This is a genomic window from Mycobacterium sp. NGS22 (assembly GCF_059813095.1).
In genome coordinates this window covers 113,980-286,804 of record NZ_JCALDY010000003.1, presented here as the reverse complement: position 1 = coordinate 286,804, position 172,825 = coordinate 113,980, and the positions used below count along the sequence as shown (strand labels likewise).

The window sequence follows — 172,825 nt, the reverse complement described above, 5'->3', positions numbered from 1 at the left end:
CGCGACGGCGCTGAGCACGCCACCAAACTAAACGTCCGGTGCGGAGTCGGGGCCGCCTACCCGGGCGTGGGTCCGAGGGCGGCGCCGTCGGCCGCGATCGCGGTCGGGGTGGGTGACGGCGCGGGTTCCTCGTCCCGGGGGCTGTCGGCGCCGGCGTCGGCGACGATCTGAGCGGCCTCGCCGCGCGCCAGCGCCACGGTGGCGACGATCACCAGGGCGACGGCCGCGAGCAAGACGAAAGCCTCTGCGCCGTCGGCGTCGATCGTCTCGGAGAGCACCAGGATGCCCAGCGTCGCGGCCACCACGGGCTTGGCGACGGTCATCGTCGGCAACGATGCGGTCAGCGCGCCGGCGCGGAAAGCGGACTGCTGGAAGATCATCCCGCACAGCATCGTCACCAACCACGGAATGAACTCCGGCGACGTCAGCGCGGCCCCGAGGCCGTCGTCGTGCAGCACGTGGACGACACCCTTGGTGAGCACCGCGAACAGCGCCAGCGACGAACCCGCGACGAATGCCAACAGCACCGCCGCTTGCGGCCGTCCGTGCCACACCTTCGCCGCAATCAGACACGACACCAGGATCGGTCCCATCACCGCGGCGACAATCAGCCAGGTCAGCAGGGGCGCGCGTTCATTGCCGTGCGCCGGGTCGCCGACTTTGATCACCACCGCCAGGGCCGCGGCCAGCGTGACGGCCCACACCCATTCCGACCGGGTGATCTTGTGGTGGGTGAGACGTGAGTAGATCGGCAACGCGAACAGCAGGGCGGTCACCTGAAGCGTGGTCACCAGCATCACCGATGCCCAGATCAACGCCACCGCCTGCAGGCTGTAGTTCAGGATCGCGCACAGACCGCCGGTCCACCAGCGAAGGTCGCGCAACGACATGCCGAAGAGCTTGAGATGGCCGACCTCTTCATCGGTGATCTCGTGGGCGGAGCGCTGCCGGATCACGTCACCGGTTGCCGATGCGAACGCCGCGACAAGGGCGATGCCCCCGGCGATACCAACCATTGACATCGCGATCCTCAATTCCCCAAACTTCGCTACCAGCGTTCCCCACGGTGCCAGGTGCGTACACCTGGTTTTCACTGGTAGTTAACCGACTACTTTATGGCTCGGCCCCGGCTGTGAACAGTGACTCAGCCGGTCGCCTACCGTTTTCCGACGCCTCCGATACTCGACTTTGTCGACCCACAGCTTTGCTCATCGAACTGAGCGCCACCCAGGTCTAGCTATGTGGCAGCTGTGAACACCACGATGGAGTCGCGCCCATCGCTACGGTACCCGCACGCCTGAGACGGCTATCCGGTGCAACTGAACGGGAACCGATTCGTTACCCCCGCCATCGGCTTCACCGACTGGTCGCCGTGGTGCAGACAGCATCGGTGACCCAAGGTGGCCGCGCAGCGCACGCCGAACTGCTTCAATACTTGTGGGAAACCGGTTGGCGACCGAGACGGAACTGCCAACCGTCGAGGTGCCGCTTCGCGCGGCAGCTGCGCGGGAAGTCGACCGCGCGATCGGAGAAGGATAGGTGACGAGCGTTATGACGGGTGACCAGCCCCGTGGCAACGACTCCGCAGAGTCGATCAGTGAACCCGCCGCCAGGCCGGTGCCAGGACCCCGTCCGAGGCCACGTCCCGGGCCGGCGCCCGGATCTGGTTCCCGCCCCGCGGCCGCACATCACCTGGCGAAGGCCCCGCACAGCGATCCGCACCGGTTCGGCCGGGTCGACGACGACGGCACCGTGTGGTTGATCAGCCGATCCGGCGAGCGTGTCGTCGGCTCGTGGCAGGCCGGAGACCGGGAAGCCGCGTTCGCGCACTTCGGCAGGCGTTTCGACGATCTGTCCACCGAGGTCACCCTGATGGAGGAGCGGCTGGTATCCGGGACCGGAGATCCCCGCAAGATCAACGCCAACGCCGCGGCACTGGCCGAGACGCTCTCGACGGCGGCGGTGCTCGGCGACGTGGACGCGCTGGCCGGCCGGTTGTCCGACATTCGCGCCCGCATCGACGTCTACGTCACCGCGCACCGATCCCGTCGCGAAGAGCATCGGGCCGCGCAGACCGCCCGCAAGGAGGCGCTGGCCGTCGAGGCCGAAGATCTGGCCGCCAACTCCACCCAGTGGAAGGTTGCCGGCGACCGTCTGCGCGCCATCCTCGAGGAGTGGAAGACGATCAGCGGGCTGGACCGTAAGGTCGACGACGCGCTGTGGAAGCGTTACTCGAGTGCCCGTGAGACGTTCAACCGGCGGCGCGGATCCCACTTCGCCGAACTGGATCGGGAGCGGTCGGGTGTGCGCCAGACCAAGGAGCGGCTGTGCCAGCGCGCCGAATCGTTGTCGGACTCCACGGACTGGGCCGCCACCAGCGCGGAGTTCCGCAAACTCCTGACGGAATGGAAAGCAGCGGGGCGCGCCAGCAAGGACGTCGACGACGCGCTGTGGCGCCGCTTCAAGGCGGCACAGGATTCCTTCTTCACCGCACGCAATGCCGTCACCGCGGAGAAGGACGCCGAGTTGCGCGCCAACGCGCTGGCCAAGGAGGCGCTGCTGGCCGAGGCCGAGAAGATCGATCCCAGCAACCAGGACGCCGCCCGGGCCGCGTTGCGCACGATCGGTGACAAGTGGGACGCCATCGGCAAGGTGCCGCGGGAGCGGTCCGCGGATCTCGAGCGACGGCTGCGCGCAGTGGAGAAGAAGGTGCGCGATGCCGGGGAGTCGGACCGCACCGACCCGCAGGCGCAGGCCCGCGCCGAGCAGTTCCGCTCGCGCGCCGAGCAGTACGAGCAGCAGGCCGCGAAGGCTGTCGCGGCGGGCAAGACCAAGGAAGCCGAAACGGCGAAGGCGAATGCCGAGCAGTGGCGGCAGTGGGCGGATGCCGCTGCCAAGGCGCTGACCCGCAGGTCCTAGCCGTCGTCCGGGTCGGGTTTGTCGGTCTGGTCCAGGTTGTCCAAGAGCGTTTTGGACTGGTGTTGCGCGACCACTCGGCGACGCTGTTCCTCGGCGGCCAGTTGCACGATGGTGCGCTGCCAGACCACTCGCGCCCAGTGGAACGCCAGCAGGATTACCGAGATCCAGCAGACGAACAGCCCGATACCCGGGCCGGGCTGGCCTGCCGGGACGGTCTGTCGTGACCAGACGGCCAGCAGTCCGGTGGCGCTGGCCAACGCCGAACCCGCCAGCGCCACCCAGGCCACCGCCCAGCGCCGGGTCAGCAACGCCAGCATCGAGAACCCGACCGCGAACACCAGCGTCAACCAGACGAAGACCCGCAACGGCAGCGCCGACACGGTGCCCGCTGCGCCGTGGGTGTTGAACAGCAGGTCCCAGCCGCGCACGCTGCCGGTGTGCGGCAGTACGAACGATCCCAGCAAAACGAAAACCAGGATTGCCACGACCAGCGCCCGCGCCCCGGGATCGATCTCCCGTGCGACGCGGCGCTCCGCAGCCTCGATTTCAGACCGGTAGGCGTCGAAATCCGCCGCGTTCGGTTGCTCGCTCATCTCGTTCCAGCCTATCCGCGGCAGCCGAGGGTCTGGACCGCGGCGCTGGGCTGCCCGACGCCGGGCATCCCGAGACCGACACCGCCCGGGCGCCGGCCGGTTGCGTGAGCATCGCCGGCACGGGTGCGACGGTGGGTCAGGATGCCGGCATCGGCGATCAAATGGTGCGGAGCGGCATCGGTGACCTGCACGGTGACGACGTCGCCGGGCCGCACCGACTCGCCATCGGTTTTGAAGTGGACCAGCCGGCCGTCGCGTGCCCGCCCGCTCATTCGTGCGGTGCTGGCATCCTTGCGCCCTTCGCCGGTGGCGATGAGCAGCTCGACGGTCCGGCCGATTAGGGCGCGATTGTGTTCGAGCGAGATCCGCTCCTGCAGCTCGACCAGCCGTTCATAACGTTCCTGCACAACGGCTTTCGGAAGCTGGTCGGGCAGCTCCGCGGCCGGGGTACCGGGGCGCTGGGAGTACTGGAAGGTGAACGCGGCGGCGAAGCGAGCCTGGGCCACGACGTCGAGGGTGGCTGCGAAGTCCTCTTCGGTTTCGCCGGGGAAACCGACGATCAGGTCGGTGGTGATGGCGGCGTGCGGCATGGCCGCGCGCACGCGTTCGATGATGCCCAGGTAGCGCTCGGCGCGATAGGAGCGGCGCATCGCGCGCAGGATCCGATCAGATCCGGACTGCAACGGCATGTGCAGCGCCGGGCAGACGTTGGGGGTCTGGGCCATCGCTTCGATGACGTCGTCGGTGAACTCGGCGGGGTGCGGCGAGGTGAACCGGACCCGCTCCAGGCCGTCGATGTCGCCGCAGGCCCGCAGCAGCTCGGCGAAAGCTCCCCGGTTGCGCGGTATCGCCGGGTCGGCGAAGGAGACGCCGTAGGCGTTCACGTTCTGGCCCAGCAGGGTGACTTCGAGCACGCCGTCGTCGACCAGCGTCTGGACCTCGGCCAGGATGTCGGTCGGGCTGCGGTCGACCTCCTTGCCCCGCAGCGACGGGACGATGCAGAAGGTGCAGCTGTTGTTGCAGCCGACGGAGATGGAAACCCAAGCGGCGTAAGAGGATTCGCGGGTACTCGGCAGTGACGACGGAAACTCCTGCAGCGCCTCGGCGATCTCCACCTGGGCGGCGTTGTTGTGGCGCGCGCGTTCGAGCAGCGTCGGCAGCGACCCGATGTTGTGGGTGCCGAAGACGACGTCGACCCACGGCGCCCGGCGCAGCACGGTGTCGCGGTCTTTCTGGGCCAGACAGCCCCCGACCGCGATCTGCATGTCGGGATTGCTGCGCTTGCGTGGCGCCAGGTGGCTGAGGTTGCCGTAGAGCTTGTTGTCGGCGTTCTCCCGGACGGCGCAGGTGTTGAAGACGACGATGTCGGCTTCGGTTCCGTCCTGCGCGCGTCGATAGCCGGCCGCCTCGAGCAGGCCCGCGAGCCGTTCGGAGTCGTGGACGTTCATCTGACAGCCGTAGGTGCGGACCTGGTAGGTGCGCGCCGAGTCCGACGCAGCATCGTCTGCCACGTGCCGGGCCACCGTCGAAGTCACGGGGCCATGGTACTGGCGCCCGTCCGCCACGGGCCGCGCTAGACCCGTCGGCGCTCCCGTTCGGCAGCCAGTTCGCCGAACACCACCTCGCACGCGACCGCCTGGCTGTACCCGCGGCGGGCCAGCATCCCGACCAGTCGGCGGGTGACCCTGGTGTCGTCGTCGTCCAGCACCTCCCGGCGCAACCGGGCCCGCACCAACTGCTCGGCGCGGTCCCGCTCGGCGCCGGCGTCGATCCCGGCCAGCACCGTGCTGATCACGTCGTTGTCCACGCCCTTGGTGTGCAACTCGGCGGCCAGCGCGCGCTTGCTCTTGCCCGCGTTGGCCCGTCGGGATCGCACCCACTGTTCGGCGAAGTCAGCGTCGTCCACCAGTCCGACGCCGGCCAGCCGGTCCAGCACCCGGGTGCTGACGTCGTCGGGAAAGCCCTTCCTGGCCAATTGCCCGGCCAACTCGGCCCTGGTCCGGGAGCGTGCGGTGAGCAGGCGCAGGCACAATGCCCGCGCCTGCTCCTCGCGCCGCTCAGAAGTCGACGGGGGCGGGCAGGACGCTGTCATCGGTCACCACTGCGCCAATGCCGAGCTTTTCCTTGATCTTCTTCTCGATCTCGTTGGCGATGTCGGCGTTCTCCAGCAGGAAGTTGCGGGCATTTTCCTTGCCCTGACCGAGTTGTTCGCCCTCGTAGGTGAACCAGGAACCGGACTTGCGAATGAAGCCCTGGTCCACCCCCATGTCGATCAGCGAGCCTTCCCGGCTGATGCCCCGGCCGTAGAGGATGTCGAATTCGGCCTGCTTGAACGGCGGCGACACCTTGTTCTTGACGATCTTGACCCGGGTGCGGTTGCCGACCGCGTTGGTGCCGTCCTTGAGCGTCTCGATCCGCCGCACGTCCATGCGCACCGACGCGTAGAACTTCAGCGCCTTGCCACCTGTGGTGGTCTCTGGACTCCCGAACATCACGCCGATCTTTTCCCGCAGCTGGTTGATGAAGATCGCGGTGGTGCCCGAATTGTTCAGTGCACCAGTCATTTTCCGCAACGCCTGGCTCATCAGCCGGGCCTGCAGCCCGACGTGGCTGTCACCCATCTCGCCTTCGAGTTCCGCGCGTGGCACCAGTGCGGCCACCGAGTCGATGACCACGATGTCCAGCGCGCCCGAGCGGATCAGCATGTCGGCGATCTCGAGGGCCTGCTCCCCGGTGTCCGGCTGGCTGACCAGCAGCGAATCGGTGTCGACGCCGAGTTTCTTGGCGTACTCCGGATCCAGCGCGTGCTCGGCGTCGATGAACGCCGCGACACCGCCGGCGGCCTGGGCATTGGCCACCGCATGCAGCGCCACGGTGGTCTTACCCGAGGACTCCGGGCCGTAGATCTCGATGACCCGGCCCCGGGGCAGGCCGCCGATGCCCAGGGCGACGTCCAGTGCGATGGACCCCGTCGGGATAACTGAGATCGGCTGACGCACCTCGTCGCCGAGGCGCATCACCGAGCCTTTGCCGTAACTCTTCTCGATCTGGGCCATCGCCAGTTCGAGAGCCTTCTCGCGGTCAGGGGCTTGTGCCATGGTGCCTCTCCTGTAGTCGTGTGTTCGGTGACCGGTATCGGTCGGTTGGCCGTGACACTAGAGAAGGCCACCGACAAGTCGAGATCACCGAATGCCACCACAGTAGACGAACATGTGTTCGACCGGGGTTCGACACGCCGCGTGTGGCACCATCTCCCCACATGGACATCTCCGCGGAGCTGGCCGAGATTTCCTCTTACGGTGGGTTTTTCGCCCTGACCGTCGGCGGTGACCCGGTCGGGTGGCACCCGGTCACCCAGTCCTACGCCGACGGATTCGGCGATCTCGTCGGCCGGTACCGCACCTCCGAGCGCCGCATCGGCGCGTCCTTGGTGCACCTGGGCCACGCCGCCCGACTGTGGTCACCCGTGCTGGCCTGCGTGCTCGCCCACGGCGTCCTGCCCGACCTGACCGATTTGCAGCGGGCCGACGACAGCGCGCAACTGCGGCTGCCCATCCCCGTCGGCGATCCCGTCGACCCCTCCCCCGAACTGGTCTACCGCGTCGTGGTGACCGACCACATGGCGCGGTTCGCAGCCGGACTGAGCGTCGACCTGGCTCCGGGACTGCTCTCCGGCAACATTGCATCCGCGCTGGTGGGAACCGCAAGGATGCTGCTCGGTGCGCGGCCCGACCTGCGTGAGCAGATCACGCAGCTGACGACCGCCTTATTGAGCACCGGTGACCTGGCCGGGACCGGGGTGCTCACCAGCCGCGATCTCGGCTTCCGGCGCCACAGCTGTTGCCTGTATTACCGACTGCCCGGCGGGGGTAAATGCGGGGACTGCGGCATCTAACCGATTGACTCTGCGCTCAGGGCGTTGTCTTCTCGCATTTTCCCGCCCTGGGCGCAGAGTCAACAGAGGGCCAAACAATCACCACTGGTCACGAGGCACGTCGAAGTCGGCGCACAACGCCCGCCACACGTCGCGCGGCTCGACACCGTCCTCGATGGCCTGCGCCGCGGTCCGGCCGTCGAAGCCGCTCAGAACGTGATCGACCAGCACCGACGACCCGTAGGCTGCGCCGAACCGCAGCACCACCCGTTCGTTGAACTCCGTCAACCGCACGCCAGCAAGATACCCAGCCGGTTATTCGGCTAAAGCAAGCGCGTCGCGGCACACCCGCACCGGATCGGCCACCTGGGACGCGCTGTCGGCGGCCCGCTGAGCGGCGGCGCGGTAGCTGGGCGACGACAGCACCTCACCCACCGCGGCCACCAGCGCGTCGGCGGACAGCGGCCGGATCAGCTGCCCGCTGCCCTGCCGTACCACGCGATTGGCCATCTCCCACTGATCTCCGCCGCCGGGCACCACCACCAGCGGCACCCCCGCCAGCAACGCCTTGGCCACCAGTCCATGTCCGCCTCCGCCGATCACCAGGTCGGCGTGCTTCAACAGCTCGTCCTGCCGGCCCAGCCCCACCGCCGTCCACGGTGGCACCGTCAGCTCCTCGCCGCCCAGTCGCGAGACCACCAGTCGGGCACCGGTCGGCAACGTCTCCCCCGGCGTCAGGCATTGCAGCGCGAGTCCGGCCAGACCCACCGTGCCGGTCGCCGCGGTCGACGGCGCGATCATCACCACCGGGCCCGAACCCGATGGAATGTCCAGCACCTGATCGGTCGGCTCGAAATGCAGCGGGCCCACCACCACCGCCTCGGCCGGCCAGTCCGGGCGCGGCACTTCCAGCGCCGGCAGCGTGGCGATCAACCGCCGTACCGGCCCCGGATCGTGCGCCGGCAGCCCGATGTCGACCCGGACGGCGGACCGCTGCTGCAGACCCTTGCGCACCGAGCGGGCCGTCAGCGCCCGCATCACGGTGTCACGCAGTCGGCCGCGCAGTCCGACCCCGGGAGCCAGCCCACTGCCGATCGGCGGCAATCCCCTGGACGGCAGATACAGCGGATGTGGGCAGAGCTCAACCCACGGAATGCCGAGGAGCTCCGCGGCCAGACCGCCACCCGAGGTGATGACGTCGGAAACCACTAGATCCGGAGCGAGGTCACCCAGCGTCGGCGCGATCAGCACCGCCATCCGGGCTGCCCGCCGATGAATCCTGGCCCCGGCGTCGACGTCCTCGTCGACCGCTTTGAGTCCGTCCAGCTCGATGGCGTCGACGCCGGCGCTGCGGGCGGCTTCCAGCCATTCGACCCCGGTCAGCAGCGTCGGTGTGTCGCCGGCAGCCAGGAAGCGTTGGCACAGCGCGATCGCGGGGAACGAGTGCCCGGGATCCGGCCCGGCGACCACGGCGACGCGCATCGGCCCTACCCTGCCACAGCCGCCCTCACCTACGCTGGCAAGCATGACCGAGCTGACTCAGACAACGACCGACGACAATATCCGCACGGTCGAGGGATTCCTGTATGCGCTGCAGGACGAGGACTTCGACACCGCGGAGGCCGCATTGGCCGACGACCTCGTCTACGAGAACGTCGGCTTCTCCCGGATGCGCGGCGGGCGCAAGGTGGGCAAGTTGTTCCGCAAGATGGAAGGCCGCATCGGGTTCGAGGTGAAGTTCCACCGCGTGGCCGCTGATGGTAACGCGGTGCTGACCGAGCGCACCGACGCGCTGATTCTCGGACCGCTGCGACTGCAGTTCTGGGTCTGCGGGATCTTCGAGCTCCGCGACGGCCGAATCACCCTGTGGCGGGACTACTTCGATGCCTTCGACTTCCTGAAGGCGATCGCGCGTGGCGTGGCCGGCATTGCCATCCCGTCGCTGCGACCCACGCTCTAGCTACTGAGCTTTTCTCAAGCCGCCGAGCTCGTCGAACGCCTGCGCCCAACCCGACAGACGGTCGGTGGCGCCCACGAGTTCGTCGCGGTAGCGCTGCTGGGTCAGCATGACCACGCCGCCGCCGGCACCGTCGCCGTTCGCCGACGAGACCAGATGCGCCGCGGCGGTGACCATCTCGTTGTACTGACGGACACCCGCGCCGAGCTGCGCGGTGTAGGCGTTGATGGTCGGCACCAGATAGTCGCGCGACGATTTCGAGGACTGCGCGGCACGTTCCATCGACACCACCTGGGCCGCGGTGGCTGCCATCGCCGCAGAGGTTCGCTTGGCGGCGTCGGTGAGGTCGGTGATCTCGTCAGCGGGCAGCATCGCACCGCGCTCGATCACACCGAGCAGCGAATAGAAGCCGCGCTCTGAGGCACCCAGTGCGTACATCGCCGGTCGTGCGGCCGAACCCGATGGTGGCAGCCGACGGGCGCCGGCCGGACGCTGCGCCGGCAGCGGCTCGGACTTCAGCCAGTAGTAGCGGAAGAACAACAGCGTCGCGGGGATCACCATCACGACGGCGACGGCGCCGGTGATCTGCAGCAGCAGCGCGAACCAGCCCCAGGCCGCCAGCACCGCCGTCACCAACGCCCAGAACGCCACCCCGGCGGTGAAGATCCACGCCCAGCGCAGCGCGCGTCGACGGCGGCGCAGCAGACGGGCGCGGGGATCGGATGCTGCGTTGATTTTTCGCGCAACCAGGTCGGACACGTCGGCCAAGGTGTCGAATCCGCGCTGCAGCAGCCGCCGCCACAGCCCGTGCCGATCCGACCTCGCCATCATCACTGCCCCTTACCGACCGCTTACTGACCGAACGGTTTCTCGGGGATCGCCCCGCCGGTCTCGGTGGCCGGCTTGGTCGTGTTGATCCCGGGTGAAGCCGCGCCTCCGGCCGGCAGAGCCTCGCCCCGCATCGACGCGCGGATCTGCTCCAGCCGGGAATGCCCGGCCATCTGAACACCGGCCTGTTCGACCTCGAGCATGCGGCCCTGCACCGAGCTCTGCGCGAGTTCGGCCGAACCGATCGCGTTAGCGTAGCGGCGCTCGATCTTGTCGCGCACCTCGTCGAGACTGGGCACGTTGCCCGGTGCGGCGAGCTCGCTCATCGACCGCAGCGAGGCGCTGACCTGCTCCTGCATCTTGGCCTGCTCGAGTTGACTGAGCAGCTTGGTGCGCTCGGCGATCTTCTGCTGCAGCACCATCGCGTTGCGTTCGACGGCCTTCTTGGCTTGCCCCGCCGCCTGCAGCGCCTGGTCGTGCAGGGTCTTGAGGTCCTCGACGCTCTGCTCGGCGGTGACCAGCTGGGCCGCGAACGCCTCGGCGGCGTTGTTGTACTCGGTCGCCTTGGCGGCGTCACCGTTGGCGACGGCCTGGTCGGCCAAGGTCAGCGCTTGGCGCACATTGACCTGCAGCTTCTCGATGTCGGCCAGTTGCCGGTTGAGGCGCATCTCCAGCTGGCGCTGGTTGCCGATCACCTGCGCAGCCTGCTGGGTCAAAGCCTGATGGGTCCGTTGGGCTTCCTCGATGGCCTGCTGGATCTGGATCTTGGGGTCCGCGTGCTCGTCGATCTTGGAGTTGAACAGCGCCGTCAGGTACTTCCACGCTTTGACGAACGGATTGGCCATCAGTGAGCTCCGCCTTCGCTTCTTGTGTGCCGGTTGGGCCGCAACGCTACCCCTGCAGCCCAATTTAGTGGGTCAGCGCGCATCGCCCTACCCATGGTGCATATCTGGGGCCGGGCGGGTCAGCGATCAGGCAACGGCGAGCGTGGCGACCGGCGGAATGACCACCTTCGTGCTGGCGTCGATGCTGGGAACCGCGCTGCGGGCGGCGCGCTCCTCGCCGGCCATCCGCTGCCCCGCATCGATGAGCACCTGCGACAGCGGGACGTGCAGCGCGCCGCAGATCGCGGTGAGCAACTCGCTGGACGGCTCCTTGCGACCCCGCTCGACCTCGGACAAGTATCCGAGACTCACCCGCGCCGAATCGGACACCTCGCGCAATGTCCGGCCCTGCGTCGTCCGGGTCCCCCGCAGCACGTCGCCAATGACCTCCCGCACCAATGACGTCATCGGGCTCTCCTTCGCTTCTCTCCCACGGATCCCATCCAGAAAGCATGGAACTTTAGGTCAACGCCGGCACTGGGCGGGTTGGTTCCCGGAATGGCGTCCGGATTCAGGCAGCGTGGCCCGTGTGGCGCATTTCGCGCACTGTCGACGCGACGTAGTCGATGCCGGTGACCACCGTCAGCACGACCGCCAGGCCCATCACGACCTGCGCGGCGGTGTGCAGCACCCCCGACAGGGGCAACACGAACAACCCGATCGCCACCGCCTGCACCAGGGTCTTGACCTTGCCGCCCCAGCTCGCGGGAATGACGCCGCGGCGAATCACGGCCAGTCGCAACACGGTGATGGCGATTTCGCGGGTCATGATCAGCACGGTGACCCACCAGGGCAGATCGCCGAGCATCGACAGACCGATCAGTGCCGCACCGATCAGGGTCTTGTCCGCGATCGGGTCGATGAACGCGCCGAACTCGGTCGCCATGCCGTAGTTGCGGGCCAATTGCCCGTCGAATCGGTCGGTAATGCAGGCCAGCGCGAATATCGTCCATGCGGCGATTCGGGCATAAGTATGGTGGCCGTCGCCGTAGAACAACGCGTACAAGAAGATCGGAACCAGCACCAGGCGCAGCAGCGTCAAAGTATTCGCCAGATTGGCGATGCGGGCAGGCCCTGCCACCTCACCCGTTTCAGGCTGCCCCGACACGGCAACAGAATAACGGCTGGCCAGCTCAAGCGGTGGTCGACGTCGATAGTGTCGTTCCGTGACCGAAAGTCGACCGGTGGTACGGCGCGCGCGGACGTCCGACGTCCCCGCGATCAAGCAACTCGTCGACACCTATTCCGGAAGAATCCTGCTGGAGAAGAATCTCGTCACGCTCTATGAAGCTGTCCAGGAATTCTGGGTGGCCGAACACCCCGGGGAGACGGGGAAAGTCGTCGGGTGCGGGGCGCTGCACGTGCTGTGGTCGGATCTCGGCGAAATTCGCACGGTCGCCGTCGACCCCGCCATGACGGGTCACGGCATCGGTCATGCGATCGTCGAGCGGCTCCTCGAGGTGGCCCGTGAGTTGCAGTTGCAACGGTTGTTCGTGTTGACGTTCGAGACCGAGTTCTTCGGCAGGCACGGGTTCACCGAGATCGAAGGCACACCGGTCACGGCCGAGGTGTTCGAGGAGATGTGCCGCTCCTACGACATCGGCGTCGCGGAGTTCCTCGACCTGAGCTACGTGAAGCCCAACACGTTGGGCAACTCCCGCATGCTGCTGGTTTTGTAGCGCGAGCAGACGCAAAAGCCCCTAATTGAGGCGCGAAACGGGGGCTTTTACGTCTGCTCGGCCTCAGAAGTGCCGCCGCGGATCAGCGCTAGTGTCCCGGCCAGTTCGTCGGGTTTGACCAGCACCTCGCGGGCCTTGGACCCTTCGCTGGGGCCGACGATGCCGCGGGTCTCCATCAGATCCATCAGCCGGCCCGCTTTGGCGAACCCGACCCGCAGCTTGCGCTGCAGCATCGACGTCGAACCGAACTGGCTGGAAACCACCAGTTCCACGGCCTGCAGGAACACATCCATGTCGTCGCCGATGTCCGGGTCGACGTCGGTCCGCTCGCCGGTGGGTTTCGCGGCCGTGACGCCCTCGGTGTATTCCGGTTCGGCCTGATCCTTGCAGGCGGCGACGACGGCCTGAATCTCTTCGTCGCTGATGTAGGCACCCTGCAGGCGCACCGGTTTGCTCGCGCCCATCGGGAGGAACAGCCCGTCGCCCATGCCGATCAGCTTCTCCGCGCCGGCCTGGTCCAGGATCACCCGGCTGTCGGTCAGCGACGACGTCGCAAACGCCAGCCGCGACGGCACGTTGGTCTTGATCAGCCCGGTGACCACGTCGACCGACGGGCGCTGCGTGGCCAGCACCAGGTGGATCCCGGCCGCCCGCGCCTTCTGGGTGATCCGCACGATCGCGTCCTCGACGTCGCGCGGGGCGGTCATCATCAGGTCTGCCAACTCGTCGACGATCGCCAACACATAGGGGTACGGCCGGTACTCACGCTGGCTGCCCAACGGCGCCGTGATCGCGCCGGAGCGCACCTTGGCGTTGAAGTCGTCGATGTGGCGCACCCGGGAGGCCTGCATGTCCTGGTAGCGCTGCTCCATCTCCTCGACCAGCCACGCCAACGCGGCCGCCGCCTTCTTGGGCTGGGTGATGATCGGGGTGATCAGGTGCGGAATGCCTTCGTACGGCGTCAGTTCCACCATCTTCGGGTCGATCAGGATCATCCTGACCTCCTCGGGGGTGGCCCGGGTCAGCAACGACACCAGCATGGAGTTGACGAAGCTGGACTTGCCCGAGCCGGTGGACCCGGCGACCAGCAGATGCGGCATCTTGGCCAGGTTCGCCGAGATGAAGTCACCCTCGATGTCTTTGCCCAGGCCGATGACCAGCGGGTGGTGGTCCCGACGGGTCGACGGCGCGGTCAGCACGTCGGCCAGCCGCACCATCTCGCGGTCGGTGTTGGGCACCTCGATGCCGACGGCGGATTTGCCCGGGATCGGCGCCAGCATGCGCACGCTCTCGGTGGCCACCGCGTAGGCGATGTTCTTCTGCAGCGCGGTGATCTTCTCGACCTTGACCCCGGGTCCCAGCTCGACCTCGTAGCGGGTGACGGTCGGGCCGCGGGTGCAGCCGGTGACGGCCGCGTCGACCTTGAACTGGGTCAGCACGTCCCCGATGGCGCCCGCCATGTGGTTGTTGGCGGCGCTGCGCTTCTTCGGCGGATCACCGACGACCAGCAAATCCAGCGGCGGCAGCACGTAGGGGCCCTCCACGACGCGGTCCAGGACTTCAGTGTCCTTGCGCGACTTGCGGTTTCGGGCAACTACGGGTTCCGGCGTCGTCGGTGTGTCGTCCTCGGCCGGAGCCTCCTTCGCCGACGGCCACGCCACCGGCGCGTCGTCTACCGGCTGGTCGTAGTAGCCGTCGGAAAAGTCCTCGCGCGGTGCGACTTCCACGGTGTCGGCGTCGTCACCGGCGAAGTCCTCCGCGAAGTCCTGGTCGTAGTCGTCTTCGTACTCGTCCTGGAACAGGCGGGTACCGAACATGCGCCGCAGGGCATCGGGCACTTCGCGGACCGTGATGCCGGCCAGCAACAACAACCCGAACAGCGCGCCGATGAACAACAGCGGCGCCGCGATCCACGGTGTGAGTCCATCCGAGAGCGGGCCGCCGATCGCGAATCCGACGAATCCGGCTGCCCGCCGGCGCAATTCGGGCTCCTCGGGTGATCCCGCCCACAGGTGCCGCAGGCCCAGGAACGACAGCGCGATCAGGGTGGAGCCCAGGATCAAGCGGGGTCGGGCGTCGGGATCGGGCTCGGTGCGCATCAGCACGACCGCCGTCGCCGCCGCGACCAGCGGCAGCAGCAGGACTGCCGAGCCGACGCACATCCGCAGCCCCGCGTCCAACCACGCGCCCACCGGACGGGCGGCGCCGAACCACGAGCCCGCGGCGACGATGACGGCAAAGCCGAGCAGGGCCAGCGCGATTCCGTCGCGACGGTGGCCCGGTTCGATGTGCCGGGCCTGGCCGATCGAGCGTGCCGCGCCGCCGGTGGCTTTGGCGGCCATCATCCAGGTCGCGCGGGCGGCGCGGCCGCCATTGATCCCGGCCGAGACCAGTAGCGACTGGTTGTGCCGCTTGGCAGGCCTGGTGACCCGCTTGACGGGCTTGCCGGGGCGCTTCTTGGGGGCCCGCGTCGGCGCACCCGAACGCGCACTGCGGGATCCGGCCCCCGAAGCACCCTTGGGCCGGCTCGTTCGGGCACCGGAACTGGCGGCGGTCTTACTGGCCATGACCGCAAGCCTAGTCCCAGTGACCTCATCCGCACCAACCGCCACACTGGTAACAGCGCATTGATCGCGATGTGCTCGTTCGGTGACCTGACGGCGTGAGTAGTGTGTCAACCGGCCAGCCCGTTTGGCCACGTCATACCCGCTGCCCCGCCAGAGTCGTCAGGAGCCCCAGCATGCCCGTCGTCGTGGTCGCCACCCTCACCGTCAAACCGGAGTCGGTCGACACTGTCCGCGAGATCCTCACCACCGCGGTGCCAGAGGTGCACGACGAGCCCGGCTGTCAGTTGTATTCGCTGCACCAGACCGGCGAGACCTTCGTGTTCGTCGAGCAGTGGGCCGACGAGGAGGCGCTGAAGACGCACAGCACGTCGCCGGCGATCGCCAAGATGTTCACCGCGGCCGGCGAGCACCTGGCCGGCGCCCCGGACATCAAGATGTTGCAGCCGATTCCGGCCGGCGACAGCGAAAAAGGGCAGCTGCGCGCCTGATGGCCGAGGGTCCGCTCGCCGGCAAAGTCGCGTTCATCACGGGTGCCGCGCGCGGCCAGGGACGGGCGTACGCGGTCCGGCTGGCCCGGGACGGCGCCGACGTGATCGCCGTCGACCTGTGCGGCCAGATCGACAGCGTGCCTTACCCGTTGGGCACCGCCGAAGACCTGGCCCGCACCGTTCAGTTGGTCGAGGGCACCGGGGCGCGGATCGTGGCCAGGCAGGCCGACGTGCGGGACCGCGCGGGATTGGCGGCCGCCCTGCAGGCCGGGCTCGACGAATTGGGCCGGCTCGACATCGTGGTGGTCAACGCCGGCATCGCGCCGATGCAGTCCGCGGACGGCTGGCGCGACGTCATCGACGTCAACCTCACCGGCGCCTACCACACCGTCGACGTGTCGATACCGGCTCTGGTCGAGCACGGTGACGGCGGGTCGATCGTGCTGATCAGCTCGGCCGCCGGACTCGCGGGTGTGGGCAGTGGCGACGCCGGCTCCCTGGGCTACGCGGCCGCCAAGCACGGCCTGGTCGGCCTGATGCGTCTGTACGCCAATCTGCTTGCGAAACACAGCATTCGGGTCAACTCGGTGCACCCGTCCGGGGTCAACACCCCGATGATCAACAACGAATTCACTCTCAAGTGGCTGGCCGACCTGGTTGCCGAGTCGGGCTCGGCTCCGGGCATGAGCAACGCGTTGCCGGTGCAGATCCTGCAGGCCGACGACATCGCCAACGCGGTGGCCTGGTTGGTGTCCGACCAGGCTCGCTACATCACCGGTGTGACGCTGCCGGTCGACGCGGGTTCGGTCAACAAGCGCTGACCAATGGCTCCGAATCCCGCGGCGCGCACGGCTTTCGGGCCGATGGTGCTGGCAGCGATAGAACAGAACGAGTCCGGCGACCGCAGACTGGTGGACGACGACCTGGCCGGGTTGTTCCTTCCCGCTCCGTTGCGCTGGCTCGTCGCCGCCACCCGGTTCGCACCGTTCCGGCGCGCACTGATCGGTGTATCGGAGTTCACCGGTCGCGGGTTGTGGGCCAATTTGACGTGCCGCAAACAATTCATCGCCGACAAGCTTGCCGGGGCACTCGACGACGTCGACGCGGTCGTGATCCTGGGCGCGGGACTGGACACCCGGGCCTACCGGTTGACCCGGCGGGTCCGGAAGCCGGTGTTCGAGGTGGACCTGCCGGTTAACATCGCCCGCAAGGCCAAGACGGTGCGACGAGTACTGGGCGAGCTGCCGCTGTCAGTTCGGTTGGTCGCAATGGATTTTGAGCGTGACGATCTGCTGACCGCGTTGGCCGAACACGGCTACCGCCCCGACTACCGGGTGTTCCTGATCTGGGAGGGCGTGACCCAGTACCTCACCGAGGACGCCGTCCGCACCACCCTGGCGGGACTGCGCGCGACGGCGCCTGGCAGTCGCCTGGCCTTCACCTACGTTCGCCGCGACTTCATCGACGGCACGAACCGGTATGGCTCCCGCGCGCTGTACCGTTCGGTGCGCCAACGACATCGGTTGTGGCACTGGGGCATTGCGCCCGACGAGATCGCCGCGTTCCTGCACGAGTACGGCTGGCGACTGGTGGAGCAGATCGGTTCCGACGAGATCGTCGAACGCTACCTCGCGCCTACCGGACGCAGGCTCACGGCCTCGCAGATCGAGTGGTCGGGGTACGCGGAGAAGGTTTAGACCTCGATGACGGTCGGCACGATCATCGGCTGTCGGCGGTAGGTTTCGCCGACCCATTTGCCGACGGTGCGACGCACGCCCTGGGCGATCCGGATCGGGTCGACGACGTTGTCGGCCGCCAACACTTCCAGCTCGGCCTCCACCTTGCGCACGGCAGGTTCCAGCGCCTTGGGGTCCTCGGAGAATCCGCGCGAATGCAGGTGCGGCGGCGCCGCCGGTTTGCCGGTGCCGCGCTTGATCACCACGGTCACCGCGACGAAGCCGGACGCCAGGATGAGCCGCTCCCCCAACGTGATGTCGCCGACGTCGCCGGTGATCAGCCCGTCGACGAACATCTTGCCGACCGGCACCGCGCCGGCGATCGACGCCTTGCCGGCCACCAGGTCCACGCTGACGCCGTTCTCCGCCAACAGGATTGAGTCCTCGGGCACCCCGGTGCTGGCGGCCAGTTTGGCGTTGGCCCGCAGGTGCCGCCACGTTCCGTGCACCGGCATGACGTGGCGCGGACGTACCCCGTTGTAGAGGAACAGCAACTCACCGGCATAGGCGTGACCCGAAACATGCACGCGCGCTTGGGCGTTGGTGACCACCCGGGCGCCGATCTTGGCCAGTGCGTCGATCACGCCGTAGACGGCCTCCTCGTTGCCGGGGATGAGTGACGAGGACAGCACGATCAGGTCGCCGGCGGTCAGGGTGATGCTGCGGTGCTCACCTCGCGACATCCGAGACAGCGCCGCCATCGGTTCGCCCTGGGTGCCGGTGGTGACCAGCACCACCTGGTCGGGCGGCAGCATTTCAGCCGCGGCGATGTCGATCAGGTCCGAGTCGGCGACCCGCAGGAAACCCAGTTCGCGGGCGATCGCCATGTTGCGTACCATGGACCGGCCGACGAACGACACCCGACGTCCCAAAGCGACTGCGGCGTCGATGATCTGCTGCACCCGGTCGACGTTGGAGGCGAAACAGGCGACGATGACCCGCCCGTCGGCGCCCCGGATCAGCCGGTGCAGGGTCGGACCGATCTCGCTTTCCGACGGCCCGACTCCGGGGTGTTCGGCGTTGGTCGAGTCACACAGGAACAGGTCCACTCCGGCGTCGCCGAGCCGCGACATGCCGGGCAGGTCGGTGGGGCGTCCGTCGAGTGGCAGCTGGTCGAGCTTGATGTCACCGGTGTGCAGGACGGTGCCCGCTCCGGTGTAGACGGCGATGGCCAGCGCGTCCGGGATGGAGTGGTTGACGGCGAAGTATTCGCATTCGAATACGCCATGCCGGGTGCTTTGCCCCTCTTTGACCTCGACGAACACCGGCTTGATGCGGTGTTCGCGGCACTTGGCGGACACCAGCGCCAGGGTGAACTTGGAACCGACGACCGGGATGTCGGGTCGCAGCCTGAGCAGGAACGGGATCGCGCCGATGTGGTCTTCGTGGGCGTGGGTCAGCACCAGCGCTTCGATGTCGTCGAGCCGGTCTTCGATGTGACGCAGGTCGGGCAGGATCAGGTCGACACTGGGCTCGTCGTGGGTGGGGAACATCACCCCGCAGTCGATGATCAGGAGCCGGCCCAGGTGCTCGAAAACCGTCATATTGCGGCCGATTTCGCTGATGCCGCCGAGCGCGGTGACCCGCAGTCCGCCCGCGGCGAGGGGACCAGGCGGGGTGAGTTCCTCGTTCACGCTTGACTCACCTGAGCACGGACGCCGCACGCATGTCGGCAGCCAGTGCTTCGAGTTGCTCCGGTGTCGCCGCAACTTGCGGCAGCCGCGGCTCGCCGGCGTCGATGCCCTGCAAGCGCAGGCCGGCCTTGGACAGCGTCACCCCGCCCAGGCGGGCCATCGCGTTGCACAGCGAGCCGACCGAGACGTTGATCTTCCGCGCGGTGGCGATGTCTCCAGAATTGAACGCCGACAACAGTTCTCGCAGCTGACCGGCCGCCAAGTGGGAGATGACGCTGATGAATCCGGTGGCGCCCATGGCAAGCCACGGCAGGTTGAGGGCGTCGTCGCCGGAGTAGTAGGCCAGCCCGGTCTCGGCGATGATCTGTCCCCCGCTGTGCAGGTCGGCCTTGGCGTCCTTGACCCCCACGATGTTGGGGTGCGACGCCAGCGCGCGCAGGGTGTCGGGGTCGATCGGCACGATCGAGCGGGGCGGAATGTCGTAGAGCACGATCGGCAGGTCGGTGGCGTCGGCGACGGCAGTGAAGTGCGCCTGCAACCCGCGCTGAGGGGGCCGGGAGTAGTACGGGGTGACGACCAGCAGTCCGTGCGCGCCCTCGGCCGCAGCAGCCTGGGCGAGCTTGATGCTGTGCGCGGTGTCGTAGGTGCCGGCCCCGGCGATGATCCGCGCCCGGTCGCCTACCGCCTCCAGGACGACCCTCAGTAGCTCGCGCTTCTCGTCGTCGGTGGTGGTCGGAGACTCTCCGGTGGTTCCCGAGACGACCAGACCATCGCAGCCCTGATCTACCAGGTGATTGGCCACCCGGGCGGCGGCCCTGGCGTCCAGGGCGCCGTCGGCGTCGAACGGTGTCACCATCGCGGTCAACAAGGTCCCCAGACGTGCCGGGGCGTCAAATCCGACGGTGCTCACGGTTCCTTAGATTACCTGGCTGCGGCAAGGGCTTTGGCAGTTAGGCTTCGGTCGCTAACGGGCTGGTCGCGACCTCGCTGCCGTCGGCCAAAGTCGACACCTCGAAGTCGGCGAACACCGCCGGGGCGACATCGGCGAGCTGACGTAGGCACGCGATGGCCAGTCGCCGGATCTCGACGTCGGCGTGCTCGCTGGCCCGCATGGCGATGAAGTGCCGCCAGGCCCGATAGTTGCCGGTCACCACGATCCGGGTCTCGGTGGCGTTCGGGAGGACGGCCCGGGCGGCCTGGCGGGCCTGTTTGCGCCGCAAGACCCCCATTTTCTCGTTGGGCTGGTCGGTTGCGAACTTGGCTTCCAGCTTGGCCAGCAGCTCTGTATAGGTGGCGCGGCTGGCGTCGGCAGCGGCGAGCAGTATCTCGGCCAGCTCGGGATCGTCCTCCATGCCCGGCGGCAGCACGATCTGCGACTCGGTCTCCGGCACGTAACGCTGGGACAGCTGCGAGTAGGAGAAGTGCCGGTGCCGAATCAATTCGTGGGTGCAGGACCGTGAGATTCCGGTGATGTAGAACGAGACACTCGCGTGCTCGAGCACCGAAAAATGACCGACGTCGATGATGTGCTTGATGTAGCCGGTGTTGGTCGCGGTCCGGGGATTGGGTTTGGACCAGCTCTGATAGCAGGCCCGGCCGGCGAACTCGACCAGGGCGGACCCGCCTTGAACATCAGGGCCGTCGGTCGTCCAGGGCACGTCCGGCGGCGCCAGGAACTCGGTCCTTGCGATCAGTTGCACGCGCAGCGGCGCCGTCTCGGCCACGGCGCTCACCTTAACGCGCTGGTAGCGCATCGCCCGACATCGCAACGGGCAGGATCCCGTCAGATAGAAAAGCAACGCGACCTATGGTCGATCACCCTCAGCCGTCAAATTCCTAACGGTCGGCGCTCACCGGACCGTACGCAGAAGTGAAGTCGGAAGTCCGCGTACGGACATCCTGCGGCCCCCATTTCCGCCGTCGGCCGGGTTGGATCAACGTGCGCAGCGCCTCCCTCGTTTCACGGTCTGTGGAATAGATCACCGTGCCAATCATCCCGCGAGTCAGCAGCACTTTGTATACATGACGGACAAGGACGTCGAACCTGTTGTCCGGCACGGTTTTCGAATTACGAAAGTCAGGGTCTTTGTTGCCCGCGCGAACGCTGATGAAACGTCCATTTCGCCAGACCAGATCTGGTCCGATGATCACACCGCTCCAGTCGTACTCGAACCCTTGGGCCGTGTAAATGCAGCCAACTTGATCGAAGCCGCCGTCGTCAGTGGCCCACAGAGCACTGGGCGGCACATCTCCGATTCGGCGCTCGCTCTTGCTGTTCCACGGCCGTGACCATGTGCCGACTTGAACGTCAGGAACGAGTGAGCCGTCTTCGCGAGCATCGCTCCATTGCCAGCAGTACCCCGCTGTAATCCGTGCTGAATATCCCTGCTGCATCTGCCTCGTTAGATGAAGTTCCATTTCCGCGGGGGTCTCGGCGATCAATACTGCAAACTGCGGATCGTCCGACCAGACAACCGGTGGCTCATCTGCGGCGAGTCCCAGCAGTCGCACCACCCAATGCACGTATTCCTCGCTGCCACCGCATCGGAATTGTTCACCCAATGCGATGTGTTCAAAGCCGAGCCCAAGGTGCCGTGCATGGCGCTCGATTTGTGCAAGGGTGCCCATCTCGCCCGGACGCACCACCTGGTGTTCGTCGAGGAGAAATACCGGCACTCGAGCAGCGGCGATGAGTTCGTCTATCTGCAGGCGGTCGGTCCGTAATTCGGCACGGGTGAATCGATTCGCGGAGGTGTGCCTTATCCGGTGCGCCTCGTCCATGATCAGCACGTCTAGGCCGTTGGGATCGGCGGTCATGAACTGGTTGAAATACTTGAACATTGCCTTGACCTTCGGAGCTCGGACAGCGGCAACTTTGCGCAATGTCTGGGTGAACGACCGAGACCCGGTGGCGTGGATGACAGTGCGGCCGCGCCGCGCCAACTCACCGACCAGAGACAGCGCGATAACGCTCTTGCCGCTGCCGGGACCGCCCGTGATCGCGATGACTCGCTTGGTGTTTCCGGCACGCGCGTGCTCGACGGTGTGCATCACCAGATCGACCGCCAGTTGCTGGTTTCCGATCAATCGGAATTGTGGCCGGTCACGGATCTCTGCCGCCGCGAGTTTCAGCAGTTGTTTCGATGGAGCCACGGGTGAGTTCAGCAACAGATCTGCCGCTTGGCGTCCGGGTCCGGGCGCGAGCCTGGATTGAAGGAATTCCAGCATGGAACCCTTGTCGGCTGCGGTGAACAGTCGCCCTGTCGTCGACACCGGCACGGCGAGCAAATCCTTGACCAGTGCAGGATCGGCGGCGTTGTGCAGGTATGCCATACCGGCCAACGCGTCGGGGAAATCCGCCAGCACGCGCGCGAAGTCGTAAAGGTATTCGCAGTAACCCCGGACCTGGATGACCGGGTGCTGCCGCGGGCCTCCCGGAACGCCCGGTACTTCCAAAATCTCCGGATCGTTTTCGAAGGCGTACGCAGCCGACCACTGCTTCAGTTCCACCACAACGTAGGAAATTTCCTTGGTTTCCGGATGTCTCCCAGCGAGCACAACGTCGGCGCGCTGTGATGTCAGCGGCAGGTGATACTCGACGAGCATCTCGACTTCCCCGAGGCCGGCATCAACAAGATCCCCGGCCAGGACCGGAATACTGCGCTTCCACGAGGTCTGCTCCGCAGGTGCGGCCCGGCGCCCCGTTCGATGCAGCATTTGCTCCAACAGTTGCTCCACCAGCGACTCCGGCGCCATCTCACAAACGCGTGCGGCGGTTGTCCGGATGAGCGTCACGTTGAATCCCCCAGGGCAGCACGAACACAGTCGTGCGGGTGGGGACATATCTGTGACAGCTGCTACCAGCTACGGAAGTCCGTCGAACCGCGAACATCATGCTAGGCAATGTGGCTGCAGATCCGCTGCCAGACGCGATTCAAAAGCACCGCCTGCCCGCAAAGTCCTGACCGGAGTGTTTTGCCTGGCCTAGTCGACGAACCGCTCAACATCTTGTCCGGCAACGGGTTTCGTCGCGGCAGATAGGGAGCCGCGCAGTTTCCCGACGGCCATCCACAACGCGACGTCAGGTTCCCGGGACGCCATCAGCTTGCTCTGCGCACCGGCGCAGCTCTCCAGCGAGGTCACCCCGCGCGGCCACGCTCACCCCGCCCAATCCCAGCCAGGACGCCATCGACTGCAACTCAGCGGCGAGTGCCGCGGCAACCCTTGGCCGCTCGATGTCGGGCTCACCGAATGCGCCCACCACCCGCAGCGTGTCCGCCGCGCGGTCGGCTTTGAGGTCCACCCGCGCCACCAAGTTGCCGTCCAGCAGCAGCGGCCACACGTAGTAGCCGTATTGACGCTTGGCGGCCGGGGTGTAGATCTCGATGCGGTAGTGGAAGCCGAAGATCCGCTCGACCCGCGGCCGGAAAAAGATCAGCGGGTCGAACGGACACAGCAAGGCGGTGCCGCGGTCGCTGCGCGGCACAGTATTTGCCCGCAGGTAGGCCGGCGCAGTCCAGCCGTCGACTTCCACGCGTTCGATCTCACCGGTGCCCAACAGGTCGGCAATCGCCGGCTTGACCTGCCCGGCGGCCAGTCGGAAGTAGTCGCGGATGTCGGCTTCGGTGCCCACACCCAGCGCGGTTGCCGCGCGCAGCGTGAGCTCGCGGATGGCGTGGTCGTCGTCGATCTGACGCGCCAGCACGTCGCGCGGCAGCACTCGTTCGACCAGGTCGTAGTGACGCGCGAAGCCGACCCGGGTGGCCGTGGTGAGCACCCCGGCGGCGAACAACCCCTCGGCTACCCACTTGGTGTCGCTGCGTCCCCACCAGGGGCCTCGCGGACCGCGCGGCTCCGCTTGGAGATGCGCCTCGATCTGCCCGGCGCTGCTGGGGCCGAGTTCGGTGACGGCGGCCACGATGTCCTCGGCGAGTTGGGGGTTGGCTTTGACGATGTGACTGCCCCACCGGCCGTGCCGCCACTGACGCATTCGCCAGCGCAGCAGTGGCCAGTCGTCGACGGCCATCAGCGCCGCTTCGTGCGCCCAGTATTCGACGAGCAACCGCCCTTTGGCCGGTCCCCATGCGGCACGGTCCAGCACGTCGCGGTCATAGGGTCCGAGTCTGCTGAAAACGGGTGCATAGTGGGCTCGCACGGCAACCGACACCGAGTCCAGCTGCAGTACCTGAATCCGGGAAATCAGCCGTCGTAGGTGTGCGCGCGTGATGTTTCCGCGTGGCGGCGGCTCGCTGAATCCTTGCGCCGCAACGGCGATCCGCCGGGCCTGCGCAGCGGTCAACCTGGGGGTCCGGACCGGCACGGCGCCGAGACTACCGGTCGCCGACAGTCGGCGGCGAGATTGCCGCGGGCTTAACCGGTGCCGACTTTCTGGGCCGACGGCATCCGGCCGTTCGACTCGGAACCGGACTCCGCCGCACTCTGTGCGGCTTCGAGAGCGGCCGGAACAGGTTGCAGGTCGCGGTAGACGTCCATCAGTTGCTCGAGCACCTCGATCCGCTGCCGGGTCGCTTCGTCCACCGCCCGCCGCGCCTGCTCGCGATAGTGATCGGCCTCCAGCTTGGCGTCGGCGAGCAACTGCTCACGTTCCCGATTGCTGTCCCGCCAGGCCTCGTCGATCTCCGATCGCGCCTCGGCGCGCATGCCGGCCAGTTCGGCGTCGAGTTGCTGCTTGGTATCGCCGTACTCGGCTTCCATCTCCTGTTGCCGGGCGACCATGCCCGCCACCAACTCCTCGTGCTTGCGCCGCTCATCCTCGGCCTCCTCCCGGGCCGCCACGATCAGTGCCTCCGCCTCGGACTGCGCCTCGGCCCGCATCTGCGACACCTCGTCGACCGTGCGTCGCAGCATCTGGGCCATCCGCTGTTGCACAGCGTGTGGTGAGTCAGAAGTCTCGATGAGCAGCGCAACCTCTTTGCGCAGCGCGGCGACTTCGTCGCCGGATTGAGTCAGCCGTGCCCGCAGGTTCTCGACGTCGGCGCGCAGCAGCTCCTGCCTGGTGGTCAACGCCTCGATATGGGCGTCGACCGCGTTCGTTTCGTAGCCCCAGAATTTACGAGTGAACGCTTTTGCGGGTTCGTTTACCACTGTTGAATTCCCCCTTCAATTGCTCAACGTGCACCGCGGGAGGGATGCGACCGGCTTAAGCCCGAGCGTAGCTGTGAAACCGGTACCGCAGTCCCAGGCGGCTGACCTGCCACTCCCCCGTTGTACCCACCCACGCCTCGTCGAGCAGGGGGGCCAGCGCGTCTTCGTCGTCGCGCGGCAGTTCGATGTCCACTTCGGTGACTTCGCAGCGGTCGGCCAGCGGCAGCGCCAGCGCGTAGATCTCCGCTCCGCCGATTATCCAGGTGTCGTCCGCGGTCAGCGCCTGCTCCAAGGAGCCGACGACCTGCGCGCCGTCGGCGGTGAAGTCCGATCGGCGAGACAGCACCACGTTGCGACGACCTGGCAACGGACGTACGTGAGCCGGCAGCGAGTCCCATGTTCGCCGGCCCATCACCACCGTGTGTCCCAGGGTCAGCTGCCTGAACCGGGCCAGGTCCTCAGGCAGCTGCCACGGGATGTCGCCGCCGCGGCCGATGATGCCGGATGTCGACTGAGCCCACACCAGACTCGTGCGCGTCATACAGCCACGGGGGCTTTGATCGCGGGATGCGGGTCATAGTTCTCTACGAGGACGTCCTCGTAGCGATAGTCGAAAATCGAATCCCTATGCTGCAGAGCCAATTTCGGATACGGACGGGGGTCGCGGGTGAGTTGCAGCTCGACCTGCTCGATGTGGTTGTCGTAGATGTGACAGTCGCCGCCGGTCCAGACGAACTCGCCGACCTGCAGATTGGCCTGCGCCGCCATCATGTGGGTGAGCAGCGCGTAGCTGGCGATATTGAACGGCACCCCGAGGAACAGGTCGGCGCTGCGCTGGTAGAGCTGGCAACTCAATCTGCCGTCGGCGACGTAGAACTGGAAGAACGCGTGGCACGGCGGCAGCGCCATCTGCGGGATGTCGCTGACGTTCCAGGCCGAGACGATGATGCGACGCGAGTCCGGGTCGGTACGCAGCAAATTCAGCGCCGCACTGATCTGGTCGATGTGCGCACCGTCCGGAGTCGGCCAGGAGCGCCACTGCACACCGTAGATGGGACCGAGTTCTCCTGTGTCACTTGCCCATTCGTCCCAGATGGTGACGCCGTGCTCATGCAACCAGCCGATGTTGGATTCGCCGCGTAGGAACCACAGCAACTCGTACACCACCGACTTGAAATGCACTCTCTTGGTGGTGAGCAGCGGGAACCCGGCCGAGAGGTCATACCTGAACTGCTGGCCGAACAGGCTGCGCGTTCCGGTGCCGGTGCGGTCGGATTTCGGCGTCCCCGTTGCTAGCACCAGACGCAACAGATCCTCGTAGGGCGTCGCGATCGGCACGCCGTCAGCTTAGCGGCGATCGCAAGCGCGGCGAAGCCGGGCGCGGCGGGTCGACGCCCAAAAAATCCCGCGGCGATCGCAAGCGCGGCGAAGCCGGGCGCGGCGGGTCGACGCCCAAAAATCCCGCGGCGATCGCAAGCGCGGCGAAGCCGGGCGCGGCGGGTCGACGCCCAAAAATCCCGCGGCGATCGCAAGCGCGGCGAAGCCGGGCGCGGCGGGTCGACGCCCAAAAACTCCCGCGGCGATCGCAGGAGTAGAACGGAGACCATGCCTGAGATCACCGACACCGTCACCACCCCGGACGGCACCCCCAAAGTGAAATTCTTCACTCCCGACGGCACCGGTCCCTGGCCGGGTGTGGTGATGATTCCCGACGCCGGCGGTGTGCGCACCACGTTCGACGAGATGGCCGCCAAGCTCGCCGGATTCGGCTATGCGGTGCTGCTTCCCGACGTGTACTACCGCGAGGGCGACTGGGCGCCTTTCGACATGGCGAGCGCGTTCGGCGATGCCAAGGAGCGGGCCCGGATCCTGTTCATGATCGGCACCCTGACCCCTGACCGGATCACCCGGGACGCCGACGCCTACTTCGACTACCTGGCCGGCCGCCCCGAGGTCGCCGGTGACCGCTTCGGCGTGTGCGGCTACTGCACGGGCGGCCGCATCTCGGTGCTGCTGGCCGGCCGTCTCCCGGACCGGGTGGCCGCGGCGGCATCCTTCCACGGGGGCGGCCTGGTCACCGACAACGAGCACAGCCCGCATCTGCTGGCCGACCGGATGAACGCCGTCGTCTACGTGGGCGGCGCCAAGAACGACCCGTCGTTCACCGCCGACCAGGCCGAGCAGCTCGGCAAGGCGCTGACGGCCGCGGGCGTGCGGCACACCATCGAGTGGTATCGGGCCGGGCACGGGTTCGCAGTGCCGGACAACGCGCCCTATGACGAGGCCGCCGCCGATCGGCACTGGGCCGCGATGACGGAAACCTTCGCCTCGGCGCTGGGCGGCTGACCCGGCTCGCACTCCCGGGCGGAGCAGCGCGGGCTCCCGACCGGGCTCGCGCTCCCGGGCGAGCAGACGCAAAATCACCCGGGAGCGGACGCTCCAAGGGGATTTTGCGTCTGCTCGCCAGTTCAGGTGACCGGCAGGTCGACCAGGTCGCCCAGCCGCGACCGGTGCCGGTACTCGGTCCCGAAGGCCAGTTGGTCGCTCTTGGCGCGCTTGAGGTACAGATGCGCGGGATACTCCCAGGTCATTCCGATGCCGCCGTGCAATTGCACGCACTCCTCAGCCGCATGCACCGCCGCGCCGCTGCAATAGGCCTGCGCGACCGACGCCGCGACGACGGCGTCGTCGTCATCGCGGGCAGCGCTGTCCGCGGCGTAACGGGCCGCCGACGTCGCCGAACTGACCACTAACCACAGGTCCGCCAGCCGGTGCTTGATCGCCTGATACGAGCCGATCGCGCGGCCGAACTGCTTGCGCTCCTTCGCGTATGCGAGCGTGGTGTCGAAGCACCACTGCACCAGGCCGAGCTGCTCGGAGGCCAGTAGTGCCGCACCTGTCTGCAAAGCCGTTGCCACGGCGCCTGCGCCGGCACCCACGCGGGTGGAGGCGGCACCCGTAAACCGTACGTCGGCGAGGGGTCGGGTCATGTCGAAGGCCAGCACCGGCGTCACCTCGACACCCGCAGAGGAACGCGAAACGGTATGCAGCTCAACCCCGTCCGGTGCGGCCACCGGTACCACCAGCAAGTCGGCTTCGGCGGCACCGGCGACGCTGGTGACCAGTCCGGTCAGCCCGTCGGCACCGGTGCTCACCGCCGGGGCGACATCCCACGGCGCTGTGGGCAGCGGCACCACCAGTGCGGCGGTGCTCGCGCCGGACGCCAGCGCCGGCAGCGCCTCGGTGTCGCCTGCGGTGGTCAGCGCGACCGTCGCGAGCACCGCGCTGGACAGGAACGGCACCGGCGCGACCGCGCGCCCGATCTCTTCCATGACCACCGCAGCCTCGCGGGCGCTTGCTCCTGCCCCGGCAAGGGACTCCGGCACCAGCAGGCCGGCCACTCCCAGCTCCGCGGCCAGTGTGCGCCACAGCGCCGAAAAGTCCGGTGCCACTTGGTCATACGACTTGGCGACGAGTTCCGGGGGACACCGGTCGGCGAAAAGCTGCCGGACGCCGTCGCGCAGTGCCTCCTCGGTGTCGGAATACAGCAGGTCGGTCATCGGGGAATGTCCTTCCAAGCGACGTCCTTGTCGACGCGGTGTTCACCGGGCAGACCCAGCACCCGCTCAGACACCGTGTTGCGCAGGATCTCTGAGGTACCACCCTCGATGGAGTTGCCGCGGGCGCGCAGGTAGCGATAGCCGGGCCCGCGACCGGTCAGGTCCACCACTTCGGGGCGGCGCAAAGTCCAGTCGTCGTAGCGGAGTCCCTGCTCGGCGTGCAGTTCGACTTCGAAGCCCGAAATCGCCTGCGCCAGTTGGGCGAAAACGATCTTCATCCCGGCTCCTTCGGGACCGGGTTGCCCGGCGACGGCCTGCTGGCGTAGTCGTTCCCCGCTCAGCCGGAACACTTCCGCGTCCACCCACAACCGCATCAGATCGTCGTGCATCGCGGGGTTGCGCAGCGCCGGATCCTGCCGCCACGCCTGGGTGACCTTGCCGATATGACCGCCTTCCCGCGGTACCCCCGGCCGGGTGCCGATGGCGACCCGTTCGTTGTTCAGCGTCGTGGTCGCCACCCGCCAGCCGCCGCCCTCGGGGCCGAGCCGATTGGCGTCGGGCACCCGGACGTCGGTGAGAAACACCTCGTTGAACTCGGCTTCGCCGGTGATCTGGCGCAGCGGACGGATTTCGACGCCCGGCTGGGTGACGTCGCACAGGAAATACGTCAAGCCCAGGTGTTTGGGCACTGTGGGGTCGGTGCGGGCGACCAGGATGGCCATCTGCGCGTGCTGGGCCTGCGACGTCCACACCTTCTGCCCGTTGACGATCCACTCGTCGCCGTCGCGCACCGCGCGGGTGGCCGCCGCGGCCAGATCCGATCCCGCCCCTGGTTCGCTGAACAGCTGACAGTAGATTTGCTCGCCAGTGAACAACGGGCGCAGGAACTTTCGCTTCTGCTCGTCGGTACCAAATGCCGCGATCGTCGGCGCGGCCATGCCCATGCCGATGTAATTCTTGGGGGTGCCGCCCACCGGTGCGCCCGCGGCGGCCAGCTGCCGATCGACCCGTTCCTGCACGGTCCGCGGCAGCCCGAGCCCACCGAAACCACTCGGCAGGTACACCCACGCCAGTCCCGCGTCGTACTGCGCGCCCAGGAATTCTCGAGGTTCGGTGCTGGTCGGCGGGTACTCGTCGAGCAGCGCCTGCACCCGCTCCTTCAGCTCGCCGTCGGCGCTCATCTGGCCTGAAAGCCTTCTGCCGCACCCAGTAACAGACCGCCGTCGATCACCATCGTCTCGCCCGTGATCCAACTCGCGGCGTCGGACACCAGAAAAGCGACGGCCCCCGCGACATCGACCGGCTCGCCGATCCTGCCCAGCGCGATCGATCTCGCGAGCGGATCCTCGTGGTCCTTCCACAGTGCCTCGGCAAGCCTGGTGCGCACCACCCCGGGGCAGATCGCGTTCACCCGGATGCGCGGTGAAAGTTCCAGTGCCAGTTGCTTGGTCACGTGAATCAGCGCAGCTTTGGTGGCGTTGTACATGCCCATGGCCGGTGATTGGTGCATGCCGCCGATCGAGGCGGTGTTGACGATCGCCCCACCGTGCTCGCCCATCCCCGACTTGACGACGAGCGACGTCCACAGCAACGGAGCCCACAGGTTGACGTCGAAGATCTTGCTGAATCGCGCGTGATCCTGGTCGATCAGCGGACCATAGGCCGGATTCGTGCCCGCGTTGTTGACCAGGATGTCCACCCGGCCGAACCGCTCCAGCGTGAGATCGACGCAGCGCCGCGCGGCGTCCTCGTCGACCGCGTGCGCACCCACCCCCAGCGCACGGCCACCGACCTCGGCAGCGGCCGCATCGGCCGCCTCCTGTTTGCGTGCGGTCAGCACGACGTTGGCGCCGGCTTCGGCCAGTTGTTGCGCTATCGCCAAACCGATTCCGCGCGAAGCGCCGGTGACGATGGCGGTGCGGCCGGTCAAGTCCAATGAGGTCATCGTGATACGCCTTCTGTCGCTTCGAAGTGGAAATGCGATCTGCTATGCAATGTTTGAATGCCGGTCCGGGTGGTATGCGAGATGAATGTTATCGAAATTGAAGTTCATGAAACCACTGGTGGTGGCCGGGGCAGTCGCTACAGCGATCGCTGCGGCGCCGATGGCCGCGGCTGACGTTGTCGCGGCCGGGCCGGGCACTACCAGCACCGGCATCACCCATTTCGTCCCGCTCGACCCGGGCGGCGGCGGGTGCGACCCCAACGGCAACTGCGGTTCTGGCGGCCTCGACGGCGGCCCGGGTGGCGGCCCCGGCGGCCAGGGCTGCATTCCGGGCGTGGGTTGCGGTAACGGCGGCCAGTTCGGCGGCCCGGGCGGTATACCCGGCGGCGAAGGCTGTCTGCCGGGCATCGGCTGCGGTTCCGGACACGGTTAAAGACTGCCTGCGCGGCGTCCCGGCAGCCTGGCAATCCAGGCCCGGGACTCCGCGGGGTCGATGACGTCGTCGAGCTCGAATGTAGTGGCCGCACGCAACGCCTTTCCGTGTTCGTAGGCCGCCGCGACCAGTTTGTCGAACAAAGCTTGGCGTTCGGAGTCGTCAGCGGCCGCGGCCAACTCTTTGCTGAAGCCAAGGCGCACAGCACCTTCCAGGCCCATGCCGCCGATCTCTCCGGTAGGCCACGCGACGGTGAACTGCGGCGCGTGGAACGAGCCGCCGGCCATGGCCATTGCGCCCAGTCCATAGCCCTTGCGCAGGATGATCATTCCGAACGGGACGGTCAGTTGCGCGCCGAGGACGAACATCCGCCCGAAGCGACGGACCGCGGCCTCCTTTTCGGCTTCCGGGCCGACCATGAATCCCGGTGTGTCGCACAGCGAAACGATCGGCAACCCGAACGATTGGCACAGCGTCAGGAAGTCGCCGACTTTGTCTGCGGCCTCGGCGTCGATCGCGCCGCCCAGATGGTGGCTGCTGTTGGCGATCAACCCGTAGGCCACACCTTCCACGCGCACCAGCGCAGTGACGATGCCGACGCCGTAATCGGGTCGCAACTCCAGCACCGATCCCACGTCGACGACCGATTCGACCGCGCGCCGCACATCGTACGCGCGTAATCGGTTCTCGGGCACCACATGCCGGGCCAGACGCGGATCCGGTGCTTCCCAATCGTCAATGCTGCCTTGAAAATACGAGAGGTATTGCTTGGCCAGCGTGACGGCGTGCGCCTCGTCGCGAGCGACCAGGCTCACCACCCCGTTGCGCCGTTGCACGTCGATCGGGCCGATCGCCTCGGGCGGGTAGACACCCAGTCCCCCGCCTTCGATCATCGCGGGGCCCCCCATGCCGATATTGGCGTCCGGGGTCGCGATTATCACGTCGCAAACCCCGGCCAGCGCGGCATTTCCGGCGAAGCAGCGACCGGAGACGATCGACACCAAGGGGACCCGACCGGCCAGGGCCGCCAGCACCCGGAAGGTCGGGACGTCGAGCCCGGCGTGGCCGCCGACGTCGGTGTCACCGGGCCGACCGCCACCACCCTCGGCGAACAGCACCACCGGCAACCGCTTTCGGCCGGCGAGGTCGAACACCCGGTCGGTTTTGGCGTGATTGCGCATGCCTTGGGTGCCGGCGAGCACGGTGTAGTCGTAGGACACCACCACCGCCTCGGCCGCATCGCGCCCGAATCGATCCGCGCCGATGGTCGCCAGCCCGGCTACCAGTCCGTCCGCGGGGGTATTGGCGATCAGATCCTCCTCCGAACGCCGAGTGCGCTGCGCGGCGATGGCCAGCGCGCCGTACTCGATGAAACTGCCGGGATCGATGAGGTCTGCGATGTTCTCGCGTGCGGTGCGCCGTCCTTGCCGGTGCCGCTTGGCGACGGCCGCCGCCCGCCCCTCGTCCAGGGTGATCAGGTGTCGCCGGCGGACCTCGTCCAGGTCGGCACGCGAACGATCGAGATCTATCGCAGCAGCGGACTTTCCGTCGTTGTCGTCGGCGCCGACGCGGGTGAAGACCACCAGCGCGTCACCGGTTCCCACCACCTGGCCGGGCGCGACAAGGTGCCGGACCGCCCGCAGCGGGGCCGGCGCGACCAGCACGTGTTGCATTTTCATCGCCTCGAGTACCACGACTTGTTGCCCGGCACCGACTTCGGCACCCTCGGGGACCAACTCGATCACCGTCCCGGACAACTGCGCACGCAGCGCCTCTTCGCCCGGGTAGAGCTCGATGTGCGGGTGGCGCTGGGGCTGGCGCGACGCTACCGCAGCCGCCAGCTCGGGCAGTTTCTCGTCCACGAAACCCGTCGTTACTGCCCCGGAGCTGAAACTGTTGTCGGACAACAACTCTCGAAGGAACTCGATGTTGGTTCCGACACCCTCGATGGTGAACTCTCCCAACGCGTTACGGGCTTTGCGGACCGCCGCCGGGAAGGACGTGCCCCTTACATGGGTGATCACCTTGGCGAGCAACGAGTCGTACCGGGGACTGAGCGTCAGTCCCGTCCGGCCGTAGGTGTCCACGCGCACGCCCGGCCCGCTCGGCGGCGAGAATGCGCTCACGGTCCCGGTGGCGGGCAGGACGCTTCCGTCCGGCGCGATCGTCTCCGTGTTGACCCGGGTCTGGATGGCGATGCCGGATCGCGCCGCTGGCTCACCGATGACTTCGGTTCCGTCCGAGGCGATTCCGGACGGCAGACCGAGTTGGTAGTAGGACGCCCCGCCGGCGATGGCCAGTTGCACCGCCACCAGGTCGATCCCGGTGACTTCCTCGGTGACGGTGTGTTCCACCTGTATCCGCGGGTTGACTTCGAGAAAGACGAATTCGTCACCGGTGACCAGGAATTCGACGGTCGCCAGACCGTGCAACCCGATGCGGGCGCACAGCCGGGCCGCGGCGCGGTGCAGGTCACGACGCAGATCGTCGCAAAGATGTTGGGCGGGCGCGATTTCGACGATCTTCTGATAGCGGCGCTGGACACTGCAGTCGCGGTCGCCGAGGGCCAGTGCACGCGTCTGGTATCCGGCCGGTGCCGCCACCACCTGTACTTCGATGTGTCGCGCACCGTCCAGTAGTCTCTCGGCGAACACGGTGGGGTCGCCGAAGCCGAGTTGGGCTTCGGCGGCGCATTGCCGGTAGGCCTCATCGATCTGGTCGGGCCGCGCGACCTTTCGCATTCCCCGGCCGCCGCCACCGGCGAGTGCCTTGACCATGATCGGGCCGTCCTGTGCGGCGAAGAACGAACGCACCTGCTCCAGGCTGCTCGGTCCCCCGGTGGCCGCCAGCACCGGCACTCCGGCGGCGGCCGCCGCGGCACGGGCCTTGGACTTGTCACCGACGACCGCAAGCACCTCTGCGTCCGGGCCGACAAAGGTGAACCCGGCGGCCGCGCAGGCCCGCGCGAATTCCGGCTTCTCACTGAGGAACCCGTAGCCGGGATGAATCAATGTCGCGCCGGCATTCAAGGCGGCCGCCAAGATGGCGCCGTGGTCGAGGTAGGCGGCGACGCCGATGCCCGGCAGACCCAACGCCACGTCAGCCGCGTGCACATGCGGGCTGTCGGCGTCGTCGTCTGCGTAGACGGCCACGGTGCCGATGCCGAGTTCGGTTGCCGTGCGGATGATTCGGAGAGCGATCTCGCCACGGTTGGCAATCAGCAGGGTCGTCTCGATGTCCCGCGGTGGTGGCCGCATGGAGTTAGCGTACGGACCTGATCAGAACACGCCGTGCTTGGGCATGACGACGGGCTTGACGCCGTAGCGGGGCGCCGGGCCGGCACCGCCGTCGCTCGCATTGGCGACCATTCCAGGCGCAAGCGGCGTCGCCTCGGTAGGTTCGTCTTCCTCGCCGACGACCCAGCCGGTCGCCTCCACGGCCGGACGGGCAGCCATTGCCGGGGCTGCCGAAGCCCAGCTTGTCGGCACTGACAGGCCACCGACCACCGACGCGTTGCCCAACCCGGCCACCAACGTCGTGCCACCGACGGGCGCCGGCGTGATCGACTGCGCGAACCCGGGCGTTATCTTGATCGGCGCCTGGAAGCCGGACGGTAGCTCCTCGACTTCGCTTTCTGCGTCGTCTGCGCCACTGCCCAGCTGGCCGATGGTGTAGTCCCAGTAGGTTGCTCGATTGTGGTCGAACCCGCCCCACCACGGATGTTCGACGCTGTCGAGCCAACTCAGGAATCCCAGTACCGTCGTGGGACTGGACTCTGCGGCCGCCGGGGCGGAAAGGCTCATCACGGCCTGCGGGCCGTCGCTGATCAGGTTGCCGAGTTGTACTGCCTGAGCCGAACCGGATGCGGCGGCCTGACCGACCGCGGCGGCCTGATTGGAGATCCCGTCCGGATTGGTGACCTCCGGCGCGCTGGTCAGCGGTTCCAGACGGGCGGCGGCCGCCGACGCGGCGGCGTAGCTGTACATGGCCGCGGCGTCTTGAGCCCACATTTCGCTGTAACGCGCCTCGGTGGCCGCGATCGCCAGCGTGTTCTGACCGAACGTGTTGTTCGCCACCAACGCGGCATGTCGGGCCCTGTTGGCCGCGACGTCGGCCGGCGGCACGGTCATGGCATGGGCCGTCTCGAATGCTGCCGCGGACGCCATGGCCTGAGTGGCCGCCCGCGCCGAGGATTCAGCGGTAGAGCTCAGCCAGACCAATAACGGCTCCACCGCCGCGGCCATCGACAGCGACGCCGGACCCATCCACTGTTGGGAGATCAGCCCGTTGATGATCGACTCGAAGGACGCCGCGGCGGTGCTCAACTCGGCCGCTATGCCGTTCCACGCCGCGCCGGCCGTAAGCATCGGAGCCGCGCCGGCACCTGCGTACATCAGCGCGGAGTTGATCTCCGGCGGAATAGCTCCAAAATCCACTCAGGCATTCCGTTTCTGGTGAGCGCGTCGGCGGCCGGTGCCTCCTTTAAGAAGTCCCCCGTTCCATTTAAACCGCTGCCAACCCGGGGCGCAGGTCGTAGAGGCGCTCGGGTCGGGCAGGCGAACACCTCGACCGCCGGCGTCAGCGACATAAGACGCCGGCCGGTGACACCGTCTGCGGACTGGACAAAGTTCCCATCGCCCATCTGTCGGAAGTCAGGATTCAACACCATACGTACAGTTTCCGTATCATACCTCGCGTTCACGCTGATCAGACACGCCGCGAGTGGTCAGCGTAGCGCCGGACCCCACCGGACCTGTTCACGAAGTTGACCCTTGAGGAGCTTCCCGCCCGCATTGCGCGGCAACGGTGTCGTCACCACGGTGACGTACTGCGGAATCTTGTAGTCGGCGAGCTGCTCGCGGCAGTGCTCGAGTACGGCCGGCACGTCGACGTCCTCCCCCACCAGCACGGCCCCGACCTTCTCCCCCATCACCTCGTCGGGCACCGCCAGCACGCAGGCGTCGTGGACACCGCGCGCCCCCAGCAGCGCGGCTTCGACCTCGACACTGGAGACGTTCTCGCCGCCGCGGTTGATGATGTCCTTGAGGCGGTCGACGAGATGCACCCGTCCCGCGTCGTCCACCCGAACCACGTCGCCGGTGTGCAGCCAGCCGTCCACGATCGTGGCCGCAGTAGTTTCGGGACGGTTCCAGTAGCCGGCGGTGATGTTGGCGCCGCGGGTTACCAACTCACCGACCAACTGACCGTCTTCGAACGGAATCACCCCGAGGTCCACCGAGGGCACCGCGTAGCCGACCGAGTCGGCGTGCTCGATGACTTCCTCGTCGGGCAACGCCGTCATCAACGAAGCGCTCTCGGTCATGCCGTACCCGTTGAACACGCTGGCCTGTGGAAACGCGGCCTTGACCGCCTGCACCAGCGATGGCGCGATGGGCGCGCCACCGTAACCCGCCCAGCGCACAGCGGAGACATCCGCCGTGCTGAATTCGCTGTGCCGCAACAACAACGAGTAGATCGCCGGGACGGTGACCATGACCGAAATGCGCTCGACGCGCAGTGCGGCGATCAGTTCATCGAGGTTGAGCGTCGGCATGATCACCGCCGCGCCGCCGAGCCGGGTCGCGGCCAAAAGCTGTGAGTTGCAACCTGTTACGTGGAACAGCGGTACCGAGACGAGGGTGCGCAGACCCTCGCCGATGTCCCTGGGCTGTCGAAGACACCGGACCGCGTTCTCGGTGTTGGTCACGAACGCCTCGTGAGTGGTCGGCACCCCCTTGGGGTGACCGGTGGTGCCCGAGGTGTAGAACAGGGCGGCGACGTCGGCGCGGCCCAGGTGGTCGGTCACATACGATGCGCCGTCGGGCAGCGGTGCGTCCGGTGCGAGGTCGAAGCTCGCCCCGGCATCGGACAGCACGAAGTCGACCTCCGGCTGAGCGGACCGCGTATTGACCGCCACCGCAATGCCTCCGGCCATCACCGTGCCCCAGAAGGCCAGCACCCAGTTCACACCCGCCGGATATCGGACCGCGACCCGTTCGCCCGCTTTCAGGCCGCCGGCACGCAAACCGCCGGCAACCCGTGCCGCGCGGTCCCACAAATCGCGGTAGCTCAAGCGCTGCGAACCCAGTTCGACCACGGCCTCGCTGTTCGGGCGCGCGGCGACTTGTTCGGCCAGGACGTCCAGCAAGGTGGCCGGCAGGTCGTCGTAGCGCGGGATGCCGTCGCCGTCGATGGAAACCCCAGTTCGCGGGAATGGGTTGTGGCTGCGGGGAATTTCGACCACAGGTGCAATCGGAGGCATGACCACTCCTAAGTTGCCGGTGCCCTATCGTCGTAGCGGTGACGACCGAGGATTCCGTCATCATGCCTGAGGCGTTCTTCACTGTCGACGACGGCTCTTATCACCCCGGCCCGATGACCCGGGGACCGTGGGGTGCGGCGATGGGCGGTCAGATCGTCGGCGGCCTGCTGGGTTGGGGGATCGAGCAATCCGGTATCGACGCGGAATTCCAACCGGCTCGTCTCACCGTCGACCTGCTACGCCCGGCGCTGCTCGAACCGGTACAGATCCAGACGTCGGTGCAACGAGAAGGCCGACGCATCAAGCTCGTCGACGGTGTGCTGACGCAGAACGGGAAAATCGTGGCACGCGCCGGCGCGCTGTTCCTCCGCCGCAGCGACCCGCCCGACGGTGAGGTGTGGTCGACCCCCGTGACGATGCCGCCGCTTCCGACCAGTTCCGAAGGCTTTCCGACGGATATGCCGTTTCTCATCTGGGGCTATGGCGCGACCCTCGAGGGCAGCCCGGGTATCGCCGCCGGCGAGTGGGAGCAGTCTCATTCACCGAAGTTCGCCTGGACACGGCTGTTTCGGCCGATGGTGGCGGGCTTTCCGTTGACCCCGTTCACCCGCCTGGCCTTCGTGGGTGACGTCACGAGCTCGTTAACCCACTGGGGCACAGGTGGATTGCGCTACATCAACGCCGATTACACCGTCACCGCAAGTCGGTTGCCGGACGGCGAGTACATCGGGCTGGCGGCTCAAAGTCATTACGGCGCAGCGGGCGTCGCCACCGGCAGCGCGATCCTGTTCGATCGGCACGGGCCGATCGGCAGCAGTTCGGCGCTGGCGCTCGCGCAGCCGGCTGAAGCGTTTCAGCCGACGTACACCTAGTCCATCAGTTGCGCGGCCACGGTGGCGCCGAGTTCCCAGCACGCCTGCAAGTCGTCTTTGTTCGGCTTGCCCGACACCAGCACGTACTCGGCGGCTTTCACCCATCCCAGCCCGGTGGTGATGGCGGTGACGCCCTTCTCCGCACCCTCGGTGCCCTGGTTGCCGTGCAGGTACAAGCCGAAGGGTCGGCCACGCGTGGAGTCCAGGCACGGGTAGTAGCAGACGTCGAACGCGTGCTTGAGCGCACCGCTCATGTATCCGAGATTCGCCGGGGTGCCGAGCAGATAGCCGTCGGCTTCGAGCATGTCGGCTGGTGACACCCTCAGCGCCGGGCGCCGGACAACCTCCACACCCTCGATCTCCGGATCGGACGCGCCGGCCAGCACCGCCTCGAACATCTCCTGACAGTGCGGAGACGGCGTGTGGTGAACGATGAGCAGCCGCGGCACCGGTCACCTGCCCCGTTTGCGACTGAACATGCGCCGCCAGATGTTCTGGACCTGTTGCTCGGGTAACAGGCGGTGCAACCATGGCTCACCGATCCCGGTCGCGGCCCCGGTTACCAAGGCGGACTTCACCCGCAAAGCCTATAGCTGATTGCGTCAGCTTTCGGTCTCGTCGCCGCGATCATGTAATTCGACGGCGGTCTTCATCGCCTCGCGCGCCCGCCGTCGGTCCCCCGCGTAGTCGTAGGCGCGTGCCAACCGATACCAGCGTCGCCAGTCGTCCGGGTCGACTTCCACTTCGCCGCGCACGGTGTCGAACAGTGCGTCGGCGGCGTCTCGCTGGATGCGCCCGGAGGCGCGCCGCGGTAGTGCGCTGACGTCGAGTTCCATTCCGTCCCGGGCGATCAGGCGAGCCAGCTTCTGGTGGGTGAAGCCGGCTCGCAGCGTCGCGATCATCGCCCACAGACCGAGGAACGGCATGACGAGCACCGCCGCTCCCAAGCCGACGGCGGCAGGTCGGCCGGAGGCGATCATCGTCAGCGCGACCCGGCCGAGCATCAGGAAGTAGACGAGCATCGCCACACAGAGAAAGGCGATGGTCAGCTGTATTCGGATGAGGCGGGCGCTATCGGTCATTGCAGGTCGAGCAGGGGCTCTATGCCTATGGTCAGGCCGGGACGCTCTCCGGCGCGGCGCACGGCGAGCAGCACACCGGGTACGAAGGACGTGCGGTCGATGCTGTCGTGGCGGATGGTCAGCGTCTCGCCCTCGGTGCCGAACAGCACTTCCTGGTGGGCGACGAGTCCAGCCAGCCGCACCGCATGTACCGGGATGCCGTCGACGTCGGCGCCACGCGCGCCAGGCAGACTGCTGCTGGTGGCATCGGGGTTGGGCGGCAGTCCTTTTCGTGCCTGTGCAATCAGTTTGGCGGTGCGGGTTGCCGTGCCCGACGGGGCGTCTGCCTTGTGCGGATGATGCAGTTCGATGACTTCGACCGACTCGAAGAACTTTGCGGCCTGCTGGGCGAAATGCATGGACAACACTGCGCCGATGGCGAAGTTCGGCGCGATCAGGACGGAGGTGTCGGGGCTCTGGGCGAGCCACGACTCAACCTGTCGGACACGGTCATCGGTGAATCCGGTGGTCCCGACGACAGCGTGAATTCCGTTGTCTATCAGGAACTTCAGATTGTCCATGACGACGTCGGGATGAGTGAAGTCGATCACGACCTCGGTGTCGCCGTCGGTCAACAGACTCAGCGCGTCGCCGGCGTCGACTTCGGCAGACAGAGTCAGATCGTCGGCGTCCTCGACGGCCCGCACCATGGCAGCGCCGACTTTGCCTTTTGCTCCCAATACGCCAACCCGCATGGCCTCGAGCCTACTGTTCGGGGTCTGTCGCGAGGACCGGTCGGTAGCCCTCGGCTGCCAACCACGCCCTGGCGCGGCCACGCTTGCGCTCGTCGGACAGCTGAAAGTAGCGCTGCAATTCGTCGGGCCATCGCGAAAGCACATCCTTGAAACGCCGGAACGCCCCTCGTCCCTGGATCGCGATCTCGAGCCGGTCGGCGATCGCGGCGTCGTCGACGGTACTGATGAAGACTTCCATGTCGCCGTAACCGCTGTGCGAGCCCTCGCACAGTACGTAGATCCAGTCGTCGAGATCTTCCTCGTCGATCCCGAGCCACTTGAAATCCGCCTCTTCCGGCCAGCACGCACCGGTTTCGGGGTTGAGGTAGCCCCCGGCGTTCGCTGGGTCGCCTTCCAGCACTGTCGAGAGATCGTCCAGGTCCGCCGGGATTGCTTTAAGCATCGGCGTCGGGGCGTTGCCGAGCACTGCCGACAGCTGCTCGGCCAACTGTTCATCGCCGGTCCAGTCGCGCTCGCGCAGCGCTGCCTCGAATACCGCCCCGATTTGGGCCGCACCGGGCACGTCTTGCGCGACGGCGGCGATCAGAGCATCACCCGCCGATTGCAGGACCTGCTCGACCTCCCGCTCGCGCAGCATCGCGACCAGCGCTGTTGCGTCCGCGCTGTTGACCGCTGCCCGAAGTTTCCGGATGGCTTCCCTATCCCACCCGCGCACGAGGGATACGTTAGCCCGTTCTATCCACAGGTGGCGTTTGGACGTCGCTCTTGTCGGTGGCCGGCGATATCATTCGAACATGCTTTCGATCACGGATGCGGAGGTGGCGGCCCGCCTCGACGCCCTAGACGCCGCCGTGGCCGACCTCGCCGACCTGCCCACCGCCGCCGATCCCAGCGTGCGGGTGCGCGCCCTGGAGCGCCTGGAAACAGCCCGTCGCCACCAAGCGGTGATCAGCCACGACATCATCCACACCCTGGCCGCAGAACAACCCGCCGACATCGGCGGCCCCGTGCACCAGATCGTGGCCGACTGGTGTCGCATCAGCTACACCGAGGCACGCCGCCGCATCCGCGATGCGGCCCAATTGGCCCCCCGGCTGACGCTCACCGGCCAGACACTGCCACCCGAACTCCCCGCCACCGCCCGCCAATGGCGCCAGGGCATGCTCGACGCCCAGCACTTGCGCGTCCTACAAACCTTCATCCGAGACCTGCCGCAGGAGCTGCCCGTCGCCCTGGTCGAACAGGCCGAGAATTTCCTGGCTGATCAAGCCACTCAGCTACGCCCCGACCAACTCGAGAAAGCCGCCCAGCGCACCGCGCTCTACCTCAACCCCGACGGCAAATTCTCCGACGCCGACCGCGCCCGCAAACGCAGCTTCACCTGGGGCAAACAACGCCCCGACGGCATGAGCCAAGCCACCCTGATCGCCACCCCCGAACTGCGCGCAATGATCGATGCCTGGCTGGCCAAATACGCCGCCCCGGGAATGTGCCACCCGGACGACGAAAACCCTGCCGTCAACGGCGAACCCTCGGATGAGGCCGCCGCCCGAGACACCCGCACCTACGGCCAACGCCAACACGACGCGCTCACCCAACTGATCCGCGGCCGACTCGGCGACCCCGCCCTGGGCCACCACAACGGCCTGCCCGTGACCGTCGTGGTCTCCACCACCCTGCAAGAACTCACCACCGCCACCGGCCACGGTGTCACCGCCGCCGGCACCCTGATCCCCATGCGCGACCTCATCAAAATGGCCAGCCAGGCCTGCCACTACCTGGCCATCTACGATCAACACTCCAACCGGCCCCTCTACCTCGGCCGCGCCCGCCGCACCGCGTCCGCCGACCAACGCCTCTTCCTCTACAACAACGAACGCGGCTGCACTTACCCTGGCTGCGACGTACCGGCCGACAAATGCGAAGTCCACCACCTCCACGACTGGGCCAAAGGCGGACACACCGACATCGACAAACTCACCCTGGCCTGCCCCGCCAACCACAAACTCATCGGAAAAGGCTGGACGACAACCAAACTCCCCAACGGCCGCACCGCCTGGCACCCACCCCGCATTTTCGACCGCGGCGGACCCCGCACCAACAACTACCATCACCCCGAACGCCTCTTAGACGACAACGACGACGAGCGCGCAGGACCCTAGTTCTAGTCTTAGATGGTCAAACTGCCGCGCGACCGGAGGTGCTTACGTGAGATCCAGCGACATCCGGATCCGCGAAGCCAGACCGAAGGATTTCGCCAGGGTCGCGGCGATGCATTATCCGGTGTGGCGGCAATCCTGGAACGGCATTGTGGCGACACATGTCCTGGACATGCTCGGCACGCCGAAGACATGGGTGGACATCCAATACCCGACGACTCTGAAGCGCGGCGGCTGGAGCATGTGGTTGGCCGAGTCGCGCGGCAGGTTGGTGGGGATGGCGCTGTTCGGTCCGGATCTGTCCAATCCCGAGCACATCCAGCTCGATGCGCTCTACATCGCGGAACAAGAGCAACGGCATGGCGTCGGGAAGCTGCTGCTGGACAGAGCGCTGCAGGAATACCCGGACAACGACATGATCCTGTGGTGCGCCGACAAGAACCAGAAGGCGCGCGATTTCTACGAGAAGCAGGGATTCGAACTCGATGGTCGCACCTTCGTGTGGAAGCCGCTGCCAGGCGTGACCGTGCCTCATGTCGGCTACCGGCTGTTCCGTTCGGAACCCGAACCGGCCGTGGTCGAAGCTGCAACGGCGGCACCGATCACCTCACTGCTCATGACAGCGAGTGCGCCCGTCGACACGCGGATCCAGCCTTACCCAGTGGATGTCCCCGAAGCCCAGCTCGACGACCTTCGTCAGCGTCTCAACATGGCGCGCTGGCCAGCCGAAATCACCGGTGCAGGTTGGGATTACGGCACCGAACAGGCGTTCTTGAAGAACGTGATCGAACACTGGCTGCACCGCTACGACTGGCGACGTACCGAGGCCGAGCTCAACGCGGCGGGTTCCTTCGTCACCCAGGCGGCAGGTCAGCGCGTGCACTTCCTGCACGCCAAGTCCGAGCACCCGCAAGCCATTCCGCTGGCTGTCACACACGGCTGGCCCGGCTCCATCGTCGAGTTCCTCGACGCACTGCCTTTGCTGCGCAAGCACTTTCACGTGGTGGTGGTGTCGATGCCCGGCTACGGGTTCTCCGGTCCCACTGGCGAACCGGGAGTCGACGTCGCGCGCGTCGCCGCGGCCGTAGCTGACGTGATGGCCCAGCTCGGCTACGAACGCTACGTCGCCCAGGGCGGCGATTGGGGTGCGCTGGTCACCCGCTACCTGGGTGAGCACTACCCGGCGAATGTGGCGGCGATCCACACCAACATGCTGTTCGCCCCGCCCGACCAGAACGACCCGCAGCTGTTGGCGGACGTCTCCGAAGCCGAACTCGCCGCGATCGCTGCCAGCTTCGAGCGGACCAAGGACGGCACCGCGTACCTGGAAGTGCAGTCCACGCGGCCACATTCGCTGGGCTTCGGTCTGGACGACTCGCCGTTGGGACTGGCGGGCTGGATACTCGAGAAGTTCCACGCCTGGTGCGACATCAGGGAAGGCATGCCGATCAGCACCGACCGACTGATCGACAACCTGATGCTGTACTGGCTCACCGGCACCGCCACCTCGGCAGCGCGGCTGTACTGCGAATCAAGACGGGCGGGCACCGGCGCGCTCGACGAATGGACCGGTCGCGTCGACGTTCCCACCGGGTACGCCGTCTACCCGGGCGAGCTGCTGCAGACGCCGCGGGCCTGGGCCGCCGCGCGATACAACCTGGTGCACTACTCGGTTCAAGACCGCGGCGGGCACTTCGCCGCCTTCGAACAACCCGCCCTGTTCGCCGCCGATCTGACCAGGTTCGCCGACGTCCTGACGGAACGGAACGTCTTCTAGACGTCGACGACGACCCGGTCGCCGTCGGACCGCGAGACGCAGACCAGCATCTCGTCGTCGCCCTCGGCGGCGCGGCCGCGCCGATCGACTTGGCCGGCAAGCACTTTGACCTTGCAGGTGCCACAGAAACCCTGTCGGCACGAGTAGGCGGTGGTGGGGTCGCGGTCGAGCAGCACGTCGAGCGCCGAACGATTCGCCGGGATGCGCAGCACTTCCCGAGATCGGCCGAGTTCCAGCTCGAACGGCGTGCCGTTGACGATCGGCGGCGGACTGAACCGTTCGTAGTGCAGCGGCGCATCGGCGTATTCGTCGCGTGCCGTTCGGACCGCTTCGAGCATGGCGGCCGGGCCGCACACGTACACCGCGGTCGTCGGCCCGGCACCGGCCAGCAGGTCTTCGACCGGCGCAAAGCCGCCACGCTCGTCGTCGGCCCATATCGTGACGCGCTCCGGAGCCACCGCCACCACTTCGTCCAGCAACGGCATATAGTCCCGACTGCGACCGGTATAGATTGCGCGCCAGTCGATTCCGCGCTGCGCGGCGACGCGCATCATCGGCAGGATGGGAGTGACGCCGATGCCGCCGATCACGAACAGCACATCCCGCTCCGACGTTCCGAGGTAGAACGCGTTGCGGGGGCCTTCGAATACCAAGGTGTCGCCCACGTCGAAGGCGTCGTGCATCTCGATCGACCCGCCGCCGCCGTCGGCAATGCGGCGCACGGCGATCCGGTAGTCGGTGCGCCGCCCGGGCGGGCCGCACAGCGAGTACTGCCGACGCCGGCCCGACGGCAACTGGACGTCGATGTGCCCGCCAGGCGTCCAGGACGGCAGCAGTCCCCCATCCGGGTCGGCCAACCTCAACGCGACCACGTCCGGCGCCACGAGTTCGCGTCCGACGACCTTCGCCTCGTGTGTGCGCCGCACCGGCGCCACCCGCGCCGGTGTCCACCGCGACGTCGCGGACATCCCGCCCATCACCGTGCGCAGTCCCCACAGCACCGTCAGGAACCGGTCCCGGTCCCGACGGCCGTACAGGTCGGCGGGTCTGCTCGTCCAAATGCTCTCCGGCACAATCACATCCCTACGTCTGATGCGCGTCTCTGCCGGATCGCCGATGAGCCGAGTCGCCGCATCGCTTGCCCGACCCTGGACGTCCAGCCACCGGTCCGGACGGACTTGACGATCGCTCTGGCGCTGCGATGAGCGGCATCCTCGGTGACATCGGTGTCGACCGAGCGCGGGTACACGGCGGTGACCGCGATGCCCTCGCCGGCAAGACCGGAGCGCAGGGACTTGCTGAGTTCTGCCGCGCCGGACGGCGACGCCGCGGCCGGCGAGACGTTGACGATGGCGCCGCCTTCACCTCGTTCGGCCATCTGGTCACCGAAGGTCCCCGAAAGAACGAGCGCCGCGCCGTCAGCAGCGTTGTTCACCAGGATGTCGACCACTCCGTGCTCGCTAAGCACCTCGGCGGCAAGGCGATCGATCGCGCCTTCGTCGGTGCCGTCGACCTGGTAGACCGCCGCCTCGGCGCATGCGGCGCGGACGGCATCCGCGGTTTCGTTGGCAGCGGCCAGATCTCGATCGACGATCACCACCGTGCGGGCGCCGTTGCGCGCCAACTCAATCGCGGTAGCGCGCCCGATGCCCACGCCGGCACCGGTGACCAGCGCCAGTTTGCCGCGCACCTCCCGGGGGCCGCCGCGGATCACCGAGGCTGCTGAAGGGGCGGTCCCACTCGTCACCTGGTCGACCCATTCGGCGGTCAGCCGGGCGACGACGTCGGGCCGTGACGTCACCACCCAATGCCCGCCTTGAATCGGGATAACCCTGCCGCACAACGGAACCGCACCGATGAACCGCTGCAGGGCGGGTGAGATGAACATGTCCTTGCCCGGCACCAGCACCTGGACCGGGACGCGGATTCGTGGCAACTCGCCCGGCGACGCCAGCGGGCCGGGCAGGTTCTCGCGGTAGAGGTTCAGCCCGTTGACGTAGTCACCGATCGACCGTGGCGTCTTGACGCTCCGGCTGTTGACGCTGGTGCGGCCGATACGTTCGGTGGCCTCGACGACTTTGACGCCCACCCGCGAGCGGAAGGCCAACTCCGGGACACCCGGACACAGCAAAAACCCCAGATAGCCCGACGACATCACCTGCCTGGCAATCTCGGCCGCAGCGCGCGGGGTCCGCGCCGACCGCAGGAACTTGCCGGCGTACTGCAGGTGCGGACCCGAGATCGACGTGAAGGACGCGATCTTGGGCGCCACTTCGCCGTCGCTGACCGCGGCCCAGCCCTGCACAGATCCCCAGTCGTGCGCCAGCAGGTGCACCCGGTCGACACCGAGGCTGTCGATCACCGAATCCACATCGGACACCAGTTGTTCCACCCGGTATCCGGATCTGGTTGCCGGACAACCAGATTCACCGGCACCCCGGACATCGTAGGCGGCCACGTTGTAGCGTTTCGCCAGAGTCTCCGCCGCGCCGTCCCAGATCCGGTGGTTGTCGGGGTAGCCGTGAATGGCCAGGATGGTCGGGCGCTCGGAGGCGAAGTCGTTGTATCGGTGGACCGCCAGGGCAACGCCGTCCGACGCAGCGATGGTGGTCATGGATCAGTGCGACGCGCGGGCAGCGGGCGAGACCGCGAGGTAGTCGACGGCCCGCTCCAGCCCGCCCAACTCCGACGGGTGAAAGCCCGGCCGGTAGTAGGAGCCCACCACCCGCATGAGCCGAAGAGGCCCGGGCGCCAGTCCACGGCGCGCCGCGCTGAGGTAATCGCGCCACCGCGCCTTGGTGCCCGGCGGGACGCACGGGTCCAACGAGAACATGAAGCGCACGCCGCGGATCCACAACAGCAGCAGCACCGGCGCGACCACCAACTGGGCGCGTACCTGCCGCCAATACCCCGCGCGCAGATGCTTCATCGTGTCGAACGCCACGGCCTTGTGCTCGACTTCCTCGGCGCCGTGCCAGCGCAGCATGTCCAGCATCACCGGGTCCGAACCGGCTGCGTCGAGCGCCGGCGAGTCCAGCACCCACTCGCCCAGGACGGCCGTGTAATGCTCGACCGCCGCGATCATCGCGACCTGCTCCAGCAGCCAGGCGTGCTGGCGACGTCGGCTGCGATACGGCTTCTCGCCGAGCAGTTTCTCGAACAGCCACCTGATCTGGTTGGTGAACGGCGTGAGGTCGATGCCCTGTGCGTCGAAATGAGCAAGCACTCCGGAATGCGCCTGCGAGTGCATGGCTTCCTGGCCGATGAATCCCTGTACGTCCAGACGCAGTTGGTCGTCCTGGATCAGCGGCAGCGTCTTCTTGAACACGTCGACGAAGAACTCCTCGCCGGCGGGCAGCAGCAGATGCAGGACGTTGAGCACGTGGGTGGCCATCGGCTCATTCGGGACGTAGTGAAACGGCAAACCGGACCAGTCGAACTCGACGTTGCGGGCTTCCAGGACCAGACGCTCATAATCGCCCGATACCGTCGAGTGCGGGCCGACCGCCCGGTCGTCGACTGTGCTCATCAAGGCCCCCTCGCCGCGCCGTTCTACCCGGCGAGTCTATCGAAATGGGCCGGGTATGCGATACCCGCGGTACTACGTTTCTTCGGCTCGCCGCTTGAGGCGCTGCAGTGTCAGCTCGATGTTCTTGGCGTTCTCCGTGTCGCGGTCGACGACACCGGTGGCCAGGCCGGCGAGCTTGCGGAACCAGCCCGGCCGCCGGTCCCAGCTGCTCTCGGTGACCCGGCAGCCCCCATTGGTCGCGACGAGGTCGTACTGCCAGCGGGCGATCGGAAGGACGGTGTGCCGCACCTCGAAGGCGAACGCGCGGCCGGGTTCGGCCTCGGTGACGGTGCACTTGGTGCGCCAGCGCTTGCCGCTGTTCTCGTTGTGCCCGACGAACACCGCGCCCTCGCGGACCGAATCGCCCTTGCGCAACTCCATCTGCGCGACCTCCTCGGCCAGCGACGCCAGTGTCGGCAGGTCGGTGATCAGTCCGTACACGACATCGGGTGAGGCGTCGATCTGCACGGTGGCGGTGGCCGAAGGTGTAGTCATCGGCTGATCATAATTGGCGGGCGCCACGGAGATTCGGAGACAATCGAGGAGTCAACTACACGCGGGCTCGGCAGGAGGCGATCATGCGAGTCGGAATCCCGACCGAGACCAAGAACAACGAATTCCGGGTCGCCATCACCCCGGCGGGCGTCGCCGCGTTGACCCAGCACGGCCACGAAGTACTGATCCAGGCCGGCGCCGGCGAGGGTTCGGCCATTGCCGACGAGAAGTTCAAGGCGGCCGGCGCCCAACTCACCGATACCGCCGAACAGGTCTGGGCGGAGGCGGATCTGGTGCTCAAAGTCAAGGAACCGCTGCCGGCCGAGTACGGCTATCTACGCTCGGGGCAGACCCTGTTCACCTATCTGCATCTGGCCGCGTCGCGCTCCTGCACCGACGCGCTGCTGACCTCCGGCGCCACCTCCATCGCCTACGAAACCGTCCAGACCGCCGACGGCGCACTGCCGTTGCTGGCGCCGATGAGCGAGGTCGCCGGACGGCTCTCGGCTCAGGTCGGCGCGTACCACCTGATGCGCACCGAAGGTGGGCGCGGTGCCCTGATGGGCGGGGTGCCCGGCGTCAAACCCGCTGATGTCGTTGTGATCGGCGGTGGTACAGCGGGATACAACGCGGCCCGGGTCGCCGGCGGCATGGGCGCGTCGGTCATGGTCCTGGACGTCAACCTCGGCAAGCTCCGGTTGCTCGACGCGGAGTTCGCCGGGCGCATCGGCACCCGTTACTCGTCGACCTATGAGTTGGTGGGTGCGGTCAAACGCGCCGACCTGGTGATCGGCGCGGTACTGGTACCGGGCGCCAAAGCTCCCAGCCTGATCTCGAATTCGCTTGTCGCACAGATGAAACCCGGCGCGGTGTTGGTGGACATCTCCATCGACCAGGGCGGTTGCTTCGAGGATTCGCGACCGACCACCCACGACGAGCCCACGTTCGCCGTGCACGAGACGTTGTTCTACTGCGTGGCCAACATGCCCAGCGCCGTCCCGAAGACGTCGACCTATGCGCTGACGAACGCGACCATGCCGTATGTGCTCAAGCTCGCCGACCTGGGCTGGCAGCGCGCGTGCCGATCGGATCCCGCTCTGGCCAAAGGTCTTTCGACGCATGCCGGTGCGCTGCTGGCCGACCATGTCGCCGAAGACCTGGGCCTGCCGTTCACCGACCCGGCCGGCGTGCTGACCGCAAACGGCTAGCGGATATAGGGCGCCAGGGCGGTGACAATGTCGGCGGCCGGCCCCGGCTGCACTTCCTTGTAGGCTTCGCCCGCCCACAGGTTGGTGCCGTGCGGATCCTCTTCCTGAATCGCGGCCGCCCGGATGGGCTTGGTCATCTGGTTGACCTCGGGATAGCCCAGCGGGGCCACGTGGTCGAGCAACCGGGTGAAGTTGTTCGCCAGCCCGCGCGCGTACCGGCCGGAGAACGCCCGGGTGACCACGGTCGCGTCGAACAACGGATTCTTCAGTGCGACACGGTAAGCCGGATGGGTGCCCGCTTCGTCGGAGAGCAACAGCGCGGTGCCCACCTGCGCCGCCACCGCCCCCCGCCGCAGCGCGGCCGCGATGTCTTCGACGGTGCCCAAGCCGCCGGCCGCGATCAGCGGAACATCGTGCATGCTGCCGATCCGCTCGAGCAGCTGGTGCAATGACTCGTTGCCCGGCTCCATGTCCGGTGCGAACGTGCCGCGGTGCCCGCCCGCTGCGGGCCCCTGCACCACCAGATTGTCGGCACCGGCCGCGACGGCGACACCGGCCTCATAGACCGAGGTCACCGTGATCGACACCAGCAGTCCCAGCGCGCTCAACCGACGAATGACGTCCGGCGGAGGTGCGCCGAAGGTGAACGACACCATCTCCGGACGGACGTCGGCGAGCACCTCGAGCTTGGCCTCCCAGTCGTCGTCATCACCGTAGACCGGCCGGCCGACGTCGACGTGGTAGTGATCGGCAACCTCTTCGAGGTCTTCTGCGTAGTACTCCAGGGCATTCCAGTCGGCGACGCTGGGTTGGGGCACGAACAGGTTGGCCCCGATCGGACCGGTGGTCGCGGCGCGCGCCGCGGCGATATCGGCGGCGAACTGATCGGCACTGAGATAACCGCCGGCGACGAAGCCGAGGCCGCCGGCGTTGGATACCGCCGCAGCCAGCGCCGGAGTACCCGGGCCGCCCGCCATCGGCGCACCGACGATAGGCGCGGCGATGTCCCAGAAACCCAGTACCATCGAGTTAACTTATCATTGCTCGAAGTTGTTGCGGCAGCGACCGTTTCGACTTGTACGGACCGAGGACGGCGGCCCCGAACGGTTTGCTCAACACCCGCTTGGCCACGGCGTTGACCTCGTCGAGGGTCACCCGGTCGATCTGGCGCAGCGTGTGCTCGATGCTGCGGTGCGCGCCGTAGTTCAGTTCGCTGCGGCCGATCCGGCTCATCCGTGAACCGGAATCCTCCAGTCCCAGCACCAGCCCGCCCCGCAGCGAGCCCTTGGCGATCCGACACTCGTCCTCGGTGATTCCTTCGCGCGCAACCGATTCCAGTACCGTGCCGGTCACCTTCAGCACGTCGGCGAACCGCTCCGGGAGGCAGGCCGCGTACACCGACAGCGCCCCGCTGTCGGCGAACAGGTCCAGCGCCGAGTAGACCGAGTAGGCCAGCCCGCGGGCCTCGCGCACCTCTTGGAACAGCCGCGACGACAGACCGCCGCCGAGTGCGGTGTGCAGCACGGACAGCGCCCAGCGGTGCTCCCAGCCGCGACCGGGGGTCCGCACGCCCAGCGAGATGTGCGTCTGCTCGGCGTCACGGCTGCCCAGCATCAGACCGGGTGCACCGTTCACCCGTCCCGCTCCCTTGCGCGGCGCCACCGGCTTACGGCCGCGGACCAGGCGCGCCCCGAAGTGCCGGCGCACCAACCCGACGACCTCGTCGTGGTCGACGTTGCCGGCCACCGCCACCACCATCCGCTCCGGCGTGTAGCGCCGCTGGTGAAACGAATGCAGTTGCGAGCGGGTCATCGCCGACACCGATTGCGCGCTGCCGATCACCGGCCGGCCCACCGGATGGTCGCCGAACAAAGCCGTCATGAACATGTCGGCCAGCGCGTCCTCGGGGTCGTCGTCGCGCATCGCGATCTCCTCGAGCACCACGTCGCGTTCGAGTTCGACGTCGTCGACGGCACACCGGCCGTTGAGCACCACGTCGGCCACCAGGTCGACGGCCAGCGTCAGGTCGCTGTCCAGGACATGCGCGTAATAGCAGGTGTGCTCTTTGGAAGTGAACGCGTTGAGCTCACCGCCGACGGCATCCATCGCCTGCGCGATGTCCACCGCGGTGCGGGTCGGGGTCGACTTGAACAGCAGGTGTTCCAGGAAGTGCGCGGCGCCGGCCACCGTGGTGCCCTCGTCGCGCGATCCGACCCCGACCCAGACGCCGACGGACGCCGACCGCACCGCCGGCAGGTATTCGGTGACGACCCGAAGACCGCCCGGCAGTGTGGTCCGGCGTACTGCCGTGCGGTCCGGGTCAGCTGCTGACCGGCGCGGCATCTGCCGGGGCGGCGGTCTCTGCAGCGGCCTCTTCGTCAACGAGCACCAGCGAGATCTTGCCCCGCTTGTCGATGTCGGCGATCTCCACGCGCAGCTTGTCGCCGACGTTGACCACGTCCTCGACCTTCGCGATGCGCTTGCCCCGGCCCAGCTTCGAGATGTGGACCAGGCCGTCACGGCCCGGGAGCAGCGACACGAACGCACCGAAATCGGTTGTCTTGACCACGGTTCCGAGGAACCGCTCACCCACAGTCGGCAGCTGCGGGTTGGCGATCGCGTTGATCCGGTCGATCGCGGCCTGCGCCGACGGGCCGTCGGTGGCGCCGACGAACACCGTGCCGTCGTCCTCGATGGAGATCTGCGCGCCGGTCTCCTCGGTGATCGCGTTGATCACCTTGCCCTTGGGTCCGATGACCTCGCCGATCTTGTCCACCGGGACCTTGATCGTGGTGACCCGCGGCGCGAACGGGCTCATCTCGTCGGGGCCGTCGATGGCCTCGGCCATCACCTCGAGAATGGTCAGTCGCGCGTCTTTGGCCTGTGCCAGCGCACCCGCCAGCACCTGTGACGGGATCCCGTCCAGCTTGGTGTCCAGCTGCAGCGCGGTGACGAAGTCCTTGGTGCCGGCGCACTTGAAGTCCATGTCGCCGAACGCGTCCTCGGCGCCCAGGATGTCGGTCAAGGTGACAAAACGACGTTCGGTCTCCCCGCCGTCAACTTCAATATCGTCGGACACGAGACCCATCGCGATCCCGGCGACCGGCGCCTTCAGCGGCACACCGGCGTTGAGCAGCGCCAGCGTGGACGCACACACCGAGCCCATCGACGTCGAGCCGTTGGAGCCCAGAGCTTCGGACACCTGCCGGATGGCGTACGGGAATTCCTCGACGCTGGGCAGCACCGGCATCAGCGCCCGCTCGGCCAGCGCGCCGTGCCCGATCTCACGCCGCTTGGGCGAGCCGACCCGGCCGGTCTCGCCGGTGGAGAACGGCGGGAAGTTGTAGTGATGCATGTAGCGCTTGGAGGTCTCCGGTCCCAGCGAGTCGATCTGCTGAGCCATCTTGACCATGTCCAATGTGGTGACCCCGAGGATCTGGGTCTCACCGCGCTCGAACAGCGCGCTGCCGTGTGCCCGCGGCACCACCGCGACCTCGGCGGACAGCGCGCGGATGTCGGTGATCCCGCGGCCGTCGATGCGGAAGTGATCGGTCAGGATGCGCTGACGGACCAGCTTCTTGGTCAGCGACCGGAACGCGGCGCTGACCTCCTTCTCGCGGCCTTCGTAGGTGCCGGCCAGGCGCTCGAGGACCTCGGCCTTGAGCTCGTCGGTGCGCTGGTCGCGCTCGGCCTTGCCGCCGATGGTCAGCGCCTTGGTCAGCTCGTCGGTGGCCACCGAGGCCACCGAGTAGTAGACGTCTTCCTCGTAGGGCGGGAAGACCGGGTAGTCGTTGGTCGGTTTTGCCGCCGCGTCGGCCAGTTCCTGCTGCGCGGTGCACAGCGCGGCGATGAACGGCTTGGCCGCTTCCAGGCCCTCGGCAACGATCGTCTCGGTCGGCGCCTGCGCTCCGCCCTCGACCAGCTCGATGACCTTCTCGGTGGCCTCGGCCTCGACCATCATGATCGCTACGTCATCATCGACTTTGCGACCCGCCACCACCATGTCGAACACCGCCCGCTCGAGCTGCTCGACCGTCGGGAAGGCGACCCAGGTGCCGTCGATCAGCGCCACCCGCACGCCGCCGACCGGACCGGAGAACGGCAGCCCACCCAACTGGGTCGACGCCGACGCCGCGTTGATCGCCAGCACGTCGTACAGGTCATTGGGGTCCAGGCTCAGGATCGTCACCACGACCTGGATCTCGTTGCGCAGACCGTCGACGAACGACGGGCGCAGCGGCCGGTCGATGAGCCGGCAGGTCAGGATCGCGTCGGTGGACGGCCGGCCCTCGCGGCGGAAGAACGAGCCGGGGATGCGGCCGGCGGCGTACATCCGCTCCTCGACGTCCACCGTCAGCGGGAAGAAGTCGAAGTGCTCCTTGGGGTTCTTGCTGGCGGTCGTCGCCGACAGCAGCATGTTGTCTTCGTCGAGATAGGCGACCACCGCGCCGGCGGCCTGCTGGGCCAACCGGCCCGTCTCGAAACGGATGGTGCGGGTGCCGAAGCTCCCGTTGTCGATGGTGGCGGTCGTTTCGAACACGCCTTCTTCAATTTCAGTCGCAGACATACGTCTGTGCGGCCTCTCTGGTCATTCGCTGTTTCGCGTACGTCACGCGGAAACCCAGAGGGCGGTCACCAACCTGGATGCGGCTACGGCCGTCGATCGAAGCGGCCGACCTTTCCCAGATCCGGGGAGCCCGGCAGCCACTACCGAAGACCGCCCGATTCAGGCAGCTCCCTTGATACGCAGTGACCCGCTGGAACGGCACACGCGGGTCTGCGTGAACCGCACCGAGGTGCTTGGGCCGATCCGGCCCAGAACGCACTCACTCTACACCGGCTAACTCGTCATATCGGCAGGACGACCCCTACAGCCTCTAGTTTCCGGGTCCGGCGGTGACGTTCTCCACGCACACCGCGAACCTCCGCTGGGCATAGGTGTAACCCAGACCGCTCGCGCACTGGTCGACACCGGCCTGCGGGTCGAGGTCTCTGAGGATCTGGGTGGCGCGCTGCCGGTGCGGCGCGGCGGTGTCGCTGCACTCGACCCGGACCGGGTCGGTGGTGTGCTGCGGGTCAACGCTCATACATCCGCCGACCACCCAGTCGATGTCCAGGCACAGGGTGTTGTCAGCGCCGCTGACCGAGTTGTGCACCGAGTAGGACGAGTCGACGTCGGCGGGGCACTTGACGTCACCGCTGACGAGCGCGGCGACTTTGAAGTTGGATTCCCGGCTGCCGCACACCGCTTTCGTCGCTTGCGGGCGGTCGGCCGTACCGCCGAGCTTCAGACAGTCCCCCACTTTGACGTCGGCGAGGTCGGGCCCACCGGGCCGTGCCGAACATCCCGTCAATGCGCCGGCGACCAGAGCCAGGACAACCCCGGTGAAGGCGGCGCGCACGACGCCACGCGTCAGCGGCGCAGACCCAGCCGTTCGATCAGCGAACGGTAACGCTCGACGTCGACCTGGGTGAGGTACTTGACCAGCCGCTTGCGCCGGCCGACCAGCAGCAACAGGCCGCGCCGCGAGTGGTGGTCGTGCTTGTGCACCTTCAGGTGCTCAGTCAGATCCGCGATCCGCCGGGTCAGCAGCGCGATCTGGGCTTCCGGCGATCCGGTGTCGGTCTCGTGCAGCCCGTAGGACTTCAGAATTTCTTTTTTCTGCTCGGCGGTAAGCGCCACGAAGACATCTCCATCAATAGGTCCGCGATCAAGATCGAAGGGCGCGGCCACCGCGAACCGCAGCGCACGCCGTCGGGCAGTCTAACAGCGGCGGGCCGCCACCATCTAACCCGTGGCGGTCGCAAGCGCGGCGAAGCCGGGCGCGGCGGGCCGCCACCATCTAACCCGTGGCGGTCGCAAGCGCGGCGAAGCCGGGCGCGGCGGGCCGCCACCATCTAACCCGTGGCGGTCGCAAGCGCGGCGAAGCCGGGCGCGGCGGGCCGCCACCGTCTAACCCGTGGCGGTCGCAAGCGCGGCGAAGCCGGGCGCGGCGGGCCGCCACCATCTAACCCAGCAGTTTGCGGGTGCGTTTGGTGTCCTTGCCGATCTCGACGACCAGATCGTCGATCGAATCGAACTTCTTCTGCCCGCGGATGCGCGCGACGAAGTCCAGCGCGACGTGCTGGCCGTACAGGTCGGCTTCGGTGTCCAGGACGAAGGCCTCCACCGTGCGGGTACGCCCGGAGAAGGTCGGGTTGGTGCCTACCGACACCGCCGCCTCGTACCGCTCGCCGGGCACGACGGTGCCGGTGGCCGGTCCGTGCCCGAGCACGGTGAACCAGGCCGCGTAGACGCCGTCGGCCGGGATCGCCGAATACATCGGCGGCGCCACATTGGCGGTGGGATACCCCAGCTCGAGCCCGCGCCCGTAACCCCGCACCACGACGCCCTCCACCCGATGCGGCCTACCCAGGGCCTCGGCCGCCGCCACCACATCGCCGGCGTCCACGCAGGACCGGATGTAGGTCGAGGAGAACGTCACGTTCTCGTTGCTGTGGTGCTCGGACAGCAGCGACACCGACTCCACCGCGAAACCGAACCGCTCGCCGGCCCGGCGCAGCGTTTCGACGTTGCCGGCCGCCTTCTTGCCGAACGTGAAGTTCTCCCCCACGACCACTTCCACTACATGCAAGTTCTCCACGAGGAGTTCGTGCACGTAGCGGTCCGGCGTGAGCTTCATGAAATCGGTGGTGAACGGCATTACCAGGAAGACGTCGATGCCCAACTCTTCGACCAGCTCGGCGCGGCGGGTGAGTGTCGTGAGCTGCGCCGGGTGGCTACCGGGGTAGACCACTTCCATCGGGTGCGGGTCGAAGGTCATCAGCACCGACGGGACACCGCGGGCGCGGGCGGCCTTGACCGCGTGCGCGATCAACTCGGCGTGCCCGCGATGCACACCGTCGAAAACCCCTATGGTCAGCACGCATCTGCCCCAGTCCGTGGGGATCTCGTCCTGGCCGCGCCACCGCTGCACGACCGCAAGCCTACGGCGTCGACGAAGGCGCTCCGATAACGCCGAGACACCAAATCAGGCGAGCTCGGATCCCGCGGGCCTAAACTTTCTTGCTGTGAGGGCTGACGAGGAGCCGGGCGGGCTCACCGCGGTTGCCCAGGACTATCTCAAAGTCATCTGGACGGTCCAGGAGTGGTCGCGAGAGAAGGTCAGCACCAAGCTGCTGGCGGAAAAGATCGGGGTCTCCGCCAGCACCGCGTCGGAATCCATCCGCAAGCTCGCCGAGCAGGGTCTGGTCGACCACGCGAAGTACGGTGCGGTGACGCTGACGGCGTCCGGACGGCGTGCGGCGCTGGCGATGGTGCGCCGGCACCGGCTGCTGGAAACGTTCCTGGTCGACGAGCTCGGCTACGGCTGGGACGAGGTGCACGACGAAGCTGAGGTGCTCGAGCACGCGGTGTCGGATCGGCTCATGGCCCGCATCGACGCCAAGCTCGGCTTCCCCCGTCGCGATCCGCACGGTGACCCGATCCCGGCGCCCGACGGTCAGGTTCCGACGCCGCCGGCCCGGCAACTGTGGGCCTGCGACGACGGCGAGACCGGGACGGTGGCCCGCATCTCCGACGCGGACCCGGAGATGCTGCGTTACTTCGACAGTGTGGGGATCAGCCTGGACTCGCAGCTGCGGGTGCTGACCCGGCGCGAGTTCGCCGGGATGATCTCGATCGCTATCGAAGCCGACGACGGCGCGGCGACCACGGTGGAGTTGGGCAGTCCGGCGGCGCGGGCGATCTGGGTGGTGGCCTGAGCCGCGGCGACCTGGCCTAGGTGATGTGGGGTCAGCGCTCGGCGCGCTGGTAGGCGGTGACGACGGCCGCGCCGCCGAGACCGATGTTGTGTTGCAGTGCGGCCGTGACGTTTTCGACCTGCCGCTTATCCGCGGTGCCGCGCAGCTGCCAGGTCAGCTCCGAGCACTGCGCCAGCCCGGTCGCGCCCAGCGGGTGCCCCTTGGAGATCAGCCCACCCGACGGGTTCACCACCCAGCGGCCGCCGTAGGTGGTCTGTTCGTCGTCGATCAGCTTCGGCGCCTCACCCTCGCCGCACAGCCCCAACGCTTCGTAGAGCAGCAGCTCGTTGGCCGAGAAGCAGTCGTGCAGCTCGATCACCTGGAAGTCGTCGGGCCCGAGACCGGACTGCTGGTAAACCTGTTGCGCGGCTTGAACATTCATGTCGTAGCCGATGACGTTGCGGGCACTGCCGTCGAAGGTGGATTCGAAGTCGGTGGTCATCGCCTGCCCGACGATCTCCACTGCCTGCCCGGCCAGGCCGTGGCGGGCCACGTAGTCATCACTGGCCAGCACCACCGCGGCCGAGCCGTCGGAGGTCGGCGAGCACTGCAGTTTGGTCAGTGGGTCGCTGATCACCTTGGCGGCCAGGATGTCTTCGAGGGTGTACTCGTCCTGGAACTGCGCGTAGGGATTGTTGACCGAGTGCTTGTGGTTCTTGAAGCCGATCTTCGCGAAGTGCTCGGCGGTGGTGCCGTACTTCTTCATGTGCTCGCGGCCGGCCGCGCCAAACATCCACGGCGCCACCGGGAATGCGAACTCGTCGATCTCGGCCAGCGCCTTGATGTGGTTGCCCAACGGCGACTCGCGGTCGGCGGCGCCGCCCTGCAGGGCGCCGGGCTGCATCTTCTCGAAGCCCAGTGACAGCACGCAGTCGGCCAGTCCGCCCCGGATGGCCTGCGCGCCGAGATAGAGCGCGGTGGACCCCGTCGAGCAGTTGTTGTTGACGTTGACGATCGGGATGCCGGTCATGCCGAGTTCGTAGAGGGCACGCTGCCCCGACGTGGAGTCACCCGAGCAGTAGCCGACGTAGCCCTGCTCGATCTCGGAGTAGTCGACACCGGCGTCCTGCAGCGCCTTGGTGCCGGACTCCTTGGCCATCTGGGGGTAATCCCAACCTTCGCGGCGGCCCGGTTTTTCGAATTTCGTCATCCCGACGCCGACGACGAACACTTTGTTGGTTGCTTTAGGCATCGTTGCCCCTCTCGAACGGCTTTGACTCAGTCTGCAATGCGCCGAAGCCAAGCTGCTTGCCGGGTCAGCTTTTTCTGTGACCCACGACATATTGGGAATCTATTCGACGCTCTTCAACTTGACCCCGACGTAACGCAAGCGTCCTAGGAGGTCGTCGAGATGAGCACAGCAATCCTGAGCGGGAGGCGAGCACTGGTCACCGGTGGTTCGCGCGGCATCGGCGCCGAGATCGTCCGCCGCCTGGCGGCAGACGGTGCCGCAGTGGCATTCACCTACGCGTCATCGGCAACCAATGCCGAAAAACTGGTTGCCGACGTGACGGCCGGTGGCGGCAAAGCGGTCGCGATCCAGGCAGATGCTGCCGACCCGGCCCAGATCGCCGCGGCGGTCGATCGGACCGTCGCCGAACTCGGCGGCCTGGATGTGCTGGTGAACAACGCCGGCACCATTCACATCGCACCTATCGATGACTTCGATGCCGAGCAGTTCGAGCGGCTGGTGTCCATCAACATCGGCGGCGTCTTCTGGGCCATCCGCAGCGCGATCAAGCATCTGCACGAGGGTGCGCGGATCATCAACATCGGCAGCATCAACGCCGACCGGATACCGGGACCCGGGGTCTCGGTGTACGGGATGACCAAGGGTGCGGTGTCGTCGCTGACCCGCGGATTGGCCCGCGAACTCGGCCCGCGCGGCATCACCGTGAACAACGTGCAGCCCGGTCCGATCAACACCGAGATGAACCCCGACGAAGGCGAATTCGCCGACAGCTTAAGGTCTCTCGTCGCGCTCGGCCGCTACGGGCACACCAGCGACATCGCTGCCATCGTCAGCTTCCTGGCGGGCCCCGAGTCCGGATTCGTGACCGGCGCAAACCTGAACGTCGACGGCGGATTCACCGCCTAGCTCAGGGTCGCGGGGCGGATCACCACCACCGACTTGGTACGCGAACCTTCGTCGCGCAGCAACGCGATCACCCGCCCGTCCGGGGCGGCCCCGGCGTACACGCCCTCGATACCGGCCGGGGACAGCGCCCGGCCGTTGGCGGCGGCGTCGACCTCGCCGGCATCGAGGTCCCGGCGCGCAAACATCAGCAGGCACGCCTCGTCCAGGCTGAGGCTCAGTCGCGGCCGCTCAGCCAATTCGTCGAGCGTGACCGCGTGACTCAGATCGAAACGGCCAACCCGGTTGCGCCGCAACGCCGTCAGGTGAGCGCCCACCCCGAGCGCGTCACCCAGGTCGCGGGCCAGCGCGCGGATGTAGGTGCCCGACGAACAGTCCACCTCCACGTCGAGATCGACCAGGTCTCCTGAGCGCCGCACCGCCAGCACCTCGAAGCGGTCGATGCGCACCGGGCGTGCCGCCAGCTCGACGGCCTCACCGGCCCGGGCCAGCTGATAGGCGCGACGGCCGCCGACCTTGATCGCGCTGACCGCCGAGGGGACCTGGTCGATGTCGCCGCGCAAGGCCCCCACCGCGTCGGCAATCACATCGTCGGTGACGTGCGCGGCCGAAACAGATTGCAGCAGCACACCTTCGGCATCTTCGGTGGAGGTGCGCTGGCCCAGCCGGATGGTGGCCGCGTACGACTTCGAGGTCGCGGTGAGCAGTCCGAGGATTTTGGTGGCCCGCTCGACACCGATCACCAGCACCCCGGTGGCCATCGGATCCAGCGTCCCGGCGTGACCGACCCGGCGGGTACCGAAGATCCGCCGGCACCGCCCCACCACGTCGTGGCTGGTGATGCCGGCCGGTTTGTCGACGATCACCAGCCCGGCGTCGCTCATAACACGATGGCGGTCAGCACCAGGCCGCTCTCCACCGACCAGCGCCCAGCCAGCGATGTCAACGGCGGCCCGGACAGCGCGGCCGGATCGATCAGGATGCGGGACACGAATCGCCCGCTGGATTCGGAGTCGGCCGAGAACGTGATGTGGGCGTCCTCGAACCCCAACCAACGGTTGGTCAGCGGAAACCAGGCTTTGTATGTTGCTTCCTTGGCGCAGAACAGGATTCGGTCCCAATGCAGGCCCGATGGCACGGCCCGGGGGATCTCGATGCGCTCGGCGGGCAGGCTGATCGCGTCCAGCACGCCGTTGGGCAGCACGTCGTGCGGTTCAGCGTCGATTCCGATCGATCGCACGGCACCCCGACGTCCGACGACCGCGCCCCGGTACCCGGTGCAGTGCGTGAGGCTGCCCACGACACCGTCGGGCCAGCGTGGTTCGCCCTTGTCGCCCTTGAGGATTGGCACCGGCGCCACCCCGAGCTCACCGAGGGCGACGCGGGCGCAGTGCCGTACCGTGATGAACTCGTTGCGGCGCTTGGCCACCGACTTGGCGATCAGCGGCTCCTCCTCCGGCAGCGGGGCCAGCCCGGGCGGGTCGGAATACAACTCGGCGTAAGCCATGTCCTCGACCAGCGTGCCGGGCAACACCGTCGACACCAGCATGCGCGCCGTCACCGATTCTGCCGCTGCCGCAACCGTTCCCGGAACTGGGTGGCCTGCGCCTTCATCTCGGGCGTGATGACGAAATGGCCACCGAAGTCGTTGAGGTAGCCCGGCGCGTACTGCGGATCCGGCAGCACCTGGCGCAGCCAGCTGTAGGGCTTGCGGCGCCGCCACTCCCGCGGATAACCCACCGACACCTCTTCGAACCGCACGTCGTCGTACCAGGTGGTGCGCGGAATGTGCAGGTGGCCATACACCGAGCAGACCGCGTTGTAGCGGGTGTGCCAGTCGGCGGTCTTGGTGGTTCCGCACCACAGCGAGAACTCCGGGTAGAACAGCGCGTCGCACGGGTCGCGCACCAGCGGAAAGTGGTTCACCAGGACGGTCGGCTGCATCCAGTCCAGCTGCTCGAGGCGCGCGCGGGTCTTGGCCACCCGGTCGCGGCACCAGGCGTCGCGGGTGGCGTAGGGCTCCGACGAGAGCAGGAACTCGTCGGTGCACACCACGTTGCGTTCCTTGGCGATCGCCATACCTTCGGCTTTGCTCTGCGCTCCGGCCGGCAGGAAGCTGTAGTCGTAGAGCAGGAACATCGGCACGATGGTGGCCGGCCCGCCCCGCTCGGTCCAGACGGGGAACGGGTGCTCGGGGGTGACGACGCCCATCTCGTCGCACATGTTGACCAGATAGTCGTACCGTGCGCGCCCGAAGATCTGCATCGGGTCCCGGTTGGTGGTCCACAACTCGTGGTTGCCCGGCACCCAGATCACCTTCGCGAACCGGCGGCGCAGCAGGTCCAGCGCCCAGCGGATCTCGTCGGTGCGTTCGGCGACGTCGCCGCAGACGATCAGCCAGTCGTCCGGCGACGACGGGTGCAGCGACTCGGTGACGGGCTTGTTGCCCAGGTGGCCGGTGTGCAGGTCGGAAACGGCCCACAGCGTCGGCTGCCCTGCCTCATGTCCTGCCACGACTCACCAGCCTAGCGACCGGACGTCACTGGTTTCGCTGTGACCGCGCGGAGCCGGCTTGTACACTCCCGGCAATAGTGCCGCCAACAGCAGGGGGTTTCGTGTTCGCCAAGGTGCGTCTGGCTGCAGCGTTCGGTGCGGTGGCCACAGCGGTCACAGTGGGGGTGGCGGGCTGGCAGTACGGTCCGCCTCCGGCCCAACGCGGCCACGTCGAGTTGCGATCGACCGCCGCGCCGATGCAGACCACGATGAAAAGCCCGATCGTGGAGACGCAGGACCCGAGCCCGTTCGATCCGTGCAAGGACATCCCGTTCGAGGCGGCGCAGCGACTGGGCCTGGCATTCACGCCGCCGCAACCCCAGGAGGGGCTGCGCTGCCAGTTCGACGCGGGCAACTATCAGCTGGCCGTGGAACCGATCGTCTGGCGGACCTACGCCCAGACGCTGCCGCCGGACGCCATCGAGACCACGATCCAGGGGCACCGGGCCGCGCAGTACTGGGTGATGAAACCCACGTACCACAACAGCTTCTGGTACATCTCCTGCATGGTGACGTTCAAGACCAGCTACGGGGTGATTCAACAGTCGCTGTTCTACTCCACGGTCTACTCCGAACCCGACGTCGACTGCCCTTCGACGAACCTGCAGCGGGCCAACGAACTCGCTCCCCTCTACAAGTTCTGAGCCGTTTCCCTAACCTGGGCAGGGTGAGCACTACAGCGATAGACGAGCCGAGACTGCGCACTCGGGTAGCTGGTGTCGGCGGCAAGGTCGCTATGGGTGCACTGGGCCGGGCGCTGGGCCTGCCACGGGCGAGAACGGGCTACACCGTGCAGCAGGTGCGGATCCCGATGCGCGACGGCGTGCACCTGGTCGGCGACCACTACGCACCGCAGACGTCCAAACCGGCCGGCACGCTGCTGGCCCGCGGCCCCTACGGCCGCGGATTTCCGTTCTCACTGGCCTTCGCCCGCCTGTACGCCGCCCGCGGGTACCACGTCGTGCTGCAGAGCGTGCGCGGCACCTTCGGGTCCGCCGGCGACTTCGAGCCGATGGCCAACGAAGCCGCCGACGGCTCCGACACGGTGGAATGGCTGCGCCGTCAGCCGTGGTTCACCGGCCGCTTCGCCACCGTGGGTCTGTCCTACCTCGGCTTCACCCAGTGGGCGCTGCTGCAGGATCCGCCGCCGGAGTTGGCGGCGGCGGTGATCACGGTGGGTCCGCACGACTTCCGGGACTCGGTGTGGAGCACCGGCACGTTCGCGGTGAACGATTTCCTGGGCTGGAGCGCTATGGTCGCCCGCCAGGAGGATCCCGGCCGCATCCGGACCGGTATCCGTCAGCTGCGCGCCCCTCGCAAGGTGGCGCGTGCCGTCGGTGAGGTGCCGCTGGGCCCGGCCGCGCGGGCGTTGCTCGGCGCGGGGGCGCCGTGGTTCGAATCGTGGGTCGAACACACCGACGCCCACGACCCGTTCTGGGACCGGCTGCGCTTCCCCGACGCGCTGGACCGGGTGGACGTGCCGGTGCTGTTGCTCAGCGGGTGGCAGGACATCTTCCTGCGCCAGACCTTGCAGCAGTATCGGCACCTGCAAGACCGGGGCGTCAACGTGGCGCTGACGGTCGGTCCGTGGACGCACACCCAGATGCTGTTCCAGGGAATGCCGACCTGTGCGCGCGAAACGCTGGACTGGCTCGACACGCACCTCGGCGGCGCACCCGAACTACGCCGTCCCAGCCCGGTGCACGTGTTCGTCGCCGGCCGGGGTTGGCGGCATCTGCCCGACTGGCCGCCGGCGACCACCGATCAGGTGTTTTTTCTGCAGCCCTACGGGCATCTGGGCGACACGCCGCCGACGACCAAGACGCGGCCGGCGAACTTTCATTACGACCCGGCCGACCCGACGCCGACCACCGGCGGTCCGCTGCTCTCGCCGAAAGGTGGCTACCGCGACGACACCCGCCTGGCGTTGCGCGACGACGTGCTCAGCTTCACCGGCACCACCCTCACCCACGACCTGGACGTGTACGGGAACCCCGTCGTCGAGCTGGAGCACAGCGCCGATAACCCCAACGTCGACCTGTTCGTCCGGGTCAGCGAGGTCGACGCAAAAGGCAAGTCCCGCAACGTCAGCGACGGTTACCGCCGGCTGGCCACCGACGAGTCGGGCACCCGCCGCGTCACCATCGAACTCGATGCCATCGCGCATCGATTCGCCGCCGGGTCCCGCATCAGGGTGCTGATCACCGGCAGCTGGTTCCCCCGCTACGCGCGCAACCTGGGCACCGAGGAGCCGATGCTGACCGGGCATCAGCTGCGCCCTGCCACGCACTCGGTGCATTTCGGTGAATCCCGGCTAGTGCTGCCGGTGCAACGAAGATCAGCCGACGGCGGCGCGGACTCGGTCGGCGACCTCGGCTAATGCAGCGTCGTCGTGCAGCGGTTCGGTCAGGGTGGGCGTGACGGGCAACTCCACCCAGCTGGTGCAGCCGGCGTAGTCGGGAGTGCGGCTCAGCCGCACCGGCCCGGTGAGCGGGATCGCGTTGACCACGAGCACGGCGAGCTTGTGTTTGGGCCGAAAGTCCAGCCGGTCGGCTTGCACCGAATCGGCGGTCCAGATGTGCAGATCCTCGATCTGCGCCAGCCCCTCCGGCCGGTTGACTGCCAGCGCCGCAACGACTTTGGCCGCAGCCCGGATCGTGACGTGCTCGTCGGTGCTGTCTTCGGCCGCCCGTTCCAGTAAGCCCTGGTGCTCAGGCCGCACGCGCTGGGCGTGGCTGTGCGCGACCGTCGGGAACAGCAGGAACTCGCGGGCCGCGACGTCGAACCGCTTCTCGCCGACGCCGCCTTTGCGCAACAGGATCCTCTGACGCCCGTCGAGCAGGGCGTGCACAGCGGCGCTCCACTCTTTGAGCGCGGGACTCATTGCAATCTGGCCAGCACCTCGGGGCGGCGGAGCGGCGGCACCGTCCTGGGCGGTTGCCGGCGTTGCGGCAGCGCCTCCAGCAACCGCGTGGTGGTCGCCGTGACCTCGGCGACCGCTGCTTCGAACGCGGCTTCGTTGACCGCCGACGGGCGGGTGATGCCGCTGACCTTGCGCACATACTGGCGCGCCGCGGCCGCGACTTCCTCGGGTGTGGCGGGCGGCTCCAGCCCGCGCAATTCGGTGATGTTCCGGCACATGGCGTCCACGATAGGCGGGCGAATACCAGTTACCAGACGGCAACCGGTCGTGGGTGTCGATGACTCCGCAGCTTGCGATCCTTGGTCACCAGTCGCCAGCCATGCTCGACAGCGCAGGCGTAGATCAGGCGGTCAGCGGGGTCACCCGGGAACGACGAGGGAAGCGAGACCGCAGTCGCGGCCACGGCCGGCGTGATACCGATCGTGCGCACATTTTCGGCGAGCTGTTGTAGCCACGTTCGCACAGGGATCGTCAGCAGGATGCGTTCGTGCTCGGCAAGCCAGGCAAGTTCGAACCACGTGATCGCGGCAACGGCCAGCTCGTCGGCTTGTTCGACGGCTTGGCGCGCCGATTTGCTCAGGCGCGCCGGCTCGGCCGACCACCAATGCAGCACGTGCGAGTCGAGCAACACGGTGGTCACGAGACGTCCCAGGAAACATCGGTGCCGAAGAGTTCATCCTCTTCGACGGCGCTCATCGCCCTGCCGGACATCCGCCCCTTGAGCGCGTGCGCGCCGCGCGCACCGACCAATCGGGCCACCGTACGGCCATGTTTGGTGATCTCGATTTCCTCACCGTCGGCGACTTCGTCGAGCAGGGCCAGAATCTTTGCTTTGACGTCAGTGGCGGTCATAGTTCTGGTCATGGTGTTAGTTTACTGGGCTGCCCTGCGCGATTGACTACGGTGAGACCATGACCGACGACATCCTGCTGATAGACACCGACGAGCGGGTGCGCACCCTGACGCTGAACCGCCCGCAGTCGCGCAATGCGCTGTCCGCCGCGCTGCGCGACCGGTTCTTCGGCGCGCTGGCCGACACCGAAACCGACGACGACGTCGACGTCGTCATCGTCACCGGCGCCGACCCGGTGTTCTGCGCCGGACTGGACCTCAAGGAATTGGGTGGGCAGACCGCGCTACCCGACATCTCCCCGCGCTGGCCGGCGCTGACCAAACCGGTGATCGGCGCCATCAACGGCGCCGCGGTCACCGGCGGACTTGAACTGGCGCTGTACTGCGACATCCTGATCGCCTCCGAGCAGGCCAGGTTCGCCGACACGCACGCCCGGGTGGGTCTGCTGCCCACGTGGGGGCTGAGCGTGCGACTGCCACAGAAGGTGGGCGTCGGCATGGCCCGGCGGATGAGCATGACCGGCGACTACCTTTCGGCCGCCGACGCGCTGCGCGCCGGGCTGGTCACCGAAGTCGTGCCGCATGACCAGCTGCTGCCGACCGCGCGCGGGGTCGCGGCGTCCATCGTGGGCAACAACCAGGACGCGGTGCGTGCGTTGCTGGCGTCCTACCATCACATCGACGACGCGCAGATCGGCGGCGGGCTGTGGCTGGAAGCCGCTGCGGCACGGCAGTTCCGGACCAGCGGGGACGACATCGCCGCCAATCGGGAAGCGGTGTTGCAACGCGGACGGTCGCAGGTGCGTTAGCCCAGGCGAGTTTCGGTCGCGCTGTCGAAGAACCGCACCTCATGCGGGTGCGGCGCGATGGCCAACGACTCCCCTGCCCTGACCGCGGTGCGCCTGTCGGTGCGGAACACGATTCGCCCGGCGCGGGGTGACCAGCTCTCCTCCGGCCGCGGCGTCGCGTAGACGAAGGATTCGAAGCCGAGTTCTTCGACCAGTTCGACCTGTACGCTCACCGAACCTGGTGCGCCCGGGGTGGTGACGTCCCACGACTCGGGCCGCACACCGAGCAGCACCCGGCCGTTCGTGCCGCCGGGCACCGGTATCGCCAGAGCGGGAGAGGTGACTGCGCCGTCGGTGACCTCGGCGTCGATCAGGTTCATCGACGGAGCCCCGATGAAGGTCGCCACGAACGTGTTAGCCGGGTTGTCGTACAGCGCGCGGGGGGTGTCGACCTGTTGCAGCACACCATCTTTGAGCACGGCGACCCGGTCCCCCATCGTCATCGCCTCCACTTGGTCGTGCGTGACGTAGACGGTGGTGGTGCCCAGTCGGCGCTGCAATGCGGAGATCTGCGATCTGGTGCTGACCCGTAGTTTGGCGTCCAGGTTCGACAGCGGCTCGTCCATGCAGAACACCTGCGGCCGTCGCACGATCGCCCGGCCCATCGCCACCCGTTGGCGTTGCCCGCCGGACAGCTTCGCCGGCTTACGGTCAAGCAGCTCGGTCAGTTCCAACATGGTGGCAACTTCTCGGACACGCCGGCGGGTGTCAGCGCGTGACATCCCCGCATTGCGCAGCGCGAACCCCATATTGGCAGCCACCGTCATGTTCGGGTAGAGCGCGTAGTTCTGGAAAACCATTGCGACGTCGCGCGCCCGCGGCGGCAAGTGGGTGACGTCCACGTCGCCGATCGTGATCTGGCCGCTCGCAACGGATTCCAGTCCGGCCAGCATGCGCAAGGTGGTGGACTTGCCACAGCCGGAAGGTCCGACCAATACCAGGAATTCGCCGTCGGCAATATCCAGGCTCAGGTTGTCCACTGCCAGCTCGGCTGCGCCCGGGTAGCGGTGCGAGACCGCGCGGTAGCGGACTTCAGCCATGGCGCATATCCGATAGCTTCCGCTTGATTTGACGGTCGTAGATGACCTGCAATTGCTTTTCGATGCCGCTGAATGTCGCTGTCACGTCGGATCCCTTCAGCCCGATGGTTTCCAGACCCGCCGCGATGATGCGGTCCGCGCCCGGCAGGAAGACACGCGCGTAGTCTTGCGGCCGGGTATGCGGCAGCTGGTCGAAAGCTACTCGCGCATTGGGGTTTTCGGCCAGATACTGCTGTTCGCTCGGATCGTCGGCCGCCGACTTTCGCACCGCGAGATAGCCGGTGTGCTGACTGAAGTAGACGGTGGACCGCGGACTGGTGATGTAGGCAATGAACTTGAGCGCGTTGAGTTTTCGTTCGTCGGACAGCTTGGCCGGGATGGCCAGCCCGGCGCCGCCGGTCGGGCAGGCGGGCGCGCCGCCGGGACCGCTCGGCAGCGGCGCCACCCCGAAGTCGAATCCAGCCGCGGCGGTGATGCCCACGAGCGCGCCCGTCGATGCCACCGCGGAGGCGAGGATGCCGGTGGCGAACTCGTTGGCGACATTGTTGGCGACTACTGCGTAACGCCCGCCATGAGTGGAGTCCCGCAGGAAGTTGCCCGCTGCGATGGTCGCCGGATCGGTGAACTTCAGCGTCCACTTGTCGGAGTACGCGCCGCCGAACGCCCAAATCGGACCCTCGAATGTCCAGGAGATCCCTTCGGAATTCGCCCAACCATGCGCCCAGTTGCGGGGCCCGACCACCCGTTGCAACCGGGGCCCCCATTCCGCGAACTCCGGCCACGAGACGGGTCCGCGATCCGGCAGGCCGGCGCGTTCCCATACCGCTTTGTTGTAGTAGAACAGCGGCGTCGAGCGCGCATAGGGCAGCGCGTAATGGTGGCCGTCGAACTCGTAGTCGGCCAGCAGCGAGTCCACATAATCCGAAGTGTCCAGGCCGACCTGGCGCCAGAGTTCGTCCAGTGGCGTGAGGACACCGCTCAGCGCGAAATGGAACCACCAACGATCGTCTAGCACAACGACATCGGGAACATCGGTGCCGATGAGCGCGGCGTTGAACTTCTGCGCCACCTCGTCGTAGTCCTTGCCGGCGTCGATCAACTTGACCTGCAGGTCAGGGAACTTCTGCTCGAAGCGAGCGATCAACTCTCGCTCCACCGCGGTCGACATCCCCGGGTGATTGGACCAGAAGGAGATGGGCCCGTTTCCGGATTTGATCGTGCCGTTACCGCCCATCCCCGCGCACCCGGCTGTCACACCGGCCGCGCCGATCAGCCCGAGAAATTGCCTGCGGTCGAAGGTATGCACGGCTACCCTTTGACCGCGCCCGACGTGAGGCCCTTGATCATCTGCCGTTGCAGCGCGATGAAGATGAGCAGGATCGGCAGCATCGCCAGCAGCGTCACCGCCATGACCGGACCCCAGTTGGTCACTCCTTCTGCTTGCTGGAGGAACGTCAGCCCCACCGGCAGGGGTGCTACCGATTCGTCGTCGGCCATCAGGAATGGCCAAAGGTATTCGTTCCATTCGTTGACGACGGTGATGATGCCGAATGCCACCATGGTGGGTCCCGACATCGGCAGCACCACGCGCAACAGCAGTTGCCACCAGCGTGCGCCGTCCATCCGGGCCGCTTCGATGACCTCGGTAGGCAACGACAGGAAGTGGTTGCGCATCAGGAAAGTTCCGAACGCGCCACCGGCCAGCGGCAGGATGATGCCGGGAAAGGTGTTGCGCAGTCCCAATTGAGAGATCAACGCGTAGTTGGAGATCACCGTGATCTGATTGGGCACCATCAGCGCGGCGATGATCACCAGGAACACCGCGTTGCGGCCCGGAAAGTGCAGGAACACCAGTCCGAACGCGCTCAGGACGCCGAGCACGAACTTCACCGCCGCCAGCGCGGTGGTGAGGATCACCGAGTTGCGCAGGTAGGTCCAGAACGGAATCTGTTGCGTGGCAGTCCGATAATTCTGCGGGTGCCAGTGCGGCGGCCACCAGGTCGTCGGCTGCGAATAGATGTCCGGCTGATCCTTGAACGAGGTGAAGAACACGAACGCCAGCGGCCCGGCAACCAGCGCCACCACCAGCAGCATGGCCGCATAACCCAGAAAACGTGCGGATGTCATTGGCGGTCAGCCCGATCCATTACTCGCACCTGGTAGTAGGTGATCGCCAGCAGCACCAGGAACATGACGGTGGCTACGGTGGCACCGTAGCCGGCACGGAAGTTGCGGAAGGTCTCCAAATACACCTGGAAGACCATCGTGGTGGTGCCGGTGCCCTCCGGACCCCCGCGAGTCATGACGTTGATGACGTCGAAGACCTGCAACGAGTTGATCAGCACGGTGATCGACAGGAAGAACGTGGTGGGCCGCAGCTGCGGCAGCAGCACCCGGCGGAACGTGGTCCACCGGCTCGCACCGTCGATCTCAGCCGCTTCCAACAGGTCTCGACGCACACCCTGCAACGCCGCCAGATAGATGACGAAGGTGTAGCCGAGGTTCTTCCAGACGTAGGTGACGACGATCATGAACATCGCCCAGCGCGCGTCCTGGTAAAAGTCCGGCACCCCGGCTCCGAAGCGGCGCGCCAGATCCTGGATCAGACCGAAGTGCGGGTCGAAGACGAACTGCGCGGCCAGGCCGACCGCCGCACCGGATATCACGAACGGTGCGAAAACCATGGAGCGCACCAGGTTTCGTCCGCGCAACCGTTGGTCCAACAACATCGCCAACGCCAGCCCCAACACCATCGAGCCGACCACCGCGGCCACCGTGAAGATCACGGTGTTGAGCACGATTTGGCGGGTGTCTACGCGGGTGAGCCACTCCCCATAGTTGGAGAACCCGACGAACTTCGCCTGCGGGTCTGAAATGTTCCAGTCGAAGAACGACAGCCGGATGTTGTCTATCAGCGGGCGGTAGATGAACAGCGACAGCAACGCCACGTTCGGGCCGACCAGGACGACGAACAATGCGTAGTCACCCCACGGCCGGTTCCGTGCCTGCCGCGTCGTCGTCACCGGCGCAGTGTAGCGCCGCAGAACTGCCGCCCTACGCCGCTCCTGGCACCGCCCAACGCCCGGACAGCGTCCGCCAACCGCCGAACGCCAGCCGCAACACCATGAAGGTGCTCAGACCCGACCAGATGCCGGTCAAGCCCCAGTCGTAAGCCAGCGACAGCCAGATCAGCGGCAGGAAACCCACCAGTGCGCTCACCACGGTCGCGGTGCGCATGAACGCGGCATCCCCGGCCCCCAGCAGCACCCCGTCCAGGGCGAAAACGATTCCCGCGACCGGCAATTGAGCCACCAGGAACCACCACGGCACCCCTATCGCAGCCAGCACGGAGCCGTCGTCGGTGAACAAGTTGGGCAACACCGTGGAGCCCGCGGCGAAACAGGCTGCCAGCACCCCGGAAGCCAGCAGCGAGAACGCCGTCACCCGCCACGCCACCCATTTCGCGTGCGCGACCTCCCCGGCGCCCAAAGCGGCGCCGACCAGTGACTGCGCCGCGATGGCCAGCGAATCGAGCACCAGCGCGAGGAAAGTCCACAGCTGCAACACGACCTGATGGGCCGCGAGCGCCGCGGCCCCGAACCGGGCCGCCACCGCCGCTGCCGACACGTAACAGGTTTGAAAGGCCAGGCTGCGCAGGATGAGATCGCGCCCCATCACCAACTGGGCGCGCAGCGCGGCCCGGTCCGGCCGCAGTGGTACCCGCTCGGTCAGCAGCGCGCGGCCGAACAGCAGTGCCGCCAGCCACTGACCCACCAGGTTGGCCACCGCCGATCCGGGCAGCCCCAGCCGCGGCAAGCCCAACCAGCCGTAGACCAGCAGCGGGCACAGCAGCCCCGACACCGCGAACCCGGTGGCGACGAAACGCAACGGCCGCACGGTGTCCTGCACGCCGCGCATCCAGCCGTTGCCGGCCAGCGAGACGAGGATCGCGGGTGCGCCCAGGATCGCCAGCCTCAACCACGGCAGCGCCGCCGCCGCGATCGGTCCACCCGCGGCGATCGCCGACACCACCGGCACCGCCGCGACCTGGACCGCGACGACGATCGCCGCTCCGACACCCAGCCCCAGCCAGGTCGCCTGCACGCCTTCGTTGACCGCGGCCGCGCGGTCGGCGGCTCCGAAGTAGCGGGCGGCGCGGGCCGTGGTGCCGTAGGACAGGAACGTCAGCTGGGTGCTGACGACGCCGAGCACCAGGCTGCCGATCGCCAGCCCCGCCAGCGGCACCGCCCCGAGGCGACCTACCACGGCGGTGTCGAACAACAGATACAACGGTTCGGCGGCCAGCACCCCGAGGGCCGGCAGGGCCAGCGCCGCGATCTGCCTACCACTGGCGGCGGGACGGCCGCCCTCGGTCAAGGCTGGTCAGCCCAACGCCGCGCGCAACGACGCTACGACGTCTTCGATGGAGCCGGCCGTCGAGTAGCCCGCGGCCAACCGGTGTCCGCCGCCACCGAACCCGGACGCGACCGAGGCCAGGTCCACGTCGTTCTTGGCGCGCATCGACACCGACCACTGCTGCGGGTCGACCTCCTTGAACACCGCAGCCACCTCGGCCTGCTGGGTGGTGCGCACGATGTCGACCACGCTCTCCACCTCCTCGGCGCGCGACCCGAGCCATTCCCGATGGTCGACTACGGCGTAGACCAATCCGCGCCCGCCGACCGCCTCGGGCACCAACTGCGCCGAACTCAGCACCCGCGAGAGCATCGGCAACCACGCGAACGGGTGGCTGTCCATCAGGGAGCGGCTGATCGCGGCGTTGTCCACACCGAGTTCGACCAGCCGCGCGGCCAGCCGCAGCGCGCGGGCGCTGGCCCACCGGAATGACCCGGTGTCGGTGGTCAACCCGGCGTAGATGCAGTGCGCCACGCCCCGGTCGATCGGCTTGCCCCAGGCGTCGAGGATCTCGGCGACCATCATCGTGGTCGAATCCGCCGACGCGTCGACGAAGTTCGCGGTGCCGAACATGCCGTTGGAGGCGTGATGGTCGATGACGAGCAGTTGCTGGTCCGGACCGGCCAGATCACGCAGCCCACCGAGTCGGTGGATGCTCGGAACGTCGACGGTCACCACCAGGTCGACGTCGCGCCGCAGTTCCTCGGGGCTGACCAGCAGGTGGCAGCCCGGCAGCGAGCGCAGTGATTCCGGCAGCTCTGCGGGGGCGGCAAAACTGACCTGGACCTTCTTGTCGGTGTGGTCGAGCACCGCGGCCAGCGCCAGCCCGGCGCCGATGGTGTCGGCATCCGGATGGACGTGGCAGATCACCGCGACCGTGTTGGCGGACGACAGCAGTTGAGCGGCGTCGACAGCGTCGACGCGCGCCCCCGAAAGGCGCGACATCCCGGTCAGCTCAGTCTTCGGGTCGGTCTTGCGGTCGATTTTGCGGTCGGTCTTGCGGTCGGTCGAAGTCATCGGCGTTCCCAGCTTCGCTAAGTCCCCCGGAGACCGGCGGTTCGGCCGCCGACCCAGTATCACGGTACGGGTCGGCCTCCCCGGCCGGCTTCGCACCCACCCGTACCCGTGCCAGATCGGCGTCCGCCGCCCGTGCCCGGGCGAGCAACTCTTCCATCCGATTCACCGCGTCGGAGGTGGTGTCGCGTTCGAACGTCAAGGTCGGAGTGAACCGTACCCCCGTACCCGCACCCACCTTCGTCCGCAGCACACCCTTGGCGCGGTCCAGTGCCGCGGCCGCGCCCGCATAGTCGGGCTCGTCGTCCAGCGTCGGCCCCATCACCGTGTAGTAGACGGTCGCGTCGTGCAGGTCGGCGGTCACCTTCGTGTCGACGACGGTGACGCCGGCCAGCCTCGGGTCCTTGATCTCGTATTCGATCGCCGAGGCGACGATGGTGCTGATCCGCTTGGCCAGTCGGCGCGCGCGGGCCGGATCAGCCATGCGCCGGCCTCATGACCGTTCCTTCTGGACCAGCTCGAAGGACTCGATGATGTCGCCTTCCTTGATGTCCGAATAGCCCAGTGTCAGACCGCATTCGAAACCCTCGCGGACCTCGGTCACGTCGTCCTTCTCCCGGCGCAGCGAGTTGATCGACAGGTTTTCGGTGACCACGATGTTGTCCCGAAGCAGCCGAGCCTTGGCGTTGCGGCGCACCACACCGGAACTGACCATGCAACCGGCGATGATGCCGACCTTGGAGGACCGGAAGATCGCCCGGATCTCGGCCCGACCCAACTGGTTTTCCTCGTAGATCGGCTTGAGCATGCCGCGCAGGGCCTTCTCGATCTCGTCGATCGCCTGGTAGATCACCGAGTAGTAGCGGATCTCCACACCCTCGCGGTTGGCCAGTTCGGTCGCCTTGCCCTCGGCGCGGACGTTGAAGCCGATGATGATCGCATCCGACGCCGACGCCAGGTTGACGTTGGTCTCGGTGATGCCACCGACACCGCGGTCGATGACGCGCAACGCCACCTCGTCGTCGACCTCGATACCCATCAGGGCCTCTTCCAGCGCCTCGACGGTACCGGCGTTGTCGCCCTTGAGGATCAGGTTCAGCTGGCTGGTTTCCTTCAGCGCCGAGTCCAGGTCCTCCAGGCTGATCCGCTTGCGACTGCGGGCCGCCAGCGCGTTGCGCTTGCGGGCGCTGCGCCGGTCGGCGATCTGGCGGGCGATGCGGTCCTCGTCGACGACCAGGAAGTTGTCACCGGCACCGGGCACCGACGTGAAGCCGATGACCTGCACCGGACGCGACGGCAATGCTTCCTCGACGTCCTCGCCGTGTTCGTCGACCATCCGCCGGACCCGGCCGTAGGCGTCGCCGGCCACCACCGAGTCGCCCACCCGCAGGGTTCCGCGCTGGATCAGCACGGTGGCAACCGGACCGCGACCGCGGTCCAGGTGCGCTTCGATGGCCACACCCTGGGCTTCCATGTCGGGGTTGGCCCGCAGGTCCAGAGCGGCGTCGGCGGTCAGCAGCACCGCCTCCTCGAGTGCCTCGATGTTGGTGCCCTGCTTGGCCGAGATGTCGACGAACATCGTCTCGCCGCCGAACTCCTCGGCCACCAGACCGTATTCGGTGAGCTGACCGCGGATCTTGGCCGGGTCGGCGCCCTCCTTGTCGATCTTGTTGACCGCCACCACGATCGGCACGTCGGCGGCCTGCGCGTGGTTGATGGCCTCCACCGTCTGCGGCATCACACCGTCGTCGGCCGCGACCACCAGGATGGCGATGTCGGTGGCCTTGGCGCCGCGGGCACGCATGGCGGTGAACGCCTCGTGACCCGGGGTGTCGATGAAGGTGATCAACCGGTCGGCGCCGTCGTGTTCGACACCCACCTGGTAGGCACCGATGTGCTGGGTGATGCCGCCGGCTTCGCCCTCACGGACGCTGGCTTTCCGGATGGTGTCCAGCAGGCGCGTCTTACCGTGGTCGACGTGACCCATGACGGTCACCACCGGCGGACGGGTCTGCAGGTCGTCCTCGCCGCCCTCGTCCTCGCCGTAGGTGAGGTCGAAGGACTCCAGCAGCTCGCGGTCCTCGTCCTCGGGGCTGACGACCTGGACGACGTAGTTCATCTCGCTGCCCAGCAGCTCCAGCGTCTCGTCGCCGACCGACTGGGTGGCCGTGACCATCTCGCCGAGGTTGAACAGCGCCTGGACCAGCGCGGCCGGGTTGGCGTTGATCTTGTCGGCGAAGTCGCTCAGCGAGGCACCGCGCGCCAGCCGGATCGTCTCGCCGTTGCCGTGCGGCAGCCGCACGCCACCGACGACGGGCGCCTGCATGTTCTCGTATTCGGCGCGTTTGGCCCGCTTGGACTTGCGGCCGCGTCGGGGCGCACCGCCGGGACGGCCGAACGCGCCGGCCGCGCCGCCGCGCTGACCCGGACGGCCACCGCCGCCACCACCGGGGCCGCCGCCGCCGGGACGGCCGCGGAATCCGCCGCCACCGCCGGGTGCGGCACCGACACCACCGCCACCGCGGTAGTTACCGCCGCCGCCGGTGCGGTCGCCGCCGGGACCGCCGGGACGGGCACCGCCGGGACGCGGCGCACCCGTCCGGGGCGGACGGGGGCCTCCGGCGGCGCCGCCGGGACGCGGCGGCATGCTGCCGGGTGACGCACCGGGCCGGGGTGCACCCGGGCGGGGCGCTCCGGGACGCGGAGCCTGCGGGTGCGGACGGGGAATCGGCCGGTCGACGGGCTGCGCCGACGAGAACGGGTTATTGCCGACGCGCGGCGTGCGTACCCCGGGCTTCGGCGCCGGGCCCGGACGCGGCCCGGGAGTCATGCCGGGATGGGGCGCCTGTGGGCTCGACGGCTGTCCCGGGGTCGGCGTGGGGGCCGATGGTCCCGGGGTCGGCGGGGCCGCAGGCTTGGCGCCGGCTGCCGGAGCGGCCGGGCGGGCCGGGGCCGCGGGCGGCGCCGTCCTGGTGGGATCGGCGGGCTTGACCGGCGCGGGGGTGGCCGCGCCGTTGCCGACCGCTTTGTCCAGCGCCCGGTCCAGGTCCGCACCGGGGGCGGCGACCGCCGCCTTCTCGGGGGCCTTGGCTGCGCTGTCGGCGCCCTTGGGCGCTGCCGGTTTGCCGCCGCCGAACGACTCGCGCAGCCGGCGGGCTACCGGCGCCTCGACCGTCGACGATGCGGATTTGACGAATTCGCCCTGTTCACTCAGTCGGGCGAGGACTTCCTTGCTGGTGACACCGAGTTCCTTGGCTAACTCGTGTACGCGGGCCTTACCTGCCACTACATCTCCTGTCTCAGAGGCGACAGTCGTGGGCCGCGCCTCAAGTATTAGCTATGACGCATGGTCATCGGGACTTCACGGTGTGCTCATGTTCTTGCTACCTGTTCTGTTGCCCGGTGGGACGAGCGCGCCTCGACGTGCTCGACCACCGCGGATGTTTCCGGTGAACCGGTGATGCGCAGCGCTCGGGCGAAAGCTCGCCGCCGAATCGCCTGCTGTACACACTGCGGAACGGGATGCAGCCATGCACCTCGCCCCGGCAGGCGTCCGGCCGTGTCAACGATCACGGCGTAGCTGCCGTTCCCGTCAGACCGAGCCACCACTCGAAGCAGTTCGACGGCCAACTCTCGCTTCCGGCATCCGACACACATCCGCACCGGTCCGCTGGGGTTGTCCGGGCTTCGGTGCGCCCAGGCCGAAGGCTCGCGCTGGATCACGGCTCAGTCTAGCGTTACCCGACCACTGCTCCGAACCACCCGCTGGGTAGTCGGACCCCACTACCGCTCGTGGGCCATTCCGTGGCTGGCGCCGTGGTCGGGTTGGGTGCCGGGTTGGGCCGGCGCGTCGCCCCGGATGTCGATGCGCCACCCGGTCAGTCTGGCCGCCAACCGCGCGTTCTGCCCTTCCTTGCCGATGGCCAGCGACAGCTGGAAGTCGGGCACCACCACCCGTGCCGCGCGCGCGGTCGCGTCGATCACCGAGACCGAGACGACTTTCGCCGGCGACAGCGCGTTGGCCACGAAGCGGGCCGGGTCCTCGTCGAAGTCGATGATGTCGATCTTCTCTCCGGACAGCTCGCTCATCACGTTGCGGACCCGCTGCCCCATCGGACCGATACAGGCGCCCTTGGCGTTCAAGCCCGCGACGTTGGACTTCACCGCGATCTTGGAGCGATGCCCCGCCTCCCGGGCCACCGCCACGATCTCCACCGATCCGTCGGCGATCTCGGGCACTTCCAGCGAGAACAGCTTGCGCACCAGGTTGGGGTGGGTGCGGGAGAGCGTGATCACCGGCTCGCGGGCGCCGCGACTCACGCCGACGACGTAGCAGCGGACCCGGTTGCCGTGCTCGTAGGTTTCGCCGGGGACCTGTTCGGCGGCCGGGATCACTCCTTCGGACGCCTTGGTCTCGGTACCCATCCGCACCACGACCAGCCCGCGCAGGTTGGCTCGGTTGTCGCGCTGGATCACCCCGGCGACGATTTCGCCTTCCCGGGTGGAGAACTCGCCGAAGGTGCGCTCGTTCTCGGCGTCGCGGAAGCGCTGCAGCATCACCTGACGTGCCGTGGTGGCGGCGATGCGGCCGAAACCCTCCGGGGTGTCGTCCCACTCGCTGATCAGGCGGCCTTCGTCGTCGGTTTCGCGGGCGATGACCTTGACGACGCCGGTCTTGCGGTCGATCTCGATGTGGGCGTCGGTCTGATGACCCTGGGTGTGCCGGTACGCGGTGAGCAGCGCGGACTTGATCGTCTCCAGCAGCTCGTTGACCGAGATGCCCCGGTCGACTTCGATGGCATGCAGAGCGGCCATGTCGATGTTCATGTTCCCGCCTCCGTCCCGTGCGCCAACTCCAGCTCTGCTCGTGCTGGCGTCGAAAACTCAACCTGCACAACAGCTTTGGCGATTTCTCCGAGCTTGATCTCGCGCACCGCCAGGTCGCGGCCGGCGCGGACCACCAGCGCGACCGTGCCGTCGCCGGTCTGGCCGACCCGCCCGGACAACTGCGAGCCGTCGGCCAGCACCACGTCTACCTTGCGTCCCCGCGCCCGACGGAAATGCTTCTCGCTGGTCAACGGGCGCTCGACGCCGGGCGAACTGACCTCGAGCACGTAGGGGGTGCCGCGACCGTCGTCCGCGCCGTCCAGCAAAGTCGACGCCGAATGGGACAGCGAAGCGATGGTGTCCAGGTCCAGGGCGGTGTCGCCGTCGGCGATCACGGTGATGCGCGGCGGACGGGTGCGACTGTCGATGACTACGTCTTCGATCTCGTAGCCGGCGCGCGCGAACTCACCACTGAGTAGCTCGATCACCTGCGTCTGCGAAGGTAGCCCGGTGGTCACGGCGAGCTCCTCATCTTGAGTTGTCTTTGAGCCAGCTATCAACGATACGCCAGGAACCGCCGATAACGCCCTGATCGTCTCGTCCGGGTCCGACCGCAACGTGCCTACCGTCCGAGGGGCACCGTGATGGCAGGATGTGGAACGTGCCCGAAGCAGTACCCGTCATCAGTCGGCGGGGTGTACTCGCCGGTGGCGTCGCTCTCGCTGCACTTTCAGTGGCAACCGCTTGCAGCGAGTCGGCGCCCAAGCCGCCCGTCGTCGAAGAGTTGCTGAGCCCGCTGGAACAGGCGCGCCACGCCAGTGCGCTGGCGGCCGCGGCGGCCGGAGCGATCGGCAGCCCGCCGCAGATCGCGGCCGCGCTGACCGTGGTAGCCACCCAGCGCGCCGCGCACGCCCGGGCGTTGTCCACCGAGATCGCCCGCGCCGCGGGCAAGTTGGTTTCGTCGACCAGCGAGACCAGCAGCTCCAGCGCGAGTGCGACCCCCACCGAGCCGGAGGGGCCGCCACCGCCGCCGCCTCCGGTGTCCGACGTCATCGACTCACTGCGCAAGTCGGCCGAGGACGCCAGCCGGCTGGTCGCGACGTCGTCGGGCTACCGGGCGGGCCTGTTGGCCTCGATCGCCGCCTGCTGCACCGCCTCTGCCACCGTCGCGCTGGTACCCGGGGGACCGTCGATATGACCGGACCGAAACGTGCCCCCGCCGGCAAAGACGCCGACATCACCGCGTTCAGCGACGCGCTCGCCGTCGAGCACGCCACCATCTACGGCTACGGGATCGTGTCCGCGATGTCGCCGCCGAGCGTCAACGACCTCGTGGTGGAAGCCCTCAACCAGCACCGCCAGCGGCGCGACGACGTCATCGCGATGCTGACCGCACGCAAGGCCACCGTGCCGGTCGCCGCGGCCGGCTACCAGTTGCCCTCCCCGGTGGCCAGCCCGTCGGAAGCGGCCCGGCTGGCGGCGCGGATGGAGAACGACGGCGCGACGGCGTGGCGGGCTGTCGTCGAGCACGCCGACACCGCCGAGGACCGTGCCTTCGCCTCGAATGCCCTGACGCAGAGTGCGGTGCTGGCGGCCCGCTGGAACAAAGTGCTGGGCGGCTGGCCGATCACCACGACGTTCCCGGGTGGCAACGAGTAGGCGCTGGGGGCACCTCCCGCTCGCGAGCAGACGCAAAAGCCCCCATTTCGTGCCGAAATGAGGGGCTTTTGCGTCTGCTCGCCGTACCTCGCTAGGGGCTGATCGCTGCCACGATGTCGGTGACCAGTGAATCGCCGACGGCCAGCTCGGTCGTCTGTCCGGCGAAGCGGTCGCGGAGCTCGATCCGGCCGTCCGCCCAGCCCCGGCCCACCACCACGACCCACGGCACGCCCAGCAGTTCGGCGTCCTTGAACTTGACGCCCGGCGAGGCCTGACGGTCGTCGAGCAGCACGTCGACACCGACCTTGTCCAGATCCGCGGCCAGCTTGGCCGCGCCCAGGCGGGCTTCGGCGTCCTTGTTGGCGATCACCAGGTGGACCCCGAACGGCGAGATCGACGACGGCCAGCGCAGCCCGAGCTCGTCGTGGTGCTGTTCGGCGACGACGGCGACCAGCCGCGACACCCCGATGCCGTAGGAACCCATCGTCAGCCGCACCGGTTTGCCGTCCTCGCCGAGCACGTCGGCGGTGAACGCGTCGGTGTACTTGCGGCCGAGCTGGAAGATGTGGCCGATCTCGATGCCGCGGGCCATCACCAACGGACCGGCGCCGTCGGGCGAGGGGTCGCCTTCGCGCACCTCGGCGGCCTCGATGGTGCCGTCGGCGCTGAAGTCGCGGCCGGCCACCAGCCCGACCACGTGGCGCCCGGGTTCGTCGGCCCCGGTGATCCAGCTGGTGCCGTCGACCACGCGCGGGTCGACGAGGTAGCGAACTTTGTTGTCCTGCAACGCTTTAGGGCCGATGTAGCCCTTGACCAGGAAGGGGTGTTCGGCGAAGTCGGCGTCGCTGAGCAACGCGTACTCGGCGGGTTCCAATGCCGCGCCCAGCCGCTTGTCGTCCACCTCGCGGTCCCCGGGCACACCGATGGCGAGCAGCTCCCAATCGCCGCCGGGCTGGCGGACCTTGACCAGGACGTTCTTGAGGGTGTCGGCGGCGGTGATCGTGCGACCCAGGCTTTCGTTGGCCCAAGCGACGAGGGTGGCGATGGTCGGGGTGTCGCCGGTGTCGTGGACCTGGGCGGCCGGCAGGCCGTCGGTCGGGCTCGGCTCGGGGCGCGCGGTGACGACGGCTTCGACGTTGGCGGCGTAGCCGGATTCCAGGCAGCGCACGAAGGTGTCTTCGCCGACGGGACTTTCGGCCAGGAACTCCTCGGAGGCACTGCCGCCCATCGCTCCGGAGACCGCCGACACGACGACGTAGCGCACCTCGAGGCGGTCGAAGATGCGCTGGTAGGCCTCGCGGTGCGCGTCGTAGGAGGCTTGGAGCCCGGCGGGGTCTATATCGAAGGAGTAGGAGTCCTTCATGACGAACTCGCGGCCCCGCAGGATGCCGGCACGCGGGCGCGCCTCGTCGCGGTACTTGGTCTGAATCTGATACAGCGTGAGCGGGAAGTCCTTGTAGGAGCTGTACTCGCCTTTGACGGTGAGGGTGAACAGTTCCTCGTGGGTCGGGCCCAGCAGGTAGTCATTCTTCCGGCGGTCTTTGAGCCGGAACAGGTTTTCGCCGTATTCCGTCCAGCGGTTGGTGGTCTCGTACGGCGCGCGTGGCAGCAGCGCGGGGAACAGGATCTCCTGGCCGCCGATGGCGTTCATCTCCTCGCGCACGATGCGTTCGATGTTGCGCAGGACCTTCAGGCCGAGCGGGAGCCAGCTGTACAGCCCCGGCGCGATGGGCCGGACGTAGCCGGCGCGGATCAGCAGCTTGTGGCTGGGCACTTCGGCGTCGGCGGGATCGTCGCGCAAGGTGCGCAGGAACAGCTCGGACATCCGGGTGATCACGAGCGGCAAGCCTAGCCTGCCGTCCGGTGCGGTGAGCGTCACGCCAGCGCGACGCTCGAGCGCTTGCGCCACCCTGGCGTGACGCTCGGCACGGCGGCCGCTAGCGAGCTACAGCTCCCCCGCGTCGATCGCTTCCTTGACTTCCTGCGCGTGCGCCACCTCTTCGGGTGTGTAGCCGATGAACAGCGCCGCGCAGCCGACGATGACGGCCGTCCCGGCCACCCACAGCAGGCCGTAGGTGTAGCCCTTGTCCAGGGCATGCAGCTGAAGTTCGTTCATGAACTTCACCGGGCCGGTGATGCCGCCGTTGTAGAGGGTGCGGGAGGTGATCACGGCCTGGATGACGGCCAGCACCAGCGGCCCGCCCAGGCTCTGCAGCATCAGCGTCATCGCCGACACCGGGCCGATCTGGTCGAAGCCGACCCCGGCGATGGCCGACAAGGTCAGCGGCACGACCACCATGCCGATGCCGATGCCGCCGACGACGATGGGCAACACCAGGTTCGGGAAGTAGGGGGCGCCGCGGTGCATGCAGAACGAGCCGTAGAGCATCGCGCCGAGCAGCAGCCAGCCACCACCGATGGTCAGCACCCGCGGCGAGAACCGGGACACCAGCTGCGAGGAGATGCCCAGGCCGATGCCCATGGCGATCACAAACGGGATGAAGCCGACGCCGGCCCGCAACGCGCTGTAGCCCAGGATGTCCTGCACGTACAGGCCGATGGACACGGTCAGGCTGAACATGACGCCACCGGCGAGGAAGATCGCGCCGAAGGTGACCAGCCGGTTGCGGTCACGGAACAACTCGAACGGGATGACGGGGTTCTCCGCGGTGCGCTCGACGATGATGAACGCGATCGCGGCGCCCAGCGCCACCACACCCGAACCGATGGTGGTGACCGAGATCCAGCCCTTCTCCGGGCCGATCGAGAAAGCGAAAACGGCCGCGGTGCAGGCCAGCGTGGCCAGCATGGCGCCGGCGGCGTCCAGCTTCATCCGCTCCCGGTTGGTCTCCCGCAGCGCGGTGCGGGCCAGGTAGATCATCACCAGCCCGATCGGCACGTTGACCATGAACGCCAACCGCCAGGAGTACTCGGTCAAGAAGCCGCCGACCACCAGACCCATCACGGACCCGATGGCGGTCATGGCGGCGAACACCGCGGTCGCGGCGTTACGCGCCGGGCCCTTCGGGAAGGTGGTCGCCACCAGAGCGAGGCCGGTCGGTGACGCGATCGCCGACCCGATGCCTTGGGACAACCGGGCGATGACCAGCGTCACTTCGTCCCAGGCCACCGCGCACAGCACCGAGGAGATGGTGAACAGCGCGACACCGACGATGAAGGTGCGCTTGCGCCCGATGGTGTCGCCGAGCCGGCCGCCGAGCAGCATCAATCCGCCGAAAGTCAGCACGTAAGCGGTGATCACCCAGCTGCGGCCCGCGTCGGACAGGCTGAGCTCGTCCTGAATCTTAGGAAGGGCGACGATGGCGACGGTGCTGTCCATGGTGGCCAGCAGCTGCATCCCGCCGATCGCGATGACCGCCGCGATGAAGCGGTACGAGGGCATCCAGGTCGGGTAATACCTGCTCAGGCGCTGCAAAGGGGTCTCCACCGATTCTGTGGGACGCTCCGACGCCGAACTTTTCGAGCTGCCGTCCGTCCAGCTGTGGACAACCCGCTCTGAGTCGTTAAGAGCCGTCATAGCAGGTTACCTTACAGTAATCTTAAGATTTGTTTAAAGCGTAAGGCCCACTCAGACCCGCCACGGGCCCGATTACGACGATCGCGGGAGGTCGGATTCCTTCCGCGCGGACCTTCGTCGGCGTGTCCGCCAGGGTCGCCCGCAACGTGTGCTGAGCGGCCGTCGTGCCGTGTTGCACCACCAGGACCGGAGTATCCGCAGGTCGGCCGCCTTTGAGCAGCGCGGCGACGAAGAGTTCGATCCGTTCGACGGCCATCAGCAAAACAATGGTGCCGGTCAAGGCTGCCAAAGCGTCCCAATTCACTAACGATTCGGGATGATCCGGCGCCAGATGGCCGCTGACCACCACGAATTCGTGATTCGTGGCCCGATGGGTGACCGGAACACCCGCCATCGCAGGAACTGCTATGGCACTTGTCACACCTGGCACGACGGTCACCGGAATGCCCGCTTCGGCGCACGCCAGCACTTCCTCGTAACCGCGTGCGAACACGAACGGATCGCCGCCCTTGAGCCGGACCACGAACTTGCCGGCCCGGGCGCGTTCGATCAGGACGGCGTTGATCGCGTCCTGGGCCATGGCGCGGCCGTACGGGATCTTCGCCGCGTCGATCACCTCGACGTGGGGGGCCAGCTCGGCCAGCAGCTCTGGCGGTGCGAGCCGGTCGGTGACCACGACGTCGGCCTGGGCCAGCAGCCGACGCCCCCGCACGGTGATCAGTTCGGGATCGCCGGGGCCGCCGCCGACCAGGGCCACCCCACCGCGAACGACGTCGGAGCTCTCCGCGGTGATGAGGCCCTGCTGGAGTGCCTCCCGGATCGCCGACCGGATGGCCGCCGACCGGCGGTGTTCGCCGCCGGCCAGCACACCCACCGACAGACCGGCGTATTCGAACGACGCCGGGGTGACCGCGGTGCCTTCCACGGCGGCGTCGGCGCGCACACAGAAGATCCGGCGCCGTTCGGCTTCGGCGGCGACGGCCGCGTTCACCTGCGGATCGTTGGTGGCGGCCAGGGCGTACCAGGCGCCGGCCAGGTCACCGTCGCGGTATTCCCGGACCGTCAGGGTGATGCCGTCCATCGCCTCGACGGAGCGGGTGGCGCTGCGGGAGATGACGTGGACGTCGGCCCCGCTGGCGATGAGCAACGGTAGCCGTCGTTGGGCCACGCTGCCCCCGCCGATGACGACGACCTTCCTGCCGGTCAGTCGCAGTCCCACCAGGTAGGGGCTCTCGGTCACCGGGCAAGCCTAGTGCTGGACACCGTCGCACCGCAGGCCGTGGCGTGCGCGACGAAACGCGCCACCGCTTCGGGCGTGGCCGCGGCGTGGGTATGCAGGTAGGACGCGTGCACCCCGAGGTATACCGCGCCCTCGCGCACCGCGCCGGAGTCCTGCCGGTACGCCCACGCGGGCTGGTAACCGCCGGTGAAAGTGATTGCGGTCCGGTGGAATTCGTGCCCGGTCACTCTGTCACCGGCGGCGTACACCGACGAATCGGCCACCGCAACGGCGTCGCGGTAGGCCAGGGTGAGGCGCTGGGTGAAGCGCGCCGACCCGTTCAGCACCCCGCACATCGGGTGTCCGTCGACGTCGGACACCAGGTAGATCAGGCCCGCGCACTCGGCGTGGATCGGCGCGCCGGCGACGGCCAGGTCGCGGATCTGACGGCGCACGTCGTGGTTGGCCGACAGTTCGGCGGCGAACTGCTCGGGGAACCCGCCCGGTAACAGCACCGCGTTCGCACCGTCGGGCAGGGTTTCGCTCAGCGGGTCGAACTCGACGACGTCGGCGCCGGCGGCACGCAACAGCTCCGCGTGTTCGGGGTAGCCGAAGGTGAACGCCTTGCCCGCCGCCAGGGCGACCACAGCTTTCCGGGCCCGGTCGCTCTGGAGACTGCGTTCCACCGCGGCCGCCGGGTCCCACGCCGCGTCCTCGACGCGGCTGCCCGCGGTCGCCAGCACCCCGGCCAGGTCGACGTGACGGGCCACCAGATCGGTCATGGCCGCCACCGCCTCCCGCGCGTGCCGACCGTACTCCCCGGCGGTCACCAGGCCGAGATACCTTGTTGGAAGCTCTAGTTCGGCCATCCGGGGAATCGCCCCCAGTACCGGGACACCGGCATGCTCGCACGCCTGCCGCAGCACCTGCTCGTGGCGGGCGGTACCGACGCGGTTGAGAATGACGCCGCGGATCCAGGTTTGGGCGTCGAACGTCGAAAAGCCATGCAGCAGAGCGGCGATGCTCTGACTCTGACCGCGCGCGTCGACAACCATGATCACCGGTGCCTGTAGCAGTCCCGCGACGTGCGCGGTGGAGCCCACCGCCGGGCCGGTCACCGATTCGCCGATGCGCCCGTCGAACAGGCCCATGACCCCTTCGATCACCGCGATGTCGGCGTCGCGGGCGCCGTGCCGGAACAGCGGGCCGATGAGGCGCTCCCCCACGAGCACCGGATCCAGGTTGCGGCCGGGGCGCGCCGCGGCCAGCGCGTGGTAGCCGGGGTCGATGAAGTCCGGCCCGACCTTGAACGGGGCCACCCGGTGCCCCGCCCGGCGCAATGCGCCGATCAAACCCGTTGCGACCGTGGTCTTTCCGCTACCGGAAGCGGGCGCGGCAATCACCACGGCGGGTGTCACCGGAGCCACCTGCGCCGCGAGCGTGCAGACAATGACCCGTGGCGCGGCGTGTCGGCGTACGACTGTGCACGCTCGCCGACCAGCGGGGCGGGTGCAGCTACCACTCGACGCCCTTCTGGCCTTTGCGCCCGGCGTCCATCGGGTGCTTCACCTTCGTCATCTCGGTCACCAGGTCGGCGGCCTCGATCAGCGCCGGCGGCGCGTCGCGCCCGGTGATCACCACGTGCTGGTGACCGGGTCGCGCCAGCAGGGTCGCCACCACGTCGTCGACGTCCACCCAGCCCCACTTCAGGGGGTAGGTGAACTCGTCGAGGACATAGAAGTCGTGGCGCTGGGCGGCCAACCGCTGCTTGATCTCGGCCCACCCGTCCGCCGCGGTCGCCGCGTGATCGACGGCGCTGCCGGGCTTGCGCGACCAGGACCAGCCGGCGCCCATCTTGTGCCATTCCACCGCGCCGCCGACGCCCTGCTCGTCGTGCAGCTGACCGAGCCGGCGAAAGGCCGATTCTTCGCCCACTTTCCATTTCGCGCTCTTGACGAACTGGAACACCGCGATGTCCAGTCCGACGTTCCAGGCCCGCAACGCCATGCCGAACGCGGCGGTCGATTTCCCTTTTCCGGCACCGGTGTGTACGGCCAGTACCGGGGTGTTGCGTCGCGCCCTGGTGGTCAGCCCGTCGTCGGGGACCTCGGCTGGAATCCCTTGTGGCATATCAGGCCACGCTACGGACTGCTCGGGTCAACTGGTCGGCGTGCAACTGCTCGAGCCGGATGGCCTGCGCACCCAGTTGTCGGGCGAGCTCACCGGCCAATCCCAGCCGCACATAAGACGTCTCGCAGTCCACCACCACCGCGGCCACACCCTCGGCGCGCAGACGGCCCGCCGCAATTCGGCTGCGGCCCAACGGGTCCGGGCCAGCAGTGGCACGCCCGTCGGTCAGCACCACGATGAGCGGACGCCGGGCCCGGTCGCGCACTTTCTCCCGCATGACCAGCGCACGGGCGGCCAACAGACCCTCGGCCAGCGGGGTTTTGCCGCCGGTGTCGAACCGGGCCAATCGGCGTCCGGCGATGTGCGCCGAGGACGTGGGCGGCAGCAACACCTGCGCCGTCTGCTGACGGAACGTGATGACCGCGACCTTGTCGCGCCGCTGATAGGCATCACGCAGCAGCGAAAGGGTGGCGCCACCGACCGCCGCCATCCGATCGCGCGCGGCCATCGACCCGGACGCGTCGACGACGAAGATCACCAGGTTGCCCTCGCGTCCTTCGCGCACAGCGCGACGAATGTCGTTGGGCCGCAGCCGCAACCGCCCGCGGCCGGATGCCTGCTCGGCCGCGGACAGCACAGTGGCGAACAAATGCAGGCCGTGCGCGTCGGGCACCGACGGATCCGCGGCCGCCACCACGCTCCCCGAGGCATTGCGGGCGCGCGAACGCCGTCCAGGAGCGCCCTCGCCCATTCCCGGCACCGTCAACGCCCTGGCGCGGAAGACCCTCGACGGCGGTGCGCTGGGCCGCGGCGGCTGGGGTGCGGGTCCCGGCGCCGATTGCGGCTCTGGGTCACCGGCCGACGCACCCCCGCCGGGCGGATCGGGATCCGGCTGCGGATCGCCGTGCGATTCGGCGGCTTTGGCGAGTGCCTCGTCGAGTTGCTGGCGGTCGATGCCATGGTCGTCGAACGGGTCACGCCGGCGCCGATGCGGCAACGCCAGTTCGGCGGCAACCCGAATGTCCTGTTCGGTCACCGTGTCCCCACCCCGCCAGGCCGCGTGCGCGACCGCGGTGCGGGCCACCACCAGGTCGGCCCGCATGCCGTCGACGTCGAACGCCGCGCACAGCGCCGCGATTCTGCGTAACTCGTCGTCCGGCAACACCACGTCGTCGACGATCGCGCGGGCGGCCGCGATGCGCCGGGCCAGCTCGGCGTCGGCATCGGCGTAGCGCTGCGCGAACGCGTCCGGGTCCGCCTCGTACGCCATCCGCTGGCGGATCACCTGCACCCGCACGTCGACGTCGCGCGACGCCTGCACGTCGACGGTGAGCCCGAAGCGGTCCAGCAGCTGCGGACGCAGTTCGCCCTCTTCGGGATTCATCGTGCCGATCAGTACGAACCGGGCCTGGTGCGAATGGGATATGCCGTCGCGTTCGACGTGGACGCGGCCCATCGCCGCGGCGTCGAGCAGAATGTCGACCAGATGATCGTGCAGCAGGTTCACCTCGTCGACGTAGAGCACGCCGCCGTCGGCACGGGCCAGCAGGCCGGGCGCGAACGCGTGCTCGCCGTCGCGTAGCACCCGCTGCAGATCCAACGAGCCCACCACCCGGTCTTCGGTTGCGCCCAAAGGCATCTCGACCAGACCGGCATCCTCGTTGCCGGTCGCCGCCGACAGCAAGCCGGCCAGGCCCCGCACGGCGGTCGACTTCGCGGTGCCTTTCTCGCCGCGGATCAGCGCGCCGCCGATCTGCGGGCGCACCGCGCACAGCAGCAACGCGAGTCGCAGTTGGTCCTGTCCGACGATGGCGCTGAACGGGTAGGGCTTCACCGCTGCGCCCCCGACCCGGGTCTGAGCATCGGCACGTGCGGGATGCCGCCGTCGATGAATTCGTCTCCGTCCCGGGCGAACCCGTGTTTGGTCCACATGTCCGTCAAGTATGTCTGTGCGTCGATCCGGCACGGGAAGTCGCCCACCTCGGCCAGCGCGGCGCGCAACAGCCGGGTGGTGTGGCCCTGGCCGCGGGCGCTGCGCTTGGTACACAACCGGCCGAGTCGGAACCCCTTCTCGCCGCCGGGATGTTCCTCCATCAGCCGCAGCGTGCAGATCACCTCGCCCTGCGGGGTTTCCAGCCAGAAGTGCCGGGTCTCGGCGAGCAGATCGCGTCCGTCCAGTTCCGGATAGGGACAGGCCTGCTCGACCACGAAAACCTCCACCCGCAGTTTCAGGAGTTCGTAAAGAGTTTGTGCGTCAAGGTCTTTGGACCAGACTCGGCGCAGCGCTTCGGTCATGCGGCTTCCAACTGCAGGGTCCGGGCGGTCCAGGAACGCAGTTCGTCGTACAGCACCGGTTCGTCGGACAGCTTGGCGCCCAGGGACGGCACCATCTCCTTGAGTTTGGGCAGCCAGGACTGATAGCGGTTGGCGAAGCAGTCTCTCAAGACGTCCAGCATGATCGGAACCGCGGTGGAAGCACCGGGGGAACCGCCCAGCAGGCCGATGATGCTGCCGTCGGCGGCACCGACCAGGGCGGTGCCGAATTCCAGCACCCCTCGGCCGCGGTTGTCGCGCCGGATGACCTGCACCCGCTGGCCCGCCACCGTCAGTTCCCAGTCCGAATCTCTTGCGCTGGGCGCGAATTCACGCAGCACGCGGAGCCGTTCGGCTCTGGTGAGTCGCAGCTGGCCGAGCAGGTAGCTGACCATGGTTGTCTCTGTGACGCCGACACCCAGCACCGACATCAGGTTGCCGCGCCGGATCGACCGGGGCAGGTCGCTGATGTGGCCGTGTTTGGAGAACTTCGGCGACCAGCCGGCGTAGGGGCCGAAGACCAGCCACGACTTGCCCTGCACGTAGCGGAGATCGAGGTGGAGCGCGCCCAGCGGCGGGGCGCCCGGGGACGGAACGCCGTACACCTTGGCGCGGTGGGCCGGGGTCAGCGCCGGGTTTGCCGCGCGAAGGAACCGGCCGCCGATCGGGAATCCGGCGAAACCCTTGACCTCCTTGATGCCTGACTTCTGCAACAACGGCAGCGCGTCGCCGCCGGCGCCGACGAAGACGAACTTGGCGTCGAGCTTTCGCTGTCGGCCGGTGCGACGGTCGGCGACGGTGAGCCTCCAGCCGCCGTCGGGCTGCCGGGACAGCGCGCGGACCCGGTGCCCGAACAGCACGGTGGCGCCGCTGCGCACGCAGTAGCCGATCAGCTGCCGGGACAGGGCGCCGAAGTCGACGTCGGTGCCGTCGGCGGACCAGTTGAGGGCGACGGGTTCGGAGAAGTCACGCCCGTCGGCCATCAACGGCAGCCGGCGTGCGAACTCGTCGGGGTCGTCGATCAGCTCGGTCGCGGCGAATAACGGGTTGTGCGCCAACGCCTCGCGGCGGCGCCGCAGATAGTCGACCCCGGCCGCACCGCGGACGAAACTCACGTGCGGGACCGGGTTCAGGAAGCCGCGCACGTCGGCCAGGATGCCGTTTTCGGCTGCGTACGCCCAGAACTGGCGCGTGACTTGGAACTGCTCGTTGACCCGCACCGCTTTGGTGATGTCGATCGTGCCGTCGGGCCGCTGCGGGGTGTAGTTCATCTCGCACAGCCCGGCGTGGCCGGTGCCGGCGTTGTTCCACGGGCTGCTGCTCTCGGCGCCGACCCCGTCCAGGCGTTCGACCACCGTGATCGACCAGTCCGGCTCGAGCCGCCGCAGCATCGCGGCCAGGGTGGCACTCATGATTCCGGCGCCCACCAGCACGACGTCGGTTCTGAGTCTTTCTGACACCGGATCGATGACCCTTCCTCTGGCTATGCCGGTCCCAGATTATCCCGACACGTGACGCCAAGTGCCTGGCCACCAATGTGGGCGGCCCGGCCACGCCTTCTTTAAGCTGGCCATCGTGACTGGCTGGGTGCCCGACGTCCTGCCCGGCTACTGGCAGCACTCGATCCCGCTCGGGCCCGACCCCGACGGGGAGGGCGATATCGTCGCCACCCTGATCCGGCGCGGGGAGATGGCGCCGGCCGCACACGCCGTACTGGCCGTGCACGGCTACACGGACTATTTCTTCAACACCGCGCTGGCCGATCACTTCGCCGACCGCGGGTTCGCGTTCTATGCACTGGACCTGCGCAAGTGCGGGCGCTCGCATCGGCCGGAACAGACCCCGCACTTCACCACCAACCTCGCCCAGTACAACACCGAACTAGACCGGGCGCTGGACCTGATTCGCCGGGATTGCCAGGACGTGTTGATGTACGGGCATTCGGCGGGCGGCCTGATCGTGTCGTTGTGGCTGGACCGCCTGCGCCGCGCCGACGCTTCGGCCGGCATCCGCGGCCTGGTGCTCAACAGCCCGTTCCTGGATCTGCACGGTCCGGCGATCCTGCGACTGGGCCTGACGTCGGCCACCATCGCGGCGTTGTCGCGCATGCGCAGCAAGGCCGTGGCCCGGGCCAGCGGCGCCGGGGGCTACGGCTCCAGCCTGCACCGCGACTACCACGGCGAGTTCGACTACAACCTGCAGTGGAAACCGTTGGGCGGCTTCCCCGTTACCTTCGGGTGGCTGCACGCCGTGCGCCGCGGTCAGGCGCGGCTGCATCGTGGACTCGACGTCGGTGTGCCCAACCTGATCCTGCGCTCGGATCACACCGTTGCCGAAGACGCCGGACCGCAGGCGCTGCAACGCGGTGACGCCGTGCTCGACGTCGCGCAGATCGCCCGGTGGGCCGGGTGCATCGGCAACCGCAGCACCATCATCCCGGTACCGGACGCCAAGCACGACGTGTTCCTGTCGCTGGAACAGCCGCGCCGACTGGCCTACCGCCACCTCGACCGGTGGCTCGACGATCATCTGTGCACACCCGGCGTGTCGACACCGGAGAATGGGAAAGGCTGACGGCTGAATGGAAAGCTACGACCTCGCGATCATCGGAACCGGTTCGGGCAACACAATTCTCGACGAACGGTATGCGAGCAAGCGGGTGGCGATCTGCGAACAGGGCACCTTCGGCGGTACCTGCCTGAACGTCGGCTGCATCCCGACCAAGATGTTCGTCTACGCCGCCGAGGTCGCCCAGGCCGTCCGGGGGGCCGCGAAATACGGCATCGACGCACACGTCGACGGGGTGCGCTGGGACGACATCGTCTCGCGGGTCTTCGGGCGCATCGATCCGATCGCGAACAGCGGTGAGGCCTACCGGCGCTCGCTGCCCAACGTCGAGGTCTACGGCCAGCACACCCGCTTCGGGCCGGTGCAGGACGACGGCCGCTATCTGTTGCGCACCGAAGCCGGTGCGGAATTCACCGCCGAGCAGGTGGTGATCGCGGCGGGCTCGCGACCGACCGTCCCGCCGGCCATCCGCGACAGCGGCGCGACGTACCACACCAGTGACACCATCATGCGGATCCCCACCCTGCCCGAACATCTGGTGATCGCCGGAAGCGGTTATGTGGCAGCCGAATTCGCGCACATCTTCGCCACAATGGGGGTCCAGGTCACCGTCGTCCTGCGCGGCGGCACCATGCTCAGGCACGCCGACGAGGCGATCAGCGAGCAGTTCACCCGGCTCGCGGCCAGCAAGTGGGAGCTGCGCGCCCAGCGCAACATCGTCGGCGCCGAAGACCGGGACGACGGGGTCACCGTCGAGCTGGACGACGGCAGCACCATCGAAGCCGGCGCGCTGCTGGTGGCCACCGGCCGGGTGTCCAACGCCGATCTGCTGGACGCCGAACAAGCCGGAGTGCGGCTCGAACACGGCCGAGTGGTGGTCGATTGCTACCAAAGAACTTCTGCGCGTAACGTTTTCGCGCTCGGCGATGTTTCTTCGCCCCACCAGCTCAAGCATGTCGCCAACCACGAAGCGCGGGTGGTGCAGCGCAACCTGCTGTGCGACTGGGACGACACCGCGTCGATGACGCTCACCGATCACCGATTCGTTCCGTCGGCGGTGTTCACCGATCCGCAGCTGGCCAGTGTGGGCTTGACCGAAAACCAGGCTCTGGCAGAGGGATACGACATCTCGGTCAAGATCCAGGAGTACGGCGACGTCGCCTACGGATGGGCGATGGAAGACACCACCAGCATCGTCAAGCTGATCGCCGACCGCGGCACCGGGCTGCTGCTGGGAGCGCACTTCATGGGATATCAGGCTTCGGCACTGATCCAGCCGTTGATTCAGGGAATGACCTTCGGGCTCACCGTCGGGCAGATGGCCCGCGGCCAGTACTGGATCCACCCGGCGCTGCCGGAGGTGGTGGAGAACGCGCTGCTGGGACTGGACGTCAGCGACGCCGCGTCCGGGTGACCTGCCGGCCGGTGGGCCGCGGGTCGGTCGGGTCACTCTCCCCCGCGAGGTGGTCCTGCACGCTGTCCTGGCAAGCCGGACACAAGCCGCGCAGCGTCAGACCGGCCTGCTCCGACAACGCGAACCGGCTGGCCGCCATCGCGTGCGCGAGCGCCGAACTGAGTTCGGGCGCGGGCACTTCGATGACCGCGTCGCACTTGGTGCACACCGCGTGGTGGTGCGGTGTGGTGGCCATGCCGTAGGTGGTGACGCCGTCGTCCATGGTCAGCCCGTGCAGGACGCCCTGATCGACCAGGGTGGTCACCGTGCGGTAGATGGTGGCGAGATCGGGGGGCTGAATGCCCGCGGGCAGGCAGGCGGGCAGCCGGTTGTGGATCTCTGCCACCGACAGGTGTCCGCGGACGGGTTCGAGCACCGCGAGCACCTGGATCCGCGACGCCATCCGCCGCAACCCGCGGGCACGCAGCAGCGCGCCGATCCGTTCGGTGACCGCTGGGTCCAACCCTTCCGCTTGGGTCGTCACCCCCTCAGTGTCGCGTCCCGGACCGGGGATTGCCAACGCGGGGGTCACCGGCGCGTCGCCTGCTAACAGCACCTCGGCTCGCGCACAGCTGATTTCGTGCCACACTGACCGCGTGCCCGGTTCGATCTGCGACGTGCTGCCCAGCGTCGCGGCATTGTTCGGGGTGCCGGACGCGACGGACACGCTCGCGCTGGCCGACTCGCTCGGCGTCCCTGAGCGCGTCTGCGTGGTGCTGGTCGACGGGATGGGCTGGGAGCTGTTGCCGGACCTGGCCGACGACGCGCCGCTGCTGGCCTCGGTGCTCGCCGGCGGCACCGGACGGCTGCGACGCCTGGACTGCACCTTCCCGTCCACCACGCCGACCAGCCTGGTGTCACTCGGTACCGGCGCACCGCCCGGCCGGCATGGCGTGCTGGGTTTCACCGTCAACGTGCCCGGCACCGACCGGGTGCTCAGCCACATCCGGTGGCGCGACGACCCACCGCACCAGCAGTGGCAGCCGCTGCCGACGTGGTTCGAGCGGCTGACGCGGGCCGGGGTCAGCGCGCGCGCCGTGCTGCCGGAGTGGTTCCTGGGCAGCGGTCTGACAGCGGCGGCCTACCGGGGCGCGCAGTTCGTCGGGACGCGCTCCGATGACGACTACGCCGCGCGGGTAGCCGAAGAGCTACGCGCGGGCCCGGGTCTGGTCTACGGGTACACCGCCGACCTGGACACCGCCGCGCACGTGTTCGGGGTCGGGTCGGCCGAGTGGCACGAGGCCGCGGCCGGGGTGGACGCCCTGCTCACCCGGGTGGTCGAGTCGCTGCCCGACGATGCCGCGCTGCTGGTGACCGCCGACCACGGCGGCCTCAACGTCCCGCCGGACGCCCGCGTCGACATGGCCGCCGATCCCCGGCTGGCGGCGGGCGTGCGGGTGGTAGCCGGTGAGCCGCGGGTGCGCTACCTGCACACCGAACCGGGCGCCGCCGAAGACGTGCTGGCCATCTGGTCCGATGTGCTGGCCGGTCAAGCAGAAGTGCGCAGCCGGGACGACGCCGTCGCGTCGGGGATCTTCGGCCCGGTCAGCGCCGAACACCTACCCAGGATCGGCGATGTCGTCGTCGTCTGCACCGGCGAGTCCGCGATTCTGGCGAGCGGTCACGAACCTCCCGAAACGGCTAGCCTCGTCGGGTTCCACGGCGCGGCGACCACGGCGGAAATGGCGATTCCGCTGATAGAGCTCTTCTAGCCGAACTCAAATTATTTTCGTGTGGCTGACCTAAATTGGTCGCGATAGGTTGGGAAGGTGGATCTCCGCGTCGCGCGCGTCTCCCGACGGTCGCGGCCGACTGCTGGGGAGAGGTAGCCGTGGATTACGGGGCGATTCCGCCGGAGGTCAACTCGGCGCGGCTGTATTCCGGTCCTGGTCCGGGATCGCTGTTGGCCGCCGCGACGGCGTGGAACCGGTTGGCGGACGGGTTGGACGAAGCGGCGGACGGCTTCCGCTCGGTGACGACGCGGCTGACCTCTGGATGGCAGGGTCACGCGGCAATCGCGATGACCCAATCCGCGGTGCCGTACCTGGGGTGGCTGGCCGCCGCGGCCGCCACGGGCGAGCAGGCTGCCGCGCATGCGATGGCGGCCGCGAGCGCCTACGAAGACGCGCGTGCCGCGGTGGTGCCTCCCGCGGTGATCGCGGCCAACCGTTCCCAGCGCAGGTCGGTGGCTGACGGGAATCCGCTGGGTCAGGACACCGAGACGATCGCTGCCATGGACGCCGACTACGAACAGATGTGGGCCCAGGACGTCGCGGCGATGTACAGCTACGCCGACGCTGCTGCCACGGCGGCCCGGGTCACGCCGTTCACGTCGGCGCCGCTGGCGGTCGCTCTGCCGGCCCAACAGGGCGTGGCCGGCGACCCGGAAGTCGTGACCGCCGGATCGCAATTGATCGCCGCTCTCCCGCAGATGCTGCAGTCTCTCGCGTCGTCGCCGTCGGCGGCATTCGACGCGGCGTTGCTGTCGGTGTCGGCGTCGCTAGCGCGGCTGGGTTCGTTGCGGGCGCCGGTGAAGTTCCCGATGCACCTGCTGAATTTTTTGGGCAGAGGATCCGGCCCGGTCGGGCGCAAACCGGCGGCCGGCCGGACGACGGTGACTGCGCGCTGGGGCGGTGGCCGAAGGGTGGGCCGTCTGTCGGTGCCCTCGGCTTGGAGCGACATCGAACCGCCGAGCCCGGTCAGCGTCGATTTCCGCGCTTCGGCGCGGCGACTGCGGACGATCGGCGGGCGGGCAGTCTGCGCGAGGCTCGTCTACTCCTGACGCCGCTACAGCGGTGTCACGTAGGCCGAGCTGATGCCGCCGTCGACCAGGAATGTGGACGCCGTGATGAACGACGCGTCGTCGCTGGCCAAAAACGCCACGGCGGCGGCGATTTCGTCCGGCTCGGCAAATCGGCCCAGCGGTACGTGCACCAGGCGGCGCGCGGCCCGTTCCGGATCTTTGGCGAAGAGTTCTTGCAGCAGCGGTGTATTGACCGGACCCGGGCACAGGGCGTTGACGCGGATACCCTGCCGCGCGTACTGCACGCCGAGTTCCCGAGACATGGCCAGTACCCCGCCCTTGGAGGCGGTGTAGGAGATCTGCGAAGTGGCCGAACCCAGTACCGCGACAAAGGATGCCGTGTTGATGATGGCGCCCTTCCCGGCCGGCACCATGTGCCGCAACGCCGCTCGACAGCACAGATAGACCGACTTGAGGTTGACGTCCTGGACGTGTTGCCAGGCCGCCAGTTCGGTGTTCTCGATCAGGTCGTCCTCCGGCGGTGAGATGCCGGCGTTGTTGAACGCGATGTCGACCGACCCGCAAGCGTGCCCGGCGGCGTCGAACAGCTTGTTCACCGAATCTTCGTCGGAAACGTCGACGGGCACGAACAAACCGGAGAGCTGTTCTGCTGCCGCGCCGCCGGCTTCGGTGTCGATGTCACCGATCACGATCTGGGCGCCCTCGGCGTGCATGCGGCGGGCCGCGGCCAGGCCGATGCCGCTACCGCCGCCGGTGATGACGGCCACCCGGCCGGAAAGCCGCCGCGTGAGGTTGATCATCAGCTCTCCTTGATCGCGATGAAGACGTTCTTGGTCTCGGTGAACTGCAGCGGCGCGTCCGGCCCCAACTCACGACCGAGACCCGACTGTTTGAACCCGCCGAACGGGGTGCTGTAGCGCACCGAGGAATGCGAGTTCACCGACAGGTTGCCCGCTTCCACCGCCCGGGACACACGCAGCGCGCGGGACAGGTCGTCGGTCCAGATCGACCCGGACAGACCGTATTCGGTGTCGTTGGCCAGTGTCACCGCGTCGTGTTCGTCGTCGAACGCCAACACCGTGACCACCGGTCCGAAGATCTCGTCGGTGACGCTGCGATCGGTGCGCTGCGGGGTGAGAACCGTTGGGGGGAACCAGAACCCGGGCCCGCGTGGTGCCGACCCCCGAAAGGCCACGGGCGCGCCGTCGGGCACGTAGGAGGCCACCTTGTCCCGGTGCGCCGCCGAGACCAGCGGCCCCATCTCGGTGTCCCGCGCCCCGGGATCCCCGACCACCACTGCCTGCACGGCCGGCTCCAGCAACTCCATGAACCGGTCGTAGACGCTGCGCTGCACCAGGATCCGGCTGCGGGCGCAGCAATCCTGGCCCGCGTTGTCGAAGACTCCGGCCGGCGCGGTCGCGGCCGCGCGCTCCAGGTCGCAGTCGGCGAAGACGATGTTGGCGCTCTTGCCGCCCAGTTCCAGGGTCACCCGCTTCACCGCGGCCGCCGCACCGGCCATCACCTGCTTGCCGACGCCGGTGGACCCGGTGAATACGACCTTTCGGATCCCGGGATGGGTGACGAAGCGCTCCCCCACCACCGATCCCCGCCCGGGCAGCACCTGCAGCAGATCCGGATCCAGCCCGGCCTCGACCGCCAGCTCCGCGAGTCGCATCGTGCTCAGCGGTGTCCACTCAGCGGGCTTGACCAGGACCGCGTTGCCCGCGGCCAAGGCCGGCGCGATACCCCAGGTCGCGATCACCATCGGAAAGTTCCAGGGGGTGATCACCCCGATCACGCCCATCGGCTCGTTGAAGGTGACATCGAGCCCACCGGCCACCGGAATCTGCTTGCCGCACAGGCGCTCTGGGCTGCCGGCGTAATACTGCAGCACGTCGCGGACGTTGCCGGCCTCCCATTCCGCCGAGCCGATCGGATGTCCGGAGTTGGCTACTTCGAGGGCGGCGAGTTCGTCGCGGTGGGTGTCGACGACGGCTGCGAAGGCACGCAGGCCGGCGGCCCGGTCGGCCGGGGCCAACTTCGCCCAGCGACGCTGGGCAGCGTGGGCCCGCCCCACCGCGTCGTCGACGGCCGCGGCGTCGGCGTGCTCGACCGTGCGCAACACCTCTTCGGTGGCCGGGTTGACCACGTCGGTGGCCGTCATAGGCCGGCCCTCGCGGCGTCCACCAGGGCCGTGAACAGCCGCAGATCGTCCAGCGCCTTCTCCGGATGCCATTGCACCGCAAGCGCGAACGCGTCGCCGGGTAGCTCGACGGACTCGACCACGCCGTCGACGTCCCACGCGCCGACCACCAGTCCGTCGCCGACCTTGTCGATGGCCTGATGGTGATAGCACGGCACGTCGGCGGTTTCGCCCAGCAGCGCGGCCGCGCGGGTGCCCGCCACGGTCCGCACCGGCAGCCGGCTGAATATCCCGTTGCCCGCACGATGCCCGGAGTGGCCCAGCACCTCGGGCAGATGTTGGTGCAGGGTGCCGCCGAAGGCGACGTTGAAGATCTGCGCGCCCCGGCAGATGCCGAGCACCGGCAGCCGCCGGTCCAGCGCGGCCCGCAGCAACGCAAACTCCCAGGCGTCGCGGTCGGCACGCGGTTGATCGGTGCTCGGGTGGGGTTGCTGGCCGTAGGTGGCGGGGTCGAGGTCGTAACCGCCGGTGATGACCAGAGCGTCCAGACTGTCGAGCAGCGCCTCGACGGTGTCGCTTCGCACCGGCTGGGGAGGCAACAGCACCGGGACACCGCCGGCCTGCACGACGCCTTCGAAGTAGTCGGACGGCAGATAGGCCGCGGGGATGTCCCACACCCCGGTGCGTACCTGCTCCCGGTACATGGTCAGCCCCACGACCGGGGGCCTAGAGCCGCTCAAAACCACGCATCCTCTCCCAATCGGTGACCGAAGTGTTGAACGCCGCCAGTTCCACGCGCGCGTTGTTCAGGTAGTGCGCGACCACGTCGTCGCCGAATGCCTGCCGCGCCACCGCCGAATCCCCGAACAGCGCGGCCGCCTCGGCGAGGGTGGACGGTAGCCGCTCGACATCGTCGGCCTGATAGGCGTTTCCGGCGTACGGGTCGCCGAGTTCCAGGCCCTGCTCGACACCGTACAAACCGCCCGCGATCAGCGCCGCCACCGCGAGATACTGGTTGACGTCGCCGCCGGGGACGCGGCATTCGACTCGGATATTGCGTTCGTGCCCCACCACCCGCAGCGCGCAGGTGCGGTTGTCCAATCCCCACGCCACCGCGGTCGGGGCGAAGCTGCCGTCGACAAAACGCTTGTAGGAGTTGATGTTCGGCGCATAGAACAAAGTGAGCTCGCGCACCGTGGCCAGCAGCCCGGCGATGAAACCGCGGAACGTCGCCGACATGCCGCGCGGCACACCGGGATCGAAGAATGCCGAGACGCCGTCCGCGTCGCGCAGCGACAGGTGGATGTGACAGCTATTGCCTTCGCGCTCATCGTATTTGGCCATGAACGTCAGGCTCTTGGCGTGTTGGTCGGCGATCTCCTTGGCGCCGTTCTTGTAGACGGCGTGGTTGTCGCAGGTGACCAGCGCCTCCGCGTAGCGGAAGCCGAGTTCCTGCTGGCCGTTGTTGCACTCCCCCTTGATCGCCTCGATCTGCAGACCCGCACCCTGCATGCCCAGCCGGATGTCGCGCAGCAGTGGTTCCATGCGCGAACCGGCCATGATCGCGTAGTCGATGTTGTAGTCGCTGGCCGGCGTCAGGCGGCGGTAGCCGTCGGCCCACGCCTGACGGTAGGACTGGTCGAACACGATGAACTCCAACTCGGTGGCGGCATCGGCGACCAAGCCGCGCCGCTCGAGGCGCTCGAGCTGGCGGCGCAGGATGGCACGCGGCGACTGCACGACCGGGCCGCCGTCCAGCCAGGACAAGTCGGCGATCACCAACGCGGTGGCGGGCAGCCACGGCACCAGCCGCAACGTGGACAGATCCGGCGTCATCACCATGTCGCCGTAGCCGGTTTCCCAGTTCGACATGGCGTATCCCGCCACGGTGTTGACGTCGACATCCACGGCCAGCAGATAACTGCAGCATTCGGCGCCGTGGCCGGCAACCTCGTCGACGAAGAACCGGCCCGCGACCCGTTTGCCGACCAGCCGGCCCTGCATGTCGGTGAAGGCCACGATGACGGTGTCGACGTCGCCGGCTGCGACCAGTCGTTCCAGGTCGGACGGCGAGAGGTGCCCAGTCATGCCCGCCAGTCAACCACTCTGCCGCGCTACCAGCCGCTGGTGCGCAAGATGATCTCGGTGGCCAACTGCGCGGTCGACTCGCTCGCGCTGCGCCGGCCCAGCAACTCCACCACCCGGTAGTCGCCGAAGACGAACCGCTGGCTCTCGCGGGCGGCGTCGCGCATCGCCGGCGTGCTCACCAGCACGGTCGTGGCAATCTCCACCGGCGGACAGATTTCGTCAGCGTCGTCGGCAGCGGCCACCCGCGGGTGCACGCGATCGATCGCGACCAGCCCCGCGAACCTGCCCAACCTGGTGGCCGCCAATTCCCAGGCCAGCTCGGCGCCGGCGCGGTCGCCGACCGCCACCGCCCACGCAATGCCCAACGAGTCGAGAATGCCGATCACCGACTTGGCGGTCAGCCGCGGGTCGGCGCCGATGACGACGGTGCGCAACGACGCGTTGTGCAGCCGCTCGCACACGGCGTCGTAGGCCGACGGGGCACGCTGCTCGGCGGCCAGTATCACCACGACGGTGCCGTTGTCCGGACCGGACACGCCCACTGGCACAGGGAATCCATCGAGCGTGGTCATCATCGTGGGCACCCCCCGCAAATTACCCGAAACCGGGGCCACGAGCACCCGGGACGATTCCGGTCGAAGAGGTGCGTCCGGCGCCGCCAACGATCGGCTCGACCGTCTTCATTGCGACCGGTTTGCTGCCGGCTGTTCGTCGACGTGTTACGGCAGCGTGAGGATCTCGGCGCCGGTGTCGGTGACCAGCAGGGTGTGCTCGAACTGCGCTGTCCACTTGCGGTCTCTGGTGACGACCGTCCAGCCGTCGTCCCAGATCTCGTAATCCAGCGCGCCGAGGTTGATCATCGGCTCGATGGTGAACGTCATCCCGGGTTGCAAGACGGTGCTGACGGCCGGCTGGTCGTAATGCAGGACCACCAGCCCGTTGTGGAACGTGGTGCCGATGCCGTGACCGGTGAAGTCGCGAACTACGTTGTACCCGAACCGATTTGCGTACGCCTCGATGACCCGACCCACCACCGACAGCGCCCGGCCGGGCTTGACGGCTTTGATCGCGCGCATCGTCGCCTCGTGCGTGCGCTCGACGAGCAAGCGGTGTTCCTCGGCGACGTCACCGGCCAGAAAGGTCGCGTTGGTGTCGCCGTGCACCCCGTTGATGTATGCGGTGACGTCGATGTTGACGATGTCGCCGTCCTCGATCACCGTCGAATCCGGGATGCCGTGGCAGATGACCTCGTTGAGCGACGTGCAGCACGATTTCGGAAAACCCTTGTAGCCCAACGTGGACGGGTAGGCGCCGTGGTCGACCATGTAGTCGTGCGCGATGCGGTCCAGATGGTCGGTGGTAACGCCGGGCGCGACGGCCTTGCCGGCTTCCTGCAGCGCCTGCGCCGCGATCCGCCCCGCGACGCGCATGTTTTCGATGACCTCGGGTTCCTGGACCCAAGGCTCGGTGCCCTCTTTGGCGGTGGCCTTGCCGACGTATTCCGGGCGCGCGATCCACTTGGGCACCGGCAACGTGGACGACAGCACGCCGGGGGCAAGCGCGGTGCGAGCAGGCATGGGACACAGCTTAGCGATGTGCGGCTCGGCCCGGCGCGGCACCGAGTTCGGCGCACGCATCGAGATTGCACCTCTGCAGGCCCGCGCTCGAAGAGTTCGTCTGCAGCCTTTCGATCTCGGCGAGCGGCGATCAGAACCGAGGCCGGCGCAGCAACGTCCGGCGGCGGGGACCCCGGATGATCACCGACCCGAACACCAACTGACCGCTCAGGACGACGTGCGGGTTGCCTTCGGCCGGCGGATCTTTGCGACGGTCGGTCGCGCTACCGACGTAGGCTTCCACGTTGTCGATCGAGGCACTCGCACCGTCGGGCAACCGCAGGTCGAGGTTGCCGAACTTCATGTCGATCTCGATGACGACGACGGGACCGGCGAAACGGGCTCTGGTGAGGTCGAGTTCGATGTTGCCGAACCGGCGCACCAGCGACAACCGGGTCGGCACCGTCCACTCGCCGTGGCGCTTGAGCGAGCCGGCCCAGCCGCGCAACTCCACCCGATCGGTGGCCGACGTCACGATCGCGCCCGGCGCGGGCAGGTCACCGACCAGACTGTCCAGCTCGTTGCGGGTGCGCGCAAAAGACACCTGCGTCGAGCGCTGCTCGAATTCGTCAAGGTCGATCAGCCCGAGCGCCAAAGCGTTGTGCAGCCGCCGCATGGTGCCGTTGCGGTCAGCATCCGACACCCGCACTGCCATGTCCCCGCCGGATTCCGTCATCGCCTTTTCCACTGCTCGACTACTGGCGATGATTCGCCCACCACACGTAACTTACCGGCGGACGTAGCTTCGTTGCAGCAAAGCCCTCGTCGGCGCGCGGTTCTCGGCTGCTGTCTGCACGCTTGGTCCGATGCATGTGTATCTACATACACATGAGTAGGCGAGTTCAGGTGATTCTGTCCGAGGAAGAGCGGGAAGCCTTCCGCCAGCAAGCCGCGGCGCAGCAGATGTCCCTCAGCAACTGGCTGCGACAAGCGGGACTCAAGCAACTCGAGGCCCAACGGGAACGTCCCATTCGTACCGCCCGGGACCTGCTTGAGTTCTTCGCGCATTCCGAAGACGCAGGAACAGAACCTGATTGGGAGACGCATCTGCAGGTGATGGCCGAGTCCCGCCGTCGCGGGCTCACGACGTCGTGATTTTCGTCGACACCAACGTCTTCATGTATGCGGTGGGTCGCGATCACCCACTGCGAACGCCCGCCCGCGAGTTCCTCGTGCACAGCGTGGAACACAAGGAGCGGCTTGTCACCTCAGCTGAGGTCGCCCAGGAATTGCTGCACGCGTACCTGCCGGTGGGCCGGATCTCGACGCTGGATTCGGCATTGACATTGGCACGGGAGCTAGCGGAAATCTGGCCCGTCGAGATGGCCGACATCCTGCACGCTCGAATACTGCACACCCGCCACCGCGGTCTCGGCGCGCGCGATCTGCTTCACCTGGCCTGCTGCCAGCGTCGCGGTGTCACGCGGATCAAGACGTTCGACCCGACCCTGGCGAGCGCCTTCGGCCCGTAGGCCGGCGAGCGGCCGCTAGCAGCGTTTGTCAGGCCAGGTAGCCAGGCGCCAGCGAGTCGAACATCACTTTGGTCATCCGGACCGCGTATTCCGAGCTGCCGCCCCCGACGATGAGCGCCGCGAACGCCAGGTCACCGCGGTATCCGGCGAACCAGGAATGTGATCCGCCCGCGAACTCGGCCTCGCCGGTCTTGCCGTAGATCTCCCCGCAGCCGGCGATCTCCTTGGCGGTGCCGTTGGTCACGACCAGGCGCATCATCGGCCGCAACGCTTCGACCATCTTCGGGCTGATCGGGGTGTTGTCGCCGGAGACGGTGGTGGGCCGACCGGCGATCAGCTGCGGGACCGGAGTCTTCCCGGCCGCGACCGTGGCCGCGACCAAAGCCATGCCGAACGGGCTGGCCAGCACCCGGCCCTGCCCGAAGCCGTCCTCGGTGCGCTCGGTCAGGTCCACCGTGGGCGGCACCGAGCCGGTCACCGTGGTGATGCCCTCGACCTGATAGTCCAGCCCGATGCCGTAGCGGTTGGCGGCCTGGGTCAGGCCGCGCGGCGGCAACTTGCTGCTCAGTTCGGCGAAGGTGGTGTTGCAGGAACTGGCGAACGCCCGCGACAGGGGCACCACGCCAAGATCGAAGCCGCCGTAGTTGGGGATGGTGCGGTGCCCGATGTCCAGGTGGCCGGGACATCCGAGCATGGTGTTCGGGGTGGCCATGTCGCGCTCCACGGCCGCACCGGCGGTGATCATCTTGAAGGTGGACCCCGGCGGATAGAGGCCGGTGGTGGCGAGCAGGCCATCGGCGTTCGCACCCGCGTTCTGCGCGATGGCCAGGATCTCGCCGGTCGACGGTTTGATCACCACCAGCATGGCTTTGCCGCCACGGGTGTCCACGGCATGCTGTGCGGCGTTCTGCACCGCGCGGTCCAGCGTGATCGAGACCGACGGCGCCGGTGTGCCCTCGACTTCGTGCAGCACCGCGACGTCGACCCCGTTCTGGTTGGTGGTGACGATCCGCCACCCCGCCTGCCCGTCGAGTTGGTCGACCACCGCCTTTTTCACCTGGCCCATCACCGCGGGCGCGAAGTTCGGATCGGTGGGCAACAGCTCGGGGCGCGGCGTGACGACGACGCCGGGCAGTCTGCCGATCGCCGGGAAGACGCGGTTGCTGTCGTCGGGCAGCAACGTGACCAGATCGACGGGTTGGGTTGCGGAGCTTGCCATTTCGGCAAGCAGTTGCGGGTCGTTGAGTTGGTCGTTGAACGGGTGCAGCGCCTCGATGACGGCGTGGGACGTGGCGATCAATTCGGTCCCGGCTTGGGTGGCGTCCAGTGAGTAGTTGTACAGGTAGCCCGGCGCCAGCACGTCGGTGCCGCCGAACTCGTTGACCGAGGCGCGCCGGGGCTGGTCGGCCCGCAACGCGAACGTCTGGTGCTCACCGAGCCTGGGATGCAGGCCGGTCGGGGTCCAGCGCACCTGCCAACGTCCCTCATCGCGGGCCATCTTCAGCTGGCCGTCATAGCTCCAGATCCGGTTCTTGGGCAGGTGCCAGGTGAAGCGGTACACCACCGTGCCGGTGTCCTCGGCGTACTTCGAGCTCAGCACCTGCGCGTCAAGGTGGGTGGCCTGCAGGCCGGCCCAGGCCGCGTTGAGCGCTTCGCGCGCGTCGTTGGGGCTGTCGCTCAGTTGCGCCGCGGTCGCGGTGTCACCGACGGACAGCGCGGCCAGGAACTTCTCGGCGGCGGGTCCGGGACCTTCGGGCCGCGGGGTACAGCCGGGCAGGACGGCGAGCGCCACCAGCAGGCACACCACCGAGGTTGCCAGTGTGACTGCTGAGACTGGAGTTTTTTTTGTGACCATCGATGCTGATGGTAGAAACTGTCGGCGTCACCGCCTCGTAGACACACCGAGACGAAACCGTGACGCTTGCTAGGGCGCGAACGGGTTGAGGATCGGCGGGATGATCTGGTTGCCGGTCACACCGGTGAACCGGACGAAGATCTGCGCGGGGATATTCAGGGTCTGGTAGACGCCGGCACCGACCCACGAGACCGGCAACTGCAAGAAGCTCGGCACTGCATCCACAAGGCTTTGGATCGGGTCGTAGACGAAGTAGGGAATCGAGGCCGCGAGCGTGCGCGAGTCCAGGATCAGGTTGGTCGGAACATCGGGATAACCCTGGGCGGCGAATGTCTGGTTGAGCACATTGAACAAGTTGACGTCGGGATCGAAGTAGGTGCCGTTGAAGACCGGGGACGTCAGCGGCGCACCCTGCATGTAGCTCGGCGTCGGAAGGCTGAAGGTATCCATGATCGTCGGCGTCGTACTGACGATCTGCCATGAGTTGTTGATCCAGCCGTCATGGATATTGTTGCCGGCCTGATCCCACATCAGGAAACTTGCTGTCTCAACGGGTGATTGGAAACCGTGACCGATGCCGGCGATGTTGGTATCCGTGTGGCCGTGGTCGGTGACGATGAGGGTGTTCCATTCCTCGCCGGGGTGGGTGGGCTGCCACATGGCCTCCCAGTCGGCTACCGCGCCCAGCACGCCTCTTGTCGCCAACGGCTGACCCGCAATTTGTTGGCCGAGGTTGGCGTCCATGTTTCGAAGGGCCGCCGCGTACTCCGGCGAGCCGCCGCCGAATGCATGCCCCATCTCGTCGACACCTACGTAGTAGGAGAAGATGAAATTCGCTTTGTCGGGGTCGGCGAGCATGATCGCGGCCTGGGTTTCCTGGCCGACCATGTTTTGCGACGCTACCCAGTACGGGTCGCTCGCGGCGTCATGCGGGACGAAAATGACATTGTCCGCAGGATGCGACCCGGCGCCGGCGATGTCGGTGATGACCGGCCAGTTGCCGATGACCGTCGTGTTGATGTCGTCGCCGTACGCGCCCTCGAGTTGGTTGTAGACGGTCGGCCAGTTGTCGTACGTCCACGGGGTGAAGACGTTGTTGGTGACGCCGGCCGTCTCGCTCCACACACCGGTCTGGATGGTCGTCCACGACGGGTTGGACACGCTGGTGTGTCCGACGATCGTCGACGCCGAGGTGGTGCTCTGCTCCATGAACAGATGGAAGTTCGGGGTCCCAGTGGGATCCGCCAGGATTCTGCTCAGATTCGTGCCGTCGGTGCCGATCAGCAGGAAATTCCCGTCCGGTGTGGCTAGCGCCCACTCGGCGAACTGGGCTTCAGTCACGAAGGTGGCCGTGTTGAGGAATGCGCCGGCGTTGCCGGTTGCGCCCGGGGCACCGAACAAGAACGGCCTGCCGCCGGCTCCCCCGGCCCCGCCGGCGACGGTTCCGGCGCCGCCGTACAGGTTGCCGCCGAGACCGCCGGTACCGCCGGCCCCGCCGTTGCCCCAGAACAAACCGCCGGTGCCGCCGGCGCCGCCCGCTCCGCCGCGCAGGCCACCGGTACCGCCGGCACCGCCGTTGCCGAAGAAGCCGGCGTTGCCCCCGCGTCCGCCCGTCCCGCCCGCAATTCCTGACCCGCCCCGGCCGCCATTGCCCCACAGGATCCCGCCGTCCCCGCCGGCTTGGCCGGTGCCGTTCACGCCGTTGAACCCGTCGCCGATGAGCGGCCGTCCCAGCAGCAGGTTCGTCGGCGCGTTGATCGCACCCAGAATGGGGTCGACGAGTGGCTGCAGCGGACCGGCATTGATCGCCTCGGCGGTCGCATACGCCTTGCTGGCATTGCCTAGTGCCTGCACGAATTGCTCGTGGAAGGCGGCGGCCTGCCGGCTGGCAGCCTCGTATGCCTCGCCGTGGCCGGAAAACAGCGAGGCGATCGCCGCCGACACCTCGTCACCGGCGGCTGCGATCAGCGTGCTGGTCGGTGCCAATGCCGCCAGATTCGCTGCGACGAGCGAGGATCCGATACCTGCGGCATCCGCCGCGGCTGAAGTCAAAAGGCTTGGTGCGGCGATCAGAAACGACATCATTGTCCTCCCAGCCGGAAACACTGACGATCGGAGATTGTGACGATACTCGTAAGTCGGCCAATTACGGCCCTTTTCGAGTCAGCCGGGTGGCGCTATGACGCCGGATCGCGTCGAGTGTGCAGCCAGCCGCACACCCGAGGCGAGCACTAATCCAGCAACACCGTTGCGAAGGTGCCGACTTCCTTGAACCCGATGCGGGCGTAGGCGGCCCGCGCCACGGTGTTGAAATCGTTCACGTACAGGCTGGCGATCCGCCCGCTGCCGACGATAACCGCGGCCAGCGTCGCGGTGCCCGCGGTGCCCATGCCCAGGCCCCGCCGCTCGGGATGGACCCAGACGCCCTGGATCTGGCCGACCGAGGGTGACTGCGAACCCACCTCGGCCTTGAACACGACCTGGCCGTGCTCGAAGCGGGCCCACGCCCGTCCGGCCGCAATCAGGCTGGCGACGCGACGACGATATCCGCGGCCGCCGTCGCCGAGTCGCGGATCGACCCCGACCTCGCCGATGAACATGTCCACCGCCGCGACCAGATAGGCGTCCAGTTCCTCCGGACGCACCTGGCGCACTTCGGTGTCCAGCGTGCAGTTTGGATGGGCGTTGAGCGCCATCAGCGGTTGGTCGGCGCGCACGTCACGCGCGGGCCCCCAGGCGGGTTCGAGGCGCTGCCACATCGGCAGCACCAAATCGGCCCGACCGACCAGCGACGAACACCGCCGTGCCGTGCTCTTGGCCTCGTCGGCGAACGCGTTGAGATCAATCAGGTTGCCGCGCAGTGGAATCAAATTGGCGCCGGCGAAACACAGCGACTCGTCCACGCCGCCGCGGGTCCACAGTTCGCCGCCGATGGAATTGGGCTCGACACCGTAGTCGGCGACGCGGGCGGCCACCATGCACGATTCGACCGGGTTCTCCCCCAGGACACGCCAGACGGCGGCGGCGTCACGCACCACTGACACCCGTCTCTCGCCAACCAGGCGCAAGATGGGCGGAGCCGACATCTCATAACTCTCTGTGGTGCGAATCGAGGGCCGGTGAGTTTGGCCCCTATCAGCTTACGGTGACAATAGGCGAACCGCTTGCTGCCGTCCCCGGATCCGTCTCGGTCAGGTCACCCATCTCCGAGGCGAGCCGCATGGCCTCTTCGATCAGCGTCTCGACGATCTGCGCCTCGGGCACCGTCTTGATCACTTCGCCCTTGACGAAGATCTGACCTTTGCCGTTGCCGGACGCCACGCCCAGATCTGCCTCGCGGGCCTCCCCCGGCCCGTTGACCACGCAGCCCATCACAGCCACCCGGAGCGGCACGTCGAGCCCGTCCAGCCCGGCGGTCACCTCGTTGGCCAGGGTGTAGACGTCCACCTGGGCGCGGCCGCACGACGGGCAGGACACGATCTCCAGCCCGCGTGGGCGCAGGTTCAGCGACTCCAGGATCTGCGTGCCGACCTTGACTTCCTCGACGGGCGGCGCCGACAACGACACCCGGATGGTGTCGCCGATCCCCCGGGAGAGCAGCGCGCCGAAGGCGACGGCGGACTTGATGGTGCCCTGGAACGCCGGACCGGCCTCGGTGACCCCGAGATGCAGCGGGTAGTCGCACTGCGCGGCCAACTGCTCGTAGGCCGCGACCATGATCACCGGGTCGTTGTGCTTGACGCTGATCTTGATGTTGCCGAAGCCGTGCTCCTCGAACAGCGAGGCCTCCCACAGCGCCGACTCGACCAGCGCCTCGGGGGTGGCTTTGCCGTACTTCTGCATGAACCGCTTGTCCAGCGAGCCGGCGTTGACACCGATGCGGATCGGGATGCCCGCGGCCCCGGCGGCTTTGGCCACCTCACCGACCCGGCCGTCGAATTCCTTGATGTTGCCCGGGTTGACCCGAACCGCCGCGCAGCCGGCGTCGATCGCGGCGAAGATGTATTTCGGCTGGAAGTGGATGTCGGCGATCACCGGGATCTGGCTGTGCTTGGCGATCTCGGCCAGCGCGTCGGCGTCCTCCTGACGTGGACAGGCCACCCGCACGATGTCGCACCCGGCGGCGGTCAGCTCGGCGATCTGCTGCAGGGTGGTGTTGACGTCGTGGGTCTTGGTGGTGCACATGGACTGCACCGCGATCGGGTGATCGCTGCCGACCCCGACGTCGCGGACCATCAGCTGTCGCGTCTTGCGCCGCGGCGCCAGCGTGGGGGCCGGGGGCTGCGGCATGCCCAGGCCTATGGTCACTTGGCTTCGCCTTCTCTCTGTTTCTAGAAGAGCCGGATGGGGTTGACCAGGTCGGCGGTGACGGTCAACAGGAAGAATCCGGCTACGAGAGCCAGCACCACGTAGGTCGCCGGCATGAGCTTGAGGTAATTCACCGGGGCGCCGGCCACCTTGCCGCGCGCCGACCGGATCATGTTGCGGATCTTTTCGTAGCACGCGACGGCGATGTGGCCTCCGTCGAACGGCAGTAACGGCAGCAGGTTGATGGCGCCCAGGATGAGGTTCAGCTGGGCCAGGAAGAACCAGAAGGCCACCCACAGCCCGTGGTCGACGGTGTCGCCGCCGATGATGCTGGCGCCCACGACGCTCATCGGGGTCTGCGGGTCGCGCTCACCGCCGCCAATGGCTTGGACCAGGGCGCCGATCTTGGAGGGAATGGCGGCCAGGGATTTGCCGACCTCGACGGTGAGTTGGCCGGAGAAAGCTACCGTGGCCGGCACCGCCGACAGCACGTTGTACCGGGTCGGCGGTTCGGGCGACGGCGCCGCCACACCGATGGCACCGACCGTCGCGGCTTTGGCGTCAGCGTCGCGTCCGGCGGAGACGAAACGCTGGGTGCTTTCGACGTTGACGTTGGTGACGATGGTCTTCCCGTCACGTTCGACCACGACGGGCACGGTGCCGTGCAGTTTGCGCACCGCCGTCGCCATTTCCTCGAAGGTCGACACCGGGGTGTCGCCCACCTTGACCACGACGTCGCCGGCGCGGATCCCGGCCAGCGCCGCGGGGCCCGGTCCGTCGCATTTGTCGAGCTTGCCCTTGACGGTTTCCTGTGCGACGCAGGTGGTTTCGCCGACAACTGCCTTCGTCGACTGATGCAGGTTGGGCAGCCCCCAGATCACCGCGATGGCGTACATCAACACCAGGAACAGCACGAAGTTCATTCCCGGCCCGGCGAACAACACTGTCACGCGTTTCCAGGTCGCCTGCTTGTACATCGCGCGGTCTTCTTCGTCGGGCGCGAGTTCCTCGGCGGGAGTCATCCCGGCGATGTCGCAGAAACCGCCCAGCGGCAGGGCCTTGATCCCGTACTGGGTCTCACCACGTCGGGTCGACCACAGCGTCGGCCCGAAGCCGACGAAGTAGCGGCGCACCTTCATGCCGGTGCCGCGCGCTGCCCACATGTGGCCGCATTCGTGCAGGGCGACCGAGATGAGGAGGCACAGCGCAAACAGCACAATGCCGATAACGAACATCATCAGCCTGTTACGACCTTTCTCATGCCAAGCCGGAGACTCGGACCGACACGGGGTTAGCTGTCGCGATCGCATGTTGCGCCCGCTCACGAGCCCAACGCTGCGCCTCGAGTACTTCATCCACGGTAGCGGGTGAAACGGCCCACTGGTCAGCAGCGTGCAGCACGTCGGCGATGGTGGCGACGATCGCGGGGAACGGGATGCGCCGTTGCAGGAACGCCTCGGCGGATTCCTCGTTGGCGGCGTTGTAGACGGCGGTCATGCAGCCGCCGGTTTCCCCGGCCTGCCGGGCCAACTCCACCGCCGGGAAGACCTCGCTGTCCAGCGGCTCGAATTCCCAGGTAGCAGCCTTGGTGAAGTCACAGCGGGCGGCGGCCCCGGGGACTCGGTGCGGCCAGCCCAGCGCCAGCGCGATCGGCAGCTTCATGTCCGGTGGACTGGCCTGGGCGATCGTCGAACCGTCGACGAAGGTGACCATCGAGTGCACGATCGACTGTGGGTGTACGACGACCTCGATGCGGTCATAGGGGATGCCGAACAGCAGGTGCGTTTCGATGAGTTCGAGGCCCTTGTTGACCAGTGAGGCCGAGTTCAGGGTGTTCATCGGCCCCATCGACCAGGTCGGATGCGCGCCCGCCTGCTCTGGGGTCACCCCCTGCAGGTCATCCGCCGACCAGCCGCGGAACGGCCCGCCGGAGGCCGTCAGCACCAGTTCGGCGACCTCGTCGGGGGTGCCGCCGCGCAGGCATTGCGCCAGCGCCGAGTGCTCGGAATCCACCGGAACGATCTGCCCCGGACCCGCCGCCGCCAACACCAGAGGCCCCCCGGCGATCAGCGACTCCTTGTTGGCCAGGGCCAGCCGGACCCCGGACTCCAGCGCGGCCAGCGTCGGCCGCAGTCCCAGCGCACCGACCAGCGCATTCAGCACGACGTCGGCCTCGGTCTCCTGCACCAGACGAGTGGCCGCCTCGGGTCCCCGGTACGGAATATCGCCGGCCCGTTCGGCGGCGTCCGCGTCGGCGACCGCGATGTTGGTCACCCCGGTCTCGGCGCGCTGACGCAGCAAGGTGTCCAGGTTGTGACCTCCGGCGGCCAACCCGACGACCTCGAAGCGGTCCGGGTTGGCGGCGATGACCTCCAATGCCTGGGTACCGATCGAGCCGGTGCTGCCCAGCACCAGCACTCGCAGGCGGCGATCGGAGATTGTCACCCGACCATTGTGCCGCGTGGGTGCGTCATGTCGGGCGGTACGCGGTCGACTCGCGCGTGTTCGACCCGTCCGTGCCGATGCTGACTCCGAATGACTGTGTGTACGACCCATCCGGGGGCGGCCCGTGTCGCCTCGAAACTGTTCTGCAGCAAAGGAATTGGAATTCAATGACCACACAGGCCAAGACGACGGCGGCAGCGGCCCTTGCGGCGATCGCGATTGCGGGCTTCTCGGGATGTGCAAGTGACAAGCCCGCGGCGCAGGGCGGTGCCGGCTCCGGTGCTTCGAGCAGTTCGAGCATGACCGCCGCCCCCAGCAGTGCGCCGTCGTCGGCAGCGGCGAACCCGGCCGCGGACCTGATCGGCCCGGGCTGCTCGGAATACGCCGCGCAGAACCCGACCGGACCCGGATCGGTAGCGGGCATGGCACAGGATCCGGTGGCGACCGCGGCGTCGAACAATCCGATGCTGAGCACGCTGACATCCGCCCTGTCGGGCAAGCTGAATCCGCAGGTCAACCTGGTCGACACGCTCAACAGCGGGCAATACACCGTGTTCGCGCCCACCAACGCGGCCTTCGACAAACTGCCGGCGGCCACCATCGATCAACTCAAGACCGATGCCAAGTTGCTCAACAGCATCCTGACCTATCACGTGGTCAACGGTCAGGCGAGTCCGGCCAAGGTCGCCGGCACACACAAGACGTTGCAAGGTGCGGACGTCACGGTGACGGGCGCGGGCAACGACCTGAAAGTCGACGCCGCAAGCCTGGTGTGCGGTGGGGTGCACACCGCGAACGCGACGGTCTACATGATCGACACCGTCCTGATGCCCCCTCAGTGATCCGGTTGACCGAGACAAAGGCAGTCCACTTCGGTGGGCTGCCTTTGTCGTGGCGCCAATCCCGTTGCCGTTCGAACCAATCCGCGGCGCGATCCGCGACGAATAGCTGACATGTTGACTCTCGCGTTGGTCGGATTTCTCGGTGGCCTCATCACCGGGATCTCGCCGTGCATCCTGCCGGTCCTGCCGGTGATCTTCTTCTCCGGGGTGCAAACAAACTCAGCCGATGCGACGACGAAAACCGAAGGCTCCGTGGCAGTTCTACCGCAGCAAACCCACTCCGACAGGTCCCGTCCCTACCGCGTGATTGCCGGTTTGGTGCTCAGCTTCAGTGTGGTCACCCTGCTCGGCTCGGCGCTGCTCTCCGCGCTGCGACTGCCGCAGGACGCCATCCGTTGGGTTGCGTTGGTGGCCCTGCTGGCGATCGGAGCCGGGTTGATCTTCCCGCGCTTCGAGCAGTTGCTGGAGAAGCCGTTCTCACGCATCCCGCAGAAGCAGATCAGCACGCGTGGAAAGGGTTTCGGACTCGGCCTGGCGTTGGGTGTGCTCTACGTACCGTGCGCGGGACCGGTGCTGGCGGCCATCGTGGTGGCCGGTGCGACCGCCCAGATCGGTGTGGGAACCGTCGTGCTCACCGCCGCCTTCGCCGGAGGTGCCGCATTGCCGTTGCTGTTCTTCGCCCTCGCCGGTCGACGAATTGCCGTGCGGGTGAGCGCGTTTCGACGCAGGCAACGCGAAATCCGGATCGGCGCAGGAATCATGACCATGCTGCTCGCGGTCGCGCTGGTGTTCGATCTGCCCGCCGTACTGCAACGCGCGATTCCCGACTACACCTCCTCGCTGCAGGACAAAGTCGGTGGCACAGAACAGATCCGCCGGCAGCTCGAGCTCGGCGGCATCGTCACCGACCAGAACGCGCAGCTGTCCAACTGCAGCAACGGTGCCGCCGAACTTCTGAACTGCGGAACCGCACCCGATCTGCGAGGCATCACCCGATGGCTCAACACCCCCGGGGGCGAGCCGGTCACGCTGGCTTCGTTGCGCGGCACGGTGGTACTGGTCGACTTCTGGGCGTACTCGTGCATCAACTGTCAACGCGCTATCCCACACGTCGTCGGCTGGTATCAGGCCTACCGGGACAGCGGTCTGGTGGTCGTCGGCGTACACACACCCGAGTACGCCTTCGAGAAGGTCCCGGAGAACGTCGCGAAGGGAGCAGCCGACCTGGGCATCACGTATCCGATTGCGTTGGACGACAACTTCTCTACGTGGACGAACTACCGCAATCGGTACTGGCCGGCCGAGTATCTGATCGATGCCCGGGGCACGGTGCGGCACATGAAGTTCGGCGAAGGCGGCTACAGGGAGACCGAATCGTTGATCAGGCAGTTGCTCACCGACGCCACACCCGGCCGGCCACTTCCCCGGCCCGTCGACACACCCGACCTCACGCCGAAAACGATCCTGACCGCCGAGACCTACTTCGGCGTCGGCAAGGTCGTCAACTTCGGCGGCGGCGGGGTCTACGACGAAGGATCGGCGATTTTCGACTACCCGCCCACCCTGGCCGCGGACAGCTTTGCGCTGAAGGGTCGCTGGTCACTGGACTACCAGGGGGCGACGGCCGACGGCGACGACTCGTCGATCAAGCTCAACTACCACGCCAAGGACGTCTACGCCGTCGTCGGCGGCACCGGCACCCTGCAGGTGATCCGCGACGGCAAGACCACCACGGTGCCGATCGGCGGACCGCCGACCAACCGCAAGATCCTCGCCGGTGAGACGCAGGGAGCCGGGACGGTCGAGGTGCGGCCCAGCAAGGGTGTGCAGATTTTCTCGTTCACTTACGGCTGAACCCGTCCGGGACCCAATCGACTCCGAATCATCTACGTCGGGGACCCAACGAGGCGGCACACCGCCTCGGTACTCAATAGGAGCGAACGAAATGAAGACGGAAAACACGGTGGCCGCAACCGGTCTCGCGGTAGCTCTGGTGGCATGCGGACTTGCGATGGCGCCATACGCGGCAGCGGCCGACCTGGTGGGTCCGGGATGTGCGGACTACGCGGCGGCCAATCCCTCCGGACCGGCGTCGGTGCAGGGCATGTCGCAGGTGCCGGTGACGCAGGCCGCAGCGAACAACCCCATGCTCACGACGTTGACGTCGGCGTTGTCGGGTGGGCTCAATCCCCAGGTGAACCTCGTGGACACCCTCAACAGCGGCCAGTACACGGTGTTCGCTCCCACGGATGCCGCCTTCGGGAAACTGCCGCCGGCCACCATCGACCAACTCAAGACGGACTCGGCGATGCTGACCAGCATCCTGACCTACCACGTCGTCAACGGCCAGGCGACTCCGGCCAGAGTCGTGGGCACGCACACCACACTGCAGGGCGCGAGCGTGACGGTGACCGGCCAGGGCAACAACATCCGGGTCAACAACGCCGGTCTGGTCTGCGGCGGGGTGTCGACGGCGAATGCGCAGGTGTACATGATCGACACGGTGTTGATGCCGCCGGCATAGCAGGAGCGGACCTGCCCACGGCCAACCGGCCTGTGCCAGAATGTGGGTCGACAGTCCAGTCCAACCGGAGGGATCACCGTGGCCAGTACTGAGGTGGAGCCGTACAGCGGCGTCGATGAAGCTGAGGTGCCGTCCGCGCAGTGGGGCTGGAGCAAGATCAACTACCGCACCTGGTATGTCGTGGGCGGGTTCATCCTGGTCATGTTGTTGGCGTTCCTGCGCGGCAACCACGTCGGCCACGTCGAAGACATCTTCTGCATCGGATTCGCCGCGCTGGTGCTCTTCATCCTGGTGCGCGACATCTGGGGGCGTCGCCGCGGCTGGCTGCGCTAGCGATCGGCGACCGCGGAACGCTTGTCGCGGCGCCTCCGGCGATAGCCGTTGCCCGCCGATGCTGCGACCAGCAGAACCGCCAACGCCACCAGCCATGGCCATCCGCCATGCTGATGCACCCAACCCGCCAACGAGCCCTGTAACCGGCTCGCCGCAGCGATCACCGCATCCTCCGGGCTGGCGTCCAGACTGAACAGTCGCACCTCATAGAGGCCGTAGTAGCCGACATACAAGCCGACCAGGATCAGCAGCGCACCCCCGAACCGGTTGACGATCGGCAGCATCCCCCGCATCCGGTCGATCAGCGCTGCGCTCGCGGTTGCCACCGCCATCGCGAGGACACCGACGACCAGCGTCAGCCCCGCGATGTACGCGGCGTAGATGGCGACGCCGTCGAGCACCGATCCGCCCCGCAGTCCGGCGCCGGTGACGGCCAAGAACGGGCCGACGGTGCAGGACAGTGAGGCCATCGCATAACTCGCGCCGTAGCCGATCATCGAACTCAGTCGCGCGGTCGGAGCCCGGCGCGGACCGACGGGCCTCAGCGCGGGCAGTTCCCGGCCGGACAGCAGCCAACCGCCGCTGCCGATCAGCAGTACTCCGATCAGCACCGTGACGTAGGGCAGGTAGCGCTGCACCGTCGAGGCCGCCGAGATGGTCAGCAGGCCGAACGCGCCGAATACCGCTACGAAGCCGACCGCCATACACCCGGTGGCGACGGCCGCCCGGGCGACCGCGGCGATCGGGCTTCGGGTTTGCGTCCCGCGCACCACCAGCAGCAGATAGGCGGGCAGCAGCGCGAACCCGCACGGGTTCAACGCGGCCACCAGGCCGGCGGCAAACGCGAGCCCGACGAGGGGCTGGTTCACCCCGGTCAGGACGTCAGCGCCGTAACCCGACCGGACAGTTCCTGCTGCGACATGGCCGAAGTGGTGTTGTTGACGAACGTGGACGAGCCGTCCGGGCGATAGAACACCCAGGCCGGCTGCCAGGGCACGTTGTAGCGGGCCCAGATCGCGCCGTCGGCGTCGTTGAGGTTGGTGAAGTTCAGGCCGTATTTGGAGACGAAGCCCTGCATCTGCCCGACGTCGGAGTGTGCGGCGACGCCGACGAAGGTGACGTTGGGGTGGGCGGCCGCCACCTGGCTCAGGGCGGGCGCTTCGGCATTGCAGTACGGGCAGAACGGCGTCCAGAACCACAGAACCGCCGGCTTGCCCTGCAATGTGGCGCCGTCGAACGGGGCGCCGCTGAGGGTGGTGCCGGTGAAGTTCAGGCGGTCATCGGCGGCGGACGCGTTCCGGGTGGCGCTCAGGCCGAGCAGCAGCAGGACGGCGATCGCCCCGGCGAAAAGGATCCTCAATGGCGACAGAACTTTCATGGCAGACCTCATTTCCCCGGCGTGTGCCTTGTCACGTACCCGTGTCTGCGCGGGTTCAACGCCCCGCCGTCACCGAGGATGCGCAGGCCGCCCGCCCGCCAAGCCTTCACTGGCCAGCTGTCCACAGGCTCAGGCTGAACGGCCCGTGCTCCAGCTACCCGCCCTCGGCGGCCAGCTGTCCACAGGCTCAGGCTGAACGGCCCGTGCTCCAGCTACCCGCCCTCGGCGGCCAGCTGTCCACAGGCCGCACTGATCTCGCGGCCGCGGGTATCGCGCACTGTGCACGAAACACCCTGCGCGCGAACGCGTCTGACGAACTCACGTTCGGCCGGCTTGGGGCTGGCATCCCAGTCACTGCCCGGCGTGGGGTTCAGCGGGATCAGGTTGACGTGCGCCAGCGGGCCCAACTTCCGGTGCAGCAGTTTGCCCAGCAGATCGGCTCGCCACGGCTGGTCGTTGACGTCGCGGATCAGGGCGTACTCGACCGACACCCGCCGACCGGTCACGTCCGCGTAATAGCGGGCGGCGTCCAGCACCTCGCTGACCTTCCACCTGTTGTTGACGGGCACCAGAGTGTCGCGCAACTCGTCGTCGGGGGTGTGCAGGGACAGCGCCAGCGTCACACCGAGCCGCTCGTCGGCCAGTTTGCGGATAGCCGGAGCCAGACCCACCGTCGACACCGTCACCGAGCGGGCCGAGATACCGAAACCCGACGGCGGCGCCTCGACGATCCGGCGGACCGCGGCAACCACCCGGGCGTAGTTGGCCAGCGGTTCCCCCATGCCCATGAAGACCACGTTGGACAGGCGCTCACCGAATTCGTCGCGCGAGGCGACCGCAGCGGCGCGTACCTGCTCGAGGATCTCGGCGGTGGACAGATTGCGGGTCAGTCCGCCTTGGCCGGTGGCGCAGAACGGGCAGGCCATGCCGCAGCCGGCTTGGGAGGAGATGCACACGGTGCTGCGTTGCGGATAGCGCATCAGCACCGACTCGACGGTGGCACCGTCCGCACAGCGCCACAACGTTTTTCGTGTCTGGCCGGAGTCGCAGGTGACCTCGCGGGCTGCGGTGAGCAGGGTCGGGAAAATACTCGAGGCGACCCGCTCGCGTACCGCGGCCGGCAGATCCGTCATCTGGTGGGGATCGGCGATCAGCCGCCCGTAGTACTGGTTGGCGAGCTGCTTGGCCCGGAAGGGCGGCAATCCCAGCTCGGCTACGGCGTCCGCGCGCCCGGCCTCGTCCAGGTCGGCAAGGTGCCGCGGCGGCTTACCGCGGCGGGGCGCATCAAAAACCAATTCCTGGACCATTACCAGTCCAGTATCAGGGCAGCAGCGCCAGAACGGTCCACGCGGCCACCGCCGACGGCAGGATGCCGTCCAGCCTGTCCATGATGCCGCCGTGGCCGGGCAGCAGTCGACCCATGTCCTTGATGCCCAGATCGCGCTTGACCTGCGACTCGATCAGGTCGCCCAGCGTGGTCGTCAAGACGAAGAGCACCCCCAGGAGTGCCCCGACCCACCACCGTTCACCGGCCAGGAAGGTCGCGGTCAGGATCGTCGCCGTGATCCCGCACACCAGCGAACCGGTGAAGCCCTCCCAGGACTTCTTCGGGCTGATCATCGGCACCATCGGATGCTTGCCGAACATCGCGCCTACCGCGTATCCCCCGGTGTCGGAACTGATTACGGCGATCATCATGCAGAACACCCAGCCTGGACCGTACTGCGGGTCGTAGACGAGCATCGCGGCGAAGGACCCGAACAGCGGCACCCACGTGCACAGGAACACGGTTGCGGAGACGTCACGCAGGTAATTGCTCGACGGCGGGGGGCCGTCGGTTTCGTCGACGTGGGCACGCTCGTCCTGCATGAACAACCGCCAGATCATGCAGATCACCACCATCCCGCCGAAGCCGGCGAGGGCACCGGTGGCGCGATACGGCCACGTCAGCCAGATCGTCGCCTGCCCCCCGACCAGCAATGGGATGACCGGGATCAGATAACCCGCTTCCCGGAGTCGGCGCACCACCTCGTGACTGGCCACCAGGATCGCCAGTGAGCACCACAACACCCAGAAGTGCGGCACGCACAGCAAAGTGGCGATGAGGGCGGCACCGATGCTTGCGCCGACCGCGATAGCGGCAGGCAGATTGCGTCCGGCCCGGGATTTCTTCTTTTTGGGTCGGCGCGCTCCGACGTCGACCGGCTCGTCGGTCGGGTTGCCGGCTTCGGCATCGGTGGTTGCCACGGACGTGGAAGGACTTGACTGCTGCGGCCGCTAGACCTCCAGCAGCTCGCCCTCTTTGTGCTTGACCAGCTCGTCGATCTGGGCGACGTACTGGTGGGTGGCCTTCTCCAAGTCCTTCTCCGCCCGGGTGACCTCGTCTTCGCCGGCCTCGCCGTCCTTGCGGATGCGGTGCAGCTCCTCCATCGCCTTGCGGCGGATGTTGCGCACCGAAACCCTCGCGTCCTCCCCCTTGGCTTTGGCCTGCTTGACCAGGTCGCGCCGGCGTTCCTCGGTGAGCTGCGGGATGGCCACGCGGATCAGCGTGCCGTCGTTGGTGGGGTTGACGCCCAGGTCGGAGTTCCGGATGGCCGTCACGATCGCGTTGACCTGGCTGGCTTCGTAGGGCTTGATGACGACGAGCCGGGCCTCGGGAACGTTGATGCTGGCCAACTGGGTGATCGGGGTGGTTGCGCCGTAGTAGTCGATGACGATCCGGGAGAACATGCCCGGGTTGGCGCGGCCGGTGCGAATGGTCGACAGGTCGTCGCGGGCCACCGAGACGGCCTTCTCCATCTTCTCCTCGGCGTCGAAGAGAGCCTCGTCAATCATTCGTCACGCTCCTCGGGCTCCTCAGGTGGTTACCAGCGTCCCGATCTTCTCACCAGCGACCGCCCGCGCGATATTGCCGTCGGTCAGCAGGTTGAACACCAGGATCGGCATGCCATTGTCCATACACAGGCTGAACGCGGTCGCATCGGCCACCCGCAAGCCGCGATCGATGACTTCGCGGTGACTGATCGCGGTGAGCAACTCGGCGTCCGGGTTCTCCCGCGGATCCTCGGCAAACACGCCGTCGACCGCTTTGGCCATCAACACCACGTCGGCACCGATCTCCAACGCCCGTTGCGCCGCGGTGGTGTCGGTGGAGAAGTACGGCAGGCCCATGCCGGCCCCGAAGATCACCACTCGCCCCTTTTCCAGGTGCCGAACCGCGCGCAGCGGAAGGTAGGGCTCGGCCACCTGGCCCATCGTGATCGCGGTCTGCACGCGCGTGGCGATGCCCTCCTTCTCCAGGAAGTCCTGCAGCGCCAGGCTGTTCATCACGGTGCCGAGCATGCCCATGTAGTCCGAGCGGGTCCGCTCCATGCCGCGCTGCTGTAGCTGCGCGCCACGGAAGAAGTTGCCACCGCCGATCACCACCGCGACCTGCACCCCGCCGCGCACCACTTCGGCGATCTGACGGGCCACCAGCGCGACCACGTCGGGATCAAGCCCGACCTGACCTCCGCCGAACATCTCCCCGCCCAGCTTCAGCAGCACGCGGGAGAACTTCGACGGCGAGCCGGCGACCGCGGCGGCCGGCATCCCGTTGGTCTCCCTGGGCTCTGTCATCGGTCTCCTCGCCTGAAACTGCCATCCCAGCAAACCTTTCGGGACGACCACTCTTATCCTGCCTCATCGCCGCGTTCCGCTGGGGGTCGGGTCCTCGAGTCCAATCCAGGTTTGGCCGTCCTTCGGTTTGGGAATCCGCTCTTCGCGACGGTGACATCACGGTCTGAGCACGACGGCCGCATCGTCCGGGGGCGGGCCGGTCCAATTCGATCGGTTCATCACACCTAGCACTCACCAATGCCATCGCGGCTGATCGAGGAGGAACTCATGGCGGACAGCAACTCGGGACCGGCTGAAGCGGTCAAGGGTGTCGTCGAAGACGTCAAGGGCAAGGCCAAAGAAGCGATCGGGACCGTGACGGGTCGTGGCGACCTGATCAACGAGGGTGAAGCGCAGCAGGACAAGGCGGAAGCCCAGCGCGACGCCGCCAAGAAAGAAGCGCAGGCCGAAGCCGCGCGCAGCGCCGCCGAGGTCGCCGAACAGCGTCAGAAGGCGCAACAGTAGAACTTGTTGGAAGGATGGGCCCGGTCTGTGTAACGGACCGGGCCCATCGAACATCTGCGGGTGTTCGCCGCCGGCGGCGTAACAAAATTGGAATAATCGCTCACCGAATGGGGTAATCAGCGCTGCGCTCGGGGTGGAGGTCTCCACGAGGACGCGGCAATGGGTCGGGGTACGCAGGCACCACCCTCATGAGGTTTGGAGATGCGGAGTTGGATGTTCTGCTGCTCAGCGACGCGAGCGATTTCGAATCCGCGCTGGAGCTGGCACCTTTCGCCTTGACAGTGCGCAGCGCCCCCTTGACCGGCTTGGACAATGGGGCGCTGGACGGCGCCGACGTCGCGGTCATCGATGCTCGTACCGACTTGGTGGCGGCTCGCGCCGCATGTCGCCGCCTGACAGCCAACCTGCCCGCGCTGGCCGTGGTTGCCGTGGTCGCGCCCGCGGACTTCGTCGCATTGGACGTCGACTGGAACTTCGACGATGTGCTGCTCGCCGCGGCCGGGCCCGACGAACTGCAGGCACGATTGCGGTTGGCCATCACGCGTCGGCGCAACGCCGTGGGCGGCACGCTGCAGTTCGGTGACCTCGTGTTGCACCCGTCCAGCTACACCGTTTCGTTGCGGGGCGCGGACCTGGGTCTGACACTGACCGAGTTCAAATTGCTGAATTTCCTCGTACAGCACGCCGGGCGGGCGTTCAGCCGGACCCGCCTGATGCACGAAGTGTGGGGGTATGAGAGCAACGGGCGGGTCCGCACTGTCGATGTGCACGTGCGCCGCCTGCGGGCCAAGCTCGGCCCGGAGCACGAGTCGGTGGTCGACACCGTCCGCGGAGTCGGGTACATGGCGGTGACCCCGCCGCAGCCGCGCTGGATCGTGGGCGAGCCGGTGCTGAACCCCGCATCGGCATCGGGCGCCCCGGATCCCGTCGCGCGCTGAGGTATCCATCCGACGGCGGGCCTCCGCCCGAACGGCGGGCTTTCGCCCGCCACAAGATCCCCCAACGGGAAATCCTCCCCGCGCCATGGCGGCGGCGCGGGGAGGATCAACCTGGCTAACTAGGCTGCGTTAGGCCGGTCAGTTGGTTGCCGGGGCACTCGGGTTCGGCACCGCGTCGGGGGCCGGGGCCGAGTTCGGACCGGGAACCGCGTTCGGCGCGGGCACCGAGTTGGGGCCGGGCACCGAGTTGGGCGCAGGCGCCGGGTTCGGCAAGGCATTGGGCGCCGGGGCGCCTGCCTGGCTACCCTCCCAGACCAGCACATCCTGCACGCCGTCGTTGTAGACCACCCGGGTCGGAGCGGGACCGGTCACGTCGAAGTAGATCTTTCCGCTGGCCATCCCGCCCTGGGTGATCGGCGCAGGACTCAAGCCTTCAGGAGTCATCTTCGTGGTGATCACGCGGTAATTCTGGCCCTCGGCACGGGCGTTGAAGTTGGACACCACGGGCGTGATCACACCGCTGTTGGCGCGAACCTGGACATCGGCCTGCCAGAGCTGACCCTTGGGGGTGTAGCCCGGGATGGTGATATTGGCGGGCTGCAGGTTGCTGACCGTGTAGTCGGTGCTCAGGGGGCCGTCGACCAGCGTCTCCGGCGTCCCCAGACCCTCGACGATGGTGGGCGCAGCGGAAGCCGCCGCGGCCCCGAACAAGCTCACCGCCGCGATACCGGCGGCGCCGATGGCCGTCTTTGCAGTGGTAGTGCTGAACTTCACGTCAATCCTCTCATTCGATCTCATTCGGAGCAGTCAGCTTTGCTCGTTCAATTGCCAACCGCACGTAACCGCCCAATTACCCAACGCACACATACTCAAACAGTGACAGCGCGTCGAATCCCGTTGTGCAGCCTCATTACCAGCGAAAACAGCAGCAATTTGAGATGGGCCACAATACGTTTCGTGCCACAACTTTCACATTTTCACCATGACGATTTCGCACCTCGGCTGACAATCATCGAATAGGACGGCAGCACAATCGGGCTCGGTCACCAGCCAATGCCGCTGGCGGCAAATGCGTTATCGGAGTTATTAATGACGCGCCGTCGGTACCGTCCGGCGCGGACATATGTCAATATGCTTGATATGACCCGCACCGAGGACGCGCCGCTGGGCTACCTGCTGTATCGGGTGGCGTCGGTGCTGCGGCCCGAGGCGTCGGCCGCACTCGCACCACTGGGGCTCACGTTGCCCGAATTCGTCTGTCTGCGAATACTTTCCACATCACCGGGGTCATCCAGCGCCGAACTGGCGCGGCATGCCAGCGTCACCCCGCAGGCGATGAACACCGTGCTGCACAAACTTGAAGATATCGGCGCCGTTGCCCGGCCGGCCTCGGTGTCGTCCGGACGCGCATTGCCGGCCTCGCTGACCACCAAGGGCCGCGGTCTGCTCAAGCGCGCCGAGTCCGTGGTGCGCGCCGCCGACGCCCGCATCCTGGCCAAACTGACCGAGACTCAGCAACGTGAGTTCAAGCGGATGTTGGAGAAGCTCGGCTCCGACTAGTCGGCGTGGATCCGGGCGAACGGCGCGGCCTCTTCGAGTTCATAGGCGAGTTCCAGCAGTCGCGCTTCCTGCCCGGTCGCCGCGGACAGCATCATGCCCACCGGCAGACCCGATGCGGATCTGCCCAGCGGCAGCGAGATCGCCGGATCTCCGGACACGTTCTGCAACGGCGTGAACGCGACCCACTCGGACAGCCGATCGATGACCTGTCGGTACTCCGTGGGTGCCAGATACCCGACCTGCGGCGTCGCGTCGGCGAGAGTCGGGGTGAGCAGGGCGTCGTAACTGGCGAAGAACTCCGCGCTACGCCGCGGCAACCGGCGCAGCCGGGCGATCGCCAGTGGGAGCCGGTGCAGATTGCTCTTGGCGTGGCGATAGAGACCCAGCGTCAGCGCGTCCAGACGAGTGCGGTCGAAGGTGTCACCGAACGCACGCCGGCCGACGCTCACCTGGCCCAGCGACAGCAGTCCCCAATACAGCACGAAATCGTCGAGGAAGCTGGTCGGAACCCAGGAGCTGTCGACGTGTTCGACATGGTGCCCCAACTCTTCCAGCAAGCCAGCCGATTTAAGCGTCAGATCCCGGACCTCCGGGCTGGATTCGCGCTGAATCGATTGTGTCGCAACGGCGATCTTCAAGCGGCGTTTGCCGGGGCCGGTCACGTCACCGATGGGTGGCAGCTTCGGGTTGCGGAAGAGGCGCTCGACCTCGCGATAACAGGCTGCCGTGTCACGCACCGTGCGGGTCACGACGCCGTTGGCGACGATGCCCACCGGCATGCGACGGTACTGCGGATCCAACGGCATCCGTCCGCGCGACGGCTTCAACCCGACCAACCCGGTGCACGCCGCCGGGATGCGGATCGAACCGCCCCCGTCGTTGGCATGGGCGATCGGCACCACGCCGGCCGCGACGAACGCACCCGACCCCGACGACGACGCACCCGCGGTGTAATCGGTGTTCCACGGGTTACGGACTGGGCCCAACCGCGGGTGCTCGGCGGCGGCGCTGAAACCGAACTCAGAGAGCTGAGTCTTGCCCAGCGCTATCAGTCCGGTGTCCAGCAGCACCCGGCTGACCTGGCTGTCGGCCTTGGCCGGGCGGGGTTCCCACGCATCGGTGCCGTACATCGACGGCATCCCTGCGACGTCGACGTTGTCCTTGATCAACGTCGGCACGCCGGCAAAGAAGCCGGTGCAGTCCCGCGCGGCGGCGGCGCGAGCGCCGTCGAATGCCGCGTACGCCAAACCGTTGAGGCTGGGGTCGACTGCTACGGCGCGGGCGATCGCCGCCTCGATGACCTCGGTCCGGCTCAGCCGACCGGAGCGGAGGGCCTCGGCAACACCGATCGCGTCGAGGTCACCCAGGGCGTCGTCGCCGAATGCATGTACGCGCGGCATCGGACCGGCGCTAGGCCTGACCCACCTCGAAGCGCACGAACCGGGTCACGGTGACGCCGGCCTCGTCGAGCAGCGCCTTGACGGTCTTCTTGTTGTCGGACACCGACGGCTGCTCGAGCAGCACGGCGTCCTTGAAGAAGCCGTTCAGCCGGCCCTCGACGATCTTGGGCAGCGCCTGCTCGGGCTTGCCTTCGGTCTTCGCGGTCTCCTCGGCGATACGTCGCTCGCTGGCCACCACGTCTTCCGGGACGTCGTCGCGGGACAGGTAACGCGCCTTGAGCGCCGCGATCTGCAGCGCCACCGCGTGTGCCGCCTCGGCGCCGTCACCGGTGTACTCGACCAGCACCCCCACCGCGGGCGGTAGGTCCGCGGCGCGCTTGTGCAGGTAGGTCTCGACGGTGCCGTCGAAGTTGGCGACCCGGCGCAGCTCCAGCTTTTCGCCGATCTTGGCCGACAGCGCCGCGATCGCCTCCTCGACCGTCTGGCCGCCGGCGTCGGCCGCTTTGAGCGCGTCGACGTCGGTCGCCTTCGCCGACACCGCCGCCTCGACGATCTTGTTGGCCAACTGCTGGAACTCGTCGTTCTTCGCGACGAAGTCGGTTTCGGAGTTCAGCTCGATGAGCGCGCCGTCCTTGGCGGCGACCAGGCCCTCGGCCGTCGCGCGCTCGGCACGCTTACCGACGTCCTTGGCGCCCTTGATGCGCAGCGCCTCCACGGCCTTGTCGAAGTCGCCGTCCGTCTCGACCAGGGCGTTCTTGCAGTCGAGCATGCCGGCACCGGTCAGCTCCCGAAGTCGCTTGACGTCGGCAGCGGTGTAGTTCGCCAATGCTCAGCCTTTCCTAGGATGCATCTGTGGTTGATTCGGTGGCACCGGTGTCAGCGGTGGCCGCGGCACCGGCCAGGAGTTCCTGCTCCCATTCGGGCAGGGGCTCGGCGGCCTCGGCTTCCGGCTTGCCGTCGCCGCGTCCCACGCCGGCGCGGGCTTGCAGTCCCTCGGCCACGGCCGAGGCGATCACCTTGGTCAGCAGGGCGGCCGAACGGATCGCGTCGTCGTTGCCCGGGATCGGGTAGTCGACCTCGTCGGGATCGCAGTTGGTGTCCAGGATCGCGATGACCGGGATACCCAGCTTGCGGGCCTCGCCGACGGCGATGTGCTCCTTGTTGGTGTCGACGACCCAGATGGCCGACGGCACCTTGGCCATGTCCCGGATACCGCCCAGCGACCGCTCCAATTTGTTCTTCTCGCGGGTCAGACCCAGGATTTCCTTCTTGGTGCGGCCCTCGAAGCCACCGGTCTGCTCCATCGCCTCGAGTTCCTTGAGGCGCTGCAGCCGCTTGTGCACGGTGGAGAAGTTGGTGAGCATGCCGCCCAGCCAGCGCTGGTTCACATACGGCATGCCGACGCGAGTTGCTTCGGCCGCGACCGACTCCTGCGCCTGCTTCTTGGTGCCGACGAACAGCACCGTCCCGCCGTGGGCGACGGTTTCCTTGACGAACTCGTACGCCTTGTCGATGAAGGTCAGCGTTTGCTGCAGGTCGATGATGTAGATGCCATTGCGGTCGGTGAAGATGAACCGCTTCATCTTGGGGTTCCAGCGCCGGGTCTGATGCCCGAAGTGGGTGCCGCTGTCGAGCAGCTGCTTCATGGTTACGACGGCCATGCTGATGCCTTACTTGTGTCGGTTGTTGCCCGGCATCGGGTGACGCCAAGCCCTGGCGCCTGCTGCGATGCCGCACCCGCTTCCAAGAGAACTCGGCTGCGGGACCGCTCGGCATGCTGTCGCGGATCCCAGAACCACTGGGTCGCTGTGCAGACGCGCGAAGTCAGCCCGCTTGTCACGAGCTGCGTCGAGAAGTTTACACCGACTCGGCACCTGCTTTTTCCCAGCTGCGCCCGTCGTCCACAGGCCCGTCCCGGCGACTGGCCCGCAAATCCGGTTCCGGATGCACTGAGCAGGTGCGATGGCTGGTGGTGGCGCTGATCCTGGGCTGGGTGCTGGTCAATGCGCCGGCTGCAGACGCCGACAGCGGGCGGCTTCAGTGGCCGTTGCGTCCGACGCCGACGGTCCTGCGGGGTTTCGACGCGCCGTCACCGAACTGGTTGTCCGGCCACCGCGGGGTGGACCTCGGCGGCGTACCGGGACAGCCGGTGTATGCCGCGGGCGATGCGACGGTGGTGTTCGCCGGTGTGTTGGCGGGTCGGCCGGCCGTGTCGTTGGCTCATCCGGGCGGTTTGCACACCAGCTACGAGCCGGTCCGTGCCGCGGTGCGGGCGGGTCAGTCGGTGGCGTCGGGCGCGGTGATCGGTGAGTTGATGGCCGGGCACGCAGGTTGTCCCGACGCGGCATGCCTGCACTGGGGCGCGATGTGGGGCCCGGCGTCGCGGGCCGACTACGTCGACCCGCTGGGTCTGCTGGCGTCGACGCCGATCCGGCTCAAGCCGCTGGCACCCCCGGCGAGCAGACGCAAAAGCCCCCTATTTCGGCACGAAATAGGGGCTTTTGCGTCTGCTCGCGCCGAGGAACCGTTAGGCGCGGGGGTGGGCCTGGTCGTGCACCGCACGCAACCGGGACACCGCGACGTGGGTGTAGAGCTGGGTGGTGGCCAGGCTGGAGTGGCCGAGCAGTTCCTGCACCACGCGCAGGTCGGCCCCGCCTTCCAGCAGATGGGTGGCCGCGCTGTGCCGCAGCCCGTGCGGACCCATGTCGGGCGCGCCGTCCACCGCGGCGACGGTCTGGTGCACCACCGTGCGCGCCTGCCGCACGTCGAGACGCCGGCCGCGAGCACCGAGCAGCAGCGCCGGCCCGGACTCGGCGGTGGCCAGCGCCGGTCGCCCTTCGGTCAACCAGGCCCGCAGCGCCTCGGCGGCCGGTTGCCCGAACGGCGCGCTGCGTTGCTTGTTGCCCTTGCCCAGAACCCGCACGAGGCGGTGCGTGGTGTCGACGTCGTCGACGTCCAGCCCGCACAGCTCGCTGACCCGGATTCCGGTGGCGTACAGCAGCTCGACGATCAGCCGGTCCCGCAACGCGAGCGGATCACCTTGCTGCGCACCGGATTTAGCGGCTGTCATGGCCGCCAGCGCCTGGTCCTGACGCAACACCGCGGGCAGGGTGCGATGAGCTTTGGGGACCTGCAGCCGCACCGCCGGATCGTCCGCGATGAGACCCCGCCGCAGCGCCCAGGCGGTGAAGGCCTTGACCGACGAGGTGCGCCGGGCCAGCGTGGTGCGGGCCGCACCGGCACCCGCCGCGGTGGCCAGCCACGACCGCAGCACCGGCAGGCGCAGCGATTGCAGTGACGAGCCCCGCTGCGTCAGAAAGTCCAGCAACGACCGGATGTCGCCCAGATAGGCCCGGCGGGTGTGCGCCGACCGACCGCACTGCAGCTCCAGGTATTCGTCGAACTCCTCGAGGATCGCCTGCACTCCCTCACGCTCGCAGAGCCCCGCGCGGTGTTTCAGCCGACGCGCCGCAGCGTGTCCGGGGTGAGATCTTGCAACGAGGGATAGCCGTCGACCGCCATGATCAGATCGGCTTCGGCCAGCAGCGACCGCAGCACGTGCACGACGCCGTCGACACCTCCCAACGCCAGGCCGTAGGCGTAGGGGCGCCCGACACCGACCGCGGTCGCGCCCAGAGCGAGTGCCTTGACGATGTCCGCGCCGCTGCGGATACCGGAGTCGAACAGCACCGGCAGCCCGTCGGCCGCTTCGACGACGCCGGGCAGACAGTCCAGCGCCGGCAGCCCGCCGTTGGCTTGCCGTCCGCCGTGGGTCGAGCAGTAGATGCCGTCGACTCCGCCGTCCTTGGCGCGGCGCGCGTCGTCGGGATGGCAGATGCCCTTGATGATCAGCGGCAGGTCGGACAGCGAACGCAGCCAGGGTAGGTCGTCCCAGGTCAGAGGGTTGCCGAACAGGGAGGCCCAGCGCAGCACGGTACCTTGCGGGTCTTCTTCGGGTGGACGCGGCAGGCTGGCACGGAACACCGGATCGCTGGTGTAGTTGCTCAGGCAGTGCCCGCGTAATTGCGGGAAGTTCGCGGTGCTCAGGTCGCGTGGGCGCCAGCCGGGGATCCAGGTGTCCAGGGTGACGATGATGGCTTTGAAGCCGGCGGCCTCGGCGCGCTGTACCAGGCTGGCGGCCAGTTCCCGGTCCTTGGGCGTGTAGAGCTGGAAGAAGCCGGGGGTGTCGCCGAACTGGGCGGCGACGTCCTCCATCGGGTCTGCGGTCAACGTGGACACGACCATCGGAACCCCGGTGCGGGCCGCGGCGCGGGCTGTCCCGATGTCGCCGTGGCCGTCCTGCGCGCACAGTCCGATGACGCCGATCGGAGCCATGAACAGCGGCGACGGCAACTTCAGGCCGAACATCTCCACCGACAGGTCGCGCTCGGTGGCGCCGACGAACATGCGCGGCATCAGGCCCCAACGATCGAAGGCTTCGCGGTTGGCCCGCTGGGTGCGCTCGTCGCCGGCGCCCCCGACGACGTAGGACCACACCGAGGGCGGCATGGCCATCTCGGCCCGCGCTTCCAACTCCGCGTAGGCCATGGGCAGCGCGGGCGCTACGCCGGCCAGGCCCTGGAAATAGATCTCGAGCTGATAGTCACCGAATGCCATGACGTAGAGGATGCCAGTGGCAAGGTGGCGGCAGGACTACTGATCCGCGGCCTCCGCCTCGGCGAGTTCCTTCTTCCACTGCCGGAACGACTCTTCGGTGCGACCGCGCCGCCAGTAACCGGATATCGACGCCCACTGGGCTTCGACACCGCGTTCCTTGCGGATGTAGGGGCGCAGGTTGTGCATGACGGCCTGCGCTTCGCCGTGGATGAAGACGTGCACCTGACCGGGCAACCAGGGCGTCGTGGTCACCGCCTCGATCAGCGGCGCGTGGTCGCCGGCGCGGTCTTCGGGAACCAGGTCGGCGCGGCCGCCGCGCACGATCCAGGACACGTCGACACCTTCGGGGTGGGTCAGCTCGATCTCGTCGTCGGGGAAGGCGACCTCGATGAACGCCTTGCCCACCGCCGTTTCGGGCAGGGCTTCCAGCGCCGCCGCGATGGCCGGCAGCGCGGATTCGTCGCCGGCCAGCAGGTGCCAGTCGGCGGTCGGGTCGGGCGTGTAGGCGCCACCGGGCCCCATCAGATAGATCCGCTGACCGGGTTCGGCGGTCGCGGCCCATTGCCCGGCGACGCCGTGTTCGCCGTGTACCGCGATGTCGACGGTGATCTGCTGGGCCTGTTCGTCGACACGGCGGACGGTGATGGTGCGCACCGGGGGCCGCTGCTCGGGGGGCAGGTCGGAGAAACTGTCCTGCGTCAGAGGCTGCGGCAACTCGTCCACGTCGATGTTGTCGGCGACGAAGACCAACTTGACGTAAGAGTCGGTGAACTTGCTGGGCACGAAGGTCTCGAAATTACTGCTACCCAGCACCAACCTGACCATGTGCGGGGTGAGGTCCTCGGTGCTGACTACTTCGAATGCCTGCAAAGGCCGACCTGCCACTGTTGCTCCTGTTCTGACCTGAGGGCACCGAACCCGACCCTCATTCGACTATACGAGTCGCGTTTTGCTGCGCGCCCGACGCACGAGGCGCCACTGTCCGTCGTCGGGCTCGACCAGTCCGGCCACCTCAAGCAACGCCAACGGCCCCAGCACCTGTTCGGGGACCAGACCGGCCGCGACGGCAATCTGGTCTACCGTTGCGCAACCACGGCCGGGTAGCGCGTCGTGGACCCGGCGTTCGGTCTCGCTCAGCCCGTCCAGCGGGGTCTCAGGTCGCGGCTCGTCGAGCGCCAACTCACCGATGCGACCAACCAGTTCGACGACGTCGTCGGCGCGGGTGACCAACTCGGCGCCGTTGCGCAGCAACGCATGACATCCTGCGGATGCCGACGACGTGACCGGGCCGGGCACCGCGGCCACCACCCGGCCCAGCGCACGTGCCCAGGCCGCGGTGTTGGCGGCACCGCTTCGAAGACCGGCTTCCACCACGACCGTCGCGCCGGCGACGGCGGCGACGAGCCGGTTGCGGGTGAGAAACCGGTGCCGGGCCGGCCGGACACCCGGCGGGTATTCGGTGACCAGCAGGCCGTGCCGACCGATGCGGTGCAGCAACCCGGAGTGTCCCGCCGGATAGGGCACGTCGATTCCGCCGGCCAGCACGGCCACGGTGACACCCTCGGCCGCCAGCGCCGCCCGGTGCGCCGCGCCGTCAATGCCGAACGCGCCACCGGAGACGACCGCGACGTCCCGTTCGACCAGACCCGCCGCCAGGTCGGCCGCCATGTGTTCGCCGTAGCTGGTGGCGGCGCGGGTGCCGACGATGGCCGCGCAACGTTGGGACACCTCGTCCAGCACCGCGGGTCCCAGCGCCCACAAGACCAGCGGCGGCCCGCCCCGAGATCTGAGGGAGGCGCTGTCGAATGCGGCGAACGACAGCACCGGCCACTCGTCGTCGTCCGGGGTGATCAACCGGCCGCCACGGCGCCCGAGGAGATCCAAATCGTCTGCGGCTCGGTCGATTTCACGTCTGGCTTCGGTCTGGCGGGCCAGTGCGCCGTCGACCAGGCCCCGCCGAATACGCTCGGCTGCCTCCTGCGGGCCCACGCATCGCACCAGCGCGGCGAGTTCAGCGCACGGCGGTTCGGCCACCCGCGACAGGTAGGCCCAGGCCCGCGCCTGTGCATCCATGCTCATCGCGCGGCTCCGAACTGCCGAAAGCTCAGTGCCGCAGCCACTTCCGCTAACCCTGGTGACGTCTGCCCGGCGAGGTCGCCAAGCGTCCACGCGACCCGCAGCGTGCGGTCCACGCCGCGGATGCTGAGCATCCCCTGCCGCAGCGCTTTGTGCAGTGGCGCCATCGCGGCACCCCCAAGCCTGAATTCCCGGCGCAGCAGCGCGCCGCTGACTTCGGCGTTGGTGCTGTAGCCGTGCGGCTTCCAGCGGTGGGCCGCGGCCTCCCGGGCCTGCGCTACGCGGCGCCGGACCTGTGCTGTCGACTCTCCGTCGGCCTCCGAGAACGCCCCGGCACGTACCACGTGCATCTGCACCCGCAGGTCCACCCGGTCGAGCAGCGGGCCGGACAGTTTGCTCAGGTAGCGTCGTTTGACCAGGCCGGGGCAGATGCAGTCCTGCGGATCGGCCGGAGCGCAGGGACACAGATTGGCCGCCATCACCAGTTGGAACCGGGCGGGGTAGCACGCCACGCCGTCGCGACGGGCAAGCCGGATCTCGCCGTCTTCCAACGGCGTTCGCAACGCGTCCAACGTCCTGGCGCCGATTTCGGCGCATTCGTCGAGAAACAACACCCCGCGGTGCGCCCGGCTGACCGCGCCCGGACGCGCCAGCCCACTACCCCCGCCGACGAGGGCCGCCACGCTGGAGGTGTGATGCGGCGCGACAAATGGTGGCCGGGTGATCAGGGGCATGTCCCCGGACAGCAGGCCCGCCACGGAGTGGACGGCGGTGACCTCGAGTGCCTCGTCATGGGTCAGCGGCGGCAGCAGTCCCGGAAGGCGTTGCGCCAGCATCGTTTTGCCCACTCCGGGCGGGCCGGTCATCATCAGGTGGTGGGCACCGGCGGCCGCCACTTCGACGGCGAAACGCGCCTGCGACTGACCGACGACGTCGGCCAGATCTGCCGTCGGCTCGTCGACGACGGGTGCTGCGGGCACCGGCTCGTCCAGCCTCCCGGACCCGTCCAGCCAGCTCTGCAGGTGCCTGAGCGTGCGCACACCGCGGACGTCGATGCCGTCGACCAGGTTGGCCTCGGCGAGGTTGGCGCTCGGAACGACTACGGTCGGCCAGCCGTCCCGCTTGGCGGCCAGCACAGCGGGCAGCACTCCGCGGACCGGTCGCACCCGGCCGTCCAAAGACAACTCCCCCAGCAGCACTGTCTTTTCCAGCCGATGCCACCGCTTCTTGCGCTGGGCCGACAACACCGCAGACGCCAACGCGATGTCGTAGACGGACCCCATCTTGGGCAACGTCGCCGGGGACAACGCCAGGATCAGGCGGGCCATCGGCCACTCGTTGCCGCAATTGGTGACCGCGGCGCGCACCCGATCGCGCGACTCCTGCAACGCCGCGTCGGGCAGACCCACCAGGTGCACTCCCGGCAGTCCCGAGCTGATGTCGGCCTCGATCTCCACGATGTGCCCGTCCAACCCCTGCACCCCGACCGAGAACGCGTGTCCCAGCGCCATCACCCCACCCCCTTGAGGTGAGTCAGCTCCGGGACGCGGCAACGGCCGATACGCACACCGACGACGTCGATGCGGATCGCGGCCCATCTTTCGTGCTGGCCGGCCAGCCACAACCCGGCCAACCGGCGCAGCCGGCGCACCTTCTGCCCAGTCACCGCCTGCGCCACTCCGCCGTAGCCGTCGCCGGTGCGCGTCTTGACCTCGACGAACACCACTGTGCGGGCGGCCACGTCGCACGCGATCACGTCAAGCTCGCCATATCGGCAACGCCAGTTGCGGTCCAGGATCCGCAAGCCCAGGCCGATCAGATGGTCTACCGCCAGTTGCTCACCCAGCGCGCCGAGCTGGGTTCGAGTCATCGTCGTCATGACGCTGAATGTGCCCGCTCGCCCCGACACATTGGCGGTGACGGACGCGTCGCGGCCGGCGCAACGACCCTGTTATCCCCAGTTGAGCATTCATCCACAGCCCGAATCCCGCCGGACCATGGCTTCTAGACGACCCGCTCCGCCCGGGTGTAGACGTTCATCGAATCCTCCCGCAGGAACGCCACCAGCGTGACCCCGGACTCCTCGGCCAGCGAAACCGCCAGCGACGACGGCGCCGAAACGGCAGCCAGCACCGGGATCCCGGCCATCAGCGCCTTCTGCGTCAACTCGAACGACGCCCGCCCGCTGACCAGCAGCACCGACGCCGACAGCGGGATCCGGTCGTGCTCTAGCGCCCAACCGATCACCTTGTCCACGGCGTTGTGTCGGCCGATGTCCTCCCGCGCGACCAGCATCGTCCCGTCGACCCCGAACAACGCGGCGGCGTGCAGCCCGCCGGTGGACGCGAAAACCGTTTGGGCGTCCCGCAATTGGTGCGGCATCCGGGTCAAGGTGGCGGTGCTGACGGTGGCGGGATCGTCCCCGGGCGCGTAGCGACTGATCGCGCGCACCGCCTCCAGCGACGCTTTGCCACAGACCCCGCACGAGGACGTGGTGTAGAAGTTGCGGGTCACATCCAGGTCCGGAAGCTCGACGCCGGATGCCAGCGTCACGTCGAGCACGTTGTAGTCGTTCACGCCGTCGGTGTCGCGCCCGGCGCAGTATCGGATGGTCCGCACGTCCGCCCGCTCGGCGATGATCCCTTCGGTCAGCAGAAAGCCTTGTGCCAGTTCGACATCCGAACCAGGCGTGCGCATAGTCACGGTGACCGGCGTCCCGTCGAGGCGGATTTCCAGCGGCTCTTCGACAGCTAGGATCTCCTGGCGGGTGCTCACTTGATCGGCGACCAGATGTCTGACGCGCCGACGCGCGGTTACGTGCCCCACTGCGTCTTTTCGGCTGTCACCGGCTCAACGTACCTTGGCCACGTCAGACCGCGGCGGCCAGCGACTCCAACGCCTCCACCGAGGTGTGCGTCGGGCGCCAACCGAGCTGCCGTCTGGCCCGGCTGGTATCCATCACCACCGATGTCCGCGCGACGTGCAGCCACTCCAGCAGAGAGGGGACGAACGGCAAACGCGAAATCGTCGTCGACGCCACCGATGCCGCAGCGGCCGGAACCCGGATCGGGCGGGCCCCGAGGGCCTTGGCGACCTGACTGACCGTGACGACCCCGTTTCCGGCGATGTTGTATGCACCCGGCGGGGCCGGTGACGTAGCCGCCAGCGCGATCGCCGACGCGACGTCGTCGTGATGCACCAACTGCAGCGGAAACCCGGGGTCGGGGACCACCGGCTTGAGCAACGGCACCATCCTGGACACCGCACGCACCGGAGCCGGCAACTTCGTCAACGGCCCTGCCAGCGCGGGCGCTTCGGGACCGACGACGATGCACGGCCGCAGCACGAACACCTCCAAGGACGAGCCGTCGGTGATCTCGGCCAGGGCCGCCTCGCACGCGGCCTTCTGGTCTGAGTAATAGTGCTCGGCAGAACCGCGCGCCGGGACATCCTCGGTCAACGGCACCGGGTTGTCGGAGTGATACCCGTAGGCTGCGACCGACGAGGTGTACACCAGGCGCCGGGGACGCTTCGCGTCGACCGTGGCTTCGAATACGTTGCGGGTGCCGCGCAGGTTGACCCGTTCGCTCTCCTCACGCGAACCCATGATGACGAAGGCCAGATGGACGACCACGTCGGCGTCGGCGACCAACGCCTCGACCGCGTCGCGATCCAGGATGTCCCCTTGCCGGTACGTCGTCTTCGCCCAGCTGTGAACGCGCGGATCGAACGGCCGCCGCGCCATCCCGAGAATCTTGTCCACGGCGGGTTCGCGCTCCAGCGCGGTGACGGCCGAGATGCCGATTTCCCCGGTCGGCCCGGTGACGGCGACGGTTAAGCCCACCTGCAATGGCCTTCCCTCTTCTGCGCCGGTCAAACGCCCGGGGGCGATAAGTCACCGAATGTGTGCAATTCGCAACACCTGGCTATTCATAGCGGGTTCATGTCATCTGGCAGCGAAAGAGGAGCCATGAAGCTGATCGCACCGACCGATTCGATGTTCCTGGTTGGCGAGTCACGCGAACACCCGATGCACGTCGGTGCTCTGCAGCTCTTCAAGCCGCCGGAGGGAGCCGACGACGACTTTGTGACCGAGGCGTACGAGTCGATGCTGGCCTGCACCGACATCCAGCCCACTTTCCGCAAGCATCCGGCTTTCGCCGGCCCGCTCACCAATCTCGCTTGGGCGATCGACCAGGACGTCGAACTCGATTACCACTTCCGCCGCTCCGCCCTCCCTCGGCCCGGCCGGGTCCGCGAGTTGCTGGAACTGTGCTCGCGCTTGCACGGCAGTCTGCTCGACCGCCACCGCCCCTTATGGGAGGCGCATCTGGTCGAGGGCCTCAACGACGGGCGCTACGCGGTCTACACGAAGTTCCACCATTCGCTGATGGACGGCGTGTCCGCGCTGCGGATGATGCAGCGCGCGTTCACCGACGACCCGGGCGACGACGAAGTCCGGGTGCCCTGGGAGCTCAAACCGCGCCACAAGCCGGACAGCGACGGCGGATCCTCGCCGCTGCAGAAGCTGACCGGCGCGATCGGCTCGACCGCGGCTTTGGCGCCGTCGACGCTGTCCCTGGCGCGCGCGGCGTTGCTCGAACAACAACTGACGTTTCCGTTCCGGGCGCCCAAGACCATGTTCAACGTCAGGATCGGCGGTGCTCGGCGCATTGCGGCCCAGTCGTGGTCGCTGGAGCGACTCTTCGCGGTCAAGGACGCCGCCAACGCCACCTTCAACGACGTGGTGTTGGCGATGTCCGCGGGTGCGCTGCGGAGCTATCTGCTCGAACAGGACGCGCTTCCCGATGCGCCGCTGATCGCGATGGTCCCGGTGAGCCTGCGCAAGGAATCCGACGCCGAAGGCAGCGGGAACGCCGTGGGCACCGTGTTATGCAACCTGAACACCGACCTCGAGGACGCGGGCAAACGCTTCGAAGGGATCAGTTCCTCGATGCGCGAGCAGAAGCAGCTGTTCATGGAGCTTCCCCAGGTCCAACAGCTCGCTCTGTCGGCGTTTCTGACCGGAGGGCTCTTCCTCGGACTGATTCCGGGATTCATCCGCACCGCCCCACCGCCGTTCAATATTGTGATATCCAACGTGCCGGGATCGAAGGATTCGTTGTACTGGCGCGGTGCGCAGCTGGTCGGCAACTACCCGTTGTCGATCACCCTGGACGGCCAGGCCATGAACATCACCGTGACCAACAACGGCGAGAATCTTGATTTCGGTCTGGTGGGCGCCAGGGGCAGCGTGCCGCATCTGCAACGCATGCTGAGTCACCTGGAGACGTCACTGAAAGATCTCGAACGTGCCGTAGGTGTGTGACCCGCATGACGACTCCGATAGCCTACGGCCGTCCCAGCGCTTCGAAGGACGGTATGGACGTGGCAGACGAATCGAGGGCCGACAGCTCGGCACCCGGCGCGTTGACGGCTGATCCCGCCACCGTGTTCGCCGCCCTGGCCGAGATCATCTACCAGGGTTCGGATGCGAAGCAGATGTATGCGGCCATCTGCGTGGCGGCCACCTTGATCGTGCCGGGATGCGATCACGCCAGCATGCTGATGAAGCGCGACGACCAGTACGTGACGGTCGGGGCGAGCAGTCGTCTCGCCCACCACATTGACGACCTGGAACGACGTGCCGGCGACGGCCCCTGTATCGACGCGATCGAGGAGGAGACGCCGCAGATCGAACCCGATCTGGCCACGCCGACCCTGTGGCCGGCACTCGCGGCCCGGCTGGTCGCCGAGACGCCGGTGCGCGGTGCGATGGGATTTCGGCTGCTGATCGACAAGCGCAAGGTGGCTGCGCTCAACTTGTTCAGCGAAACACCCAACCTGTTCGACTCGGAATCGGCGGGACGGGCCGCGGTGCTGGCCTCGTTCGCCAGCGTGGCCATCAACGCGGTCGCGCAAGGCGAAGACGCCTCGAGCCTGCGCCGGGGCCTGCTGAGCAACCGGGAGATCGGCAAGGCGGTCGGCATGCTGATGATGCTGCACGAGATGAACGAGGATCAGGCCTTCGACCTGTTGCGACGGCACTCGCAGGGACTGAACATCAAGCTCGCCGACGTCGCGCGCAGGGTCATCGATGCCCGCGGTCAGCTGCCGCCGGGGCAGGACTGACTACTCCGGCAGCCGCAGTTCGGGCTTTTCGACCTCTTCGATGTTGACGTCTTTGAACGTCACCACCCGCACCTGTTTGACGAACCGGGCCGGCCGGTACATGTCCCAGACCCACGCGTCGGCCAGGCGTAGCTCGAAGTACACCTCGCCGTCGGCGTTGCGCGGCACCATCTCGACACTGTTGGCCAGATAGAAGCGCCGCTCGGTTTCCACGACGTAGCTGAACTGACCGACGATGTCCTTGTATTCGCGGTAAAGCGAGAGCTCCATCTCGGTTTCGTACTTTTCGAGATCTTCTGCACTCATCTGTTCAGACGTCCTTTTCCCGCAACTCTTGCCCCATCTTTGCGCACTCGTAAACGGCGCCCTCGCCCGGACCGCCGGAGCCGAGCACGGTCGCGACCCGCCGCACGTTGATGAACGAACGGCGGTGCTCGGGACACGGCCCGAGGCGGCTCAACGCGCGACTGTGCGCGGGAGTGCTGTAGCCCTTGTGCTCGGCGAAGCCGTAGCCGGGATGATCGGCGTCCATCGCGACCATCAACCGATCCCGGCTGACCTTGGCCAGCACACTGGCAGCGGCGATGCAGGCCGCCGCCGCGTCGCCGCCGACCACCGGCAGCGACGGCACCGCCAACCCGGGCACCCGAAAACCGTCGCTCAGCACATAACCCGGCCGCACCGACAACCCCGCCACCGCGCGCCGCATGCCCTCGATGTTGGCCACGTGCACCCCGCGGCGGTCGACCTCGGTCGAGGGAATGAACACCACGTGATAGGCGAGGGCATACCGACGGATCAACGGGAACAGCTTCTCCCGCGCCTTCTCTGTCAGCTTCTTCGAATCGTCAAGAGCGGCAAGGCTTTCCAGGCGGTTCGGACCCAGCACGCAGGCCGCCACGACGAGCGGGCCGGCGCAGGCGCCACGCCCCACCTCATCCACCCCGGCAACCGGACCCAGACCGCTGCGGTGCAGCGCGGATTCCAGGGTGCGCAATCCTGACGATTTGCGGATCACCGTCCGTGGCGGCCAAGTCGTGGCCATGGCTACTGACCTTGCTGAGGGTTCACCGAACCCACGCCACCCCACCGCTGCGGCGGCCACACGATGAACCTGGCCTTGCCGATGACATTGTCGACCGGCACCGTTCCCGCCGTCGGGTCGCCCGTGCACTGCATCGGGCAGTGCGCCCGCGAGTCCGCCGAGTGGGTCCGGTTGTCACCCATCACCCAGAGCCGTCCCGGCGGCACCGTGACCGGCCCGAATTCGCTGCCCAGGCACCGGTAAGCCTGCTGGTACGGCGAGATCATCATCGTGTTGGCGTCCAGATACGGCTCCTTGAGCGGCTTGCCGTTGACGGTCAGGCCGGTGTCTTCGTGGCACTGAACGGTCTGTCCGCCGACCGCGATCACCCGCTTGACCAAGTCGTTCTCGTCGGGCGGCACGAAGCCGATGAAGGAGAGCGCATTCTGCACCCAGCGCACCAGGGTGTTGTGCGAGCGGATCGACTTGTAACCGATGTTCCACGACGGCGGACCCTTGAAGACGATCACGTCGCCGGGTTTCGGCTCGCCGAAGCGGTAGCTGAGTTTGTCGACCATGATGCGGTCGCCGACGCACGTCGAGCAGCCGTGCAGGGTCGGTTCCATCGACTCCGACGGGATCAGGTACGGACGCGCGACGAACGTCAGCATGACGTAGTAGAGGGTGAGCGCGATGACGGCCAGTGTGGCGAGTTCCCGCAGCGTCGAGCGCTTCGGCTTGGCTTCGCCTTCCTCGGAATCGGAGGCGACGACCTCGTCGTCGTCCGGCGTTTCGGCTTCGCTGGTGACGCGCGGCTGCGACTCCGGCGGCGCAGCGTCAGGCCGGCGCTCGGAATGCGAGTCCTCCGAAGGAGATCCCTCAGTGTCAGTCACGAGATCAGCGTAGCCAGCACCGTGCGGGCGGCTGCGGACGCCGGGACCCAACCGGGGCGTGCGCGGTCAGCGCTTCTCCTTGATCTTGGCCTTCTTGCCGCGCAGCTCACGCAGGTAGTACAACTTGGCCCGACGGACGTCGCCGCGGGTCACCACCTCGATGTGGTCGATGTTGGGCGAATGCACCGGGAAGGTGCGTTCGACGCCGACGCCGTAGCTCTCCTTGCGCACCGTGAACGTCTCGCGGATGCCGCCACCGGAGCGGCGGATCACCACGCCCTTGAACACCTGGATACGTTCCTTGGCGCCCTCGATGACCTTGACGTGCACGTTGATGGTGTCGCCGGGGTGGAAGGCGGGGATGTCGTCGCGCAGCGACGCCTGGTCGACGAAGTCCAGCCTGTTCATGGGAGAGACACTTCCTCGGGGTCGCGGCCTGGGTTAGACCATCCGCACGCGGACGTGCGGCGGTCACCAAGCCGATGGTTTTCGGGCTTCTTAGTCGCGTCTCGCGGCAGGCGGTAGGCACGCGCCTTCCGACGGCCACCGGAGACAACCGCCCAATTGTGCCAGATGGTGCGCATGCAGTGAAAATCACAGGAAACTGTAGTGGTTCGCGCCCGCGCCGAAGCGCCTGCAAATGGTACATATGACTGGGGTTCTAACCGCGCCGAATCAATACCTGGACGAGATCGCAAACCTCGGCTTCACGACGCGGCAGCCCGGCCACACAGACGCCCACGGGACGCCAGGAGGAGCGCCATGCGAGCCCGTCCGCTGACCATGCTGACCGCCGCGGCGGCAGCGGCGTTGGTGGTGGTGGCCGGGTGCGAGGCGACCGTGCACGCCAATGCGTTCAACTCCGCCGCGCCGTCGGTGTCCGAGCAGCACCCGCAACCGCAACCGCAGTTGGTGGAGTTGCTGCTGCGGGCCATCACACCGACCGGGGCGCCGCTGGCGTTGCCGAACCTCGTCGGACCCAGCGGACTGGCCGGGGTGCAGGCGCGCGTGCAGCAGGCCACCGCTCAGGCCGCGGTCAGCGGTGCGACCCTTTCGGTGGCCATCCTCGACCGAGTCACGCATCAGTCGGTCTCCAACGGCAACGACCAGATCATCGCCACCGCGTCAGTGGCGAAACTGTTCATCGCCGACGAGTTGCTGCTGCGGGAGTCCGAGGGCCGTGCGGTGCTGTCCCCCGATGACCACCGCGCCCTGGACGCGATGCTGCAGTCGTCCGATGACGATGCGGCCGAGCGGTTCTGGGGCCAGGACGGCGGCGATGCCATCGTCACCACGGTCGCTAACCGCTACGGGCTGACCTCGACCACTCCGCCCAGCGACGGACGGTGGTGGAACACCATCAGCTCGGCCAACGACCTGATCCACTACTACGAGGGGCTGCTGGACGGTTCGGGCGGGCTGCCGTCGGACCGCTCCCGGCTCATCCTCAACAATCTGGCCCGGTCCACCCCCACCGGCATCGACGGCTACCCGCAGCGATTCGGGATACCGGACGGCTTGTACGCCGAGCCCGTCGCGGTCAAGCAAGGTTGGATGTGCTGCATCGGCGCCGATTGGATGCACCTGTCCACCGGGGTGATCGGGGCGGACCGCCGCTACATCATGGTGATCGAGTCGCTGCAGCCCTCCGACGACGCCACCGCCCGCGACACGATCACCCAGGCCGTCAAGACGATCTTCCCCAACGGCCGCATCTAACCTTTGTTGCGCGAGCAGACGCAGAATCGCATTGAGATCGCCTGTTTCGTGCGATTCTCTGTCTGCTCGCGGCGCGAAGGGGCGGGCTCACTCCAGGAGTTCCGGGCGGCGCTCGCGGGTGCGTTGCAGCGACACCTCCCGCCGCCAGGCGGCGATGCGGGCATGGTCCCCGGAGAGCAGGATCTGCGGAACGTCCAGTCCACGCCAGCTCGGCGGGCGGGTGTAGCTCGGCCCCTCCAACAGCCCGTCCAGCGCCGACGAATGCGAATCATGTTGATGCGACGCCGGATTGCCCAGCACTCCGGTCAGCAACCGCAGCACGGCCTCGATCATCACCAGTGCCGCCGACTCGCCGCCGGGCAACACGTAATCGCCGATCGACACCTCTTCGACGCGCATCCGGCGGGCTGAGTCCTCCACCACGCGCTGGTCGATTCCCTCGTATCGGCCGCAGGCGAACACCAGATGGCCCTCGGAGCTCCAACGCTGCGCGGTGGTCTGGTCGAACAGTCTCCCGGCGGGGGTGGGAACCACCAATAACGTTTCCGCCGAACAGATTTCGTCCAGCGCATCGCCCCACACCGGCGCCCGCATGACCATCCCGGGGCCGCCGCCGTACGGCGCATCGTCCACCGAGTGGTGCACGTCATGGGTCCAGCGCCGCAGGTCGTGCACCCGCAAATCCACCAGTCCAGACGCGATTGCCTTGCCGGGCAACGATTCCCGCAGCGGGTCCAGATAGGCCGGGAAGATCGTGACTATATCGATTCTCACGTCGATACGTGCCCCGTCAGCCCAGATCCAGCAGACCGTCGGGCGGCTCGATCTCCAGCGTGCCGTCCTGCAGCGACACCGAGGTGACGATCGCGCTGACGAAGGGCACCAGTACCTCACCGGAATCGCCCTTGACGGCCAGCAACTCGGCGCCGGCGGTGTGCAGCACCTCGGCGACGACGCCGACCTCGCGCCCGGCCGTCGTCGTCACCCGCAGACCCTCCAGCTGATGGTCGTAATAGGTGTCCGGCTCGTCGATCGGCGGCAGTTCGTCGGAGTCGATGACGAACAGGCTGCCTCGCAACGCATCGGCGCCGTCCCGGTCGGTGACTCCGGCCAACCGCACCAGCAACCGGGCACCGTGCGGGCGCGCACCCTCGACCACATAGCTGCGCGTAGGAGCAGCATCGCGCGGTTTCTTGGCGCGCAACCTGCTGCCCGGCGCGAACCGGGTATCGGGATCGTCGGTGCGAACGTCGACCACGACCTCGCCGGTGATCCCGTGGGCCTTGGCCACGCGCCCGACGATCAGCTCCACGGGTGCTACTGGTCGGTGTCCACCACGTCGACGCGGATGCCGCGGCCACCGATTCCGGCTACCAGCGTGCGCAGCGCGGTGGCGGTGCGTCCTCCACGACCGATCACCTTGCCCAGGTCGTCGGGGTGGACGTGGACCTCTACGGTGCGTCCCCGACGGCTGGTGACCAGGTCGACCCGCACGTCGTCAGGGTTGTCGACGATGCCGCGGACCAGGTGCTCGACGGCGTCGACCACGACGGTGCTCACCGGGCTCAGCTCTCGGTGGCGGGCTCGGCCGGCACGGACTGCTCGCCCTGCTCGGACTCGGCGGTGGCGGCCGCCTTCTCCGCGCCGGTCTCGGCGGCCTCGTCACCCTTGGCGGCCTTCTTCGGCGCCGACTTCTTCTTCGGCTTGGTGGCCTCGGTGGTGGGCCCGCCGTCAGCCTCGGCCAGCGCGGCGTTGAACAGCTCGAGCTTGCTGGGCTTGGCGGGCTTGACCTTCAGCCGGCCCTCGGCGCCGGGCAGGCCTTTGAACTTCTGCCAGTCACCGGTGATCTTGAGCAGCTTGAGGACGGGCTCGGTGGGCTGGGCGCCCACGGACAGCCAGTACTGCGCGCGCTCGGAGTCGATCTCGATCAGGCTCGGCTCTTCTTTGGGGTGGTAGCGGCCGATGACCTCGATGGAGCGGCCGTCGCGGCGGGTGCGCGCATCGGCGACGGCCACGCGGTACTGGGGGTTGCGGATCTTGCCAAGCCGGGTGAGCTTGATCTTGACAGCCATGACTGAACTCCTGTGGGTGTCACGCTGCAATTCAGCGACCGGGGCGGGATGCCCGGGTCCGGTTTTGCCTCGCGTGTATGACCGGGGCACGACCTTGGTCGCGCGACGGACAGCCGCCCATTGTGCCAGAAAGCCATGCCCGCGCGGAAATTCGCTTACATGACCTTCTGAAAAGTCTTGGTCTCGACGCGCCGCGTCATCCGCCAGCCTTGCGGGGTGCGCACGAACTCGTCGTCGTACCAGAGCCCGCAGAACAGGATCTGGTCCTGCTCGCCACCGAGCACCATCGGGTTGAAGCAGATCACCCGCGAGGATGCGGTGTCCCCGTCGATGCGGACCGAGAAGTTGCCGAGCATGTGCGAATAGGCCGGGAAATTGGGCAGCACGTCCGACAGCCACTTCTTCACCTTTGGATACGGACCGTCGATGCCGCCGAGTTCGCGGTAGTCGATGTAGGCGTCCGGGGTGAAGACGTTGTCCAGGTCGTCGAAGCGACGTTGGTCGATGGCTGTGCTGTAATCCACCAGCAGCTGTTGAATCTCCAGACGGTCGGAAATTTCGGCCAGGCTCAGCATGCAAACGATTCAACACCCCGCCCTCGCGCCGTTAAACTCAGCGCCCATGCGAAAGCTCTTGGCTGCGGCCGCCGCGCTGTTGGTGTTCTGTAGTGCCCCGGTGTCCAACGCGGACACCGACGTGCAGCAGGCTGCCGGGTCGGTGCCGATCCCGGACGGTCCGGCGCAGACCTGGATCGTGGCCGACCTCGACAGCGGGCAGATCCTGGCCGGCCGCGACCAGAACGTCGCGCACCCTCCGGCGAGCACCATCAAGGTACTGCTGGCGCTCGTGGCGCTCGACGAGCTGGACCTGAACTCGTCGGTCGTCGCTGATTCGCAGGACACGGCGGTCGAATGCAACTGCGCCGGCGTCAGAGCCGGACGCAGTTACACCGCACGCCAACTGCTCGACGGTCTGCTGCTGGTGTCGGGGAACGACGCCGCCAACACGCTGGCGCACATGCTGGGCGGTCAGGAGGCCGCGGTGGGCAAGATGAACGCCAAAGCGGCGTCGCTGGGGGCGGGCAACACCCGCGCCGCGACACCTTCCGGGCTGGACGGGCCCGACGGCTCCGGCTGGTCGACGGCACATGACCTCGCCGTCATCTTCCGCGCGGCGATGGCCAACCCGACGTTCGCGCACATCACCGCCGAGCCGTCGGCCATGTTCCCCACCGAGAACGGCGACCAGCCGATCCTCAACCAGGACGAGTTGCTGACCCGCTACCCCGGCGCGATCGGCGGCAAGACCGGCTTCACCAACGCCGCACGCAAGACATTCGTCGGCGCGGCCGCGCGCGGCGGCCGTCGCCTGGTGATCGCGATGATGTACGGCCTGGTGCACGCCGGCGGGCCGACCTACTGGGATCAGGCGGCCAGCCTGTTCGATTGGGGATTCGCGCTCGGTCCGCAGGCCGGCATCGGCTCGCTTTAGCACCGCGAGCAGACACAAAAGCCCCTGGTTTCGGCACGAAACCGGGGCTTTTGTGTCTGCTCGCGCTCAGGGCCAGGCCGCACCGAAAAGCTTGGTCAGCACCGGAATCCGGCGCTCGGCGATCTCGGGTTGCGGCAGAACGCCTTCCACCACCGCGGCACCGTCGAAGGTATTGGTCAGCAACGCCACCAGGACCGGAAGTGTGTCCTCGGGAACGTTCCCGGTCCCGGGCATCGCCCGGGCCGCCTCGTACATCTTGGACCGGTATTGCCAGAGTTCGTGCTGCAACGTTGCCCGCAGCTTTTCGTCGGTGCGAGCGGCGATCATCAGCTCGTAGAGCACGGCGTTGACGGGGCCGGCGGTGATATCGCGCAGGATCGTCAGCGCCGCCTCCAGCGCCGGCCGCTCGGCCGGTATCTCGGCGACCTGCTTGGTGAACGACTCGATCTGTCGCCGCAACACCTCCGACGCGGTGGCCGCCATGAAGTCGCCCATCGTTTCGAAGTGGCGGAACAGCGCGCCCACCGACACCCCGGCGCGTTTGGTGATCACCGCAGCCGAGGCCCGGGCGTAGCCGGACTCGATGATGGTGTCGATGCAGGCATCCAGAAGCCGGCCGACGGTCTCCTCGCGGCGCTGCTGCTGAGTCCTGGCCATCTAGGCGGGCACGCTCGCCAGCGCCGCCTGCCGCTCGCCGGCGCGCAGGTAGCGGCCCGACTTCACGGTTTGGCCGTAGCCCTCGCAGAACTCGCCGTCGCGGAAGACCACGGCACCTCCGACCCCCGTCGCGACGACGGTCGCATCGTTGCGGTTGACCATCCGTCGCAGGCCGCCGTAGAACGGGACCGCCTCCTCGTTGTAGCTGTCCACCGAGTCGTCGAGGTGGGCGGGGTCGATGACCACGAAGTCTGCCCGGTCGCCTTCGCGCAGCGTGCCGGCGTTGATGCCGAACCATTCGGCGACTTCGGCCGTGAGCCGGTACACCGCGCGCTCCACGGTCAGGAACGGCTTGCCCGCCTGCAACGCGTCCCGCGTTCGCTTGAGCAACCGCAGCGGGAAGTTGTAGAAGGCCATATTGCGCAGGTGCGCACCGGCGTCGGAGAACCCCATGTGCACGCTCGGGTCGGCGGCCAGCTTGTTCAGTTGCTTGGGGCGGTGATTGGCGACGACGGTCGTCCAGCGCACGTTGCGCTCCCCGTTCTCGACCAGGATGTCCAGGAAAGCGTCCAGCGGGTGCAGTCCACGTTCGTCGGCAATCGCACCAAAGCTCTTGCCTACCAACGTCTTGTCGGGGCATTCGACGATCACCACGTCGTGGAAGTCGCGGTGCCACAACGACGGACCGAGCTTCTTGCGGTCGAACTGACGGCGGAACCGGCGTCGGTAGGACTCGTCGGCCAACAACTCGTTGCGTTGCAGTTGGTCACGAAGATGCAGGGCGGCGGTGCCGGCACCGAACTCCTCGAACACCGGCAGATCGATTCCGTCGGAATACAACTCGAACGGCACGGGCAGGTGCTGGAAACGCACGCTGGAGCCGAGCAGCCTGTTCAGCAACCGGGTACCGCGCCCGAAGATGTGCACACCCATCGGCATCGACTTGGCATCGGCCGAGACCAGCATGCTCATCCGAACACCCTTGCTGCGGTTGAGGATTCGGCTGCTGGTCAGGAAGAACATGAACGGCGACAGCGGACTGTTGACATTGGGCGCGCTCTGCAGGATGCGGCCGCGTTTGCGTAACACTGCGATCAACCGGCGGCGTTCCCGCCAGGTCGCGAAGGTCGACGGCAGCGCGCGGGAGCGGAAGCGCTCCCCGTCGAGCTTGTCGATCGGCGCGTCCATGCCGGACATGCCCAGCATCCCGGCGTCCAGCGCTTGGTCGAGCAGTTTGGCCATCTTTTCCAGCTCGGCATCGGTCGGCCGCACCGTCTCGTCGGTGGCGCGCTCGAGGCCCAGCACCGAAGTGCGCAAGTCCGAATGACCAAGCATCGAACTGATATTGGGACCCAGCGGCAGGGCGTCGAGCTTCTCGATGTACTCCGCGGGCGTCGACCACGTCCTGTTGTTCTCCAGAGCGCCGAGTACGAAGTCACGCGGCACCGCCTCGACCCGACTGAACAGGTCGGCGGCGTCCTCCGAATCCGCGTAGACCGTCGACAGCGAACAGTTGCCCAGCATCAGAGTGGTGACCCCGTGCCGCACCGACTCGCGCAGGCCCGGGTCGAGCAGGATCTCGGCGTCGTAGTGGGTGTGCACGTCGATGAATCCGGGCAGCACCCACTTCCCGTGCGCGTCGATCACCTCGGGGCATCCGGTCTCGTCCAACGGCATGGCCGACACCGTGGCCACGACACCGTCCCGGATGCCCAGCGTCCGGGTCTTGGGCTTCGCGCCGGTGCCGTCGAACCACAGGCCGTCGCGGATGATCACGTCGTAGGTCACTGTTCCTCCAAGTCGTGGGCTGGCCCGAACGCTAACATAGATAGCGATCACTCGCAATCTTTTCCCGGCTTCAGCCCCCCGGTTTCGAGCCGGGTTTGGTGCCGGTCGGCGGCGCACCGGTCGCGCCGGGGATCTGGGCCGGATCGGGCACGTCGACTTCCGGTGGTATCTCCCCGCTGCGGGTGATCGCAGCCGGGATGCGGATGACGCCACCTTTCCGGCCGCATTCGTCGGTCTGGACCGAGACGACCATTTCGCCGACGAGTTCGCCGTGCGGTTGCGGGCGCAGCGACAGCACCTGCTCGGTGGTCTGGGTACTCGCGGAGCCGCTGGCCGCGACGCACGGGAAACCGTTGGTTTCCGGACGGGACCGCCACTGCCCGTCGCCGAATTCCAGGATCAGCGGGTGCACGCCGGGCGACATCTCCCGGGTGTGCTCGCTGCTGTCAAGCAGTGTCGCCGCGGCCAGGCAAGTAGTGGAGCACGACGACCGGATGGCCCACCAGGTCGTGACGTCCGGGGGCTGCGGATCAGGTCTGCCGTCGAATGTCTGCGCGGAGCGCCGCAGCTCGAGGCGGTAGGTCCCGGACGACAACGGCGTCCCGGGAGCAGGCGTCGCCACTGCACCCGTCGACTGGTCGGCGGCGCGGGTCTGGTGCGCATGCAGATGATGCCCGACGGTCTTGCCCTCGGCGAACAGGCCGATCCCCAGGATCACCGCGGCCACCCCGAGCACGCCGCGGCGCAGCCAGCGACGCGAAGTCGTCATCGACGTTTCCTCGAAGTTCGGGTAGTCCACGGCGACGGCGCCCGCATCCTCAGCCGCTGCCAACCGGGCAGCCCTGATCTCTCGACCGGGTACGACTGGCCCGTCGACGAGTAAGTCAGCATCCGCACGACGGTGTGACCGGCAAACGTCGCGCCGCTGGCCAAGGCCATCCGGTGATATTAACCCCGCTCGGCGACCAGCCGGCGACAATCCTCAGCTGGGCCGAAACACGTTGCCGCGCAGTATCACCAGATCGGGCCGGCTCAGCACACCGGGACCTTGACGCGGATCCTCGGCATAACACAGCAGGTCCGCTGAGGCTCCATGGTCCAGTCCGGGCCGGCCCAGCCAGCGCCGGGCGTCCCAACAGGCCGCGCCCAGCGCCTCGGTCGGGCTCATCCCGATGCCCTTGAGCGCCTCCACCTCGTCCGCGACGCGTCCGTGCCGGATCATGCCGCCGGCGTCGCTGCCGGCATAGATCGGCACGCCGGCTTCGTAGGCGGCGTTGAATCGTTCGGTGCTTCGCGCGTACAGGTCACGCATGTGCGCGGCGTAGACAGGGTAGCGACTCGCCGAGTCGGCGATGCCCGGGAAGTTCTCGATGTTGATCAAGGTGGGGACCAGCGCGGTGCCGTGCTCGAGCATCAGCGCGACGGTGTCGTCGGTGAGGCCGGTGCCGTGTTCGATGCAGTCGATGCCGGCGTTGAGCAGGCCGGGCAGCGCGTCTTCGCCGAAGACGTGCGCGGTGACCCGTGCGCCGTGCGCGTGCGCGACGTCGATTGCCTCTTTGAGGATGTCGTCGGACCACAGCGGGGCGAGGTCCCCGATCCCCCGGTCGATCCAGTCCCCGATCAGCTTGATCCAGCCGTCTCCGAGTCGCGCCTGTTCGGCCACCGCATCCGGCAGTTGCGATTCGTCTTCGAGATCGATCGACAAGCCCGGGATGTAGCGCTTGGGCAGCGCCAGATGCTGTCCGGCGCGGATGATCCGGGGAAGATCAGCGTGGTCGTCGAGGCTGCGGGTGTCGATGGGCACCCCGCAGTCGCGCACCAGCAGGACACCGACGTCGCGTTCGATCTCGGCCTGGACGATCGCCTCGTCGAGTTCGACGCCACCGTCCTGGCCGAGTCCGATGTGGCAGTGCAGATCCACCAGGCCGGGCACGATCCAGCCGCCGTCGAAAATCGTCTCGGCGCCGTCCACCGGCTCGGTGCTGATGTGGCCGTCGTCGACCCAGAGGTCGCTGACGGCTTCGTCGGGCAGCGTCAGCCCTCGCACGTGCAGGCGCACGGCGCGGTTAGCCCTTGCCCGGGAACTTCAGCTTGGACAGGTCGAAATCGGCCAGGCCCGGCGGCAGCTCGTTGAGCCCCTCGGGCATCTGCGACAGATCGGGGAACCCGGCCGGCATGCCCGGCATCCCGGCTCCGAACGGGCTGCGCACCTTCGGCGGCGTCGGACCGCGACCGCCCTTCTTGCCCTTCTTGCCCTTGGCGGCCTTGGACTTCCGGGTCGCCGACTTGCGCCCCATCCCGGGGATGCCCATGCCGCCGAGCATCGAGGACATCATCTTGCGGGCCTCGAAGAAGCGGTCGACGAGCTGGTTCACCTCGGAAACGGTGACGCCCGAACCGTTGGCGATCCGCAGCCGTCGCGAGGCGTTGATGATCTTCGGGTCGGCGCGCTCCTGTGGGGTCATGCCGCGGATGATGGCCTGGATCCGGTCCAGCGACTTGTCGTCGACCTCGGCAAAGGCGTCCTTCATCTGCGCCCCGCCGGGCAGCATGCCCAGCAGATTGCCGATCGGGCCCATCTTGCGCACCGCCAGCATCTGCTCGAGGAAGTCCTCCAAGGTCAGCTCGCCGGCGCCGATCTTGGCCGCGGCCGCCTCGGCCTGCTGGGCGTCGAAGACCTGCTCGGCCTGCTCGATGAGGCTGAGCACGTCGCCCATGCCCAGGATGCGGCTGGCCATCCGGTCGGGGTGGAAGACGTCGAAGTCCTCGAACTTCTCCCCGGTCGACGCGAAAAGGATTGGCACACCGGTCACTTCGCGGACCGACAGCGCGGCGCCACCGCGGGCGTCGCCATCCAGCTTGGTCAGCACCACGCCGGTGAAGCCGACGCCGTCGCCGAAGGCCTGCGCGGTGGCCACGGCGTCCTGGCCGATCATCGCGTCCAGGACGAACAGCACCTCGTCCGGATCGACGGCCTCGCGGATGGCCGCGGCTTGGGCCATCAACTCCTCGTCGATGCCCAGTCGTCCGGCGGTGTCGACGATGACGAAGTCGTGGTGCTTGGATTTGGCCTCGGCGATACCCGCCGCGGCGACGGCGACCGGGTCACCCGGGCCGGATTCCGGGGAGGCCCCCGGGTGTGGGGCGAATACCGGCACCCCGGCGCGCTGCCCGACCACCTGCAGCTGGTTCACCGCGGCGGGACGCTGCAGGTCGCACGCCACCAACAGCGGCGTGTGCCCTTGGTTCTTGAGTCGGAACGCCAGCTTTCCGGCCAGCGTCGTCTTACCGGAGCCCTGCAGGCCGGCGAGCATGATCACCGTCGGCGGCGTCTTGGCGTACGCGAGCTCACGGGTCTCGCCGCCGAGGATGCCGATCAGTTCCTCGTTGACGATCTTCACGACTTGCTGGGCCGGGTTCAGCGCACCGGACACCTCGTGGCCGCGGGCGCGTTCCTTGATCCGGTGGACGAAGGCCCGCACCACGGGCAGTGAGACGTCGGCTTCGAGCAGCGCGAGCCGGATTTCGCGGGTGGTGGCGTCGATGTCGGCGTCGGTCAGGCGGCCCTTGCCGCGCAAGCCCGCGAGCGCACCGGTCAACCGGTCGGAGAGCGATTCAAACACGTGGGCCAGCCTAATGGTCAGTGTCGACACGCCCGGCACGAGCGTGCACAGTTGTACGACGACACGCGGCAATTTCTGGCAATCTGTGCACGCTCGGCACGAGACGGGGATCTACGGATGCTTGAGGTGATCGAGAAGGGTCTGGGCGCCGAGCACGACGGCTTCGTCAGTCGATCGGACGTGCACGTCGCGCACGCCTACCGGACCGAAGCCGAGTTCTTCGACATGGGGCACAACATGATGCTCGAGCCTGGCTGGAGCGACGTCGCCGAGCGTATCCGGGAGTGGCTGGAAACGCGATAGGCTCGGGTCGCTACCGCGACGAAAACCGTTGCCATGCTATGTTTTACAGCCGCACGCACGCCTAGCAGGTACGGGGGATCTTTGTCGATGCAGCCGGTCAGGCCCGCCGACAGCATCGCCGAAGGCAGCCGGCCACTGCGCGGCTGGCAGCGCCGCGCGCTGGTCAAATACCTGGGCAACCAGCCGCGTGACTTCCTGGCCGTGGCCACCCCCGGATCGGGCAAGACGGCGTTCGCGCTGCGCATCGCCGCTGAACTGATCAGCCATCGCGCGGTCGAGCAGATCACCGTCGTGGTGCCCACCGAGCACCTCAAGATCCAGTGGGCCCAGGCCGCCGGGCGCCAGGGCCTGTCGCTGGACCCGAAGTTCAGCAACTCCAACCCGCAGACCTCACCGGAGTACCACGGCGTGGTCGTCACCTACGCCCAGGTCGCCGCGCATCCGAGCCTGCACCGGGTGCGCACCGAGCAACGCAAGACGCTGGTGATCTTCGACGAGATCCACCACGGCGGCGACGCCAAGACGTGGGGCGATGCCATCCGCGAGGCCTTCAGCGACGGCACCCGCCGACTTGCGCTGACGGGCACGCCGTTTCGCAGCGACGACTGCCCGATCCCTTACGTCGACTACGAGCCCGACGGCGACGGTGTGCTGCGATCCCGCGCCGACCACACCTACGGCTACGCCGAGGCCCTCGCTGACGGAGTGGTCCGCCCGGTGGTGTTCATGGCCTATTCCGGGCAGGCGCGCTGGCGCGACAGCGCCGGCGAGGAGCACGAGGCGCGATTGGGCGAGCCGCTGTCGGCCGAGCAGACCGCCCGGGCCTGGCGGACCGCGCTGGACCCCGCCGGGGAGTGGATGCCGGCGGTGATCACCGCGGCCGATCGCCGGCTCCGGCAGCTGCGCGAGCACGTGCCCGACGCCGGCGGGATGATCATCGCCTCGGACCGGACCGCGGCCCGCGCCTACGCCACCCTGCTGCAGCGGTTGACGGGCGAAGCGGCGACGGTGGTGCTTTCCGACGACCCCGGGTCGTCGGCCCGGATCAGCGAGTTCGCCGCGAGCACCAGTCGCTGGTTGGTCGCGGTGCGGATGGTCTCCGAAGGCGTCGACGTGCCCCGCCTGTCGGTCGGAATCTACGCCACGAGCGCGTCGACGCCGCTGTTCTTCGCCCAGGCCATCGGCCGGTTCGTGCGTTCCCGCCGGCCGGGCGAGACCGCGAGCATCTTCCTGCCGTCGGTGCCGAACCTGCTGCAACTGGCCAGCGAACTGGAAGCCCAGCGCGACCACGTGCTGGGCAAGCCGCATCGCGAATCGCTTGAGGATCCGCTGCTCGAGGATCCCGCCACCAAGACGCAGACCGAGCCGGGCGAAGCCGAGAACGGTTTCGTGTCGCTGGGCGCCGACGCCGAGCTGGACCAGGTCATCTTCGACGGGTCGTCGTTCGGGACCGCCACCCCCGCGGGCAGCGAGGAGGAAGCCGACTATCTCGGCATCCCCGGGCTGCTCGACGCCGAGCAGATGCGCGCCCTGCTGCACCGTCGTCAGGACGAGCAGCTGCAGAAGCGCGCGGCCGTGCAGGGACCGTCGGCGCCGACCACCACGCATGGGCAACTTCGCGACCTGCGCCGCGAACTCAACGCGCTGGTCTCGGTCGCCCACCACCGCACCGGCAAGCCGCACGGCTGGATCCACAACGAGCTGCGGCGTCGCTGCGGCGGCCCGCCGATCGCCGCGGCGACCCGGGATCAGCTGCAGGCGCGCATCGTGGCGGTGCGCCAGCTCAACTCCGAGCCCGTCTAGCAACGCCGAGTGTGAACTACACGACGCTTGAGCGGTGTGTCGCGTCGTGGGATTCACACTCGCCGCAACGCGGCTAATCCCCGCGACCCGGCTAATCCCCCACCGGCTCGTCGACCAGGACCACAGCCGGGGCCCCTAATACACCCAGCAGGTTCTTCTCCACGGCCCCGCGCGCGTTCGACTCCGGCGGGACCGTCACACAGAACACGTCGGCCGCCGTCGACCCGAAGGTGTTCACCTTCGCCCAGACGATGTCGGTGTCGGCCCGCTCCAGCGCCCAGGCCAGCAGGGCCAGCAGACCCGTGCGGTCCATGGCCCGCACTTCCAGGATCAGCTGACCGGGCGTGTCGGTATCCAGCCACAGGATGCGCGGCGGCGCGGTCGAGCGGGTGACCGGCACCCCGACCTGCACCTCCCCCGCCCGGGCGGTCGCCGAGCTGGTGGCTTCGATGTCCCGTTTCTCCAGCGTCCCCAGCACGTCGACGTCGCCGCGCAAGGCACCCACGAAGGCTTGACGCAGCATGTCGGCGGCGGGGGGCGAACCGAACAGCGGCGACACCACGAATTCGGTGATGGCAACGCGCTCATGCACATTCACCGACGCCGAGTGCACGCGCAGCGAGTTCAGCGCCAGCACCGCGGCGGCTTTGGACACCAGGCCGCGCTCGTCCGGGGCCACCATCACCGCATGCAACCGCTCGCCTTCGGCGGGGTTGATCTCGACGTGCACCCCTTGCTGGGCGGCCAACGAAAGATAGTGCGGCGCAGTCGGTTCGGCTTGCGGCAGCGGTTCGCCGGCCATCGCCATCCGGCAGCGACGCACCAGATCCTCGATCAGGGACGCCTTCCAGTCGCTCCACACACCGGGCCCGGTGGCCTTGGAATCGGCCTCGGTCAGGGCGTGCATCAACTCCAGCAGTTGCGGGTCCCCGCCCAGCGCCTCGGAGACGGCTTCGATGACCGCCGGGTCGTTCAGGTCGCTGCGGGTGGCCGTGATGGGCAGCAGCAGGTGGTGACGGACCATCTGCGACAGCGTGTCGATGTCGGCCGACGACAGCCCGAGGCGCTCCGCGATCGGGACCACCAGATCCGCACCCAGCACACAGTGGTCCATGCCCCGGCCCTTGCCGATGTCGTGCAGCAACGCACCGAGCGCCAGCAGGTCGGGCCGGGCCACGTTGGTGCTCAACGGTGCCGCGTGCACGGCGCACTCCACCACGTGCCGGTCCACCGTCCACTTGTGGGACACGTCGCGCGGCGGCAAGTCACGGATCGGGTCCCACTCCGGCAGCAGTTGACCCCACAACCCGGTCCGGTCGAGCGCCTCGATCGTCGGCACCGCGGTGGGGCCGGCCAGCAGCACCACCAACAGGTCGTCGAGCGCCGCACGCGGCCACGGAATCGGCAGCGGAGGTGCGCTGTCGGCCAGCCGGTTGAGCGTGGCCGCCCCGATGGGCACCCCGGTATCGGCCGCGGCCGCGGCCACCCGCAGCACCAGACCGGGATCGCGATCGGGCTGGGCGTCTCTGGCCAGGACGATCTCCCCGGCGTACTCGACGACACCCTCGTCCAGCGGGCGGCGCTTGGGCCGCCCGATGAACGCCGAGATGCCGCGTCGAGGCAGTGCGTTGTTGGCGGTCCGCAACCCGGTGACGGAGTGGTAGCTGATCGTTCGCCCGGCGCTGGACAGCATGCGCGCCAGGTCGAATCGGTCGCCGACGCCCAACACGGCACTGACCTCGTCGGCGAACTGCGCCAGCACCTGGTCGCGGCCGCGGCGCGAGACCACGTGCAGTTCGGTGCGCACGTCGAGCAGGGTGAGGTAGGCGTCGTCCAGCGACCCGGCCGGGGTGTCCGGACGGGACATGCCGTGGCGGTCGATCAACTGGGCGAGCGCCAGCGCGTTGAGCAACTGGACGTCGCGCAGACCGCCGCGGCCGGACTTCAGGTCGGGCTCGGCGCGGTGTGCGATGCGGCCCAGACGCAACCAGCGGGCGTGCGTCATCTCCACGAGTTCGTCCATGCGGGAACGGATTCCGGTGCGCCACTGCCGGCGCACACCGTGGATCAATTCCTCCGAGAGACCTTCCTCGCCGGCGATGTGACGCGCTTCCAGCAGACCCAGCGCCGCGGTCATGTCCGAGTTGGCGATGCCCAACGCGTCGCTGACCGTGCGCACACTGTGATCGAGCCGAATGTTGGCGTCCCACAACGGATACCACAACTTGTCTGCGACCGGCCCCAGCACGTCGGCCGGCTTGCCGTCGTGCAGCAACACCAGGTCGAGGTCGGAGTACGGCAGCAATTCGCGCCGCCCCAGCCCACCGACGCCGATCAGGGCGTAGCCGCTGCCGTCGGTGATGCCGATCTCGGCGGCCTTTGCGGTCAGCCAGGATTCGTGCAGTCCCAGCACCGCCTTGCGCAGCTCCGCGGGTGCGCGGTCACGAAGATCGTCAGACAGCAGTTCGCGCCGTGCGGCAGCCAGATCGACTGCCGCGACGGCGCTTCCTGCTTGCTTGGATTCCGATGACTCAGCGGGGTCGGGCGGAGTCGACGTCACACCCGCCCGGCCCGTCCGATGAGGTTCGGCGTCACAGCGCGTCTGGCCCGCGTTCCCCCGTGCGCACCCGCACGATGGTGTCCACCGGGCTGACCCACACCTTGCCGTCACCGATCTTCCCGGTCCGTGCCGCACGGACGATGCTGTCCACGACCTTGTCGACGATGGAGTCGTCGACGACGACCTCGATGCGGACCTTGGGCACGAAGTCGACGGAGTATTCGGCGCCCCGGTAGACCTCGGTGTGACCCTTCTGCCGGCCGTAGCCCTGAATCTCACTGACCGTCATGCCCAGGACGCCGGCGTCCTCGAGGCTGGTCTTGACATCGTCAAGGGTGAACGGCTTCACGATCGCGGTGATCAGCTTCATAACTATTCCGCCTCCACTTTCTCGGCCAAGCGCGCCCCTAGCCCGTTCGGGGTGTCCGGCAGGCTGGCACGTGGAAGAACCGAACCGCTGGCGACCGCGAAGTCGTAGCCACTCTCGGCGTGCTCCGACTCATCGATCCCCGCGGCCTCCTGCTCAGCCCCGAGACGCAGCCCGATGGTGTACTTCAGGATAAGCGCAATGATCAGCGTGCCAAGAGCCGAGTAGGTCAACACAGCAAACGCGCCGATGGCCTGTTTGCCGAGCTGGCCCCAACCGCCGCCGTAAAACACCCCCGCGACGGCCGCGGGGGCCTGCGGCGTGGCGACCAGGCCGACCATCAGGGTGCCGGCCAATCCGCCGACCAGGTGCACGCCGACCACGTCGAGCGAGTCGTCGAACCCGAGCTTGAACTTCAGCCCCACCGCCAGCGCACACAGCACGCCGGCCACTGCGCCGATTACCAAAGCGCCCACCACGTTGACCGACGAACACGACGGCGTGATGGCGACCAGTCCGGCGACGATGCCCGAGGCGGCACCCAGCGTGGTCGCCTTGCCGTCGCGGATGCGCTCGGTGAGCAGCCAGGCGAGCATGGCGGCCGCCGTGGCGATGGTGGTGGTGATGAACGTCGTACCGGCGGCGCCGTTCGAGCTGGTGGCTGATCCGGCGTTGAACCCATACCAGCCGAACCACAGCAGGCCGGCGCCGAGCATCACGAACGGCAGGTTGTGCGGCCGGAACAGCGTGGTGGGCCAGCCCTTGCGCTTGCCCAGGACCAGCGCCAGCACCAAGCCCGCCACACCGGCGTTGATGTGGACCGCCGTACCGCCTGCGAAGTCGACCGCTTTCAGCTTGTTGGCGATCCACCCGCCCGACTCGGCGACGCTGCCGTCGAACGCGAACACCCAGTGCGCGACGGGGAAGTAGACGATTGTGGCCCACAGTCCGGAGAACACCAACCAGGCGCTGAACTTCATCCGGTCCGCCACCGCACCCGAGATCAGGGCGACGGTGATGATCGCGAACATGAGCTGGAAGGCCACGAACACCGTGGCCGGCAGGGTGCCCACCAGCGGGATGGTTGTCTCTGCCACAGCCGGGGTCTTGCTCGGGTCGGCAGCGATGTAATTGCCACCGATGAGACCTTTCAGGCCCCAGAACTGGGTCGGGTTGCCCACGACGCCACCCGTGTCATTACCGAATGCCATCGAGTAGCCGTAGAGCACCCACAGCACGGTCACGACGCCCATCGCACTGATGCTCATCATGATCATGTTCAGCACACTCTTGGCACGCACCATGCCGCCGTAGAAAAACGCCAGGCCCGGCGTCATCAACAGCACGAGCGCAGAACTTGCCAACATCCAGGCCGTGTCGCCCGTATCGGGATGGCCCATCAGCGGGAAACTCACTCGCTATCACCTCCAGTCAGCGTCGGGAGGGCCCCAGATGGATGACTGGCGACCTGATCCAGAACCATGCGCATAAGTTGTTGCGCGAATGGGGCAGCGATGTTTCGTCGCGATTAACGTAAAGGGTGCTGTGTAATACCTGTCATCCGAGCAGGGCGTCCACGAAGGCCTTCGGCTCGAACGGCGCCAGATCATCGGGGCCTTCGCCCAGCCCGACCAGCTTCACCGGCACTCCGAGTTCCTGTTGGACGCGGAACACGATGCCGCCCTTGGCCGTTCCGTCCAGCTTGGTCAGTACCGCACCGGTGATGTCGACGACTTCGGCGAAGACCTTGGCTTGGGCCAATCCGTTCTGCCCGATCGTGGCGTCGAGCACCAACAGCACCTCGTCCACCGCGGCGCGACGGGTCACCACCCGTTTGACCTTGCCCAGCTCGTCCATCAGGCCGACTTTGGTGTGCAGCCTCCCGGCGGTGTCGATGAGGACGACGTCGGCGCCGGCGGCGATGCCCTTGTCGACGGCGTCGAACGCCACCGACGCCGGGTCGGCGCCTTCGGCACCGCGCACCACCTCCGCGCCGACCCGCGACGCCCAGGTCTGCAGCTGGTCGGCCGCGGCGGCCCGGAATGTGTCGGCGGCACCCAGGACCACCCGCCGGCCGTCGGCCACCAGCACCCGCGCGAGTTTGCCGACCGTGGTGGTCTTGCCGGTGCCGTTGACGCCGACGACCAGCAGCACCGACGGATGGTCGGCGTGCGGCAGGGCCCTGATGGAGCGGTCCATGGCGGGTTGCAGTTCGTTGACCAGGACGTCGTGCAGCACGGCGCGAGCGTCGGCCTCGGTGCGGACGTTGCTGCTCGCCAGCCGGCTGCGTAGCTGCGATACCACCGATTCGGTGACCACCGGGCCCAGGTCGGCGACCAGCAGCGTGTCCTCGACGTCCTGCCAGGAATCCTCGTCCAGGTCGCCGCCGCCGATCAGGCCCAGCATGCTGCGGCCCAGCGCATTCTGTGACCGGGCCAGTCGGCCCCGCAGGCGTTCCAGCCGCCCTTCGGTGGGCGCGATCTCCTCGATCTCGGGCGCCTGGCGCTCCAGCACCTCGAGTATCTCGAAGCCTTGCGGAACTTCGGGTTCGACCGGCGCCTCGGGCTCGACGACCTCGGGCAGCTGGACCTCGGAGATCGGGCGTTTGGGCGCGTCGCGCGGGAGGGTCGCGTCGTCGCCGACGGCCGGCAACCCGCTGGTATCGATGCGTTCTACGGGTTCGGGCCGGTCCAGGGTCTCGGTCTGGCTCTGGCCCTGGCTGAAGGTGATGCCCGACGAGGCGGTGTAGCCACCGGACTTGTCGATTGCCTCCGTTTCGCGCGGGGCGAGGCTGATCCGCCGCCTGCGGTAGCGCACCAGGCCGACGACGATCGCGGTGATGACGAGAAGGGCGGCGACGACGGCGATTGCGATCCAGAGACTTTCGGACACGTTGTCGATCCTTCCAGCCGTGGGGCGCGCGGCTCTCGGTGGGTTGACGACGGTCGCACCCGCCTGCACGTGCCGGACCTCGAATGTGCAGGCAGGACTCTCGGGGTGAAGTCAGGGTTTCGGTTGTGCAGCCAGGGTGGGGATTTCGCGAAAATCCCACCGCCACTGCCCAATCAGAGCCCTGAGTTCACAATCAAAGCCGTCAAGTACCCGCTCGAACTTCCGTCGGGCCGCGACTCATCCAGGTGTGCCCACCAACCGGTCTACCTGCTGTCCCCGGATTCGCTGCGAGATAACCGCGGTGATCCCGTCACCCTGCATCGTCACGCCGTAGAGCGCGTCGGCGACCTCCATGGTGGGCTTCTGATGGGTGATGATGATCAGTTGCGAGCGGTCGCGCAGCATCTCGAACAGCCCGATCAGCCGGCGCAGGTTGACGTCGTCGAGCGCCGCCTCCACCTCGTCCATGATGTAGAACGGCGACGGCCGGGCCCGGAAGATGGCAACCAGCATCGCCACCGCCGTCAGTGCCTTCTCCCCGCCGGACAGCAAAGAAAGCCGGGTCACCTTCTTGCCGGGCGGACGGGCCTCCACCTCGATGCCGGTGGTCAGCATGTCATCCGGCTGGGTCAGCCGCAGCCGACCCTCGCCGCCGGGGAACAACGCGGTGAACACCGTCTGGAACTCCCGTTCCACGTCGAAGAACGCATCGCTGAACACCTGCAGGATGCGGGAGTCGACTTCGGCGACGACGTCGAGCAGGTCCTTGCGCGCGGCCTTGACATCTTCGAGCTGAGTGGACAGAAAGTTGTACCGCTCTTCCAGGGCAGCAAATTCTTCGAGGGCCAACGGATTGACCCGGCCGAGCTCGGTCAGCTCCCGCTCGGCGCGTTTGGCGCGCCGCTCCTGGGTGGTGCGGTCAAACGGCATCGGTGCGGGCGCCACGACCTGCTCGCCGCGCTCACGCGCCTGTTCGAACTCGGCCATCTCCAACTCCGTCGGCGGCAGCGGGACGTCGGGACCGTATTCGGCGACCAGGTCGGCCGGCGCCATCCCGAACTGCTCGAGCACCATCTGCTCGAGTTGCTCGATGCGCAGCGCCGCCTGCGCATTGGCCACCTCGTCGCGGTGCAGCGAATCGGTCAGAGCCGACACCCGCGCGCTCAGCGTGTTCGTCTCCTCGCGGACCGCGGCCCGGGCCGCGGATCGTTGCCGGCGTTCGGCGGCCAGCTCGTCGCGCAGTCGCGCAGCCGCCTCGACCACTGTTTCGAGGCGGCGGGCCAGTACCCGACCCGATTCGGCGACCGCCGCGGCCACGGCACCGGCGCGCATCCGGGCGGCGCGCGCCTGTTCGGCCCGCAGCCGCGCCTCGCGTTCGGCCGCGGCCGCCCGGCGCAGCGAGTCGGCTCGTCCGCGCACCGCGTTGGCCCGCTCCTCGGCGGTGCGTACCGCCAGCCGCGCCTCGACCTCGACGCTGCGCGCGCTCTCGGCGGCGGCGGCGATGGCTTCCCGGGCCTCGGCCGGGCTGGCCTCCGCCTCGGTCACGAGCTCGGTCTGCTGCGCGTTACGCAGCCGCGTCTCCAGCTCGACGACGTCCTCGACGGTCCGCCCGCGCGCGGCTTCGAGTTCTGCGCGTTGCTGCAGCAGCCGGGTCCACTCGTCGTCGGCCGCGCGCGCGTCCTGTCCCAACCGGCCCAGTTGCTCGTACATTGCCGAGATGGCGGTGTCGGACTCGTTGAGTGCCGCCAGTGCCTGCTCGGCGGCTTCCTGACGGGCGGTCTGCTCGGTCAGCGCGCCGGACAACGCCGCGTTCAGCTGCGCCACCTGCTCCTCCGTGGCAACCAGCTCACCGCGCGCCTTGTCGATCTCGGAGGCAACCTCCAACGTGGACAGCTTGCGGTCGGATCCGCCGCTCACCCGTCCCGCGCCTACCACGTCGCCATCCACGGTGACCGCCCGCAACTGCGGACGGCCGGCCACCAGATCCAGCGCCGCACTCAGATCGTCGACGACCGCGACACCGGACAGCATCGCGACCATCGCGCCACGCAGTCGCGGCGGCGCTTCGATCAGGTCCACCGCCCACAGCACACCGGCGGGCAACTGCGCCGACTCGGCCGCGGCGGTGGGCCAGTCGCTCAACACCAGCGCTGCGCGGCCGCCGTCGGCCTGCTTGAGCGCGGTAACCGCGCCGCGCGCAGCGTCGACGCTGTCAGCCGCCAGCGCGTCGGCCGCCGAACCGAGCACCGCGGCCAGTGCCGCCTCGTAACCGGGCCGCACCTTGACCAGTTCCGCGACTGAGCCCAAAAGCCCTGCGCCACTGAGGTTTCGGGTGAGCCAGGCGGCACCGTCCTTGCGCTCCAAGCTCACCGACAGTGCGTCGATGCGGGCCCGCAGCGACGCGACCTGACGTTCGGCGCTGCGTTCGTTGGCCTGCAGCTCGGCGACTCGCGCCTCGGCCAGTCGCAACGCCGACACCGTCCGCTCGTGCTGCTCGTCCAGGCCCAGCTCACCCTGGTCCAGTTGGCCGACGCGGCCCTGCACGCTCTCGAATTCGGCGCGGGTCTGCTGCGCGCGGGCGGCCGCCTGTTCGATCCGCTCCGAGAGCCGGGCGACGCTTTCGTCGATCGACTCGACCCGCGCCCGCATGGTTTCCACCTGCCCGGCCAGCCGCGCCAGACCTTCCCGGCGGTCCGCCTCGGCGCGCACCGCCGCCAGGTGCGCCTTGTCGGCTTCCACGGCGCGGCGCTCCCATTCGGCCAACTCGGCACGGGCGGCGTCCAACCGGGCGCGCGCCTCTTCCAGTTCGGCGAGCAACTGTCGCTCGCGGGAGGCCACCTCGTCGGCCTCGGCTTCCAGGGCGTCTGGGTCGGTGTCGCTGGCCCGCACCGGCTCGACATCGAGGTGCTGTGCGCGTTCGGCGGCGATGCGCACCGTCGCACCCACCCGCTCGGCCAGCGCGGACAGCCGAAACCATGTGTGCTGCACCGCCTCGCTGCGTTGCGACAGCACGGCAAGCTCAGCCTCGTGCGCAGCCAGCTCCTCCGAAGCCACCGACAGCCGGGCGGCGGCTTCGTCGTGCTCGCGGCGCATGGTCGCCTCGGCGTCGAAGATCGCCTGCCGCTCGGTGCGCCGGCTCACCAGGTCGTCGGCGGCCAGCCGCAACCGCGCATCGCGCAGGTCGGCCTGGATGGTCTGGGCGCGACGCGCCACCTCGGCCTGACGGCCCAGCGGCTTGAGTTGGCGGCGCAGCTCGGTGGTCAGGTCGTTGAGCCGGGCCAGGTTCGCGGCCATCGCGTCGAGCTTGCGCAGCGCCTTCTCTTTACGCTTGCGGTGCTTGAGCACGCCGGCGGCTTCCTCGATGAACGCGCGCCGGTCTTCGGGGCGGGACTGCAAAATCTCGTCGAGCTTGCCCTGCCCGACGATCACATGCATCTCGCGGCCGATGCCGGAATCGCTCAGCAACTCCTGCACATCCATCAAACGGCAACTGCTGCCGTTGATTTCGTACTCGCTGGCCCCGTCGCGGAACATCCGGCGGGTGATCGAAACCTCGGAGTACTCGATCGGCAGTGCGTTGTCGGAATTGTCGATGGTGACGGTGACCTCGGCGCGGCCCAGCGGGGCACGCGAGGAGGTGCCGGCGAAGATGACGTCTTCCATCTTGCCGCCGCGCAGCGTCTTGGCGCCCTGCTCCCCCATCACCCAGGCCAGCGCGTCGACCACGTTGGACTTGCCTGAACCGTTGGGCCCGACGACGGCGGTGATGCCGGGCTCGAAACGCAGAGTCGTCGGCGCGGCGAAGGACTTGAAGCCCTTCAGCGTCAGACTCTTGAGGTACACGGTGGGCCAGATTACCGCTGGATCAGACGGCGGTGACCCGGCGCGCCCGTCGTCCGATCACCGTTCGACGAATCCGGTGAATTGTTCCGTCGGCTTCGACCAGTCTTCGACGACTTTGTCCACCCGGCCCGGAGTGTCCCCGCCACGTAACAGCTCGAGCAACCGTTCGCCGGCTTCCCGCGGCCCCTGCGCAACCACCAACACGCGGCCGTCGGCGTGATTCGCCGCGTACCCCGTCAGCCCCTGCTCCAGCGCACGGCAGCGGGTCCACCAGCGAAAACCAACGCCCTGGACATGCCCGTGCACCCAGGCGGTCAATCGCACGTCATCCGACATCTGCGACCCCGAACGTGACCGTGGTGCCCGACTTGAGGGTGCGCCCGACGGTGCACACCATGTCGACGGCCCGCTCGACGACAGTCAGCACGCGCTCCTTGTCCTCGGCGCTGAGACCCGAAAGGTCCAGTTCGAGCGTCTCCTCGAGCAGCGGATAGACCTCGTTGTCCCGGTCGGCGGCGCCCGATACCCGGACCGTCGCTGTGTAGTCGTCGCCCAGCCGGCGCGCCAAAGGCTGATCGCTGGCCATTCCGCTGCACGCGGCCAGCGCGATCTTCAGCAGCTCGCCCGGTGTGAAGACCCCGTCGACGTCTTCGCTGCCGACGAGCACCTGCGCTCCCCGCGAGCTGTGCCCGGTGTACCGGCGCGGGCCGGTGCGTTCGACCCACAGTTCGGTCATGTTTCCCCTTTCCTCGCGGTGTTTCGCGGCCGCGGCTGGCATTTCGGGCAGTAGAACGACGAGCGGTTCATGAACTTCTCCCGGCGCATCACCGCTCCACAGCGCCGGCAGTTCTGCCCTTCGCGACCGTAGGCGTCCAGCGACCGGTCGAAGTAACCCGACTCGCCGTTGACGTTGACGTACAGCGAATCGAACGACGTCCCGCCCTCGGCGAGTGCCTCCCGCATCACTTCGGCGGCGGCATCCAAGACCGCCCGCAGTCGCCGCCGGGGTAGGGTGGCGGCGATCCGCGCGCCGTTCAGCTGCGCGCGCCACAACGCCTCGTCGGCGTAGATGTTGCCGATTCCCGACACGACCTGTTGGTCGAGTAACTGGCGCTTGATCTCGGAGTGCTTGCGCCGCAACACATTCACCACGGCTTCGGCGTCGAACCCGGGATCCAGCGGATCACGCGCGAGGTGCGCGACCGGCGCCGGTACCACGCTGCCGTCCACCGTCACGAGGTCGGCGAGCAGCCACCCGCCGAACGTTCGCTGATCGGCGAAACTCAGTACGGTCCCGTCGTCGAGGAGCGCCGAGATCCGGACGTGGTCGGCGCGCGGAACCTCCCCCAGCAACATCTGACCGCTCATCCCCAGGTGCACGACCAGTGCGGCGTCGGGGTCTGTGCTCTTCTCCAGCAGCAGCCACAGATACTTGCCGCGGCGATCGGTGCCGGTGATCTTCGCATCCAGCAGCCGAGCGGTCAGGTCGCCCGCCCCGGCCTCGTGCCGGCGCACCGCGCGGGGGTGGTGGACCCGGACGGCGGTGATCGTCTTGCCCACCACGTGAGCCTGCAAACCGCGCCGTACCACCTCGACTTCGGGTAGTTCTGGCATCGATAACCGTCAGGGCTTCCCCGCGGGATCGAGCACGTGCGCTGCCTCGAGTGCCTTGTAGGCGGCCGACGCCGCCTTCTGCTCGGCTTCTTTTTTCGAACGCCCCACACCAGACCCGTATTGGGTCTCCATCACGACCACCACCGCCGTGAATTCCTTGTCGTGATCCGGCCCGGTCGAGGTCACCTGGTACGTCGGGGTGCCGAGGGCACACGATGCGGTGAGTTCCTGCAGGCTGGTCTTCCAGTCCAGCCCGGCACCCAGCGTCGGCGCGGTATCCAGCAGCGGGCCGAACAGTCGCAGGATCACCTCGCGGGCCACGCTGATGCCGTGTTGCAGGTAGATCGCACCGAGCAACGATTCCATGCCGTCGGCCAGGATGCTGGACTTGTCCGCGCCGCCGGTGTTGGCCTCACCGCGCCCCAGCATCACATGCACGCCCAGGCCGCCGTCGGGCAGATGGCGCGCGACGTCCGCCAACGCCTGGGTGTTGACGATGCTGGCCCGCAACTTGGCCAGATCGCCTTCGGAACGGTCGGGGTGGCGGTGATAGAGCTCGTCGGTGATGGTCAGTCCCAGCACCGCGTCGCCGAGGAACTCCAACCGCTCGTTGGTGGGCAGGCCGCCGTTCTCGTAGGCGTAGCTGCGGTGCGTCAACGCCAACGACAGCAGGTCTTCGGGCAGGTCGACGCCGAGCGCATCGAGCAGAGTCTGCCGCGACGGGGTCACCGCTCGTCTCCGTCCCGGGGCGGGAACATGCCCGCCAGCTTGGCCCAACGTGGGTCGATCTGGTCGTGCGAGTGGTCGGGTTCGGCGGCCAGCGAGACACCGCACTGCGGGCACAGGCCCGGGCAGTCGGGTGAGCAGACCGGCGCGAACGGCAGTTCCAGGCCGACGGCGTCGACGATGGGTTGCTCGAGGTTGATCGTCTCGGCGACGACGTGGCCGACCTCGTCCTCCTCCGTGGTCGCCTCGGTCGCACTGTCCGGGTAGGCGAACAGCTCGGTCAGCGTCACGCGTACGCGACCCTGGATCGGCGACAGACAACGCGAGCATTCTCCGCTGGTCGGCGCGGATACAGTGCCGGTCACCAGCACGCCTTCGTAGACCGACTCCAGCCGCAGGTCCAGGTCCAGGGGTGCGCCCGGCTGGATGGCGATCAGGTCCAGGCCGATGCGTGACGGGCTGTCCACGGTCTGATGCACCGCGAACATCACCCCGGGCCGGCGGCCCAGGCGGGCGATGTCCATCGTCAACGGCGTGGTGGCGGGTCGCTGCGCCGTCTGGCTGTGCTGCTTTGCCACAAGGAAATCCTACGGCGCGCGGCCGGCAGGTCCACGGCCAGTTCGCCGGGGGAAACGCCTAACGCGTCACGTAGTCGTGCGTACCGGCCGCGGTCCGCAGCTGGTGGCGGCCCCGGCCGACCGACCGCAGGGTGCCGTTCAGGAACTCTTCGAACTCGGCGAGTTTGTTGTCGACGTAGATGTCGCACTCGCCGCGCAACCGGTCGGCCTCGGCGTGCGCGGTGTCGATCAGACGGGTGGATTCGGCGTGCGCGGCCTGCACCACCTCGTTCTGCGACACCAGGCGCTGCTGCTCCTTGATGCCCTCTTGCACGGCCTTTTCGTAGGAGATGTTGCCGTTCTCGATCAGCCGGTCGCATTCGGACTTGGCGCGGCTGATGCTGGCGTCGTACTCGCGCTTGGCCGATGCGGCGATCCGCATGGCTTCCTCGCGGGCCTCACCGACCATCCGCTCGCTGTGCTGACGGGCTTCGCTGACCATCCGGTCAGCCTGAGCCTTGGCATCGGAGAGCAGGCGGTCGGCCTCCGCGCGGGCGTGGTTGATCATCGACTCCGACTCGGTGGTCGCCGATGACACCATCGAGTCGGCGTGGGTCTTCGCGTCGTGCAGCATCGAGTCGCGCGCGTCCAGCACGTCCTGTGCATCGTCCAGTTCGCCGGGGATGGCGTCCTTGATGTCGTCGATCAGTTCCAGCACATCGCCGCGCGGCACGACGCAGCCCGCGGTCATGGGCACGCCACGGGCTTCTTCGACGATCGCGCTCAGTTCGTCCAACGCTTCAAAGACTCGGTACACGGCCATACCCTCCTGGCGTCTCGCCACAATTCCTGATTGTTACCAGTGTGCCTGGTGTTACCTATGTGACGTCGGTGGTGACGTCGGTGTGTCGGGGTGAATTTGTCGTCGTACATCCCTGGTTTGCCACCAGACTATCGCCGCGAGCGGCGCCCGGTCAGCCGTGCAGGAGACGCGGCTCGCGTCGTGGCCGCCCCGATCGTGGTGCGCTTTGCCCGCGCTCGTCCGGGATTTCTTTGGCATCGCTGGTGGGGTTGACAACCTAGATACCCTTGGGGGGTATATCGACGGGAGGCCGGAGATGGATCGAGCGGTAAATGCACTGGGTCACGCGTTGGCGCTGACGGGGTCCATGACATGGGAAATCCTCTGGGCGCTGATTCTGGGTTTCGCCTTGTCGGCCGTGGTGCAGGCCGTGGTGCGCCGGACAACCATCGTCGCGCTGTTGGGGGACGACCGGCCGCGCACGCTGGCCGTCGCGACGGGCTTGGGTGCGGCGTCATCGTCGTGCTCCTATGCCGCGGTGGCGCTGGCCCGGTCACTGTTTCGCAAGGGTGCCAACTTCACCGCAGCTATGGCGTTCGAGATCGGCTCCACCAACCTGGTCGTGGAGCTGGGCATCATTCTGGCCCTGTTGATGGGCTGGCAATTCACCGCCGCGGAATTCGTCGGCGGGCCGCTGATGATCATCGTGCTGGCACTGCTGTTCCGGTTCTTCGTCCGCGAACGACTCATCGATGCCGCGCGTGAGCAGGCCGAGAAAGGCATCGCCGGTTCGATGGAAGGCCATGCCGCGATGGACATGTCGATCCAGGGCGACGGGTCGTTTTGGCGGCGACTGTTCTCCGGACCGGGGCTCACCTCGGTCTCGCACGTCTTCGTGATGGAGTGGCTGGCGATTCTGCGTGACCTGATCCTGGGCCTGTTGATAGCGGGCGCGATTGCCGCATGGGTTCCCGAAACCTTCTGGCAGAACTTCTTTTTCGCTGACAACCCGACATTGTCGGCGGTGTGGGGGCCTGTCGTCGGGCCTGTCGTGGCGATCGTGTCGTTCGTCTGCTCTATAGGAAACGTGCCGTTGGCCGCTGTGCTGTGGAACGGCGGCATCAGCTTCGGCGGGGTCATTGCGTTCATCTTCGCCGACCTGCTGATCCTGCCGATCCTGAACATCTATCGGAAGTACTACGGCACCAAGATGATGCTGACGCTGCTGGCCACGTTCTACGCCGCGATGGTCGTGGCCGGCTATCTGGTCGAATTGATCTTCGGCACCGCAGGTCTCATCCCGGATCAACGCAATGCGATGGTGATGTCGGGCGGGATCTCCTGGAACTACACGACATGGTTGAACATCGTCTTCTTGCTTGTTGCGGCGGTATTGGTCGCTCGGTTCTTTGTCACGGGCGGAATGCCGATGCTGCGCATGATGAATGGTTCACCGGACGCCGAGCACGCGCACGGTGAGCACGCGCATGGTGAGCACGCGCACGGTGGGCACGCGCACGGTGAGCACGGGCATGGCGGGCACGGGCACGGGCACGCGCATGGCGGGCACGGGTGCCACTGACGGGACACCGCGTACCGCACTGGCGAACTTGGCTGCGTTGAGAGTCCGCAGCGGCATCTCGGCGACGGAATCGGCTATGGCTCAGCCCGTTTGGGCTGGAAGGGCGTGTACCACCACCAGTCGGCGCGTTCGCCGAGTGGACCGCGACACGGTGGGACGTCCGGCGGAGGCTGGGTGGGCGGTCGGGCCAGCGATCCCGGGGGCAGGGTCTGGCCGTCGCTGTCGGTGACGGTCAGGTTGTCCGCGGTTCCGGTGATGGTGATCGCCCCGCGGTGGTGCAGCCGATGGTGATACGGGCAGACCAGCACCAGGTTGTGCAGTTCGGTAGGACCGCCGTGTTCCCAGTGCCGGATGTGATGGGCATGCAGACCCCGCGTCGCGCCACAGCCGGGCACGGCACACGTCGGGTGGCGGTGCTCCAACGCGCGGCGCAGCCGCCGACTGATCGTGCGGGTACTGCGGCCAGCACCGAGGGGCTCGCCGTCGCGTTCGAACCACACCTCGCACGTGGCATCACAGGTCAGGTACCGGCGGTCAGCGTCGCTGAGCAGCGGACCCAGATGCAGCGCACCCACCTGCTGTTCCACGTCGAGGTGGGCGATCACCGTGGTGTGCTGGCCATGGGGGCGGCGGGCCGCTTCGGTGTCCCAGCCGGCCTCCACCAACCGCATGAATGCCTCGCCAAGCGCCGGCAACGGAGGCCGCACCTCGGGGTCATCGTCGGCATGATCGCGCGTCCATTCCGCGATCAGCGCTTCCCGATGCGAGGCCAACGCCGCCTCGAACTTGGCAGCATCCAGCCGCGGGAGTCTGATCCGCCAGCACGTGAACTGCTCATCGGAGGTCTTGGTAACCGAAGGCCGCGGTTCCAGGTCGGGTCCGGGATCTGGTTCGGGGTCCGGGCGAGGTTCGAGCTTGACCGCGGTGCGCAACTCGTTGACCGTGGCGACCCGGGCCAGCTGCTCATAATGCTTATCCGAGCCCGCCCCGGCACGCGCGGCGATGACCCCGACCTGATCCAGCGACAACCGGCCCTTGCGCAAGCTGCGGGCACAGCGCGGGAACTCCTTGAGCCGCCCGGCGACCGTAGTCATCGTCTGCGCCGTCGCCGGAGACACTCCCAGCTTCCAGGCCACCAACGCCGAAATCGACCGGCACCCGGTATTGCCCCACAACTGATCACCATCAAGCTCAGCGATGATCTCCACCAGCTGCCCATCAATGGCGTTACGCTGACCGGCCAACTCCGCGAGCTTCTCAAACAACACGTCAATCCGCTTGACCTGGCTCACCGGCTCAGCAGACAAAGCGCTCGAAGACATGTCCTCATCATCGCAGGGGCCACCGACAAGTCCCGGCTGCCGAATCGCCGATGGACCGCGCCGTAGCTCCCTACCCGGCCATTTCCGGCGGTATCGTGGCCTGCGGAATTCCGAGGCGAAAGGGGCCGCGGGTGTCGACGCCGAACGTGCCGGGCAGCTTTCCGCAGCGACCGACCGGTCCCCCACCTCCCGCCGACATCGGCCGTCTGCTCCTGCGGTGCCACGACCGGCCCGGAATCATCGCCGCGGTCAGCACCTTCCTGGCTGGAGCCGGCGCCAACATCATTTCCCTCGATCAGCATTCCACCGCCCCCGAAGACGGAACCTTCCTGCAGCGCGCGATCTTTCACCTACCCGGTCTTACCGCGGCGATCGACGGACTCGAACAGGAATTCGCCAGTACCGTGGCCGAGAAATTCGGCATCGACTACCGCTTCACCGAAGCCGCCAAACCCAAACGCGTCGCCATCATGGCGTCCAGGCAAGACCACTGCCTACTGGATCTGTTGTGGCGCAACCGCCGTGGCGAGCTTCAAATGTCCATCGCGATGGTCATCGCCAACCATCCCGATCTGGCCGAGCGTGTCCGCCCGTTCGGGGTGCCGTTCGTCCACATTCCCGCTACCCGCGACAACCGCGCCGAAGCCGAGCAGCGTCAGCTCCAATTGCTCAGTGGGAACGCGGATCTGGTTGTGCTGGCGCGTTATATGCAGATCCTCACTCCGGAATTCCTCGCCGCGGTCGGGTGTCCGTTGATCAACATTCATCATTCGTTCCTGCCGGCGTTCATCGGCGCGGCGCCTTACAAGCGTGCTCGGGAACGTGGTGTCAAACTGGTCGGGGCGACCGCGCATTACGTCACCGAAGTGCTCGACGAGGGACCGATCATCGAACAAGATGTGGTGCGCGTCAGGCACACTGACACCGTCGACGACCTGGTGCGCGTCGGCGCCGACGTCGAACGGGCCGTGTTGTCCCGCGCGGTCCTGTGGCACTGCCAGGACCGGGTGATCGTGCACGACAACCAGACCATCGTCTTCTGAAACGACGAAACCTACTCGGCCGTGGCAACGTCCATGATCGAGTCGCCGAATCGGGCGCGAAGCGCCCCCCACACATCGGCATACTGTCCCGGCGACTTGCGATACGCGGCATGGCGTTTGACGAACTGGCGCGCCACTGGTGACACGAGCCGCGTCGGGTGCCGCCGCCAGCCGGCCCGCTGCCGGATCTCGGCCAACATCTCGGGCCACGAATACCGTTGGAATTTCAGCACTTCTTGGGCGCGGGTCACGTCCATCCAGTCGTTGAGATACCAACCGTCGTCGTTATCCGGGTCTCCGGGTCGCCCCGCCGGCATCGCGCCCGGCATGCCGGCCGCCGCTGCCATCTTCGGCCCGATCTCGGCCTGCAGCAGCCGGTGCGATTCGTCACCGGCGACCAGCAGCACCTCACGGACCACGTCAGCGTGCGCGGACGCAGCGAATGCCGTTGCGACATCACGGGTGTCGATGCAATGCACGCGTCCGTCGCTGGGCATCGCGCTGCCGAAGAACAGTGCGTCAGGGGTGAATGGCATGGCCTTGAGGTCGACGCTGAGCACGCCACCGAGTCGCAACACCACCCAGTCCAGAGCCGACGACCGCACGATTTGCTCGGCCTCGAGTTTCTGGCTCCCGTACACCTCGCATGGGCGTAGCGGTGTATCCAGCTCAATCACGTCGTGGCGGTAAGGGTTTCGTGCGCCATAGACCGAGCAGCTCGAGGCATGCAGGAAGCGCGGCGGATTGGGTAGCTCTTCGGCGGCACGTACCAGCGCTGCCGTCGCGTCGACATTCACTCGCCGGGCCAGTTTGGGATCGTAGTAGATCAACGGCGGGATCACCCCGGCCAGGTGCACGATGACATCGGGCGCCACCTCTGACACCACTTGCCGTACCTGCTCCGCGTCGCGCAGATCGACCGGCCGGGTCTGGACACCTGCCGGCACCGTGCCCGCCGTACGGTTCACCGTGGCAACCACCCGCCACCCGTCCGCTGCGAACCGCTTGACAGTGTCGACACCGACCAGACCGAAGGTGCCGGTGATCAGCACGGTCTCTGACATGGATGTCCCCGATCCCGTCAACGTCGTTGTCCTGAGAGGACCGTAGCCCACTCAAGAGAGTGAGTGCCATGTTTCGGCCCGAGGGCTTGTCAGACCCGAGTGTCAAGATCAAGGCATGCAGTACTACGACATCATCGGCGACATTCACGGTTGCGCTTCCGCGCTCGAGAAACTGCTCGCCGAGCTGGGTTACGCGCGTGCGGATGTGACCGGCGCATACCGCCATCCCACCCGTCAGACCGTCTTCGTCGGCAATCTGGTCGACCGCGGACCCGACCAACTCCGCGTCCTCGAGGTGGTCAAACGCATGGTCGACGCGGGCAGTGCGCAGATCGTCATGGGCAACCACGAATTCAATGCGATCTCCTACGCGACCAGGAACCCGGAGCACGAGGGACGTCACTTGCGTCGGCGCACCAAGAACAACCAGCACCAGCACAGCGCGTTCCTGAAGCAGCTCACGCTCAGGCAGCGGCGTCGCTACATCGAGTGGTTCAAAACGCTGCCGCTATGGCTCGACCTGGGCGGCATTCGAGTCGTGCATGCGTGCTGGCACGAAGAATCGATGAAATACGTTGAGGCCGAACTGGGTTCGAACCGTTTCAGCTCGCTGGACCAGTTCGCCAGGGCGTCGACGAAGGGCGACCGGTTGTATACCACGGTCGAAGTTCTGCTCAAGGGACCGGAAATCAGCCTGACTGATCATGGCCAGTTGCCCTACCGGGACAAGGACGGCCGGCTACGCGGCAATGCCAGGATCCGATGGTGGGACGACGAGGCGACGACTCTGAGCAAGATCGCGGAGATCGGCGACAACTTCACCACCGAGGACGGTCGGCCCTACCCGCCGTTGCCCGACATCGAGGTGCCGGCCGACGATCGTTCCTTCGTCTACACCGGTTCGGTGCCGGTGTTCTACGGCCACTACTGGCGTGCGGATGACCCACAGCCGCAACGTGATTGGAGCGACCGTTGCGCGTGCGTGGACTTCAGCGCGGTGAAGGGCGGCAAACTAACCGCCTACCGCTGGCGGGGTGAGACCTCGATCGACCCCGATCACTACGTGCAGGTCGCGGCATGACGACCGCTACGCGTTCTTCTCGGCGATCCGTTCGCGCAGCCGACGGTTCACCGGTTCGGGCAGCAGTTCGGTCACATCACCGCCGAGCAGCGCGACCTCTTTGGCCAGCGACGACGACACGAACGAATACCGTGGCGACGTCGCCACGAAAAATGTGTCGACGCCGGCGACGTGTTTGTTCATCTGCGCCATCTGCAGCTCGTATTCGAAGTCGGTCCCGGTGCGCAGGCCTTTGACGATGGCATTCATCCCGCAGGCTCGGACGAAGTCGACCACCAGCCCTTTTCCGGCGGCGGCCCGCAGGTTGGGTAGATGGCTGGTCGACTCCTCGATCATCGCGATCCGCTCGTCGAGGTCGAACATCCCCTTCTTGGCCGGGTTGACCAGGATCGCCACGACGACCTCGTCGAATTGGGCCGCGGCGCGTTCGAAGACGTCGATGTGGCCTAATGTGACCGGGTCGAAGGACCCGGGACATACCGCGCCGCTCATGTCGAAAGACGCTACACGGTGCCTCAGATTCGTTCGGCGAGCTCCAAACGGGTGTCGCCGTAAACCCGTTCGGGCCAGACCGACCAGCCGTCGGGCCAGGACAAGCGCGTGCTGCCGACACCGCGCTCCACCACCGCAACGGTCCCGTCCCGTGTCCAGCCGTGCGCGGTCAGCGCGACCAGGACCGCATCGATCTCGTCGGTGCCCAGGTCGTAGGGCGGGTCGGACAGCACCAGGTCGACTGCAGCCGAAGGGCCGCCGGTCAGCACAGCCGTCACCGCGCC

General features: G+C 67.6%; 168 protein-coding genes and 4 pseudogenes (1 of these 172 cut by a window edge). 43 read left to right on the top strand and 129 right to left on the bottom strand.

Annotated elements, in window-relative coordinates; translation table 11 throughout:
• Positions 1–56: 56 nt before the first annotated feature.
• The gene (locus AC5Y47_RS04595; protein WP_499942338.1) at positions 57–1,022 is read right to left on the bottom strand and encodes a DMT family transporter; all 966 of its coding nucleotides are present in this window, start codon (positions 1,020–1,022) and stop codon (positions 57–59) included.
• A 529-nt stretch (positions 1,023–1,551) separates the two neighbouring features.
• On the opposite strand from AC5Y47_RS04595, the gene AC5Y47_RS04590 reads away from it, so the two are divergent.
• Positions 1,552–2,919 carry a DUF349 domain-containing protein gene (locus AC5Y47_RS04590; RefSeq protein ID WP_499942387.1) on the top strand — a complete coding sequence of 456 codons (1,368 nt, stop codon included), beginning with the start codon at positions 1,552–1,554 and terminating at the stop codon, positions 2,917–2,919.
• On the opposite strand, the gene AC5Y47_RS04585 is transcribed toward AC5Y47_RS04590, so the two are convergent.
• Genes AC5Y47_RS04585 through recA form a run of 4 tightly spaced genes read right to left on the bottom strand, consistent with a single transcriptional unit; the run spans position 2,916 to position 6,610 of the window.
• Positions 2,916–3,512 (bottom strand): Rv2732c family membrane protein, encoded by a 597-nt coding sequence (locus AC5Y47_RS04585; protein ID WP_499942337.1) that lies wholly within the window; start codon positions 3,510–3,512, stop codon positions 2,916–2,918. The genes AC5Y47_RS04590 and AC5Y47_RS04585 overlap by 4 nt on opposite strands.
• 11 nt (positions 3,513–3,523) lie before the next feature.
• Positions 3,524–5,047, bottom strand: a complete 1,524-nt coding sequence (miaB, locus tag AC5Y47_RS04580; protein ID WP_499942335.1) for a tRNA (N6-isopentenyl adenosine(37)-C2)-methylthiotransferase MiaB — start codon at positions 5,045–5,047, stop codon at positions 3,524–3,526.
• Positions 5,048–5,085: 38 nt separating this feature from the next.
• Positions 5,086–5,604, bottom strand: a complete 519-nt coding sequence (recX, locus tag AC5Y47_RS04575; protein ID WP_499942333.1) for a recombination regulator RecX — start codon at positions 5,602–5,604, stop codon at positions 5,086–5,088.
• Positions 5,570–6,610 (bottom strand): recombinase RecA, encoded by a 1,041-nt coding sequence (recA, locus tag AC5Y47_RS04570; protein ID WP_499942331.1) that lies wholly within the window; start codon positions 6,608–6,610, stop codon positions 5,570–5,572. Before recA ends, recX begins: the two co-directional genes overlap by 35 nt.
• 161 nt (positions 6,611–6,771) lie before the next feature.
• On the opposite strand from recA, the gene AC5Y47_RS04565 reads away from it, so the two are divergent.
• Positions 6,772–7,407 (top strand): (2Fe-2S)-binding protein, encoded by a 636-nt coding sequence (locus AC5Y47_RS04565; RefSeq protein WP_499942330.1) that lies wholly within the window; start codon positions 6,772–6,774, stop codon positions 7,405–7,407.
• 78 nt (positions 7,408–7,485) lie between these two features.
• Here the strand turns inward: AC5Y47_RS04565 and AC5Y47_RS04560 are convergent, their stop codons facing one another.
• Positions 7,486–7,680 (bottom strand): DUF3046 domain-containing protein, encoded by a 195-nt coding sequence (locus AC5Y47_RS04560; protein ID WP_499942328.1) that lies wholly within the window; start codon positions 7,678–7,680, stop codon positions 7,486–7,488.
• A 21-nt stretch (positions 7,681–7,701) separates the two neighbouring features.
• On the bottom strand, positions 7,702–8,868 hold the full coding sequence (locus AC5Y47_RS04555; protein ID WP_499942326.1) for a glycosyltransferase: 1,167 nt from the start codon (positions 8,866–8,868) through the stop codon (positions 7,702–7,704).
• A gap of 43 nt (positions 8,869–8,911) precedes the next feature.
• On the opposite strand from AC5Y47_RS04555, the gene AC5Y47_RS04550 reads away from it, so the two are divergent.
• Entirely contained in the window at positions 8,912–9,346 is a 435-nt protein-coding gene (locus tag AC5Y47_RS04550) for a limonene-1,2-epoxide hydrolase family protein (protein WP_499942324.1), read from the top strand.
• On the opposite strand, the gene pspM is transcribed toward AC5Y47_RS04550, so the two are convergent.
• From pspM to pgsA, 4 genes are all read right to left on the bottom strand, one after another.
• The gene (pspM, locus tag AC5Y47_RS04545) at positions 9,347–10,174 is read right to left on the bottom strand and encodes a phage shock envelope stress response protein PspM (RefSeq protein ID WP_499942323.1); all 828 of its coding nucleotides are present in this window, start codon (positions 10,172–10,174) and stop codon (positions 9,347–9,349) included.
• A 20-nt stretch (positions 10,175–10,194) separates the two neighbouring features.
• Entirely contained in the window at positions 10,195–11,016 is an 822-nt protein-coding gene (gene pspA / locus AC5Y47_RS04540) for a phage shock protein PspA (protein WP_499942321.1), read from the bottom strand.
• Between the two features lie 126 nt (positions 11,017–11,142).
• A complete protein-coding gene (gene clgR / locus AC5Y47_RS04535) occupies positions 11,143–11,463 on the bottom strand; it encodes a transcriptional regulator ClgR (RefSeq protein ID WP_499942319.1) in 321 nt (106 codons plus the stop codon).
• A 103-nt stretch (positions 11,464–11,566) separates the two neighbouring features.
• The gene (gene pgsA / locus AC5Y47_RS04530) at positions 11,567–12,163 is read right to left on the bottom strand and encodes a CDP-diacylglycerol--glycerol-3-phosphate 3-phosphatidyltransferase (RefSeq protein WP_499942317.1); all 597 of its coding nucleotides are present in this window, start codon (positions 12,161–12,163) and stop codon (positions 11,567–11,569) included.
• 58 nt (positions 12,164–12,221) lie between these two features.
• Here pgsA and AC5Y47_RS04525 point away from each other — a divergent pair, with 58 nt between their 5' ends.
• A complete protein-coding gene (locus AC5Y47_RS04525) occupies positions 12,222–12,734 on the top strand; it encodes an amino-acid N-acetyltransferase (protein WP_499942315.1) in 513 nt (170 codons plus the stop codon).
• Between the two features lie 47 nt (positions 12,735–12,781).
• On the opposite strand, the gene AC5Y47_RS04520 is transcribed toward AC5Y47_RS04525, so the two are convergent.
• Entirely contained in the window at positions 12,782–15,079 is a 2,298-nt protein-coding gene (locus AC5Y47_RS04520; protein ID WP_499942385.1) for an FtsK/SpoIIIE family DNA translocase, read from the bottom strand.
• A gap of 395 nt (positions 15,080–15,474) precedes the next feature.
• On the opposite strand from AC5Y47_RS04520, the gene AC5Y47_RS04515 reads away from it, so the two are divergent.
• The 3 genes from AC5Y47_RS04515 to AC5Y47_RS04505 are packed head-to-tail and all read left to right on the top strand — an operon-like array spanning position 15,475 to position 17,486.
• The gene (locus AC5Y47_RS04515; protein ID WP_499942313.1) at positions 15,475–15,789 is read left to right on the top strand and encodes a putative quinol monooxygenase; all 315 of its coding nucleotides are present in this window, start codon (positions 15,475–15,477) and stop codon (positions 15,787–15,789) included.
• Entirely contained in the window at positions 15,789–16,610 is an 822-nt protein-coding gene (locus AC5Y47_RS04510) for a mycofactocin-coupled SDR family oxidoreductase (RefSeq protein ID WP_499942311.1), read from the top strand. The genes AC5Y47_RS04515 and AC5Y47_RS04510 overlap by 1 nt, the downstream gene beginning before the upstream one ends.
• Positions 16,611–16,613: 3 nt before the next feature.
• Positions 16,614–17,486 (top strand): SAM-dependent methyltransferase, encoded by an 873-nt coding sequence (locus tag AC5Y47_RS04505; RefSeq protein ID WP_499942309.1) that lies wholly within the window; start codon positions 16,614–16,616, stop codon positions 17,484–17,486.
• Here AC5Y47_RS04505 and AC5Y47_RS04500 read toward each other — a convergent pair.
• The 8 genes from AC5Y47_RS04500 to AC5Y47_RS04465 all read right to left on the bottom strand — a co-directional run bounded on the left by AC5Y47_RS04500 (position 17,483) and on the right by AC5Y47_RS04465 (position 26,602).
• Positions 17,483–19,159: a ribonuclease J gene (locus AC5Y47_RS04500; protein WP_499942307.1), complete on the bottom strand. Its 1,677-nt coding sequence runs from the start codon at positions 19,157–19,159 to the stop codon at positions 17,483–17,485. The two genes, AC5Y47_RS04505 and AC5Y47_RS04500, sit on opposite strands and share 4 nt — an antisense overlap.
• Before the next feature lie 7 nt (positions 19,160–19,166).
• Positions 19,167–20,069: a 4-hydroxy-tetrahydrodipicolinate synthase gene (dapA, locus tag AC5Y47_RS04495; protein ID WP_499942305.1), complete on the bottom strand. Its 903-nt coding sequence runs from the start codon at positions 20,067–20,069 to the stop codon at positions 19,167–19,169.
• Positions 20,070–20,109: 40 nt separating this feature from the next.
• A complete protein-coding gene (thyX, locus tag AC5Y47_RS04490) occupies positions 20,110–20,883 on the bottom strand; it encodes an FAD-dependent thymidylate synthase (RefSeq protein WP_499942304.1) in 774 nt (257 codons plus the stop codon).
• A gap of 112 nt (positions 20,884–20,995) precedes the next feature.
• The gene (locus AC5Y47_RS04485; RefSeq protein WP_499942303.1) at positions 20,996–22,954 is read right to left on the bottom strand and encodes a DNA/RNA helicase domain-containing protein; all 1,959 of its coding nucleotides are present in this window, start codon (positions 22,952–22,954) and stop codon (positions 20,996–20,998) included.
• A 286-nt stretch (positions 22,955–23,240) separates the two neighbouring features.
• Positions 23,241–24,479, bottom strand: coding sequence for a winged helix-turn-helix domain-containing protein (locus AC5Y47_RS04480; RefSeq protein WP_499942301.1), 1,239 nt, complete (start codon positions 24,477–24,479; stop codon positions 23,241–23,243).
• Between the two features lie 50 nt (positions 24,480–24,529).
• The gene (locus tag AC5Y47_RS04475; protein WP_499942300.1) at positions 24,530–25,264 is read right to left on the bottom strand and encodes a cell division protein DivIVA; all 735 of its coding nucleotides are present in this window, start codon (positions 25,262–25,264) and stop codon (positions 24,530–24,532) included.
• Positions 25,265–25,319: 55 nt separating this feature from the next.
• The gene (locus tag AC5Y47_RS04470) at positions 25,320–25,805 is read right to left on the bottom strand and encodes a dihydrofolate reductase (RefSeq protein ID WP_499942298.1); all 486 of its coding nucleotides are present in this window, start codon (positions 25,803–25,805) and stop codon (positions 25,320–25,322) included.
• The gene (locus AC5Y47_RS04465; RefSeq protein ID WP_499942296.1) at positions 25,802–26,602 is read right to left on the bottom strand and encodes a thymidylate synthase; all 801 of its coding nucleotides are present in this window, start codon (positions 26,600–26,602) and stop codon (positions 25,802–25,804) included. Before AC5Y47_RS04465 ends, AC5Y47_RS04470 begins: the two co-directional genes overlap by 4 nt.
• 267 nt (positions 26,603–26,869) lie before the next feature.
• On the opposite strand from AC5Y47_RS04465, the gene AC5Y47_RS04460 reads away from it, so the two are divergent.
• Positions 26,870–27,610: a dienelactone hydrolase family protein gene (locus AC5Y47_RS04460; protein WP_499942295.1), complete on the top strand. Its 741-nt coding sequence runs from the start codon at positions 26,870–26,872 to the stop codon at positions 27,608–27,610.
• 122 nt (positions 27,611–27,732) lie between these two features.
• Here AC5Y47_RS04460 and AC5Y47_RS04455 read toward each other — a convergent pair whose 3' ends face one another.
• Genes AC5Y47_RS04455 through AC5Y47_RS04445 form a run of 3 tightly spaced genes read right to left on the bottom strand, consistent with a single transcriptional unit; the run spans position 27,733 to position 30,769 of the window.
• Complete coding sequence (locus tag AC5Y47_RS04455; RefSeq protein ID WP_499942293.1) at positions 27,733–28,824, bottom strand: acyl-CoA dehydrogenase family protein; 1,092 nt, start codon at positions 28,822–28,824, stop codon at positions 27,733–27,735.
• Positions 28,821–30,005: an acyl-CoA dehydrogenase family protein gene (locus tag AC5Y47_RS04450; RefSeq protein ID WP_499942291.1), complete on the bottom strand. Its 1,185-nt coding sequence runs from the start codon at positions 30,003–30,005 to the stop codon at positions 28,821–28,823. The genes AC5Y47_RS04455 and AC5Y47_RS04450 overlap by 4 nt, the downstream gene beginning before the upstream one ends.
• Positions 30,002–30,769 carry an SDR family oxidoreductase gene (locus AC5Y47_RS04445; RefSeq protein ID WP_499942289.1) on the bottom strand — a complete coding sequence of 256 codons (768 nt, stop codon included), beginning with the start codon at positions 30,767–30,769 and terminating at the stop codon, positions 30,002–30,004. The genes AC5Y47_RS04450 and AC5Y47_RS04445 overlap by 4 nt, the downstream gene beginning before the upstream one ends.
• 106 nt (positions 30,770–30,875) lie before the next feature.
• Here AC5Y47_RS04445 and AC5Y47_RS04440 point away from each other — a divergent pair, with 106 nt between their 5' ends.
• Positions 30,876–31,202 carry a PE-PGRS family protein gene (locus AC5Y47_RS04440; RefSeq protein WP_499942287.1) on the top strand — a complete coding sequence of 109 codons (327 nt, stop codon included), beginning with the start codon at positions 30,876–30,878 and terminating at the stop codon, positions 31,200–31,202.
• Here the strand turns inward: AC5Y47_RS04440 and AC5Y47_RS04435 are convergent.
• The 3 genes from AC5Y47_RS04435 to AC5Y47_RS04425 all read right to left on the bottom strand — a co-directional run bounded on the left by AC5Y47_RS04435 (position 31,199) and on the right by AC5Y47_RS04425 (position 37,446).
• Positions 31,199–34,459, bottom strand: coding sequence for an acetyl-CoA carboxylase family protein (locus tag AC5Y47_RS04435; protein WP_499942285.1), 3,261 nt, complete (start codon positions 34,457–34,459; stop codon positions 31,199–31,201). The two genes, AC5Y47_RS04440 and AC5Y47_RS04435, sit on opposite strands and share 4 nt — an antisense overlap.
• Positions 34,460–34,480: 21 nt before the next feature.
• Positions 34,481–35,638, bottom strand: a complete 1,158-nt coding sequence (locus tag AC5Y47_RS04430; RefSeq protein WP_499942283.1) for a PPE family protein — start codon at positions 35,636–35,638, stop codon at positions 34,481–34,483.
• Between the two features lie 290 nt (positions 35,639–35,928).
• Complete coding sequence (locus AC5Y47_RS04425; RefSeq protein ID WP_499942383.1) at positions 35,929–37,446, bottom strand: class I adenylate-forming enzyme family protein; 1,518 nt, start codon at positions 37,444–37,446, stop codon at positions 35,929–35,931.
• A 56-nt stretch (positions 37,447–37,502) separates the two neighbouring features.
• Between AC5Y47_RS04425 and AC5Y47_RS04420 the strand changes: the two genes are divergently transcribed.
• Positions 37,503–38,336, top strand: a complete 834-nt coding sequence (locus AC5Y47_RS04420; protein WP_499942281.1) for a thioesterase family protein — start codon at positions 37,503–37,505, stop codon at positions 38,334–38,336.
• Here the strand turns inward: AC5Y47_RS04420 and AC5Y47_RS04415 are convergent.
• Genes AC5Y47_RS04415 through AC5Y47_RS04395 form a run of 5 tightly spaced genes read right to left on the bottom strand, consistent with a single transcriptional unit; the run spans position 38,333 to position 40,789 of the window.
• On the bottom strand, positions 38,333–38,785 hold the full coding sequence (locus AC5Y47_RS04415) for a flavodoxin family protein (protein WP_499942280.1): 453 nt from the start codon (positions 38,783–38,785) through the stop codon (positions 38,333–38,335). The two genes, AC5Y47_RS04420 and AC5Y47_RS04415, sit on opposite strands and share 4 nt — an antisense overlap.
• A gap of 3 nt (positions 38,786–38,788) precedes the next feature.
• Positions 38,789–38,914, bottom strand: a complete 126-nt coding sequence (locus tag AC5Y47_RS04410) for a hypothetical protein (RefSeq protein WP_499942278.1) — start codon at positions 38,912–38,914, stop codon at positions 38,789–38,791.
• Positions 38,915–38,938: 24 nt separating this feature from the next.
• Complete coding sequence (locus AC5Y47_RS04405) at positions 38,939–39,418, bottom strand: hypothetical protein (protein WP_499942276.1); 480 nt, start codon at positions 39,416–39,418, stop codon at positions 38,939–38,941.
• Complete coding sequence (dapB, locus tag AC5Y47_RS04400) at positions 39,415–40,152, bottom strand: 4-hydroxy-tetrahydrodipicolinate reductase (protein WP_499942274.1); 738 nt, start codon at positions 40,150–40,152, stop codon at positions 39,415–39,417. Before dapB ends, AC5Y47_RS04405 begins: the two co-directional genes overlap by 4 nt.
• 10 nt (positions 40,153–40,162) lie before the next feature.
• Entirely contained in the window at positions 40,163–40,789 is a 627-nt protein-coding gene (locus AC5Y47_RS04395) for a UPF0158 family protein (protein WP_499942272.1), read from the bottom strand.
• Between the two features lie 157 nt (positions 40,790–40,946).
• Between AC5Y47_RS04395 and AC5Y47_RS04390 the strand changes: the two genes are divergently transcribed.
• Positions 40,947–42,314: an HNH endonuclease signature motif containing protein gene (locus AC5Y47_RS04390; RefSeq protein ID WP_499942271.1), complete on the top strand. Its 1,368-nt coding sequence runs from the start codon at positions 40,947–40,949 to the stop codon at positions 42,312–42,314.
• A 46-nt stretch (positions 42,315–42,360) separates the two neighbouring features.
• Positions 42,361–44,088, top strand: coding sequence for an alpha/beta fold hydrolase (locus AC5Y47_RS04385; RefSeq protein WP_499942269.1), 1,728 nt, complete (start codon positions 42,361–42,363; stop codon positions 44,086–44,088).
• Here the strand turns inward: AC5Y47_RS04385 and AC5Y47_RS04380 are convergent.
• The 4 genes from AC5Y47_RS04380 to AC5Y47_RS04365 form a co-directional block, all read right to left on the bottom strand.
• On the bottom strand, positions 44,085–45,161 hold the full coding sequence (locus tag AC5Y47_RS04380; protein ID WP_499942267.1) for a PDR/VanB family oxidoreductase: 1,077 nt from the start codon (positions 45,159–45,161) through the stop codon (positions 44,085–44,087). The genes AC5Y47_RS04385 and AC5Y47_RS04380 overlap by 4 nt on opposite strands.
• A 2-nt stretch (positions 45,162–45,163) precedes the next feature.
• Positions 45,164–46,702: an SDR family NAD(P)-dependent oxidoreductase gene (locus AC5Y47_RS04375; protein WP_499942265.1), complete on the bottom strand. Its 1,539-nt coding sequence runs from the start codon at positions 46,700–46,702 to the stop codon at positions 45,164–45,166.
• A gap of 3 nt (positions 46,703–46,705) precedes the next feature.
• Positions 46,706–47,617: a metal-dependent hydrolase gene (locus tag AC5Y47_RS04370; RefSeq protein WP_499942263.1), complete on the bottom strand. Its 912-nt coding sequence runs from the start codon at positions 47,615–47,617 to the stop codon at positions 46,706–46,708.
• 72 nt (positions 47,618–47,689) lie between these two features.
• Entirely contained in the window at positions 47,690–48,151 is a 462-nt protein-coding gene (locus AC5Y47_RS04365) for an SRPBCC family protein (protein WP_499942262.1), read from the bottom strand.
• A gap of 83 nt (positions 48,152–48,234) precedes the next feature.
• Between AC5Y47_RS04365 and ald the strand changes: the two genes are divergently transcribed.
• Positions 48,235–49,359, top strand: a complete 1,125-nt coding sequence (gene ald, locus AC5Y47_RS04360) for an alanine dehydrogenase (protein ID WP_499942260.1) — start codon at positions 48,235–48,237, stop codon at positions 49,357–49,359.
• Here the strand turns inward: ald and AC5Y47_RS04355 are convergent.
• The 6 genes from AC5Y47_RS04355 to AC5Y47_RS04330 form a co-directional block, all read right to left on the bottom strand.
• A complete protein-coding gene (locus tag AC5Y47_RS04355) occupies positions 49,356–50,384 on the bottom strand; it encodes a nitronate monooxygenase (protein ID WP_499942259.1) in 1,029 nt (342 codons plus the stop codon). The two genes, ald and AC5Y47_RS04355, sit on opposite strands and share 4 nt — an antisense overlap.
• Before the next feature lie 4 nt (positions 50,385–50,388).
• Entirely contained in the window at positions 50,389–51,702 is a 1,314-nt protein-coding gene (locus AC5Y47_RS04350) for a M16 family metallopeptidase (RefSeq protein ID WP_499942257.1), read from the bottom strand.
• On the bottom strand, positions 51,680–53,926 hold the full coding sequence (locus AC5Y47_RS04345; protein WP_499942255.1) for a polyribonucleotide nucleotidyltransferase: 2,247 nt from the start codon (positions 53,924–53,926) through the stop codon (positions 51,680–51,682). Before AC5Y47_RS04345 ends, AC5Y47_RS04350 begins: the two co-directional genes overlap by 23 nt.
• A gap of 310 nt (positions 53,927–54,236) precedes the next feature.
• A complete protein-coding gene (gene lppU, locus AC5Y47_RS04340) occupies positions 54,237–54,761 on the bottom strand; it encodes an LppU family putative lipoprotein (protein ID WP_499942253.1) in 525 nt (174 codons plus the stop codon).
• Between the two features lie 11 nt (positions 54,762–54,772).
• A complete protein-coding gene (gene rpsO / locus AC5Y47_RS04335; RefSeq protein ID WP_499942381.1) occupies positions 54,773–55,042 on the bottom strand; it encodes a 30S ribosomal protein S15 in 270 nt (89 codons plus the stop codon).
• A 325-nt stretch (positions 55,043–55,367) separates the two neighbouring features.
• On the bottom strand, positions 55,368–56,336 hold the full coding sequence (locus tag AC5Y47_RS04330) for a bifunctional riboflavin kinase/FAD synthetase (RefSeq protein ID WP_499942252.1): 969 nt from the start codon (positions 56,334–56,336) through the stop codon (positions 55,368–55,370).
• A 94-nt stretch (positions 56,337–56,430) separates the two neighbouring features.
• Here AC5Y47_RS04330 and mntR point away from each other — a divergent pair, with 94 nt between their 5' ends.
• Entirely contained in the window at positions 56,431–57,123 is a 693-nt protein-coding gene (gene mntR / locus AC5Y47_RS04325; protein WP_499942250.1) for a manganese-binding transcriptional regulator MntR, read from the top strand.
• 31 nt (positions 57,124–57,154) lie between these two features.
• On the opposite strand, the gene AC5Y47_RS04320 is transcribed toward mntR, so the two are convergent.
• Positions 57,155–58,354, bottom strand: a complete 1,200-nt coding sequence (locus tag AC5Y47_RS04320) for a lipid-transfer protein (RefSeq protein ID WP_499942249.1) — start codon at positions 58,352–58,354, stop codon at positions 57,155–57,157.
• Positions 58,355–58,513: 159 nt separating this feature from the next.
• Between AC5Y47_RS04320 and AC5Y47_RS04315 the strand changes: the two genes are divergently transcribed.
• Positions 58,514–59,260, top strand: coding sequence for an SDR family oxidoreductase (locus AC5Y47_RS04315; protein ID WP_499942247.1), 747 nt, complete (start codon positions 58,514–58,516; stop codon positions 59,258–59,260).
• Here AC5Y47_RS04315 and truB read toward each other — a convergent pair.
• Genes truB through pptH form a run of 3 tightly spaced genes read right to left on the bottom strand, consistent with a single transcriptional unit; the run spans position 59,257 to position 61,771 of the window.
• Positions 59,257–60,141, bottom strand: a complete 885-nt coding sequence (truB, locus tag AC5Y47_RS04310) for a tRNA pseudouridine(55) synthase TruB (RefSeq protein WP_499942245.1) — start codon at positions 60,139–60,141, stop codon at positions 59,257–59,259. The two genes, AC5Y47_RS04315 and truB, sit on opposite strands and share 4 nt — an antisense overlap.
• The gene (gene pptT / locus AC5Y47_RS04305; RefSeq protein WP_499942379.1) at positions 60,138–60,806 is read right to left on the bottom strand and encodes a 4'-phosphopantetheinyl transferase PptT; all 669 of its coding nucleotides are present in this window, start codon (positions 60,804–60,806) and stop codon (positions 60,138–60,140) included. The genes truB and pptT overlap by 4 nt, the downstream gene beginning before the upstream one ends.
• An 8-nt stretch (positions 60,807–60,814) precedes the next feature.
• Complete coding sequence (gene pptH, locus AC5Y47_RS04300) at positions 60,815–61,771, bottom strand: ACP phosphodiesterase PptH (protein ID WP_499942243.1); 957 nt, start codon at positions 61,769–61,771, stop codon at positions 60,815–60,817.
• A 101-nt stretch (positions 61,772–61,872) separates the two neighbouring features.
• Here pptH and AC5Y47_RS04295 point away from each other — a divergent pair, with 101 nt between their 5' ends.
• Positions 61,873–62,454 carry a DUF3558 domain-containing protein gene (locus AC5Y47_RS04295; RefSeq protein ID WP_499942377.1) on the top strand — a complete coding sequence of 194 codons (582 nt, stop codon included), beginning with the start codon at positions 61,873–61,875 and terminating at the stop codon, positions 62,452–62,454.
• A 23-nt stretch (positions 62,455–62,477) separates the two neighbouring features.
• Positions 62,478–64,190: a CocE/NonD family hydrolase gene (locus AC5Y47_RS04290; RefSeq protein WP_499942241.1), complete on the top strand. Its 1,713-nt coding sequence runs from the start codon at positions 62,478–62,480 to the stop codon at positions 64,188–64,190.
• On the opposite strand, the gene AC5Y47_RS04285 is transcribed toward AC5Y47_RS04290, so the two are convergent.
• From AC5Y47_RS04285 to AC5Y47_RS04270, 4 genes are read right to left on the bottom strand one after another with little or no spacing between them, the layout of a single operon-like run.
• Positions 64,149–64,694 carry a DUF1802 family protein gene (locus tag AC5Y47_RS04285; RefSeq protein ID WP_499942239.1) on the bottom strand — a complete coding sequence of 182 codons (546 nt, stop codon included), beginning with the start codon at positions 64,692–64,694 and terminating at the stop codon, positions 64,149–64,151. The two genes, AC5Y47_RS04290 and AC5Y47_RS04285, sit on opposite strands and share 42 nt — an antisense overlap.
• Complete coding sequence (locus AC5Y47_RS04280; RefSeq protein ID WP_499942237.1) at positions 64,691–64,951, bottom strand: DUF2277 domain-containing protein; 261 nt, start codon at positions 64,949–64,951, stop codon at positions 64,691–64,693. The genes AC5Y47_RS04285 and AC5Y47_RS04280 overlap by 4 nt, the downstream gene beginning before the upstream one ends.
• Positions 64,952–64,980: 29 nt before the next feature.
• Positions 64,981–65,373, bottom strand: coding sequence for a type II toxin-antitoxin system VapC family toxin (locus AC5Y47_RS04275; protein WP_499942235.1), 393 nt, complete (start codon positions 65,371–65,373; stop codon positions 64,981–64,983).
• Positions 65,370–65,585, bottom strand: a complete 216-nt coding sequence (locus AC5Y47_RS04270) for a type II toxin-antitoxin system Phd/YefM family antitoxin (RefSeq protein ID WP_499942375.1) — start codon at positions 65,583–65,585, stop codon at positions 65,370–65,372. Before AC5Y47_RS04270 ends, AC5Y47_RS04275 begins: the two co-directional genes overlap by 4 nt.
• Positions 65,586–65,644: 59 nt before the next feature.
• Between AC5Y47_RS04270 and AC5Y47_RS04265 the strand changes: the two genes are divergently transcribed.
• Positions 65,645–66,394 (top strand): enoyl-CoA hydratase, encoded by a 750-nt coding sequence (locus AC5Y47_RS04265; RefSeq protein ID WP_499942233.1) that lies wholly within the window; start codon positions 65,645–65,647, stop codon positions 66,392–66,394.
• Here AC5Y47_RS04265 and AC5Y47_RS04260 read toward each other — a convergent pair.
• The 11 genes from AC5Y47_RS04260 to rimP all read right to left on the bottom strand — a co-directional run bounded on the left by AC5Y47_RS04260 (position 66,391) and on the right by rimP (position 78,248).
• The gene (locus AC5Y47_RS04260) at positions 66,391–67,473 is read right to left on the bottom strand and encodes an ABC transporter ATP-binding protein (RefSeq protein ID WP_499942231.1); all 1,083 of its coding nucleotides are present in this window, start codon (positions 67,471–67,473) and stop codon (positions 66,391–66,393) included. The genes AC5Y47_RS04265 and AC5Y47_RS04260 overlap by 4 nt on opposite strands.
• On the bottom strand, positions 67,466–68,779 hold the full coding sequence (locus AC5Y47_RS04255; protein ID WP_499942229.1) for an ABC transporter substrate-binding protein: 1,314 nt from the start codon (positions 68,777–68,779) through the stop codon (positions 67,466–67,468). The genes AC5Y47_RS04260 and AC5Y47_RS04255 overlap by 8 nt, the downstream gene beginning before the upstream one ends.
• A 2-nt stretch (positions 68,780–68,781) precedes the next feature.
• Entirely contained in the window at positions 68,782–69,600 is an 819-nt protein-coding gene (locus tag AC5Y47_RS04250; RefSeq protein WP_499942227.1) for a carbohydrate ABC transporter permease, read from the bottom strand.
• Complete coding sequence (locus AC5Y47_RS04245) at positions 69,597–70,496, bottom strand: carbohydrate ABC transporter permease (protein ID WP_499942225.1); 900 nt, start codon at positions 70,494–70,496, stop codon at positions 69,597–69,599. Before AC5Y47_RS04245 ends, AC5Y47_RS04250 begins: the two co-directional genes overlap by 4 nt.
• A gap of 31 nt (positions 70,497–70,527) precedes the next feature.
• On the bottom strand, positions 70,528–71,850 hold the full coding sequence (locus AC5Y47_RS04240; protein ID WP_499942223.1) for an MATE family efflux transporter: 1,323 nt from the start codon (positions 71,848–71,850) through the stop codon (positions 70,528–70,530).
• 6 nt (positions 71,851–71,856) lie between these two features.
• Positions 71,857–72,906, bottom strand: coding sequence for a DHH family phosphoesterase (locus AC5Y47_RS04235; protein WP_499942221.1), 1,050 nt, complete (start codon positions 72,904–72,906; stop codon positions 71,857–71,859).
• Positions 72,845–73,387: a 30S ribosome-binding factor RbfA gene (gene rbfA, locus AC5Y47_RS04230; RefSeq protein WP_499942220.1), complete on the bottom strand. Its 543-nt coding sequence runs from the start codon at positions 73,385–73,387 to the stop codon at positions 72,845–72,847. The genes AC5Y47_RS04235 and rbfA overlap by 62 nt, the downstream gene beginning before the upstream one ends.
• 9 nt (positions 73,388–73,396) lie before the next feature.
• The gene (infB, locus tag AC5Y47_RS04225) at positions 73,397–76,189 is read right to left on the bottom strand and encodes a translation initiation factor IF-2 (protein ID WP_499942218.1); all 2,793 of its coding nucleotides are present in this window, start codon (positions 76,187–76,189) and stop codon (positions 73,397–73,399) included.
• Positions 76,190–76,275: 86 nt separating this feature from the next.
• On the bottom strand, positions 76,276–76,560 hold the full coding sequence (locus tag AC5Y47_RS04220) for a YlxR family protein (RefSeq protein WP_499942373.1): 285 nt from the start codon (positions 76,558–76,560) through the stop codon (positions 76,276–76,278).
• A 126-nt stretch (positions 76,561–76,686) separates the two neighbouring features.
• On the bottom strand, positions 76,687–77,730 hold the full coding sequence (gene nusA, locus AC5Y47_RS04215) for a transcription termination factor NusA (protein ID WP_499942216.1): 1,044 nt from the start codon (positions 77,728–77,730) through the stop codon (positions 76,687–76,689).
• On the bottom strand, positions 77,727–78,248 hold the full coding sequence (gene rimP / locus AC5Y47_RS04210; RefSeq protein WP_499942214.1) for a ribosome maturation factor RimP: 522 nt from the start codon (positions 78,246–78,248) through the stop codon (positions 77,727–77,729). The genes nusA and rimP overlap by 4 nt, the downstream gene beginning before the upstream one ends.
• Before the next feature lie 134 nt (positions 78,249–78,382).
• Here rimP and AC5Y47_RS04205 point away from each other — a divergent pair, with 134 nt between their 5' ends.
• Complete coding sequence (locus AC5Y47_RS04205) at positions 78,383–78,928, top strand: hypothetical protein (RefSeq protein ID WP_499942213.1); 546 nt, start codon at positions 78,383–78,385, stop codon at positions 78,926–78,928.
• Positions 78,925–79,389: a ferritin-like domain-containing protein gene (locus AC5Y47_RS04200; protein ID WP_499942211.1), complete on the top strand. Its 465-nt coding sequence runs from the start codon at positions 78,925–78,927 to the stop codon at positions 79,387–79,389. Before AC5Y47_RS04205 ends, AC5Y47_RS04200 begins: the two co-directional genes overlap by 4 nt.
• A 91-nt stretch (positions 79,390–79,480) precedes the next feature.
• Here the strand turns inward: AC5Y47_RS04200 and AC5Y47_RS04195 are convergent, their stop codons facing one another.
• From AC5Y47_RS04195 to mqo, 8 genes are all read right to left on the bottom strand, one after another.
• Entirely contained in the window at positions 79,481–81,226 is a 1,746-nt protein-coding gene (locus AC5Y47_RS04195) for a proline--tRNA ligase (protein ID WP_499942209.1), read from the bottom strand.
• Positions 81,227–81,334: 108 nt separating this feature from the next.
• Positions 81,335–82,927, bottom strand: coding sequence for an MFS transporter (locus AC5Y47_RS04190; protein WP_499942207.1), 1,593 nt, complete (start codon positions 82,925–82,927; stop codon positions 81,335–81,337).
• A gap of 22 nt (positions 82,928–82,949) precedes the next feature.
• Positions 82,950–84,167, bottom strand: coding sequence for a uroporphyrinogen-III C-methyltransferase (gene cobA, locus AC5Y47_RS04185; protein WP_499942205.1), 1,218 nt, complete (start codon positions 84,165–84,167; stop codon positions 82,950–82,952).
• Positions 84,164–85,564: a cobyrinic acid a,c-diamide synthase CobB gene (locus tag AC5Y47_RS04180; protein WP_499942204.1), complete on the bottom strand. Its 1,401-nt coding sequence runs from the start codon at positions 85,562–85,564 to the stop codon at positions 84,164–84,166. The genes cobA and AC5Y47_RS04180 overlap by 4 nt, the downstream gene beginning before the upstream one ends.
• Positions 85,565–85,661: 97 nt before the next feature.
• A complete protein-coding gene (cobO, locus tag AC5Y47_RS04175; protein ID WP_499942203.1) occupies positions 85,662–86,276 on the bottom strand; it encodes a cob(I)yrinic acid a,c-diamide adenosyltransferase in 615 nt (204 codons plus the stop codon).
• Between the two features lies 1 nt (position 86,277).
• Positions 86,278–88,110 (bottom strand): magnesium chelatase subunit D family protein, encoded by a 1,833-nt coding sequence (locus tag AC5Y47_RS04170; protein ID WP_499942201.1) that lies wholly within the window; start codon positions 88,108–88,110, stop codon positions 86,278–86,280.
• A complete protein-coding gene (locus tag AC5Y47_RS04165; protein WP_499942199.1) occupies positions 88,107–88,571 on the bottom strand; it encodes a GNAT family N-acetyltransferase in 465 nt (154 codons plus the stop codon). Before AC5Y47_RS04165 ends, AC5Y47_RS04170 begins: the two co-directional genes overlap by 4 nt.
• Positions 88,568–90,049 carry a malate dehydrogenase (quinone) gene (gene mqo, locus AC5Y47_RS04160; protein WP_499942197.1) on the bottom strand — a complete coding sequence of 494 codons (1,482 nt, stop codon included), beginning with the start codon at positions 90,047–90,049 and terminating at the stop codon, positions 88,568–88,570. The genes AC5Y47_RS04165 and mqo overlap by 4 nt, the downstream gene beginning before the upstream one ends.
• Before the next feature lie 115 nt (positions 90,050–90,164).
• Between mqo and AC5Y47_RS04155 the strand changes: the two genes are divergently transcribed.
• Both AC5Y47_RS04155 and mtr read left to right on the top strand, forming a co-directional pair.
• The gene (locus AC5Y47_RS04155) at positions 90,165–91,163 is read left to right on the top strand and encodes an alpha/beta hydrolase (protein ID WP_499942195.1); all 999 of its coding nucleotides are present in this window, start codon (positions 90,165–90,167) and stop codon (positions 91,161–91,163) included.
• Between the two features lie 7 nt (positions 91,164–91,170).
• Positions 91,171–92,571: a mycothione reductase gene (mtr, locus tag AC5Y47_RS04150; RefSeq protein ID WP_499942193.1), complete on the top strand. Its 1,401-nt coding sequence runs from the start codon at positions 91,171–91,173 to the stop codon at positions 92,569–92,571.
• On the opposite strand, the gene AC5Y47_RS04145 is transcribed toward mtr, so the two are convergent.
• Positions 92,549–93,094, bottom strand: coding sequence for a Fur family transcriptional regulator (locus AC5Y47_RS04145; RefSeq protein WP_499942192.1), 546 nt, complete (start codon positions 93,092–93,094; stop codon positions 92,549–92,551). The two genes, mtr and AC5Y47_RS04145, sit on opposite strands and share 23 nt — an antisense overlap.
• A 112-nt stretch (positions 93,095–93,206) precedes the next feature.
• Between AC5Y47_RS04145 and AC5Y47_RS04140 the strand changes: the two genes are divergently transcribed.
• Both AC5Y47_RS04140 and AC5Y47_RS04135 read left to right on the top strand, forming a co-directional pair.
• Positions 93,207–94,322: an alkaline phosphatase family protein gene (locus AC5Y47_RS04140; RefSeq protein WP_499942190.1), complete on the top strand. Its 1,116-nt coding sequence runs from the start codon at positions 93,207–93,209 to the stop codon at positions 94,320–94,322.
• Positions 94,323–94,441: 119 nt separating this feature from the next.
• Entirely contained in the window at positions 94,442–95,392 is a 951-nt protein-coding gene (locus tag AC5Y47_RS04135) for a PPE family protein (protein WP_499942189.1), read from the top strand.
• A 5-nt stretch (positions 95,393–95,397) separates the two neighbouring features.
• Here AC5Y47_RS04135 and AC5Y47_RS04130 read toward each other — a convergent pair whose 3' ends face one another.
• The 7 genes from AC5Y47_RS04130 to AC5Y47_RS04100 all read right to left on the bottom strand — a co-directional run bounded on the left by AC5Y47_RS04130 (position 95,398) and on the right by AC5Y47_RS04100 (position 101,897).
• Positions 95,398–96,174, bottom strand: a complete 777-nt coding sequence (locus AC5Y47_RS04130) for a 3-oxoacyl-ACP reductase (protein ID WP_499942187.1) — start codon at positions 96,172–96,174, stop codon at positions 95,398–95,400.
• Entirely contained in the window at positions 96,174–97,538 is a 1,365-nt protein-coding gene (locus AC5Y47_RS04125) for an aldehyde dehydrogenase family protein (RefSeq protein WP_499942185.1), read from the bottom strand. The genes AC5Y47_RS04130 and AC5Y47_RS04125 overlap by 1 nt, the downstream gene beginning before the upstream one ends.
• Positions 97,535–98,278, bottom strand: a complete 744-nt coding sequence (locus tag AC5Y47_RS04120; RefSeq protein WP_499942371.1) for a gamma-glutamyl-gamma-aminobutyrate hydrolase family protein — start codon at positions 98,276–98,278, stop codon at positions 97,535–97,537. Before AC5Y47_RS04120 ends, AC5Y47_RS04125 begins: the two co-directional genes overlap by 4 nt.
• Positions 98,244–99,605 carry a glutamine synthetase family protein gene (locus AC5Y47_RS04115; protein WP_499942184.1) on the bottom strand — a complete coding sequence of 454 codons (1,362 nt, stop codon included), beginning with the start codon at positions 99,603–99,605 and terminating at the stop codon, positions 98,244–98,246. Before AC5Y47_RS04115 ends, AC5Y47_RS04120 begins: the two co-directional genes overlap by 35 nt.
• Positions 99,606–99,631: 26 nt before the next feature.
• Positions 99,632–100,180 carry an alpha/beta hydrolase gene (locus tag AC5Y47_RS04110; RefSeq protein ID WP_499942182.1) on the bottom strand — a complete coding sequence of 183 codons (549 nt, stop codon included), beginning with the start codon at positions 100,178–100,180 and terminating at the stop codon, positions 99,632–99,634.
• A gap of 144 nt (positions 100,181–100,324) precedes the next feature.
• A complete protein-coding gene (gene map / locus AC5Y47_RS04105; RefSeq protein WP_499942180.1) occupies positions 100,325–101,182 on the bottom strand; it encodes a type I methionyl aminopeptidase in 858 nt (285 codons plus the stop codon).
• A gap of 130 nt (positions 101,183–101,312) precedes the next feature.
• Positions 101,313–101,897, bottom strand: a complete 585-nt coding sequence (locus tag AC5Y47_RS04100; RefSeq protein WP_499942178.1) for a DUF1707 SHOCT-like domain-containing protein — start codon at positions 101,895–101,897, stop codon at positions 101,313–101,315.
• A gap of 152 nt (positions 101,898–102,049) precedes the next feature.
• Here AC5Y47_RS04100 and AC5Y47_RS04095 point away from each other — a divergent pair, with 152 nt between their 5' ends.
• Positions 102,050–102,316, top strand: a complete 267-nt coding sequence (locus AC5Y47_RS04095) for a plasmid mobilization protein (RefSeq protein ID WP_499942177.1) — start codon at positions 102,050–102,052, stop codon at positions 102,314–102,316.
• Positions 102,313–102,693: a type II toxin-antitoxin system VapC family toxin gene (locus AC5Y47_RS04090; RefSeq protein ID WP_499942175.1), complete on the top strand. Its 381-nt coding sequence runs from the start codon at positions 102,313–102,315 to the stop codon at positions 102,691–102,693. Before AC5Y47_RS04095 ends, AC5Y47_RS04090 begins: the two co-directional genes overlap by 4 nt.
• 28 nt (positions 102,694–102,721) lie before the next feature.
• Here the strand turns inward: AC5Y47_RS04090 and AC5Y47_RS04085 are convergent, their stop codons facing one another.
• The 6 genes from AC5Y47_RS04085 to dxr all read right to left on the bottom strand — a co-directional run bounded on the left by AC5Y47_RS04085 (position 102,722) and on the right by dxr (position 111,301).
• Complete coding sequence (locus AC5Y47_RS04085) at positions 102,722–104,548, bottom strand: penicillin-binding transpeptidase domain-containing protein (RefSeq protein WP_499942174.1); 1,827 nt, start codon at positions 104,546–104,548, stop codon at positions 102,722–102,724.
• 69 nt (positions 104,549–104,617) lie between these two features.
• Entirely contained in the window at positions 104,618–106,630 is a 2,013-nt protein-coding gene (locus AC5Y47_RS04080) for a PE domain-containing protein (protein WP_499942173.1), read from the bottom strand.
• A 149-nt stretch (positions 106,631–106,779) separates the two neighbouring features.
• Positions 106,780–107,634, bottom strand: coding sequence for a GNAT family N-acetyltransferase (locus AC5Y47_RS04075; RefSeq protein ID WP_499942171.1), 855 nt, complete (start codon positions 107,632–107,634; stop codon positions 106,780–106,782).
• A gap of 49 nt (positions 107,635–107,683) precedes the next feature.
• Positions 107,684–108,856, bottom strand: coding sequence for a flavodoxin-dependent (E)-4-hydroxy-3-methylbut-2-enyl-diphosphate synthase (gene ispG, locus AC5Y47_RS04070; protein WP_499942170.1), 1,173 nt, complete (start codon positions 108,854–108,856; stop codon positions 107,684–107,686).
• Positions 108,857–108,879: 23 nt separating this feature from the next.
• Complete coding sequence (locus tag AC5Y47_RS04065; protein WP_499942168.1) at positions 108,880–110,094, bottom strand: M50 family metallopeptidase; 1,215 nt, start codon at positions 110,092–110,094, stop codon at positions 108,880–108,882.
• A gap of 19 nt (positions 110,095–110,113) precedes the next feature.
• Positions 110,114–111,301, bottom strand: coding sequence for a 1-deoxy-D-xylulose-5-phosphate reductoisomerase (dxr, locus tag AC5Y47_RS04060; RefSeq protein ID WP_499942167.1), 1,188 nt, complete (start codon positions 111,299–111,301; stop codon positions 110,114–110,116).
• 167 nt (positions 111,302–111,468) lie between these two features.
• On the opposite strand from dxr, the gene AC5Y47_RS04055 reads away from it, so the two are divergent.
• The 4 genes from AC5Y47_RS04055 (at position 111,469) to AC5Y47_RS04040 (ending at position 115,000) form a co-directional block, all read left to right on the top strand.
• Positions 111,469–112,143 (top strand): fasciclin domain-containing protein, encoded by a 675-nt coding sequence (locus tag AC5Y47_RS04055; protein WP_499942165.1) that lies wholly within the window; start codon positions 111,469–111,471, stop codon positions 112,141–112,143.
• 111 nt (positions 112,144–112,254) lie between these two features.
• A complete protein-coding gene (locus AC5Y47_RS04050; protein ID WP_499942164.1) occupies positions 112,255–113,997 on the top strand; it encodes a cytochrome c biogenesis protein DipZ in 1,743 nt (580 codons plus the stop codon).
• A gap of 91 nt (positions 113,998–114,088) precedes the next feature.
• The gene (locus AC5Y47_RS04045) at positions 114,089–114,667 is read left to right on the top strand and encodes a fasciclin domain-containing protein (protein WP_499942162.1); all 579 of its coding nucleotides are present in this window, start codon (positions 114,089–114,091) and stop codon (positions 114,665–114,667) included.
• A 78-nt stretch (positions 114,668–114,745) separates the two neighbouring features.
• Positions 114,746–115,000 carry a DUF2631 domain-containing protein gene (locus AC5Y47_RS04040; protein ID WP_499942161.1) on the top strand — a complete coding sequence of 85 codons (255 nt, stop codon included), beginning with the start codon at positions 114,746–114,748 and terminating at the stop codon, positions 114,998–115,000.
• Here the strand turns inward: AC5Y47_RS04040 and AC5Y47_RS04035 are convergent.
• The 6 genes from AC5Y47_RS04035 to pyrH all read right to left on the bottom strand — a co-directional run bounded on the left by AC5Y47_RS04035 (position 114,997) and on the right by pyrH (position 119,996).
• A complete protein-coding gene (locus tag AC5Y47_RS04035; RefSeq protein ID WP_499942160.1) occupies positions 114,997–115,869 on the bottom strand; it encodes a cytochrome c biogenesis CcdA family protein in 873 nt (290 codons plus the stop codon). The genes AC5Y47_RS04040 and AC5Y47_RS04035 overlap by 4 nt on opposite strands.
• Before the next feature lie 5 nt (positions 115,870–115,874).
• Positions 115,875–116,378: a disulfide bond-forming protein DsbE gene (gene dsbE / locus AC5Y47_RS04030; RefSeq protein WP_499942158.1), complete on the bottom strand. Its 504-nt coding sequence runs from the start codon at positions 116,376–116,378 to the stop codon at positions 115,875–115,877.
• A gap of 212 nt (positions 116,379–116,590) precedes the next feature.
• Entirely contained in the window at positions 116,591–117,685 is a 1,095-nt protein-coding gene (rlmN, locus tag AC5Y47_RS04025; protein ID WP_499942157.1) for a dual-specificity RNA methyltransferase RlmN, read from the bottom strand.
• A 13-nt stretch (positions 117,686–117,698) separates the two neighbouring features.
• Positions 117,699–118,625 (bottom strand): phosphatidate cytidylyltransferase, encoded by a 927-nt coding sequence (locus AC5Y47_RS04020; RefSeq protein ID WP_499942155.1) that lies wholly within the window; start codon positions 118,623–118,625, stop codon positions 117,699–117,701.
• Between the two features lie 30 nt (positions 118,626–118,655).
• Positions 118,656–119,213: a ribosome recycling factor gene (gene frr / locus AC5Y47_RS04015; protein ID WP_499942153.1), complete on the bottom strand. Its 558-nt coding sequence runs from the start codon at positions 119,211–119,213 to the stop codon at positions 118,656–118,658.
• Between the two features lie 21 nt (positions 119,214–119,234).
• Entirely contained in the window at positions 119,235–119,996 is a 762-nt protein-coding gene (gene pyrH, locus AC5Y47_RS04010; protein WP_499942150.1) for a UMP kinase, read from the bottom strand.
• A 267-nt stretch (positions 119,997–120,263) separates the two neighbouring features.
• On the opposite strand from pyrH, the gene mbp1 reads away from it, so the two are divergent.
• Positions 120,264–120,500 carry a microaggregate-binding protein 1 gene (gene mbp1, locus AC5Y47_RS04005; protein WP_499942148.1) on the top strand — a complete coding sequence of 79 codons (237 nt, stop codon included), beginning with the start codon at positions 120,264–120,266 and terminating at the stop codon, positions 120,498–120,500.
• A gap of 188 nt (positions 120,501–120,688) precedes the next feature.
• Positions 120,689–121,438 (top strand): winged helix-turn-helix domain-containing protein, encoded by a 750-nt coding sequence (locus AC5Y47_RS04000; protein ID WP_499942146.1) that lies wholly within the window; start codon positions 120,689–120,691, stop codon positions 121,436–121,438.
• A 138-nt stretch (positions 121,439–121,576) separates the two neighbouring features.
• Here AC5Y47_RS04000 and AC5Y47_RS03995 read toward each other — a convergent pair whose 3' ends face one another.
• Positions 121,577–122,212, bottom strand: a complete 636-nt coding sequence (locus AC5Y47_RS03995) for an MPT63 family protein (RefSeq protein WP_499942145.1) — start codon at positions 122,210–122,212, stop codon at positions 121,577–121,579.
• Between the two features lie 366 nt (positions 122,213–122,578).
• Between AC5Y47_RS03995 and AC5Y47_RS03990 the strand changes: the two genes are divergently transcribed.
• Positions 122,579–122,998, top strand: a complete 420-nt coding sequence (locus AC5Y47_RS03990) for a MarR family winged helix-turn-helix transcriptional regulator (RefSeq protein ID WP_499942143.1) — start codon at positions 122,579–122,581, stop codon at positions 122,996–122,998.
• On the opposite strand, the gene AC5Y47_RS03985 is transcribed toward AC5Y47_RS03990, so the two are convergent.
• Genes AC5Y47_RS03985 through rpsB form a run of 3 tightly spaced genes read right to left on the bottom strand, consistent with a single transcriptional unit; the run spans position 122,995 to position 126,059 of the window.
• Positions 122,995–124,398 carry an amidase gene (locus AC5Y47_RS03985; RefSeq protein WP_499942142.1) on the bottom strand — a complete coding sequence of 468 codons (1,404 nt, stop codon included), beginning with the start codon at positions 124,396–124,398 and terminating at the stop codon, positions 122,995–122,997. The two genes, AC5Y47_RS03990 and AC5Y47_RS03985, sit on opposite strands and share 4 nt — an antisense overlap.
• Before the next feature lie 10 nt (positions 124,399–124,408).
• Positions 124,409–125,224: a translation elongation factor Ts gene (gene tsf, locus AC5Y47_RS03980; RefSeq protein WP_499942141.1), complete on the bottom strand. Its 816-nt coding sequence runs from the start codon at positions 125,222–125,224 to the stop codon at positions 124,409–124,411.
• A gap of 13 nt (positions 125,225–125,237) precedes the next feature.
• Positions 125,238–126,059, bottom strand: a complete 822-nt coding sequence (gene rpsB, locus AC5Y47_RS03975) for a 30S ribosomal protein S2 (protein WP_499942140.1) — start codon at positions 126,057–126,059, stop codon at positions 125,238–125,240.
• A gap of 296 nt (positions 126,060–126,355) precedes the next feature.
• Between rpsB and AC5Y47_RS03970 the strand changes: the two are divergent.
• Positions 126,356–126,850: pseudogene (locus tag AC5Y47_RS03970) on the top strand (M23 family metallopeptidase); the annotation flags it as partial.
• A gap of 75 nt (positions 126,851–126,925) precedes the next feature.
• On the opposite strand, the gene AC5Y47_RS03965 reads toward AC5Y47_RS03970, so the two are convergent.
• The 8 genes from AC5Y47_RS03965 to AC5Y47_RS03930 form a co-directional block, all read right to left on the bottom strand.
• A complete protein-coding gene (locus tag AC5Y47_RS03965) occupies positions 126,926–127,822 on the bottom strand; it encodes a tyrosine recombinase XerC (protein WP_499942138.1) in 897 nt (298 codons plus the stop codon).
• A 32-nt stretch (positions 127,823–127,854) separates the two neighbouring features.
• Positions 127,855–129,015: a lactate 2-monooxygenase gene (locus AC5Y47_RS03960; RefSeq protein WP_499942137.1), complete on the bottom strand. Its 1,161-nt coding sequence runs from the start codon at positions 129,013–129,015 to the stop codon at positions 127,855–127,857.
• Between the two features lie 36 nt (positions 129,016–129,051).
• Positions 129,052–129,900: a siderophore-interacting protein gene (locus AC5Y47_RS03955; protein ID WP_499942135.1), complete on the bottom strand. Its 849-nt coding sequence runs from the start codon at positions 129,898–129,900 to the stop codon at positions 129,052–129,054.
• 48 nt (positions 129,901–129,948) lie between these two features.
• Positions 129,949–131,088 (bottom strand): DNA-processing protein DprA, encoded by a 1,140-nt coding sequence (dprA, locus tag AC5Y47_RS03950; protein ID WP_499942370.1) that lies wholly within the window; start codon positions 131,086–131,088, stop codon positions 129,949–129,951.
• Between the two features lie 2 nt (positions 131,089–131,090).
• Complete coding sequence (locus tag AC5Y47_RS03945) at positions 131,091–132,602, bottom strand: YifB family Mg chelatase-like AAA ATPase (protein ID WP_499942133.1); 1,512 nt, start codon at positions 132,600–132,602, stop codon at positions 131,091–131,093.
• The gene (locus AC5Y47_RS03940) at positions 132,602–132,970 is read right to left on the bottom strand and encodes a YraN family protein (RefSeq protein ID WP_499942131.1); all 369 of its coding nucleotides are present in this window, start codon (positions 132,968–132,970) and stop codon (positions 132,602–132,604) included. Before AC5Y47_RS03940 ends, AC5Y47_RS03945 begins: the two co-directional genes overlap by 1 nt.
• Before the next feature lie 125 nt (positions 132,971–133,095).
• Positions 133,096–133,917 (bottom strand): formate dehydrogenase accessory sulfurtransferase FdhD, encoded by an 822-nt coding sequence (fdhD, locus tag AC5Y47_RS03935; RefSeq protein ID WP_499942129.1) that lies wholly within the window; start codon positions 133,915–133,917, stop codon positions 133,096–133,098.
• 43 nt (positions 133,918–133,960) lie between these two features.
• Positions 133,961–134,935: an NAD-dependent epimerase/dehydratase family protein gene (locus AC5Y47_RS03930; protein ID WP_499942127.1), complete on the bottom strand. Its 975-nt coding sequence runs from the start codon at positions 134,933–134,935 to the stop codon at positions 133,961–133,963.
• Between the two features lie 126 nt (positions 134,936–135,061).
• On the opposite strand from AC5Y47_RS03930, the gene AC5Y47_RS03925 reads away from it, so the two are divergent.
• Both AC5Y47_RS03925 and AC5Y47_RS03920 read left to right on the top strand, forming a co-directional pair.
• On the top strand, positions 135,062–136,420 hold the full coding sequence (locus AC5Y47_RS03925; RefSeq protein WP_499942126.1) for a WS/DGAT/MGAT family O-acyltransferase: 1,359 nt from the start codon (positions 135,062–135,064) through the stop codon (positions 136,418–136,420).
• Between the two features lie 53 nt (positions 136,421–136,473).
• Positions 136,474–137,223, top strand: coding sequence for a GAF and ANTAR domain-containing protein (locus AC5Y47_RS03920; RefSeq protein WP_499942368.1), 750 nt, complete (start codon positions 136,474–136,476; stop codon positions 137,221–137,223).
• Here the strand turns inward: AC5Y47_RS03920 and AC5Y47_RS03915 are convergent, their stop codons facing one another.
• From AC5Y47_RS03915 to rplS, 4 genes are all read right to left on the bottom strand, one after another.
• Positions 137,224–137,529 (bottom strand): DUF2469 domain-containing protein, encoded by a 306-nt coding sequence (locus tag AC5Y47_RS03915; RefSeq protein ID WP_012393608.1) that lies wholly within the window; start codon positions 137,527–137,529, stop codon positions 137,224–137,226.
• 4 nt (positions 137,530–137,533) lie between these two features.
• On the bottom strand, positions 137,534–138,268 hold the full coding sequence (locus AC5Y47_RS03910; RefSeq protein ID WP_499942124.1) for a ribonuclease HII: 735 nt from the start codon (positions 138,266–138,268) through the stop codon (positions 137,534–137,536).
• Between the two features lie 2 nt (positions 138,269–138,270).
• Positions 138,271–139,140: a signal peptidase I gene (gene lepB, locus AC5Y47_RS03905; RefSeq protein ID WP_499942122.1), complete on the bottom strand. Its 870-nt coding sequence runs from the start codon at positions 139,138–139,140 to the stop codon at positions 138,271–138,273.
• 66 nt (positions 139,141–139,206) lie between these two features.
• Positions 139,207–139,548: a 50S ribosomal protein L19 gene (gene rplS / locus AC5Y47_RS03900; protein WP_499942120.1), complete on the bottom strand. Its 342-nt coding sequence runs from the start codon at positions 139,546–139,548 to the stop codon at positions 139,207–139,209.
• Positions 139,549–139,902: 354 nt separating this feature from the next.
• Between rplS and AC5Y47_RS03895 the strand changes: the two genes are divergently transcribed.
• The gene (locus tag AC5Y47_RS03895; RefSeq protein ID WP_499942118.1) at positions 139,903–140,859 is read left to right on the top strand and encodes a serine hydrolase; all 957 of its coding nucleotides are present in this window, start codon (positions 139,903–139,905) and stop codon (positions 140,857–140,859) included.
• A gap of 87 nt (positions 140,860–140,946) precedes the next feature.
• Here the strand turns inward: AC5Y47_RS03895 and trmD are convergent, their stop codons facing one another.
• The 5 genes from trmD to AC5Y47_RS03870 form a co-directional block, all read right to left on the bottom strand.
• Entirely contained in the window at positions 140,947–141,633 is a 687-nt protein-coding gene (gene trmD, locus AC5Y47_RS03890; protein WP_499942116.1) for a tRNA (guanosine(37)-N1)-methyltransferase TrmD, read from the bottom strand.
• Positions 141,634–141,649: 16 nt separating this feature from the next.
• The gene (gene rimM / locus AC5Y47_RS03885) at positions 141,650–142,171 is read right to left on the bottom strand and encodes a ribosome maturation factor RimM (RefSeq protein ID WP_499942114.1); all 522 of its coding nucleotides are present in this window, start codon (positions 142,169–142,171) and stop codon (positions 141,650–141,652) included.
• 5 nt (positions 142,172–142,176) lie between these two features.
• A complete protein-coding gene (locus tag AC5Y47_RS03880; RefSeq protein WP_036354608.1) occupies positions 142,177–142,419 on the bottom strand; it encodes an RNA-binding protein in 243 nt (80 codons plus the stop codon).
• A gap of 5 nt (positions 142,420–142,424) precedes the next feature.
• Positions 142,425–142,931, bottom strand: a complete 507-nt coding sequence (rpsP, locus tag AC5Y47_RS03875; protein ID WP_499942112.1) for a 30S ribosomal protein S16 — start codon at positions 142,929–142,931, stop codon at positions 142,425–142,427.
• A 155-nt stretch (positions 142,932–143,086) separates the two neighbouring features.
• Entirely contained in the window at positions 143,087–143,506 is a 420-nt protein-coding gene (locus AC5Y47_RS03870) for a nuclear transport factor 2 family protein (protein WP_499942110.1), read from the bottom strand.
• A gap of 46 nt (positions 143,507–143,552) precedes the next feature.
• On the opposite strand from AC5Y47_RS03870, the gene AC5Y47_RS03865 reads away from it, so the two are divergent.
• A complete protein-coding gene (locus tag AC5Y47_RS03865) occupies positions 143,553–144,422 on the top strand; it encodes a D-alanyl-D-alanine carboxypeptidase family protein (RefSeq protein WP_499942108.1) in 870 nt (289 codons plus the stop codon).
• A 66-nt stretch (positions 144,423–144,488) separates the two neighbouring features.
• On the opposite strand, the gene AC5Y47_RS03860 is transcribed toward AC5Y47_RS03865, so the two are convergent.
• The 5 genes and pseudogenes from AC5Y47_RS03860 to ffh all read right to left on the bottom strand — a co-directional run bounded on the left by AC5Y47_RS03860 (position 144,489) and on the right by ffh (position 150,490).
• Entirely contained in the window at positions 144,489–145,079 is a 591-nt protein-coding gene (locus tag AC5Y47_RS03860) for a TetR/AcrR family transcriptional regulator (protein WP_499942106.1), read from the bottom strand.
• Positions 145,080–146,905: pseudogene (locus AC5Y47_RS03855) on the bottom strand (N-acyl-D-amino-acid deacylase family protein).
• Positions 146,906–146,937: 32 nt separating this feature from the next.
• On the bottom strand, positions 146,938–147,699 hold the full coding sequence (locus AC5Y47_RS03850; protein ID WP_499942105.1) for an Rv2253/PknI dimerization domain-containing protein: 762 nt from the start codon (positions 147,697–147,699) through the stop codon (positions 146,938–146,940).
• Positions 147,700–147,849: 150 nt separating this feature from the next.
• Positions 147,850–148,926, bottom strand: a complete 1,077-nt coding sequence (locus tag AC5Y47_RS03845) for a metal-dependent hydrolase family protein (protein WP_499942103.1) — start codon at positions 148,924–148,926, stop codon at positions 147,850–147,852.
• Positions 148,927–148,933: 7 nt separating this feature from the next.
• Positions 148,934–150,490, bottom strand: a complete 1,557-nt coding sequence (ffh, locus tag AC5Y47_RS03840) for a signal recognition particle protein (RefSeq protein ID WP_499942102.1) — start codon at positions 150,488–150,490, stop codon at positions 148,934–148,936.
• A gap of 141 nt (positions 150,491–150,631) precedes the next feature.
• Between ffh and AC5Y47_RS03835 the strand changes: the two are divergent.
• Together AC5Y47_RS03835 and AC5Y47_RS03830 are read left to right on the top strand one after the other, a co-directional pair.
• Positions 150,632–150,793: pseudogene (locus tag AC5Y47_RS03835) on the top strand (alpha/beta hydrolase); the annotation flags it as partial.
• A gap of 87 nt (positions 150,794–150,880) precedes the next feature.
• On the top strand, positions 150,881–152,596 hold the full coding sequence (locus AC5Y47_RS03830) for a DEAD/DEAH box helicase (protein ID WP_499942100.1): 1,716 nt from the start codon (positions 150,881–150,883) through the stop codon (positions 152,594–152,596).
• Between the two features lie 91 nt (positions 152,597–152,687).
• Here the strand turns inward: AC5Y47_RS03830 and AC5Y47_RS03825 are convergent, their stop codons facing one another.
• The 11 genes from AC5Y47_RS03825 to sepIVA form a co-directional block, all read right to left on the bottom strand.
• Positions 152,688–155,156 (bottom strand): [protein-PII] uridylyltransferase, encoded by a 2,469-nt coding sequence (locus AC5Y47_RS03825; protein WP_499942099.1) that lies wholly within the window; start codon positions 155,154–155,156, stop codon positions 152,688–152,690.
• Positions 155,157–155,187: 31 nt separating this feature from the next.
• Positions 155,188–155,526 (bottom strand): nitrogen regulatory protein P-II, encoded by a 339-nt coding sequence (gene glnB / locus AC5Y47_RS03820; RefSeq protein WP_036354580.1) that lies wholly within the window; start codon positions 155,524–155,526, stop codon positions 155,188–155,190.
• 2 nt (positions 155,527–155,528) lie between these two features.
• On the bottom strand, positions 155,529–156,923 hold the full coding sequence (locus AC5Y47_RS03815) for an ammonium transporter (RefSeq protein WP_499942366.1): 1,395 nt from the start codon (positions 156,921–156,923) through the stop codon (positions 155,529–155,531).
• 157 nt (positions 156,924–157,080) lie between these two features.
• The gene (gene ftsY, locus AC5Y47_RS03810) at positions 157,081–158,415 is read right to left on the bottom strand and encodes a signal recognition particle-docking protein FtsY (RefSeq protein WP_499942098.1); all 1,335 of its coding nucleotides are present in this window, start codon (positions 158,413–158,415) and stop codon (positions 157,081–157,083) included.
• Between the two features lie 237 nt (positions 158,416–158,652).
• Positions 158,653–162,258, bottom strand: coding sequence for a chromosome segregation protein SMC (smc, locus tag AC5Y47_RS03805; protein ID WP_499942096.1), 3,606 nt, complete (start codon positions 162,256–162,258; stop codon positions 158,653–158,655).
• A 57-nt stretch (positions 162,259–162,315) separates the two neighbouring features.
• On the bottom strand, positions 162,316–162,594 hold the full coding sequence (locus AC5Y47_RS03800; protein ID WP_499942094.1) for an acylphosphatase: 279 nt from the start codon (positions 162,592–162,594) through the stop codon (positions 162,316–162,318).
• On the bottom strand, positions 162,584–162,994 hold the full coding sequence (locus AC5Y47_RS03795; protein ID WP_499942092.1) for an OsmC family protein: 411 nt from the start codon (positions 162,992–162,994) through the stop codon (positions 162,584–162,586). The genes AC5Y47_RS03800 and AC5Y47_RS03795 overlap by 11 nt, the downstream gene beginning before the upstream one ends.
• On the bottom strand, positions 162,991–163,872 hold the full coding sequence (gene mutM, locus AC5Y47_RS03790) for a DNA-formamidopyrimidine glycosylase (RefSeq protein ID WP_499942090.1): 882 nt from the start codon (positions 163,870–163,872) through the stop codon (positions 162,991–162,993). The genes AC5Y47_RS03795 and mutM overlap by 4 nt, the downstream gene beginning before the upstream one ends.
• A 9-nt stretch (positions 163,873–163,881) precedes the next feature.
• Positions 163,882–164,601 carry a ribonuclease III gene (gene rnc / locus AC5Y47_RS03785; RefSeq protein WP_499942089.1) on the bottom strand — a complete coding sequence of 240 codons (720 nt, stop codon included), beginning with the start codon at positions 164,599–164,601 and terminating at the stop codon, positions 163,882–163,884.
• Entirely contained in the window at positions 164,598–165,176 is a 579-nt protein-coding gene (locus tag AC5Y47_RS03780; protein ID WP_499942087.1) for a YceD family protein, read from the bottom strand. The genes rnc and AC5Y47_RS03780 overlap by 4 nt, the downstream gene beginning before the upstream one ends.
• A 58-nt stretch (positions 165,177–165,234) precedes the next feature.
• Entirely contained in the window at positions 165,235–165,972 is a 738-nt protein-coding gene (gene sepIVA / locus AC5Y47_RS03775; protein WP_499942086.1) for a cell division protein SepIVA, read from the bottom strand.
• A gap of 301 nt (positions 165,973–166,273) precedes the next feature.
• On the opposite strand from sepIVA, the pseudogene AC5Y47_RS03770 reads away from it, so the two are divergent.
• Positions 166,274–167,455, top strand: a pseudogene (locus tag AC5Y47_RS03770) (permease); the annotation flags it as partial.
• 158 nt (positions 167,456–167,613) lie between these two features.
• On the opposite strand, the gene AC5Y47_RS03765 reads toward AC5Y47_RS03770, so the two are convergent.
• Positions 167,614–168,861 carry an HNH endonuclease signature motif containing protein gene (locus tag AC5Y47_RS03765; protein ID WP_499942084.1) on the bottom strand — a complete coding sequence of 416 codons (1,248 nt, stop codon included), beginning with the start codon at positions 168,859–168,861 and terminating at the stop codon, positions 167,614–167,616.
• A gap of 107 nt (positions 168,862–168,968) precedes the next feature.
• Here AC5Y47_RS03765 and purU point away from each other — a divergent pair, with 107 nt between their 5' ends.
• Entirely contained in the window at positions 168,969–169,904 is a 936-nt protein-coding gene (purU, locus tag AC5Y47_RS03760; protein WP_499942365.1) for a formyltetrahydrofolate deformylase, read from the top strand.
• An 11-nt stretch (positions 169,905–169,915) separates the two neighbouring features.
• Here the strand turns inward: purU and AC5Y47_RS03755 are convergent, their stop codons facing one another.
• Complete coding sequence (locus AC5Y47_RS03755; protein WP_499942083.1) at positions 169,916–170,968, bottom strand: NAD-dependent epimerase/dehydratase family protein; 1,053 nt, start codon at positions 170,966–170,968, stop codon at positions 169,916–169,918.
• A 115-nt stretch (positions 170,969–171,083) separates the two neighbouring features.
• Between AC5Y47_RS03755 and AC5Y47_RS03750 the strand changes: the two genes are divergently transcribed.
• The gene (locus AC5Y47_RS03750; RefSeq protein ID WP_499942081.1) at positions 171,084–172,049 is read left to right on the top strand and encodes a metallophosphoesterase; all 966 of its coding nucleotides are present in this window, start codon (positions 171,084–171,086) and stop codon (positions 172,047–172,049) included.
• A gap of 6 nt (positions 172,050–172,055) precedes the next feature.
• Here the strand turns inward: AC5Y47_RS03750 and coaD are convergent, their stop codons facing one another.
• Positions 172,056–172,541, bottom strand: coding sequence for a pantetheine-phosphate adenylyltransferase (gene coaD / locus AC5Y47_RS03745; protein WP_499942079.1), 486 nt, complete (start codon positions 172,539–172,541; stop codon positions 172,056–172,058).
• Between the two features lie 23 nt (positions 172,542–172,564).
• Positions 172,565–172,825, bottom strand: partial view of a 16S rRNA (guanine(966)-N(2))-methyltransferase RsmD gene (gene rsmD, locus AC5Y47_RS03740; protein ID WP_499942363.1) — the 3' end only. The gene runs 294 nt beyond the window's last position; only the last 261 of its 555 coding nucleotides appear in the window; the start codon falls outside the window, past its right edge; it ends in the stop codon at positions 172,565–172,567.

Excerpts from the sequence above, each read along its gene's own strand:
- AC5Y47_RS04595 (WP_499942338.1), bottom strand. The coding sequence starts at position 1,022 with ATGTCAATGGTTGGTATCGCCGGGGGCATCGCCCTTGTCGCGGCGTTC.
- AC5Y47_RS04590 (WP_499942387.1), top strand. The coding sequence starts at position 1,552 with ATGACGGGTGACCAGCCCCGTGGCAACGACTCCGCAGAGTCGATCAGT.
- AC5Y47_RS04585 (WP_499942337.1), bottom strand. The coding sequence starts at position 3,512 with ATGAGCGAGCAACCGAACGCGGCGGATTTCGACGCCTACCGGTCTGAA.
- recX (WP_499942333.1), bottom strand. The coding sequence starts at position 5,604 with ATGACAGCGTCCTGCCCGCCCCCGTCGACTTCTGAGCGGCGCGAGGAG.
- recA (WP_499942331.1), bottom strand. The coding sequence starts at position 6,610 with ATGGCACAAGCCCCTGACCGCGAGAAGGCTCTCGAACTGGCGATGGCC.
- AC5Y47_RS04565 (WP_499942330.1), top strand. The coding sequence starts at position 6,772 with ATGGACATCTCCGCGGAGCTGGCCGAGATTTCCTCTTACGGTGGGTTT.
- AC5Y47_RS04555 (WP_499942326.1), bottom strand. The coding sequence starts at position 8,868 with ATGCGCGTCGCCGTGGTCGCCGGGCCGGATCCCGGGCACTCGTTCCCC.
- AC5Y47_RS04550 (WP_499942324.1), top strand. The coding sequence starts at position 8,912 with ATGACCGAGCTGACTCAGACAACGACCGACGACAATATCCGCACGGTC.
- pspM (WP_499942323.1), bottom strand. The coding sequence starts at position 10,174 with ATGATGGCGAGGTCGGATCGGCACGGGCTGTGGCGGCGGCTGCTGCAG.
- pspA (WP_499942321.1), bottom strand. The coding sequence starts at position 11,016 with ATGGCCAATCCGTTCGTCAAAGCGTGGAAGTACCTGACGGCGCTGTTC.
- clgR (WP_499942319.1), bottom strand. The coding sequence starts at position 11,463 with ATGACGTCATTGGTGCGGGAGGTCATTGGCGACGTGCTGCGGGGGACC.
- AC5Y47_RS04520 (WP_499942385.1), bottom strand. The coding sequence starts at position 15,079 with ATGATGGCCGCCAAAGCCACCGGCGGCGCGGCACGCTCGATCGGCCAG.
- AC5Y47_RS04515 (WP_499942313.1), top strand. The coding sequence starts at position 15,475 with ATGCCCGTCGTCGTGGTCGCCACCCTCACCGTCAAACCGGAGTCGGTC.
- AC5Y47_RS04510 (WP_499942311.1), top strand. The coding sequence starts at position 15,789 with ATGGCCGAGGGTCCGCTCGCCGGCAAAGTCGCGTTCATCACGGGTGCC.
- AC5Y47_RS04505 (WP_499942309.1), top strand. The coding sequence starts at position 16,614 with ATGGCTCCGAATCCCGCGGCGCGCACGGCTTTCGGGCCGATGGTGCTG.
- AC5Y47_RS04470 (WP_499942298.1), bottom strand. The coding sequence starts at position 25,805 with ATGACGCGCACGAGTCTGGTGTGGGCTCAGTCGACATCCGGCATCATC.
- AC5Y47_RS04460 (WP_499942295.1), top strand. The coding sequence starts at position 26,870 with ATGCCTGAGATCACCGACACCGTCACCACCCCGGACGGCACCCCCAAA.
- AC5Y47_RS04455 (WP_499942293.1), bottom strand. The coding sequence starts at position 28,824 with ATGACCGACCTGCTGTATTCCGACACCGAGGAGGCACTGCGCGACGGC.
- AC5Y47_RS04450 (WP_499942291.1), bottom strand. The coding sequence starts at position 30,005 with ATGAGCGCCGACGGCGAGCTGAAGGAGCGGGTGCAGGCGCTGCTCGAC.
- AC5Y47_RS04445 (WP_499942289.1), bottom strand. The coding sequence starts at position 30,769 with ATGACCTCATTGGACTTGACCGGCCGCACCGCCATCGTCACCGGCGCT.
- AC5Y47_RS04440 (WP_499942287.1), top strand. The coding sequence starts at position 30,876 with ATGAAACCACTGGTGGTGGCCGGGGCAGTCGCTACAGCGATCGCTGCG.
- AC5Y47_RS04435 (WP_499942285.1), bottom strand. The coding sequence starts at position 34,459 with ATGCGGCCACCACCGCGGGACATCGAGACGACCCTGCTGATTGCCAAC.
- AC5Y47_RS04405 (WP_499942276.1), bottom strand. The coding sequence starts at position 39,418 with ATGACCGATAGCGCCCGCCTCATCCGAATACAGCTGACCATCGCCTTT.
- dapB (WP_499942274.1), bottom strand. The coding sequence starts at position 40,152 with ATGCGGGTTGGCGTATTGGGAGCAAAAGGCAAAGTCGGCGCTGCCATG.
- AC5Y47_RS04395 (WP_499942272.1), bottom strand. The coding sequence starts at position 40,789 with ATGCTGCGCGAGCGGGAGGTCGAGCAGGTCCTGCAATCGGCGGGTGAT.
- AC5Y47_RS04390 (WP_499942271.1), top strand. The coding sequence starts at position 40,947 with ATGCTTTCGATCACGGATGCGGAGGTGGCGGCCCGCCTCGACGCCCTA.
- AC5Y47_RS04375 (WP_499942265.1), bottom strand. The coding sequence starts at position 46,702 with ATGACCACCATCGCTGCGTCGGACGGCGTTGCCCTGGCGGTCCACCGA.
- AC5Y47_RS04370 (WP_499942263.1), bottom strand. The coding sequence starts at position 47,617 with ATGAGCACAGTCGACGACCGGGCGGTCGGCCCGCACTCGACGGTATCG.
- AC5Y47_RS04365 (WP_499942262.1), bottom strand. The coding sequence starts at position 48,151 with ATGACTACACCTTCGGCCACCGCCACCGTGCAGATCGACGCCTCACCC.
- ald (WP_499942260.1), top strand. The coding sequence starts at position 48,235 with ATGCGAGTCGGAATCCCGACCGAGACCAAGAACAACGAATTCCGGGTC.
- AC5Y47_RS04355 (WP_499942259.1), bottom strand. The coding sequence starts at position 50,384 with ATGGTACTGGGTTTCTGGGACATCGCCGCGCCTATCGTCGGTGCGCCG.
- AC5Y47_RS04350 (WP_499942257.1), bottom strand. The coding sequence starts at position 51,702 with ATGCCGCGCCGGTCAGCAGCTGACCCGGACCGCACGGCAGTACGCCGG.
- AC5Y47_RS04345 (WP_499942255.1), bottom strand. The coding sequence starts at position 53,926 with ATGTCTGCGACTGAAATTGAAGAAGGCGTGTTCGAAACGACCGCCACC.
- AC5Y47_RS04320 (WP_499942249.1), bottom strand. The coding sequence starts at position 58,354 with ATGCCTAAAGCAACCAACAAAGTGTTCGTCGTCGGCGTCGGGATGACG.
- AC5Y47_RS04315 (WP_499942247.1), top strand. The coding sequence starts at position 58,514 with ATGAGCACAGCAATCCTGAGCGGGAGGCGAGCACTGGTCACCGGTGGT.
- truB (WP_499942245.1), bottom strand. The coding sequence starts at position 60,141 with ATGAGCGACGCCGGGCTGGTGATCGTCGACAAACCGGCCGGCATCACC.
- pptT (WP_499942379.1), bottom strand. The coding sequence starts at position 60,806 with ATGCTGGTGTCGACGGTGTTGCCCGGCACGCTGGTCGAGGACATGGCT.
- AC5Y47_RS04285 (WP_499942239.1), bottom strand. The coding sequence starts at position 64,694 with ATGAGTCCCGCGCTCAAAGAGTGGAGCGCCGCTGTGCACGCCCTGCTC.
- AC5Y47_RS04280 (WP_499942237.1), bottom strand. The coding sequence starts at position 64,951 with ATGTGCCGGAACATCACCGAATTGCGCGGGCTGGAGCCGCCCGCCACA.
- AC5Y47_RS04270 (WP_499942375.1), bottom strand. The coding sequence starts at position 65,585 with ATGACCGCCACTGACGTCAAAGCAAAGATTCTGGCCCTGCTCGACGAA.
- AC5Y47_RS04265 (WP_499942233.1), top strand. The coding sequence starts at position 65,645 with ATGACCGACGACATCCTGCTGATAGACACCGACGAGCGGGTGCGCACC.
- AC5Y47_RS04260 (WP_499942231.1), bottom strand. The coding sequence starts at position 67,473 with ATGGCTGAAGTCCGCTACCGCGCGGTCTCGCACCGCTACCCGGGCGCA.
- AC5Y47_RS04250 (WP_499942227.1), bottom strand. The coding sequence starts at position 69,600 with ATGACATCCGCACGTTTTCTGGGTTATGCGGCCATGCTGCTGGTGGTG.
- AC5Y47_RS04235 (WP_499942221.1), bottom strand. The coding sequence starts at position 72,906 with ATGACTTCGACCGACCGCAAGACCGACCGCAAAATCGACCGCAAGACC.
- rbfA (WP_499942220.1), bottom strand. The coding sequence starts at position 73,387 with ATGGCTGATCCGGCCCGCGCGCGCCGACTGGCCAAGCGGATCAGCACC.
- AC5Y47_RS04220 (WP_499942373.1), bottom strand. The coding sequence starts at position 76,560 with ATGTGTGTCGGATGCCGGAAGCGAGAGTTGGCCGTCGAACTGCTTCGA.
- nusA (WP_499942216.1), bottom strand. The coding sequence starts at position 77,730 with ATGAACATCGACATGGCCGCTCTGCATGCCATCGAAGTCGACCGGGGC.
- AC5Y47_RS04205 (WP_499942213.1), top strand. The coding sequence starts at position 78,383 with ATGTGGAACGTGCCCGAAGCAGTACCCGTCATCAGTCGGCGGGGTGTA.
- AC5Y47_RS04200 (WP_499942211.1), top strand. The coding sequence starts at position 78,925 with ATGACCGGACCGAAACGTGCCCCCGCCGGCAAAGACGCCGACATCACC.
- AC5Y47_RS04190 (WP_499942207.1), bottom strand. The coding sequence starts at position 82,927 with ATGACGGCTCTTAACGACTCAGAGCGGGTTGTCCACAGCTGGACGGAC.
- cobO (WP_499942203.1), bottom strand. The coding sequence starts at position 86,276 with ATGCCACAAGGGATTCCAGCCGAGGTCCCCGACGACGGGCTGACCACC.
- AC5Y47_RS04165 (WP_499942199.1), bottom strand. The coding sequence starts at position 88,571 with ATGACCGAAGCGCTGCGCCGAGTCTGGTCCAAAGACCTTGACGCACAA.
- mtr (WP_499942193.1), top strand. The coding sequence starts at position 91,171 with ATGGAAAGCTACGACCTCGCGATCATCGGAACCGGTTCGGGCAACACA.
- AC5Y47_RS04130 (WP_499942187.1), bottom strand. The coding sequence starts at position 96,174 with ATGATCAACCTCACGCGGCGGCTTTCCGGCCGGGTGGCCGTCATCACC.
- AC5Y47_RS04125 (WP_499942185.1), bottom strand. The coding sequence starts at position 97,538 with ATGACGGCCACCGACGTGGTCAACCCGGCCACCGAAGAGGTGTTGCGC.
- AC5Y47_RS04115 (WP_499942184.1), bottom strand. The coding sequence starts at position 99,605 with ATGACTGGGCACCTCTCGCCGTCCGACCTGGAACGACTGGTCGCAGCC.
- AC5Y47_RS04110 (WP_499942182.1), bottom strand. The coding sequence starts at position 100,180 with ATGATGACCACGCTCGATGGATTCCCTGTGCCAGTGGGCGTGTCCGGT.
- map (WP_499942180.1), bottom strand. The coding sequence starts at position 101,182 with ATGCCTGCTCGCACCGCGCTTGCCCCCGGCGTGCTGTCGTCCACGTTG.
- AC5Y47_RS04100 (WP_499942178.1), bottom strand. The coding sequence starts at position 101,897 with ATGACGGAATCCGGCGGGGACATGGCAGTGCGGGTGTCGGATGCTGAC.
- AC5Y47_RS04095 (WP_499942177.1), top strand. The coding sequence starts at position 102,050 with ATGAGTAGGCGAGTTCAGGTGATTCTGTCCGAGGAAGAGCGGGAAGCC.
- AC5Y47_RS04085 (WP_499942174.1), bottom strand. The coding sequence starts at position 104,548 with ATGGTCACAAAAAAAACTCCAGTCTCAGCAGTCACACTGGCAACCTCG.
- AC5Y47_RS04080 (WP_499942173.1), bottom strand. The coding sequence starts at position 106,630 with ATGTCGTTTCTGATCGCCGCACCAAGCCTTTTGACTTCAGCCGCGGCG.
- AC5Y47_RS04075 (WP_499942171.1), bottom strand. The coding sequence starts at position 107,634 with ATGTCGGCTCCGCCCATCTTGCGCCTGGTTGGCGAGAGACGGGTGTCA.
- AC5Y47_RS04065 (WP_499942168.1), bottom strand. The coding sequence starts at position 110,094 with ATGATGTTCGTTATCGGCATTGTGCTGTTTGCGCTGTGCCTCCTCATC.
- AC5Y47_RS04055 (WP_499942165.1), top strand. The coding sequence starts at position 111,469 with ATGACCACACAGGCCAAGACGACGGCGGCAGCGGCCCTTGCGGCGATC.
- AC5Y47_RS04050 (WP_499942164.1), top strand. The coding sequence starts at position 112,255 with ATGTTGACTCTCGCGTTGGTCGGATTTCTCGGTGGCCTCATCACCGGG.
- AC5Y47_RS04045 (WP_499942162.1), top strand. The coding sequence starts at position 114,089 with ATGAAGACGGAAAACACGGTGGCCGCAACCGGTCTCGCGGTAGCTCTG.
- dsbE (WP_499942158.1), bottom strand. The coding sequence starts at position 116,378 with ATGAAAGTTCTGTCGCCATTGAGGATCCTTTTCGCCGGGGCGATCGCC.
- rlmN (WP_499942157.1), bottom strand. The coding sequence starts at position 117,685 with ATGGTCCAGGAATTGGTTTTTGATGCGCCCCGCCGCGGTAAGCCGCCG.
- frr (WP_499942153.1), bottom strand. The coding sequence starts at position 119,213 with ATGATTGACGAGGCTCTCTTCGACGCCGAGGAGAAGATGGAGAAGGCC.
- pyrH (WP_499942150.1), bottom strand. The coding sequence starts at position 119,996 with ATGACAGAGCCCAGGGAGACCAACGGGATGCCGGCCGCCGCGGTCGCC.
- mbp1 (WP_499942148.1), top strand. The coding sequence starts at position 120,264 with ATGGCGGACAGCAACTCGGGACCGGCTGAAGCGGTCAAGGGTGTCGTC.
- AC5Y47_RS04000 (WP_499942146.1), top strand. The coding sequence starts at position 120,689 with ATGAGGTTTGGAGATGCGGAGTTGGATGTTCTGCTGCTCAGCGACGCG.
- AC5Y47_RS03990 (WP_499942143.1), top strand. The coding sequence starts at position 122,579 with ATGACCCGCACCGAGGACGCGCCGCTGGGCTACCTGCTGTATCGGGTG.
- AC5Y47_RS03985 (WP_499942142.1), bottom strand. The coding sequence starts at position 124,398 with ATGCCGCGCGTACATGCATTCGGCGACGACGCCCTGGGTGACCTCGAC.
- rpsB (WP_499942140.1), bottom strand. The coding sequence starts at position 126,059 with ATGGCCGTCGTAACCATGAAGCAGCTGCTCGACAGCGGCACCCACTTC.
- AC5Y47_RS03960 (WP_499942137.1), bottom strand. The coding sequence starts at position 129,015 with ATGGCATTCGGTGACTATCAGCTCGAGATCTATTTCCAGGGCCTGGCC.
- dprA (WP_499942370.1), bottom strand. The coding sequence starts at position 131,088 with ATGGATGCACAGGCGCGGGCCTGGGCCTACCTGTCGCGGGTGGCCGAA.
- AC5Y47_RS03945 (WP_499942133.1), bottom strand. The coding sequence starts at position 132,602 with ATGGCGCTGGGACACGCGTTCTCGGTCGGGGTGCAGGGGTTGGACGGG.
- AC5Y47_RS03940 (WP_499942131.1), bottom strand. The coding sequence starts at position 132,970 with ATGACGACGATGACTCGAACCCAGCTCGGCGCGCTGGGTGAGCAACTG.
- AC5Y47_RS03925 (WP_499942126.1), top strand. The coding sequence starts at position 135,062 with ATGAAGCTGATCGCACCGACCGATTCGATGTTCCTGGTTGGCGAGTCA.
- AC5Y47_RS03920 (WP_499942368.1), top strand. The coding sequence starts at position 136,474 with ATGGACGTGGCAGACGAATCGAGGGCCGACAGCTCGGCACCCGGCGCG.
- AC5Y47_RS03915 (WP_012393608.1), bottom strand. The coding sequence starts at position 137,529 with ATGAGTGCAGAAGATCTCGAAAAGTACGAAACCGAGATGGAGCTCTCG.
- AC5Y47_RS03910 (WP_499942124.1), bottom strand. The coding sequence starts at position 138,268 with ATGGCCACGACTTGGCCGCCACGGACGGTGATCCGCAAATCGTCAGGA.
- rplS (WP_499942120.1), bottom strand. The coding sequence starts at position 139,548 with ATGAACAGGCTGGACTTCGTCGACCAGGCGTCGCTGCGCGACGACATC.
- AC5Y47_RS03895 (WP_499942118.1), top strand. The coding sequence starts at position 139,903 with ATGCGAGCCCGTCCGCTGACCATGCTGACCGCCGCGGCGGCAGCGGCG.
- rpsP (WP_499942112.1), bottom strand. The coding sequence starts at position 142,931 with ATGGCTGTCAAGATCAAGCTCACCCGGCTTGGCAAGATCCGCAACCCC.
- AC5Y47_RS03870 (WP_499942110.1), bottom strand. The coding sequence starts at position 143,506 with ATGCTGAGCCTGGCCGAAATTTCCGACCGTCTGGAGATTCAACAGCTG.
- AC5Y47_RS03865 (WP_499942108.1), top strand. The coding sequence starts at position 143,553 with ATGCGAAAGCTCTTGGCTGCGGCCGCCGCGCTGTTGGTGTTCTGTAGT.
- AC5Y47_RS03860 (WP_499942106.1), bottom strand. The coding sequence starts at position 145,079 with ATGGCCAGGACTCAGCAGCAGCGCCGCGAGGAGACCGTCGGCCGGCTT.
- AC5Y47_RS03830 (WP_499942100.1), top strand. The coding sequence starts at position 150,881 with ATGCAGCCGGTCAGGCCCGCCGACAGCATCGCCGAAGGCAGCCGGCCA.
- glnB (WP_036354580.1), bottom strand. The coding sequence starts at position 155,526 with ATGAAGCTGATCACCGCGATCGTGAAGCCGTTCACCCTTGACGATGTC.
- AC5Y47_RS03815 (WP_499942366.1), bottom strand. The coding sequence starts at position 156,923 with ATGGGCCATCCCGATACGGGCGACACGGCCTGGATGTTGGCAAGTTCT.
- AC5Y47_RS03800 (WP_499942094.1), bottom strand. The coding sequence starts at position 162,594 with ATGTCGGATGACGTGCGATTGACCGCCTGGGTGCACGGGCATGTCCAG.
- AC5Y47_RS03795 (WP_499942092.1), bottom strand. The coding sequence starts at position 162,994 with ATGACCGAACTGTGGGTCGAACGCACCGGCCCGCGCCGGTACACCGGG.
- mutM (WP_499942090.1), bottom strand. The coding sequence starts at position 163,872 with ATGCCAGAACTACCCGAAGTCGAGGTGGTACGGCGCGGTTTGCAGGCT.
- AC5Y47_RS03765 (WP_499942084.1), bottom strand. The coding sequence starts at position 168,861 with ATGTCTTCGAGCGCTTTGTCTGCTGAGCCGGTGAGCCAGGTCAAGCGG.
- AC5Y47_RS03755 (WP_499942083.1), bottom strand. The coding sequence starts at position 170,968 with ATGTCAGAGACCGTGCTGATCACCGGCACCTTCGGTCTGGTCGGTGTC.
- AC5Y47_RS03750 (WP_499942081.1), top strand. The coding sequence starts at position 171,084 with ATGCAGTACTACGACATCATCGGCGACATTCACGGTTGCGCTTCCGCG.
- coaD (WP_499942079.1), bottom strand. The coding sequence starts at position 172,541 with ATGAGCGGCGCGGTATGTCCCGGGTCCTTCGACCCGGTCACATTAGGC.